Source organism: Agrobacterium sp. A3-95, assembly GCF_053521785.1.
In genome coordinates, this window is sequence record NZ_JBNWDR010000004.1 from 1 (window position 1) to 219,850 (window position 219,850).

A 219,850-nucleotide genomic window follows, 5' to 3' on the forward strand; every position below is an offset into this window, starting at 1 on the left:
CACGAACTACCGTCCGCAGTTCTACTTCCGTACGACTGACGTTACCGGTATCGTTTCGCTTCCAGAAGGCACGGAAATGGTTATGCCTGGCGACAACGTCACTGTTGAAGTCGAGCTGATCGTTCCGATCGCGATGGAAGAAAAGCTGCGCTTCGCTATCCGCGAAGGCGGCCGTACCGTCGGCGCCGGCATCGTCGCTTCTATCGTCGAGTAATTTTCGACAGGCGGCGGTTTCGCCGGATTTAAAAATCTAGTTCTAAAACGGCGGTGTCTTCGGCACCGCCGTTTTTTTATGTAAAAATCGATTTTTGTAAATTTATATAGTTGAAAGATTTGTATACTTTTCTAATGTGAAGATAGATTCTGATATTTTACTTCTTTTACGCTTATATTATGCGCCATATTTAAGATAAATGAAATGTATTATTTATTATTTATTATTATGTAATCCTCTTTGTATTTAGCGACGTAATTCGCCTGTAACTCGTTTGACGTAGATGAAACTATATTAATTAGCGCTTGGCTGGCTTGTTTCATCGGCCAGTTTTCTTCCGAGACGACTTCATGTCCGATTTAACTGTTGTGCTCACCAGCTGCCGCCGTCCTGATCTTCTCATCGGAACTCTCGATAGCTTCTTCTCTACTAATGATTACCCGCTACGGGAATTTATCATTATCGAGGACTCTGACGACGAATCGGTGTGGGCGATTCCGGCGCGGTATCCAGAGCAACCGATCCGCATCATTTTGAACGGCGTCAACATTGGGCAGCACCGCTCTATCGACCGGGCATATTCGGAAGTGCAAACCCCTTACATCCTGCATCTCGAAGACGACTGGGCATTTCCTGTTTCTAAGGTTGTGGGCAGGGGCATCGAAATACTGAAGCGGGACCCGCAGGTGGCGCTCGTTCAACTCAGAACCGATGACGACATGCCCCGTGACATTCGGCGTAAGGCGCAGGCAGTTGAAGATTTAGGGTATTGGCGAATACCGCCGACCGCGCATCGTGTCTGGCATAGCTTCACCTTCAATCCGACCGTCAAGCGGTTGTCCTGCTATAAAAAACTACCGCAAGGTTATGCCGGTTTCCGGACAGAGGCGGAAATTAGTATCTTTTATAAGGATCAGGGCGCGATCATGGCGTGGTTGGCCGAAACCGGCGTCAGCCATTCGGGATTTGGCCGCAGCAATTATGGTCTTAAGAAACGCCGTGGTTGGCGCGGTGTGGCGCAAGAGCTCGACAGATTCTTTTCGCTGGCGACAGTCCGTAAATGGCGGCGTTCGGTGACGCGCAACGTCGCACACTTCAAGCGCAAGTATCGGGAGCGTCAGTTGATCAGGTCCGATCGCAGTGCGCTTGAGCCGTAAAAGATTAAAGGTCGGTTGCGAAAGTATCAAACCAGCGCATTCGGATGCCGCAAAGGGGTTCGTTGAGGTGACGGGCTTGGGGGGTAACCGGTTAAGCGGCCGAGGAAAAAACGTGGCGGGGAGGGCGTCAACAGTTTCTTCCGAAAGCGAATAAAAAGCGCTTGCCATTCTTTTCCGTGCGCCTTAAAGGGAACGCATACCGAAGTGGCCAAGTGATTTTCGTGGTCGGCTAAGGTGTTAAAGGGGTATAGCTCAGTTGGTAGAGCGGCGGTCTCCAAAACCGCAGGTCGTAAGTTCGAGCCTTACTGCCCCTGCCACTTTCCATCCGCAAGCGCGGTCTTCGCTGCATGGCAGATGGGTGCCGGTTTTCCGGCGAATTTCGCCGAATGTCGATTTCCTCTTGTTAAAACTGGAATCGGTGTTTATGTAAGGTCAAAACAGACACGCGGTGCGTGGGGCTGATTAGTTCGGCTTTACGCGCCGTAATTGCGTGGGCAGTCAATGGCATCCAAAATCAATCCGTTTACGTTTCTGCAGCAGGTTCGCGCCGAAGCGTCAAAAATCACTTGGCCGTCGCGCCGCGAGACCATGATTTCGACGGCTATGGTGCTTGTGATGGTCATTTTTGCGGCTCTGTTCTTTTTTGCTGCTGACCAGCTCATCGGCTGGGTGCTTAGCCTCGTGCTGAACGTCGGCCGGTAACGGATTGAACGGAGAATAAAAATGGCAGCGCGCTGGTATATCGTTCACGCATATTCGAATTTCGAAAAGAAGGTCGCTGAGTCGATCGAAGAGAAGGCTCGTCAGAAGGGTCTTGATCATCTTTTCGAGAAAATCCTCGTTCCGACCGAAAAGGTTGTCGAGGTGCGTCGTGGCCGCAAGGTCGACAGCGAGCGCAAGTTCTTTCCAGGTTACGTGCTTGTGCGCGCCAACCTGACGGATGAGGCCTATCATCTCATCAAGAACACGCCGAAGGTGACCGGTTTCCTCGGTTCGGACAATAAGCCTGTTCCGATTCCGGATTATGAAGCCGATCGTATCCTCGGTCAGGTTCAGGAAGGTGTCGAGCGTCCGAAGTCTTCGGTTTCGTTCGAGGTCGGCGAGCAGGTTCGCGTTTCCGATGGTCCGTTCGCGTCGTTCAACGGCGTTGTTCAGGATGTCGACGAAGAGCGTTCGCGCCTGAAGGTGGAAGTTTCGATTTTCGGCCGCGCTACGCCGGTCGAGCTGGAATACAGTCAGGTCGAGAAGGTCTGACTGGAGGGGTGAAACCCCAATCGCGTGGAAGGCAAACGGGCTCCCATAGCCGGGGCAGGGCGCCGCACCACGCAACCGCAGCCGCCGGAGCGATCCGGCTAGAGAGAAGCCGGGAAACCGGTTTGAATTGAAAGGCAGAGAGATATGGCTAAGAAAGTTATGGGCCAGCTCAAGCTGCAGGTGAAGGCAGGGTCGGCCAATCCGTCCCCGCCGATCGGTCCTGCACTTGGTCAGCGCGGCATCAACATCATGGAATTCTGCAAGGCGTTCAATGCCGCCACGCAGGAAATGGAAAAGGGTATGCCGATTCCGGTCGTCATCACCTATTACCAGGACAAGTCCTTCACCTTCGTCATGAAGCAGCCGCCGATGACCTATTGGCTGAAGAAGGAAGCGAAGATCACCTCCGGCTCCAAGACGCCTGGTAAGGGCGCCAAGGTTGGCTCCATCACCAAGGCTCAGGTCAAGACGATCGCTGAAGCCAAGATGAAGGATCTGAATGCTGCCGATATCGAAGGCGCAATGGCAATGGTTGAGGGCTCTGCCCGCGCCATGGGCCTGGAAGTAGTAGGTTGATCATGGCCAAGGTAGCAAAGCGTATTCAGAAGATCCGCGAAGGTGTGGATCCTAACAAGCTCTACGTTCTCACCGACGCCATTTCGATGGTCAAGGAACGTGCAGTCGCCAAGTTCGACGAAACCGTTGAAGTTTCGATGAACCTCGGCGTTGACCCGCGCCATGCGGACCAGATGGTTCGCGGCGTTGTCAACCTGCCGAACGGCACGGGCCGTGACGTTCGCGTCGCCGTTTTTGCACGTGGCGCCAAGGCTGATGAAGCCACGGCTGCTGGTGCTGACGTTGTTGGCGCAGAAGAGCTGGTTGAAATCGTTCAGGGCGGCAAGATCGACTTCGATCGTTGCATCGCGACCCCGGACATGATGCCGCTCGTCGGCCGTCTCGGCAAGGTACTCGGCCCGCGTGGCATGATGCCGAACCCGAAGGTCGGTACGGTGACGATGGATGTTGCCGGCGCCGTCAAGGCGTCCAAGGGCGGTGCTGTTGAGTTCCGCGTCGAAAAGGCCGGTATCGTACACGCTGGTATTGGCAAGGCTTCGTTCGACGCCAAGGCTCTTGAAGAAAACATCAAGGCTTTCGCCGATGCGGTCATCAAGGCAAAGCCGACGGGTGCCAAGGGCAACTACGTCAAGCGCGTTGCCATCTCCTCGACCATGGGTCCGGGCGTCAAGATCGAACCTTCGTCGGTTACGGCTTAATCAATTCTCGTGCTTCCCTGTCGGGGAGCGTGATTAGAAGAATTTCCGGCTCTCAGGGAGCCGGAGATTTCCGGGGAAACCCGGAACTCCTGTCCGAGATTGCGGGTGGCCATGTCCTTCGGGGTTTGGCCTTAATCATTCAACCTGCATGAGACGGGTGAGGCTGGATTTGAGGCATCGCAGATGCCTGACTGTCCGGTTCGAACCTGGTGTGCCTGTGCCTGAAGCCGTTTGCGGCGACAGAGCGGGGGACAGGATCCTCGAGCGTCGCTCGGGATCTTTGTAAAAAGGTCCCTTGGGGCAAAGGCAAACCCGACGGGTTCACACTTATGTGGCCCCGTCTACTGGAGACAGACAGTGGAAAGAGCGGAAAAACGCGAATTCGTCACGGAGCTGAACGAAGTCTTCAAGGCTTCCGGTTCGGTTGTCGTGGCCCACTATGCTGGTGTCACCGTTGCGCAAATGAACGACTTCCGTTCGAAAATGCGCGCTGCCGGAGGCACCGTCAAGGTCGCGAAGAACCGCCTGGCCAAGATCGCTCTTCAGGGCACGGAGTCGGAAGGGATGACAGATCTCTTCAAGGGCCAGACGCTGATTGCATACAGCGTCGACCCTATGATTGCTCCGAAAGTCGTCATGGATTTCGCAAAGACCAACGATAAAGTCGTTGTTCTCGGCGGTTCCATGGGCGCAACCACGCTCAACGCCGAAGCAGTCAAGTCGCTTGCGACCCTGCCTTCGCTGGACGAGCTGCGCGCAAAGCTGCTGGGCCTACTCAACGCCCCGGCAACTCGCGTCGCCACGGTTGTCGCAGCACCTGCAAGCCAGCTTGCACGGGTGTTCTCGGCTTACGCCAAGAAGGACGAAGCCGCTTAAGGCGGTTTTTCGCTGTAATTATTCAAACTGGTTCGAACTGAACAAAAGGAACTATCAAAATGGCTGATCTCGCAAAGATCGTTGAAGACCTCTCCACCCTGACCGTTCTGGAAGCTGCAGAACTGTCGAAGCTTCTCGAAGAAAAGTGGGGCGTTTCCGCCGCTGCTCCGGTAGCTGTTGCTGCTGCTGGCGGTGCTGGCGCTGCTGCTGTCGTTGAAGAAGAAAAGACCGAATTCGACGTGATCCTGGTTGACGCTGGCGCCAACAAGATCAACGTCATCAAGGAAGTCCGCGCTATCACGGGTCTCGGCCTGAAGGAAGCTAAGGACCTCGTTGAAGGCGCTCCGAAGGCTGTCAAGGAAGCTGTTTCCAAGGCTGAAGCTGCTGACCTCAAGAAGAAGCTTGAAGACGCTGGCGCCAAGGTCGACGTTAAGTAATCTTGCGATTGCTGGCGGGAAGGGGCTTCATGCCCCTTTCCGTCGTCATCGTTTTAAAACTTATTACCCAAAAGCCGCGTGAAAATGGCTTTTGGGTAATGGGTTCTTCAAGAGAATGGTTCCGAACCGGCTCATCTAGGCAATCCGGCCTGATCGATCCGGGATGTGGAACGAGATTGATGACACCCATTGCTTGACGGGATCGACTGGCCATCGGTTCCCGTCCGTTGCAGGCCCGGATGCAATTTTAAAGGAGCGACGATGGCTCAGACCCTTTCGTTTAACGGTCGCAGGCGCGTACGCAAGTTTTTCGGCAAAATTCCAGAAGTAGCGGAAATGCCGAACCTCATCGAGGTTCAGAAGGCTTCGTATGACCAGTTTCTCATGGTTGACGAGCCCAAGGGTGGCCGTCCCGACGAGGGATTGAATGCCGTATTCAAATCCGTATTCCCGATCACCGATTTTTCCGGCGCATCCATGCTCGAATTCGTGTCTTACGAATTCGAAGCGCCGAAGTTTGACGTCGAGGAATGCCGTCAGCGCGATCTGACCTATGCAGCGCCGCTGAAAGTGACGCTGCGCCTCATCGTGTTCGATATCGACGAGGATACAGGCGCGAAGTCCATCAAGGACATCAAGGAACAGTCCGTATACATGGGCGACATGCCGCTCATGACCAATAACGGCACGTTCATCGTCAACGGTACAGAGCGCGTCATCGTTTCGCAGATGCACCGTTCGCCGGGCGTATTCTTCGACCACGACAAGGGCAAGAGCCATTCTTCCGGCAAGCTTTTGTTCGCTGCCCGCGTCATCCCATATCGCGGTTCCTGGCTCGACATCGAGTTCGACGCCAAGGACATCGTCTATGCGCGTATCGACCGTCGCCGCAAGCTGCCCGTGACCTCGCTCCTGATGGCGCTTGGCATGGATGGTGAAGAAATCCTGTCGACCTTCTACAGCAAGGCTTCCTACGAGCGCTCCGGCGATGGCTGGCGCATTCCGTTCCAGCCTGAAACGCTGAAGAATGCCAAGGTCATCACCGACATGATCGACGCCGACACCGGCGAAGTCGTTGTCGAAGGTGGCAAGAAGCTCACTCCGCGTCTTATCCGCCAGCTCGTCGACAAGGGCCTGAAGGCACTTAAGGCGACTGACGAAGACCTCTACGGCAACTTCCTTGCCGAAGACATCGTCAACTACTCGACGGGTGAGATCTATCTCGAAGCCGGCGACGAAATCGACGAAAAGACGCTTGGCCTCATTCTTCAGTCCGGCTTTGACGAGATTCCGGTCCTCAACATCGACCACGTCAATGTTGGCGCCTATATCCGCAACACGCTGCATGCGGACAAGAACCAGAACCGCCAGGAAGCGCTGTTCGATATCTACCGCGTCATGCGTCCGGGTGAGCCGCCGACCATGGATTCGGCAGAAGCGATGTTCAACTCGCTGTTCTTCGATGCAGAACGTTATGATCTCTCGGCTGTTGGCCGCGTGAAGATGAACATGCGTCTCGACCTCGACGCGGAAGACACCGTGCGCACGCTGCGCAAGGAAGACATCCTCGCTGTCGTCAAGATGCTGGTCGAACTGCGCGACGGCAAGGGCGAAATCGACGACATCGACAACCTCGGCAATCGCCGTGTGCGTTCGGTCGGCGAGCTGATGGAAAACCAGTACCGCCTCGGCCTTCTGCGCATGGAACGTGCGATCAAGGAACGTATGTCCTCGATCGAAATCGACACCGTGATGCCGCAGGACCTGATCAATGCGAAGCCGGCAGCTGCCGCCGTTCGCGAATTCTTCGGTTCCTCGCAGCTTTCGCAGTTCATGGACCAGGTGAACCCGCTTTCGGAAATCACCCACAAGCGCCGTCTTTCGGCTCTTGGACCGGGTGGTCTGACCCGTGAGCGCGCCGGCTTCGAAGTCCGCGACGTTCATCCGACCCACTACGGCCGTATTTGCCCGATCGAAACGCCGGAAGGCCCGAACATCGGTCTGATCAACTCGCTTGCCACCTTTGCCCGCGTCAACAAGTACGGCTTCATCGAAAGCCCGTACCGCAAGATCATCGACGGCAAGGTGACGACCGACGTTATCTACCTCTCCGCCATGGAAGAGGCCAAGTACTACGTCGCACAGGCCAATGCCGAGCTCGATGGCGAAGGCGCCTTCACTGAAGAGTTCGTTGTTTGCCGTCACTCGGGCGAAGTTATGCTCGCACCGCGCGACAACATTAACCTGATGGACGTTTCGCCGAAGCAGCTCGTTTCGGTCGCAGCGGCTCTCATTCCGTTCCTGGAAAACGACGACGCCAACCGCGCTCTCATGGGCTCGAACATGCAGCGTCAGGCCGTTCCGCTTCTGCGGGCGGAAGCGCCGTTCGTCGGCACAGGCATGGAACCGATCGTCGCCCGTGACTCCGGCGCTGCCATCGCGGCTCGCCGCGGCGGTGTCGTCGACCAGGTGGATGCGACCCGTATCGTTATCCGCGCTACGGAAGAACTCGATGCCGGCAAGTCGGGCGTCGATATCTACCGTCTGCAGAAGTTCCAGCGTTCGAACCAGAACACCTGCGTCAACCAGCGTCCGCTGGTCGCTGTCGGTGACATCATCTCCAAGGGTGACATCATCGCTGATGGTCCGTCGACCGACCTCGGCGATCTGGCGCTCGGCCGTAACGCGCTCGTCGCGTTCATGCCCTGGAACGGCTACAACTACGAAGACTCGATCCTGATGTCGGAACGTATCGTTTCCGACGACGTGTTCACCTCCATCCACATCGAAGAATTCGAAGTGATGGCGCGTGACACGAAGCTTGGTCCGGAAGAAATCACGCGTGACATTCCGAACGTTTCGGAAGAAGCGCTGAAGAACCTCGACGAAGCCGGTATCGTTTACATCGGTGCGGAAGTTCAGCCGGGCGATATCCTCGTCGGCAAGATCACGCCGAAGGGCGAAAGCCCGATGACGCCGGAAGAAAAGCTTCTGCGCGCCATCTTCGGTGAAAAGGCTTCCGACGTTCGCGACACCTCCATGCGCATGCCTCCGGGCACGTTTGGTACCGTTGTGGAAGTCCGCGTCTTCAACCGTCACGGTGTGGAGAAGGATGAGCGCGCGATGGCAATCGAGCGCGAAGAGATCGAACGTCTGGCAAAGGACCGCGACGACGAACAGGCAATTCTCGACCGTAACGTCTACGGCCGCCTGATCGACATGCTGCGTGGTCACGTTTCCATCGCCGGTCCGAAGGGCTTCAAGAAGGGCGTCGAGCTTTCCAACGCCGTCGTCTCCGAATATCCCCGCTCGCAGTGGTGGATGTTTGCAGTCGAAGACGAGAAGGCCCAGTCCGAACTGGAAGCACTTCGCGGCCAGTACGACGAATCCAAGTCGCGCCTTGAACAGCGCTTCATGGACAAGGTCGAGAAGGTCCAGCGCGGCGATGAAATGCCTCCTGGCGTCATGAAGATGGTCAAGGTCTTCGTCGCTGTGAAGCGCAAGATCCAGCCGGGCGACAAGATGGCCGGCCGTCACGGTAACAAGGGCGTCGTCTCGCGTATCGTTCCTGTCGAGGACATGCCGTTCCTCGAAGACGGCACGCATGTCGACATCTGCTTGAACCCGCTCGGCGTGCCTTCGCGCATGAACGTCGGCCAGATCCTCGAAACCCACCTCGCATGGGCATGCGCCGGTATGGGCAAGAAGATCGGCGAGATGCTCGAAGAGTATCGCAAGACGATGGACATCAGCGAGCTTCGCACGGAGCTTACCGAAATCTATGCGAGTGAATCGCATGACGAGGTAAAGCGCTTCGACGACGAGTCGCTGGTCAAGCTTGCCGAAGAAGCCAAGCGCGGTGTTTCCATCGCGACCCCGGTCTTCGACGGTGCGCATGAACCCGACGTTGCCGCGATGCTGAAGAAGGCAGGTCTGCATGAATCCGGTCAGTCCGTTCTTTATGACGGTCGTACCGGCGAGCCTTTCGACCGCAAGGTCACCGTCGGCTACATGTACATGATCAAGCTGAACCACCTTGTTGACGACAAGATCCACGCTCGCTCGATCGGTCCTTACTCGCTCGTTACCCAGCAGCCGCTGGGCGGCAAGGCGCAGTTCGGCGGACAGCGCTTCGGGGAAATGGAAGTCTGGGCTCTGGAAGCATACGGTGCGGCTTACACGCTGCAGGAAATGCTCACCGTCAAGTCGGACGACGTGGCGGGCCGCACCAAGGTCTACGAGGCGATCGTCCGTGGCGACGATACCTTCGAGGCCGGTATCCCCGAGAGCTTCAACGTTCTCGTCAAGGAAATGCGGTCGCTCGGTCTTTCGGTCGAACTGGAGAACTCGAAGGTCGAGACCCAGCCCGAGGATCAGCTGCCCGACGCAGCGGAATAAAGATGAGAGAGGCGGGCGCCGTGTTGGCGCCTGCCGGTTCCCCGGCGACCAATGGTTGCCGCGGGACACTTTCGCCGCATTGTGCGGTTAATCCGTATTTAAAGCTCTGGACGGTGACCCGGGAAGAAGCCGGTCCAGATGCAAACAGGGGCAGCAGCTAGCCTCTCAAGGAGACAAGGCATGAACCAAGAGGTCATGAATCTTTTCAATCCTCAGGTGCCTGCGCAGCATTTCGATTCCATCCGGATTTCGATCGCTTCGCCGGAAAAAATCCTGTCGTGGTCCTACGGCGAGATCAAGAAGCCGGAAACCATCAACTATCGTACGTTCAAGCCGGAACGCGATGGTCTCTTCTGCGCGCGCATTTTCGGACCTATCAAGGACTACGAATGCCTGTGCGGCAAGTACAAGCGCATGAAGTACAAGGGCATCATCTGCGAAAAGTGCGGCGTTGAAGTTACGCTGTCGCGCGTTCGCCGTGAGCGCATGGGCCATATCGAGCTCGCAGCGCCCGTTGCCCATATCTGGTTCCTGAAGTCGCTTCCCTCGCGTATCTCGACCTTGCTCGACATGACGCTGAAGGATGTCGAACGCGTTCTCTATTTCGAGAACTACATCGTCACCGAACCCGGCCTCACCTCGATGAAGCAGAACCAGCTTCTGTCCGAGGAAGAGTACATGATCGCCGTTGACGAGTTTGGCGAAGACCAGTTCACCGCCATGATCGGCGCTGAAGCCATCTACGAAATGCTGGCTTCGATGAACCTCGAAAAGATCGCTGGCGACCTGCGGGCCGAGCTTGCCGAGACCACCTCGGATCTCAAGCAGAAGAAGTTCATGAAGCGTCTCAAGATCGTTGAGAACTTCATGGAATCCGGCAATCGTCCTGAGTGGATGATCATGAAGGTCGTTCCGGTTATTCCGCCGGACCTTCGTCCGCTGGTTCCGCTGGATGGTGGCCGTTTCGCGACGTCCGACCTCAACGATCTCTATCGCCGCGTCATCAACCGTAACAACCGTCTGAAGCGCCTGATCGAGCTTCGCGCGCCTGGTATCATCATCCGCAACGAAAAGCGCATGTTGCAGGAATCCGTCGATGCGCTGTTCGATAACGGCCGTCGCGGTCGCGTCATCACGGGTGCGAACAAGCGTCCGTTGAAGTCGCTTTCCGACATGCTCAAGGGCAAGCAGGGCCGCTTCCGCCAGAACCTTCTCGGCAAGCGCGTCGACTATTCAGGCCGTTCGGTCATCGTGACCGGTCCGGAGCTGAAGCTGCACCAGTGCGGCCTGCCGAAGAAGATGGCGCTCGAGCTGTTCAAGCCGTTCATCTATGCCCGCCTCGACGCCAAGGGTTACTCCTCGACCGTCAAGCAGGCCAAGAAGCTGGTTGAAAAGGAAAAGCCTGAAGTTTGGGATATCCTCGACGAGGTCATCCGCGAGCATCCGGTCCTTCTGAACCGCGCACCGACGCTGCACCGTCTGGGTATCCAGGCCTTCGAACCCATGCTGGTTGAAGGCAAGGCCATTCAGCTGCATCCGCTCGTCTGCACGGCTTTCAACGCCGACTTCGACGGCGACCAGATGGCCGTTCACGTGCCGCTGTCGCTTGAAGCCCAGCTTGAAGCCCGCGTGCTGATGATGTCGACCAACAACATCCTGCATCCGGCAAACGGCCATCCGATCATCGTTCCTTCGCAGGACATGGTTCTCGGCCTGTATTACCTGTCGATCATGAACCAGAACGAGCCCGGCGAAGGCATGGCCTTCTCGGACATCGGCGAATTGCATCACGCGCTTGAAAACAAGGTCGTGACACTGCATGCCAAGATCCGTGGTCGCTTCAAGACCGTGGATGCTGATGGCAAGCCGGTTTCCAAGATCCATGAAACGACGCCTGGCCGTATGCTGATTGGCGAACTTCTGCCGAAGAACGTCAACGTGCCGTTCGACGTCTGCAACCAGGAAATGACCAAGAAGAACATCTCCAAGATGATCGACACGGTCTACCGTCATTGCGGCCAGAAAGACACGGTCATCTTCTGCGACCGGATCATGCAGCTCGGCTTTGCTCACGCTTGCCGCGCCGGTATTTCGTTCGGCAAGGACGACATGGTCATTCCGGACAGCAAGGTTAAGATCGTCGGTGACACCGAAGCCTTGGTGAAGGAATACGAACAGCAGTATAACGACGGTCTCATCACTCAGGGCGAAAAGTACAACAAGGTTGTCGACGCCTGGGGTAAGGCAACCGAAAAGGTCGCCGAAGAAATGATGGCGCGCATCAAGGCTGTGGAATTCGACCCGGAAACGGGCCGCCAGAAGCCGATGAACTCCATCTACATGATGAGCCATTCGGGCGCCCGCGGTTCACCGAACCAGATGCGTCAGCTGGGCGGCATGCGCGGCCTGATGGCCAAGCCCTCGGGTGAAATCATCGAGACGCCGATCATCTCGAACTTCAAGGAAGGCCTGACCGTTAACGAGTACTTCAACTCGACCCACGGTGCCCGTAAGGGTCTTGCAGACACCGCCTTGAAGACGGCGAACTCGGGTTACCTTACCCGCCGTCTCGTCGACGTGGCACAGGATTGCATCGTGAACTCCGTGGATTGCGGCACCGACAAGGGCCTCACCATGACCGCCATCGTTGATGCCGGTCAGGTCGTTGCCTCGCTCGGCGCACGTATCCTCGGCCGTACGGCTCTTGATGACATCGACAATCCGGTAACTGGCGAAAACATCGTCAAGGCCAGAACGTTGATCGACGAAGCCGACGTTGCGATCATCGAGAAGGCTGGCATCCAGTCCGTCCGTATCCGCTCGGCACTGACCTGCGAAGTGCAGGTCGGCGTTTGCGGCGTCTGCTACGGTCGTGACCTTGCTCGCGGTACTCCGGTCAACATGGGCGAAGCCGTTGGCGTCATCGCCGCACAGTCGATCGGTGAACCGGGCACGCAGCTCACCATGCGTACCTTCCACCTTGGCGGTACGGCAAACGTGGTCGACCAGTCGTTCCTGGAAGCTTCGTATGAAGGCACGATCCAGATCAAGAACCGCAACATCCTGCGGAACTCCGATGGCGTTCTCATCGCAATGGGCCGTAACATGTCGGTCACCATTCTCGATGAGCGCGGCGTGGAACGTTCCTCGCAGCGTGTCGCTTATGGTTCGAAGATCTTCGTTGATGACGGCGACAAGGTAAAACGCGGCCAGCGTCTTGCAGAGTGGGACCCCTACACCCGTCCGATGATGACGGAAGTGGAAGGTACCGTTCACTTCGAGGACCTCGTCGACGGTCTTTCCGTTCTGGAAGCCACCGACGAATCCACCGGCATCACCAAGCGTCAGGTCATTGACTGGCGTTCGACGCCGCGCGGTTCGGACCTCAAGCCCGCGATCATCATCAAGGATGCTTCCGGCGCTGTCGCAAAGCTTAGCCGCGGTGGCGAAGCCCGCTTCCACCTCTCCGTGGACGCGATCCTGTCGGTTGAGCCTGGTTCGAAGGTCTTCCAGGGTGACGTGCTTGCACGTTCGCCGCTGGAAAGCGCCAAGACCAAGGACATCACCGGTGGTCTGCCGCGCGTTGCCGAACTGTTCGAAGCACGTCGTCCGAAGGATCATGCTGTCATCGCTGAGATCGATGGTACGATCCGCCTCGGTCGCGACTACAAGAACAAGCGTCGCGTGATGATCGAGCCTGCTGAAGACGGCGTCGAGCCGGTCGAATACCTGATCCCGAAGGGCAAGCCCTTCCATCTTCAGGAAGGCGACTACATCGAGAAGGGCGAATACATTCTCGACGGCAATCCGGCACCGCACGACATTCTGGCAATCAAGGGCGTAGAGGCTTTGGCTTCCTACCTCGTGAACGAAATCCAGGAAGTCTACCGACTGCAGGGCGTTGTGATCAACGACAAGCACATCGAGGTGATCGTTCGCCAGATGCTGCAGAAGGTCGAGATCACCGATGCGGGCGACAGCCACTACATCGTTGGCGACAATGTCGATCGTATCGAGCTTGACGACAACAACGACCGCCTGATCGAAGAAGGCAAGAAGCCCGCCTATGGCGATCCGGTTCTTCTCGGTATCACCAAGGCATCGCTGCAGACGCCGTCCTTCATCTCGGCCGCATCGTTCCAGGAAACCACCAAGGTTCTCACGGAAGCTGCGATCGCCGGCAAGACGGATACGCTGCAGGGCCTCAAGGAAAACGTCATCGTCGGCCGCCTCATCCCGGCCGGTACCGGCGGCACCATGACGCAGATCCGCCGCATCGCCACCTCGCGCGACGACCTCATTCTCGAGGAACGCCGCAAGGGTACGGGTGCAGGCTCTGCAACACAGATGCTGCAGGACATGACGGATCCGGCTCCGGCCGAATAAGGTCAGGTCCAGGGCAGGGGCTTTACGAAGCCCCGCCAAAGTTCAGTAAAAAAACGCCCGGAGTAATCCGGGCGTTTTTTGTTTTGGTCGGGTTAGAAGGTCAGATCTGGTCCTTCATATGGCCAGTCCCGTCTCGGGGTCTTTCCTGCTCACCGATGGTGTAGCGCGTCAAAACGGAAAGCCGGCGAACGAGATCGGTCTGGCCCGTACTGCCGGTCTTTGCATATATAGACTTGGCGTTGCTGCGAACCGTTTCGTGCGAGATTTGAAGTTGCTTTGCCACGGAGGGAAGTGAAAGGCCCTTCAGGATTTCCAGCGCGACACGGGCCTCGCCTTTGGTGAGATCGTATAACCCCTTCAGAAGCGGCGTGACGTCGGCAACGGTGTCCGATGGTTGCGATATCAGCACGATGGCGCTGCCGTTAGGGGATAAATCCAGCGCGTCCTTGCGCAGCGGTATGACGTGAAGGATGCACACCCTGTCTTCGCTTGTCGGCAGGGGTAGGGAACTGACACTGCCGCCGGCTAGCGCCTTGTAGAGCAGCCGGTTTATTCTCTCGTCCAAGATCAAGATCCTGTCGCGGGCGCGGGTGGAAATACACTTTTTGGTCGCCTCGAACAGGTTGTTTGTGGAAAGAACGCGTCCGCTTGCCTGGAGCACCGCCGCCGGCGCACCGATGGAGTTGAGGCCGAGCGTGATGGCATCTGCTTTTTGGCGTTGCAGACCTGTTGCGAGGGTGAGGCTGCGGGCGATATGCGGCCTCAGCCGGCCAAGCGCCGCCATGGTTTCCGGACCAATGACTCCTCTGTCGAGCTTGCGTTCGAACAGGAGAGTCATTTCGGGATGATCCGGCGGCGCAACCTGCGTTGCCACCCCATATCCCAGTCCACGCGGCATCAGGAAATCGCGCACGATTGGTAGCCCCGCCCATTCGTCAGGGGTAAAGATATCGAAATCATGCACGAAGGAAAATTGGCCCTCGCGGACAGCGCGTGTGAGGCGATCGTTGCGGTGGTTCCAGCCGCCCTTCATGAAGGCTTGCATGAGCTCCTGGAAATTGGGCGGATAGAGCCATGCTTCATCCTCGCCTTTGCCCCAGGTGAGCGCGCCGCCCCAGAAATCGAGCCGTTGGCCGATTGCGGCTATCACGTTCGCCCAGCGATCGGGAAAAAGTGCTGCCTCGTAAATGTCATCTATAATGTCTGCCGAAGATATATTATCCAACCCGCCACCAAAATCATGCGTCGGGATCACTTTAATCTTAGATCTTCGTATATTTCAACGGAAATACAAATAATACTATTATATTTAAAGTATATAATCCATCAGTGACTTAATATATTGAAAATTAACAAGGTATTTCTCAGCAAAAGGTGGCTGGCACGCAAGATTTCGGCCTTGGCATCAAGTCCTGGAAGGCAGCCGCCCTGGTGTGGGCGGGTGCCGTTTTATCGGTGGCGGCGCATTTGTCGCGGTGAGGGCGGTCCCTCAGGCGAAACGGATGATGGCGACTTCGCCCTCCAGGGCGCCCTGATAGGCGGAAGCGTGCGGCTCTTCGTCCGGAACTTCAGTCAGCATGCCGATCTGGTCGAGGTCGGCTTCGATGAAACCTTCCTCCGAAAGCGCGTTCAGCGTTTCGCGTACGGCGGTGTCGTCGTCCGGCGCCCGCAGAATGACGTGGATGTCGATGCCTTCGGAATTGTCGTGTTCGTAAGCCTTGCCGATGACGATGAAGACCATCGGCTCGTCGCGTCCGTTGTCGTTGTCGGGGAGGTTGGTCATGACGCGGTTCCTTGATATGTCGTTGTGGAGTATGCGGGCCGGACGGAATCGGTCTTGCGCGCGGCGGTGCCAGCTCCGGCCCGCTTGAGGGAATCAATAGACGGATTTTGTGAAAAGCCAAAGGCCGGAGGTCAAAATCGCTGTTGCCGGCTGTGACTTATGTTAGAAGGAGAGGGCAAAGGGCCTGTGCGCAGGCTTTGTGGCCTCGGGTGCCAGCGCAAAATGCGGATTCGCCCTTGACGAAAGCTGGCTAAAACAGTAGTACGCCCGCCATCGGAGCCTCTATCTGTGCTGGCCGTTCGGAAACGTTTTTCCCGGACATCATCTCAAATGAAGCTTCATTGCACGTAGAAGACACGAATGTTGCACGCAAGACGCCTCATCCGGCGTCCTCTGCTCTTGGTGGTCCATCCGTGAAAACGGATCGGGCCACGTTTTGCGCATGAGGATATATGCGTGCTTCGTCGCCGGAAACGGCATAGCCGCCACCCGTGAGGGTGGCTAAAGTAGTTTTTGCAAGGGATGGTTATATGCCTACCGTAAACCAGCTGATCCGTAAGCCCCGCCAGGCACAGGTAAAGCGCAACAAGGTTCCTGCACTTCAGGAAAACCCGCAGAAGCGTGGTGTTTGCACCCGCGTTTACACGACGACCCCGAAGAAGCCGAACTCGGCTCTGCGTAAGGTTGCCAAGATCCGCCTCACCAACGGCTTCGAAGTCATCGGCTACATTCCCGGCGAAGGTCACAACCTTCAGGAACACTCCGTGGTCATGATCCGCGGCGGCCGCGTAAAGGACTTGCCGGGTGTGCGTTACCACATCATCCGCGGTGTTCTCGATACCCAGGGCGTCAAGAACCGCAAGCAGCGCCGTTCGAAGTACGGTGCGAAGCGTCCGAAGTAATTTTCGGCAACAACAATCAGGCGCTGCGCGAGGTTCTCCGCGTGGTTTAGCGTCAATAACATTGAGAGACAAAGAATATGTCCCGTCGCCATAGTGCAGAAAAGCGTGAGATCAACCCGGACCCGAAGTTCGGCGATCTGGTCGTCACCAAGTTCATGAATGCCATCATGCTTCACGGCAAGAAGTCCGTCGCGGAAAGCATCGTTTACGGCGCGTTCGACGTCGTTCAGGGCAAGACGAAGCAGGAGCCGCTCGGCGTGTTCCACTCCGCCCTCGACAACGTTGCTCCGCACGTTGAAGTGCGTTCGCGTCGCGTTGGCGGTGCTACGTATCAGGTCCCGGTCGACGTTCGTCCGGAGCGCCGTCAGGCTCTCGCCATCCGCTGGCTGATCACTGCTGCTCGCAAGCGTAACGAAACGACCATGGTCGATCGCCTCTCCGGCGAACTCATGGACGCTGCGAACAACCGCGGTTCCGCCGTCAAGAAGCGTGAAGACACGCACAAGATGGCCGACGCAAACCGCGCATTCTCGCATTACCGCTGGTAATCTTAAACGGTCGCATATCGAAAGGCAGTCCATTATGGCTCGCGAATATAAAATCGAAGACTACCGCAATTTCGGTATCATGGCGCATATCGACGCCGGTAAGACGACGACCACCGAGCGTATTCTTTATTACACCGGTAAGTCGCACAAGATCGGCGAAGTTCATGATGGCGCTGCCACGATGGACTGGATGGAACAGGAGCAGGAACGTGGTATCACCATCACGTCCGCTGCGACCACGACCTTCTGGAAGGGTCGCGACGGCAAGATGCGCCGTTTCAACATCATCGACACCCCCGGCCACGTTGACTTCACCATTGAAGTCGAGCGTTCGCTGCGCGTTCTCGACGGTGCCATCGCTCTTCTCGACGCCAACGCCGGTGTAGAGCCGCAGACGGAAACCGTCTGGCGTCAGGCTGAGAAGTACAACGTTCCGCGTATGATCTTCTGCAACAAGATGGACAAGACCGGTGCTGACTTCTACCGCTCGGTAGAAATGATCAAGACCCGTCTCGGCGCTACCGCCGTTGTCATGCAGCTGCCGATCGGCGCTGAGACCGAGTTCAAGGGCGTTATCGACCTGATCGAGATGAACGCACTCATCTGGCGCGACGAATCGCTCGGCGCTCAGTGGGACGTCGTCGAAATTCCTGAAGACATGAAGGCCAAGGCTGAAGAATATCGCGAAAAGCTGATCGAGACCGTTGTCGAGATCGACGAAGAAGCGATGGAAGACTACCTGAACGGCATCATGCCCGACAACGAGAAGATCCGTTCGCTCGTTCGCCGCGGCACCATCGACGTGAAGTTCCACCCGATGTTCTGCGGTACCGCGTTCAAGAACAAGGGCGTTCAGCCGCTTCTCGACGCCGTCGTCGACTACCTGCCTTCGCCGCTGGACATTCCCGCGATCAAGGGCATCGACTTCAAGACCGAAGCCGAAATCGAGCGTCATGCCGATGACAGCGAGCCGCTTTCCATGCTCGCGTTCAAGATCATGAACGACCCCTTCGTCGGTTCGCTGACCTTCGCCCGCATCTACTCCGGCAAGCTCGAAAAGGGCACGTCGGTCATCAACACGGTCAAGGACAAGCGCGAGCGCGTCGGCCGTATGCTGCAGATGCATTCCAACAGCCGTGAAGACATCGAAGAAGCCTTTGCCGGCGACATCGTTGCTCTGGCTGGCCTCAAGGAAACCACCACTGGCGATACGCTCTGCGATCCGCTGAAGCCGGTTATCCTCGAGCGCATGGAATTCCCCGAGCCGGTCATCCAGATCGCCATCGAGCCGAAGACCAAGGGCGACCAGGAAAAGATGGGCCTCGCGCTCAACCGCCTGGCTGCTGAAGATCCTTCGTTCCGCGTCAAGACGGATGAAGAATCCGGTCAGACGATCATCGCAGGCATGGGCGAACTTCACCTCGACATCCTCGTTGACCGTATGCGTCGCGAGTTCAAGGTTGAAGCAACCGTCGGTGCTCCGCAGGTTGCCTACCGCGAAACCATCACGCGTCAGCACGAAGAAGACTACACGCACAAGAAGCAGTCCGGTGGTACCGGTCAGTTTGCTCGCGTGAAGATCATCTTCGAACCGAACCCTGAAGGCGAAGAATTCAAGTTCGAATCCAAGATCGTCGGCGGTGCTGTTCCGAAGGAATACATCCCGGGCGTTCAGAAGGGTATCGAAAGCGTTCTGTCTTCCGGTCCGCTCGCTGGCTTCCCGATGCTGGGCGTCAAGGCGACCCTGATCGACGGCGCATACCACGATGTCGACTCCTCGGTTCTGGCGTTCGAAATCGCATCGCGTGCCTGCTTCCGTGAAGCAGCAAAGAAGGCTGGTGCACAGCTTCTCGAGCCGATGATGAAGGTCGAAGTCGTTACCCCTGAAGATTACGTCGGTGACGTGATCGGCGATTTGAACTCGCGTCGCGGTCAGATCCAGGGTCAGGAATCGCGTGGCATCACCATCGTGATCAGCGCACACGTTCCGCTCGCGAACATGTTCAAGTACGTCGACAACCTGCGCTCCATGTCGCAGGGCCGCGCGCAGTACTCGATGACGTTCGATCACTATTCGCCGGTTCCGTCGAACGTGGCGCAGGAAATCCAGGCAAAGTACTCCGGTCAGAAGTGATCGGGGTACGCCCCATCAGAGATTTGAAGATTATTCCCCTCAAGGGACAAGAATGGAGAGCCACTAATGGCAAAGAGCAAGTTTGAGCGCAATAAGCCGCACGTCAACATTGGCACGATCGGTCACGTCGACCACGGCAAGACGTCGTTGACTGCTGCGATCACGAAGTATTTCGGCGAGTTCAAGGCGTACGACCAGATCGACGCTGCTCCTGAAGAAAAGGCTCGCGGCATCACGATCTCGACGGCGCACGTCGAATACGAAACGCCGAACCGTCACTACGCACACGTCGACTGCCCCGGCCACGCCGACTACGTGAAGAACATGATCACCGGTGCTGCCCAGATGGACGGCGCGATCCTGGTTTGCTCTGCAGCTGACGGCCCGATGCCGCAGACGCGCGAGCACATCCTGCTTGCTCGCCAGGTTGGCGTTCCGGCGATCGTCGTGTTCCTCAACAAGGTCGACCAGGTTGACGACGCCGAGCTTCTCGAGCTCGTCGAACTGGAAGTTCGCGAACTTCTGTCGTCCTACGACTTCCCGGGCGACGATATCCCGATCGTCAAGGGTTCGGCACTTGCTGCTCTTGAAGATTCCGACAAGAAGATCGGTGAAGACGCAATCCGCGAGCTGATGGCTGCTGTTGACGCCTACATCCCGACGCCTGAGCGTCCGATCGACCAGCCGTTCCTGATGCCGATCGAAGACGTGTTCTCGATCTCTGGCCGTGGTACGGTTGTGACGGGTCGCGTTGAGCGCGGTATCGTCAAGGTTGGTGAAGAAGTCGAAATCGTCGGCATTCGTCCGACGTCGAAGACGACGGTTACCGGCGTTGAAATGTTCCGCAAGCTGCTCGACCAGGGCCAGGCTGGCGATAACATCGGTGCTCTGGTTCGCGGCGTTACCCGTGACGGCGTTGAGCGTGGTCAGATCCTGTGCAAGCCGGGTTCGGTCAAGCCGCACAAGAAGTTCATGGCAGAAGCCTACATCCTGACGAAGGAAGAAGGCGGCCGTCATACGCCGTTCTTCACGAACTACCGTCCGCAGTTCTACTTCCGTACGACTGACGTTACCGGTATCGTTTCGCTTCCAGAAGGCACGGAAATGGTTATGCCTGGCGACAACGTGACTGTTGAAGTCGAGCTTATCGTTCCGATCGCGATGGAAGAAAAGCTGCGCTTCGCTATCCGCGAAGGCGGCCGTACCGTCGGCGCCGGCATCGTCGCTTCTATCGTCGAGTAATTTCACGACGTTGAAATTCAGACCGGCGGCGGTGTTACCCACACCGCCGCCGGGCTTTTAGTAAAAAAGCCTGGCGGCGTTGCATTTTTAGTGCTTGAAAAATTCGGTGAAAGCGCGTAAACGCGCATTCACACTCACCCGCTGGATTCGCAAGCAATTGCGGAGCGCGGTGTTTTAGCAATACAGACTACTGAAATGATTGGGGTGCGACGCGCATCCCTCTCGATTTTTGAAAATCTGCGGCGCCACGATCAATAGAAGTTCATGTGTTTCCGCGTGCGGAAACGAATAACAAAGAACAAGGACAAGACGAATGAACGGCCAGAATATCCGTATCCGCCTCAAGGCGTTCGATCACCGGATCCTCGATGCCTCTACCCGTGAAATCGTGTCGACCGCAAAGCGCACCGGCGCCAGCGTTCGCGGCCCGGTTCCGCTCCCAACCCGCATCGAAAAGTTTACCGTCAACCGGTCTCCTCACGTTGATAAGAAGAGCCGTGAACAGTTCGAAATGCGGACGCACAAGCGTCTTCTCGATATCGTTGACCCCACCCCGCAGACCGTCGATGCTCTGATGAAGCTTGACCTGGCTGCCGGCGTTGACGTGGAAATCAAGCTCTAAGACTGGCCTGACCTCATCCAAGTGAGGGCCATATAACAAGGAAGGTACGTGGAGAAATCCAACGGCTTCCAATCCGGAGACCGGAAACATCGTGAGATGTCGAAGGGCACTCCTTAACAAAGGCCAAAAAGGGTTTTCCCTTCAAGGCTCGCAAGAGGATGAACCAATGCGTTCAGGTGTGATTGCACAGAAAGTGGGTATGACCCGCGTCTACAACGACGCTGGTGAACATATTCCAGTAACAGTATTGCGGATGGATAACGTACAAGTCGTTTCCCAGCGCACGGAAGACAAGAATGGCTACACCGCAGTTCAGCTCGGTGCCGGCCAGTCCAAGGTCAAAAACACGACGAAGGCGCTTCGCGGTCATTTTGCCGCTGCCAATGTCGAACCGAAAGCAAAGCTCGTCGAGTTCCGGGTTTCCCCCGAGAACCTGATCGATATCGGTGCAACACTGACCGCAACTCATTTTCAGGCCGGCCAGCTGGTCGACGTAACGGGAACCACGATCGGTAAGGGTTTTGCCGGTGCTATGAAGCGTCACAACTTCGGTGGTGGTCGCGCTTCGCACGGTAACTCCGTATCGCACCGTGCGCACGGTTCGACTGGTAACAACCAGGATCCGGGCCGCGTGTGGAAGGGCAAGCGCATGGCTGGTCATATGGGCCAGACGCGCGTTACGACCCAGAACCTCGAAGTCGTTTCGACCGATGAAGACCGTGGCCTGATCCTCGTTAAGGGTGCAGTTCCCGGTTCCAAGGGCGCCTGGATCATCGTCCGCGACGCCGTCAAGTCGGCCGCGAAGTAAGGGAGCCTTATCATGGAATTGAACGTCAAGACCCTCGAGGGAAAAGACGCCGGCAAGGTTTCTCTGTCGGACGAGATTTTCGGCCTCGATCCCCGTCAGGATATCCTGGCCCGTATGGTTCGCTGGCAGCTTGCAAAGAAGCAGCAGGGAACGCACAAGACCAAGACCCGTGCGGAAGTTTCCCGTACTGGTGCGAAGATGTACAAGCAGAAGGGTACGGGCCGCGCTCGTCACCATTCGGCTCGCGCACCGCAGTTCCGCGGCGGCGGCAAGGCCCACGGCCCGGTCGTTCGCAGCCACGCACACGACCTTCCCAAGAAGGTTCGCGCGCTTGCTCTGCGTCACGCCCTGTCTGCAAAGCTGAAGGCTGAAGATCTGATCATCGTCGATCAGCTCGTCGCGTCCGAAGCAAAGACCAAGGCTCTGCTGGGCAGCTTCGCTTCGCTTGGCCTGACCAACGCTCTCGTTATCGGTGGCGCAGAACTTGATGGCAACTTCAAGCTCGCAGCTCAGAACATCCCGAATGTGGACGTTCTGCCGGTTCAGGGCATCAATGTTTACGACATCCTGCGTCGTGGTAAGCTCGTGCTTTCCAAGGCTGCTGTAGAGGCTCTGGAGGAGCGGTTCAAATGACGGATCTTCGCCACTACGATGTGATCGTATCTCCTTCGATCACGGAAAAGTCGACGCTGGTATCCGAACAGAACCAGGTCGTATTCAACGTCGCCAAAAGCGCTTCCAAGCCTGAAATCAAGGCTGCCGTGGAAGCTCTCTTCGGCGTCAAAGTCACGGCTGTGAACACGCTTATCCGCAAGGGTAAGACCCGTCGTTTCCGTGGGTTCGCCGGTAAGCTGAAAGACGTCAAGAAAGCCGTCGTTACGCTCGCCGAAGGTCAATCCATCGACGTGTCCACCGGACTCTAAAGGTTAGGCCCAAGCGGGCAAAGACCCAAAAGGGAACAAGAATATGGCATTGAAAAGTTTCAATCCGACCACGCCAAGCCAGCGTCAGCTGGTTATCGTGGACCGCGCTTCGCTCTACAAGGGCAAGCCGGTAAAGGCTCTCACCCAGGGCCTCAGCTCCAAGGGTGGCCGCAACAACCAGGGCCGGATCACCGTCCGGTTCCAGGGTGGTGGTCACAAGCGGACCTACCGTCTGGTGGACTTCAAGCGTCGCAAGTTTGACGTTGAAGGCACCGTTGAACGTTTGGAATACGACCCCAACCGCACCGCGTTCATCGCGCTGGTTACGTATACCGACGGCGAACAGGCTTACATTCTCGCGCCACAGCGTCTCGCTGCCGGTGACAAGGTGATCGCCTCCGACAAGGCAGTGGACGTGAAGCCCGGCAACACCATGCCGCTTCAGTACATTCCGGTCGGTTCGATCATCCACAACGTCGAGATGAAGCCAGGTAAAGGCGGTCAGATTGCCCGCTCCGCCGGTACGTACGTCCAGCTCGTCGGCCGCGATGCCGGTATGGCTATCCTGCGTCTCAACTCGGGCGAACAGCGTCTGGTGCACGGCTCCTGCCTCGCATCGATCGGCGCAGTTTCGAACTCCGATCACGGCAACACTAACGACGGCAAGGCCGGTCGTTCGCGTTGGCGTGGCAAGCGTCCGCACGTTCGCGGCGTCGTCATGAACCCGGTCGACCACCCGCACGGTGGTGGTGAAGGTCGCACGTCGGGTGGTCGTCACCCGGTTACTCCGTGGGGTAAACCCACGAAGGGCAAGCGCACCCGTTCGAACAAGTCGACCGACAAGTTCATCATGCGTTCGCGCCATCAGCGCAAGAAGTAAGAGGAGAAGTCTCAAGTGGCTCGTTCAGTTTGGAAAGGTCCGTTTGTTGACGGCTATCTTCTCACTAAGGCTGAGAAGGTGCGCGAAAGCGGACGCAATGAAGTAATCAAGATCTGGAGCCGTCGCTCCACGATCCTGCCGCAGTTCGTCGGATTGACGTTTGGCGTCTACAACGGCAGCAAGCATGTGCCCGTCTCTGTCAATGAAGACATGGTCGGACACAAGTTCGGTGAATTCTCTCCGACCCGTACCTATTACGGTCACGGCGCGGACAAGAAGGCAAAGAGGAAGTAATCATGGCGAAGGCTAAGACCGAACGCCGGCTGAAGGACAATGAGGCTCAGGCCATTGCCCGTACGCTCCGCGTCAGCCCCCAGAAACTGAACCTGGTTGCCGCTCTTATCCGTGGCAAGAAGGTTGATCGCGCTCTCGCCGAGCTCGAATTCTCCCGCAAGCGCATCGCAGGGACCGTCAAGAAGACGCTCGAATCTGCGATTGCCAATGCGGAAAACAACCATGACCTCGACGTCGACGCTCTCGTCGTCGCCGAGGCCTATGTTGGCAAGTCCATCACCATGAAGCGTTTCCACGCTCGTGGCCGTGGTCGTGCATCCCGCATTGAAAAGCCGTTCTCTCACCTCACGATCGTTGTTCGTGAAGTTGAGGAAAAAGGGGAGGCCGCATAATGGGTCAGAAAATCAATCCGATCGGCTTCCGCCTCGGCATCAACCGTACCTGGGATAGCCGCTGGTACGCTGACACCGCTGAATACGGCAAGCTGCTGCATGAAGACCTGAAGATCCGGGCTTACCTGATCAAGGAACTCAAGCAGGCCGGTATCGCCAAGGTGGTCATCGAGCGTCCGCACAAGAAGTGCCGCGTTACGATCCATTCGGCTCGTCCGGGTCTCATCATCGGCAAGAAGGGCGCGGACATCGAGAAGCTTCGCAAGAAGCTTTCCGAGATGACCAACTCCGAAACGCACCTCAACATCGTTGAAGTGCGCAAGCCGGAAATCGACGCGACTCTCGTCGCCCAGTCGATCGCCCAGCAGCTCGAGCGCCGCGTGGCTTTCCGCCGTGCGATGAAGCGTTCGGTTCAGTCCGCAATGCGTCTTGGCGCCGAAGGCATCAAGATCACCTGCGGTGGCCGTCTCGGTGGCGCCGAAATCGCTCGTACCGAATGGTACCGCGAAGGACGCGTTCCGCTGCACACGCTGCGTGCGGACATCGACTACGGCACAGCTGAAGCGGAAACCGCGTTCGGCATCTGCGGCATCAAGGTCTGGATCTTCAAGGGCGAAATCCTTGAGCACGATCCGATGGCTTCTGAGCGTCGTGGTCTCGAAGGCGATGCTCAGGGCCCTGCAAGCCGTGAGCGTGGCGATCGTCCCGATCGTCGTCGCGAAAACGCTTGATTGACGCTGGCGAAAGATAAGCTCGGAGAAGTAAGAAAATGTTGCAGCCAAAGCGTACTAAGTACCGCAAGCAGTTCAAGGGACGCATCAAGGGCGTCGCCAAGGGCGGCTTTGACCTGGCATTCGGTGAATTCGGCTTGAAGTCGCAGGAACCGAACCGCGTGAACGCACGCGAGATCGAAGCGGCCCGCCGCGCGATCACGCGTTACATGAAGCGCGCAGGTCGTGTGTGGATCCGCGTATTCCCAGACGTTCCGGTAACGGCAAAGCCGACCGAAGTTCGTATGGGTAAGGGCAAGGGTTCGGTCGAATACTGGGCATGCAAGGTCAAGCCCGGTCGTATGATGTTCGAGATCGACGGTGTGTCCGAGGAGATCGCCCGCGAGGCGCTTCGTCTCGGCGCTGCCAAGCTCTCGGTCAAGACGCGCTTCGTACAGCGCATCGCAGAGTAAGGAGCAAGGCACATGAAAGCCGATGAAGTTCGCGGCCTCAGCGCCGACCAGCTCAAGGACAAGCTCGCCGATCTGAAGAAGGAGCAGTTCAACCTGCGCTTCCAGAAGGCGACTGGCCAGCTGGAGAAGTCCTCGCGCATCAACGAAGTCCGCAAGGACATCGCCCGCGTTAAAACCATTGCCCGCCAGAAGGCGGCAGAAGCCAAGGCCTAAGGAAAAATAATATGCCGAAACGCATTCTGCAGGGCGTCGTAGTGTCCGACAAGAACGAGAAGACTGTTGTAGTCCGGGTTGAGCGCCGATTCGCTCACCCGCTGCTCCAGAAGACCGTTCGCCGTTCGAAGAAGTACAAGGCACACGACGAAAACAATCAGTATAAGGTCGGCGATGTCGTTTCCATCGAGGAATGCGCACCGATCTCCAAGGACAAGCGCTGGACGGTCGTTTCCGCCCAGGCTTAATTTCATCAGAATCGCGCCAGGTCTCTTGTACTTGGCGCGAAATACTGTATGAAGCACCGCAAGGACGCTCGTGAATCGAGCGTCTTTTGCTTTGATGCGCACGGAAGGTCCTTCGGGAAACCACCCTGTCACGACATTTCCGCGCAAAAAAAGAGACATTCATAAGCTGGGGCAGGGGGCTCACTCGGGAGAGTTTGCCCAACCGTTCTGGTAACAACAAGAAGGCGACCTGACATGATTCAGATGCAAACAAACCTCGACGTGGCGGATAATTCCGGCGCACGTCGTGTCATGTGCATCAAGGTGCTGGGCGGCTCGAAGCGCAAATATGCTTCTGTTGGCGACATTATTGTCGTTTCCATCAAGGAAGCTATTCCGCGCGGCCGCGTCAAGAAGGGCGATGTGATGAAGGCGGTTGTCGTTCGCACCGCCAAGGACATCCGTCGCGCTGACGGCAGCGTCATCCGTTTCGATAACAACGCAGCCGTTCTTATCGACAACAAGAAAGAGCCCATCGGCACCCGTATCTTCGGACCGGTTCCGCGCGAACTTCGCGCCAAGAACCACATGAAGATCATCTCGCTGGCTCCGGAAGTACTGTAAGGAGCGTATGCGATGCAGAAAATTCGTAAAGGCGACAACGTTGTCGTATTGACCGGTAAGGACAAGGGCCGTACCGGCGAAGTAATCCAGGTTTTGCCGAAGGAAGATCGGGCCGTTGTGCGTGGCGTTAACATGGTGAAGCGTCACCAGCGCCAGACCCAGGCTCAGGAAGCTGGCATCATCAACAAGGAAGCGTCCTTGCACATCTCCAACATTGCCATCGTCGATAAGGATGGCAAGCCGACACGCGTTGGCTTTACTGTTGTAGACGGCAAGAAGGTCCGCGTGGCCAAGCGTTCGGGAGAAGTGATCGATGGCTGATAAGTACGAGCCGCGTCTCAAGACGGAGTACGTTTCCCGTATCCGTGGCGCCATGCAGGAGAAGTTCTCCTACGCCAACGTGATGATGATCCCGAAGCTTGAAAAGATCGTGATCAACATGGGTGTTGGCGAGGCAACTGCCGACTCCAAGAAGCCAAGCATTGCTGCCGGTGACCTGGCTGCGATTGCGGGCCAGAAGCCGGTAGTTACCCGCGCTCGCAACTCGATCGCTGGTTTCAAGGTTCGCGAAGGCATGCCGATCGGTGCGAAGGTTACCCTTCGTGGCGCCCGCATGTATGAATTCCTTGATCGCCTGGTCAACATCGCGCTGCCGCGCGTTCGCGACTTCCGGGGTCTGAACCCGAAGAGCTTTGACGGCCGTGGCAACTTCGCCATGGGCATCAAGGAACACATTGTGTTCCCTGAGATCAACTACGATAAGGTTGATCAGATGTGGGGCATGGACATCATCGTTTGCACGACGGCGACGTCGGACGACGAAGCACGGGCTCTGCTTACAGAGTTCAACTTCCCGTTCCGTCACTAACCGTAACGACGAGCGTAGAAAAGGAACTCCGATATGGCGAAAACAAGCGCAGTTGAAAAGAACAAGCGCCGCCGCAAGTCGGTCGCCCAGCAGGCCACCAAGCGGGCTGCACTGAAGGCGATCGTGATGAACCAGTCCCTTCCGATCGAAGACCGGTTCAAGGCCACTCTGAAGCTCGCTTCGCTGCCGCGTGACGGCTCGAAGACGCGTATCCGCAACCGCTGCGAAGTAACGGGCCGTCCGCGCGCGTTCTATCGCAAACTCAAGATGTCGCGTATCGCGCTTCGTGAGCTGGGCAATTCCGGCAAGGTGCCGGGCATTGTCAAGTCGAGCTGGTAAGGAGACGGGCACATGACCATGACTGATCCTTTGGGTGATATGCTCACCCGCATCCGCAATGGTGCTGCTCGCCGTAAGTCTTCGGTAAGCACGCCTGCTTCCAGCCTCCGCGCACGCGTTCTCGACGTGCTGCAGGCTGAAGGCTACATTCGCGGTTATTCCAAGGTCGATTTCGAAAACGGCAAGGCCGAATTCACGATCGAACTGAAGTACTACGAAGGCGCGTCCGTGATCCGTGAGATCGGCCGCGTTTCCAAGCCGGGCCGCCGAGTTTATGTCTCGGTTAAGTCCATTCCGCAGGTCGCGAACGGCCTCGGCATCACTATCCTTTCGACCCCGAAGGGCGTGATGGCCGATCACCAAGCTCGCGAACAGAACGTTGGTGGCGAGGTTCTTTGCTCGGTCTTCTAAGACCCGAGCACGGATCTCCATAACGAACAGACAGGATTGAACAATGTCTCGTATCGGTAAAAAGCCCGTTCAGGTTCCAGCAGGTGTTACGGCCAATGTCGACGGCCAGAAGGTCACTGCTAAGGGCCCGAAGGGTGAACTGTTTTTCGTCGCTAATGACGACATCCAGCTGAAACTCGAAGATAATGGCGTTTCCGTAACGCCGGCCAACAACACCAAGGAAGCTCGTTCGAAGTGGGGCATGTCCCGCACGATGATCGAGAACATCTTCAAGGGTGTTAAGGACGGCTACGAACGCAAGCTCGAAATCAACGGCGTCGGTTACCGTGCCGCCCTGCAGGGCAAGAACCTGCAGCTGGCTCTCGGTTTCAGCCATGATGTTGTTTACGAGCCTCCGGTCGGCATCACCATTGCCGTTCCGAAGCCGACGGAAATCATCGTTTCCGGTATCAACAAGCAGCAGGTTGGCCAGGTTGCCGCGGAAATCCGCGAATACCGTGGTCCCGAGCCCTACAAGGGCAAGGGCGTGAAGTACGCTGAAGAGCGTATCGTCCGCAAAGAAGGCAAGAAGAAGTAAGGATCACGCGAAATGGCTAGCAGGAAAGAAGCACTTGCACGTCGCGCGAGCCGTGTGCGCCGCCAGATCAAGGCGGTTGCCAATGGCCGCCCGCGCCTGTCGGTTCATCGCTCGTCGAAGAACATCTACGCTCAGATCATCGATGACGTTGCTGGCAAGACGCTTGCGTCTGCCTCCACGCTCGAAGCCGATCTGCGCGGCTCGCTCAAGACCGGCGCCGACGTTGCAGCAGCAGCTGTCGTAGGCAAGCTGGTTGCAGAGCGTGGCGTCAAGGCTGGCGTCAAGGATGTCGTATTCGACCGTGGCGCATTCATCTATCACGGCCGTATCAAGGCTGTGGCAGAAGCTGCCCGCGAAGGCGGTCTGAACTTCTGAGTGCTTGACCCTTTCGATTGTTCGCAATCGAGAGAAAGGGTCACGCACCACTCAAGATCCTGCAGCGTCCTTTGCGTGTCGGTTTCGACACGCGGCGCTGCAGTTTCCGCCCTGACAACGATCCGGGCGGAATTTCACCGGACCATGCGGGTCTCTTCATCGAGGCCGGTGGTCTTTTCGTTTGCCGTTCCACCCGTAAAAGAAAAAGGACAAGGACAATGGCACAGGAAAAAAGAGGTTCTCGCGACGACCGCCAGAACCGTGAAGAACGCGATAGCGAATTCGTCGACAAGCTGGTCGCGATCAACCGCGTTGCAAAGGTTGTTAAGGGTGGCCGTCGCTTTGGCTTCGCCGCTCTCGTCGTCGTCGGCGACCAGAAGGGCCGCGTTGGCTTCGGTCACGGCAAGGCTCGCGAAGTTCCGGAAGCCATCCGTAAGGCAACCGAGAGCGCAAAGCGCGATCTGATCTTCGTTCCGCTGCGCGATGGCCGCACGCTGCATCACGACGTCAATGGCCGTCACGGCGCAGGCAAGGTTCTGCTGCGTTCGGCCAAGGCCGGTACCGGTATCATCGCCGGTGGTCCGATGCGCGCTGTTTTCGAAACGCTGGGCGTTCATGACGTTGTTGCCAAGTCGACCGGTTCTTCGAACCCGTACAACATGGTTCGCGCAACGTTCGACGCTCTGAAGCATCAGGTTCATCCTAAGGACATCGCTGCACAGCGTGGTCTCAAGTATGCGACCCTTCAGTCTCGTCGTGCCGCTTCCGGCAACGCTTCTGAAGAATAAGGAGCTGGATCATGGCCAAGAAGACTACTGAAGCCAAAAAGACTGTTACGGTCGAACAGATCGGCAGCCCTATCCGCCGCCCGGCAATCCAGCGTCAGACGCTGGTCGGTCTGGGTCTCAACAAGATGCACCGTCAGCGCACCCTGGAAGATACTCCTGCGGTTCGCGGCATGATCCGTGCGGTCCAGCATCTCGTTCGCGTCGTTGACGAGAAGTGAGACGGAGTAACCTATCATGAAACTCAATGAAATTAGAGACAACGAAGGCTCCACCAAGGACCGTATCCGCGTAGGTCGCGGTATCGGTTCCGGCAAGGGCAAGACCGGTGGTCGCGGTGTGAAGGGTCAGAAGGCTCGTTCGGGCGTCGCCATCAACGGTTTTGAAGGCGGTCAGATGCCAATCTACCGTCGTCTTCCGAAGCGCGGTTTCAACAACATTTTCGCTTCCGAATTTGCTGTTGTATCGCTCGGCCGCATTCAGACCGCCATCGACGCCAAGAAGCTCGACGCTTCCGCAACGATCGATGCTGCTGCTCTCAAGGCTGCTGGCGTTATCCGTCGCACCAAGGACGGCGTTCGCATTCTCGCTGACGGCGAACTGACGAGCAAGGTTGCTTTTGAAGTTGCCGGCGCTTCCAAGCCTGCACTCGAAAAGATTGAGAAGGCTGGCAGCTCTATCAAGCTTCTCGCAGTTGCAGCTGAAGCTTCCGAGTAATATATAGACTTCAGACGCCCGGGGCATAGTCGCTCCGGGCGTTTGCGCTCCCTGGCTTATGGTGCTCTCGATTTAAATCGATTTATTGTGGCATCATGGCAAACTCTTCGCGGTGCAGCTGTTATGCGCGCCACATGCGGCATAAAGTGCCGCAGGGAGAGCCTCACAGTTCTTGAACTTCCTTGAGGGAGGGGATAGGACATAAAAAAACAGGGTGAGGCATGATGGCGGCGCAACGCCGTGTTCGTCCGAAGCCCGTTTTTGAACCGGTATTTTTAGACCTTTCCGCATTGGCCGGTTTCGCTGGCCGGCAAGGGTCATTCGGAGAAATTTATGGCTTCAGCAGCGGAACAACTGGCTTCGAACCTGAATTTTTCGACCTTCGCTAAGGCGGAGGATCTGAAAAAGCGTCTCTGGTTTACTCTTGCCGCACTTCTCGTCTACCGTCTTGGTACCCACATTCCGCTTCCGGGTCTGAACCCAGAAGCCTATGCGCAGGCCTTCCGTGGCCAGGCCAACGGTATTCTCGGTCTTTTCAACATGTTTGCGGGTGGCGCAGTCGAGCGTATGGCGATCTTCGCCCTCGGCATCATGCCTTACATCTCCGCTTCGATCATCGTGCAGCTCATGACCTCGGTCGTGCCTTCGCTCGAGGCGTTGAAGAAGGAAGGCGAAGCCGGACGCAAGATTATCAACCAGTACACGCGCTACGGCACGGTACTGCTTGGCACCCTGCAGGCCTACGGCATCGCTGTCGGCCTTGAGAGCGGCAACGGCCTCGTGGTCGATCCTGGCCTGTTCTTCCGTATTTCCACCGTCATCACGCTGCTCGGCGGCACGATGTTCCTGATGTGGCTTGGCGAACAGATTACCTCGCGCGGCATCGGCAACGGTATTTCGCTCATCATCTTTGCCGGTATTGCCGCAGGTCTGCCCAAGGCGCTTGCCGGCACGCTGGAACTCGGCCGCACCGGTGCGCTGTCGACGACGCTCATCCTCATGGTCGTTATCGTGGCAATCGGCGTCATCGCGCTGATTGTTTTCGTGGAGCGCGCCCAGCGCCGTTTGCTGATACAATATCCGAAACGCCAGGTCGGCAACCGGATGTTCCAGGGCGATACCTCTCATCTGCCGCTGAAGCTCAACACGGCTGGCGTTATTCCCGCGATCTTCGCATCCTCGCTGCTGCTTCTGCCTGCGACGGCTGCCGGTTTTGCCGGAAACACCAACCTGCCGGGCTGGGCAACTTCGATCATCGCGTCGCTGCAGCATGGACAGCCGCTGTTCATGGCGCTCTACGGCCTGCTCATCGCGTTCTTTGCATTTTTCTACACGGCTATCGTCTTCAATCCGAAGGACACGGCCGATAACCTCAAGAAGCATGGCGGCTTTATTCCGGGCATTCGTCCGGGCGAGCGCACCGCGGAGTACATAGATTACGTTCTGACCCGTATCACGGTTGTCGGCGCTGTTTATCTTGTCTTCGTGTGTATCCTTCCTGAGACACTTATCGCACGTACGGGCATTCCATTAGCCCTTGGTGGTACTTCGCTTTTGATCGTTGTCAGTGTAACTCTGGACACGGTTGCGCAAATTCAGGGACACCTGATCGCGCAGCAGTATGAAGGACTGATCAAGAAGTCGAAGTTGCGTGGAGGAAAGAGGGGACGATGAGACTGATATTTTTAGGTCCGCCGGGTGCGGGCAAGGGAACCCAGGCCAAACGCCTGACTGACAAGTACGGGATCCCGCAGCTTTCCACCGGTGACATGCTTCGCGCTGCGGTTAGCGCGGGCACGGAAATAGGCAAGCGCGCCAAGGCCGTCATGGACGCCGGCGGGCTGGTTTCCGACGATATCGTCAATCAGATCGTTTCCGAACGCATCGAAGCTCCGGACTGTGCCAAGGGTTTCATTCTCGATGGCTATCCGCGCACCGTTCCGCAGGCCAAGGCGCTTGCCGAGAACATGCACAAGAAGAACGTTGCCCTCGATGCCGTCATAGAACTGAAGGTGGACGAGGAGGCGCTGATTCGCCGAATCGAAAATCGCGTTGCAGAGACCATTGCTGCGGGTGGCACGGTTCGTTCCGACGACAATCCGGAAGCCTTCCGCAAGCGGTTGACGGAGTATCGCGAGAAGACTGCGCCGCTGTCGCAATATTACAGCGAGCAGGGTGAACTTGTGACACTGGATGGCATGGCTGATGTCGATGCCGTCACCGCGGCCATCGAACGGGTTCTGGAAAAGGCCTCGGCCTGATGGTTGGAGCGGGATGGTGAAAACCGCAGGCGGTTTTCCCGGCAAATCCTGTGCTCCTGATACGGCGTATCCTTTGGATCGCAAAAGAATCTTGGCGGAGCCGGTTGCTTTTTAGCGCTGATTCCGTTAAACACCGCGCCAACTCGCGACATCCCAAGCGACTGGCGCGGATTTCCCTTAAGGGAGGGAAATCCGGGTTCGGTCGTTTTGACTTGTCACGGACATCAATTTTGAACTGGCGGTCGTGTCGGCCGCTCGAATGGAATCACCACTTGCCGGATGGCAACTGGAACCAAGGAGAAAAGACGTGGCACGTATCGCTGGCGTCAACATCCCGACTGCAAAGCGCGTTGTTATTGCGCTGACGTATATTCACGGGATTGGTCCGAAATTCGCGCAGGAAATCATGGACAAGGTCGGTCTTCCGGCTGACAAGCGCGTTCATCAGCTTACGGATGCTGAAGTTCTTCAGATCCGCGAAGCCATCGACCGCGACTATCAGGTCGAAGGCGATCTTCGTCGCGAGACCTCGATGAACATCAAGCGTCTGATGGACCTCGGCTGCTACCGCGGCCTGCGTCACCGTCGTGGCCTTCCGGTCCGCGGTCAGCGCACGCACACCAACGCCCGCACCCGTAAGGGTCCGGCGAAGGCTATCGCTGGTAAGAAGAAGTAATTTTCCGGTTCTCCGGAAAGGAGAGGCTGGTGCGGTCTGCGCCAGCCTTTCTGAGTTTGGCGTGAAGCTCGGAAACGGGTCGATCGCCGGTGTAGCCGCTGGTGTTACGGCGGTGAAGAGATCAATGAAAGGTATAAAATGGCCAAGGAAGCCGCACGCGTTCGCCGTCGCGAACGTAAAAATATCACGTCGGGCGTCGCGCATGTCAACTCGACCTTCAACAACACGATGATCACCATCACCGACGCACAGGGCAATGCTATTGCCTGGTCGTCTGCTGGTGCCAAGGGCTTCAAGGGTTCGCGCAAGTCGACCCCGTTTGCTGCCCAGATCGCTGCTGAAGATTGCGCGAAGAAGGCTCAGGAACACGGCATGAAGTCGCTTGAAGTTGAAGTTTGCGGTCCGGGTTCCGGCCGTGAATCGGCACTTCGCGCTCTGCAGGCTGCCGGTTTCATGATCACTTCCATTCGCGACGTGACGCCGATCCCGCACAACGGTTGCCGTCCGCGCAAGAAGCGCCGCGTCTGACGCGACCGTGGTTCGGAAATTCCGCCTTTCCTTCGGTCTGGCGGAATTTTCGTGTATCTGGCGTGTGCGCGTCGATTTCGATCGACGGACTTGCGCTCAAGAACCCACTGATGAACCGCGGAATTAGGTTCCTCTCAGTGTTTTCATGCTCGGTCCGTCACGATTGGATGGTGGCGGCGAACGGAAGGTTTAAAGATGATTCAGAAGAACTGGCAGGAACTTATCAAGCCGAACAAGGTCGAGTTCACCTCGTCCAGCCGCACCAAGGCAACGCTCGTTGCCGAGCCGCTGGAGCGTGGTTTCGGTCTTACCCTCGGCAACGCGCTGCGTCGCGTTCTGTTGTCTTCTCTGCGTGGTGCCGCTGTTACGGCCGTGCAGATCGACGGTGTCCTGCACGAATTCTCCTCCATCCCCGGCGTTCGGGAAGATGTGACGGATATCGTGCTCAACATCAAGGAAATCGCCATCAAGATGGATGGTGACGATTCCAAGCGCATGGTCGTGCGCAAGCAGGGTCCGGGTTCGGTAACCGCTGGTGACATCCAGACGGTTGGCGACATCGAGATCCTGAACCCCGACCACGTGATCTGCACGCTGGACGAAGGCGCTGAAATCCGCATGGAATTCACCGTCAACAACGGCAAGGGTTACGTACCGGCTGAGCGCAACCGCGCGGAAGATGCCCCGATTGGCCTCATTCCGGTGGACAGCCTGTATTCTCCGGTCAAGAAAGTGTCCTACAAGGTGGAAAACACCCGTGAAGGTCAGGTTCTCGACTATGACAAGCTGATCATGACGATCGAGACCAACGGTTCGGTTTCCGGCGAAGACGCCGTTGCCTTCGCCGCTCGCATTCTTCAGGACCAGCTCGGCGTCTTCGTCAACTTCGACGAGCCGCAGAAGGAAGCAGAAGAAGAATCGGTTACCGAACTCGCGTTCAACCCGGCGCTTCTCAAGAAGGTCGACGAGCTGGAACTGTCCGTTCGTTCGGCAAACTGCCTGAAGAACGACAACATCGTCTATATCGGCGACCTGATCCAGAAGACCGAAGCCGAAATGCTTCGCACGCCGAACTTTGGTCGCAAGTCGCTGAACGAAATCAAGGAAGTTCTCGCTTCCATGGGTCTGCACCTCGGTATGGAAGTACCGGCATGGCCGCCTGAGAACATCGAAGATCTCGCCAAGCGTTACGAAGACCAATACTAACAAACAAGAAGGCAGACCTTAAAGACTGCCTTTCCCCGTCAAACAGCAGATAAGTCATCTGCATGTGCCAGGAAACGGCAGGCCTTAGAGAAGGCATCTGCGTAGAAGGAGAATAGCAATGCGCCACGGTAATTCAGGCCGCAAGCTCAATAGAACCGCCAGCCACCGCAAGGCAATGTTTGCCAACATGGCTGCTTCGCTCATCACCCATGAGCAGATCGTCACCACCCTTCCTAAGGCGAAGGAAATCCGTCCGATCGTCGAGCGTCTCGTGACGCTTGGCAAGCGCGGCGACCTGCACGCTCGTCGTCAGGCGATCTCGCAGATCAAGGATCAGGACGCTGTTCGCAAGCTGTTCGACGCAATCGCTTCGCGTTACGCAACCCGCAACGGCGGCTACCTGCGCATCATGAAGGCTGGCTTCCGCCAGGGCGACAACGCGGCTCTGGCCGTTGTTGAATTCGTCGAGCGTGACGTTGACGCCAAGGGCGCAGCCGACAAGGCTCGCGTTGCTGCGGAAGCTGATGCTGCCGAAGCTGCGTAAGGTCTGACGCCGTTCAGGCGTCGTGAATTAAAAAGCCGGGTGAGAAATCACCCGGCTTTTTTATTTTCCAAAAGAATAGTCATGAACGACGCAGATAGTAACCGTCAGTGCCGTCGTCACCTTCGATCAACTCGACTGTCCGATTGAGAAGCCATCTAGTTCCCTTACCTTCGGCACCAAATTCAGCATTGGATGTGTTCCAAAGATCTCCAATCAAGCTATCTGAAACATCAGAGCGCAACAGGGATGCAAGGAATGTATTGAGCTCGTTTCGCTCCTTTTTGGTTAAGTGATACAAACCTAAAAGTAAGACGCCATCCAAGCTTTCGAACATTTCGAAGTCTTGGATCATATAGCCTGTAAATTTCAGGAATACGGGCGCGGGTGTAATGGTCTTTTTCACAATATCGGCGTTCCGATGGTAAGCTGTATCAACATAGAAGCCATTAGGGCGGCTGGCGTCGTGAACGATAAATACGCCAACTTCGGTATTTTCGCTTGTCTTGTATATCGCCCGGTAGATTTTTTGGCAGGATTTACAAGTTATTGCTCTCTATCGGCTCGATGTCCTGCAATCGTATTTTTTAACGATGCTTGGAAAGCGCTCGCTTCACTCTGGAACGTGGATGCGGGCCTTGATGTGCTTGAGTTGCGCGACAATCATAAACGTCATGATGACCAGCAGCGACCACGAACTCCACTTGCCGATATGCACCACGGACCAGGCGCCGATCTGATCGGGATATTTCCAGATACCGAAGAATGTGGAGATGTTTTCCGCCAGCCAGACGAAAAACCCTATCAGGACGAAGGAGAGAAGCAGCGGCATCTTTCGATCCCGATCATAGGGACGGTAGACCACCGTTGCGCGGGAATAGAGGCCGATGGCGCAGGCGGCGATGTACCAGCGGTAGTCACCGATAAAGTGGTGGGTGAAGAAGTTGGCGTAGATGGCGATGCCGATCAGCGTTGCCATCCAATAGGTGGGATAATTGCGAATGCGCACATCCAGCAGGCGCCACGCCTGGATGATGTAGCTGCCGACGGCGGCGTACATGAAGCCGGAAAAGAGCGGCACGCCGAGGACCTTGCTATAGGCGAAGTCGGGGTAGGACCAGGACTGGATAGCGCTTGACGTCTTGAACACCTCAAGCGCGAAGCCGACGATATGGAACAGCAGGATGGCCTTGGCCTCGTCAAGCGTTTCCAGCCTGCTCCAGATCATGAAGAACTGGATGCCGAGCGCGACGATCAGCAGCACGTCATAACGCGGAATGCCAAATACCCCACCATGCGGCACCACGAAGATGGAAATGAAGAACAATCCCGCAAACAGGCAGGCACGGGCTTCCTTGATGCCGAAATAGAGAAATTCGATGACAAAGCGCCTGATGCCCTTGAGTTCGCCCCAAGGATAGGTATCGCACAGAAGATTGTCCAAAACCGAGAGGCGGGTTGCGGCTGGGCCTGTTGCTGTGCTCATGTTCGCGCCTCGATTTGTATCCGTTAAATTTTCATACGAAAACCGGAAGGAACTCGCATGGGTCCGTCACGCCTTTCCCCGCCTTATTTTGCCCGCATCCGGCTTTTGGCGGCGGCCATGATTGTGATCATTGGCGGTCTTTGCTTGCGGGCGTTCGGCTACGAGGTGGGATTGCCGTTCGTGGCGGTAAAATATGGCGGATCCGTGCTCTGGGGGGCGATGGTCTATCTGCTGCTGGCGGCCATCCTTCCGTCCCGCTGGTACGGTTACGAGGTTCACATCGCCGTCATCGCCGTCGTCGTCGTGGAATTGATTCGGCTCGTTCATTTCCCGGCGCTGGACGCGTTTCGCGCAACGGCGGCCGGAGCTTTGCTGCTCGGCCGCGTTTTCTCGGTGTGGAATATCGTCTGTTATGTCGGCGGGATCGCGGTGGCGTCCTTTACGTCCGGACGGGGCTTGCGCGCCTTGCCCTCTTCGCCGCCATGATCGAGGGCCGCACCAGCCGATACCCGAGCAACACCACCATCGTACTGATATAAAACACCGGCTCGAGCGTGATCGATTTTCGCGCCAACACGAAATGCAGTACGCCGACGATGAGAACGAGATAGACGAGCTTGTGCAGCGTGTTCCAGCGGCTGCCGAGCTTGCGGATCGACCAGCGGTTGGAGGTGAGCGCGAGCGGCAGCAGCATGACGAGCCCCGCCATGCCGAACATGATATAGGGCCGCTTGAGAATATCAGCGGCGATGGAGCTGAAGACCAGGCCGCGGTCCAGAACCAGATAGACGCTGAAATGTGCCAGCACGTAATAGAAGGCGATCAGTCCCAACGCCCGGCGATAGGCGATGAGGTTTATGTTGAAGAGATCGCGCAGCGGCGTCACCAGCAGGCCTAGGCACAGAAAGCGCAGGGCCCAGATGCCGAGCAGGTGCTCGAAATCCTTGACTGGGTTGAAGCCGAGGCCGCCGGTTGCGGCGAGGTAAAAATACCAGAGGCCGGGACAGAGGCCGATGACATAAAGCGACCAGATGGCTGCCGGCTGGTAACGCTTCGGCAGTGAGGGAAGCGAAAAGGCGAGGGCCATGATCAGTAATTCGCCTTTAGATCGAGGCCGGTATAGAGGCTTGCCACCTCGTCATAGCCGTTGAACATCAGGGTAGGGCGGTTCTGGGTGCCGAAAAAGCCGCCTTCGCCGATTCGCTGTTCCGTCGCCTGGCTCCAGCGCGGATGGTCCACATGCGGATTGACGTTGGAATAGAAACCGTATTCGCGGGCGTTGGAGTTTTTCCACGTCGTTTCCGGCTGTTTCTCGACAAGCGAAATACGGACGATGGATTTGATGCCCTTGAAGCCGTATTTCCAGGGAACGACGAGGCGAATGGGCGCGCCATTCTGGTTCGGCAGGGTTTCGCCGTATAGTCCGACGGCAAGAATGGTCAGAGGATGGCGGGCCTCATCTAGGCGCAGACCCTCGACATAGGGCCAGGACAGAGGCTGGAACAGGCCGCTCTGGCCCGGCATTTCCTCCGGCCGCACCACGGTTTCGAAGGACACGTATTTCGCGCTGCCGAGTGGCTCCACCTTGTCGAGAAGTGCGGCGAGAGGGAAACCGATCCACGGAATGACCATCGACCAGCCCTCGACGCAGCGCATGCGATAGGTGCGCTCCTCTAGCTGATATTTCATCAGCTCTTCGATGCCGAATTCCTGCGGTTTGGAGACAAGGCCATCCACTTTTACCGTCCAGGGGGTGGGCTTGAACTTGCCGGAATTTTCCTTCGGGTCGGATTTGCCCACTCCGAACTCATAGAAATTATTGTAGCTGGTGACGGCATCGAGCGGGGTGAGCTTCTCATCCAGCTTGTAGGCGCCTGCTTTGGCAGCAAGCGGAGTGGCGACAGCCTCGCGGCCGGAAAGCCCGATTGCCGCAAGCCCCGCCGCGGTGCCCAGGAAGCCGCGTCTCGAGAGGTAGATATTCTTCGGCGTGATTTCTCGTGCCGGGATGAGGGGCGGACGATAGGCGGGCATTTCAACCTCCACAAAAGCCGGGTGCATCGGCGATAAATCGATTATGATAGGCTATACGGCCGCTGCACAGATATGTTTCAGCACTCTGCGCAAAAACAGCGGCCGGGCGGCAAAAATCGCGCATTTGTGATGACAGGCCGCGCGAATTGCAACATTCAAACCGGGCGTACCGTACCGAACCGTACTGTTTTGCCCGAAGGTGACAGTGACAGGGCTTACGGTTTGCGCTAGAAAAACCGCAAAATAGGGCGAGGGCATTTTGACCGCGGTGCGGTAATGCGCTCTTCTGCCCAAGAGATCGAGGAAAATACCATGCCAGTCTATCGCTCCAGAACGACAACCCACGGCCGCAACATGGCGGGCGCGCGCGGCCTATGGCGCGCCACCGGCATGAAGGACAGCGATTTCGGCAAGCCCATCATCGCGGTGGTCAATTCCTTCACGCAGTTTGTGCCGGGCCATGTGCATCTGAAGGATCTCGGCCAGCTCGTTGCGCGTGAAATCGAAGCGGCCGGTGGCGTTGCCAAGGAATTCAACACCATCGCTGTCGATGACGGCATCGCCATGGGACATGACGGCATGCTTTATTCGCTGCCGTCGCGCGAAATCATCGCTGACTCGGTCGAATACATGGTCAATGCCCATTGCGCCGACGCGATGGTTTGCATCTCCAACTGCGACAAGATCACCCCCGGCATGCTGAATGCGGCGATGCGCCTCAACATTCCCGCCGTATTCGTTTCCGGTGGTCCGATGGAAGCGGGCAAGGTCGTTCTGCATGGCAAGACGGTCGCACTCGATCTGGTTGACGCCATGGTCGCAGCTGCCGATGACAAGATTTCCGATGAGGACGTCAAGATCATCGAGCGTTCCGCTTGCCCGACCTGCGGTTCCTGTTCCGGCATGTTCACTGCCAATTCCATGAACTGTCTGACCGAGGCGCTCGGCCTGTCATTGCCCGGCAATGGCTCGACGCTTGCCACCCATTCGGACCGCAAACGCCTGTTCGTCGAGGCCGGTCACCTGATCGTCGATCTGGCGCGCCGTTATTACGAGCAGGACGACGAGACCGTTCTGCCGCGCACCATTGCCAACAAGGCTGCGTTTGAAAACGCCATGTCGCTGGATATCGCCATGGGCGGTTCCACCAACACGGTGCTGCATATTCTGGCGGCAGCGCATGAGGGCGGTGTCGATTTCGGCATGGAAGACATCGACCGTCTTTCCCGCAAGGTTCCCTGCCTTTCCAAGGTCGCGCCTGCCAAGCAGGACGTGCACATGGAGGACGTTCACCGCGCTGGCGGCATCATGCGCATTCTCGGTGAGCTGGATCGTGGCGGTCTCCTCAATCGCGATACCTACACGGTGCACGAGGCGACGTTGGGCGACGCCATCGACCGTTGGGACATCACCCGCACCAACAGCGAAACCGTGCGGCAGTTCTTCAAGGCTGCCCCCGGCGGCGTGCCGACGCAGGTGGCCTTCAGCCAGTCGTCGCGCTGGGACGATCTGGATACGGACGGTGAAAACGGCGTTATCCGCTCGGTTGAAAAGCCTTTCTCCAAGGATGGCGGTCTGGCCGTGCTTTATGGCAACATCGCTCTTGATGGCTGCATCGTGAAGACGGCGGGTGTCGACGAATCCATCCTGAAATTCAGCGGTCCGGCGGTTGTTTACGAAAGCCAAGACGCGGCGGTGAAGGGTATTCTTTCCAACGAGGTCAAGGCAGGTGATGTCGTCGTCATTCGTTACGAAGGACCGAAGGGCGGCCCCGGAATGCAGGAAATGCTCTATCCGACCAGCTACCTCAAGTCCAAGGGCCTCGGCAAAGCCTGCGCGCTGATCACCGACGGACGTTTTTCGGGCGGCACATCCGGCCTGTCCATCGGCCATGCCTCGCCGGAAGCGGCGCAGGGCGGCGCTATCGGCCTCGTGCGTCAGGGCGACTTGATCGAGATCGATATTCCCAACCGCACGATCAACCTCAAAGTTACGGATGCGGAACTGGCAGCCCGCCGCGCCGAGCAGGATCAGCTCGGCTGGAAGCCTGCGGAGTTCCGCAAGCGCAACGTCACGACAGCGCTGAAGGCCTATGCGGCTTTTGCGTCCAGTGCCGACAAGGGTGCTGTTCGGATTTTGCCGGAGTAATCTGGCGGGCAGGGTCCTACATTGCAGGCAGCCTGAGCCGCTCTTCTGAGCGGCTTTTTCTTGTTCTGACCCAGATTACGCGCGTCGTTAAGAAACAGATTCAATTGCCTCAGAGCTTGATTCTCCAAGCTCGCGCAACACGCTGTTTCTGCACCGCAAATTCTAAACCATCCGGCCGTCCACCCTCCATGCCAGCAGTCACATTGGAGTGATGTTCCGTCACTTGCCCTTTTCCAACGCGCCGCGATGCCTAACTTCAGCATCATGAAAAGACGAACCGCACTCGGCCTTATCGCATCCCTGCCTTTCGCCCGCCTTGCCCACGGGCAAACACCCGGCAACGGCGCCCGCTTCAGTCCATTGCTCAACGAGGCGGATGGGCTTTCGAGCCTGAAAGCCGTCATCGTCAGTATTGACGGCGAGGAGGTGGCCAGCCGTGCCTATCACGGCGCCAGCCTTATGGGTTCCACCAACATCAAGTCGGCCTCGAAATCGGTCATTTCCGCGCTGGTCGGCATGGCGATCGACCGCAAGATATTGGCAGGGGCGGATCAGCCGATTGCCACGATCCTGCGCAGCGATTTTCCGCCGAACCCCGATGCGCGTCTGGAAAGGGTAACCATCGGCAACCTGCTTTCCATGCAGTCCGGTCTGGAAAGAATGTCCGGCCCGAACTACGGCCGCTGGGTCGCCAGCCGCAACTGGGTGCGAATGGCGCTGGGGTCGGGTTTTGCCGGAGAGCCGGGCGGTGGCATGCTTTACTCCACCGGTTCCACGCATCTGCTTTCGGCGATTTTGACCAAGGCATCCGGCCGTTCGACGCTGTCGCTGGCGCGCGACTGGTTCCGGCCGCTGGAGGGCTTCTCAATCGGCGGCTGGGAGCGCGACCCGCAGGGCATCTATCTCGGCGGCAACCAGATGGCGATGACGGCGCGGTCGCTGCTGGCTTTCGGCGAGCTTTACCGGCTGGGCGGGGTAACGCCAGGCGGCGAGCGTTTGATTTCGCAGAGCTGGATCGATCAATCCTGGCAACAACGCACCAATTCCGTCTTCAACGGCGACGGTTACGGCTATTGCTGGTTCATCAAGGAGATGGCGGGAGAGACGGTTTATTATGCCTGGGGCTACGGCGGGCAGATGCTCTATATCGTCCCCACCAAACGGCTTTCGGTGGTTATGACGTCCCGTGAGGATGCGCCTTCGGCGAGAACCGGTTATCGCGACCAATTGCATGGGTTGATGGAGAATATCATTCGCGTTGCGTGAAAATCAGAGCGGTCTGTTTATGCTCTGGAAAGCTTCCCCGAGCCGCTTCATGCGCTCCTCATAGGCACTTGTAATGCAGGCGACATCCGCATTGCATTCCTGGCGTTTTTTCAACCATTGGCTCTGTTCTTCGCGCAAGGTGTCGCGTGCGCCCATCGCCATCAGTTGTGTCAGGATGTCGAAGGTGGTGACCATCTTCACGTCCTGATCGTTGAGGGCGCGGTTGTCGCAGATCGCCTTTTCATCCGCAGCCAGATCCGGCTTCGTGCAATCGAAGCTGGCGGCGTTGGCGGGCGAACCCAGTGAAGCGCAGGCGAGGAGGATGCCGGAGGCAAGGATTGTCTGTTTCATGTGCATGGGTCGTCTCATTTTGAGGACAGGCTCGTGTGGGTGAAACCGAAATGGGGTGCTGTTGGTTCCACCCGCACAAGCCGGTCATCGCATGAAAAAGATCGGCCATCATCTTGCCGCGCTTTGCTTTATAGGCTTTCACGTTATAACTCCATCATACTGATGAGGATGAGGAATCACATGCAGAGCGTGCTGAAGTATCTGTCCACCGGCTTTCTTGCGGCGCTGCTTCTCGTTCCGGTCGGAGCGCAGGCGCAGGACAACAAGACCGTGCCCGCAAGCCACACGGAAATGCAGCTTTCCTTCGCGCCGCTGGTCAAGCGTACCGCGGGCGCTGTGGTGAATGTCTATGCCGAACGCATCGTGCAGCGGCGCTCGTCGCCCTTCGCCGGCGACCCGTTCTTCGAACAGTTCTTCGGCCAGCAGATGCCGAACCGCACGGAGAAACAGTCCTCGCTCGGATCGGGTGTGATCGTGACGGCCGGCGGCCTCGTGGTGACCAACAATCACGTCATCGATGGCGCCGACGACATCAAGGTGGCTCTGGCGGATGGGCGTGAATTCTCCTCCAAGGTGCTGCTGAAGGACGACCGGGTCGATCTTGCCATTCTGCAGATCGACGCGAAGGAACAGTTTCCGGTGCTTTCGCTTGGCAATTCGGATGCCATTGAAGTCGGCGATCTCGTGCTTGCCATCGGCAACCCCTTCGGTGTCGGCCAGACGGTAACAAGCGGCATCGTCTCGGGGCTGGCGCGCAACCAGGTGACGCAGGGCGATTTCGGCTTCTTCATCCAGACCGACGCCTCCATCAACCCCGGCAATTCCGGCGGCGCGCTGATGAACATGGCGGGTGAGTTGATCGGCATCAATACTGCCATCTTCTCCAAGGGCGGCGGGTCGAACGGCATCGGTTTTGCCATTCCCGCCAATCTGGTCCGCGTTTTCGTTGCCGCCGCCGAGCGTGGCGACGCGAACTTCCAGCGGCCCTATATCGGCGCGACCTTCGATCCTGTCACCTCCGATGTCGCCGAGGCGCTTGGCCTGCACCGCGCGCGCGGTGCGCTCGTTGTCAGCGTCGTCAAGGGCGGCCCGGCGGAGAAAGCTGGCATCGAGCCGGGGCAGGTCGTAACGGCGGTCAACGGTTTGGAGGTGGAGCATCCCGATGCACTCGGTTATCGCCTCACGACGGCTGGCATCGGCAAGTCCGCCGAATTGACGCTGGTGGAGAAGGGCAAAGAGAAGAAGGTGACCATTGCGCTCGACACGGCGCCGGAAACCGCGCCGCGTGACGAACGGCTGCTGGAGGGACGCAATCCCCTGGCGGGCGCGACTGTCGCCAATCTCTCGCCGAAGCTTGCGGATGAACTGCGCATGCCTTCGCAGGTGACCGGCGTCGTCGTCACCGATGTGAAGCGCGGTTCGCCGGCCTATCGGGTCGGTTTCCAGCCGAAGGACGTCATCCTATCGCTGAATGGCTCGGATATCGGCTCCACGGCTGCGGTCGAAAAGGCGCTGGACGACAATCCCGGCTTCTGGCGGGTGGAAATCCTGCGTGACGGTCAACGTATCCGGCAGTTCCTGCGATGAGCGATGACCTCTTTGCTCCACAGGTGCCTGTCGAGGTCGCCAACCGGCGGCCTCTTGCCGACCGCCTGCGTCCGAAGACGCTGGCGGAGGTGACCGGGCAGCCGCATCTGACGGGTGAAGAGGGCGTGCTGCGCCGTATGATCGATAGCGGCTCACTCGGATCGATGATCTTCTGGGGACCGCCCGGCACCGGCAAGACGACGGTCGCGCGTTTGCTTTCGGGCGAGGCCGGGCTGGCTTTCGAACAGATTTCGGCGATCTTTTCCGGTGTTGCCGATCTCAAGAAGGTCTTCGAGGCAGCACGCACACGCCGGATGAACGGCCGGCAGACGCTGCTTTTTGTTGATGAGATCCATCGTTTCAACCGTGCCCAGCAGGACAGCTTCCTGCCGGTCATGGAAGACGGCACCATCATTCTTGTGGGTGCAACCACCGAAAACCCGTCCTTTGAACTGAATGCCGCTCTTTTGTCGCGGGCGCGTGTCCTCACGTTCGGTTCGCATGACGAAGAGAGCCTGGGCGAGCTTTTGAAGCGCGCCGAAGAGGCGGAGGGCAAGCCTCTGCCGCTGACCGAGGAGGCGCGTGTCAGCCTGATCCGGATGGCCGATGGCGATGGCCGCGCCGTGCTGACGCTTGCCGAAGAGGTCTGGCGTGCGGCGCGCAAGGACGAGACTTTCGATACCGAAGGGCTGACGCGCATCGTGCAGCGGCGCGCGCCGGTTTACGACAAGGGACAGGACGGCCACTACAATCTGATTTCCGCGCTGCATAAATCGGTGCGCGGTTCGGACCCGGATGCGGCGCTTTATTATCTCTGCCGCATGTTCGATGCCGGCGAAGACCCGCTCTTTATCGGGAGGCGGCTGGTGCGCATGGCGGTGGAGGATATCGGCCTTGCCGATCCGCAGGCGCTTGCCGTCTGCAATGCCGCCAAGGACGCCTATGATTATCTGGGTTCACCGGAAGGCGAACTGGCGCTGGCGCAGGCCTGCGTCTATCTCGCCACCGCGCCGAAATCGAATGCCGTTTATACAGCCTTCAAATCGGCGATGCGGGCGGCCAAGGAAAACGGCTCGCTGGTGCCGCCAAAACATATTCTGAACGCGCCGACAAAGCTGATGAAGGGCGAGGGTTATGGTGACGGTTACCGTTACGACCATGACGAGCCGGATGCCTTTTCGGGACAGGACTATTTTCCGGAAAAAATGGGGCGCAAGACGTTTTACGATCCGCCCGACAGGGGTTTCGAGCGGGACATCCGCAAGCGTCTCGACTGGTGGGCGAAGCTGCGCCGCGAGCGCGGTTCGCGTTAAAAAGCTTTCTTCACAAAAAGAATCAGGCGCTTGCCAAAGTGAGTCGTAAAACCGCGCCATCCAACTGTTTCCAAAGGGAAATCAGGATGCCTTCCGGTGTTGCATGACCTGCGACGGCGCAGGCAGCATCTTGACCGAGGATTCCGCCAGACCGCTATGCCCTTCGGCATCGATCACCAGATGCCAGTGCAAGGTCTCGGGAATGCTGATGCGGATCGGCGATTTTTTCGCGACGCCGCCGAGATATTTGAAATCGAGCAATTCTGTGAAACGCTGGAAATTTGCGCCTGTCATCAGCCGTACATTGTTGACGGCCGAAAGGGACACCTCAATGGTCGTCCCAGCCCGCAATTCCTTCAGGTCATAGTGTGTAAAGCGGAAATTCGGCCGTGACATTGCGCGTCTCCCTGTACCTGTATTTTGGCAAAAGAGGATAGGACGTCAGGGTTAACGAGCTCTTTAAAACGGCAGCACCGTGTAGAATTTCGGGTCGCTGCGCCGGCTTTGAAGGGCCGTGGAGAGTATTGGCGGGTTGGGAGGAGGAGGTCTGGAATAATACTAACGTATAATAAGCGTATTCAGTTATAATAAATTTTTTAACTCTAACGTACGCCGGTCGAAGTGCCGTCAGCGGCGTTGGGGGGAATATGAAAAACGTCACGATATCTATGCGCCTTTATGCGCTCGTTGCATTGTTTCTGGCAATATTGACTGCGGCACTTACATTCAGCCTGTTCGAGACTTTTCATGAGATGGAACGCGAGCGTAAAGCGGGACTCGCATCCATGAACGAAACGGCTGTCGCCATTCTTGAGCAATATTACCGGCTGGAGCAGGGTGGCACCCTGACGCGTGAGGCTGCGCAGCAACAAGCCAAGACCACGATTGCGGCGATGCGCTATGGCAACGGCAGCGGCTATTTTTGGATCAACGACATGCATCCCAAGATGGTGATGCATCCGATCAAGCCCGAGATGAACGGCAGCGATCTCACTGCCAACAAGGATCCGAACGGCAAGGCGCTGTTCGTCGAATTCGTCAATACGGTGAAGGCGGGCGGCCAGGGCTTTGTCGATTATTATTGGCCCAAGCCCGGCGCGCCGGACCCAGTCGAGAAATTTTCCCATGTCGCCGGTTTCGCGCCCTGGGGATGGATTGTCGGCACTGGCGTTTATGTCGACGATCTTGAGGCGGTTTTCTGGAGCAACGCCTATTTCAACATTGCAGTGTGTGTTCTGTCCGGCCTTCTGGTGATCGGCGTGGCTGCAGCCGTCGTGCGCAGCGTGACACGGCCTATCGATCGCATCCGGCAGAGTATGAAGCGGATCGCTGATGGTGACGGCGAGGCTGAAATTGAATTCGCCGACCGTCGCAACGAAATCGGCGCCATTGCAAAGACGTTGCTGGTGCTGCGTGACAGCGTCAACGAGCGCAGCGCCTTGCAGGCCCGCGAGGCGGGGCAGCAGCGGGCGCTGGAGGAGGCGCGGCATGGCAACGAGATGGCGTTGCGCTCCGCATCCGAGCGTCAGGCTCATGCCATGAACGAGCTCGGCAGTTCGCTGGAAGCACTCGCCAATGGCGATCTGACCGTCGAGCTTGCCGATATCGGCGGCGAATATGAAAAGCTGCGCATGGATTTCAACCGCGCCGTCGGCGCGCTGCATGGGGCGATCGAGGCGATCGCCAGAACCGGCCATGTCGTCAACGATAGCGCATCTGACATCAGCGGTGCGACCGGCAATCTTTCGCGCCGGACAGAGCAGCAGGCAGCGGCGCTGGAGGAGACGGCGGCGGCTCTTGACGAAATCACCGCGACGGTGCGCACCGCTTCCGAACGGGCGAACGAGGCCCGGCAAATGGTGCAGGATACAAAAACGAGTGCAGGCCGCTCGGGCGAGATCGTGCGCAATGCCGTCGATGCTATGGGCCGTATTGAGGAATCTTCGCGGCGCATCGGGCAAATCATTTCCGTCATCGACGAAATCGCGTTCCAGACCAACCTTCTGGCGCTGAATGCCGGTGTCGAGGCCGCAAGGGCAGGCGAAGCGGGACGCGGTTTTGCCGTGGTGGCGCAGGAGGTTCGCGAACTCGCGCAACGCTCTGCCAATGCTGCCAAGGAGATCAAGACCCTTATCAATCGTTCCGCGGAAGAGGTCGGCGGCGGTGTCGCACTCGTTCGCTCCACGGGCGATGCGCTGGATGAGATCGTGACGCTGGTCAACCGGGTCGACGGCCACGTCAATTCCATCGCCACGGCGGCACGGGAACAGGCCACCGGCCTGCAGGAGATCAACACCTCCGTCAACCACATGGACCAGATGACCCAGCAGAACGCCGCCATGGTGGAAGAGACGACGGCGGCCAGCCAGACGCTGGCCGAAGAAAGCCGGCAGCTCCGCGCGCTGCTGTCCCGTTTCGAACTCGGGCATGGGGCAGGGCGCGAGGTTTCGCGGGCGGCTTGATTTTTATCCGCTTGAGATAGTTTACAGGGCGCGGCTTTGGCTGCGCCCTTTCTGTTTCGAGGAAGTGAGACAACCTCTCCTCCGTCGTGCCGGACCCGTGGTGTGTCTGCATCGTGAGAGGCGTTGGTTTGCGGAGCTTTGCTGACACCTTTGGTATGATTTCGCTCGAGGCTTCCGCATTTCTCGCTTCACGGAACAGCCCGGTTCGTTATTTCTCCCAACCAATAAGGATTCGTTTACCCCGTTTCTTTAAAATTTACCTGTATTGCCGCGGGTAGCGGCCGCTGAAGGTACAGGTTCTCGTATGGCGTATGTTTCCCTTCCGCGTCGTCTTGTGACGTTGTTGATGATTTCCACGGTCATGGTGTCGTGTTCGGCGGAGGGCCTTGTGCCGCCGGCCGAGGTTGACGGCACGACACGTGTCGGCGCCATCCGGTCGTCGCGGCAGCAAGGCTACAGCGCGCCGCCGGGTGCGGTCTATCAGGCCGAGCGGACCGGGCAGGCCACCAATTATCCCGCAGCCGTGTCGCAGCCGATGCCGGAGTCTTATGCCTCGCAGGATCCCCTGCTGCAATCGCCACAGCGCGGCCAGGGCTATTCCACGCTGGATGGCCAGCATCAGGCGCGGATGGCCGCGAACGGCCAAAGTATGGCCTCCCCAGCCATGCCCAACCAGCAGAGCGCCGCAAATCAGATCGCCGAAGGCGAGGGCGGGGTGAACATGGATTTCATGCTGGGCGTGGAGCCGGTTCGCGGACTTGCGGAAGAGCAGGATGCCGATATTGCCGAAGGCGCTTCCGCCCAGCCGGTGGTGGACGGCATCGGCACCGACAATCCGGTTGCCGTTTCTCCGGCTCGCCGGCAACAAAGTGCGGGTCAGTCGCGGTTGATACCGCCACCGCCGCCGGGGTCTTCTTCCCGCCGCCAGCCGGTGGAGGAGGTCGCCATGCTGATGCCCAATGATCCGATGGCCCGCGACGGACTGCAAAGCAACCGCTCGGCCATGCCGCCCGGCGTCATGCCATCCTCGGAAGTGGCCTGTCGCTCCGAGCTGCGCCGTCTCGGCGTCGCCTTCCGCGACGTTGCGCGCATTGCAGATGGACCGACCTGCGGTATCGACTATCCGATCGAACTCAGCGGGCTTGCCAGCGGCGTTGCCATCCGCCCGGCAGTGAAGCTCAATTGCCAGGTCACGCTTGCCTTCGCCAAATGGGTAAAGTTCGAACTCGTGCCGTCCTCCCGCTTCCGTTACCTCTCAGGCGTCGGGCGCATCACGCCCATGGGCGGTTATTCCTGCCGCAAGATGAATTCGCGCTCCAGCAATCCATGGTCCGAACATGCGCGCGGCAACGCCATCGATATCGGCACCATAACGCTGAACAACGGCAAGGAGATCGACGTCCGCAGCAAGAACTTCTTCGCCTTCCGGGAAAAGGCGCTGCTGAAGGCAGTGAGGTCCGATAGCTGCAAATATTTCTCCACGGTTCTCGGGCCGGGCAGCGATCCCAACCACTGGAACCATTTCCACTTCGACCTGCGCACCCGCAAGTCCGGTTACAGGCATTGCGATTAGGGGGCGACGAGACGACACGGTGGTGCATGACGATAGGCGTGAGGCATTAGTTGTGGTGCGTCATATCGACCCGTAACTTCCCGTCCGTCCCGGCGCTACCCGGAATGACGGAGTGGGGATGTGGCCACATTACAATTTGGGCCTGTTGGGTTTGGTGCTAGCCGCCCAAAAAAAGACCGGCCCTAAGGCCGGTTGAAGAAGACTGCCTAAATCGGGGGATATCGGCGTCTTTGCAAGGGCATGTAATGGGAAGAAATCCCATAAAACGGTCCATACGGTGCGGATATCCGGCAAAAAACATCGCGCCGTACTGACCTGCGGCCAACATGGCTTGCCGCCCTTTTCTGATACGCTATGAGCGTCACATGTTTGTGACAACGGCCCGCTGGAGCCTGCTTTCATGCCCCCTGTTTCAGAGATACTGATCTTTGCTTCGGCGCTTGCGGCCGCGGGCGTGGTCGCTGGACTTCTGGCGGGGCTGTTCGGCATTGGCGGCGGTGCTGTGCTGGTGCCGGTGTTCTACCATGTGTTCGGGCTTTTGGATGTTCCGGAGGCGGTGCGCATGCATCTGTCGCTTGGCACTTCGCTTGCCATCATCGTGCCGACCTCCATTCGTTCCTTCCTGACGCATCGCCAGAAAGGTGCCGTTGATATCGATCTCCTGAAGGGCTGGATCGTCGCCGTGCCGCTCGGCACCATCCTCGCATCTGTGGTGGCTGCGCATGCCTCGAGCGTCGCCCTGCGGCTGATCTTCGCTTTCATTGCGCTTGCGCTCGCCTTCCGGATGATCTTCAACCGGGCGAGCTGGCATCTCGGTTCAGACCTGCCGAAAAACCCGGTCCGCTTTCTGGTCGGCACCGGCATCGGCCTTCTGTCTGGCCTGATGGGTGTGGGCGGTGGGGTGATGAACAATACTTTCATGACGCTTTACGGACGCACCATCCATCAGGCGGTTGCCACATCCTCCGGTGTCGGAGTGCTTATTTCGCTGCCGGGTCTCCTCGGCTATATCTGGGCCGGCTGGGGTGATGCAGGTCTGCCGCCTTTTTCCACCGGCTTCATCAACTGGATCGCCGTCGCGCTGCTGATCCCCATCACGCTTGTCGTCGCGCCCTATGGCGCGCGGCTGGCCCATGCACTCAGCAAGAAGCAGCTGGAGCGGGCCTTCGGGGTGTTTCTGGTCTTCGTCGCGGCCCAGTTTTTCTACAGCGTCTACAGCTGATTTTCCCTCCCCGCCGAATGCAGTGTTCAGGCCGTTGGGCTGGCAATTGCGGGTTGTACGGCCTATATGGCGTGCATCTTACTCGTTTTTTCGAAAGATTCGCGATGAATGCCATTGTTTCGATACGGAATCTGACCAAATCCTACTCAAATGGCTTTCAGGCGCTCAAAGGTGTCAGCCTCGATATCAGAGAGGGGGAAATCCTTGCTCTTCTCGGGCCTAACGGAGCCGGCAAGACGACGCTGATCTCGATCATCTGCGGGCTTGTCAATCCGGGTGAAGGCTCGGTTCTCGTTGGCGGATATGATGTGGTGAAGGATTTTCGCCAGACGCGTGCCCTGATCGGCCTTGTTCCACAGGAACTGACGACAGACCAGTTCGAGACCGTGTGGAACACGGTCAGCTTCTCGCGCGGTCTGCATGGGCAGAAGAAGAACCCGGAACTGATCGAGCGGGTCCTGAAATCGCTGTCGCTCTGGGACAAGAAGGACAATATGCTGCGGGAGCTTTCCGGCGGCATGAAGCGACGCGTGCTGATCGCCAAGGCGCTTGCGCACGAACCGAAGGTCCTCTTCCTCGACGAGCCGACGGCGGGTGTGGATGTTACCTTGCGCCGCGACATGTGGAATGTCGTTTCCGAGCTGCGCTCCAAGGGCGTCACAATCATTTTGACCACGCATTACATCGAGGAGGCGGAAGAGATCGCTGATAGGGTGGGTGTCATCAATGGCGGCCAATTGTTGCTGGTGGAAGAAAAGACCGCGCTGATGAAGAAGCTCGGCCGCAAGCAGCTTTTCCTTGAACTTTCGCAGCCGGTGGAGGCGTTGCCGGACAGTCTCTCATCCTTCGGTCTTTCGCTCTCGGATGACCGCAACACCATCACCTACGAGATCGAGGACAACGGCGAGCAGGGGCGCATTGCCGATCTGCTGACTGCGCTTTCCGGTGCCAACATCCATTTCAAGGATATTTCGACACGTCAAAGCTCTCTTGAGGATATTTTCGTCTCGCTGGTAGGAGACCAGAAATGAATTTCGAAGCCGTCAAGTCCATCTACCTGTTCGAAATGGCGCGCACCCGCCGCACCCTGTTGCAGAGCGTCGTGTCGCCCGTCATTTCCACCTCTCTATATTTCATCGTTTTCGGAACGGCGATCGGTTCAAGGATTCAGGAGGTTGGCGGGGTTTCCTATGGCGCGTTCATAACGCCCGGCCTGATCATGCTGACGCTTTTGACGCAATGCATCAGCAACGGCTCTTTCGGCATCTATTTTCCGAAATTCACCGGCACGGTCTACGAGATATTGTCCGCTCCGGTGGCGATGACGGAAATTGTTGCCGGTTATGTCGGGGCGGCGGCGACCAAGGGGCTGATGATCGGCACGATCATCCTGATAACGGCCTCCTTCTTCGTGGATATCACCATCGCCCATCCGTTCATGATGATCCTGTTCTTTGTGCTGACGGCGGTGAGCTTCAGCCTGTTCGGCTTCATCATCGGCATCTGGGCCACGAATTTCGAGCAGCTGAACCTCATCCCGATGCTGGTGGTGCCGCCTCTGACATTCCTTGGCGGCAGCTTCTACTCCATCGACATGCTGCCGCCCTTCTGGCAGACGGTCAGTCATTTCAACCCGGTGCTCTACCTCATCAGCGGTTTCCGCTGGAGCTTCTACGAGATCGCCGACGTCAATCCCGTCATCAGCCTGGCGATGATCACGCTGTTCCTCGCAATCTGCCTCGGCGTCGTCGGCTGGATGTTCAAGACCGGTTACCGGCTGCGCAACTGACCGGAAATAGGTTTGCCGTGAATACGAAAACGCCCGGTTTGCACCGGGCGTTTTCGTATTCGGATAGCGAGACGTTATTTTTTAATCGCGAGCAGAAACTGTCTGCCCGGCAGGTTTTACCTGTCTCGCAATCTCAACTCATCGGTCTGCATCTGCATCGAACCAAGCGTCGACAGGAAGCTCATGCCGAGCAGGCTCTGGCCCAGTTGGCCATCCTGCGCGACGAGGGCGGGGATGTTGCTCCGCGCGATCGGGCCGATGCCGATCTCGGACAGGGTGACGGGCGCTGCGGCCGTGCGGCCGTTCGCGGTCATCACCGGCACGGTGTAGCGCAGTTTCGTGGTGTCGATGCCGATGGCGGCGGCATCGGCATTGGCCAGCACCACGGAGCTCGCGCCGGTATCGACCAGCATGTGGATCGTTTTGCCTTCAATACTGACATTCGCCTCGAAATGGCCGCTCATCGATTTGTGCAGTATGATCTCCTGTTCGCCGCCAGCGGTCGTCACCACCACCGCACGGCCGGGCATCAGGCCACCCAGCAGCCGGTCGGCGAAGGATTGCAGGTCGTAGCGATAGAGATAGACGGATACGAGGCCGAGGATAATCACGAGCCAGATGGCGAGTTGCCGGACAACGCTTGCGAAGCTGCCGCGGCTTCCCGCCAGAATGCCGACGGATAGCAATCCCGCAATCGGCAGGAGATAGACGATCTGCCCGAATTTCTCGTTGTCGATGCCGAAGGTGCGGCCGCTGTCGTGATTGACGAGAAGCAGGCCGAGACCCACGGCCAGCAAGAGGAGAACGAAAGTCAGCCTGTTCATACGGTGTGCGTCTCCCTGGAGGTGTCCTTGCCTGTTTTTGCCAGTCTTTCGGGAAGCGCCTGCATGATCATGCGGCGCTTTTCGTCGCTATAGGTCGCCCAGCCGCCGATCTCGTCCAGCGTGCGTCCGCAACCGATACAGAGGCTGTTCGTGGCGTCGAGGGAGCAGATATGAATGCAGGGTGTTTCCATGGGGATCTATATCAGTCTGTCACGTTGCAAGGGCAAGAGCGACGAGAGTAACGATCTCCGTGATCTGCTGGCTGGCGCCGATTGTGTCGCCGGTGTGGCCGCCGATCTTGCTGACACAGAGCCTGCCGAACAGCACCGTCGCGAGGCAGGCAGCCGCCAGAACGACTACGATCGACACAAAGGGCAGGGCATGCAGCGTGAAAAGCACGAGCAGCAGCAACCCTGTTGCGAGCGCGATGTTGCGCTCGCTTTCCCCGGGTTGGCCGGCGCCGGCGGCGATGCCGGAGGTTTTGGCGGCGGGCAGTGACTGCCAGTGCCATACCATCAGGGCGCGGCTCACCACCAGCGCGGCAATCAGGCAGGCGGCGGCGGTCTTGGCAGGCAGGGTTTCTATAAGCGATGCGAGTGCCGTGGCGCGCAGTGCAAAGGACAGGACCATGGCGATCGTGCCATAGCTGCCGATGCGACTGTCCTTCATGATCTCAAGCGTTTTCGGCTTGTCCTTGCCGCTGCCGAAGCCATCGGCCATATCCGCCAAGCCGTCTTCGTGCAACGCACCTGTTATGAGCGCGGTGACGGCGATGGCAAGCCAGCCGGTGAGCTGCGGTGAGGCGTCGAACTTCGCTAATGCCACCACGAGGACAGCAGCGGGCAGGGCGATCAGGAGGCCTGCTGCGGGAAAAGCGCGTGCTGTCCGGCGCATCGATGGACCGTCACCTTCACCGAAGAAGCGCGATGGGACCGGCAGGCGGCTGAGAAAGGCAACGGAATGCATGACATCTGTTATAAAATCCCCGGCCTTCATGCTCTCTCCGCTGCTGTACTTGCATTTCCGGTTGTTCCGCGGCGCGTCCGCGATTATGAGAGGCGCAACAAAGACCGATTTGCCGGAAAACACAAGTTTCCGCCAACCCGACGACAAGAAAGACAGATACCATGAGCATGAGCGGATTGCCCTTCGACGATTTCCGCGCGCTGCTGCGCGAGCTTCCCGGCCCGGATACGCATGCGCTGGTCGCGGCCAAGGAGCGCAATGCGCAACTGACGAAACCGGCCGGTTCGCTCGGTCGGCTGGAAGAAATCGCCATGTGGCTTGCCGCATGGTCGGGCCGCTCGCCCGCCGTTACCCGTCCGCTGGTGGCGATTTTCGCCGGTAATCATGGCGTCACCCGGCACGGCATCACGCCATATCCGACGTCCGTGACGCAGCAGATGGTGGAGAATTTTGCGGCAGGCGGTGCGGCGATCAACCAGATTTGCGTCACCAACGATCTCGGTCTGAAGATTTTCGATCTGGCACTTGACTACCCGACCGGCGACATCACCTGCGAGCCTGCCCTTTCCGAGCGCGATTGCGCCGCCACCATGGCCTTCGGCATGGAGGCGATTGCTGGCGGTACCGACCTTCTCTGCGTTGGCGAAATGGGCATCGGCAACACCACCATCGCAGCGGCGATCAACCTGGCGCTCTATGGCGGTACGGCGGAAGAGTGGACCGGTCCCGGTACCGGCTCCGAAGGCGAGGTCATGGCGCGCAAGATCGCGGCAGTGAAGGCTGCCGTGGAGTTCCACAAGGACCATCTGTCCGATCCGCTCGAAATCATGCGCCGTCTTGGTGGCCGTGAGATTGCGGCGATTGCCGGCGCGATCCTTGCCGCGCGCGTGCAGCGCATTCCTGTGCTGATCGACGGTTATGTGGCGACTGCCGCTGCCGCGCTGTTGAAGGCTGCCAATCCTTCGGCGCTTGACCATTGCCTGATCGGCCATGTCTCCGGTGAACCGGGCCATCTGGCTGCCGTCGAGAAACTTGGCAAGACGCCGCTTCTGGCGCTGGGCATGCGGCTTGGCGAGGGCACGGGTGCCGCTTTGGCCGCCGGCATCGTCAAGGCTGCCGCCGCCTGCCATTCCGGCATGGCGACTTTCGAAGCTGCCGGTGTCGATACTGGTACCCATTCCCACACTGAGCATTGAGGGCGAAGATGGACGCAACGCCGCAGAAGAAGCAACCGGAACCTGCCTTTCGCAAGGAAAAGGGATGGCGGCATCTTTTTGCTGCTGCCCGCTATTCCTTGCAGGGGCTTGGACGGCTGTGGCAGGAAGCGGCGTTCCGGCACGAGGTTCTCGCCTTCGGCGTCGGCCTTGCCCTGCTTCTGGTCGCTGGCGCGCCGTTTGCGCATCTTCTCGTATTTACGGTGCTGATGCTGTTTTTGTTCGCGGTGGAGGCGCTCAATACCGCGATTGAGGAGTTGGTGGATCGCATCTCGCCGGAAATTTCTTCCGTCGGGCGACACGCCAAGGATCTCGGTTCCTTCGCCGTCTTCTGCCTTTTGACGGCAAACGGATTTTTCGTGCTTTATTCGCTGGTGACGACGCTGTTCTTCTGAACGGCAGATTTGACGCTTAGGCGAAGGACCGGCGGCGTGGCTGGATGGCGTGGGTTTCCTCCACGGCTGGCAGGCTTTGCAGCACGCGTTTTGCCGGCAGGATGGCGATGCCTTCGGTGCCTTCACGCAATTTCGATTTCAGGATGAACTGGCCGTCATGCTTGGCAAGGATGGCCTGAACGATGGGCAGGCCGAGCCCGGTTCCCTGTTCGGCGCTTTTGATCGCGATCGATCCCTGACCGAAGGCCGACAGCACCACGGGGATCTCTTCCTCTGGAATGCCGGGGCCGTTGTCCTTGATCGACACATATTGCCCGCCACCCGCCGTCCAGCCTGCCTTCACGAGGATTTCACCGCCCTGCGGGGTGAATTTGACGGCGTTGGAGAGCAGGTTGAGGATTACCTGGCGGATCGATTTTTCATCCGCCCAGACCTGCGGCAGGCTGCTCTCGAACTGCTGCGAAATCCTGATGGTCTTGGCGCGGGCGCGAAGCTGGATCATGCCGATGCAATCTTCGGCGATCTCAAGCATCGAGACCGCTTCTTCATTGAGGTCGTAGCGGCCGGCCTCGATACGCGACAGGTCGAGGATTTCGTTGATGAGGTCGAGCAGATGCTGGCCGGAACGGTGGATGTCGCCGGAATATTCCTTGTAGAGCGGATTGTTGAGCGGACCGAGTACCTCTGCGGACATGACTTCGGAGAAGCCGAGAATGGCGTTGAGCGGGGTTCGCAGCTCGTGCGACATGGAGGCGAGAAAGCGCGATTTAGCCAGATTGGCCTCTTCCGCACGCCGCCGCGCCTCATCCGACATTGAGTTGGCGACTTCGAGTTCGGCGATCAGATCATCTTTTTCAGTCTGCGACGACAGCAGCTTGATGCTGGTCTGGTAAAGCCTGCTGGTAATGCGATGACAGAAGAGGATCGCCATGCCGAACATCAGGGCGAGGCCAACATCGAAGGGATCGCGGGAGACGACGGAGGTGACGCAAAGCGCCGCCAGCACCGGCAGGAAGGTCATGAAGGTGGCCCGCCGCAGCATGAAATTGGCCATGGCGGTAAGCGAAAGCGCGATCAGCAGCGTCGCGCCCTTGAAGAAAAGAACGAGTGTCGGGTTGTTGCGCACCGGTTCGGCCAAGGCGAACATTGCCCAGGCGCAACCGATGAGGATCTGCATGGCAAGGAAGAGATTGCGCCACTTCGGCAGATTTTTGGCCGTGATCCCCTGTTTGGCGGCTCTTTTGGCCAGCACCAGAGACATGGCATGGAAACTCAGCGCAATGAGCGACCAGATGATCAGCCCTATGTCACCCGTGATATACAAACCGATGATAGAGGCGAGCACGATGAAAAGCGGCATGATCATCGCGCCCTGAAGGGCTTCTGCGATGTGCATCGTCAGCATTTCACGTTCATAGGCTTCGCTGCCGCCAGCGCCTTGCTGCAAGCGTTCACGCGTCGTCTTCACCGTGTCGAAAACAGCCTTGTTACGGTGCTTTCGTGAACGGTCGACGATGATCTTATCGGTGGACGTGCTGACGCTTTTACTCATTGTTACAACGCAGGTGACATGAACCCTTTGCAGGCTACGCACAAAATCTTAAGAAGATGCTGCCGTGAAAGGATTTGTTTGCCATTTCTGACAAGGGTTTGTTGTGACATGAGACGAAATGGAGGCAGGCGCGGCTTTTTCTCGACGTTTCGCGACGGCGGGCTTTTCCTTGCCACCGTTTTTCTCGGCATTCTGATTGCCGCCAAGCTCGATCAGATCAATAGCGAGACCCATACCGGCCGTTTCTTCGTGATCGATGGCGATACGCTTTCAAAGGGCGAGGACCGGTTCCGGCTGCTCGGCATCGATGCGCCGGAGCTTTCGCAGACGTGCCGACGCGGCAGTGAAACCTGGCCATGCGGCGCGGAGGCGCGACGCGTTCTGCAACAGATGATCGAAGGCACGACCTTTTCCTGTTCCGGCAGTTCCAGGGACCGTTACGGACGGCTGCTGGTCTATTGCTCGGCGGGAGACCGGGATGTGTCCTCGGAAATGGTGGCGTCGGGTTTTGCCATCGCTTCAGGTTATTTCCAGTTCTCCGGCGAACAGGCGCTGGCGCGCAAAGAAGCTCGCGGCATATGGGCCGGAGAATTCGAAAAACCGGCGGAGTGGCGGCGCGAACATCGCGCAGCGGATTTGCAAACGCCCGCCGCGGGTTTCCTCACCATCATCCGTCATCTTCTGGGATGGAATCATGGCTGAGGCGGATCGAGCCCTGCCGATGAATGACGACGGGTTGGACGGGCTGCGGGGCGCGATTGCCCTCTGTCGCATCTGTCGCGACACCCCAACCTGCGGACGTCTGCCGCACGAACCCCGACCGGTCGTGGTGATGTCGACCAAGGCGCGTATCATGATTGCAGGGCAGGCGCCCGGGCTTCGCGTGCATGAAACGGGTGTGCCTTTCAACGATGCCTCCGGCGACAGGCTGCGCCAGTGGCTGAATGTGGATCGTGAGACATTCTACGATCCGGACCGCTTCGCCATCGTGCCCATGGGGTTCTGTTTCCCCGGCTATGACGACAAGGGCAGTGACCTGCCGCCTCGACGCGAATGTGCGCCGCAGTGGCGGGAGAAGGTGCTGGCGGCGATGCCGCAGGTGGAGCTGGTCCTTGCCATCGGTCAATATGCCCAGGCCTTTCATCTCGGGGAAAGACGGCGGAAAACCATGACCGAGACCGTGTACGACTGGCGCAGCTATTTTCATTCAAATTCGGGACCGGCCATTTTGCCGCTGCCGCATCCAAGCTGGCGCAACACCGGCTGGCTGAAGAAGAATCCGTGGTTTACCGAGGAGCTGCTTCCTGTTCTGCGAGAACATGTGGAAATGCGACTTTAGTGAAACAATTTTCTGTTTTTCTCTAAAAATTAGTGTATTGAAAGGAAATTAATTCAGGAGGGTAGACGCATTGGATCGCCTAGACCGTAAGATTTTGCGCATTCTGCAAGAGGATTCCACGCTGGCTGTCGCTGATCTGGCGAAAAAGGTCGGCCTTTCCACGACGCCCTGTTGGCGGCGTATCCAGAAGATGGAAGAGGACGGTGTCATCCGCCGGCGCGTGGCGCTGCTGGATCCGGTCAAGGTCAACACCAAGGTCACCGTTTTCGTCTCCATCCGCACTGCCTCCCATTCCATCGAATGGCTGAAGCGGTTTTCCGAGGTGGTGTCCGAGTTCCCCGAAGTCGTCGAGTTTTACCGCATGAGCGGCGATGTCGATTATCTGCTGCGCGTTGTAGTGCCTGACATCGCGGCCTACGATGCCTTTTACAAGCGGATGATCGCCAAGATCGAAATTCGTGACGTGTCGTCTGCCTTTGCGATGGAACAGATCAAATATACGACGGAACTGCCGCTCGATTACATGCTGCTGGATAATCCCAAATCCGGCGAGGAGTGATCCCGGCTGATCAGGCTTTTTGAACAATGCCCTTTCCGGCTGCCGGGGAGGGCATTTTTCGTTGGGCAGTTTGCTTTTCCGCAAGCACTCAAGTCGGCCATCTGGCGGTTGTCCGGGGAATGCACACTCCTGGCGTACCGAGGCGGCCAGGCAATCTTATTCCGCCTGCGACGGCAAATTAGCACATTCAATTCTCTTTGCACTGGTGCCGCGCAAAGTGGGATTTTGATAAAATCACTCGAATATCTACGCTTTGTATATCTGATGATGGCAACAGCGAAGGATATCCACATGCTCACACGACGCGGAACATTGGGACTGATTGCGGGTGCAACGGGGGCGGCGTTCCTGCCGCATATCCGGCGGGCTGGAGCCGCGACCACCACATTACGGATCGGCTGGCAGAAGAATGGCGTGATCGCGTTGGCAAAGAGCCAGGGCGCGCTTGAAGCGCTGTTGAAGGATCGCGGCATTGAGGTCAAATGGTCGGAGTTTTCCTCCGGGCCGCCGCTTCTTGAAGCGCTGGGCGCAGGTGCGCTGGATATCGGACCGACGGGCGATGTGCCTCCGCTTTTCGCGCAGGCTGCCGGTGGCAATCTGCGCTATGTGGGAACTTACAAGGGCGCCGCCGGCGGATCGGCAATCCTTGTGCAGAAGGATTCGCCGCTGAAGACGCTGGCCGACCTCAAGGGCAAGAAGGTGGCTTTCAAGCGCGGCTCCAGCGCCCATAACGTTACTGTCAAAGCATTGCGAAAGGCCGGTCTGACGCTGAACGACATAACATCCATCGACCTTGCCCCGCCGGATGCGGCGGCCGCTTTCCGTAGCGGCAGCATCGATGCCTGGTCGATCTGGGATCCTTATTTTGCCGTGGCGGAAAAGGAGCCGACGACACGAGTTCTCGCGACTGCCGAAGGTATTGTTGATCCCTGGAGCTATTTCCTCGCCAATGGCGACTTCGTGGAAAGCAATCCCGACCTCGTGCCGCTGCTCCTCAGGGAACTCGCAAGCGTCGGCGCAAAGGCTCAGGCCAATATCGATGAGACTGCAAAATTGCTGGCGGCGATAACCGGCGTCCCGCAGGATGTCACCAAGGTGTCGCTGACGCGTCCGGGAGCGGATCTGGGGCGTGTCTCGCTGGTTTCGGATGAGGCCATCAGCTATCAGCAGGCGCTGGCCGACGAGTTCTACGATCTGAAAATCGTGCCGAAGAAACTCAAGGTTACCGATATCGTCTGGCGTCCGAAAGCGAGTTAAGCCGGGCGAAAGCTGAGTCTCTTCAATCGTCTGGCTGTAGTTGCTAAGAGATTGATTCAGGCAAGCGCTCCATGTCAGGAGCGCTTGCCTCTACCTCAGTCCTTGAGCCTGGCAATCACCAGATGGCCGGGTGTGGGGTTGCCGTCCTGCATGCGCACGTTAATGTCGGTGACTTCGACTATGTCGAAACCGGTCGCTGCCAGTCTTTCCCGAACATAGGTTTCGGCGTGGGCGAAACGCTGGTGCGGGCCTACCATATAGGGGCGTCCGGCCATGGTTGCCTCGGGCAGCGTTTCCGACGAGAAGATCAGCAGGCCACCAGGGACGAGGTTTTCAGCGGCGCCGAAAAACAGCGGTTCCAGCGCGCCGAGATAGGGCAGCACATCGGTTGCGGTGATGATGTCGAAGGGCTCGTCGTCATTGTCTTCGAGAAAGTCCTCGGCTTCGGCGACATAAAGCGTCTCGTAGAGGTCCTTTTCATGGGCGATCTCGACCATGTTTTCGGAAATGTCGATGCCGGTGATGTCATCAGCCATGTCGCGCAGCGCTTCGCCGGTGAGGCCGGTGCCGCAGCCGAGATCGAGCAGGCGCTTGAAGGGGCCGAGATCAAGCGTTTGCAGGCGCTGGCGCACCATCATCGGCACTGCATAACCGAGCTGTTCGACAAGAATATCCTCGAAGGCTTCGGCGTGCTGGTCGAACAGGGTTTCGACATAGGCGTCGGGCGCTTTGGAAGGCGGTTCGCCGCGGCCCATGGCGGCGATGCGAACGGCTGCGCCGCCATGATCGTCCGGGTCGATGGCCAGAACCTCTTCATAGGCCTTCACCGCCGCGTCAACATCGCCGGCTTTTTCAAGCGCGAGCGCGCGGTTATAGGCTTCGGCAAGCGCCTCTTCGTCAATTTTCTGGTTCTTCGTCATCGTGCAGTATCCGTCAGCATCTTCAGTTGAAGTCTGCTGTAAGCCGCAAGACGGACGGGCGCAATGCTTATGTGGCGATGGGCCTCAGTGGAGAATGAACTCTCCTTTCAATGCGCGCCATTCCTGCGCCGAGATCACCTGCCGGTGCACATAGCGGACCGAGTGCAACGGACCGTCTAGCTTCTCCTGCCAGAATTTGAGGAAACCGTGCATTTCGGGGAAATCCGGGGCGAGATCATAGTCCTGCCAGACATAGGTCTGGAGAACCAGCGGATGGTCCGGCATGCGATAAAAAATCTGGGCGGTGGTGAGGCCGTAGCCCCTCAGCATCATTTCCATTTCCTTGTTCATGTCGGCTGTTCCCGTTCTCATGATTGCCGATCACAGCGTTGTCGCTGTATCTGATATGGGAACACGACAGGGTTAACCCAACCTTGCCAAAGGTCTGGGTTGTCACAAAATAGTTATATTTTTCAAAATGTTGGCAGTCTTCTCTGTTGAGTGCTGCCAACCGTGTCCCTAGCGCTTGAGATGGCGTGTCAGGCGGGCTTCGAGCCATGCCCAGACATGCCGGAGCGTCTCGACGATCGTCAGGTAGAAGATCGCCGCCCAGAGATAGGCCTGATAATCGAATGTGCGGGAGAAGGCGTAGCGCGTCTGTCCCATCAGGTCGAAGACCGTGACGATGGAGACCACTGCCGAACCCTTGATCATCAGGATGATCTCGTTGCCGTAGGGGCGCAGAGCCACGATGAGGGCCTGCGGCAGAATGACCTTGCGGAAGGTGATGAATTTCGACAGGCCGAGCGAGGCGGCACCTTCAATCTGGCCGCGTGGCACGCTTCGGATCGCGCCCCTCAGAATTTCGGCCTGATAGGCGGCGGTGTTGAGGGTGAGCGACAAGAGGCCGCAATACCAGGCCTCGCGGAAGAACCACCACAGGCCAACGGTTTCCAGCCCCTGACGGAAACTGCCGAGGCCGTAATAGATCAGGAAAAGCTGCGCCAGCAGCGGGGTGCTGCGAAAGACGTAGACATAGGCATAGGCCAGCGCGCTGATGACGCGATTTTCCGACATGCGGGCGAAGGCGATCGGCACCGAGAGAAGTGCGCCGAGGATGATCGAACTGCCAACCAGCGTAATGGTGGTGATGAGGCCATCGATATAACGCGGCCCGTAACGTTCGAATTTCGCCCAGTCCCAGCCTTCGATCATCGCAAAGATCAGCCCGGCGGCCAGCAGCAGCCAGAGCGTTATGACGCCGATGCCGACGACGCGCGATATGTTGAGGGGCTTGTCTGTGGCAACCGGCGCGGGGCGCGGCGGAATGAGTTCCTGAACATGGCTCATCGGCTTGCCTCCGACTTGCGCGACCAGCGATCGATGAAGCCGATGCCGATGGAGGAGAGCAGAGCGAGGATGAGGTAGAGCAGGCAGGCGATGCCGTAGAAGAAGAAGGCTTCCTTGCTGACGCGGGCAGCGATGCCGGTCTGGCGCACGATATCGGCAAGGCCGATGATCGAGACGTAAGAGGTATCCTTGAGCAGGATGACCCAAAGGTTGGTCATGCCGGGCAGGGCGATCCTGACCAGCTGCGGAATGATGACAAGCACCATGGTGTGGCCGCGCGAGAGGCCGAGTGCATGGCCCGCCTCATATTGGCCCTTTGGGATGGCCTTGAAGGCGGATAGCAACACTTCCGAGGAATAGGACGAAAACACCACTGACAGCGCGACCATGCCCGCCACGAAGGCGTTGATCTCTACCGGGCCGGTTATCCCGACATAACCGGCGGCCGATTGCAGCAGCATCTGTATGCCGTAATAGACGATGAACAGCGTCAGGAGTTCCGGCAGGCCGCGGAAGATGGTGGTATAGACACCGGCCGCCAGCCGCAGCGATTTTTCCTCCGATTGCGCGGCGAGCGCAATGAGGAAACCGATCACAAGCCCGACGGGCAGGGTGGCGAGCGCCAGCGAGATCGTGACCTTGACGCCGAAGGCGATTTCGTCGCCCCAGCCGGCATCGCCACAGGTGACGAGGGTGCCGTTTCCGAAAAGCGTGAAGAGACCGACCGGCCCACAGAAAGGGTCGAGAAGTGTCGAGACATAGGTCCAGAACGCACCTATGGCGGAAAATGCTCCGCTCATGCCAGTTTTCCCCCGCGGTCTTAAGCCGCCGTGATTGTTATGGTTACGTTTTCAAACAAAAATGGCGGAAGGGCAAGCCTTCCGCCACCAGATTTCAACAGGCGACGCGCCGCTTACTGGCCGTAAACGTCGAAATCGAAGTATTTCTTGTTGATTTCCTGGTACTTGCCGTTTGCGCGGATACCGGCGATGGCAGCCGTGAACTTGTCGGCGAGCGCCGTATCGCCCTTGCGAACGGCTACGCCTGCACCATTGCCGTTGATCTCGACATCCACCGGAAGCGGCGTCAGGATCTTGCAGCACTTGCCTGCATCCGACTTCAGCCACTCCGACAGGACGACGATATCGTCGATGACGGCGTCGATGCGGCCGTTGGCGATGTCGAGCTTATATTCGTCGGCGGTCGGGTACATTTTCAGGTCGGAACCCGGGAAGTGCTTTTCGGCATAGTTGGAGTGGGTCGTGGAACCCTGAGCGCCGAGCGACTTGCCCTTGAGGTCGTCGACGGACTTGATCGGCGAATCCTTCGGTACGGCGATTGCTGGCGGGGTGTTGTAATATTTCTTGGAGAAATCGACCTTCTGGAGACGCTCCGGCGTGATCGACATGGACGCGATGATGGCGTCGAACTTCTTTGCCTGCAGGGCGGGGATGATGCCGTCCCAGTCATTGGTGACGAAGGTGCATTCAGCCTTCATTTCGACGCACAGCGCCTTGGCGATGTCGATGTCGAAGCCGGTCAACGTACCGTCGGCTTCCAGATTGTTGAAGGGCGGGTAGGCGCCTTCCGTGCCGATGACGATCTTGTCCTGCGCGAGGGCCGCGCCGGAAAACAGGGAGATGGCGGCAATCGATACGGCTGCGATCAGACGGGTGGAAATAGGCATTTCGATCCTCTCTTTTGGTCGTTCATCCGCAGTCTGTTGTTGTTTTCAGTGCGGACGTCGTGAGCGCAGGCGCAACAGAACGGGTTGCCATTCGTGGCCTTCAGCGCGCGGCAATTATTCGTCCGGTTGGTCAAAAAATGCAACTGCAATATTAGCGCCCTCTTTTTCGTCGCGGAGCTTTCACGAAATGGCCTTGATCTGTTCATTTCCGGTACAGAACGCTTTGGTCATCATGGGAACCGAAGCGTATGCAAGGCGTTGACCAGCGCCTGCACGCGCGGCCGGATTCACAATGTCGCGGCATAAGCGGCGTACAACGATTGGCAGATGAGGAAGCACCGATGCTGAAGAAGAACACATTGCTGACGGGGGTGGTTTTCCCCCTCATGTCGCTGGCGATCGCGGTGGAGCCGGCCGCCGCCGGTTATGCCGGCGCCGCACGGACGCAAACGCAAATGCCCCAGGCACAGGCCCCGGTGATATTGGCGCAGGCGCAGCCGCAAGCGGAGGAGCAGAACCCGGAAGAGTTGCTGCGCAAGCAACGCCAGCAAGCAGAAGAGGCGCAGCCGAAGCCAGAGCCAGAGCCGAAAAAGCAGGAGCAGGCTCCGGAACCGCAGCGCGAACAGCCGAAGGCTGAAGCCGCACCGGCCGAACCGCGTCCTGAACCCAAGCGTGAAGCTCAGCCCGAGCCGCAACGCGAGCCTCAGCCAGAACCGAAACGGCAGCAGCAGCAGCGCGAAGCCCAACCGGAACCGGCGCCAGCTGAACAGCCACCCGCCCGCAAGCAGCGCCCGCAGCCTGAGCCCGAAGCCGCACCTGCACCCGCGGAGCAGCAGCCGCAGGAACGGCCGCGCAAACCGGCTAGAGCCGAGCAGCCGGCAGGCGAGGGCGAGCAACGCCCCGCACGTCCGCGCAAGCCGGAGCCGGCGGCCGAACAGCCAGCCGCACGCCCTGAAAATACCGAGCAGCCGGCGAAACAGCGCGAGCCCGCCGCCGAGAAAAAGCCGGTAGAGGAAAAGGCTCCAGCACCGGAACCGAAATCGGAACCCGCCGAAAAGGCCGTTCCGGAGAAAAAGCCAGCGGCTCCTGAGCCAGCTGTAAAGGAGGCTCCTGTTCCAACGGAAGCGCCGACACCGGCACGGCCACCGGCTCCGGAAGCTCAGCCCAATCCTGCGCCCGGCCAGCAGCCTTCTGAAAAGCAGCCGGTAGAAGGCCAGGGCAAGACGGAGCCTGCAGCGCCGCTGCCGGGTGCTCCGACACCTCCGCCGCCAAGCGGTGCCACGACAGGACAGGCGCCTGCCGGCGAAGCCGTTCCCAATCAGGTCGCCATTCCGCAGACGGAAGCGCCTCCGACGACGAAGCAGGAACTGGACAAGGCCAAGGCTATCGCCAAGGACCCGTCCAAGACTGCCGACACCGTCATTCTGCCCGTCGACAAGGGTGCCGCCGTTCTCGACAGCGACAAGGAAGTGGAGCGCTCCGGTAACAACCAGGCACGCGAGCAACGCCGCCGCGAGCGTGAGCAGGCCGGTGACGTGAAGGTGCCGACTTCCGACGCCGAAGCGCAGCGCGCCGGTGCTGCCGGAGGCAAGGCTCCGCCGCCCGTGAAGATGGAGGCGATTACCTCTCAGCAGGGCGAGCGTGTCGACCGCCGTCCGCAATATGACCGGCCGGAAGGCGCGCGGGAATGGCAGCCGCGCGAAGGCGGCCGGCGCGATCAGGATCGCGATGCGCCGATCATCCTGCAGTTTGGCGACCGCGTGGTTGTGCGCGGCGACGACAATCAGCGCTTCATCCGCGATGGCGGCGAGCCCTATTACGAGCGCCTGCCCGGCGGACGTGTCCGCGAGACCGTCGAGCGTCGCGACGGCACGCAGGTGGTGACGATCCGCAACCGCTATGGCGACGTCATCCAGCGTTCGCGCATCGATGACCGTGGCCGGGAATATGTGCTGTTCTATGCGCCGGAACTGATGGACGAACCGGACCGTGAATATGTCTATCGCGATCCCGGCCTCGACCTGCCGCCGATGCGTCTGCGCATTCCGGTTCGTGACTACATCATCGACACGTCGAGCGATCCGGACCGCGATTACTACCGCTTCCTGGAGCAGCCGCCGGTCGAGCCGGTGGAGCGTGTCTACTCGCTGGATGAAGTGCGTTATTCGGCCCGTATCCGCGACAAGGTGCGCCGTATCGACCTCGATACGATCACATTTGCCACTGGAAGCGCTGATATTCCGATGGCGCAGGCCCGTTCGCTGCGGAAGGTAGCGGATGCGATCAACAAGGCGCTGGCAAAGAACCCGGCGGAAACCTTCTTGATCGAAGGCCACACCGATGCCGTTGGTTCGGATGAAAGCAACCTCGTTCTTTCCGACGAGCGTGCCGCTTCCGTCGCCAATGTCCTGACCGATGTTTACGGCATTCCGCCGGAAAACCTGGCGACGCAAGGCTACGGCGAGCGTTACCTGAAGGTTCAGACACTCGGCCCGGAACAGCAGAACCGCCGCGTCACCATCCGCCGCGTGACACCGCTGGTAAGACCGGTCGCCCAGAACTGATAAGGTTCAGGAACTGAAAAATGAAAGCCCGGAAAGCGCAAAGCTTTCCGGGCTTTTTTATTGGTAGCAAAGTTCCCAGTCCGACACATTATCCGTAACGCCGGACCAGATCCGGGGGCCAGCGTGATCAAATCCGGCATGACTGGGATGCTTCTCACCCTGCCATCATCCTCAAATTTGAGGATAATCCAGCTAGTTAAGCGCCACAGCAATCTCTGCTGCGAGCTGGGCATTGTTGCGTACCAGCGCGATATTGGTCGCGAGGCTGCGGCCGTCGGTCAGGCGGAAGATATCGCCGAGCAGGAAGGGCGTGACGGCCTTGCCGGTGATGTCCTCGCGCTCGGCGTGGGAAATGGCGCGATTGATGTAGATTTCCATCTCCTCGCGCGGAATTTCGTCCTCTTCCGGCACGGGATTGGCAATCAGCATGCCGCCATCGATGCCGAGCTGTTCGCGGGTCGTCTGGAAATTGGCGATGGCTGCAGGGCTGTTGAGCGACAGCGGGCTGGGAAGGCCCGACGAACGCGACCAGAAAGCCGGGAACTCTTCCGAACCGAAAGTCACGACAGGCACGCCGTTGGTTTCGAGAACTTCCAGCGTCTTCGGGATGTCAAGAATGGCCTTGGCGCCGGCGCAGACGACGATCACGCCGGTTTTGGCAAGCTCGGTCAGATCGGCGGAAATATCGAAGGTCTCCTCCGCGCCCTTGTGCACACCGCCGATGCCGCCGGTGGCGAAAACGCGGATGCCGGCGCGGGCAGCGGCAATCATGGTGGCTGCCACTGTCGTGGCACCGGTGCGGCGCTCGGCAATCGCAAAGGCAATATCTGCGCGCGAGACCTTCATGGCGTCGGTGGTCTGGGCAAGCGCTTCGAGCTGCTCCTTCTCGAGGCCGATATGCAGCGTGCCGTGAATGACGGCGATGGTTGCCGGAACGGCTCCCTGATCGCGGATGATCTGTTCGACGCCTTCGGCCATCTCGATATTGCCGGGATAGGGCATGCCGTGGGTGATGATGGTCGATTCCAGCGCGACGATCGGCGCGCCGCGCTGTTTGGCAGCGGCAACCTCTTGCGAATAGACGATGGGCAGGAGCGGGGAGATGGGGCGGGTCATTCTGTTTGTTCCAGACTATAAAAAAACGGGTTCATGCCAGCATTTCGGCCTTGGGGACAAGCCCCAACATGGTCTCGACACTGTCTTTTGACAGGTCTTGGGCGGTGGCGAAAGGCGATTGCACGGTGATGGCGGCCGCCGCGGCACCCAGTCGCAGGGCCTCAGTGATGGTTTTGCCCTCCGTAATCGCGGCGAGATAACCGGAGGCCATGGCGTCTCCGGCGCCGGTTACGTCTTTCACCTCGCGGATGATGGGTGGGTGGAGGCTTGCGGTTTGCGTCGCGTTGAAGGCTACCACTTCGCTTGCGCCACGGGTGATGACGCCGCCGGCAAGGCCTGCCCTGCGGAGAATGCCCGGCCAGTCGCGAACATTGTCTGCCGTCTGTCCCGTCAGCGCGCGCGCCTCTGCCTCGTTCATGAAGAGAATGTCGATATCGGCGAGCATGTCCTTCAGCTTCACCGCCTTGGCGGGCGAAATGGCGATGGCCGCGAGCGGCTTTTGGCAGGCGCGGGCAATGAGACCGAGCGCCTTCAACGTATCCTCCGGCAGATTGGCATCGCAAAGCAGAAGGTCGCTCGCGGTAATCGCGTCACGCACCGCGCGAACTTTGAGGCGGCGCGGCGAAAACAGCTTGTAAAGGTCCATATCCGCAAGTGCGATGACAAGATTGCCGTCGCGCTCCAGAATGGCGGTGTAGCTTGGCGTGCGGCGATCGAGGAAAACGAAGGGCGTATCTTCCACGCCCGCCTGCCTTGCTGCCTCCGCCACCGCTTCGCCGGTCACGTCGCCGCCGCGCGGTGCGATGATACGGACGGCAAAACCGAGCCGGGAAAGATTGCGCGCCGCATTGAAACCGCCGCCGCCAGCCTCTTCCATCCATGAGCCAGGATTGCTGGCGCCGGGCGCCGTTTCAGTCTCGATCATGCCGCGCCTGTCTATATGCGCGCCGCCCAGAACGAGTATTTTCTTCACGCTTGTGTTTCCCTCTTTCGCGGATGGAAAAGGTGGACGATTCGCCCCAATCTTTTGTTTGTTCCCCTTCACATCCGGTCCGCAGCGATAGGCCGGACACGGAAAAACGAAAGCAGAACAAACCACTTATCGCTATTTGTTTTCAATATGCTGGCTGCGCCTTGCGATATGAGAACAAATAGAGTACATCCTATTTCCATACTGCTTCATTGCCTGTGCGGCTTCAATAACTTAAAGGTGGATCGGATGGCACAAAATTCTTTGCGTCTCGTAGAGGATAAATCGGTGGATAAAAGCAAGGCACTGGAAGCGGCGCTCTCCCAGATCGAACGGTCGTTCGGCAAGGGATCGATCATGAAGCTCGGTTCCAATGAAAACGTGGTTGAAGTAGAGACCATTTCGACGGGTTCTCTCAGCCTGGATATAGCGCTCGGTATCGGCGGCCTGCCGAAGGGGCGTATCGTTGAGATTTACGGCCCGGAAAGCTCCGGTAAGACGACGCTTGCGTTGCAGACGATCGCGGAAGCCCAGAAAAAGGGCGGCATCTGCGCCTTCGTGGATGCCGAGCACGCGCTCGATCCGGTCTATGCCCGCAAGCTCGGTGTGGATTTGCAGAACCTTCTGATCTCGCAGCCGGATACGGGTGAGCAGGCGCTTGAAATCACCGATACGCTGGTGCGCTCCGGTGCCGTCGACATTCTGGTCGTGGACTCGGTTGCGGCGCTGACGCCGCGTGCCGAAATCGAAGGCGAGATGGGTGACAGCCTGCCGGGCCTTCAGGCACGTCTGATGAGCCAGGCGCTGCGCAAGCTGACCGCCTCGATCTCCAAGTCGAAGTGCATGGTGATCTTCATCAATCAAATCCGCATGAAGATCGGCGTCATGTTCGGTTCGCCGGAAACGACGACGGGCGGTAATGCGCTTAAATTCTACGCCTCGGTGCGTCTCGACATTCGCCGTATCGGCGCCGTCAAGGAGCGTGAAGAGGTTGTCGGCAACCAGACCCGCGTCAAGGTCGTCAAGAACAAGATGGCACCGCCTTTCAAGCAGGTGGAATTCGACATCATGTATGGCGAAGGCGTTTCCAAGACCGGCGAGCTTGTCGATCTCGGCGTGAAAGCCGGTATCGTCGAGAAATCCGGTGCATGGTTCTCCTATAACAGCCAGCGTTTGGGGCAGGGGCGTGAAAATGCCAAGACCTTCCTGCGCGACAATCCGGAAATGGCAAGCGAGATCGAACTGGCGCTGCGCCAGAACGCTGGTCTGATCGCCGATCGGTTCCTGCAGAATGGCGGCCCGGAAGCCGGCGAAAGCGACGACGGTCCCGACGAGGGCTGATGCATTCGAAGGTCCGGGCGTTCGCGTCCGGTGGCTTTGCCGGCATGAGCCGGTATGGATCAAAAGGGTCGCGCGATTTTCCTCGCGTGGCCCTTTTTCTTTGCCTAGACGCCTTGGTGCGCCTCCATGGCTGGACAGGGCAGGATGCGGACGATAAAAGCCTTTGATTTTGCAAGATAGCCATCATTCGGGATGGCGGTGATGGACTCCAGCTGTGAGCGGTGTGTGGGCATGAGCGGTGTGAATGAAATTCGGTCGACCTTTCTCGACTACTTCAAGAAGAACGGACACGAGATTGTGCCCTCCAGCCCGCTGGTGCCGCGCAACGATCCGACGCTGATGTTCACCAATGCCGGTATGGTGCAGTTCAAGAACGTCTTCACCGGTCTCGAAAGCCGTCCTTATTCCACCGCCGCCTCGGCGCAGAAATGCGTGCGCGCCGGTGGCAAGCATAACGACCTGGACAATGTCGGTTATACGGCCCGTCACCATACGTTCTTCGAAATGCTCGGCAATTTCTCCTTTGGCGACTACTTCAAGGAAGAGGCGATTACCCATGCCTGGAACCTGATCACCAAGGAATTCGGCATCGATCGCAACCGTCTGCTGGTCACGGTCTACCACACCGACGACGAGGCTTTTAATCTCTGGAAGAAGATCGCCGGTTTCTCTGACGATCGCATCATCCGTATTCCGACCAGCGATAATTTCTGGGCCATGGGCGATACCGGTCCGTGCGGTCCCTGCTCGGAAATCTTCTATGACCACGGCGATCATATCTGGGGCGGACCGCCCGGTTCGCCGGAAGAGGATGGCGACCGTTTCATCGAGATCTGGAACCTCGTCTTCATGCAATATGAGCAGCTGACGAAGGAAGAGCGCATCGATCTGCCGCGCCCGTCTATCGACACCGGCATGGGTCTCGAGCGCATTTCGGCGTTGTTGCAGGGCAAACACGACAATTACGACACCGATCTGTTCCGGGCGCTGATTTCGGCCTCTGTCGAAGCGACCGGCGTTCCGGCAGAGGGCGAGAAGCGCGCCAGCCACCGCGTCATTGCTGATCATCTGCGCTCCTCCGCTTTCCTGATCGCCGATGGCGTCCTGCCGTCGAATGAGGGCCGTGGTTACGTTCTGCGCCGCATCATGCGCCGCGCCATGCGCCATGCCGAGCTTCTCGGTTCGCGCGAGCCGCTGATCTACAAGCTGCTGCCGGCGCTGATACAGCAGATGGGCCGCGCCTATCCGGAACTGGTTCGCGCCGAGGCGCTGATCTCCGAGACGCTGAAGCTTGAGGAAACCCGTTTCCGCAAGACGCTGGAACGCGGCCTGTCGCTGCTGTCCGACGCGACTTCGACCCTGCACAAGGGCGACATGCTGGACGGCGAAACCGCCTTCAAGCTTTACGATACCTATGGCTTCCCGCTCGATCTGACGCAGGATGCGCTGCGCGCCCGCGAAATCGGCGTCGATATTTCCGGCTTCACCGATGCCATGCAGCGCCAGAAGGCGGAAGCACGCTCGCACTGGGCTGGTTCCGGCGACAAGGCGACCGAAACGGTGTGGTTCGAACTGAAGGAAAAGCTCGGCGCGACCGAATTCCTTGGTTACGACACTGAAACCGCCGAAGGCGTCATTCAGGCGATCGTCAAGGACGGCAAGTCGGTGGATAGTGCTGCCGAGGGCGAGACGGTTCAGATCGTCGTCAACCAGACGCCATTTTATGGCGAGTCCGGCGGTCAGATGGGCGATACCGGCGTAATCTCTGGCGATAACGGCACCTTTACCGTTTCAGAAACCCAGAAGAAGGGCGAGGGCCTTTTCGTGCATTCCGGCACGGTGTCCAAGGGTGGATTGAAGCTCGATGACGCCGTGCAACTGACGGTCGATCACGACCGCCGCTCGCGTCTGCGCGCCAACCACTCCGCCACCCACCTGCTGCATGAGGCGCTGCGCGAGGTTCTTGGCACGCACGTTGCTCAGAAGGGTTCGCTGGTCGCACCCGAGCGTCTGCGCTTTGACGTTTCGCATCCGAAGCCGATGTCGGCCGAGGAGCTGAAGGTCGTCGAGGAAATGGCAAACGAGATCGTCTTGCAGAACTCGCCTGTCGTGACGCGTCTGATGAGCGTTGACGACGCCATCGCCGAGGGTGCTATGGCACTGTTTGGCGAAAAATACGGCGATGAAGTCCGCGTTGTGTCCATGGGCACCGGTGTTCACGGTGCGAAAGCCAACCGTCCGTACTCGGTCGAGCTTTGCGGCGGCACCCATGTTGCCGCAACCGGCCAGATTGGCCTTATCCGCATTCTTGGCGAAAGTGCCGTCGGTGCGGGCGTGCGCCGTCTTGAGGCCGTAACGGGTCAGGGCGCGCTTGCCTATCTCTCCGAGCAGGATGAGCGCGTAAAGGCACTGGCCTCGTCGCTGAAGGTTCAGCCGGGCGATGTGCTGTCGCGTGTCGAGGGACTTCTCGACGAGCGCAAGAAGCTGGAGCGCGAGCTTGCGGATGCCCGCAAGAAACTCGCAATGGGCGGCGGCTCGTCGGATGCCGGCGCAAACGACGTACAGCAGGTTGCTGGCGTCAATTTCCTCGCAAAATCCCTGTCCGGCATCGATGCCAAGGACCTCAAGGGTCTTGCAGATGAAGCCAAGGCCAATATCGGCTCCGGCGTCGTGCTGCTGATCGCCGTGTCCGAAGACGGCAAGGCAAGTGCTGTTGCTGCCGTGACCGAGGATCTGACTGGCCGTTTCAGCGCCGTCGATATCGTCCGCACGGCCTCTGCGGCCCTCGGCGGCAAGGGCGGCGGTGGACGCCCGGATATGGCGCAGGCCGGCGGCCCCGATGGCGCCAAGGCACAGGACGCCATCAACGCGGTGGCAGCGGCCCTGGCGGCCTGATCTGGATGAATTGAAAAAAGGCGGGGTTCTACCCCGCTTTTTTGATTCTGGATGTTGAAATCCGAAAGGAACGTGATGCGCTTTGTAAATCCCATCCCTTTCGTGTGCGATATCAACCGCTCCAGGGAGTTTTATCGTGACAGGCTCGGCCTGAAGGTTTTGGACGATTTCGGAAATTTTGTCCTCTTTGAAAGCGGCTTTGCAATCCATGAGGGGCGTTCGCTCGAACAGACGGTCTGGCGGACATCGCCGGACACGGACAAACCTTACGGCAGAAGGAATCTGCTGCTCTATTTCGAACATGAGGATGTCGATGCGGCATTTCGGAATATTGCGCCGCATGTGGAGTTGATCCATCCCGTTGAGCGGCAGGCATGGGGACAGAGAGTGTTCCGTTTTTATGATCCGGACGGGCATGCAGTCGAGATCGGCGAACCACTCGCCCAGTCCAACGAATAAGCCCGCTTCCAAAATCCGTTTTGTGACCCTTGTAAGCGCTCGTGCTCCGCTTTCAGGCGAAATGCCTGTCAGTTTCCTCAACCCGCCGCCTGCATATCCTTCGCTGCCGCTTCGTCAAGCTGTGTGGCCCGCTTGAAGGCGGGGCGGTCGGTCAGATGCGCCATATAGTCCGTGAAGGCCGGACGTTTTTCGATTGTGCCGAACTGCAGGCCCCAGCCGACGTGGGCACCTACATAGACATCCGCCGCAGTGAAGTGATCGCCGGCAATGAACCGGTTTTCGCTGACGGCACGTTCGAGCGTGTTGATCGCATCCGCATAGCTGCCGCAGCCAGCCATACGCAGCTTTTCCTGCGGCACCTCGAAACCCATCGCCTTCATGCTGGTTGTCATTTCCAACGGACCGGCAGCAAAAAACATCCAGCGGTAATAAAGTCCGCGCGCTTTGGGCGTCGGCGCAAGGTTGGCGCCCGGAAAGGCATCCGCCAGATAGGCGCAGATCGCTGCCGCTTCGGTGACAATGGTGTCGCCGTGTTTGATGGCGGGCACCTTGGCCATCGGGTTGATCAGCCGATAGGCCGGCGATTTCATCGACGTCGAGAAGCCCAGTATCTCTGTCTTGTAGGGAACGCCCACTTCCTCGAGCATCCATCGCGCAATGCGTCCGCGCGACATGGGATTGGTGTAGAAGATCAATTCACTCATTGCTTTGCCTCCCCAAGCAAAATTGCAAAAGCATCATTGAAAACCTGCGCGCAGTTCGCGCTGACACGGTGCGTTTTTATAGTCCACAGCATTATCTGTTTTCCCGAAGGATCGCGCTGGTAACCACATGAATTTTTGACTGTGCCGGACAAGTTATGTGTCGTTTTATGCTGTTTCAGCTATATATTTTTATTTTTCTGACTGCGGCACGCTGTGGAATCGAAGTCTGCGCCTAGTGCAACATCTAAGCAAGATACTGTGAACAAAAAAAGAAACCCGGCGTTGCGGCCGGGTTTCCTTTTGTCGATATTTCAAACGGGCAGCGCCCCGTTCTTTTAAGCCGCCATCGCCGTCTTGAGGTTTTCATCGATCTTGTCGAGGAAGGCGGTGGTGGAGAGCCAGGGCTGGTCCGGACCGATGAGGAGCGCGAGGTCCTTGGTCATGAAGCCGCTTTCGACGGTGTCGACGCAGACGGTTTCGAGCGTTGCTGCGAACTTTGCGAGTTCTGCATTGTCGTCCAGCTTGGCGCGGTGGGCGAGGCCACGGGTCCAGGCGAAGATCGAAGCGATCGAGTTGGTCGAAGTTTCCTGACCCTTCTGGTGCTGGCGGTAGTGGCGCGTGACCGTGCCGTGTGCCGCTTCAGCTTCAACCGTGCGGCCGTCCGGCGACAGGAGAACGGAGGTCATCAGGCCGAGCGAACCGAAGCCCTGGGCAACCGTATCAGACTGAACGTCGCCATCGTAGTTCTTGCAGGCCCAGACGTAACCGCCGGACCACTTCAGAGCGGAGGCGACCATGTCGTCGATCAGGCGGTGTTCATAGATGATGCCGATTTCATCGAACTTCGCCTTGAACTCGGTCTGGTAGACTTCTTCGAAGATGTCCTTGAAGCGGCCGTCATAGGCCTTCAGGATGGTGTTCTTGGTGGACAGGTAAACCGGCCACTTGCGCATCAGGCCGTACATCATGGATGCGCGGGCGAATTCGCGGATGGATTCGTCAAGGTTGTACATTGCGAGTGCAACGCCAGCGCTCGGAGCGTCGAAGACGTCCTTTTCAATGACCTGACCGTCTTCGCCGACGAACTTGATCGTCAGCTTGCCCTTGCCGGGGAACTTGAAATCGGTTGCCTTGTACTGGTCGCCGAAGGCGTGGCGGCCGACGACGATCGGCTTCGTCCAGCCGGGAACGAGGCGGGGAACGTTCTTGCAGATGATCGGCTCGCGGAAGATGACGCCGCCCAGAATGTTGCGGATCGTGCCGTTCGGGCTCTTCCACATCTGCTTCAGGCCGAATTCCTCGACGCGCTGCTCGTCCGGCGTGATCGTCGCGCACTTGATGCCGACGCCGTGCTTCTTGATGGCATGTGCCGCATCGACGGTTACCTGGTCGTTGGTAGCATCGCGGTTTTCGACCGAGAGGTCATAATATTCGATGTCGAGATCGAGGTATGGCAGGATCAGCTTGTCCTTGATGAGCTGCCAGATGATACGGGTCATTTCGTCGCCGTCGAGATCGACGACTGGATTGGCTACCTTGATCTTTGCCATGAATTCCTCACCTTCGAAGCTGTGGCGCCTAGTGACGCCGGTATTCGGAAAAATATCCGGTGCGGCTATAGCATCGCGCGCGCCTGAGGCAAAGCCATGGGGGGCGCTTTTTTGGCGCGGTGCAATAACGCTTTGCGCATTGCCAAACCATATTGCCGGAATACAGTCAGGCGAATCGCTTCGCCCGCGCGTCGGGCCTACCTCCGGGATCACATCATGCGGAATATTCTGCTTCTGACTGCCGCCGTCTTCTTTTCCCACAGCGCCCTTGCGGCCGGCCCTGCCGATCCCGTCCAGAAGGTGATGGACATTACCGTCAAGAACTGGTCCGGCGATGCGGAAAACTGGAAATACATCTTCGACGAGGACATGCTGACCAGCCTGTTCAGCAAGGACTTCGTTGCCCAATACCGCGAAGCTTCCAAGAAGCCGGCTTACGAGGCGGAAAGCGGCGAGACCGGCGATCCCTTCGGCTACGATGTGGTGACCAACTCACAGGATGGCTGTCCGCTGGTGGATGTTTCGGTAACGCCCGGTGAGGTGAAGGACGGCGTGACTGACGTGACGGCGAAGTTCAAGCTCTGGGCCTGCATGGATGAGGCAGAGATGAAGGCAACGGTCGACGAGGTGCATTTCGATGTCATCGAGGAAAACGGCCAGCCTGTCATCAGCGACATTCACCGGGTTGGAGACGAGGGCAGGGATTCGCTGCGCGCAGAGATGGCGGCGATCATCAAGGGCGAATAACAGGGCGTTCTGCCTGCCCCGGCTTTGATTTTGGCGCCGATCTGTGCCAGTGAAGCGCGCTTTAGAGCATTTTCAGGAAAAGCGGCGACCGGTTTTCAGTCTGGAAATGCGCGAAAACCATAAAACGCATCGGCCTGAAAATCGATGCGGCGCTTCAGAAACTGGAAAACGACGATGGCAGGCACAAACAGCGAGCTTGAACTTGTGGCGGAAGGCCCGGCGATCATTCTGGTCGAACCGCAGCTCGGCGAAAATATCGGCATGGTGGCACGGGCAATGGCCAATTTCGGTCTTGCCGAACTTCGCCTCGTCAAGCCGCGTGACGGCTGGCCGAACGAGAAGGCGCGCGCCGCCGCTTCCAAGGCCGATCATGTCATCGACGGGACGAAGGTGTTCGAGACGCTGGAAGAGGCGATCAAGGATCTCAATTTCGTCTATGCCACGACCGCGCGGGAGCGTTACGGTTTCAAACCGGTTCGTGCCCCCGTCACCGCAGCCGGCACGCTGCGCGCGAAGTTCAAGGCGGGTGAAAGAACCGGCATCCTGTTCGGGCGTGAGCGCTGGGGCCTTACCAATGAAGAAGTGGCGCTGGCCGATGAGATCGTGACATTTCCGGTCAACCCCGCCTTCGCCTCGCTCAACATCGCGCAGGCCGTGCTTTTGATGTCCTATGAGTGGATGAAATCCGGCATGGACGATCTGGACGAGACGCTTTTCCAGCCTATCGAGCAGCGGCCCTCGACCAAGGAACAGGTCTTCGGCCTGTTCGAACACATCGAGGAGGCGCTCGATGCGCGCGGATATTTTCATCCGCCCGAAAAAAAGCCGAAAATGGTGGACAATCTGCGTGCGGTGCTGTCGAGACGCGGCTTTTCCGAGCAGGAAATCAGTGTTTTCCGTGGCGTGATCAGGTCACTTGATCGTTTTCCCCGGCAGTGGCCTAAGCAGGCAGGCCGGGCCGGAACGGCGGAGGGACCATTGTCGGAGAGGGCTGGGGAGAATGCTGAAGACGACTGAGGCTCTGGCCGATGTTCTCAAACCGGTGCTGGTATTCGATTCCGGCATTGGTGGGCTCACGGTACTGCGCGAGGCGCGCGTGCTGATGCCCGAGCGCGGTTTCATCTATGTGGCCGACGACGCCGGTTTCCCCTATGGCGGCTGGGAAGAGGAGGCGCTGAAAGCGCGCATTCTTTCGCTCTTCGAAAAGCTGCTTGAAAACTATAGCCCTGAAGTCTGCATCATTGCCTGCAACACCGCCTTCACACTGGCAGGCGCCGATCTTCGGGCGCGCTTCCCTGATATGACTTTCGTCGGCACCGTTCCAGCTATCAAACCTGCGGCCGAACGCACCCGTTCCGGTCTCGTTTCCGTGCTGGCAACACCCGGCACCGTCAAGCGCGCCTATACGCGCGATCTCATCCAGTCATTCGCCACGCAATGCCATGTTCGCCTCGTGGGGTCGGAAAATCTGGCGCGTATGGCCGAAAGCTGGATCAGGGGCGAACCGATCTCCGATGAAGCCGTGCTGGCGGAAATCGAACCCTGCTTCATCGATAGCGACGGCAAGCGCACCGATATCGTTGTTCTCGCCTGCACTCATTATCCCTTCATGGCCAATGTGTTTCGCCGGCTGGCGCCATGGCCGGTGGACTGGCTCGATCCGGCGGAAGCGATTGCCCGTCGCGCGCGCCACCTGGTGCCGCTGCCGCAGGATGCGGAGCATCCAGATGGTTTCGATTTCGCCGTTTTCACTTCCGGCAAGCCGGATTTCGCCACACGGCGGCTGATGCAGGGTTTTGGCCTCAGCGTCTCGCTGAGCTGAACGGCTTGTTGCATTTTTGCATCTATTCTGCCGGACTTTTGCAATTCGAGATTGCGACCTCTTGTCGCGCCCGGCATCTCGTGTAAGATGCATCTTGTCTGTAACCGCTATAAAAAGGAGGCGTGGAATGACTGACTATATGAATATGCGCCTTACCGGCATGTCTGGCTTTTCCGGCATGGTCATCGGCGGTTACATGTCCCGAGGCATCGACCTCCGATAAGGCTTCCTGCCTGATTTCCCTGCCGTTTGGCATCTTCACTTCGTCTGACAGCTGAATTGTGCGTCCGCGCTACCGCGTGTTGCGCCCGCCGTTCCCGCATGTCGTTTTATCATCGATAAAGGACCTGGCTGCTTCGCCGCGCCGGGACGGATTTCCCATGCAGAAAAATCAACCATTGGTAGCATATGCGCTGCCGGATGCGGTCGATCGCCTGTTCGTCACATTCGGCGTCTGGAAAACTCTGAAAGCGGTTCTCGTCGCGGCAATGGTGCCGCGCCCGCCGCCGACCGATCTTTCCGATCTGCCGGAGCGTCTTCTGGACGATATCGGCCTGGAGCCGTCCGACCGAAAAATGCGGCGGGAGTGGGCACCTCCTTACTGGGCACCGCGGTTTTGATGACGACAGCCTCTCCGGCGAGAAAATGCCGGGGAGGCTCTCTCGTCCGTTTCATACTTCTAAGGATGTTCGAAATGCGCGCGTCCGTCATGCCGGACTTGACCCGGCATCCACCCACGGCGCGTCCGCGAGGAGTTCATCGCCGCACTTCAGTTTTCCGTAACGGAAGCTGCGGAAAGGCCTGGCATATAGCGCGTTGCACTATTCTCGGGAACGTCCGGGCGGGCGTTACCCCTGATCTTGCCCTGCGGCTGGAGCGGGCAGGGGTCAGCGCGGCGCGGCATGGCTTGCCATGCAGTCAAATTACGATCTTGCACAGGCAATGAAGCGGCAGCAGCAGCCCCTTCGTCCGCTGGATGACAAAGCGGCATAGTCCCCGACAATCTGGCTTGATACCGTGCGCTTTTGGTGGCTTGCTCCAAAGACCGAACGGGAGAGATTGCATCATGCCACTGGAGAACTGGCTGGCCTTCGTGGCCGCATCCGCCATCATGCTTGCCATTCCGGGGCCGACGATCCTGCTGGTGATTTCTTATGCTCTGGGGCATGGACGCAAGGCGAGCACCGCGACGGTGACGGGTGTGGCGCTTGGTGATTTCACTGCGATGACGGCCTCCATGCTGGGGCTCGGCGCGCTGCTTGCGACATCGGCGGCCCTTTTTACCGGTCTGAAATGGATCGGTGCGGCTTACCTCATCTATCTCGGCGTCAAGCTGTGGCGTTCGCCGGTCGGCGGAGAAGGTGCAGAAGGGACAGGCGTGACCGGCCGTGAAAGGCCGCTCAAAATCTTCCTGCATGCCTATGTCGTCACGGCGCTGAACCCCAAGAGCATTGTCTTCTTCGTCGCCTTCCTGCCGCAGTTTCTGGTGCCGACGCTGCCTTTATGGCCGCAGGTGCTGATTTTCGAAGCGACATTCCTTGTGCTTGCCAGCTGCAATGCGGCGCTTTATGGACTTCTGGCAAGTGCCGCCCGCAATACGATCCGCAAACCCAGGGTTCAGCGCATCGTCAACCGCACGGGCGGCGGTCTCCTGATCGGCGCCGGTCTCATTACATTTGGCTGGAAGAGGGCGGTTTCGGCGTAAAGCGCCCGTCGATCGCCTGAAATTCGGACATAACAAAATGGCGTTGCCGCATATTCTTCTTGCCCTGATCACCGTGTTTTTGTGGGGCTTCAACTTCGTTGCCATCAAGATCGGCGTCGCCGACATGCCGCCTCTGTTTCTGACGGGGGTGCGCTATCTGTTTGCAGCCGTGCCGTTGGTGTTCTTCCTGCCCAAACCCAATGTGCCGTGGCGGCATATGATCGTTTACGGCATGGCGATGGGTTTCGTGCAATTCGGCCTGCTTTACCCGGCCATCAAGCTCGGCCTGCCGGCTGGGCTTGCTTCGCTCGTCATGCAGTCGCAGGCCTTCTTCACGCTGGCGCTGGCCGTGGTGTTTCTCGGCGAGCGGCCGTTGCCGTCACAGATCGTCGGCGCAATCGTTGCCTTTGGCGGGCTGGCGGTCATCGGCGTGGAGCGCATGACGGCTGCAGCGTTGATACCGCTGCTGATGGGCGTCGGCTCGGCCATTGCCTGGGCCTGCGGCAACATCGTCAATCGCCGCATCGGCCAAGTGAATGCGGTCTCCTTTGTCGCATGGACGAGTCTTGTTCCCGTTCTGCCGTTGGTGCTGCTTTCGCTGGTGGTGGAGGGACCTGATGCGATTGCGGAAGGGCTGCGCAATGCGACGCCTACGATGGCTCTCGTGGTGATCTACATGGCCTATGGTGCGACCATCGTCGGCGCGGGTATCTGGAGTTACCTGCTTCTACGTTATCCGGCCGGAACGGTGGCGCCGTTTTCGCTGCTGGTGCCGATTGTCGGTTTCGTCAGCGCCTATCTCGCTTTTGCGGAGCATATTACCGTCTTCGAAGTGGTCGGTGCCGCATTGGTCATCATCGGGCTGATGCTGAATGTGTTCGGCAGGCGGCTATCATTTTCGCGCGTCTCGTCCGGGGCCGCATAGATGTGGCGCAATTGCCTGTGCATTATCGGCACGGGGCAGACGCAATCGGTGATTTTTTGGTAAAGAGCATGTTCGGCCGCCGTTACGGGAATCGGCCGGATGACATGCAGCACGAGGAACGGAACATTGCAGGTCGGCATCGACATGGGAACCCTATCGGGCGGGCAGCAGGCCAAGCTCGATATTGAGGAATTGCTTGCAACGCGTTTGCTGGTGCAGGGCAATTCCGGGTCCGGCAAGTCACACCTTCTGCGCCGGCTCCTGGAGCAATCGGCGCAATGGGTGCAGCAGGTCATTATCGATCCCGAGGGTGATTTCGTCACGCTGTCCGACAAGTTCGGCCATGTGGTGGTGGATGGAGAGCGCACGGAAGCCGAGCTTGCGGGCATTGCCAACCGCATCCGCCAGCACCGCGTTTCCTGCGTGCTGACGCTTGAAGGTCTTGATATCGAACAGCAAATGCGGGCCGCTGCCGCTTTCCTCAACGGCCTGTTCGATGCGGATCGCGAATTCTGGTATCCCGTGCTTGTCGTTGTGGATGAGGCGCAGATGTTTGCGCCCTCCGTCGGCGGCGAGGTGACCGAGGATGCGCGCAAGGCGTCGCTGGGCGCCATGACCAATCTGATGTGCCGTGGGCGTAAACGCGGGCTTGCGGGCGTTATCGCCACGCAGCGCCTTGCCAAGCTTGCCAAGAACGTAGCGGCTGAAGCCTCGAACTTCCTGATGGGCCGCACCTTTCTCGATATCGATATGGCGCGCGCTGCCGATCTGCTCGGCATGGACCGGCGGCAGGCGGAAATGTTCCGCGATCTGCAGCGCGGCAATTTCGTGGCGCTTGGACCGGCGCTGTCGCGCCGCCCGTTGCCCATCGTCATCGGTGCGGTGGAAACCTCGGCGCGGTCTTCCTCGCCGAAACTCATGCCGCTGCCGGATGCACCGCAGGATGTGGAGGATCTGATTTTCACGCCGGACCCGGAAGAGTTCACGCGACCCGCCACGCGCCGCACGCCGCCAGCGCCGCGCCCGACAACCGATATTCTCGCTGAACTCTCCCGCTCCACCCCCGCCGCCGCTGGTCCTTCACCGGAGCAGTCGGCGCGTGCAGGTCAGCCGGAGCTGACGCCGGAGGAGCGCGAAGAGAAGATCGCGGCAGTGCTGGTCGAAATTCTCGACGATCCGCAATCGGCCTATCGCACGGACGCCGTGCTGTACCAAGATTTTCTGGTGCGCGCGCGCATGCGCCGTATTCCCGGCACGCCGATGACGCTGGCGGATTTCCGCCGGCAGGTGGCGATTGCCCGCTCCGGCGTGGATGCGGCAATGGCGGCCAGCGAAGGCTGGGAGAAAGCGCTGGAATTGTCGATGTCGGTCTCCGACGATTTGCAGGGGGTTTTCCTGCTGTTGGTCAAGGCGGCGCTCAATGAGGAGCCTTGCCCATCCGACGCCCGTATTGCCCGCGCTTACGGTACCCATTCCGCCCGCCGTGCGCGCCGTCTTCTCGGTTATTTCGAGGAGAAGGAGCTTGTGGTGGTACACGCCGATTTCTCCGGCAAGCGTATCGTGGCGTTCCCCGATCTCGACGCGAAGACCGCACCCGGCGATGCGGATGCGGCTGAGGATGATGCGAGGTTGGCGGCGGAGTAATCGCTATTCAGTCAAAGTCCGCACCGCGAAACTGATCGTCGTGTAGAGACCACTGAGGCTCAGAGCCAGTACGCAAAAAATAACGGCTATAAACAGTGCCGAGGTCAATCGATGCGGCCGTTGATAGGGGCGGGTGCTGGCATGTGTTTGCAAGGGAGCGAGCCGAGAGAGCTGGGTCGCTGTCCATCCGTCACGTTCGAATTCCGGCGAAGCGATAAATTCAGCAAGATGCCGTTGTCGTCTAATGGAAGAAGGCAATTGCGCCAGAAAGCGTTGCGGTTGACGCCTGTTGCTTCTTGACAGGAATATAGTGATCGCTTCCCTGAAACGCTCGTCGCGTGCGCCTGAGCAGAACAACATCCGTCCCGCTTCAATGAGATCGTTCATCTCAAGCAGCACTTCACCGTATTTTTGAAAGAGTGCCAGATCGACGTCGGGATGGCTGAGCCTGCCCTGAAGGATTTCCTTCGCTCGCCAAAGTTTCTTTTCTGAGATTGCCTGATCAACGGTTTCAAAAGTCATTTTTGCGATGAATTGGACGTTTGTTTTAATACTGAGAAAATAGATTTCGCTCTAGCTAACAATAATACAGATTATATATTTCATCATCAAAAAAGAAAGAGGAGGCGTAATCGCCTCCTCCTTGCTCATCATTACTCGATAGCCTTTGTTTCCTTGCGAGTTGCAATCAGCGAACCGATGATGCCGGTTGCGAGGATGGCGACGGTGACGCCGAGCGAGACGGCGGGCGGGATCTTGGCGATGCCCAGCATATCCGCGACGAAAATCTTCGAGCCGACGAAGACCAGAACCGCAGCCAGCGCGTATTTCAGATAGGCAAAGCGGTGGATCAGGGCGGCAAGTGCGAAATAGAGGGCGCGCAGGCCGAGGATCGCGAAGATGTTAGAGGTATAGACGATAAACGGATCGGTGGTGATCGCGAAGATCGCCGGGATCGAATCGACCGCGAAGATAAGGTCGGCGATTTCGACCATGATGAGCGCCAGAAACAGCGGCGTCACAAAGGTCTTCAGCTTGCCTGTGGCAGCATCGGTCTCCTTGACGAAGAATTTCTCGCCATGCAGCTTCTCCGTTACCGGAAGGCGGCTACGCAGGAATTTCAGGATGCGGTTATTGCCGATGTCGTTCTCGTCATGGTCGGATGAAAACAGCATCTTGAGGCCCGTGAAGACGAGGAAGGCCGCAAAGAGATAAAGCACCCAGTGGAAGTTTTCGACAATGGCGGCGCCGCCGGCAATCATGATGCCGCGCAGAACGATCACGCCGAGGATGCCCCATAGCAGCACGCGGTGCTGATATTGGCGGGGAATAGCGAAATAGGAGAAGATCATCGCGATGATGAAGATATTGTCCATGGCGAGGCTTTTTTCGACCACGAAGCCGGTGACATATTCCATCGCTGACTGTTCACCGGACTGGTACCAGATCCATCCGCCGAAGGCCAAGCCGATGGCGATATAAAAGCCGGACATCAGCAAGCTTTCACGGATGCCGATTTCCTTGGAATTCTTGTGCAGCACGCCGAGATCGAGCGCCAAGAGGCCAAGGACGAGAGAAATGAAGACCGCCCACATCCATGTGGGGGTACCGAGAAAATCGTTGAGGAGGAACTCCATCAGTCAACCTTTAGCCGGACGAGGTTGGCTTTGCGGATGGGGACGCGTATCAGGAATAAACGTGGGCCCCAACCTTCAAGAGACTCGACATCGCGTGTTGTCCGGTAACACGCCAGAGGGGCCCGAGTCCTGATTACGGCTTAGAAGTGGGTGGGCCTTCCAGCTTTTCAAGGGCTAGTTCGAGAAAAAAGCGGCGGGCTTTGTTTGACAAATTTGTAAAACGTGTTTAGAAGCCGCCCCAACGCCGGGCAGTCATGTCCGGTGTGTTTCGTTGACTGCCTTGCAGTTTATAAGCTGACGTTCGGCGGTCAACATCACCGACATGTCCCGTGGTCTCTCCATTCGCATGTGAGAAACCTGTCAGAGGTCCTGAAACGGGCTTCAGAGGAGGGCGTGTTTCCTCAAACCGGTTTGGCAACAAACCGGCATAACCTATTGAGAAGGAAATACGATGAGCAAGCGCGAATCGGCTAAGTATAAAATTGACCGCCGTATGGGCGAAAACATCTGGGGTCGTCCGAAGTCCCCGGTAAACCGCCGCGAATACGGCCCGGGCCAGCACGGTCAGCGCCGCAAGGGCAAGATGAGCGACTTCGGCACGCAGCTGCGCGCCAAGCAGAAGCTCAAGGGCTACTACGGCGAACTGCGCGAAAAGCAGTTCCGCGCCACCTACGACGAAGCAAACCGTCGCAAGGGCGATACCTCCGAGAACCTGATTGGCCTCCTCGAGTCGCGTCTGGACGCCATCGTCTACCGCGCCAAGTTCGTTCCGACCGTTTTCGCATCGCGTCAGTTCATCAACCATGGCCACGTCACGGTTAACGGCGTTCGCGTCAACATCGGTTCTTACCGTTGCAAGCCGGGCGACGTTATCGAAGTTCGCCAGAAGTCCAAGCAGCTGGTGACCGTTCTCGAAGCTGTTCAGCTCGCAGAACGCGACGTTCCTGATTACATCGAAGTCGATCACAACAAGATGGTTGCGACCTATGCTCGCATCCCGGCTCTGTCTGACGTTCCGTACCCGGTCGTCATGGAACCGCATCTGGTCGTCGAATTCTACTCGCGTTAATCGGCGCGTTTCAGTATTGAGAAAGCCGCCCCTCGGGGCGGCTTTTTTGTTTGCTGGGGAAGGCTTTGCATGCAGGACATTCAGGCGATCGTCGATTCCATTTACGACAGCATGGTGCCGCGCCTGGGCGAGGGCAAGGTTGCGGATTACATTCCGGAACTCGCCAAGGTCGATCCGAACCAGTTCGGTATCGCCATCACCACTGTCGACGGAACCACCTATACGGCTGGCAATGCGCTCACGCCGTTTTCGATCCAGAGCATCTCCAAGGTCTTCATGCTGACGCTGGCGCTCGGCAAGGCGGGCGAGACGGTATGGAACCGGGTGGGGCGTGAGCCGTCGGGGTCGTCCTTCAACTCCATCGTCCAGCTGGAGCACGAGCACGGCATTCCGCGCAATCCCTTCGTCAATGCCGGTGCCATCGTGGTGACGGATATCGTTCTTTCCGGCCACCAGCCGCGCGAGGCGATTGGCGAGCTTCTGCGTTTCGTCCGTTATCTCGCTGATGATGACACGATCAGCATTGATGACACCGTGGCGAAATCCGAGCAGGCGACGGGTTTCCGCAATTTCGCGCTTGCCAATTTCATGCGGTCCTTCGGCAATCTGCATCACCCTGTTGAATATACGCTGGGCGTCTATTTTCATCAGTGCGCGCTGTCCATGACCTGTGCGCAGCTTTCACGGGCCGGTCTTTTCCTTGCCAATCGCGGCCGCAATCCGCTGAGTGGTCATACGGTTGTGTCAGACCGACGCGCGCGGCGCATCAATGCGCTGATGCTGACCTGCGGCCATTATGACGGATCGGGCGATTTCGCCTATCATGTCGGCCTGCCGGGCAAGAGCGGCGTGGGCGGCGGCATCATGGCAGTCGCGCCGGGTAAGGCGTCGATTGCGGTCTGGTCGCCGGGTCTGAACAAGGTCGGCAATTCGGCGCTTGGGTCGCATGCGCTGGAAATGCTGGCGACGAAAACCGGCTGGTCGGTATTCGGGGCTTGATATTGCGGGCGGATGCGGGCATTTCCTGCATTGAAAATGGCTGAATGCCAGAGCGGGCTAATCATGAACATTGTCACCAGCATCGCAGATGAGGTCGAGGCCGATCAGGACCTGGCCGGAGAAAATGGCGCTTCGCATCCGCTGTTCGACGTGGCGCCCCGTTCCGTCTCCTTCAACAAGCTGCGCAAGCGGCTGTTGCGCAATGTACGTCAGGCCTTCGGAGATTTTGGCATGCTGAACGGCCAGAAGCGCTGGCTGGTAGGCCTTTCCGGCGGCAAGGACAGCTACGGTCTTCTGGCACTGCTGCTTGATTTGAAGTGGCGCGGCCTTTTGCCCGTGGAACTCATTGCCTGCAATCTGGATCAGGGCCAGCCGAATTTCCCCAAGCACGTCCTGCCGGAATATCTGGCGAAGATCGGCGTCGCACATCGCATCGAATATCGCGACACTTATTCCGTTGTGAAGGAAAAGGTGCCGGCGGGTGGCACCTATTGTTCGCTCTGTTCGCGGCTGCGGCGCGGCAATCTCTACCGTATTGCGCGGGAAGAGGGCTGCGACGCGCTCGTGCTCGGCCATCACCGCGAGGATATTCTCGAGACCTTCTTCATGAACTTCTTCCATGGCGGCCGTCTGGCTGGCATGCCGGCAAAGCTGATGAACGACGAGGGCGACCTGATGGTGCTGCGTCCGCTTGCCTATTGCGCCGAAGAGGATATGGCGAAATTCGCGGCGGCGATGGAATTCCCGATCATTCCCTGTGACCTCTGCGGCTCGCAGGACGGGCTTCAGCGCAATGCCATGAAGGAGATGCTGGCTGACATCGAAAGGCGTATGCCGGGCCGCAAGGACGTGATGCTGCGGGCGCTTGCCCATGTCAATCCATCGCATCTGCTCGACCCGAAGCTTTTTGATTTCTCGGCGCTTTCTGTCACCGGGGCGTCACCTGAAGAGCGTACGGAGGCCAGCCCTCCCTTATGAAGAAGTGCCCTTAGCGATGACCCTTTCCGATAAAGATATCGACTTTCTGATTTCCACCGTTGCCGCTGCCGGCCGCCAGGAAATCATGCCCCGCTTCCGCAATCTCGACGCAGGCGCGATTTCCGAAAAGACCTCTGCCGTCGATCTCGTCACCGAGGCGGATATTCTGACGGAAAAGGCGATAACCGCCGCTCTTCTGCAACGGTTTCCGAAGGCCCATATTGTCGGCGAAGAGGCCTATGACGCGGATCAATCCGTTATTCCTGCCCTTGCCGATGCACCATTTGCCTTCGTGATCGATCCAATCGACGGCACTTTCAACTATGCTTCCGGTTTTCCAGCTTTCGGCACGCTGCTCGCCGTCACCGTCAAGGGTGAGACGGTCGCAGGCATCATCCACGATCCTGTCATGGGTGATACCATCCTTGCTCTCAAAGGCGAGGGCGCTTATCTCCACCGCAAGGACGGCTCACAGGCAAGGCTCAAGGTTGCCGATCCCCTGCCATTGTCCGAAATGGTCGGCATATTTTCCTGGGGTCACAGCCATGAAGATCGCCGCCCGGTGATCGCCGCCAATATGGCCAAGATCAAGATGGCGCTTTCAATCAATTGCTCGGCTCATGAATATTGGCTTGCCTCGACTGGCAAGCTGCACTTCATCGGCCACGAAAAGCTGATGCCCTGGGATCATCTCGCCGGCGTTCTCATTCATCAGGAAGCGGGCGGCTACACGGCCCGTTTCGACAATACGCCCTACCGGCCAGGACAGACGACAGGCGGCATCCTGTCGGCACCCGACAAGGAAAGCTGGAAGATGCTGCGCCGGGAAATCGTGGCCTTATAATATTGATGCTTAAATAGAAGGATACCGCCTATGGCTATCGAACTCGACATCGCCTCTCTCGCCAATGCGCTTCAGGAGGCGGCGGCAGTGGAAATCCTGCCGAGGTTCCGTAATCTGGGTGAGGGCGACGTCAGGATAAAGAGCGAGGCGATAGACCTCGTAACCGAGGCTGACGAGGCTGCTGAGCGGCTGATCCGCGCCCGCGTGCAGGAAATCATGCCGCAGGCGCTGTTCATCGGTGAAGAGGCCGTTGCGGCGGATGCCTCGCTGCTTGGCAAGCTTGCGGATGCGGATCTTGCCGTGGTGGTCGATCCGATCGATGGCACCTACAACTTCGCGTCGGGCCTGCCGCTGTTTGGCGTGATGATGAGCGTCATCTCCAAGGGCGAGACCGTTGCCGGTCTCATTTTCGATCCGATGGGCAATGACTGGGCGATTGCCGAAAAGGGTTCCGGCGCATGGCTTTGTGCCGCCGATGGTTCGCAGACGCAGATGTCCGTCGTGCCCGCACCGGCACTGTCGCAGATGGTCGGCATCGCCAACACCGGTTATTTTGACGTGGAGACCCGTCGCAAGATTCTCATGAACCTCGCGGATGTGCGGCTCTTCACCAGCTACCGTTGTGCTGCGCATGAATACCGCGTGTTCTGCGGCGGCCACATGCATTTCCTGATGTACAACAAGCTTATGCCCTGGGATCATCTCGCTGGCACCCTGCTTTCGCAGGAAGCGGGCGCCTACGCCGCCCGTTTCGACGGCTCGCCTTACCTGCCGCGCCACCTTGAGGGTGGCCTGCTGCTTGCGCCTGATCAGGAGACATGGGAATTGCTGCGCGAGAAGATTTTCACGGTTTGAGTGAAGTTCGGCTTTTATCAATAAAAAGGGCGCGGAACCGAGTTCCGCGCCCTTTTTATTTGTCTGTCCGCCCTTAGTGCGTCGGCTTGTTGTGGGCCTGAAACAGCACGCCCTTTTCTCCGATCAGCACGAAGACGAGGCCGATAATGGAGACGGTGAAGAAGCCGGCTACCATTGGCAGCGCTGTGCCATCGAAAGCCTGACCGATAACGGCACCGATCAGCGAACCGCCGACGGTTCCCATGAAGCCAATGACGGACGAGGCCGTGCCGGCGACATGGCCGAGCGGCTCCATGGCGAGCGAGTTAAAGTTCGAGCCGATCCAGCCGAACTGGAACATGGCAAGCGCGAAGAACACGATGAAGATCGCAAAGGGCATCGGTTCCGGCCCAACCATCTGTACCACCAGCCACACGAAGGTGATGGCGATGAAGCCGAGCAGCGACCCGTGCGACAGCTTGCGCATGCCAAACCTGCCGACAAGCCTTGCATTGATGAAGGACGAGAAGGCCATGAACAGGGCGACGCCCGCAAAAGCGGCCGCAAACCATGCGCCCAGCCCGTAGATGCCCTTATAGACCTGTTCGGCGGAATTGATGAAGCCGAACAGCGCACCGAAAATGAATGTGCTGGAGAGCGTGTAACAGAGCGCGATACGGTTGGTGAGCACGATCTTGAAGCCACCGAGGATCGAACGAACCGTGAAAGGCCTGACGTCATCGGCATGCAGGGTTTCCGGCAGGCGGAAATACATCCAGGCGGTCACGACGGCGGCAATTCCGGCCATGAAGGCGAAGATAAGGTGCCAGTCACCGAAAAACAGCACGATCTGGCCAGTGCCGGGTGCGATGACCGGAACGACCATGAATACCATCATGATCAGCGACATGACTTCCGCCATCTGACGGCCGCCATAGATGTCGCGCACGATCGAAATGGTGATGACGCGCGTCGCTGCAGAGCCGATGCCCTGAATGAAGCGCAGAACCAGCAGGCCAGTGAATGACGGTACGAAGACGACGGCAATGGCCGAGACGATGTAGATTCCCAGCCCGACGAGCATCGGCTTGCGGCGCCCGAAACGGTCCGAGATCGGTCCGTATAGAAGCTGGGCAATGCCGAAGCCTAGAAGATAGCTGGAAATGACGTATTGACGGTGGTTTTCATTCACGACGCCAAGTGACGCGCCGATTTCCTGAAGGCCGGGAAGCATGATGTCGATGGCAAGCGCATTCAGCGCCATCAGCATCGCGGCAAGCGCGATGAATTCCGTGCGCCCCATCGAAACGGCGCGCGAAGTGGTGGATTGTGAAAGTTCTGTCACAGGATTGCCCCAAAAAGAACGGCAAAGGCGTTGCATGAAGCAACGCCTGGCATAAGTTTTCTGACAATCAGGGTGGGCCGGATGAACCGGCCGAAATCAGGCCGCGCCGCGGACGCTGATACCCTGTTCTTGGAAGTGATTTTGAAGTTCACCGGACTGGAACATCTCTCTTACGATGTCACAGCCGCCGACGAATTCGCCCTTGACGTAGAGCTGCGGGATGGTCGGCCAGTTGGAATAATCCTTGATGCCCTGACGGATGTCGGCATCGGCGAGCACATTGACGCCCTTGTAGTCGACGCCGAGATAATCGAGAATCTGTACGACCTGACCGGAAAACCCGCACTGCGGGAATTGCGGGGTGCCCTTCATGAAAAGAACGATGTCGTTGCTCTTCACTTCGCTGTCGATCATATCGTGAATGCCGCTCATAGGCCTATTCCTTTCACATGCGGTTCAAGGCCGCTGCTTTGACTTTGTCCCTAAATAACATGTCGCGGCGCGATTTCCACCCGGGAAGCGTAAAAAATACGCTTCTGTGTAGTCGCAAAGTGACGGCCGAAACCTTGGCTACCAGGTGGGAAGCACGCTGAGGTGATGCATCATCGAAGCCGCTGTCTGCTGCGGGCGGCGGCGGTGCGTCTTTTGCTCACCTGTTTTTTGGCCGGCTTGGGTTTGACGGCTGCTTTGATTGCCGCTTCCAGCACGGAGCCGACGATGCCGCCTGCGAGGGACGTGTTGCTTTTGGTCCGGCGGCGGATGCGGCGGGTTTTGCGAAGGCCTGTCTTGGCGAGGACTTCGGACAGAGCGCCTTTGACGACGCCGTTTAGCAATTGATCGACGATCCCAGACAAAATTCCCTCGCAACAAATAAATCATATTTCCGTCGCGTTTTTTACTATACGTGCATCGCCCACTGTATCAAGCGATCCTTTCGGGTGTCTCCAGCCCGAGGGTTTATGCATGCCGACCGTCAAGTCACGACTTGTTCTTTATTTCCCGGGCTTCGATCCGCTCGATGCGGCTGCGCATCATCTGCGCTATCAGCGGGCGGCAGCGCTTGCTGGCAAGACGTGGGATGTCAATTATGCCGTGGGTGCGCTGGAGAACTCTCCGGCTGGCGAAACATTCTCGGTGGATGCCTCGGCCGGCGACTGGCGGACGCGTTCCACCATCTTCGTCTACGACCACAATGCGGTGATATCGCGCCTGCGGGATGCGCCACTCTGGCGGCAGATCGCACTAGGCTTTGCGGCTGCGGCCGGTATCGTCGCGGAAGGTGGGGCAGGGCGTTACCTCCGTCATGCCTGGCGTTTCGGCCTGTTCTTCATTTTCCCGTTTCTGCTGATGCTGGTGGGTGGTGCGCTTGCGGCGGGGATCGCGCTCTCGCCATGGCTGTTCGGTTTGCCGCTCTGGTTGCTTGCGATCAGTCTTCCCGCTGCGGTCTTGTTCTTCGTGAAGGTGTTTCTGCCTTTCGCCGAGCGGTTTCATACGTTGCATCTTTATGCCGATTGGCGCTTTGCGCTGGCCGTAGGGCGCGATGAGCCGATTGCCCGCAACTGGATCGAAGAGAAGGCAGCCCTCGTTCTCAAGGCGCTGGAGCAGCCGTCTGAGGAGGTTCTGGTCGTGTCGCATAGCATGGGCGCCAGCCTGGCGCTCGCCGTGATAGGCCGTGTGCTGGAACTGCGGCCAGATGCGCTGGATGGCCGGAAGCTGTCCTTTGCGACGCTCGGTGGCGCTGCGCTGCAATGCGCGCTGCTGTCGAGTGCGGACAGGCTTCGCCAGAGCGTCGGCGTGATTGCGCGTCACCCTGAAGTGACATGGTTCGATATCCAGTGCCTGACGGATCCGATTCACCTCTACCGCTGCAACACCGTGGCGCTGACCGGGCACAAGGATGCGCTGCAGCCGAAGATCGTGCCGATCCGTTTCAAGCACTCGCTTTCACCCGATCGCTACAAAAAGAACAAGCGCAACTTCCTGCGCATGCACCGGCAATATGTTCTGGGGCCGGACCGCAAGTCCGGTTACGATTTTACCCTGCTGACGGCTGGGCCGTTGCCGGCTGCCTCCTTTGCCGATCTGGAATCGCAGCAGCCACCTGTTTTGTAAGCGGCACGCGCCATTTGCCGGAAAAAAAAGGCCCGCGTGACAGTCTCACGCGGGCCTTTTTCAATCCATGGCTTCAAGCGTTGCCGCGGCAAGGACAGTGAAACCGTTCTGCCGGAGACGCTTTTCCGGGCGCAGTCATTCGGGAGCCGAGGTCTGCAGGGCAAGGGCGTGCAGAACACCGCCCATATTGCCCTTCAGCGCGTCATAGACCATCTGGTGCTGCTGCACGCGGGTCTTGCCCTTGAAAGCATCCGCGACGACTTCCGCCGCGTAATGATCGCCATCACCGGCCAGATCGCGGATCGTGACCTTTGCCCCGGGAATTCCCGCCTTAATCATGTCTTCAATGTCGCCGGGTTTCATGGGCATGGTGTATCTCCTTAATTCATTCTGCGGCGATTAGAGTTTCGCCATCCATGAATTGAGGGAACCACGATTCATAGGCCAAGTGCAATTCTTTAATCTCGATAGCGCGTGCCGTGCCCAGCTTTACGCTTGAGCCGCCGGTGACGCCGATCGCCGGGCAGGAAACGCCCGCTGCCTTCGCTGCCGCGCGCACTTCATCCAGATCGCTCTTCTTGACGGTCAGCACATAACGTCCCTGATCTTCGCCATAGAAGGTGAGGACGGGGTTATGGCCCTCGACCGCGTCGATCGTCGCGCCGATGCCGGAGGAAATTGCCATTTCGGCAACCGCGAGAGCCAGGCCGCCCGAGGAGCAATCGTGAACCGCTGTGGCAAGACCGTCTGCGATAAGGGCGCGGACGAAATCGCCATTTCTCTTTTCAGCTTCCAGATCGACATGCGGTGCCGGACCATCGATGCGGCCATGCACGTCGCGCATGTAGACGGACTGGGCAATATGGGTGCCAAGACCGGCAGGCGCGCCCGCCAGCAGCACGACTTCGTCCGCGGCGGCAAAGCGGATGCGCGCCATACGGCCCCAGTCCTTCAGCAGGCCAACGCCGCCGATGGTGGGGGTGGGCAGGATCGCCTGACCGTTGGTCTCGTTGTAGAGCGAGACGTTGCCGGAAACGATCGGGAATTCCAGTACGCGGCAGGCTTCGCCGATGCCCTTGATGGCATGGACGAGCTGGCTCATGATCTCGGGCTTTTCCGGATTGCCGAAATTGAGGTTGTCGGTGGCCGCGAGCGGCAAAGCGCCGGTTGCGGTGATGTTGCGCCAGCATTCGGCCACGGCCTGCTTGCCGCCTTCAAAGGCGTCTGCCTCGACATAACGCGGTGTCACGTCGGAGGAGAAGGCGAGCGCCTTCTTGTCATGGCCTTCAACGCGGACAACGCCGGCATCGCCACCCGGCAGCTGCAGGGAATTGCCCTGGATCAGCGTGTCATACTGTTCGTAGACCCAGCGGCGCGAGGAGTTGTTGGCCGAACCGACCAGCGACACCATTGCGTCGGCAATGTCTGCATCAGGAACGTCGTTCTCCGCAAGCGGAGCCTGAACCTTGGCGGGCGTCCACGGGCGGTCGTATTCCGGAGCCTGATCACCGAGATCCTTGATCGGAAGGTTGGCGACTTCCTCGCCATTGTGCAGCACGCGGAAACGCAGGTCGTCGGTGGTCTTGCCGACGATGGCGAAGTCCAGGCCCCATTTGACGAAGATCGCCTTGGCGACTTCTTCCTTGGAGGGCTCGAGAACCATGAGCATGCGCTCCTGGCTTTCCGACAGCATCATTTCGTAGGCCGTCATGCGCTCTTCGCGCACCGGTACGGCGTTGAGATCAAGTTCGATACCGAGATCGCCCTTGGCGCCCATTTCGACGGCCGAGCAGGTAAGGCCGGCGGCACCCATGTCCTGAATGGCGATGACCGCACCTGTTTTCATCAGCTCGAGGCAGGCTTCCAGCAGGCACTTTTCGGTGAAGGGGTCGCCGACCTGAACGGTTGGGCGCTTTTCTTCGATCGACTCATCAAATTCGGCAGAGGCCATGGTCGCGCCGCCGACGCCGTCGCGGCCGGTCTTCGCACCGAGATACACCACCGGCAGGCCGACGCCCTTGGCTTCCGAAAGGAAGATCGCATCGGACTTGGCAAGTCCGGCGGCAAAGGCGTTGACGAGGATGTTGCCGTTATAGCGGGGATCGAATTCCACTTCGCCGCCGACGGTCGGCACGCCGAAGGAGTTGCCGTAACCGCCGACACCGGCGACGACGCCAGCCACGAGGTGGCGGGTCTTCGGATGGTCGGGTGCGCCGAAACGTAGCGCATTCATGGCTGCGATCGGGCGTGCGCCCATGGTGAAGACATCGCGCAGGATGCCGCCCACGCCGGTTGCCGCACCCTGATAGGGCTCGATGTAGGACGGATGGTTGTGGCTTTCCATCTTGAAGACGACGCAGTCGCCATCATCGATATCCACCACGCCGGCATTTTCGCCGGGGCCTTGAATGACACGCGGGCCCGTGGTGGGCAGGGTCTTCAGCCATTTCTTGGAGGACTTGTAGGAGCAGTGCTCGTTCCACATGGCCGAGAAAATGCCAAGCTCGGTAAAGCTCGGCTCCCGTCCGATCAGGTCGAGGATACGCTGGTATTCGTCGGGCTTCAGCCCGTGGGATGCAACGAGTTCCGGGGTGATCTTGATGGAGTTTGGAATCGACATAGGTCTCACGCGGTTCGAGCCGAGGAAAGTTTCCGGTTCTTTAGCGCAAGAGGCCTCTCCGTGCGACAGGAAAATGCGCAGTTTTGCCAGCAAAACGCTGCTTTGTTGGGTTATTCAGAACTTGTAGCCGACCATAAGTCCGACACGCGTCAGCCCGTCATTGGGGCCGTCGCACAGATTGGCATGGGAGGCATGTTCGATCTGGGTCGAAATATTCCAGTTGCTATTGAAGCGATATCCGATGGCGGCATATTCATGAAAAAGCACGCGGCAACCGAATTCCGCGCCAGTTTCGCCCGGACCGTTTCGCAGCCTGCCGTCATGCCACAGGCCGCCAAAGCCTAGGTCGACGAAAATCTTCGGATTGAGGTCGAAGGTCCAGTTGATACCGCCGTAAATGGTATTTGCTTCGCCCTCGGTGCCGATTTCCGCACCCAGATGCAGACGCGGTCGGGCAAGCTTTTCGCCAAAGGTGACGGCCGAGGCGCTCGCGAAAGGATCGAAATAGGCAGTGAAGGCCGGGAATACGCCATCTTCGCCGCCACCATTGCGATCGGCGAGCGAGGTTGTGACCCCGAAACGCAATTCATCGAACACCGTGCCGTCTGCGGCGGCGGCCGGCGTCATGTCACCCAACACACATGCTGCGAAAACCATCGCGAGAGCAACAAATGCCCTGGCGGATATGGAACTGAATGCTGCCATCGAATCATTCCCCGCTCCGAAGTAGGGAAAGGATGGCAGATTCGTCGGCGTGGTAAATAATGAGTTACTGAATTAGGGGGCGTGTTGCAGGAAAGACTCGTTCCCGCTCACGCCTCGCTTTCGTAACCGGCTGAACCATTGTCGAGCAAATGCCGCAGGATACCCAGGGCATGCTTCAGTTCTTCCTGGTTTGAAGGCCCGGAAAGGCTGATGCGTACACGGTGGTAAACCTTCTCCGTGCGCCCGGCCTTAAACTCGTCCTCGTCGTCTATCAGCACACCTTCCTTCATGGCGGCGCTGCGGAAGGTTCCAGACAGCCACGGTTCAGGCAGCCTCAGCCACAGAAAGGCGATGTCCGGCAGGGAGTTGAATTCCAGCCCCGCAAAGATGCGTCTGGCGAGGGCCTCGCGCTGGTTGATCTCGGCGATACAGTCCTTGCGTATGTCGTCTGCGTCGCCGCTGTTGACGAGGCGTGCATTCAGTTCGGCCAGCATAAACGGCAGTCCGCCGGTTATCATCGAATGCGAAATGCGAATTCTCGAGGCGAATTGCGCCGGGCAGGCGACCCAGCCACCCCTGACGCCGGCGGAAACGGATTTCGACAGGCCGCCGACAACGAAGGTAAGATCGGGCGCGAATTCCGCAATGAGTGGGATCGCATCCCGCGTCATGGCGCCATAGAGATTGTCCTCCACGATCCATACGCCGTATCTGCGGGCGATATCGGCGATCGCCCGCCGCCGCTCCTCGGGCAGGGTGGCGCAGGTCGGGTTCTGGCCCGCCGACATCAGGAAGATCATTTTTGGATGCTGTTGGGCGCAAACGCGCTCGAAATCATCGGGGATAATGCCTTTCTCATCCACTTCCACCAGTGTCACCCGCCGTCCGGCAAGGGCGGCGCTGCGGCTGATATGGGAATAGGTGAGGGGTTCGAAAACGATACGGTCGCCCGGCGCGGTCATTGCCGTTACCACACTCATCACCGCAGCATGGGCGCCAAGCGTCGAAACGATGTTTTCCGGTTTCGGCGACCAGCCATTCTGGGAAAGCCAGCGAACGCCCGCCATGCACCAGTCGTCGGGAAAGGAGCGGGTGTAGTTGGAAATTTCGAACGGATGCTCTCTCGTCACGGCCTCGACGTGTTTGCTGACCAGCGCGCTCTGCCCGACATCGGGAGCAGCCGTGGTGTTCAGGCGGAATTCGGCGCTGGTGTCCACCGCGTAGCGCGTGCCGCCGAATGCCGATGCCGTCGGTTCCACGCGTGATAACGGGGCGGCAGCCTTACGCTCGTTGACATAGGTGCCACGGCCGACTTCGCCGCTGACGAGGCCGCGTTCGTGGATGAGGGCATATGCCCGGCTGATTGTACCGATTGTAACGCCCAGATCGAAAGCGAGATTGCGTTGCGGCGGCAATTTCGACCCGGCCTGCAAGATGCCATCCGAAATTGCGCCTTCGATCTTGTCCGCGAGGCGAAGGTAGATGGGGCCGTTGCCCTCGGTAATATCGGGAAGCCAATTTGTCATGGTGACAATTTATGCATTGTATCTATCCGCAAGTCAATTGTATTTATCGGATGCAGTCAATGAGATCAAACGCACGGAGACAATAGGTGCAATATGCGCAAGATGGATCAATACCTTTCGACAGCGGATACGCTTTATCCTGACGGCTACGAACGGGAACGCGTGTTCCGCGATACCGGCGACATGGTCGCACCGTCGCCCTTTCCGGCCCGGATCGCTCACACGCTTATTGGCCGCCTGATTGCGGGATTGTCCAACTGGCATGGCAAACGTCAGGGACGGCTTGCCTTGCGGGAATTGTCCGACGATCTTCTGGACGATATCGGCGTTACGCGGGACGAGGCCTTGAAGGAGGCCGCGAGATCGCAGCTGTTTTCATGGCCGTCGCGGCCGCTTTGATTTTCTGCCGGAGAGCGGCGCCATCTTTCCCCGGTGCCTGAACAGCCATTCGGCAGGCCCGCCACGCCAGTCCCAACCGGCGTCGGCGGGTCTTTTTTGTATTTGGCCGGCTTTTAGCGCAGTTTTGCCCGATCAGCAGCCCTTGCCGCCATTCGCCCAGCGTTTGACGTCGGTTGCGATGCGGCCGGAGATGGCTTCGTTCATAACGGGGCCGAAAGCGTCGAGCTTTGCCGGGTTGCCTTCTGCCTGAATAACCAGCATCGGACGCGATTCCGGGCTGTTGCGCGGTACGAGCAGAATGCGCGGACGGCCCGAGAAGGAGTTGAGTTCGGGCGCCAGGCGATAGGCCTTGAACGCCGGATCGCCCGATTTGAACCAGCAAGCATTGGCGCCAAGCGCGATTCGCTCCATCGTCGGTAATGCCGCACGGGATGCGGAGGACGATGCCGGTTGCGGCTTGGGCTGGCACGCAGCAAGCGCTGCTGCGGCGAGAAGCAATCCAGCGGCCTTCGGGGCGTGGGAACGGAGCAGGCGGTTCATCGCGTCATCCAAGGTAAGGGCCAAAAACTGGAGCCATAAAGAGCATCATCGGGAAGAGGGCAGGCGGATGGCCCGCCCGCTTGTCAGGCTGCGATAACGCCAAGCGCTGAGGCGAAGAGGCCACGGCCGTCATTGCCGCCATGGGCAGCTTCGATCAGGTTTTCCGGGTGCGGCATCATGCCGAGAACGTTGCCCTTGGCGTTGATGACGCCGGCAATGTCGTTCAGCGAGCCGTTCGGATTGGTGCCATCTGCATAACGGAAAACGACCTGACCGTTGTCTTCGACGGACTTAAGCTCATCCGTATCGAGGAAATAGTTGCCATCGTGGTGGGCGACTGGGCAGCGCAGAACCTGGCCCTTGTCATAGGCGCGGGTGAATTCGGTGTCGTTGTTGACGACTTCGAGTTTCACTTCGCGGCAGACGAATTTCAGCGAGGCGTTGCGCATCAGCGCGCCCGGCAGCATGCCCGCTTCGACCAAAATCTGGAAGCCGTTGCAGACGCCGAGAACCTTGACGCCCTGCTCAGCCTTTTCGCGAATGGCCTGCATGACCGGCATGCGTGCAGCAATTGCGCCGCAACGCAGATAGTCGCCATAGGAAAAGCCGCCCGGAATGACGATCAGGTCGACATCCGGGATAGTCGTCTCCGTCTGCCAGATGGTGACGGGCGCCTTGCCGGAGATTTTCGTGAGTGCCGCGATCATGTCGCGATCGCGGTTGAGGCCGGGAAGTTGGACGACAGCAGATTTCATGGTCGGCGGCTCCTGCGGCTTAGAGAATGGCGATAGAATAGTTTTCGATAACCGTATTGGCCAGGAGCTTTTCGCACATCGCCTTCAGGTCGGTCTCGGCCTTGGCCTTGTCTGCACCTTCCAGTTCCAGGTCGAAGACCTTGCCCTGACGGACATGGCCGACGCCACCGAAACCGAGGCTGCCGAGCGCGCCTTCGATTGCCTTGCCCTGCGGATCGAGAACGCCGTTCTTCAGCGTAACAGTCACCCGTGCCTTGATCACCTGATCTTCTCCTGATTTTACCTTGCTAGGCCGATATTAGTTCACGAGGCCGAAATTACTTTACCAGGACAGGGCCGGTGCCGCGGATCGGTTCGTTTTCATTGATGATGCCGAGACGGCGTGCCACTTCGGAATAGGCTTCCACGAGGCCGCCCATGTCGCGGCGGAACAGGTCCTTGTCCATTTTTTTCTGGGTCTCGATGTCCCACAGGCGGCAGCTATCGGGCGAAATCTCGTCCGCGAGGATGATGCGCATCATGTCGCCTTCGAACAGGCGGCCGCATTCGATCTTGAAGTCGACCAGCTGGATGCCGACGCCCAAGAACAGGCCGGACAGGAAGTCGTTGACACGGATCGCCAGTGCCATGATGTCGTCAAGCTCGGCAGGGTTGGCCCAGCCGAAGGCCGTGATGTGCTCTTCGGAGACCATCGGGTCTTCCAGCTCGTCGGACTTGTAGTAGAACTCGATGATGGAGCGCGGCAGAACCACGCCTTCATCGATGCCGAGTCGCTTCGACAGCGAGCCGGCGGCGACATTGCGCACGACGATCTCGAGCGGGATCATCTCGACTTCCTTGATCAACTGCTCGCGCATGTTGAGGCGGCGGATGAAGTGTGTGGGAATGCCGATCTTGTTCAGATGCGTGAAGACATATTCACAAATCCGGTTGTTCAACACACCTTTGCCGTCGATGACTTCGTGTTTTTTCTTGTTGAAGGCAGTCGCATCGTCCTTGAAGAACTGGATAAGCGTGCCTGGCTCCGGACCTTCGTAGAGGATCTTGGCCTTGCCTTCGTAAATACGGCGGCGACGGTTCATAATGGCAGGTCTCTTGGTTCACGCCGATTCTGGTGGCGTTGCGTTTCTGTCTTTGAGCGGTCCCATAAAGGAAAAGAGTGCATTCTACAATGCGGCTCGCATATCTTCCCTTCAATTCTTGTGTCGGGCGGAAGAATGTTGCCCGGCCGAAAATCGACCGGCTTCAGCGGCTGGCCGCGATGGTCAGGGCTCGTTCACCTTGAGGCGGCTCAGGAACTGGGCAAATACCATGCCACCCTCGGGCCAGGGGCCATGGCCAGACTCGGCGTTGATATGGCCGGACATGCCTGCATCCACCAACATCGCACCCCAGGCGGCGGCAATATCGTCGGCATGTTCGTAGGATCCGAAGGGATCGTTGCGGCTGGCAATTGTGATTGCCGGAAACGGCAAGGGATCGCGCGGATAGGGACCGAAGGTCATCAGATGTTTCGGCCTGATATCGGGATTGGCGACATCCGGTGGCGCCACCAGAAGCGCGCCTGCAACCTTCTTGCCGATTTCCGGAAGGGCGTGGATGACGGTCGGCACACCCAGCGAATGGGCGACGATGACAACGGGCTTGGTCGAGGCGTTGACCTCTTCCACCAGCCGCGCGATCCAGTCTTCCTTCACCGGTTTTGACCATTCAGCCTGCTCGACGCGGCGCGCTGTCGAAAGCTTGCGCTCCCAGCGGGTCTGCCAGTGGTCAGGACCGGAATTGGTGTAACCCGGTACGATGAGAATATCTGCTTCTGAAACTTTCATGGGCCCATATCTGTGGTTTCATGCCGTCGCGATCAAGGTCGCGACGGCATTAACTTCGGGAGCCTCGCCTCAGGCGTTGCCGAAGACGCGGGCGAAGATCGTGTCGACATGCTTGGTGTGGTAACCGAGGTCGAATTTTTCGCGGATGACGCTTTCGGGAAGGGCGGCGCGCACTTCCTCGTCGCCCAGCAGTTCCTCAAGGAAATCCGCACCCTGTTCCCAGACCCTCATGGCATTGCGCTGCACCAGACGGTAGGCGTCCTCGCGGGAAACGCCGGCCTGCGTCAGCGCCAGAAGAACGCGCTGCGAGTGCACGAGGCCGCGGAACTTGTTCATGTTCTTCAGCATGTTGTCGGGATAGATCACCAGCTTTTCGATGACGCCGGCAAGGCGGTTCAGCGCAAAATCGAGGGTGACTGTGGTGTCGGGGCCGATGGCGCGCTCCACGGAGGAGTGGCTGATGTCACGCTCATGCCAGAGCGCCACGTTTTCAAGCGCGGGAACGACCGACATGCGCACCAGGCGGGCAAGGCCCGTGAGGTTTTCGGTGAGAACCGGGTTACGCTTGTGCGGCATCGCCGACGAACCCTTCTGGCCGGGAGAGAAGAACTCTTCCGCTTCCAGAACCTCGGTGCGCTGCATGTGGCGGATTTCGATGGCGACGTTTTCGATCGACGAGGCGATGACGCCGAGGATGGCGAAGAACATGGCGTGGCGGTCACGCGGGATGACCTGCGTGGAGACCGGCTCGGGCACGAGGCCGAGCTTTGCGCAGACATGTTCCTCGACGCGCGGATCGATATTGGCGAAGGTGCCGACAGCACCGGAGATCGCGCCCGTGGCGATTTCCGCGCGCGCATTGACGAGACGCTCGCGGTTGCGATGCATCTCGGCGTAGAAGCGGGCGAAGGTCAGGCCCATCGTGGTCGGCTCGGCGTGGATGCCGTGGCTGCGGCCGATGCGTACCGTGTTCTTGTGTTCGAAAGCGCGGGTCTTGAGCGCCGCCAGCACGCGGTCCATATCGGCCAGCAGCAGATCGGCGGCGCGGACGAGCTGGATGTTGAGGGTTGTGTCAAGCACGTCGGACGAGGTCATGCCCTGGTGGATGAAGCGGCTGTCGGGACCGACGAATTCCGCAAGGTGGGTGAGGAAGGCGATGACGTCGTGTTTGGTGACGGCCTCGATCTCGTCGATGCGGGCGACGTCGAAAGTCGCGCTGCCGCCTTTTTCCCAGATGGTCTGTGCGGCCGATTTCGGAATGACGCCGAGCTCGGCCAGCGCGTCACAGGCATGCGCCTCGATCTCGAACCAGATGCGGAATTTTGTTTCCGGCGACCAGATGGCGACCATTTCCGGCCGGGAGTAACGAGGGATCATGGCAATGACTTTCTTTGTGGAGGAATTTTGCTGCCCGTTTAGCAAAGTGTTCCGCGAATCTCAATCTATCAAGCCTGCGCATCGGCTCGATGCGTACATTCAAAATGCTAGAGCGTCCGGTGTACGTCCGAACGGACGCGTGGCGCTCTGTGCGCACGGCGGCAAAGGATGGCGCCTGCCAGCGCAAGCGGAATGGCGGCAAACGGAAAATAGAGGCCGAGGCCGAGAATGCAGAACTGGTAGATCGCGCCAAGCGAGGTGAAAAATTGCTGGAAAAACCAGATGCGGGAAAATGCCGGCGCATGCCATTGCGCATAAAAGATGCGGTACTGCAGCGCGAAAAATGCCGCCGCGACCGCGATCGTGAAAAAAGCGATGGCAAGGCAGCTTGCCGCAAAACGCAGCGGCAGGCTGGTGGATGCGGGCAGGAAGCGCAAGGCAACCATGGCCAGCGGCCAGCCCAGGAGACCGCCGAAGAAGAACAGCACGGCGATATCGGCGGCATGGTCGGTTTCCAGCCGGTTGCGGAGATAGAGGCCGAGGGTAGCGGTGGCTGCCGAGATGGCGGCCCAGACAAGCGGAGCGAGGAGCGAAAACAGCGCTGCCGGGATGACGTCGTGGAAATTCCGCCTGTCGCTGTTCATCAAAGCCCCCACCCAAACGCCCTGCCGTCCCGTCTCCGGTGTATCCGGCTGCTGTGGCGGGTCAGGACCGGGCTGCTTCCGACACCGAGCGCAACAACGAAACCGTCTTGCGATAGTCTGCGACACCATCGCCCTTGAAGACGGCCGAACCGGCCACCAGTGCGTTGGCACCGACTGCGACGATGGCGCCGGCTGTCTCCGCCGTCACGCCGCCGTCCACTTCAAGTTCGATCGGCCGGTCGCCGATCATGGCCTTTGCCGCACGGATCTTGTCGAGCATGGCCGGAATGAATTTCTGTCCGCCGAAACCGGGATTGACGCTCATGATCAGCACGAGATCGACATCGTCAAGCACGTTTTCGATGACCGAAAGCGGCGTGGCGGGGTTGAGCGTCACGCCGGCCTTCCTGCCGAGCGTGCGGATGGTCTGGAGTGAGCGATGGAGATGCGGGCCTGCCTCCGCATGGACGGTAATGCCGTCGCAGCCGGCCTTGGCGAAGGCTTCGAGGTAGGGATCGACGGGGGCAATCATCAGGTGGCAGTCGAAAAAGGCATTGCTGTGCGGGCGGAGCGCCTTGATGACGTCAGGACCGAAGGAGATGTTTGGCACGAAATGGCCGTCCATGACATCGAGGTGGATCCAGTCTGCGCCCGCTTCCGTCACATCGGCGACTTCCTGTCCCAGCTTGGCGAAATTGGACGCCAGAATGGACGGTGCAATCCGGATGGGCAGGGACATGGGGCAAACTCCTCTCGACGCGTTGCGTAAGCTGCCTTTAGCATCAAGTATCAGGGTTTGAAACGGCTTGTCGCGCGGTTGCCGCCGGTTTTCAGCCGCAGCTTACTGAATTTCCAGCGATACCGGCTTCACCTATTGTCTTTCGGCCTTGTCCGCCTGTTCGAAACGCTGGCCGTTCCAGCGCTGCAGGCGATAGGGATTGTCTGCAAGTTCATGCGAAGGGTTGAAAGCGATATCGCCTAGCACGGTTTTGAAGACGGTACCGTTCGCCAGTATCTCCGGTGCGGGTTTCCCTTGGGATTGGGCTGCTTCGGCAAGCGCCGCAGTCAGTTCCGCAGCCGCATAGGAGGGCAGGACGTAACCTTCCGGCTCGATATTGGCGGCACGCAATTCGCCGGCGACGGCCTGTGCCGAAGGCAATGTGTCATAGGCCGGGCGCGTGACCGCTAGCACATTTGCCGCAAGTGGCACGGGGTTGTTTGCCGCATTCATGGCGTCGCCGCTCATGATGGTGAGCGGAATGTTTTCGGAGCCGGCGTCTCTGGCGACAATCGCCACGTCGTTGCGTTCCGCGCCGATGAAGACATGGGTGATGCCGGTGCGCCCCAGCCGGCGCACAAGCGCCACCTGTTGCTCCTGTGCCGGGCGCAGCGTGTCGGTGAGTGTCGGTTTCAGCCCGTTCTCCTCCAGCGCCGAACGGATGCGATCTACCAGATCGCGACTGAAGATCGTGCCATCATCCACGAGCCCAATGGAATGTCCCTTCCAGTCGCGCAGGATGATTTCTGCAGCCCGGTCCGATTCGGCCTTGTCCGATGGCGCTAGGCGGAAAAGCGGCCAGCTATATTTCAGAGCGTCTTCCATCAGGATCGGGGCACGGCTGGAAAGCGTGATTGCTGGAATGGCGGCTGACTTCAGAGGCGGCAGAACGCCCTGAAGTGTTTCCGTGCACAAAAAACCGATTGCCGCGCTGACCTTCGCGGCCACGAGACCATCGGCAATCGCGCCGCCGCTGCCGTCTTCGCAGCTTTCATGGATTTCGACGACATCTAGCCCGAGCTTGGCGGCTGCGGCCTTCGCGCCCTGCCTGACCTGTTGCCCCAGCAGTTCGTATGGGCCGTTCTGTGGGGCAACGATGCCGATCGACGCCGCGCATGCTGAGCCCGCAAAGGCAAAACCGGCGATGATCGTTAGCAGGCGAAGTGAAAGCATGACGTGCGCGAAATCCTGTTGTCCCGGTTTGATGTTTATCGGCAACAACTGGTTTTCCAAAGGAAAAATCGCTGATACCCATCATAATCGCACATCATCGTTCACTGCACGGCCGTTTTGATCGCAACTCATCCAATTTGAAACAACAGCCTGCAATTGCGCGTTATGGTTGTATATATTCAATGTGATCGCGCGCGATTGTTTTTTGCCGAGATTCATCTTTTTTAAGGTCGGCAATTCACTCTGTAATTTCATAAGAGCGGAAGTACTGCTCGTCATGGTTTAGAGCATTTTTACTTTATAAAACTGTAACATGCAGTGCGTATAAGCACAGTTTTATAAGGGCGGGTTTGCGATTTTGCCTTTTATAGTGCACCCCAATAAAATGCACATTTTATTTCCACCAATCTAATTTATTGATATAAAAAGAGAATATACATATTTCCCTGCGCTTTATTTGTGCTTTGCCATGTTTTTTTCGCATTTGCGAGAAGATCTGCTTGACGAAAAGTAAATGGTTAGATTAGATATAGGTGTTTCAGGGGACGACTGAAATTGGCTGTAACAAGCCTCGGAAGTGTTCCGAACTTAAGCACTGCCAAACTATATTACATTCTATATTCTATTATTTTCATTACGTATAAACCGCTTCGGGCAACCGGGGCGGTTTTTTATGTGATGCTAATTTAAGCAATTTTAAATTGCATTCAAAACGCTTCCCGAAAAGATATTCTTCCAGCATTGGGTTTTCCGAAAGCAAATCGCGCAGGAGCGTCGCGTCTGTCGAAGGCGAGGCCTGTTTGTAGTAAAGCTCAAGACGCCGTTGAGTGCCGCGAAAAGCCCACGCCGGTCAGCGCTGATGCCGCTTCCGTCCGCTAGCGGCTTTGTTTTGTCAGAGCAGCCAGCGCGTCTTTTGCAAAGGCAGAGATGGGTTCGGGAAGGTTATCGGGGTCGAACCAGCCGATATCGGAAAGCTTGTCCGGTTCTGTCAGTACCGGCTCACCCTGCGTGTCGCGGGTGACGAAGATCAGCGAGACCCAATGGTGCCGGTCTGCGACATTGATATATTCGCTATGACAGAGAAATTCGACCTTGCCGATTGTCAGCCCGGTCTCTTCTTCAGCTTCTCGCCGTGCTGCGGCGAGGGATGATTCAAGGTGATCGACTTTGCCGCCCGGAATATTCCAGTATCCGGCTTCCGGCGCTTTCAAGCGCCGGCATAAAAGCAGGCGGCCATGACGCAATATGGCAAGCCCAACGCCGACGCCTGGAAAATCTTGTCCTGGCTTGATCGTCGGCGTCATGCGTATTGTTTCCTGCGTCAGGCCGTCGGGGCTCAGCCCTTGGCGTTGGCCACGATCAGCATGAAAGCGGGAATGTCATCGCCGAAACCAACAGGCGTCGGACCATCGTCATGGTCACGGTAATGGCGGCGACGGTCGCGGTTGTCGTCATTGGCGTGCAGCGGGTTCAGGTTGCGGCTGTTGCGCTCGGAATTGCGCGGGGTCTTTTCCGGTCTGCGTTCTGCCTTCACCTTGTCTTCTCCGTGAGCCGCGATGTCCGTATCCACAGTGGTGGATTGTGCACCCTGATTGATGTTTTCTACCGGCGATGCAGGTGCATCGCGACGGTTTCTGTCGCGGCCTCTGCCGCCACGTTCCTTGGTGCCCCGGCGGCCGGTATTGCTTTCAAAGCTTTCCATGGGCGCGGGGAGGGAGGACAGGTCACCGTTCAGCCATTCGACCTTCTCGGTGATCAGCTTTTCGATCGCGTCGAGATATTTCGCATCGCTCTTGGTGACGAGTGTGAAGGCCTTGCCCGAACGGCCAGCACGACCGGTACGGCCAATGCGGTGGACATAGTCTTCGGCATGAATGGGAACGTCGAAGTTGAAGACGTGGCTGACATCGGGAATATCAAGACCGCGGGCTGCAACGTCGGAAGCGACCAGCAGCGTCAGCTGACCGTCCCGGAAGTTCTGCAGCATGGTCGTGCGCGAACGCTGGTCCATGTCGCCATGCAGCGCGCCGACGGAAAAGCCGTGACGATCCAGCGAACGGAAGAGGTCGGCAACGTCCTTTTTGCGATTGCAGAAAATGATCGCGTTCTTGAGTTCGGCTTCTTCGGCACGGACGAGATCGCGCAGGACAGCGCGCTTCTCATAGTCCTTGTTGTGCGAAGCGACGATGCGCTGGGTAACGGTCTTTGCCGTGGAGGAGGGCTTGGCAACCTCGATACGGGTCGGGTTCTGCAGGAACCTGTCGGCAAGCTTCTGAATTTCCGGCGGCATGGTGGCCGAGAAGAACAGGGTTTGCCGGGTAAAGGGAATCATCTTGGCGATGCGTTCGATATCGGGAATGAAGCCCATATCCAGCATGCGATCGGCTTCATCGATCACGAGGATTTCAACGCCGGTCATCAGGAGCTTGCCGCGCTCGCAATGGTCGAGAAGGCGGCCGGGCGTGCAGATGAGAACATCGGCGCCGCGCTCAAGCTTGCGGTCCTGATCTTCAAAAGAAACGCCACCAATCAGAAGGGCGACGTTCAGCTTGTGATTCTTGCCGTATTTCTCGAAGTTTTCGGCTACCTGAGCCGCCAGTTCGCGGGTCGGCTCGAGGATCAGCGTGCGCGGCATTCTGGCGCGTGCGCGGCCTTTTTCCAGCAGTGTGAGCATCGGCAGAACGAAGGATGCGGTTTTCCCCGTGCCGGTCTGTGCGATACCGCAGATATCACGCTTTTCGAGAGCGGGCGGAATTGCGCCAGCCTGAATTGGTGTCGGCGTCGTGTAGCCGGCATCTGCAATAGCGGAAAGAACTTTTTGGCTCAGGCCAAGATCAGAGAATGTTGTCAAAGGAAGAACTTTTTCCGTTCTGGTTCGGTAAGAATACCTGCGTGCCGCTGCGACACTTGCAAAGACTTGGCGCGGGGATATGCCCAAATTGCCAGAAAGTCAAGGAAACAACCGGAAATGCGCGCGAAACGGCGAGACGTTGGCGAGGCTTTTGAGCCTTGGACGCGGTTTCGGGCGATTTATCGCAAAAAGGGCGAAAAAAGCGTTAAAATCGGACTGCTATTTGAGATAGGTTTTAAGCTCGGCCCCGGCGACCAGAAACCGCATCGGATCAACAGGCGTGTCGTTGCGGCGGACCTCGTAATGTACGTGCGGACCGGTGGAGCGGCCGGTGCTGCCAGCACGGCCAACGATGTCGCCGGCCTCCACCTTGTCGCCGGCTTTGACCAGAATGGTGGAGAGATGGCCGTATCGCGTCGATACGCCTTGGCCGTGATCGATCTCGACCATATTGCCGTAGCCGCCGGAATTTTCAGCAACCGTCACCTTTCCAGCGCCCGTCGCCTTGACGTCGGCGCCTGTTTCGGCGCGAAAATCGATGCCGGTATGTAAGGCAGGCCGTCCAAGGAAAGGGTCGAGCCGGTTTCCGAATCGGCTGGTGATCGCCCTGCCGGGGGCCGGATTGCCAAAGGGCAGGGCGGTTGCGGTTTCCTTCACGATATCCAGCCGGTTGAGCGCATTGTCTAGATTGGTCAGAGACATATTGAAGGGATCGGTTTCATTCCCCTGCGGGTCCGCATAGGGGCCGCCGACACCGTCCGTGCCACTTTCGTCGATTTTCAGACCCGCCTGCCGGATGATATCCTGCATCGCGCTCGCCTTGTCTTCGGCGTCGCTGGTCAGTCTGGCTATCCGTGATATCTGCTGGCGTTCGATATCCTTCAGCGACAGCGTGACCTTGGAAAACACGCGGTCGGCGCGGTCGGAAGGCGTTTCGCCGTTTTCGGGCACATAGGACGCCCGCTTGTCGGTTCCGGCTGCCTTTTCCGGCTGCGATGGGCGGGGCGCCATCAGATTTTCTATGGCTGAGAGGCCACCTGTCAGATCGGCGCGTTTTTCGGGTGCCATCGCGTTCGAGAGCGAGGAGGGCGCGGTTGGAATGGGGGCCGTGGCCGTGGAGGCGGCGATGCCGGAATTTTCCGCGCGCTCCAGCAATTCGCTCATGCGCCCGTGTCTGGACGTGAGTGCCGCCTGCTGTTGCAGCAGTTTTTCCACTTTCTTTTCAACCACCTGCTGGTCGAGCAATTGTCTTGAGGTAACGCGGTCCACCTGCGCCCTCAGCGCGGCGATACGGTCTTCGTAATCGTGCTGCATGCGGGTCTGGCGCGCCATGGTCGCGCCGATCAGGTCGTCACGCAGGATGAGATAGCCGGTGGCGCCCAGATAACCGAGCGAGAAAAGGCCGATCGTGCAGCCGGCAAGCGCCGTCATCCAAGGCCGGATCGTCATGTGCCGGACCTTGTCACCACTTGCCAGCACCAGAACGTGCTGCTGCCGCTTTTTGCCGAATACCCGGTTTTCCGCTGTATCAGTCAAAATCTCTCTCCGGACTGGCCGATTTCTCACAGGAAATCATACTTCGTTAAGGTTAACGAAGTTTTGCACCATGCGCCGGGCTGCGGGCGTCAGCTGCTGTTGCTCACAGCGGTGAGGGAGCGGTAAAAGGATGGCGTCAACCCGGCTTCGGCGCGGGCGAGGTCGTTGAAGGGCGGTTTCAGCGGTCCCCGGAAATTGGCACGTACCAGTTGCCTGAAGGTTGCTGCCGGGTCCTTCTTTTCGCGGGCGCACAGGAAGCGAAACCATTTGGCGCCGATGGCGACATGGCCCTTTTCGTCATTGTAGATGACATCGAGAACGGCGGCGCTTTCAAGGTCTCCGGTTTCGCGCATCTTCGCCTGCAGGGAGGGCGTCACGTCCAGTCCGCGCGCCTCGAGGATGAGCGGCACGACTGCGAGCCGCGCGGTGAGGTCGTTGCGGGTTGAATTCGCCGCCTGCCAGAGCCCGTCATGGGCTGGCAGATCGCCGTAATCCGCGCCGAGGTTTCGCAGCCTTTCCCGCACCAGCCGGAAATGTTTCGCCTCCTCGAAGGCAACCTGCATCCAGCCGTTGAAAAAGGAATGCGGCACCGGCTCGCTGGCATAACGGGCGACGATGTCGAGCGCGAGGTCAACGGCGTTCAGCTCGATATGGGCGATGGCGTGCAGCAGCGCTATGCGACCCTTGACGCTGTGGAGGGAGCGGCGCTCCACGGCGGTCGGCGGAACGAGTTCCGGTTTATCCGGCCTGCCCGGACGTTCGGGCAGGGGTGGATCTAGGGGGGAGCGCAGCGACAGGCGGCGCTCGAACCATCGTGTCGCCGTTTCCTGCGCCAGTGCGGTTTTTCTGTCGAGATCGGCGCAGGCAATCGCCTCGGTGGCGCCGCCGCGCAGCGAGATGATCCTGAAGGTGGGCGTCACGACAGGGGCGTCTCTCAGAGCTTCCGTGCGGCGTCGAGAACGGCCTGTGCGTGGCCCGGAACCTTCACCTTGTTCCAGATTTCCGCGATCGTACCGTCAGGTGCTACGAGGACGGTGGTGCGTTCGACACCCATGTATTTTTTGCCATACATGCTTTTTTCCTTCCAGACGCCGTAGGCCTCGAGCGCCTTCCGTTCCTCGTCGGCGGCCAGCATCACCGAAAGCTTGTGCTTTGCAGCAAACTTGTCGTGGCTTTTGACGCTATCAGGGGAAATGCCGATGACGACAGTATTGGCGGCCTCGAATTCCGCGCCAAGGGCACTGAAATCTATCGCTTCGGCGGTGCAGCCGGATGTGTCGTCCTTCGGGTAGAAATAGAGAACGACCGCCTTGCCTCGCAGGCCGGACAATGTCACCGTTCCTTCACCGTTGCGGGGCAAAGTAAAATCCGGGGCAGGGCTGCCAATCGTCAGTTCTGTCATAATCATCTTTCTTTCGCCGGGATGTTGAGTGAAAGTCGCCACATTCGATATATAGCGAAACCGGGCGTCGTCCAGTGTTGAGGCGAAACAAAAGCTATTCAGGGGCAAACACGGGCGTATGGCTGAAGTAAGGGGTGAAAAGGTCAAGTTCAGCAAGCGCGATATCGTTGCGCTGCATGATCTTCCTTCGGCGCAGGCCGAAGATCCTCTCATCGTGCATTGCCCGGCGCCGCGCTCCATGGCGCGTGCTCTCATCAAGATTTTCGCTGCTCTTTTCGTACTGGCCTTCCTGTCCATCGGCGGCATCATTGTCTCCGTCGAAACCGGATCGATCGACAATGCCCTTTCCAGCCAGGCGCAGCAGGCGCTCGAACGGGCGCTCGGACCCCACTACAGCGCGCGAATCGGTTCTTCGGCCATCAGGTTCTCGACCGGGCTGCGGCTTGCGCTGGTGGCCGAGGATGTGGATATCGTCGAGAAGGAATCCGGCCAGCATTTGAGCCGGGCAAGGGCTATCGGCATGGCGCTCGATCCGCTAGCGCTTTTGACCGGACGCGTCTCCGTGCAAAGCCTCGAGGCCGACGGGATGGAACTCGATACGGCCCTTTTGCCCAAGGGTAACGGTTTCGATCTCGCCAGCATCCGGCTGGACGCGGTGCCGCAGCAGTTGCAGGCGGCGTTTTCCCAGCTGGACAAATTGGCGCAGGCGTTTTTAAGCAGCGGAACCGAGGAAATCGATATTTCCAGCGTTTCGATCCACTTGCCACCGAGCGAAGCCGGCAAGCCACGCGTCGTTGAAGTGCGTGAACTTTCGTTGACCCCTGACCAGCAGGGCGGATATTCGCTTGAGGGTGAAACGCTGTTTAACGGCGAAATCGCCAGCCTGTCGCTAAAGACATCGGGATCAGGCGGTGTGATCGACGGTTTCGACGCGCGCATCGACGGTTTCGACATCGGTCCTTTTCTGGAAAAATTCGATCCTGAAGGCAATCTTCATGAGGGGCTGAACGTCAAGACCGGTGTCAGCATCCTCGCCCGGCGTTCCATGCCCGGACATGAGCCGCGGCTGGAAATCTCGCTCGGCATGGGCAATGGAATGCTTCTTATCGGCGGCGAGGCTCAGCCCTTCACGGCCGGCACCGTCAATGCGCGCTACGATTTTCAGAAAAGCAGTCTTGTTATTGGGAATTCGCGGATCGACCTTGGGCGAACGGCTATTCCGGTCACTGGGGAAATCACGGATACCCAAGAGGGCTTCGGTCTTTCGCTGCGGATCGACAATGCGGTTGCCTCGGCCGAAGCCTCTGGCGAAGACCCCGTTCCTTTCAGCTTGAAGGCGGACGGGCAATTCAATGTCGCGACCAGGCAGCTCGAGGTACCCTCGCTATACGTTACCGGCCCGCTTGGAGACATGGCAGGCTCGCTGAAAATCCGCTTCGGCCAGGGCTCGCCTGAAATCAGTTTCGCCGGACAGATTCCCAAGATGGAGGCCACGGCGGTCAAGCAGCTCTGGCCGTTCTGGATGGCGCACAAGCCGCGCGAGTGGGTGGTGTCCAATCTTTATGGCGGCACGGTCACGAACGGCTCGATTGCGATCTTCATTCCGCAGGGACGGATGTGCGGTCCCGGTTGCCCGCTGGTGCTGGGCGAGAGCGAAATGCAGATCCGCTTCGATATCGACGGTACGCGTCTCAATACCACCGGCGACATTCCTCCGCTGCGCGACGTTGATGCGCATTTCAATCTCGTCGGCGGCCGGATGAATGTCGATCTCAAGAACGCGACATCCTATTTCGCCTCCAATCGGTCGCTTGCGCTGGAGGACAGCCGGTTCTCCATGTCCGACGTCTATGCAAAGCCCCTGCTTGGGAATCTCGAGTTGAACGTTTCGGGCTCGGCCGATGCCGTGGCGGAGCTTGCGACGCTGAAGCCTATCAATGCGCTCAAGGATACGCAGTTCAAGCCGGATGACTTCACGGGCGACGTGACGGCGAATGCAAAGCTGACCGTCGGCATGCTTTCCAGCCAAAATCCGCCGCCGCCGGTGTGGACGGCCGATCTCGATCTGAAGAACCTGTCGCTGACAAAGCCGTTTGCCGGCCGCAAGGTGACCGCGCTTGACGGTTTCATGTCCATCAACGACCGGCAGCTCAAGCTTGAAGGCAAGGGCCGGGTGGACGATGTGCCGATGTCTATCGAGATGACGGAGCCGGTGCGCAAGAATAGCGACGTTGCTCCAACGCTGTCGCTGAAAGCAACCCTGAACGAGACGCAGGTCGCCAAGCTTGCACCGGAGCTTTCCACGGTCCTTGGCGGCACGACCGTTGTGGAAATCGATGGCGCGGATACGAAAAGTCAGGAGATACAGCTCGATCTGGCGAAGGCGTCTATCATTCTGCCGGGGCTTGGATGGAGCAAGGGCGTCGGTATTCCGGCAAAAGCGACCTTTACCCTGGAAACCAGCGATGGCCGCACGACGATCAGTGATTTCTCCCTAACCGGGGACGGCTTCGGCGCGGCCGGAGATGTCACCTTCACCAAGAACGGGCTGATTTCCGCCGATCTCAGCCGCGTGCAATTGTCACCTTCCGACAATTACGCCGTCGCCGTCACTGCCTCCAAAAACGGATACAGCATCAACGCTTCGGGAAAATCTGCCGATCTCCGGCCTTTCCTCTCAAAGCTTCGCAGTTCCTCGGGGGCAGGTGACGGCACATCGCGTTCGCAGCCGTCCCTTGCCATCAAGGCGCAACTCGACAAGGTCTACGGCTTCAATGACGAGATCCTTTCCAATGTCAGTGCCGATGTCAGTGTGCGTGACGGCAAGGTCCGTTCGGTTGATTTTCGCGGCGTCACCGGCAGGGGGCAGGCGGTTGTGGCGCAGACGACCAATCGCGGCGCGACGGGAACCGTGACGCTTACCAGCAGCGATGCCGGTTCTCTTGCCCGTTTCACCAATATCTACACCCGCATTCGCGGTGGTCTTCTCAATCTCGCACTCTCGACCGTCAACGGCAGCGACTGGAGCGGTTCGCTCGATCTGCGCAATTTCGCCGTTGTCAACGAAGCGAAGCTTCAGGATATCGTCGCCACGCCGACGGGCGATGACGGCCGGAGCCTCAACACGGCGGTCCGCCGCAATATCGATGTCAGCTCGGAGAAATTCCAGCGCGGTTTTGCCCGGCTCGTCTACGTCAACGGCTCGGTTGCGGTGGAAAACGGCGTGGTGCGCGGCGAACAGATCGGTGCGACCTTCCAGGGCCTGCTGAAAGACCAGAACGGCCGTATGGACATGACAGGCACCTTCATGCCCGCCTATGGCCTGAACCGGCTGTTCGGCGAGTTGCCTTTCATCGGCATCTTCCTCGGCAACGGCCGAGACCGCGGTCTGCTCGGCATTACCTTCAAGCTTTCCGGCCAGACGGACCAGCCGAAGCTGACTATAAACCCGCTGTCGCTGATAGCGCCTGGCGTCTTCAGGCAGATTTTCGAGTTTCAATAAAAAGGGCCGCTTCCGCGGCCCTTCATCTGATGATTTGCGCGGGTGTTACGCCGGGCGAACGAGAACGTGCTTCTTCTTGCCAACCGAAAGCTTGATGATGCCATCGCCGGTGATCTCGGCGGAACCGATCATCTGGCGATCGTCGGATACGCCCTTGTCGTTGATCTTTACCGCGCCGCCCTGAACGTGACGGCGGGCTTCGCCATTCGAGCCGGCAAGGCCGGCGCGGACGATGAGCGACAGGACGCCGACGCCAGCATCGAGTTCGGATGCCGGAACCTCGATGGAGGGCAGGTTTTCAGCAAGCGCGCCTTCCTCGAAAGTCTTGCGCGCCGTCTCGGCAGCTTCTTCGGCAGCGGCACGGCCATGCAGAATGGCCGTCACTTCCGTTGCAAGGATTTTCTTCGCCTCGTTGATCTCAGATCCGCCAAGGGCGGCGATGCGTGCGATCTCATCCATCGGCAGCGTGGTGAAGAGCTTTGCGAAGCGAACCACGTCCGCGTCTTCCGTATTGCGCCAGTATTGCCAGAAATCATAGACCGGCAGCAGGTCCTTGTTGAGCCAGACGGCACCGGACGCGGACTTGCCCATCTTCGCACCCGAAGAGGTGGTCAAAAGCGGGGAGGTCAGCGCATAGAGCTGCGGTGTCCCCATGCGGTGACCGAGATCGATGCCGTTGATGATGTTGCCCCACTGGTCAGAGCCGCCCATCTGCAGGCGGCAGCCGGTACGCTGGTTCAGCTCCACGAAATCGTAGGCCTGGAGGATCATGTAATTGAATTCGAGGAAGGACAGCGACTGCTCGCGGTCGAGGCGCGTCTTCACGCTGTCGAAGGAAAGCATGCGGTTGACCGAGAAGTGGCGGCCGACGTCGCGCAGGAATTCGAGGTAGTTGAGCCCACGCAGCCAGTCGGCATTGTTGATCATCAGTGCCGGATTTTCCGCGCGATCGTAATCGAGGTAGTTGGCGAAGACGTGCTTGAGCGAGGTGATGTTGTCCTCGATCATGTCGATCGTCATCAGCTTGCGGGCCTCCTCCTTGAAGGAGGGATCGCCGACCATGCCGGTGCCGCCGCCCATCAGCGAAATCGGCTGGTGACCGGTCTTCTGCATCCAGTGCAGCATCATGATCTGGGTGAGGTGGCCGACATGCAGGCTGGAGGCCGTCGGGTCATAGCCGATATAGGCGGTCACGGTTTCCTTGGCGAACAGTTCGTCGAGACCCGACTCGTCGGAGATCTGGTGAATGAAGCCGCGCTCATCGAGCGTGCGGAGGAAATCGGACTTGAACCTGGACATAACCTTTTTCTTTCTGGTTGGACCTTTGCCGTCATTGTCTGTCAATGAACGCGGGGGGCTTTACCATTGTTTTTTGAAAAGTGCACCCGTTTCGGCCATGAATAACGGCGATTCATCTCCGCATGATTCGATATTGAAAGGGAGCAGCGCGTGGGCGAGGTCAAAACGGCAATCGGGCTGATGAGCGGGACATCGATGGACGGCATCGATATCGCCCTGTTGCGCACGGATGGCGAAAACGTGGTCCGGCATGGGCCGAGCGGTTATTTCCCCTATGATCCGGGCCTGCGCGCCACGTGGCAGAAGGCGCTGGTTACGGCCAAAGCCATTCGCGAACGGCGCGAGCGTCCGGGTGACCTCGCGGATGCGGAACGCAAGCTGACGCTTGCCCATGCGGCGGCAGTCAAATCCTTCCTCCACCGCCACCGGCTTGAAGCCAGCGATATAGACGTGATCGGTTTTCATGGCCAGACGGTACTGCATCGGCCGGATGAGGCGTTGACCGTGCAGATCGGCGACGGCGCGCTTCTGGCCGAGGAAACCGGTGTCGATGTGGTTTACGACATGCGTGCCAACGACATGGTGCATGGCGGGCAGGGCGCACCGCTCATTCCTGCGTACCACATGGCGCTCTCCGCCAATCTGCCTGAAGGCTTCGAAACGCCCGCCGTCTTCGTCAATATCGGCGGCATATCCAATCTCACCTATATCGGCGAGGCAGGGCGGCTTGCGGCTTTCGACAGCGGTCCCGGCAATATGCTGATCGACCAGTGGATCGAGGCCCATACGGGCAAAGCCTTCGACAAGGGCGGCAGGACGGCGGCGGGCGGCAGCGTCGTTACCTCGCTCGTGACGCGCTACATGGAAAGCCCGTTCTTCTCGGCCAATATCCGCCGCTCGCTTGACCGCAGCGATTTCGTGCCGCCGCAAAAGGGCGAGGTTTCGCTGGCGGACGGCGCACGCACGCTGTCGCATCTGACGGGTGCCGCGATCCTCAAATCGGCGAGCTATCTGCCGGAAGCGGCTAAGACCTATGTGATCTGCGGCGGCGGGCGGCTCAATCCTGTTATCATGGAAGAGTTTGCGAGCCTTGCTGCCAAGCAGGGTGCGCGGGTAATCGCGGCGGAAGAGGCGGGGTTCGACGGCGGGGCGATGGAGGCGGAGGCCTGGGCCTATCTGGCGGTGCGATCGCTGAAGGGGCTGCCGCTAACCTATCCGGGGACGACCGGTGTGAATGAGCCGGTTACGGGTGGGGTTTTGGTCAGGGCGTAATAGACGACGGCGGGCCTGGCTCACCCCCCTCTGCCCTGCCGGGCATCTCCCCCACAAGGAGGGAGATTGGCCAGGCGCCTGCTCTCCGCCTGAGTCGCTACGTTAAAGATCGTCGGGAGGTGACCACGATTTGATCTCCCCACCTGTGGGGAGATGCCCGGCAGGGCAGAGGGGTGCAGCCAAGCCCGCCGTCGATCATCGTAGGTAGATCACACTGACCTAAGCTGCGCTCCTAAATCACCGAATGCGCTTCGCTGCCGGTTCCGGAACCAGTTCGCCATTCAGGCGGCGGTCGAGGTAGTCCTCACATTCGCTCATCAGCTCATCAACCTTGCCGTTGAAGAAGTGGTTGGCGCCGGGAAGGGTGCGGTGGGTGATGAGGATGCCCTTCTGGGTCTTCAGCTTTTCGACCAGACCGTTCACGTCCTTTTCAGGCGCGACCTTGTCGGCGTCGCCATTGATGATGAGGCCGGAAGACGGGCAGGGGGCGAGGAAAGAGAAGTCGTAGGTGTTGGGCTGCGGCGCAATCGACATGAAACCTTCGATTTCCGGACGGCGCATCAGAAGCTGCATGCCGATCCAGGCGCCGAAGGAATAACCGGCGACCCAGCAGCTTTTCGAATCGGGATGCAGGCTCTGCACCCAGTCGAGAGCGGATGCGGCATCGGAAAGCTCGCCGGCGCCATGGTCAAACTCGCCCTGGCTGCGGCCGATGGAGCGGAAGTTGAACCGGAGCGTCGTGAAACCGCGCTTCTGGAAAAGATAGAAGAGCTGATAAACGATCTGGTTGTTCATCGTGCCGCCGAACTGCGGGTGCGGATGAAGGATGATCGCTATCGGCGCGCTCTTTTCCTTGGAGGGTTGATAACGGCCTTCGAGGCGACCCGCAGGGCCGTTAAAAATGACTTCGGGCATTGGTACTCCGGTCGTGTTTTTTCATTCTCCAACCGCATTCTTCCGACGAGAAGACTTGACGAACTGTGTCATCTTTTCTAGAACGCAGTTTAGAATAATTCGAAACTTTGCGTGTGCTTAAGCACTCGGACCGTGTCATAAGGCAAGCGCAACTGTAATTTCAAGAAAAATGCGTTTTGGCGCATGGAAGATTGAGCGAAGCTTTTCCGCGATGACGGTTTTGACGCGCACATATATGGACTGGAACGCCACGGCGCCGCTTTTGCCTGCCGTGCGGGATGCTCTTGTCCGCGCTCTCGATATCACGGGTAATCCGTCCTCCGTACACCGGGAAGGGCGCGCAGCCCGTGCGGCCGTCGAGGCCGCGCGTCGTGACGTTGCTGTGGTCTGCGGCGCCCAGGCGTCGCATGTGACCTTTACGAGCGGTGCGACCGAAGCGGCCAATCTGGTGCTTTCGCCTGAATTCAAGATGGGGCGCGCTCCCGTACGCTATGGTCGTCTTTACGTTTCGGCGATCGAACACCCCGCTTTTCGTGAAGGAGGCCGGTTCGACAAGGCTGACGTTGCGGAAATTCCCGTTACGTCAGCGGGTGTCATCGATCTTGCGGCCCTTGAGGCGCTGCTGTCAGCGCACGACAAGTCCACTGGTCTGCCGATGGTCGCCTGCATGCTGGTCAATAATGAGACCGGCATTCTTCAGCCGGTGGCTGAAGCGGCGCGGCTTGCACATGCAGCTGGGGGATTGATGGTCGTCGATGCCGTACAGGCTGCCGGCCGCGTTCCGCTCGATATCAATGCATTGGATGCCGATTTCCTTGTGATCTCGTCCCATAAGCTTGGTGGTCCGAAGGGTGCGGGGGCGCTGGTGTCCCGCGGCGAGGTGATGATGCCAAAGCCGCTGATCCATGGTGGCGGTCAGGAAAAGGGACATCGTTCCGGTACTGAAAATACCCTGTCGGTCATCGGTTTCGGTGCCGCCGCCGCTATTGCTGCGCAAAACCTCGAGACCGAAGCGACGCGTCTTGCAGCACTGCGCGCAAGGCTGGAAGACGGCATGCGGGCAGTCGCGCCTGACGTGATCATCTACGGTGAGGATGTCGGCCGTGTCGGCAATACCACGTTTTTCACCTTGCCCGGTTTGAAGGCGGAAACGGGCCAGATTGCATTCGATATCGAAGGCATTGCGCTTTCGGCCGGTTCGGCCTGCTCGTCCGGCAAGGTGGGTGAAAGCCATGTGCTGACGGCGATGGGACGCGATCCCAAGCTTGGCGCACTCAGGATTTCCCTTGGTCATGCGACTGATGAGGCGGATATCGAGCACGCGCTCGCAGCCTTTACGAAAATTGCCGGGCGGCGCAGGCTGACCGGTCAGGCCGCTTAAAATGCGGCAAAGAATTGCGGAATAGCAATTTTCCGCTTGCCGGGATGTGTGAAAAGCGCCATCCCGCACTTACATGGGTATAAGCTCCGCCCCGTTTATACGGGCCCGGATTATTTGCCCGAAGATGGATGAAGGCGGCTATCCGCCTTGATACGTTGACAAGCCACCGGACCTTGGCTCCGGCGAGATTGGAGAACGACATGGCAGCGGTTCAGGAAACGATCGATCAGGTTCGCCAGATCGATGTGGACCAGTATAAATACGGCTTCGAAACCGAAATTGAAGTCGACAAGGCCCCGAAGGGCCTTTCGGAAGAGGTGATCCGCTTCATCTCGGCCAAGAAGCAGGAGCCGGAATGGATGCTGGAATGGCGTCTTGAGGCTTACAAGCGCTGGCTGACGATGGAAGAGCCGACATGGGCGCGCGTCAGCTACCCCAAGATCGACTTCAACGATCTCTATTATTATGCCGCACCGAAAAGCACGCCCGGCCCGAAGTCGCTGGACGAAGTCGATCCGGAGCTGCTGAAGGTTTACGAGAAGCTGGGCATTCCGCTGAAGGAACAGGAAATCCTGGCCGGCGTGGAAAATCGTCGTGTGGCCGTGGATGCCGTGTTCGACAGCGTCTCGGTTGTCACCACCTTCAAGGCGGAACTGGCAAAGGCCGGCGTGATCTTCATGTCGATCTCCGAAGCCGTGCGCGAGTATCCTGATCTGGTGAAGAAATATCTCGGCTCGGTCGTGCCGCAGACCGACAATTTTTACGCAACGCTGAACTCGGCCGTCTTTACCGATGGTTCCTTCGTGTTCGTGCCGAAGGGCGTGCGGTGCCCGATGGAGCTTTCCACCTATTTCCGCATCAACGAAAAGAACACCGGCCAGTTCGAGCGCACGCTGATCATCGCCGAAGAGGGCGCCTACGTCTCCTATCTGGAGGGCTGCACCGCGCCGCAGCGCGACGAGAACCAGCTTCACGCCGCCGTGGTGGAACTGGTGGCACTCGACGATGCCGAAATCAAATATTCCACCGTCCAGAACTGGTATCCGGGCGACAAGGACGGCAAGGGCGGCATCTACAACTTCGTGACCAAGCGCGGCGATTGCCGTGGCAACCGTTCGAAGATTTCGTGGACGCAGGTTGAAACCGGCTCGGCCATCACCTGGAAATACCCGTCCTGCATTTTGCGCGGCGACGACAGCCGTGGCGAATTCTATTCGATCGCGGTTTCCAACGGCCATCAGCAGATCGACAGTGGCACCAAGATGATCCATCTCGGCAAGAACACGTCGAGCCGCATCATCGCCAAGGGCATTGCCGCCGGTTTCTCGGAAAACGTCTATCGCGGGCAGGTCTCGGCTCACCGCAAGGCGACCAACACGCGCAACTTCACGCAGTGCGACTCGCTTCTGATCGGCGACAAGTGCGGCGCGCATACCGTGCCCTATATCGAGGCGAAGAACTCGTCTGCTCATTTCGAGCATGAGGCGACCACGTCGAAGATTTCCGAAGACCAGCTGTTCTATTGCCTGCAGCGCGGCATTCCCGAGGAGTCGGCCATCGCACTGATCGTCAACGGCTTCGTGAAGGATGTCATCCAGCAGCTGCCGATGGAGTTTGCGGTTGAAGCGCAGAAGCTGATCGGCATTTCGCTGGAAGGTTCGGTCGGCTGATCGTCATACGAATACGCACTTTGAGTGCGCGGTTTCGCGCACCTTCGCTCACACTATTCTTAGGATAAAACCATGCTTGAAATCATCGACCTGCACGCAAAGATCGCCGATACCGAAACCGAGATCATCAAGGGCCTCAACCTGAAGGTTGCTGCCGGTGAAGTTGCGGCCATCATGGGCCCGAACGGTTCCGGCAAGTCGACGCTGTCCTACATCCTGTCGGGCCGCGAAGACTATGAAGTCACCTCCGGGGACATCCTCTACAACGGCGAAAGCATTCTGGAACTGGATGCCGCCGAGCGCGCTGCCAAGGGTATTTTCCTGGCCTTCCAGTATCCGGTCGAAATTCCCGGTGTTGCCACCATGCAGTTCCTCAAGGTTGCTATGAACGAGCAGCGCAAGGCGCGCGGCGAGGCCGAGCTGACGACGCCGGACTTTATCCGTCGCGTCAAGGAAGCTGCCGGCGATCTTAAGATCGACATGGACATGCTGAAGCGTCCGCTGAACGTTGGTTTCTCCGGCGGTGAGAAGAAGCGCGCCGAAATCCTGCAGATGGCGCTGCTGGAGCCGAAGCTGTGCGTTCTCGACGAAACCGATAGCGGCCTCGACATCGACGCGCTGAAGATCGTGGCTGATGGCGTCAATGCGCTGAAGTCGCCGGATCGCGCCACTGTCGTCATCACCCACTACCAGCGCCTGCTCGATTACATCGTGCCTGATAGCGTTCACGTTCTTTACAAGGGCAAGATCATCCGTTCGGGCGACAAGGCCCTGGCGCTGGAGCTGGAAAACAATGGTTACGCCGACATCATCGGTGAAGCGGCCTAAGCCAGAGGCCAGGAGGTGATGTCCATGAACATTCAAACGACCAATCGGCTGACGCCAGCGGAAACCGCGCTGATCGACGCCTATACCGCCAAGTTCAGCGAATTGCCGGGCAATGGTGCGGTTGTCGCCGCCCGTGACGTGCTGTTCGACGATCTGAAGACCGGCGGTCTTCCGACCCGCCGCATCGAGGCGTGGCACTATACCGATCTCAAGAGCCTGTTGCTTGCCATTCCCGAGGACCAGCCCGCACCTGTTATCGAAAAGCAGGCGTCTGTTGTCGCCGGCTCGTCCGTCGCCTACGTGCTGCATGGCACGGCCAATGTCGGCAAGATCGAAGATATCAGCGTTTCCAGCTTTGCCGAGAGCCTGCTTGACGGCTCGGCCGCCACAGGCCTTGCGGAAGCCAGCAAGGACGACGTGATCGGTCGTATCAACGGCAGCTTCGTGCGCGACGGCCTGACGCTCGACATTCCCGCCGATGCCGAGATCGAAAAGCCGATCGAATTGCAGGCGATCCATGGCGCAGGTCAGGTTCACAGCCGCTTCCCGGTGCGCTTCGGCAAGGGTTCGAAGGCGACCGTCATCGAGCGTCACCTTTCGGTGACTTCGGATGCCGCCCTGGTTTCCTCCGTCACCGACATCGTTGTCGAAGACGGTGCGGAAGTGACCTGGATCATCCTGCAGCAACAGGGCGCGGCCGATATTCATCTTGGCCAGCTGCGCATGAAAATCGGTGCGGACGCCAAGATTCGTCTGTTCGTCATCAATGCCGGCGGCAAGCTGGTGCGGCAGGAACTGCGCATCGACGTGGACGGCGAGGGTACTGACCTCATCGTTCGCGGCGTCAACCTGTTGGGCGGCGAAACCCATACCGACGTGACGATGGTTCTTGGCCACAACGTGCCGAACACGACCTCGACGGAAGTGTTCCGCAACGTGGTCTTCGACCGTGCAAAGGGCATTTTCCAGGGCATGATCCGGGTTGCCCCCGATGCCCAGAAGACCGATGCGAAGATGGCGTGCAATACGCTGCTGATGTCTGACGATGGCGAGTTCTCGGCAAAGCCGGAGCTTGAAATCTTCGCCGACGACGTTCAGTGCGGTCACGGTGCGACGGTTGCCGATATTGACGACAACCATCTCTATTATCTGATGGCGCGCGGCGTGCCGCGGGCAAAGGCGCGGGCGATGCTCGTCAATGCCTTCGTCGCTGAGATCGCCGAGGAACTGGAAGAAGAAAATCTGGTAGAGGCGCTGGAGACTATCATCTCCGGCTGGCTGGAACATCATGCCTGAGAGCGAACGCGCCGCATTGGCGGCCCCTTATGACGTTGAAGCCGTGCGGAAGGATTTCCCGATCCTGTCGCGCGAGGTCTATGGCAAGCCGCTGGTCTATCTCGACAACGGCGCGTCCGCTCAAAAACCGCAGGTGGTGATCGACGCCGTTTCGCATGCTTATTCCAATGAATATGCGAATGTGCACCGTGGCCTGCATTTCCTCTCCAATGCCGCAACCGACGCCTATGAGGCGGCGCGCGAAAAGGTGCGCCGTTTCCTGAATGCCGGTTCGGTGGACGAGATCGTCTTCACCAAATCCTCCACCGAGGCGATCAATACGGTTGCTTACGGTTACGGCATGCCAAAGATCGGCGAGGGCGACGAGATCGTCATCTCGATCATGGAACATCACTCCAACATCGTGCCGTGGCATTTCATTCGCGAGCGGCAGGGCGCCAAGCTTGTCTGGGTGCCTGTCGATGATGACGGCGCGTTCCATATCGAGGCTTTCGAAAAAAGCCTGACGGAGCGCACCAAGCTCGTTGCCATCACCCATATGTCGAATGCGCTGGGCACCATCGTGCCGGTCAAGGAAATCTGCCGCATCGCCCATGAGCGCGGCATTCCGGTGCTTGTCGATGGCTCTCAGGGTGCGGTTCACATGCCGGTCGACGTGCGCGATATCGATTGCGACTGGTACGTCATGACCGGCCACAAGCTTTACGGTCCCTCGGGCATCGGCGTGCTCTACGGCAAGGCTGACCGCCTGAGCGAGATGCGGCCGTTCCAGGGCGGCGGCGAGATGATCCTCGACGTGTCCGAAGACAATGTGACCTATAACGAGCCGCCGCATCGTTTCGAAGCGGGAACGCCACCCATCGTGCAGGCCATCGGTCTTGGCTATGCGCTTGATTATATGGACAATCTCGGCCGTGCCGCGATTGCAGCCCACGAGGCTGATCTTGCGGCCTATGCTGCCGAGCGGCTGCGCGAGGTCAACTCACTGCGAATCATCGGCAATGCGCCTGATAAGGGCGGTATCTTCTCCTTCGAACTCGAGGGCATCCATGCCCATGACGTGTCGATGGTGATAGACCGGCGCGGCGTTGCCGTGCGTGCCGGCACCCATTGTGCCATGCCGCTCTTGAAACGGTTCGGCGTCACCTCCACATGCCGAGCATCGTTCGGCCTTTACAATACCCGCGCCGAAGTAGATCGTCTTGTCGAGGCGCTTGATTATGCGCGCAAATTTTTCGCCTGATATCAGGATTGAGGTTCAGGACCATGACTGCCGAAGCCACTGCAAAGACCCATGATGTGACCGAAGACGCTGCAAAGCCGTCTTCCATTGCGCCCGACGAACTGGCGCGTCTTAGCGACGACGTGATCGCGGCGCTGAAAACCGTGTACGATCCGGAAATTCCGGCCGATATTTTCGAACTCGGTCTCGTTTACAAGATCGATATCGAGGACGACCGGATGGTCAAGATCGTCATGACGCTGACAGCACCGGGCTGCCCGGTTGCCGGCGAAATGCCGGGCTGGGTGGAAAATGCCGTCGGCGCGGTCGAAGGTGTTTCCGGTGTCGAAGTGTCGATGACCTTCGATCCGCCGTGGACGCCGGACCGCATGTCGGAAGAGGCTCAGGTCGCCGTCGGCTGGTATTGAGACTGACGTGATTTTGACAGGCGTCATCCCTTGATGGCGCCTTCAAGCGCTATTAAATTGAAATCCATAAACATCGAGCCTTGAACTCGATTGTCGAAGGAGAATTAAGCCCATGGGCTTTGCGATCATGACCATGACCGGCGCTGCTGCCTCGCGCGTTAAAGCAATCGTCGAGAATTCCGGCCCGGACGCCAAGGGTGTGCGCATCGGCATCAAGAAGGGCGGCTGCGCGGGCATGGAATATACCATCGACCTCGTGACGGAAGCGGATGCGAAGGACGATCTGGTCGAATTCGATGGAGCCAAGGTGTGGGTTCAGCCCTCCGCCGTGCTCTATCTGCTCGGCACCCAGATGGATTTTGAAGTGACCAAGATGCGCTCCGGCTTCACCTTCAACAACCCGAACCAGACATCCGCTTGCGGCTGCGGTGAGTCGGTGGAACTGAAGCCTGCCGATCTGGCGGCGTTGGCGAAGCAGCGCGAGGCTGAAGCCAGCGTTTGATTGGCTGCGCCATTTTTCCGATCAGCGGGATGATTGCTGTTTCAGCGTATCGATAAAATCCGCCAGCGGATGAATCGATGGCGTCGTTGTCAAAAGCGGCTCGAGAGCTGCTGCAATCTTCCCGCAATCCTCCTCGCCAAGTGGTCGAAGGCTGGAGCTGACTTTGTTGTAGTCGGGCGTTCCGCGTGACGCGAGGGAGCGATTGATCACAAACAGTTCCGTTTGCCCGTCAATTCGTTCCACGAAGAGCGCAAGCGAACCGCCGTCTGCAGCAGCGGCGCTATCCGATACCGATTTGAACATCGAAACTCTCCGTAAATCATGAACCTTTTCCGTTGAGGCCGTTGCAGCCTCGACGGCTCGTCTCACTCGTGCCGCAGCGCCTCGATCGGGCTCAAACTCGCTGCCCGCCGCGCCGGGAAATAGCCGAAAATCACGCCGATGGCAGCCGAGAAGGCGAAGGCGAGGAAGATGATCGACGGGCTGGTGACGAAGGGCACGTTGAGGAAGCTGACGACGCCATAGGCAAGGCCAAGGCCCGTTAATATGCCGACCGTGCCGCCCAGGGCAGAGAGCATGACGGCTTCCACCAGAAACTGCGTCAGTACCTGTTTTTCCAGTGCGCCGATGGCGAGGCGAATGCCGATCTCGCGGGTGCGCTCGGTTACAGAAACCAGCATGATGTTCATGATGCCGATGCCGCCGACCAGCAGGCTGACGGCTGCAACCGCACCCAGAAGCCCTGTGAGCAGCGTCGTCGTGCCGGTCATGGCCGAGGCGATCTGCGTCATGTCGTTGACGGTGAAATCATCCTCGCGGCCAATGTTGATGCGCCGCCGCTCGCGCAGCAGGTTCTGCAGGTCGCTTTGCACCTTGGCGGTGGAAACGCCGTCCTGCGCGGAGACCATGATGGAGGAAATGGTGGTGGTGCCGCCGATGCGCCGCTGGTGGATTTTGAGCGGCATGATGATCGTGTCATCCTGATCGTCGCCGAGGCCGGATTGGCCTTTTCGGGCGAGAACACCGATGACGGGGCAGGAGATGTTGCTGACGCGGATCGTCTGGCCGACAGGGTTTTCCGCACCGAACAGTTCCTGCCGCACCGTTTCGCCGATGATGCAGCCTATCTGCCCTCCGCGATCTTCGGCCGGCTGGAAGTCACGGCCCAGCGCAAGCGTCCAGTCCTGTGCCACAAGATAATCATTGGTGGTGCCGATGACGCTTGTCTGGTGGTTCTTGCCGCCGAAAATGACCGTTGCGGCGGAGCTGCGGTTTTGCGGAGCAACGGCGCGCAGGCCGCTGATCTGGTTGCGGATCGCCTCGACATCGCGATCATCGAAACGTTTGGCTTCCGTGCTGGCGCGGCCGGGCCCGAACTGGCCGGGGCGCACGAACAGCATGTTGGTGCCGAGCCGCGACAATTCCGATTTCACCTGTTCGGTCGTGCCGTTGCCGATGGTTACCATGGCGATGACGGCGGCAACACCGATGACGACGCCGAGCACGGTGAGGAAGGAGCGGAGCAGGTTGCGGCTGATGGCGCGCAGCGCAAGACGCGACGTTTCAAAGAACATCGGAAGTCTCCTTGTTTTCCGCTGTGCTGTCGGAGGCGAGATGGCCGTCCACGAAACGCAGGAGGCGTCCCGCATGGGCAGCGATATCCTCTTCATGCGTGACCATGACGACCGTAATGCCCTTGTCGCGGTTGAGCGTGGTGATCAGCTCCATGATCTCGGCGCTGGTTTTGGTGTCGAGGTTGCCTGTGGGTTCGTCGGCGAGAAGCAGAGCGGGGCGGGTGACAATGGCCCGTGCAATGGCCACACGCTGCTGCTGACCGCCGGAAAGCTCCTGCGTCGTGTGGTGCTCGCGGCCATTCAAACCCACCTGTGCAAGCGCCTCCATGGCGCGCGCGCGCCGTTCCGAGGCTTTCATGCCCCGGTACACGAGCGGCAGCTCGACATTTTCCACCGCCGAGGTCCGCGACAGGAGGTTGAAGCCCTGAAACACGAAACCCAGCATGTGGCGGCGCAGCAGCGTCAGATGTTCATTGTCGAAACCGCTGGTCGGCACGCCCTGAAACAGATATTCGCCCGATGTCGGCACATCCAGGCAGCCGATGATGTTCATCGAGGTGGATTTGCCGGAGCCGGATGGCCCCATGATGGCGACGAATTCCTTCTCGTGGATCGACAGGCTGACGCCGTCAAGCGCGCGGATCGTCGCTTCGCCCCGGCCATATTGCTTGACGACATCGCGGAATTCTATGAGCGGCGGCTGTTGCATGCGGTTTTCCTCCGTCAGCCGGCGTTGCGGGCTGAGGCGTCGGTAATCACCAGGTCGTCGGCCTTCAACTCGCCCGATTTTACCACGGTATGCTGGCCATCGGTGGAGCCGGTTTCGATCGAAACCGAGACGGGCGTGTTGTTACGCAGCACCCACACCGTTCTTTTGCCTGTCGCGGCCGGACCGGCATCGCGGTTCTGCGACCGGCCCATGCGGGGAGGGCGGAACAGGCTCATCAAGCCACCGCCACGGGAGGCGGATTCGCGCGGCGGCGTATATCGGAGCGCGGAATTCGGCACCAGCAGCGTATTCTTGATCTCCTCGACGACGATATTGGCGGTTGCCGTCATGCCGGGGCGCAGCAGCAATTCCTCATTGTCCACCGTCAATATGCCCTTGTAGGTCACTACGTTAGACACGGTCTCGGAGGCGAAACGCACGGTCTCTATTTCAGCCGGGAAGCTACGGTCGGGATAAGCATCGACGTTGAAGGTGGCCTTCTGCCCGGTTTCAACCTTGCCGACATCCGCCTCATCCACCGACACCTGCAATTCCATATGGCGCAGATCGCCAGCAATGGTGAACAGCACGGGAGCGTTGAGCGAGGAGGCAACGGTGGCGCCGGGATCGACACTGCGGGTGAGGATGACACCATCGATGGGCGAGACGATCTTCGCCTTGCCGAGATTGACCTCGGCCAGCCGCAAATCCGCTTCCGCCGAAAGCACGGTCGCCTCGTTGACCTGTAGCGTGGCGCCGGCGGCATCGTGGTTGAACTGCGCGGCATCCAGATCCTGCTGGCTGGAGACCCGGCTCTGGACGAGGGACCGCAGACGCTCCATCGATGTTTTTGCCGAGCCGAGATCGGCGCGCGCCTTCAGCACATTGGCCTTGGCGGAGGCAAGCTTGGCGCGGGCGCTCTGCACGTCGGCCTCCAGCTTGTTGGTGTCCAGTTCCGCCAGAATATCGCCTGATTTGACCGGGCTGTTATAGGTAACGTTGACCTTGCGAATGGTGCCGGACAATTCGCTCGATATGTCGACCTGATCGGTCGGCTGGACTGAGCCGGTGGAGGTTACGACGACGGAAAGGTCGCCCTGTCTCGCCGCTTCCGTGGTGTAGGTATAGGCGACGCCCGCGGCACGCGACTGGTAATAATAGCCAAGGCCCCCGCCGATCAGCACCACGGCTGCTGCGGCATAGAGATAGCGGCGCGACTTCTTCTTTCTACCTGACCTGCTGGTACCCAGAATGTCCCGCAGATCGGGCTGGCTGTTTTCCGTGTCGCGGCCATTGGTGTTGGCGTCATTCATTTTCGTCACCCGCAAAATTCAAAATACCACAGAGGATTGTTTCCAACCCCTGTTTCCGGTCCGTCTGTCGCTGTTTGTATTCCTCTGATTGTGGGAAGTGACATAGCTTGCCCAAAGGGGGAAGTGAAAACTTGGTAATATTTATGATAGCTCTGGTCTGCTAGAGATAAATCCGAAAAGGCCGATGCCATTGATGTGGCGCCGGTTTCAGCAGCGACATGCAGGACGATGATATAATGAACGACAATGTGGTGAAGTTCCGCAAACCGGCGCCCCCGAAAAAGCCGCGCCAGCCGCTTGGGCCAAAATCGAAAAAAGCCCTGACGATCGCCGCCATCATCGCTTTTTTTGCCGCCGCCTGGGGGTATTTTACGCTGTTCGGGCAGGGGTGACGCTCTGAAAGCCGTATTGGGTATAGACGCCGCATGGACTGTTACCCAGCCAAGCGGGGTCGCCTTGGTCATCAACGATGGAACAGGCTGGACGCTGCGTGCCGCCGCATCTTCCTACGTTGGCTTCCTCGCCTGTGGAAGCGATATCCGGGTTCTCGCTGATCGCCCCAGGGGATCAGTTGCCGAAGCATCGGCGCTTCTGGCGGCCGCAGAAGCCCTTGCAGGATGCAAGATCGATCTCGTTACGATTGATATGCCGCTCTCGCATCAACCGATTACTGCCCGCCGTGCTTCTGACAATCTGGTGTCTTCCGCCTATGGTTCCCGGCAATGCGGCACCCATACCCCAAATGCAATCAGGCCCGGCAAGGTCAGTGATGATCTTAAAATGGGGTTTGAACTTGCGGGATATCCGTTATTAACCAGGGAAATCAGCAGTCCTGGTCTGCTCGAAGTCTACCCGCACCCTGCGCTTGTTGAACTGACCAACGCCGCGAAACGGCTTCCGTATAAGCAGGGAAAAGTCGGCAGCTACTGGCGGTCGGATACGTCCGCAGACCGTCGCGCCAAACTCCTCGAGGTCTGGTCGTTCATCATCGCACATCTGGATCGACGGATAGGTGGGGTTGCCGATGCACTCATCATCCCTGCGACGAACGCAAAGGGATGGGAGATGAAGGCTTTTGAGGACAAGATGGATGCCGTCGTGTGCGCCTGGGTCGGGATTTGTGCTTTGGAGAGTGAGGCAGTGCCTTATGGCGACGACATTTCCGCGATCTGGATCCCGAAAGCGGCAGTTTAGATGGAGATGGCGACCCCTGCAGGATTCGAACCTGCGACATTCGACTTAGAAGGTCGACGCTCTATCCAGCTGAGCTAAGGGGCCGTCGTGCCGGACTATTATTGCTCCGGCTGAAAATCGTTCAGTGCGTCTTCTTCAATGCGTCCAGGGCTGGGTGCGGTTGAAGCGGAAATTATCCGTGTAGGATACAACCTTGCGGGTTGCTTCCTTTGGCTGGATGACGCGGTATTCGATGCCCTTGCGCTGCGCATAGGCTTCGGCCTGTTCCTGCGTCTCGAATGTCAGCTTTACCTGCTGCTTCATGTCGGATGTCGAGGTGTATCCCATGATCGGATCGATCTTGCGCGGGACCTCAGCGTCGAATTCCAGAACCCAGACATTGGTTTTCGCCTTGCCGGATTGCATGGCGGTCTTTGCAGGGCGGTAAATCTTCGCAGACATGTCGAAACTGCTCCGGTTGGGCGGTGGGGCATGCGCCCCGGATTACTATTCACGTACCTGAATAGAATAACCAAATCGTGTCAGGAACGCTGAATTTGAAATGGACCGACTCCATGTGAGAGTCAAGACGATTATCCCTTGCGATCTCTTCACGGTCCCATCGCGTTGCATGAGTTTTCAATAATCGAGGCAATGGGCTCAACAAAGATGAATTTCCCTGTTGCGGACTGCGGGTGAACCGTGTATTCCCCAGCCATCGCCTCGGCGGAGTGTAGCGCAGTCTGGTAGCGCATCTGGTTTGGGACCAGAGGGTCGGGAGTTCGAATCTCTCCACTCCGACCATTTAAAGCGAAACATTCGCTTGTCGGTGTAACCCTTTCAAATAATAGATTCCGTTCAGTCCGCTGAAGGTCCGGCCAATGTGCTTTCGGCCGTGCCGATCGTCATGACATTGCCGCGCCATGCAACCGCGCTGCCGATCCAGCTGCGTACCCAGACGAATGGCATGATGACATCCCGCGCGACCATTGCCGGAAGGGTATAGAGGGATACCGGCCACCGGTTGAGAGCTGCGAGCGCCAGTTCCGGGCCGTACATGATGGAGAGTACGGCAATCGCGGTGACGGCAAGGTTCGCATCCGCGGCAACGGCGGCAGCGAGCGCGAAGAGGAGCGGGGGAAGCGCGCCGGTGAGGATTTCCGGGGCGAAATATTGCGGGAAGGTGACGCGCCGCAGCCGCGCCCAGCGGGTCTGCCGCGACCAGATCTCACCGGCATGGCGCTGTCCGAGCGGCTGCTCGAACGGAGCCGACACCAAGTGTACCTTGCGACCGGCATTTCTGACCAGCTTCGTGGAAGCGGCATCTTCGGCGATTTCGGCGGCGAGCGCGCGGATGCCGCCGCGCTCTTCCAGGAATGGCTTGTTCCACAACATCGATTTGCCCTGCGCGAAGCCCATGCCGATGGCTTCCGCCGCATATTGCCAGCGGCCTTGCGAGCCGTTGAGGAAGGCGCATTCCACATGCGCCCAGAAGCCATCCGGCCGGGAGCCGAGTGGCGGCGAGCAGACCAGTCCGCTATCCGGCCGCCAGGCCGACATCATGGTTTCGATATAGGATTGCGGCATCAAAACATTGGAATCGGCCAGAATGACCCATTCGTGCCGGGCAGCACGCCAGCCCTTGACGCAATTGTTCAGTTTGGGATTGGCGCTGATGCGATCATCGCCGATGAGCAATTGCGCTGAAACTGCGGGGAAGGCCGCGATTGCCTTGCGCACTTCCTCGATCACGGGATCGAACTCGTCGGTGACGCAGAACAGAAGCTCATAGTCCCGCCAGTTGAGCTGGAAGGCGCGCGACAGCGTCAGCGGCGTGAAAGTTTCGATGCCGCGCAGCGGCACCACCAGCGATACCGGCGGTTTCTGCCGGACAAGTGCGTTGTCCGTATCGCGTCTTTTCAGCCGCCAGCCTGCCAGAACGACGCCGAGAAGATTGAAGGCGAGGAGCAGAATTGCGCAAAGGGCAAAAACAGTTTCCATGCTGGCCAGTTCCACTCCCAAGCTTTCAGCGGTTTAACCGCCAACCGATTCCATGGAATTCGTCATTGCGGATTATAACGTTTGCATGACAGTTACATGTCATGTTCTGCAGGCAGGATCCGACTTCGGTCGTTCATGCGCCCCTGGCGCACGGGTCGATGCCGCGTTTGTTACCGAGAAAGCGTGAACGGTTTTTCCAGGCTACCTGTTCGCTAGGGGAGACGGTTGTTTGCCTGGTTGAATGCCATAACGACGAAGCGGGCCTGCCGCGCTATCAGGAATAGTCACGTCTAAACACCGATTGTAAGACCGAAATCTATCCGAGTATTGACTGCCGGTGCATGGGGAAAACTAAGACGGTGTATCTCACAGCAACCTCCCGATCCCTGTGCACCCGGCCATTTGAATAGGACGAAGCTCAGGCTTCAATCAAACGGGCGATCCACGCAGGTGGATTGCCCGTTGTTTTGACCTATGGAGGCATGTTGATGAACGCAAGATCGACTTGTCGCCCATCCGGTTGTAATCACCGTAAGTGACTGATATTTAGTCGATAATATTCACAAAGCCTTCTGCGTGACGACCTAGTGGATGTTCAGAATATGCGCGTGGCTGCTTGCGACCAGAAACGATTCCCGCGCTTTTTCGATGTCGCATTTTCCGGCGATAGCATCGAGACAGTTCCTGCGTGCGTCCTCATATTCCGGTCCGTGTTCGTCCGGCCAGCGGTACATCAGCATGTCCAGCGCCACCAGAGGGCTGTAGATTTCCACCGCTGCGGATAGCGGCAGGTGGATAGCCACCGGCTTCATCCACGAGGCGTGGTGACACGGCTCCGTTTTGTTAATCAGCATGTCATTCTCCTCCCTGTTTCATGCGCCTTGACGGCAGATTTCACTCCCATGCGCGAAATGCTCACCTCACGAAATGGTTCCCGATCACCTAAAATGTGATCGGGCAGGGGGTTCCAATTTGCCAAGATGAATGGAAGATGAACGAATTGATGAACCGGAGATGAACAAAACCGTGATTCGGGCGTTGTAATAGCCAAGAAGGAGAACGCACATGTTCAATTTGTCAGGCATTCAGGAAAGCTTCTTTGGAGACCGCATGGCGGGTGTGTGCGAGGCCATCACCTCTGCACTGGCTTTCGAAAACGGTCTCGAGAAGTCGCGGATTTCCGCAACCGTTGAAAATGACGTGATCTATCTTGAAGGGACGGCGGATTCGGTCGAGGCAATCGACATTGCCATCAATCTTGCCGCATCCATTTCCAATTGCCGGATTTTGAGCCATATCGAGCCGGTCTACTGAGATCTTGCCGGCCGGGCGAAACGTCGTCCGGCCTTTTCAGACGCAGTAACGCGGCAATGTCATTTCCGGTTGCCGATTTGTGCACTGCGCACCAGATCGCCCGTTTTGATGCCGTAGCGTTTGGCAGTGCCGCCATTCAGTTCAAGCACGAATTTGACCGACCCACGGGAGCTGATGATCGCTTCTGAATGTGGCACGGCGTTTTCGTGGATATGGGTTATGCGCCCGTCCCGGGCGATGAACAGCATGTCGAGCGGAATGAGAGTATTCCTCATCCACATGGCTACATCCCGCTCCTTGCCGAAATCGAACAGCATACCGCTTCCAAGCGGCATTGACTTGCGAAACATAAGGCCCTGTTCGCGCTGGGCGTTGTCCAGCGCCAGTTCCGCAACAAATTCGTGGGTTTCTCCGGAGGCGGTCTCTATCGTCAGCGGTTCGGATTGAAACGTCTGCTGTTGTTGAGCCTGTGCTGCGCTTGAGAGCGTGAAAAAAAGAAGCGCCAGAACGGCGCTCTTCATCAAGTGGCGAAACACAGCGGCCATCAGTGCGACATCCCGATCGGGGCCGGGTTGTCGGGGTGGATCTCCGCCGCCATCAAACCCTTGTCGCCATCGCCGAAGCGCACCAGCACCACCTGGCCCGGACGCAGTTCCGTGAGGCCGAAACGGCGCAGCGTTTCCATATGCACGAAAATATCTTCAGTGCCTTCGCCGCGCGTCAAGAAGCCGAAACCCTTGGTGCGGTTGAACCACTTGACGATTGCACGCTCAAGCCCGCTTGACGGCGTGACCTGCACATGGGTGCGAACCGGCGGCAGCTGCGACGGGTGAACGGCGGTGGACTGATCCATCGACAGGATGCGGAAGGCCTGAAAGCCGCGGTCACGCCGCTGGATGAGGGCAACGATGCGCGTACCCTCGAGAATGGTCTGATACCCATCGCGGCGCAGGCAGGAGACATGCAGCAGCACGTCCTGCATTCCGTTGTCAGGCACGATAAAGCCGAAACCCTTGGCAACGTCGAACCATTTCACCGCGCCGGTGATTTCGGTCAGGTCCACGGCATCGGCCGAAAGGTCCTCGACATCGACTATCGTTTTCGATGACATCCTATCAGCCATATCCTGCCAACCCCTCGATTACGCGCCACACACCGGTCAACTGATTCCTGTGTACCAGATTAACATCTTGGTAACGGTTCCACGCAAGCCCTAGTTTTTGATTTGCGTAGCTGCTTTTATGTCGCCGTCCTTGTCCGGGGCTTGCGATCATGCGTTTGTGGCCCGGAAAAGCGTATTGGAGAGGAAGAAAATGCGGTATCTGCACACGATGGTTCGCGTCAAAGACCTTGGCGAATCAATGAAATTCTATTGCGACCTGATGGGTCTCGAGGAAATACGCCGGATCGAAAACGAAAAAGGCCGTTTCACTCTGGTTTTTCTTGCAGCGCGCGACGATGTCTCTGCGGCGCGGGAAAAAAAGGCGCCTTCCCTTGAACTCACCTACAATTGGGACACCGAAGATTACACCGGCGGCCGCAATTTCGGGCACCTGGCCTATGAGGTCGACAATATTTACGACTTCTGTGCCCACCTTCAGCAAAATGGCGTCGTGATCAACCGGCCGCCGCGTGACGGTCACATGGCCTTCGTTCGTTCGCCCGACGGTATTTCTTTCGAAATCTTGCAGAAGGGCGAAAGCCTCGCGCCAGCCGAACCGTGGATATCTATGCAGAATACGGGTTCCTGGTAGGGGTTTTCCCGACCAGAAGCGACGATTTCGGTCACTCTTGCCTTGTCCGGATGGGTTGAGGCATAGTCCGCGAATCGAAACGGCATGTCCTGTTTTGAAAAAGCAGACGATTCCGTTCCCGTGCTGCTGTTGTAAATGCAAGATACGGAGGCCACCCATGAAAGCTGTCGATAGCGCGAAAGGACGCGTTGCCTGTCAGCGTCTTGTTGTCGCGGTTTCGTTGCTCGGGCTTGCCGGATGCGTTTCAGCGGTGACGGATGACGACATGGCTGCCAACAGCAAAAAGCCGGCGATTTCCGCCGAGCAGAAGGCGCAGGCGGCATCGGCGGTTCATAATCCGGCCGCCAAACAGCAGCAGGGGCATTACGTGGATCCCGCCGTGGCCTCCGCAACCGGCGGGGCCGTTGCGGCCCAGCCGCAGGCGCCCGGTGGCCCCGCACAAGGCTACGGTGCCGCCGCCGATATTGGCGGCCTGACGACGCAGCCGACGGCGATTTCCGCGGGTACATCAAGCATATATTCAAGCAGACCTGCCGTTGCGGCGGGGGCTACAGCCGCAGCGGGTGCACCTTACCAGGGTATCGCGCCCGCCGTCAGCAGCGTCTACTCGGCACCAGTGCTGGCGACACAGCCGCAACCGGTATCTGCAACGGGACAAGTGCCGACTGCGGTGCCGGTACCGGCAGAACAGCACAGCGAAAACCGTCAGGCGGTTCCCGCACCAGCGCCGCAAAATGCGTCGGAACAGCTCGCAGCTGCTTCAGCACAGTCTTCTGGAGCCGGAAAACGAGCAGGCGAGGGGCAGGAAAGTGAGGGCACAGTCGTGCCGCTGGCAGCTTTCTTCGCCGGTGCGGCCAAGAAGCGCCTTCCGAAAATGATCGAAAACGGTACGGCGGAGAATACGCAGGTTGCGGCGCTCTCCGGCGGATCGGACAGGACAATGGGTATAGCGCTTTCCGGCCGTTCGATGATGTCTGACGAATTCGACGATGCGCATCTCGAAGACGAGGATGACCAGCCGGCCGGCCTGATGAAGCTTGCCTCGCTCTCCGGCCTCACTCGAGTTTCTCCGAACGGGCTTTTCCTGCAGACCGATCATGTTGAAGTCGGTTGTTTCAAGCCGGAACTGGTGCGCATGATCAAGGATGTCGAGCGCCACTACAACAGCCCGGCCATCGTCACCTCGGGTTATCGCCCGCCAAAGGGCATAAGGCAGGGTTCCAAGCACTACACCTGCGATGCAGCCGACATCCAGATCAAGGGCGTTTCCAAATGGGAGCTTGCGTCCTATCTGCGCTCGATGCCGCAGCGTGGTGGTGTAGGCACCTATTGCCACACCGAATCGGTTCACATGGATACGGGCGAAGCCAGAGACTGGAACTGGCGCTGCCGCCGCACCGCCCCGCGTAAATAATCTCGCGCCGCATTCTCGAACCATCAAAGCTTGCGCGTTGCTCGCCCGAAATTCTGCCGGCGTGGAAATCACGGCATGCAGACAGGGTGCGCCACATGCTGTAGGAGACGGTTTCCCGACCCTATGCGCATGGTGCTTTCCGAATGCTGCCGATATCCGCTTTTCCCGTTTACATCATCTCCATCGCCAGAGCGCGCGCCCGTCTTGAAAAGATGCTGAACGGAGCATCAGGTCTTGGGCTGGATTTGCGCCCGGTGGAAGGTGTTGACGGTAAGACCATTCCCGCTGCCGAATGGACGGATTTTAACAGGCGCGGCTTTGAGCTTCGCAACGGCCGTCATGCCTTGCCTGGGGAGTATGGCTGTTATGCCAGCCATATCAAGGCAATGGAGATATTCCTCGCCACGGATGCGCCGGTTGCCGTGATCGTTGAGGATGATGTTGCCTTCACGCCTGACTTCTCCGATCGGGTCAAGGCAATGGTCGCGATCATGCCTGAGAATTCCATCGTAAAGCTGACCAATCACCGCCACAGAGGTTTCAGAGCCAGGAAGACCAGCGCTCTCGGAGACAAGCTGGGGCGCTGCATATACGGGCCACAGGGATCGTCGGCCTGCTATATCATCTCACGCGGTGGAGCGGAGGAGTTTCTGAAAGCGGCAAGGGTGATGACGCTGCCTTTCGACCGGGCGCTGGAATGCGGCTGGGGTTACGGCACGCATGTCTACGTCACCGAAAAGGATTTTCTGCCTTTCGGCGATCCGGACACGCTGGTCGGAACGCGCGCGGAATATCGCGGCAGTAAATTTGCCCGATTGAACCGGGTGCCAGCCTATCTCTCCAGTTTTTATGACAATATCGCGCGGTATGTGTACGCCTATCTGTAGAGGGAGGCCGCTTAACGCACGAAATCTTCCCTCTGGACCGCTTTGCGGCCCGTGAGGCTTTCTTTTTGGATACTGAAGAAAATCGGCTTGGTGGAGTCTGTTCCAGTTTCGTGGGGATGGATCGTTGAGCCTCCCGGCTCCCACCAGTTCGGGTGTTTCTGGATCAGAGACCAGGCGTAGATCCGCTCGCTTTGCCACTGCTCGTTATCTTCAAGCTCCTGATAGAGGCCATGGAGAATTACGCTTGTCCATGTGCTGGTGTTTTTGACCTCATCAACCTGAAGGCAAACATGAGGGTTCAGGCGCATATTCTCTATCTTGGCTCCCATCATCGAGAAGCTGTAGACTCCACCCTCGTGAAACACGAAATGGATCGGCACCACATAGGGCCTGTCATGATCGATACAGGCAAGATGCCCGAAGCTCATCCGGGAAAGGAATGCGATGCATTCCGCCGATGTCATTTCTTCCAGATGGACACTTGACGCCATGATGATCACTCCGTTCTGGGCAGGCGACAACGATCATCTGATCGCGCCGCCTTCATTTTCCCATCTCTCGACAGCCGGGCTTCCGGATTTTTGGGTAGACTGAAATATTTCCCGCTTCTTATGGTGAGGAGCCGACGCAGCCGGGATTGGTTTACGCCTGCCGGAACCACGCCGAATGGCGGCGATCAGAACTCGCCTGCACGCGTCCAGTTTCGACGAACCGCATAACGTTGCAGCATCTTTTTCAAGCCTGTCGATCGCCTTGACGAGCAGGGGCGCACGATCTGGATCGACATTTCGTTTTCGATTGATGGAAGACATTTCGTCCTCCTTTGGTTGGGGCCAAGGCAGATGCACCTTCACACAACAGCGCCCGCTTCAAATGCTCCGATTGATTTATTCTGCGCTCTATATGAGGGATGCGCAAGCACATAGCTTGTCTGGAAACCATCCATGAAGTGCTGCAGCTGCTACTGTACGACCGGCACACAAAGCGCGTTCCGTTGCACATGGAATCGGCGCGCGGGCGCGATTTTCCGTATTTTGACGTAAATTTTCTAGCCTGTTTGTTTCAGCACGAGTTTTGTCAAAAGGTCGATCTGCTGCTGCTGTTTATCGACGAGGGCTTTCAGCTCGATAGAGCGCATCCGATCGAACTTATCGTGCAGCGCCATGATTTCTATCTCTGCCTTCAGATTGACCTCGTAGTCATGTGCGGCATCGATTCGATCCTTGGCCGCATGGCGGTTCTGGCTCATCATGATCACCGGCGCCTGAACCGCTGCGAGCATGGATAAGATGAGGTTGAGGAAAATGAACGGGTAGGGATCGAAGGCGTTCGAAGCCGCGATGATGTTTGCGCTCAGCCATATCGCAAGCACAGCCGCAAATATAAGGATAAAGGTCCAGGAACCACCGAATTTGGCAACCGTATCCGCAAGCCGCTGGCCGGACGTCAGTCTCTCGTCGAAAACCGCATTCGCGTCCGCCGAGATGGTGCGCCTTGCTGCAAGACGACGAAATATTGCTTTTTCCCTGTCCGGCAGCAGCTCAAGCGGTTGCCCCAGATAACGGCTCGCTCCCTCCGCCAGGTCCTGAGGTATGAGCATGTCACTGTCGTCTTCGATATGGGTTGCCATTGTTCTTTCTCCCTTGGCTCGCGCCAATCCGACAACCGACTCCGGACCGAAGGCCGCCCCTACACGGATCAGGTATTAGCACACGCCACCGTACCATGCTTTGCATTGAGCGGCCTTATCGGCCGGTTCGCGAGTCAGGGGAGGGCGTGTCAGGGAGGGCGGCGATTTGCGTTCTTCTGGGAGGCAGTTTCAGAGACGAGATCTGTCGGGACGCAACGCTGATACGCAGGTTCCTGCTGGTAATTGGGTTAATGCAGCTTTGAAGTGTATTTTAAGTATACATATAGTTTTAGTGATAAAAAATATATTTTTTCGAAAAAGTAATTAGGTAACCATTGTGCGCTGACGGGGCTTTTGCAATGTTGATATTTATCATTTTGATGTATAGGTCGAGAGTAACCGTTTAATCATATATATGTGAATCATTTTCAATGGAAATTCCGTCCTTTTTTGTTTCTTTGCCGCGGTTGATCCAGGCGGTGATTCCGCTTTGGCGGACCTCTTCAAGTGGGGTGTCCTAATTGGCACTGTGGCTGCGAACCCGAGAACTTCATTCCGGTCACGCCAGTTCGGAGGCTGATCGTCGAAACTCTGAATCGGCTTTGCAGATCGCTCGCGCTGATCTCTAAGCGCCTCGACGCTGCCGACGCGGACGAAGACTTCGAAGGTGCCGCCGTGCTCAGAGTGCAGGCGTGCGGCTTCGACCAGCGCAGAATCGTAGGAGGGATGCTCGAAGGGCCACATGCAGGGACGGATGCGTCCAGTGCTATCGCCACGGCGGAATACGAAGTGGCCGCCGACGACTTCCTCGCCGTTACGCGGCTTCTTGGGGAAGCGGCGCATGTACTCATATTTCGTCTTGGGCTTGCCGTGCTTCTTGGCCTTGTGGTCCGGGCGCTTCATAGGCTCATCGGACTGGGCGGCAACGGCGACGTCGTCAAACTCTTCGGGACGTGGTCTGTACATTGGTAATCTCCTCTTGTGGTGGCCAGCTTGGTTTGCTGGTTGCAAGAGGAGATATAGACCTACAAACTTTTAGCGTCAATCACAAAGTTTGTAATTTTGTGATTTTAGTATTTGCCTGCGAGTACGATCGGGTGAGTCGTTAGGACCTCATTGACGTCAAACTGGATTTCGATCGGCGGATTGTACTGCCGGAGAACTAGGTTGTTGCCCTGACGGCCAACGAACTCTTTGACGTAGCCCCAAGGCGGAGAGCCGTCGTCTTCTATAGGTTTGAGCTGGACAATCACGTCGTCACCTCGACGAGCTGGCTTGCCTGGGTGTACCCACACGGTCTCGCCCGCCTTAAAGCGAGGATACATCGACTCACCATCTATGTAGACTGCATAGGCTCCCGCTACGTTCTCTAGAGACGGAGGGCAGACCACGTAGTCGATCACGCTGCCATTGAATATGTAACGCCCGTCCTCGCCTCCGACAGCCATGCCTAGGACTGGGAGCATTTTATTTGTTGTGATTACTGCTGTTTTAGGTCCAATAGTAGCATTCGGAGGTACGATTGCACCTGGTGTAATTGGTGGCGGTGTGAGTTGCTTTGGTGCGTAGAATGAGCGATCCTCATCATCCAACTGCATAGCGCGTAACTTCGCAGGCGCCTCCGCATGCCATACATCGTCGGAGACGTTGCCGCCTGCGTCGAGCCTAACTTTTTGCATCAGCGGATACAGTTCCGCCTCAAGAATGCCTAGCGCGCGCGCGGCCTTCTTCCAGTAAGCCGGTTTGATGACATCCCCGATCAACCAATTGCTGATGTTTTGCTGGCTCGTTCCGACGACGCGAGCCAGTTCACTCGCATTGCCGTCGAACTTCTCCTGAAGCTTTTCATTGAGGAGGCGGGTGAGGGCTGTTTCCATCGCAATTATTCCTATCGTTCCACAACGATTTATCAAAAATAACGCATTTGCACAAACAAACTTATAGACCTAAAGTTTGTTTGTGTTAGATTGTGAATCAACAGCGGCCAGATAGAAGCCGGCAGGGCAGAAGACCCGAAAGACGAAGCTGCAAATGAAAGGGAAATGCGCGTGATGAAAGATTCCGAAAGAAGACGGTCAGCGACCCAAGCGATGACCGCGAGAAGAAGATGGGTGCATGAGGCGCCTGAGCGCAGAAGAAGATGGCGGCCAGTGACCGGGCCGCCGTAACCGCAAGAAATCAACTGGCGATAACAAAATCAATAATGCCAGAAGGGGAGACGACTATGAGAAAGACCGCAAATAATGACTTCGAAAACTTAGCGCCGGTGGAGCATGAAGCTCTGCCGGCGTTGTCGTGCATGCAGCATAAAACGAAAAGGGGCGTAATGAGCCGGCACCACCCGTAACTCCGCCCCTTCTCCGTACTAACACGCCGAGGAGACCTTCGCCGTAAGGCGGGATCAAAGCGCGTGTTCCATATCCGACACCACATCGGACAGCCAATTCCTACACAAATTTGTAGGAATTGTCAAGTGGCAATGCGGGTTACCAACCTGCTATGCCGTCACCACCCGCTCCGAAAGGACGATGACATGAACAGCTTCCACGTTCTTCACTTCAAGCTGCGAGCCATCGTAGCGGCTAAGCTGAACAGCGCCATTGCTCATTCCTTCAAATCGTCCGATCCAAGCGAATCCGCCCGAATGCGCGAGCACGTCGTCACCAACGGCTGGCCAGCGGGAAGGGTCAAGCCAAGCTTTCACGCCGACGTGGAAGACGGGCTCCATCACTTTCGTGTCGATGACGATCGCGTACCGGCCTTCGGGAATACGTTTGCGACCGTCGTTGATGGGCTCGAATTTGAATTTGCCGGCCTTGCGGTCGGAGATCTTGCCGTAGGTGCGGGCAACCGTAATAGGCGTGATCGAAGGAGCGGTTTCTGCCGCCTCGCGAGCCATCTCTGCCACGTCATCTTCGGAGACACCCAGGAAGGCGGCAATCGCCGGGAATTGCCTAGGTCTTGGAATGACGCCAGCCTTCCAGGTACTGTAGGTCTGCTGAGGCACGCCTAGCTCTTCGTACACAGCGCGATCCTTTACGGCTCTCCGCTTCTGTTCTTTCAGTATCGACTGCAGGAGGCGCGACTTAACTTCAGGCATGCATCCACCTTGGTGAAATCTTGACAAATTTGTAAAAATAGTTTAGTTTCATAACCCTGCTGCTTTGTCAACCACAAGGCGGCCACCACGCAGAGGAGACGACATGACGCTTATCACCAGCACTATGCTGGCGGATATGCACGCGCGCCGTGAAAACGGTGAGAGCGTCGCAGATATTGCCGCCAGACACAACGTCAAGCCAATGGCTGCATACCAGCGGCTGCGGCGCACATACGGCCTGCACAAGCAGCGCGCCTTCATCCCGGCCAACGACAACAACCTCGACCGCGAGACGCACTTGGCTCCGCACAACGGCGGTTGCTCTACGCTCTCCGGCCTCTTGCCGGTTTCGCTGCCGCGCGTTCTTACCGCCGCAAACGACAATGCTGACGATCTGGCGGCCGGGCAGGCGGTCAACGACTACGCGCTGCGTGGGGTGGCGAGTGGGCAGGTGGCGGCATGACCTGCGACTGCGAATTCTTCAATTTCGGCGATCCGGTCCGCAACCGACAAAACCCTCATCTCACAGGCGTCGTCATCGGCGATCGCAACTGGGGCAGCGAGTACCAGGTGCGCCTTGCCGACGGCGCCTCGACGATCTGGTGGCACGGCATCGAGATCGAACACGATCAGGAGGGCCAGCCACCAGCCAAAGAGGACGACGACACCAACGTCGTCAACGTCGACTTCACACAACGGCGCACGATGACCGCCGAGACAACCACGGAAGGAGCAGCGTGATGGGTGAGTTTAAGAAGGGTGATTTCGTACGCAGAACGGCCGGCGAGTCATTGACAACGAACGCTGGACGACACGGGGCTGGTTTTGTTGGCCAAATCGCCGACATTGTGAAGGGCTTCACAACTGAAGTCGTATTCACCAATGATCACGCTGGTCTTATCGAGATGTACGAACCCTGGCAGCCGCGCGTTGGCGAGCCGGTTAAGGTGACGGGAAATGATCAGTGGGCAGGTGACGGTGAGGTTACAGAACTGCGCAATTATGGCGTCTTCGTCGTCTTGATGAAGACTGGTCGATTCGCTGGCAAGCCGGGCGGCTTTTACATCCGCGACATCGAGCCCAACCTCTCCACAGAGACTCCCGCAAAGTCCGTCACACTCAAGCTCGAGGCCGGCAAGTTCTACAAGACGCGCGACGGCCGGAAGGTCGGGCCGATGGTCGAAGACAAATGGCACGATCGCCGCTACGGCTGGACAGTCGCGCACGAATTCAACGCCGAATACGGTAAGGCGTGGCGCGGAGATGGAACGTTCCATCCTGACGTTGGCACGCAACATGGTGCTGACCTCATCGCCGAATGGATCGACGAGCCAGCCGCTAAGGCCAGCAACGATAACACCACGCCGAAATTCAAGGTTGGCGATCGGGTGCGCGTCGTGAAGCATTGCAATTACAAGGGCGAAAGCATTCCTCTCGATCTCCCTGTCGGCTCTGAGCACACCATTGTTAAGGTGGGTGATTGCCTTTCGTACCTTGGTTGCGACACATACGAACTGTCTGGGGGCGGCTTAAACTTCTACGTTGCGCAGAACCTAGAACTGATCGTCCACGTCACCACCACCATCGTCGCCCTCATCGAAAACGGCCAGCCCAAGCCATCCTCGACGCCTCATGTCCACACTTCCACCGGCGCGGCCGAGAAGGAAGCCAAGCGCCTTGCGGCCAAATACAAGGGCCAGCAGTTCGGCGTGTTCACGCTGACTACCACCCACGAAGAAGCCGCGCCGGTCTATGACCACAAGTGGCAGAACATGGCGTACCTAGGCCTCAAGATTGATGCCATCAAGGAACTGCGAGCTGTTGCCGGCCTTACTTTGAAGGGTGCCAAAGACGCCGTCGAGGCATGGATCGAATACGAGAACGCAGCCTAACCAGCGCTAGCGGCTGGCTACCAACCAGCCGCACTTCACCGCCACGCCCTACCGGCTGGATACAGGCCGTCTTGATGAAGGCGACGATCGGCTGTTCGACCAGATCGTTTACACCTACGGCATCGCCGACGGTGTTGCCGACGGCTACCTGGCGCCGCTTTCGTCGAAGGCCACTGCAACGACGTTCGACATGAAGGGTGTCGGCAGGCAGGGAGGCGACTATAAGCAGTCCGCGTTGCAGGCTGCCGTCGACAAGATGGACGTCACGCGGTCCGCGGTCGACGAGATCGTGGCGAAAGGAGCCGACCGCAAGTCATGGCTTTGCTTCTGCTCGGGCGTTGAGCACGCCGAGCACGTGCGTGATGAGATCCGTTCGCGCGGCATCTCCTGCGAGACGATCAGCGGCGAAACGCCGAAGGATGAGCGCCGGCGCATCATCGAGGACTTCAAGTCCTACAAGATCCGGGCGCTTACAAACAACTCGGTGCTGACGACCGGCTTCAATCACAAGGGTGTCGACCTGATTGCTGCCCTTCGTCCAACGTTGTCAGTTTCACTGTACGTGCAGATGATGGGCCGCGGCACTCGCGTCATGTACGTGTCTGCAGTCGTTGCTGGTTCGCCCGAGAATCGCAAACAGCATGAGCTGGACGCTGCTGCATCCGTGACGTTCAATCTCGGCGTCGGCGCGATGAATTGGACGTGGGCTGAATACTGGCGCAAAGGCCAGATCAAGAAGGCCGCCGCTCATCTCGCAAGCAACTACAACACTGCGAAAGGTAAGAAACTGCCTGGCCTCGTGCGCCGTCGCAAGGAAGAGGCGCTTCTATTCGAGAAGGGCATCTATACCGGCGTTGGCGTGACGAAAGAAGTGACGGCGGAACCGCCGGTGCTGCCAGATCCGGTTGTGAAGGAAGCGCAGGAACTGCTCACGACTGCTGGCCTCAATCCCGGCGCGATCGACGGCTGGATGGGCGAGAAGACCAAGGCTGCCGTAATCGCCTATCAAAAGGCACACCCGCACCTTATCGCTGACGGCATCATCGGCCCTGCCACCATCGCACAGCTTCGTCGCGACGCATGCGCGGCCAAGGACGTGGTTACAAAGGGCGCAAGCTCTGCGGCTGGTTCTGGATTGCTTGCCTTCACCGCAGGCCTCCCATGGGGCTGGATAGCCGCAGGTGTGCTTGTGGCGGTTGTCGGCTACGTGGCCTACCGCAACCGCGATGTGATCACACGCCGGTGGAATAGTTGGCGCGGCAAGGAGGTGGTGGTTTGATGATCATCGCCAAGCTTAAAGGCTGCCTAGCCGCAATCGCCACGGCGCTCGCGATCCTTGCGGGCGCCTTTTTGTATGGCCAGCGGGCAGGGCGCACCGCGGCGAAGGACGAGCAGGCTGCGGCGAATGCCAAGGCTATCAAGAAGGCCGGGGACGTCGAGCATGAAATCAAAAATCTTGGCGACGATGATGTTGATCGTCGTCTTACTCAGTGGATGCGCGACAAGCGGTAATTACTGCGACATCGCGCGCCCGGTGCGTCCTTCCTTTGAGGATAGCCTGACGAGTGAAACGAAGCGGCAAATCCTCACCGAGAGTGAGAAGCTGCAAAAGCTTTGCGGGGTGAAGCCATGACCGGCCCTGAAATTATGGCTGTCGGCGGGTTCTTCGTGCTGCTGTTCGGTTTCCTCTTCGGCCTCTGGAAGTACGTCGATGCAAAGATCAGCGCCGCAAAGATGGAGGCGTCTGGAGCCGCCTCTGCGGCTTCAGCAATGGCGTCCCTTGCAAGGGAAGAGCTTGCGGCTCACCGCCTGCATGTGGCGGAAACCTACGTCTCAAAGTCCGGCCTTCGCGAACAGACTGAGCAGATCATGGGTGCTATCGGCGCCGTGAAGGATGCCGTCGACAAGATGACGTTGCGCGTGGATCGCATCGTCGAAAATCAATCAAAGCCGCGCGCGACGCGGGCTTCCTGATTTAGCCCGCTTGCCGAGAGGTAAGCGGGTTTTTTGTTGCGATAATAAGAGGAACTACGGCCCGACGCGTCATCTTTTGATCGAGCTCGTCGTTACATAATCCGCGTCAACAGTCTTGTTGGCGTTGTGTGAAACGGCAACAGCAGCAAAAATAACCAGGCCGCATAGTGGTATCGCAAAAAGCACGGCGGCATTGATCAGAAACCGGTATCCGTCTGGCGGGTGTGAACCGCGGCGTTTGCCCGCAATTTGGTGAAGAAGATCCACCGTTTGCGGCGCGCCGGTTTAAGCCGGTGGTGAAGCCGAAGGTGGAAAGCAAGAAGAAGGTTGTGGAGACGATATGATGGATCCATTGGACCAGTTTGCGGCGGCGATAGCATCGGCAGACAACCATAAAGACTGGAGCGCGCTCAGTGCGAAGATGAGGGAATCATATAGGAGGCTCGCTGTTGGAGCGGCGGCAGCTCTACGTGAGAACGTAGACACTGACCAAGACCAGACGGTTAGGGATTTCACTGCGCTCGTCTTGACCTACGGAATGGTTCTTCCCCGGGAGGTTGATGAATGACAATCTCATCCAAAGACACCGGCTGCCTCACAGCTGTGCCGGCGAATGATAACGACGCAGTGCCGGCTGAACTCGAGCCGTTAGCTGAGGCTATAGGCAAACTGCCATCGTCAAATCCAAAGCGTGCGTTCGGCGTGAAGAAGCCGTCGGCGCAGTTTATACCGCCTGTCGCCATCATTGAGGAGAGTATCGTCATGGCGCTCGGTGCTGCAAAGTACGGCGCCTTCAATTGGCAGGATGATCCAGTCGACGCCACCACCTATTACAGCGCGGCGATTCGCCATTTGCTACAATGGTTCTCTGGTGAGGACATCGATCCGGAGAGCGGTGCGTCACACCTGGCACACGTGCGGGCATGTATGGGCATCCTGCTGGACGCAAAAGCGGCGGGAACGCTGATCGATGACCGGCCCAAGTGCGCGTCGCTAGCAAGGCTGTTGAGCGGTTGAAGGTGGCTGCGTAAAAAGAAAACCCCTCCTGCGCGAGCACGAGGGGTTTTCTTCATTACATGCCGAAGAGGCCGAGAAACAACCCAAAGCTGACCTTAAGGTCAAACCCGAGCCGGAACGTGCCTTCCGACTTGTTGGTCTCGATAAGAAATTTAGCGTGCATGACGCCTCCCTATCGTTGTGTGCTGTGGACCTTGTTGAGCCGGCTAGCGCACAAATAGACCAGTGTGATGGCTGTTTCCCATTCTGCAACAGCGAGGGCGGTGGCCATCGTCACCCGGCTGTTCCGAGTTACTTGCAATATGATGTGCGACGCCGAAGGGATCAAGCCCCGCCACTAACCACGGCGGGGATTTTCTTTATGTCGCATAGGTTGCACCACCAGAACGTCCACAGAACGACTTTTGCAAACTGTCAGCAAACTACGCAAACCGCGACGTACGCAAGCGTTCGCTAACGTGCCGGTATTGTCAATGATTTCAGTTGTTTAGGTGGTGAGAGCGCAGGGATTCGAACCCTGGACCTACTGATTAAAAGTCAGTTGCTCTACCGGCTGAGCTACGCTCTCCCGTGTCGGGGCTGGGATGCCCTTCGGAAGTGCGCGGAACATAGGTAGAGCGATCCGTTCGGTCAACCCAAAAAAAGCGCTTTCTACAATCAATCCGGTTTTTTTTGTCGCACCCCCGAAAAGGTGATTGGAGAGAGGGGGCGGCTGGGGATAAAAGCGGCTTCAGACATGTCTGGCAAACGGGTGAAATCGTTTTGCGGCAATGGCATGCGCCAAAATGAGAGCGTGAAACGCGGCGAATCTCGGGAATCGCGACGTGCCTTGCTGATCTTTTTGCGCGTGACGTTATCCCAAAACCGATTCCCGCTTTTGGGAGACATGCGTCAATGCGGAGTTCTTTCTTGTCGATTGCCGATATTTCCCTGTTCAGCGCGCTTCTGGCCGGTGCCCTGTCATTTCTGTCGCCCTGCGTCCTGCCGTTGGTGCCGCCTTACCTCTGCTATATGGCCGGTGTTTCGGTGGAGCAGTTCAGGACGGAGAATACCGCGCCGCGGCCCGAAATCCGCAGGGCCGTGCTGTTTTCGGCTTTCTTCTTCACGCTCGGTTTTGCCACGGTCTTCGTGGCGCTGGGTGCCGGTGCTTCGACGATCGGCACGCTGTTGCGCCAGAACCTCGATATTCTCGCCAAGATTGGCGGTTTCATCATCATTCTAATGGGTCTGAATTTTCTCGGCGTTTTCCGCATTGGCCTGTTCTCGCGCGAGGCGCGGTTTCAGGGGGCGGGCAAACCGGCCACGCTTTCCGGCGCCTATGTCATGGGCCTTGCCTTTGCCTTCGGCTGGACGCCCTGCATCGGTCCTGTCCTCGGCGCGATCCTCGGCGTTGCCGCCTCGCGTGACACGGTTGGCGATGGCGCGATGCTGCTTGCGGTCTATTCGCTTGGCCTTGCGGTGCCGTTCTGGATTGCTGCAGCCTTTTCCGGTTCCTTCATGCGTTTCCTCGTCCGTTTCCGCCGCCATCTCGGTCTTGTGGAAAAGCTGATGGGTGTGTTGCTGGTGCTCACCGGCCTCGCTTTCATGACCGGTTTCATCACCAATGTGGCGATCTGGTTCCAGGAGACCTTTCCGATCCTGATGAAAATCGGCTAAGCCTCCCCGCGTATTTCATACGCGGGGGAAAGACTGTGGCCGATATCGTCGGATTGCTTTTGCCGTTTTTCGGCCTGATCTTCATCGGCTACGGCGCGGCGTGCATAACGAAACAGCCGGTCGAGGCGATGGGCTGGCTGAACACCTTCATCATCTATGCGGCGCTTCCGGCGCTGTTTTTCAAGCTGGTGTCGAAAACGCCGGTGGAAGAACTGACGCGCATGGATTTCGTTGCCGCCAGTCTTGCCTGCACCTACGGCATTTTCTTGGCTGTGTTCCTGATCGGCCGGTTCGTGAGAAAGAACAATCTCGCCGAAACGACGATCCAGAGTTTCGCGGCAAGCTACGGCAATATTGGCTATATGGGTCCGGGGCTTGCGCTTCTGGCGCTCGGTGAAAAAGCGGCAGTGCCCGTCGCGCTGATCGTCTGTCTCGAAAACGCCGCCCATTTCATCGTCGCACCGGCGATGATGGCGGTTGCGGGCGGTGATAAGCGCTCTGCAGCAAGGCTTGCGCTGGATGTGGCGCGCAAGGTCATTACTCACCCGTTCATCGTGTCGGTAATCGCCGGTTTTCTAGCCGCTTCGCTTTCATGGCAGCCGCCGGAGGCGGTGCAGCGGCTGGTGGATTATCTGGCGCAATCGGCAGCACCATGCGCTCTGTTCGCCATGGGTGTCACGCTGGCGCTGCGGCCAATGAAGCGGGTGCCGGTCGAAATCAGCTATATCGTACCGGCAAAGCTTATCCTGCATCCGCTCGCCGCTTATCTTGTGCTCTCGTCGCTCGGGCGGTTCGAACCGGTATGGATCTATTCCGCCGTGCTGCTTGCGGGCTTGCCGACCGCGACAAATGTCTTCGTCATCGGTCAGCAATATCACGTCTGGCAGGAGAGGGCGTCGGCGACGATCCTGATCTCGACGGTGCTTTCGGTCTTCACGCTGACGGGCGTGGTTTATTTCATCCAGCCTTTTTGAAGCTGCCGAACAGCAGCGAGGGCAGGGCCTTCAGCCCGCGCCCCGGCTCGATGCCTTCGCGCATGACCATGCTTCTGAGCGTGCCGATGCCGGATAGCACATGCAGACCAGCCGCGCGCGCCATCTGCACCGGCAGTAGATCGGAAAGCAGCGACCGGTTGAGGAGATCGACGCTGAGGGTGCGGGTGTAGACATCCGCCCGCCGCTTGCGGTCGAAGCTGCTGCCGGCATCCGCCGCAATCGGGCGGTCGGAGACGGCGCCGAGCAGTTCGGTGAGGGTGATGATGTCGCGCAGGCTGAGGTTCAGACCCTGTGCGCCGATGGGCGGGAAACCATGTGCAGCCTCGCCGATCAGGGCGACGCGGCCCTTGCCGAAGCGATGCGCGGTCATGGAAGACAGTGGCCATGCCTGCACGCTGTCTTCCACCGTAACGGCGCCGAGCATGGATTGCATGCGCTCCTCCACCCTGAGGCTGAGCGCTTCAAGCGGCAGTGCCGTCAGCTCTTCCGCTTGCGCTGGAGTGACAACCCAGACGAGGCTGGAGCGGTCGCCGGGCAGGGGAACCTGCGTGAAAGGTCCCGTGGGCGTATGGAATTCTGTCGAGACATTGCCGTGCGGCCGGCTATGGCTGAAGTTCAAAACGATGGCCGTCTGCGGATAGGACCAGGATTTGACGCCGATCGCGGCTGCATCCCGCACCATCGACTTCCTGCCATCCGCGCCGATCAGAAAATCTGCGGAGAGCGCTTCACCATCGCCAAGTGTTACCGATACACGGTCGTTGCCGATATCAATCGTCTCGGCGGTGGTTTCGAAGCGGGTAATATTGTGTTCCTGTTCGACCGCTTCTCTAAGCACGCCATGCAGCGCCTCATTGGGAATATTCCAGCCGAATGCATCCAGCCCGATTTCAGAGGAGCGGAACTGCACGGTGGGCGCGCGCAGCAGGCGGTCGGTGCCGTCAATGATCTGCATGGTGGAAAGACGGGCTGCGGCAGGGGCTATGCGCGACCAGAGGCCAAGACGGTCCATGAAGCGGATCGACTGGTCCATCAGCGCCGTCGTGCGCCGGTCCTTCTTTTCGCTGGGGGGCGCAACAAGCGCCACGTGGCGGCCCGCCCGCGCAAGAGCTATGGCCGCAATCTGGCCCGCAAGTCCCGCACCGGTGATGGCGATATCGAAGTGTCTCATGGTCCTGATCCGTTGTTATTTCCAAGGCATCATAAAGGCTTTGCGCGGGTAAATCCACTTTGACCCCGGAACATCCCGGCGTAAACATTCGTTGGTTGTACCGCTATATTAGTCCTAGGATAAGCCAGATCAGCCGGTTGCAAAGCGTGGTGAATGGCCGCATACCGGAATGAACAGGGCGGATGAAAAGCGGGGCGCAGACGCTGACCATGAAAATTTTCAACTACAAGCGTGTTCCCTACGCGGAAATCCGCGCCTTTTCCGTTCATATTTTGACGGCATCCGGGTCGTTTCTAGCTTTTCTTGGCGTCGTCGCCGCTTCCGAACACCGCTTTGTCGACATGTTCTGGTGGCTGGGGCTTGCGCTGCTGGTGGATGGCATTGACGGGCCCATCGCCCGCAAGGTTCGGGTGAAGGAAGTTCTGCCCAACTGGTCCGGCGATACGCTCGACAATATCATCGACTATGTCACCTATGTGCTCTTGCCCGCCTTTGCGCTTTACCAGAGCGGCATGATCGGCGAACCGCTATCCTTCGTTGCGGCTGGCATGATCGTGGTGTCGAGCGCCATCTATTACGCCGACATGGGCATGAAGACGGACGAATATTTCTTCTCCGGCTTTCCGGTGGTGTGGAACATGGTGGTGTTCACGCTGTTCGTCATGGATGCCAGCGCCACAACAGCCATGACTGTTGTTACCGTTTCGGTGTTCCTGACATTCCTGCCGATCAATTTCCTGCATCCGGTGCGCGTGAAGCGATTGCGGCCGCTTAATCTGGCAATCGTGTTCGTCTGGTGCGCGCTTGGCGGTTATGCGTTGCTGATGCATTTCGAAACGCCGTCCTGGGCGGTGATCGGCTTTGTGGCGAGCGGGCTTTATCTCTATTGCATCGGCGGAATATTGCAGTTTTTCCCCGCGCTCGGCGCGAAATAAGAAAAGCGTAAAGCCGTTTATTGCTTGTGCAAATTGCATTTAAGCAACGTCTTTTTCAGTTGTGCGCAGCAGCAAAACAGTTATCAATAAATCATGATCGCGCAGCATTGCATACGTGTTGTAGCCTGATTGGGAACAATGACCACGGTTGCTGAAATGCTTCGAAGAAAGCATGGGTAGCCGGTGTAGAGAGGGAATTCGTGACTGGAACTATGGCGCCGGAGGCCGTGCCTCTCCTGTCCGTTCGCAAGCTGACCAAGCTGTTCGGCAATTTCGCCGCATGCAACGGCATCGACCTCGATATAGCGCCGGGCGAAATCCACGCGCTTCTGGGTGAAAACGGCGCGGGCAAGTCCACGCTCGTCAAGATGCTGTTCGGCGTGCTCTCGCCGAGCGAGGGTGATATCGTCTGGCAGGGTCAGCCGGTTTCCATAGGTTCGCCAAGCGAGGCCCGCAGGCTCGGCATCGGCATGGTCTTCCAGCATTTCTCCCTGTTTGAGGCGTTGACGGTTGCTGAAAACATCGCCCTGTCGCTGGACCCGAAAATTTCATTGAAGGAAATCGCCAAGGAAGCGGAACAGCTTTCGCGCGCCTATGGCCTGCCTCTCGATCCCAATGCGCATGTCGCCGATCTTTCGGTTGGCGAGCGGCAGCGTATCGAGATCGTGCGCGCCCTGTTGCAGAACCCGCGCCTTATCATTCTCGACGAGCCGACCTCGGTTTTGACGCCGCAGGAGGCGGACAAGCTGTTCGAGACGCTGGCGAAGCTGAAGGCCGAAGGCCGTTCGGTGCTTTATATCAGCCACCGGCTGGAAGAGGTGCAGCGTATCTGCGACCGCGCCACCGTTCTGCGCCATGGCAAGGTTACGGGCGCCTGCGATCCGCGCAAGGAAACACCGGCATCTCTGGCGCGCATGATGGTGGGCAGCGATGTCGCAAGCGTTTCGCGACCGACGGGCGACGCCCTCGGTCAACCGCAGATCGAAGTCATGGGGCTTTCCGTTGCGCCACGAACGCCCTTTGCCGTGGCGTTGAAAGCGGTTTCCATGACTGTGCGCGCCGGCGAAGTGTTGGCGATTGCCGGGGTTGCCGGAAACGGGCAGGGCGAGTTGTTCGATGCGCTTTCGGGCGAATATCCCGTCTATAATAATGATGCGATCCATCTCCGCGGCAAGCCGGTCGGTCGCATCGGCATCAATGGCCGGCGGCTGATGGGCGCCGGTTTCGTACCCGAGGAGCGCCACGGCCATGCCGCCGTTCCCGGCATGAGCCTTTCCGACAATCTTCTGCTGGCGCGGGCGCGCTCCGACCGCAAGGCGTTTCTGACGGGCGGTTTCCTGCGCATCGTCAGGGGCTCAGCTATCAAGGCGGCGGCGCGGCGCATATCGGAAACCATGGATGTGCGCAAAAGCGGGGCCGATCCGCTGGCGGGATCGCTGTCGGGCGGCAATCTGCAAAAATTCATCGTCGGGCGCGAACTCGATCGTCAACCGGCCGTGCTTGTTGTCAACCAGCCGACATGGGGTGTGGATGCGGGGGCGGCGAGCCGTATCCGGCAGGCGCTGGTCGATCTCGCCAAAGCCGGCTCGGCCGTCATCGTCATCAGCCAGGACCTCGATGAAATCTTCGAGGTCGCCACCAATATCGCGGTCATTTCCGATGGGCAGCTTTCGCAGGCCTATCCGGTGGAAGACATGACGCTTGAAAAGATCGGCCTGCTGATGGGCGGCGTCCACACACAGTCAGGAGCCGCCCAGCATGCGCATTGAGCTTGAAAAACGGGCAGGGATCTCGAAGCTATTTACCCTTCTCTCGCCGCTTCTGGCACTGGTGCTGACGCTGCTCGTCGGCGCCATCATGTTCGCCATACTCGGTAAAAATCCGCTTGATGCGCTTTACGCCTTTTTCATCGAGCCACTGCTGGAGGTCTGGTCGCTGCATGAGCTGGCGATCAAGGCCGCACCGCTGATCCTGATCGCGGTTGGCCTGTCTATCTGTTATCGCTCCAACAACTGGAACATCGGCGCGGAAGGACAATTCACCATCGGCGCGATCACCGGTTCTATCCTGCCGGTGCTTTATCCGGATTGGCATTCGCCACTCATCCTGCCGTTGATGCTGGTTATGGGCGCCATCGGTGGCGCACTCTATGCCGGTATTCCGGCGCTGTTGAAGACGAAGTTCAACACCAACGAAATCCTCGTCAGCCTCATGCTGGTCTATGTCGCGCAGCTTTTTCTCGACTGGCTGACGCGCGGCATCTGGCGCGATCCGGGCGGCTATAACTTCCCGCAGACGAAACCCTTCAACGAGAGCGCAGTGCTGCCGGAAATGCTGGCATCGGGCCGGGCGCATTGGGGTTTCGTGTTTGCCATCGTGGCGGCCATCGCGCTGTGGTTCATGATGCGTTACATGCTGAAAGGCTTCGAGGTCACGGTTCTTGGCCAATCGGCGCGGGCAGGGCGTTTTGCCGGTTTCTCATCGAGCCGCATGGTCTGGTTTTCGATGCTGCTTTCCGGCGCGCTTGCCGGGCTTGCGGGCATTTCGGAAGCCTCCGGCTCCATCGGCCATCTTCAACCCAGCATTTCTCCGGGTTACGGCTTCACCGCCATCATCGTCGCCTTTCTCGGCCGCCTCAATCCGCTCGGTATCATCCTCTCCGGGCTGGTGCTTGCACTGACCTATCTTGGTGGTGAGGCGGCGCAGCTTTCCATCGGTGTGTCTGACAAGGTGACGCGTGTGTTTCAGGGGCTGATGCTGTTCTTCGTACTCTCCTGCGATACGTTGATCTTTTACCGCATCAGGGTCGTCTTCACCGGCAAGGCGCATAACAGCCAAGGAGCGGCATGATGGATATGCTTCAGGCCATCCTTCTCACGGTCATCACTGCCGCCACACCGCTCGTCCTTGCCGCCTCGGGCGAGCTGGTGGCGGAACGCTCCGGCGTCCTCAATCTCGGCGTCGAGGGCATGATGATCATGGGTGCGGTCTGCGCTTTCGCTGCCGCGCATATGACCGGTTCGCCCTATCTCGGCATTCTGGCCGGTATCGCGTCGGGCGCGGTTTTCTCGCTGCTCTTCGGTTTCCTGACGCTGACGCTCGTTACCAACCAGGTGGCGACGGGACTTGCGCTGACCATTCTCGGTCTTGGCGTTTCCGGCATGCTGGGCGAAAGCTTCGTTGGCCTGCCGGGCGTCAAGCTGCAGCCCATCGTCTTTCCGGTGCTGTCGGAGATACCCTTCATCGGCCCCTTGCTGTTCCGGCAAGACCTGATCTTCTACATGTCCATCGCGCTCGTTGCCGGCATAAGCTGGTTTTTGTTCAAGAGCCGCACGGGTCTCAAGATCCGCGCCATCGGCGACAATCACGGTTCTGCCCATGCGCTTGGCATCAACGTCATCCGCACACGCTATCTGGCTGTCATGTTCGGCGGTGCGTGCGCGGGGCTTGCCGGTGCGCAGCTTTCGTTGGTCTATACGCCGCAATGGGTGGAAAACATGTCGGCCGGGCGTGGCTGGATCGCACTGGCGCTCGTCGTCTTCGCGTCCTGGCGTCCATGGCGGGTGCTGGCAGGCGGTTATCTGTTCGGCGCTGTCACCATCGGGCAGTTGCACGCCCAGGCATTCGGCATTGGCGTGCCGTCGCAACTGCTTTCGGCGCTGCCCTATATCGCAACTATTGTCGTGCTGGTCATCATCTCGCATAATCGCCGCACGACCTTGATCAACACGCCGGCATCACTGGGCAAATCCTTCGTGCCGGACCGGTGAGAAAAACTTCCAGTCTCCAAACCAAACAGGGGTAAAAATGAAAAAACTGGTCATCGCACTTGCTGCTTCCATAGCGGCTCTTGGAGGCGTCGTTTCTTCGGCTGAGGCCGCCGACGCAAAGAAGGTCTGCTTCATCTATGTCGGCAGCCGCACCGATGGCGGCTGGACGCAGGCGCATGAAATCGGTCGCGAAGAGCTGCAGAAGCATTTCGGCGACAAGATCGAAACGCCGTTCCTCGAAAGCGTTCCGGAAGGCCCGGATGCCGAACGCGCCATCGAGCGCATGGCACGTTCCGGCTGTGAGCTGGTCTTCACCACCTCCTTCGGCTTCATGGATGCGACCGTTAAAGTTGCCCAGAAGTTCCCCAAGGTGAAGTTCGAGCACGCTACCGGCTTCAAGACCGCCGAAAACGTCGCGACCTACAATTCGCGTTTCTATGAAGGCCGCTACATTCAGGGCCAGATCGCCGCAAAGATGTCGAAGAAGGGTGTTGCCGGCTACATCGCTTCCTTCCCGATCCCGGAAGTGGTGATGGGCATCGACGCTTTCGTTCTTGGCGCGCAGTCCGTCAATCCTGAATTCAAGGTCAAGGTTGTCTGGGCCAACACCTGGTTCGACCCCGGCAAGGAAGCCGATGCCGCCAAGGCGCTTATCGACCAGGGCGTCGATATCCTGACGCAGCACACCGATACGACTGCTCCGATGCAGGTTGCAGCCGAGCGCGGCATCAAGGCCTTCGGTCAGGCTTCCGATATGATCAAGGCCGGTCCGGAGACGCAGCTGACCGCGATCAAGGACACCTGGGGCGCCTATTACGTCAAGCGCACGCAGGCCCTGCTTGACGGCACGTGGAAGTCCGAATCCATCTGGGACGGCCTGAAGGACGGCATCCTGACCATGGCGCCTTACACCAACATGCCTGATGACGTGAAGAAGATGGCTGAGGAAACCGAAGCCAAGATCAAGTCGGGCGAGTTGCACCCCTTTACCGGTCCGGTGAAGAAGCAGGACGGTTCGGAATGGCTGAAGGCGGGTGAGAAGGCTGAAGACGGCGTTCTGCTCGGCCTCAACTTCTACGTTGCCGGCGTGGACGACAAGTTGCCGCAATAATATGACACGCAGGTACTAGCTGCTAACGGGACCGCGCATGCAATTCATGCGCGGTCTTTGTTATTTTGATGTGTTTTATTGTTCGAACGAAGTTTGGCTTTGCTTTTCACGCGCGTTGATGTTTTTCACTGTATTCTGCGTTGAAAATCGGGCTGCTTTCCTGGATTACACAAGTCAGGCGCGATTTTTACATCTTCAACCGAACGGAAGGACATGGAATTTGCAGCGCGGAATGCTCGATGCGGCGATCGGTTTTCGAAAGTTGCGGACAAATCATGCTCAGGTCGTTCACAAGCTCGGTCTCGATATCGTGTCCGGAGTTTTCAAGACGGGTGACATCCTGCCGGGCGATGCCGAGCTGATGGAGCGGCTGAAAGTCTCTCGAACGGTGCTTCGCGAGGCGATGAAGACGCTGACCGCCAAGGGCATGATCTCCCCCAAGGCGCGCATCGGTACCCGTGTGACGGAGCGCGAAAGCTGGAACATGTTCGACAGCGAGGTGCTGCTCTGGCACTTCGAGGCTGGTGTCAGCGAGGAATTCCTGCTGCATCTCTACGATATCCGCCAGGCGTTCGAACCCTATGGCGCGGGTCTTGCTGCGGCCAGGGCAAAAGACGCCGATATCGCAAGGCTTGTCGCTTACGCCAATGAGATGGGCAACACGGCTTATTCCAAGGAAAAGCGCGCGCTTGCGGATATGAATTTCCACGTTCTCATCACCGAAATGTCCGGCAACCCGTTCATGCGCACCGTCGGTTCGCTGATAAAGGCGGCGCTGGCGGGCATTTTCCGGATGAGCAACCCGGAAGCCGATCCCAACGAGATTTCCGACGTGTCTGCCTCTCACCTGCGACTCGTCGAAGCGTTTCGCCTGCGCGATGAGGGGGCAGCCCGGCGCGAGATGGAAAGGCTGATTGAAAACGGCCGTCAGCAGATACTCGAATTCACGGCCCGTAACTCCCGCCCATAGATCATGCCAGCCTGCCGCTGATCACGTTTGATGAAAATCGGCGTGGAAATTTGGTGGAGATTTGCATGGTTTCTTAAGTGGGGCGCCGTTATAGCAGTGCCGGAAAGAAATCACCCATACGCCCGTCCGCAGTGCTGGCCGGCGTAAAGTCAAACATTGCCCCTGTCCGGGCCGCCTGTGGCCGGTGACGGGGTGTTGGAGGTCTTATGGAGCGCAGCTCTCTAGCCGTTATTCTCGCAGCGGGCGACAGCACGCGCATGAAGTCTTCGAAGTCCAAGGTGCTTCATCCGGTCGCTGGACGCCCGATGATCGGGCATGTGGTGGAGGCTGTTGCTGGAGCGGGCGTCGGCGCGGTGGCGCTGGTGGTCGGGCGCGATGCCGACAATGTCGCTGCTGCGGCAAGTCTCAAGGGCCTGCAGGTCGAGGCTTTCCTGCAAAAGGAACGCAAGGGCACCGGGCATGCGGTTCTTGCCGCACGCGAGGCGATCGAACGCGGTTTTGACGATGTCATCGTCGCTTATGGCGATGTGCCGCTCATCACCTCAGCCACGCTCGACAGGGCGCGCGAGGCGATTGCCGACGGTGCCGATGTCGCCGTTATCGGGTTCCATACCGACCGTCCCACGGGTTATGGGCGGCTTCTGGTCGAGAATGGCGAGCTGGTCGCGATCCGCGAGGAAAAGGACGCCACCGACGAGGAGCGCAAGGTCACCTGGTGCAACAGCGGATTGATGGCCATCAACGGCCGCAATGCGCTGGATCTGCTGGATCGGATTGGCAACAGCAATGTTAAGGGCGAATATTATCTGACTGACATCGTCGAGATCGCCCGTTCTCTCGGCCGCCGCGCCATTGCCATCGATGCGCCGGAAAAGGAATTGACCGGCTGCAACAACCGCGCTGAACTCGCCTTCATCGAGAGGCTCTGGCAGGAGCGCCGCCGTCACGAATTGATGGTCGACGGTGTTTCGATGATCGCGCCTGAGACAGTATTCCTTTCCTTCGATACGAAGATCGGTCAGGATGTCCTGATCGAGCCCAACGTCGTTTTCGGTCCCGGCGTGACGATCGAGCCGGGTGCGATCATTCATGCATTTTCGCATCTGGAAGGGGCCTATCTGGCCGAGGGTGCGGTTGTCGGTCCCTTTGCGCGGTTGCGTCCGGGTGCAAACCTGCACGCCAACGCCAAGGTCGGCAATTTCTGTGAGGTCAAGAAGGCCGAGATCGGCGAGGGCGCAAAGGTCAACCATTTGACCTATATCGGCGATGCTTTCGTGGGTGCAGGCAGCAATATCGGCGCGGGTGCCATCACCTGCAATTATGACGGTTACAACAAGTCCGAAACGCGGATCGGAGCCAACAGCTTCATCGGCTCGAATTCGTCGCTGGTTGCTCCCGTCTCCATTGGAGAGCGGGCCTATATCGCCTCCGGCAGCGTGATTACCGATGACGTGCCTGCCGATGCGCTGGCTTTCGGGCGCGCGCGCCAGGAGGTGAAACCGGGCAGGGCGGTCGCCTTGCGCGAGCGGGCGAAAGCGCTGAAGGAAGCGAAGAAAAAATCCTCTTAGATGACGTTACCGAGCGATACTGAAAGTGACCGGCGGGATAATTGCCGATTTCAGAGAAACGGTTAAAGCATTTCCAGTAAAGGTGCGCAGCGGTTTTACGTCCGGAAATGCATCAGAACAAAAAGGTGGTGTATTTTCGCATTTCAGGGAAAGGCGGAAATACTCTGGAAGTTTCGGTGAAGAGATCGCCGTCTGGAGAAATATATGTGCGGAATTGTCGGAATTGTCGGAACGCAGCCCGTTGCTGAACGGCTTGTCGATGCGCTGAAGCGCCTCGAATATCGCGGTTACGATTCGGCGGGTGTCGCCACCATCGACAATGGCGCGATGGACCGTCGCCGGGCAGAAGGCAAGCTGTTCAATCTGGAAAAGCTGGTCTCTGAAAAGCCGCTGCCAGGTGTCGTCGGCATCGCGCATACGCGCTGGGCGACGCACGGCGTGCCGAACGAAACCAACGCCCACCCGCATTTCGTCGAAGGCGTTGCCGTCGTTCATAACGGCATCATCGAAAACTTCTCCGAATTGCGCGAGGAACTGAGCGCCGAGGGTGCAACCTTCACCACCCAGACCGACACCGAAGTGGTGGCGCAGCTTCTGGCAAAATACACCCGCGAAGGGCTTGGCCATCGCGAGGCGATGCTGAAGATGCTGAACCACGTGACCGGTGCCTATGCGCTGGTGGTGATGTTTCAGGACGATCCCCATACGCTGCTTTCGGCGCGCTCCGGCCCGCCGCTTGCCGTCGGTTACGGCAGGGGCGAGATGTTCCTGGGGTCCGACGCGATCGCGCTTTCGCCTTTCACCAATGAGATCACCTATCTGGTGGATGGCGACTGCGCCATCGTGACCCGTGACGGTGCGGAAATCATCGATTTCTCCGGCAAGCCGGTGAAACGCGAGCGCCAGATTTCGCAGGCGACGGCTTTCGTGGTCGACAAGGGCAACCACCGCCATTTCATGGAAAAGGAAATCTATGAGCAGCCGGAAGTCATTTCCCATGCGCTCAGCCACTATGTGGATTTCGCCTCCAAAACCGTGAAGGATGCCGACACGGCAATCGATTTCGCCAGGCTTTCCGGCCTTGCCATTTCTGCCTGCGGCACGGCCTATCTTTCCGGCCTGATCGGCAAATACTGGTTCGAACGTTACGCGCGCCTGCCGGTGGAAATCGATGTCGCATCGGAATTCCGTTACCGCGAGATTCCGCTCGTTCCCACGCAGGCCGCGCTGTTCATTTCGCAATCGGGCGAAACCGCCGATACGCTGGCGGCCTTGCGTTACTGCCAGCAAGAGGGACTGAAGATCGGCGCAGTGGTCAATACACGTGAATCGACCATGGCGCGCGAATCGGATGCGATCTTTCCGATCCTCGCCGGCCCGGAAATCGGCGTGGCCTCCACCAAGGCCTTCACCTGCCAGCTTGCCGTGCTCGCTTCGCTCGCGGTTGCCGCGGGCAAGGCGCGCGGCACGTTGAAGCCAGGCGAGGAAAAGGAGCTGGTGCAACAGCTTATCGAGATGCCGCGCATCATGAGCAAGGTGCTGAACCTCATCCAGCCGCAGATCGAGGCGCTGTCGCGCGATCTGTCGCGCTTCAAGGATGTACTTTATCTCGGCCGCGGCACCAGCTTCCCGCTGGCGCTGGAAGGCGCACTGAAGCTCAAGGAAATTTCCTATATCCACGCCGAAGGATATGCAGCCGGCGAGCTGAAGCATGGGCCAATCGCACTGATCGACGAGAACATGCCTGTCATCGTCATCGCGCCGCATGACCGCTTCTTTGAAAAGACCGTTTCGAACATGCAGGAAGTGGCCGCGCGCGGCGGCCGCATCATCTTCATCACCGACGAGAAGGGCGCCGCTGCGTCCAAGCTCGACACCATGGCGACGATCACGCTGCCCAATGTCGACGAGCTGATCGCGCCGATGGTCTTCTCGCTGCCGATCCAGCTGCTGGCCTATCACACCGCCGTCTTCATGGGCACGGATGTGGACCAGCCACGCAATCTGGCGAAATCGGTGACGGTGGAATGATCATCCGGCCGGAGCGGCAAGGTGATGAAGAGGCGATTGCTCGCGTTACGGAAGATGCCTTCCGTAACGTCGACTACAGCGACAAGACGGAACATGTGATCGTCGAACGGCTTCGCAAGGCCGGTGCGCTGACTGTTTCTCTGGTTGCCGAGGACAGCGAAGGCATCATCGGCCATATCGGTTTTTCACCGGTAACACTGTCGGGCGGCGAGACCGGCTGGTTCTGTCTTGCGCCCTTATCGGTGGTGCCGGACCGGCAAAGGCAGGGTGTCGGCTCGGGGCTGGTTCGGGAAGGGCTTGCCGCGCTGGACCGTCTGAGTGCTTCTGGCGCAGTTGTCGCTGGCGATCCGGACTATTACGGCCGCTTCGGTTTTCGCCATGTTGAGGGCCTGAGCGGCAAGGGGATTCCTGACGAATATTTCACAGTTCTTCGCTTGCATGGCGGAACTCCATCCGGCATTGTCGGTTTTCATCCGGGTTTCGATAGCGACAACGCTTAATTCCGAACGGTAAATGACCGATATTCCAGTCAAAATTTCATTCGCAGCCCGTCTGCGCAACAGCTTCCTCACGGGCGTCCTCATCCTTGCGCCTGTCACCATCACCATGTGGCTCGTATGGAGCTTCCTGCAATGGGCGGATAGCTGGGTTAAGCCCTATATTCCCGCCCGTTACGATCCCGAGCAATATTTCGATGTGGCGATCCCCGGCTTCGGCCTGCTGATCGCCGTCATCGGCATCACGCTCATCGGCTTTCTCGGCAACAACCTCATTGGCAAATGGATCGTCGGCGTCGGCGAATCCGTTCTCAACCGCATGCCGCTGGTGCGACCGATCTACAAGAGCATCAAGCAGCTGTTCGAATCCGTCCTGAAAGAGCATTCGAACTCTTTCAAGAAGGTCGGCCTGATCGAGTTTCCGTCACCCGGCACCTGGGCGATGGTATTCGTATCCTCGGAGGTCAAGGGAGAGCTTGCCCATCGCTTCAACGAGATGGGCCAGGAGATGGTTGCCGTCTTCCTGCCACCGACTCCGGTGCCGACGGCGGGTTTCCTGCTGTTCGTGCCGAAGGACAAGATCGTGATGCTGGACATGACACCGGAAGACGCGGCGAAACTGCTGATTTCAGGTGGACTGGTGGCTCCGGATTTCACGCCGCCGAAAATGATTGCGCCGGTTTGAGCGTTACAGGAGGCCGCTGATATCTGTTTGCGAAAAGTCGTTGCCGACATAAAGCAAAGGGCAGCCTTCAGCTTTTGCCAGCTCATAGGCAAAACAATCTCCGAAATTCAGCCCGGCGGGGTGGATACCCTTTCCCCAGATGCGATAGGCTTCCGAAATGCCACGGATTGATTTAGCAGTAACGGGTTTGATTTCGACGCTCAGCCCTTCGATCAGCATCTCGAGTTCCCGGCTGCGGCCACGTCTTTGCGCTACGATCACAGCTTCGGCAAGCGTACCGGCGGATATCAGCAATGATTCATCCGTATCGAGAGCCATGGCACATGCATCTGCTGTGGGTTCATCAAGCAGGATTGCAAGCAGAGCAGATGTATCGATGACCATCATTTTGGAAGGCCGTGCTCGTCATAAAGGAAATCCTGACTATGCGCGGCATCCGGGCCATCGTCGCTCTTGGTCGCGACGGCCGCGCGCACTTTATCAAGCACGGCCCTGCGGGATTTTTTATCCGCCACAACAACCACTGGAACCAGCCGCACTGCTGCATGACCATGCCGGGTGAGAATGATTTCGTCCCCGGCCTCGGCGCGTCGTACCAATTCTGTCAGTTGGCCTTTTGCATCAGTTACGGATATCTGCATGGCTAACCTTAAGCGTTAAATCTCGCTTTAGATTAGTCTATTGAATGGACCAAATCAATCCTCGTCATCGAGATCATCCACCTCGGTTCCCGTCGTGGTCGCATGGAACACGGGGACGAAAAGCCGCATGTAGACCAGCCGCACGCTCCAGCCCTGTTCCAGTGCCTCGGTCCATGCCTTCTTGCGGCCGGGCTTTTTGAAGGCCTTGCCGATCGCTTTCTTCTGGCTTTTGGCGAAGGTGTCGGGTTGCAGGATGTTTTGTGGTGAGCAGAGCGCGTAGCCCTTTCTGAAGGCGGGCGGTGGGCGGCGTGGGTCGATCATGTTCATGGCGGTTCACTTTCAGCCGGCGTGCAGGAAGCGGATAGCTTCGTCGCGGCGGTGCAGATAGAGCAGGGTGCGCAGGCTTTCGCCGCGCGGGCCGGTCAGTTCGGGGTCGCGCTCGATGACATAGGCGGCGTCCTTGCGGGCGATTTCCAGGAGGTCGGCATGGGCTTCGAGGCTGGCGATGCGGAAGCCCGGGGTGCCGGACTGGCGGGTGCCGAGGAGTTCGCCTTCGCCGCGCAGCTTCAAATCCTCTTCCGCAATCAGGAAGCCGTCCTCGCTGTCGCGAAGGATGGAAAGTCGGGCGCGGCCGTTTTCGCTAAGCGGCCCCTTGTAGAGCAGGATGCAGGTGGAGGCCTCGTCACCGCGTCCAACCCGGCCACGCAGCTGGTGAAGCTGGGCCAGGCCGAAACGTTCGGCATGTTCGATGACCATGATCGTGGCGTCCGGAACGTCGACACCCACTTCCACCACTGTCGTTGCCACCAGCAGCCGGGTTTCGCCGCTCTTGAAGGCCAACATGGCGGCGTCTTTTTCCGGGCCGCTCATGCGCCCATGGATGAGACCGATATTGGCACCGAGCATCTGCGAGAGAACCGCATGTCGTTCTTCCGCCGACATCAGGTCGGACTCTTCCGTCTCCTCCACCAGCGGGCAGATCCAGTAGGCCTTCTTGCCTTCCTTCAGCGCGGCGCGCAGCCGCTCGACGATATCGCCGATGCGTTCGGTGGGGATCGTCACGGTCTGGATGGGTTTTCGTCCGGCCGGTTTTTCGGTGAGTTTCGACACATCCATGTCGCCGAAGGCGGCCAGCACCAGCGTGCGCGGAATGGGCGTGGCGGTCATAACAAGCATATGCGGCGTGATGCCCTTGGCGGTGAGACGCAGGCGCTGGTGTACGCCGAAACGGTGCTGCTCATCCACCACGGCCAGCACGAGGTTCTTGTAACTCACGCTGTCCTGGAACAGCGCGTGGGTGCCGATGACGATCTGTGCCTCACCGGAGGCCACGCGTTCTTCGATCTCGCGACGCTCCTTGCCCTTGGTGCGGCCGGTCAGCACCTCAACCGTAATGCCCGCGGCATTGGCGAGTTTGGAGATGGTGGCGAAATGCTGCCGGGCAAGAATTTCGGTCGGGGCCATCAACACCGCCTGTCCGCCGGCCTCGACGGCGGTTGCCATAGCAATCAGCGCCACCAGCGTCTTGCCCGCGCCGACATCGCCCTGCAACAGCCGCAACATACGGTCCTCGCTGGCCATATCGGTCAGGATATCTTTCACCGAGGCATTCTGGCTCGGCGTCAGGGAGAAGGGCAGTTGCGACAGGATTTTTGCAGCAATGTCCCCCTTGGCGCGGATCGGCTGGCCCGCGACCTTGCGCAGTCTTTGCCGCACCAGCGCCAGTGACAGCTGCCCGGCCAAGAATTCGTCGTAGGCGAGCCGTCTGCGTGCCGGGGCCTGAGGATCGATATCGGCGCTGTCGCGTGGGTCGTGCAATTCACGGAAGCTCGATGCCACGTCGCCGAACCCCTGACGGGTCTTCAGGGTCTCGTCGATCCATTCGGGAAAGACCGGCAGTTTCGAAAGTCCGCCTTCAATTGCCCGCCGCAGCACCTTCGGAGACAGCCCGGCTGTCATCGGATAAACGGCTTCGACCAGCGGCAGGTTCTCTGCCTCGGAGAGCTTCACCATGAAATCCGGATGCACCATGGAGGCGCGGCCGTTGAACCAGTCCACCTTGCCGCTGACGAGAACCTCTTCATCGACGGGCAAGGCCTTGGAAAGCCAGTCTCCCTTGGCGCGGAAGAAGGTCAGCGCCAGTTCCCCGGTCTCGTCATGCAGGAAAACACGGTAGGGCGCGGAACGATTGCCCGGTGGAGCTGGCTGATGCCGGTCGACACGTCCCTGGATGGTGACAATGGCGCCGGGAGCGGCAAGCGCGATGCCCGGGCGGTTGCGCCGGTCGATGACGTTTGATGGTGCGTGGAACAGAAGATCGATCACGCGGGTGTCGTCGGCATTTTCCCGGCTCAGCAGTTTGGCCAGAAGGTCGGCAAGCTTCGGCCCCACACCGGCAAGGGTGGAGACGGAAGCAAATAGCGGATCGAGAATGGCGGGACGCATGCTCAGCAAAATCGGGGAAGGGGACGCGTTATGCAAGACGTGGCGCCCGACAAAGGCTGTTTATCACCGGCAGATTTTAGCCGCCGTGGCATTATTTCGATAAAAACCGGTTCCAAGCGTTCGCCTCCTGTTCTATAGGAGGGCGCAATCAACATCCTGTTGAATAGCCAACCGAAAGGTGAATGCGATGACTGGACTGGTGCGCACGAGCGCCGACCTCGATCCGAGGCGCAGGCGGATACTTTACCGCTGCTGGCACCGGGGCATTCGCGAGATGGATCTGGTGCTCGGGCAATTTGCGGAAGACAATATTGCCGGGCTTTCCGACGATCAGCTCGACGAGCTGGAAATCATCATGGCGGAAGAGGATAACGACCTCGTCAAGATGGTGACAGGTGCCCTGCCGGTGCCGGAAAAATTCCAGACCCCGTTGTTCGAGAAGATCGCCTCTTACCGTCCCGATTTCGATCTCGTCACAGCCGAAACCCTGAAGGCCTGAAACATGATAGCCGGATTCGATGCAAAGCTGGTGGCGTCGGCCGATACGCCGCTGACCATCGGAAACGTGCCCTCCGGCATGGAAGCCCTGCTGCTCGCCGATATGGCGCGGGCGGGAACATCGGTGGCTTACGTGATGTCGGACGGCCAGCGGGTCGCCGATCTCGAACAGATTCTTGGTTTTGTCGCGCCAGATATTCCGGTGTTGACGCTGCCGGCCTGGGATTGTCTGCCTTATGACCGCGTGTCACCGAGTGCGGACACCTCGGCGCGCCGGCTCGCGGCACTTGCCGGCCTCATCAACCACGCCAAGAAACCGCATCCGGCCATCGTTCTCGTCACCGTCAACGCCATGCTGCAGAAGATGGCGCCGCGCGACGTTATCGAGAGCCTGGGCTTTTCGGCCAAGCCCGGCAACCAGATCCGCATGGAGGACATCGCCGCGCGGCTGGAGCGCAACGGTTTCGACCGGGTGGCGACGGTGCGTGAAGTGGGTGAATTCGCCGTGCGCGGCGGCATTCTCGATGTCTTCGTGCCGGGCACCGAAGAGCCGGTGCGGCTCGATTTCTTCGGCGATACGCTGGAAAGCATCCGCACCTTCGATCCGGCCAGCCAGCGCACCATCGCACAGGCGCGCTCGCTTGATCTTAATCCGATGAGCGAAGTGACGCTGACGCCGGATACGATCGGCCGGTTCCGTAAAAATTACCTGTCGCTATTCGGTGCGGCGACGCGCGACGACGCGCTTTATCAGGCCGTCTCCGAAGGCCGCCGTTATGCCGGTATGGAGCACTGGCTGCCGCTGTTTTACGAGGAGCTGGAAACCGCCTTCGATTATCTCAGCGGTTTCCGTATCGTCACCGACCATACGGCGCGAGAGGCGGCGAAGGAACGCTCCAAGCTGGTCCTCGATTATTACGAGGCGCGGCGGGCTTCCGGAGAGACCAAGGGCTCGACGCAGGGCGCGCCTTACAAGCCGGTATCGCCTGGGCAAATCTATCTCGACGGCAAGAGCTTCGAGGCGGCGCTTGCGAGCGTCAATGCGGTGCGGCTGACGCCTTTCAACGAACAAGATAGCGAAGGCCGCCCGGTCGCGACGCTTGATGCCCATGTTGGTCCGCGCTGGGCACGTCCACCGACGGAAGGCGACAGCGAAGAGCGGGTCAATGTTTTCGATCTGGCGGTAAAGCACATTGCCGAGCGCCGGGCCAAGGGCTGGAAGGTTTTGATCACCGGATGGTCGGAAGGTTCGCTCGACCGGCTGTTGCAGGTCTTGAACGAACACGGGCTTGAAAAGATCAAGCCGGTGACATCGCTGAAAGAGGTGGAGAAACTCGGCAAGGGTGAGGCGGCTTCTGCGGTGCTGAGCCTCGAAGCCGGGTTTGAGACCGGAACGCTCGCAATCATCGGCGAGCAGGATATTCTTGGCGACCGCATGGTGCGCCGTTCCAAGCGCCGCAAGCGCGGCGCGGATTTCATCGCGGAAGTGGCGGGGCTGGACGAAGGCTCGCTCGTGGTTCACGCCGAACACGGCATCGGTCGCTTCGTCGGTTTGCAGACCATCGAGGCAGCGGGCGCGCCGCGCGCCTGTCTGGAACTGCATTATGCCGACGACGCCAAGCTGTTCCTACCGGTCGAAAACATCGATCTTCTCTCGCGTTATGGTTCTGATGCCGCGGAAGCCACGCTCGACAAGCTCGGTGGCGGCGCATGGCAGATGCGCAAGGCCAAGCTCAAGAAGCGCCTGCTCGATATGGCCGACGAGCTTATCCGCATTGCAGCCGCGCGTCTGGTGCGCCACGCGCCGGCGCTTATCGCACCGGACGGGCTTTACGACGAGTTCGCCGCCCGTTTCCCCTATGACGAGACCGAGGACCAGCTGAACGCCATCGACGCTGTTCGCGACGATCTCGGTGCCGGGCGGCCGATGGATCGCCTGATCTGCGGCGATGTCGGTTTCGGCAAGACCGAAGTGGCCTTGCGCGCCGCTTTCCTTGCCGCCATGAATGGCGTTCAGGTGGCGGTGGTGGTGCCGACCACGCTTCTGGCGCGACAGCATTTCCGTACCTTTTCCGAACGGTTTCGCGGTCTGCCGATCCGGGTGCAGCAGGCCTCGCGCCTTGTGGGTTCGAAGGAGCTTGCGCTCACCAAGAAGGAAGTGGCTGATGGAAAGACCGACATTGTCGTCGGCACCCATGCGCTGCTCGGTGCGGGCATCAGCTTCGCCAATCTCGGCCTGCTGATCATCGATGAGGAGCAGCATTTCGGTGTGAAGCACAAGGAGCGGCTGAAGGAGCTGAAAAGTGACGTGCATGTGCTGACGCTGTCGGCGACGCCCATTCCGCGCACCTTGCAGCTGGCCATGACCGGCGTGCGCGAGCTGTCGCTCATCACCACGCCGCCAGTGGACCGCATGGCGGTTCGCACCTTCATTTCGCCCTTCGATCCGCTGGTAATCCGTGAAACGTTGATGCGCGAGCATTATCGCGGTGGCCAGAGCTTTTATGTCTGCCCGCGCCTTGCCGATCTCGCTGATATCCATGCATTCCTGCAGTCGGATGTGCCGGAACTGAAAGTGGCGGTGGCGCATGGCCAGATGGCGGCGGGTGAACTCGAAGACATCATGAACGCCTTCTATGACGGCAAATACGATGTGCTGCTTTCGACCACCATCGTCGAATCCGGCCTCGACGTGCCGACCGCCAATACGCTGATCGTGCATCGTGCCGACATGTTCGGTCTCGCCCAGCTTTACCAGCTGCGTGGCCGTGTCGGTCGTTCCAAGGTCCGCGCCTTCGCGCTGTTCACCCTGCCGGTCAACAAGGTGTTGACGACGATGGCGGAGCGGCGGCTGAAAGTGCTGCAATCGCTCGACACACTCGGCGCCGGTTTCCAGCTTGCCAGCCACGATCTCGATATTCGCGGCGCGGGCAATCTGCTTGGCGAAGAACAGTCCGGCCACATCAAGGAAGTCGGTTTCGAGCTTTACCAGCAGATGCTGGAAGAGGCCGTGGCCGAAGTGAAGGGTGACGAAGAGGTGCGCGACAGCGGCTGGTCGCCGCAAATCTCGGTCGGCACCTCGGTGATGATCCCGGAAGACTACGTGCCGGATCTGCATCTGCGCATGGGTCTCTACCGCCGTCTCGGCGAGCTTGCGGATATAGGCGAGATCGACGGTTTCGGCGCAGAAATGATCGACCGTTTCGGCCCGCTGCCGAAGGAAGTTCAGCATCTCCTCAAGATCGTCTACATCAAGTCGCTCTGCCGCACGGCCAATGTCGAGAAGGTGGATGCCGGGCCGAAAGGCGTGGTTGTGCAGTTCCGCAACAAGGAATTCCCCAATCCGGCAGCGCTTGTCGGTTACATTGGCAAGCAGGGCTCGATGGCGAAAATCCGCACGGACCACAGCCTGTTCCTGAACCGCGATCTGCCGACGCCGGAAAAACGGCTGGCGGGTGCGGCGATGGTCATGACGCAATTGGCGGAGCTGGCTCGGTCGTAGATTTAAGCCTTTGGGGGGCGGTGGGTGTGGCTTACCCCCTCTGCCCTGCCGGGCATCTCCCCCACAAGGAGGGAGATCGGCAAGACGCGCTGTCACCACTTCATTCTCTAACGTTGATATAGGCAAAACCTTGCCGCATATCGATCTTCCCACCTCTGGGGGAGATGCCCGGCAGGGCGGAGAGGGGTAAACCACACCCATCTTCGGCTCATTTCCGTTAGCCAATCCCTCGAAAACTACACTCACTGCCTTCAGCGAAAATTACCGCGATGTAACGAAACGGACATGTATCGGTAGTCTTCGCGGGCGTAATCTTTCCTTCATACCCGGTGCGGCGGATCGTAAAGCCGCCGGGTCTTGAAGGAGCAGGACGATGTGGACCAACATCAACAGGTTTGCCACCGCTGGTCTGGTTGCTTTGACAATTGCGGGCACCACAATTGCCACCACCAGTCAGGCGGAAGCGCGCAATAATTTCGGCCGCGGCCTTGCCGCCGGGATCGCAGGAACGATCATTGGCGGAGCGCTCATCGCCGGGGCAAGGCATCCCGGTTACGCTTATGGCCCCGCTTATTATGCACCGGCCTACGGTCCACCCGTCTACGCCGTGCCAGCTTATGGACCGCCTGTTGTTTACCAGCCGGTTTATCCTCGCTGCCACGTGGCCTGGCGACAGAACGCCTGGGGCGACATGTATCGGGTCAGGGTTTGTGATTGATCGAATGCCATGCCAGCGACGCAAACATGCGTCGCTGGTTCTCATGCATTTTTGACTTTAGCGCTCGTCTTCCGGCGTGATCCCGACGGCGACATTCTGGTCGGTCGCGGCGATGGAGGCGGGAAGCGGCACTTTTCGCTGCTTCTCGCGGATCAGCGTCAGCAGGCCGGAGCCGACGATCAGGGCGATGCCCATCAACATCCAGCCATCAATACGGTCGCCGAAAATCAGGTAACCGAACAGAATCGCCCAGAGCATCTGGCTATATTGCGTTGGGCCGATCATGGCGGCGGGCGCATATTGGGCAGCATACATGACAAGCACGTTGCCAAGCGCGCCGAGCAGGCCGTATCCCGCCAGCAGCAACCATTGTTCGCCGCCCGGCATGATGAAGGTCGGCACCATGGCGATGCCGCTGATGGTAAGACAGCCCAGTACGCCGGCCCCATACAGCGAGACGTTCTTTTCCGACGGACCCATGGCGCGGAAGATGACTATGCTGAGTGCGCCGCTGAAGCCACCGATGATTGCGCCGATATGGCCGATGCCGAGTTCACGGAAACCCGGCCGCAGGATGACCAGCACCCCGAGGAAACCGATGATGACCGCAGACCAACGGCGGATGCCCACCTGTTCCTTCAAAAACACCACCGACATGATGGTGACGAAAGAAGGAAGCAGGAAGATCAGCGCGAAGGCTTCGGCCATGGAAAGATGGGTGAAAGCGGTGACGCTGCCGACGGCACCCGTACCTGCGGCAAAAAATCGGATGATCCATAAAGGCCGGTTGGTCGTCTTCACCACATCCACCCAGCTATCATTGCGCTTGCGGATGAAGGGCAGGGCGATGAGGCCGAACAGGGCGCCGAAGAAGGCCGATTCGATCGGCGAAATCTGGCCTTCTATGAGTTTAACGCTCGCGTCGCTCCAAGCGTAGGCAGCGAAGGCGGCAAAGGCAAGCAGAATGCCTTTCAGGGTCTGGTCGGACACGGGAAAACACCAACAGTTTATCGATTACGGCAAGCTGCCGGTGTTCGACCGTCAGTTCATCGACTTATGCTCGTCCGCCTTGATTTTTGCAATATCCCGCAGTGCAGCAATCAATACATCAGGCGTTTGTGCACCGCTGATGGCGTATTTCTGGTCAACGATAAAGAACGGTACGCCGGAAACACCCATTTGCTGCGCCGCGTCAATTTCGGCAATCACCGTGTCCTTGTCTGCGTCCGATGCCAGAAGCCGTGTTACCACCTTTGCGTCCATGCCCGCCTTTTCGGCGATATCGGTCAGCACGGCGTGATCGCCGATATTGCGGCCTTCCTCGAAATTCGCCTTGAACAACGCGGTGACGATCCTTTCCTGAACGTCACGGCCTTCAGCATGGGCCCAGAGCGACAGGCGATGTGCGTCGAGCGTGTTCGGGCCAATCTTGATTGCATCGAAATCGTAGTGGATGCCGACCTGTTTTCCGAGTTCCACCAGCGAGGCATGGGCCTGCTCGAGACGCTCCTTGCCGAGCTTTTCCTCAAGCGCGGCCTTCTGGTCAACGCCTTCAGGCGGGTAATCCGGGTTGAGCCGGTAAGGTCGCCAGTTCACGTCGACGCTGATTTCGTCCTGCACCTCGGCAATGGCAAGATCGAGCCTTGCCTTGCCCAGATAGCACCAGGGGCAGACCATATCCGATACGACGTCGATAACGATGCGTTCCATGGCTTCATCTTCCGTTGTCTTGGACCGGGCAGGGGCGGGTTATTGCGCCCGCGCATCCCACCAGGTCTGTTTCTGATTGCCTGATATCGGGGTCATATCCGGGCGGTCGATATATTTCCAGCGGGCTATCCATTGCGCGCCGATGTAGTAGAGCGGAATGACATAGTGGCCGGCGACGAGAAGACGATCATAACCACGCACTGCCGCCTGAAAATCCTCCGTGGATCGGGCCTGCAACAGGGCCTCGATCATGCGGTCGATGTCGGGGCTGGCCGCACCCGCATAGTTGAAGCTGCCCTGCGCATCCCGCGACAATGAACTCCAGCGGTTGAGCTGCTCGGCGCCGGGCGAGAGCGATGAGGGCAGGGACCGGATGATCATGTCGTAATCGAAGCTGTTGGAGCGTGCCTGATATTGGCCATCGTCAACCGAACGGATGCCCATGGCGACGCCGATCAGGTTCAGCGAACGCTGATAGGCAAGCGCTATGCGTTCCTGCGCCGGGTTCTGCGTCATGATTTCGAATGCGAGCTGGCGGCCATTGGCGTCGGACATCCTGCCGTTCTTGATGCTGTATCCGGCCTCTTTCAGCTTATCGACGGCGAGCTTCAGGACCTTGCGGTCCGCGCCGGTCCCGTCGGTGGTGGGCATGGCGTAGGTTCCCGCCAGAAGTTCCGGCGGCATGCTCTTGGCCGCATCGCCAAGCAGCGCAAGTTCGCGCTCATCTGCGGCATTGCCATAGGCACCGAGCGCGGAGTTCTGCCAGTAGCTTTGCGTACGCTTGAAGGCGCCGCCGAGAATGTTCTTGTTCATCCACTCGAAATCGAGTGCATAGGACAGGCCCTCGCGCACCTTTTCGTCAGCAAAGACCGCGCGGCGGGTATTGAAGACAAGGCCGAACATGCCCGATGGCAGACGTGGCTGGAACACATCCTTGACGATATCGCCGCGATGAACGGCGGGGAAGTTGTAGGCCTGGCCCCAATGGGACGTATCGGAGGTGCCGTTGATGGCGTCGCCTTCGGGATAGATGTCGATATCGCCTTTCTTGAAGGCCTCGAACATGGTGGTGACCTGAAGGAAATAGGTGATGCTGATCTCGTCGTAATTCTCGAAGCCGACCTTGCTCGGGATATCCTTGCCCCAATAGTCCGGGTTTCGCTCCCAGATGATTCGTTCACCCGGCCGCAATGTCTTGATTCGGTATGGACCCGACCCGACAACAGCGCCGAGGCCCGCCTGCTCGAATTTTTCCGGATCGATCGCGTGTTTCGGCAAAATAGGGGTGGAAGAGGCGAGAATGAGCGGCGTTTCGCGGTTCGCCTTGTCGTTGAAGGTGAAGCGGACGCCGTGTTCGCCGATCTTTTCCAGCTTCGCCACGCCGTCTAGGCGGCTGTTGAACGGCGGACGGCCTTTTTCCTTCAGGAGATTGAATGTGAAGATAACATCGTCAGGCGTCACCGGCTCGCCATCCGACCACTTGGCCTTGGGATTGATGTTGAACTGGGTGAAGGTGCGTTCCTCGTCCCACTCCACGGTTTCCGCAAGCAGGCCGTAAAGGCTGAAAGGCTCGTCGCTCGAGCGCTGCATCAGCGGCTCGTAGAGGAGATTGCCGAATTCAGGGTCCCAGACGCCGCGCGCCGTTGTGCGCATTCCCTTGAGAACAAAGGGGTTGAGACTGTCAAAGGTGCCGACGACACCGTAGGATATGCGACCACCTTTTTTCACGTCCGGATTGACATAAGGGAAGTGCCGGAAGTCGGCGGGAAGTTCCGGCGTGCCGTGCATGGAAATGCCGTGAAGCGGCTGCGCTACGGCAATTTCCGGAGAAAGCAGGGCCGTTCCCCAAAGAAACAATGCGGGGATGAGGGCCGCAAGCTTGCGCATGTCACTATCCTGTCTCAACTGTCGGTCCGTTTTGTCGTCGTGGTCGGTTATCGTCATGATTGGTTTTTTGTTATGATTCTGGCGAATATGTAGCACAAGCCCATGGCTGGACCCATGCGAGGGCGGGAAATCTTGGGTTGCCTCAAGAAAAAGTTAAAGAAGTGCTGGATATCGCCGCGAACGGCATGTAACAGGGTGGCCGGAAGAGACGGGTCACGCATTTGCCTCATTTAAACGACAGTTGAACGGGCAGAAGGATACCGCCATCGGCGAGCAGGACCCGCGGTTCTGTTCTGGCAGACATTCAGGAGACGGAACTCTTATGATGCAAAAGGCAAACACATTCACCCGGACAGCTCTGTCCGCTCTCGTTCTTTCCCTGGGCGCGGTTTCCGCTCCGGCCATCTCGCAGGCACAGGATGCTCCCGCCAATCAGGGCGCTGGCGCTCCGCCGCTCGGCTGGTTCAAGACCTGCTCCAAGCAGGAAGACAACGATGTCTGCGTCGTGCAGAACGTGGTTCTTGCCCAGAACGGCCAGATGATCACTGCCGTCGGCCTCATCACTGTCGAGGGCAAGGTCAACCGCAAGCTGCTCCAGGTTTCCGTTCCGACCGCGCGTCTCATTCCCCCGGGTGTGATGATGCAGATCGACGGTGGCAAGGGTCAGAAGCTCGATTACGCTGTTTGCCTTCCCGACAAGTGCACGGCCGAAGTTCCGCTGACGGATGCCATGATTGCGTCGCTGAAGAAGGGCAACGAGATCGTCTTCACCTCGATCAACTTCCGCCGCGCGCCGAACCCTATCAAGATCGCGCTTACCGGCTTTACCGGCGCTTATGACGGCGCGGCTATCACCCAGTCGCAGCTCGCAGAAAGCCAGCGCAGCCTTCAGGAAGGCATGCAGAAAAAGGCCGAAGAGGCTCGCAAGAAGCTGGAAGCTGCTCAGGACGCCGCAAAGGGCGCGCCGAAGCCCTGATCTCTTTACGAGAACACGAAAAAACCGGCCTGTTTTCAGGCCGGTTTTTTTTATGCGCGGTTTTGATCCGACGTATTTTCAGTCAAAGCGCACAGCGCCCTTATGACTGTTGTCAAATCGGGCGTGCGCTAATGCGCCAGCGACATCTTCGGCCGCCACTCGCCGTTGGGCGCCTTGTCGAACATCCGCTCGATATTGCGGTTGCGGAGCGGCGCCTCGTTTTCATCGTGGACGAGGTTCTGTTCGGAAACGTAAGCGACATATTCCGTCTCATCGTTTTCCGCCAGAAGATGGTAGAAGGGCTGGTCGCGCTCCGGGCGAATATCGGCGGGGATGGCGTTCCACCACTCTTCCGTATTGGCATATTCCGGATCCACGTCAATCACCACACCGCGGAACGGAAACACCTTGTGGCGGACGATCTCGCCAAGCGTAAATTTTGCGTCTCTTTGTTTCATGGTATGAACTTCCTTTCCCACTAATAGTTGGGTGCGGAATGGGAAATATCAAGGGCTAGCGGTATCCGGCCCTTTTTCCCCTGATGCTCTTAAGCGACCCTGCGGCCGATCGGTGCGGTGGCGATGACGACGCCGCCGGTAACCAGCACGATGCCGATGGCGTGATATGTTTCAAACGTTTCACCAAGGAAAAGCGTGGCCATGACAATCGAGACGGGTGGCATCATGTAAAGCGTGATGCCTGCCGTGGCGGGGCCGAAAACGCGGACCGTATGGGTGAAGCAATAAAAGGCAAGCAGTGAGGCGAACAGGATGATGCCGCCGATCTTGGCCCAGGCGATGGCCGTGGCCGGCAGCAAGCCACCATGCGCCAGTTCGACCGCTGCCGGCGGGAGCAGGACCAGCGCGCCGGAGAAGGCGATGAGGCCGAAAAGGCTGAACGAGGCCATCTGCCGCGCCGCGGGATCGCGCAACAGCAGCGAATAGACCGCAAACGCAATCGCTGCCGTCAGAATGGCAAAATCGCCAATGTTGAATTTCATCTGCCAGAGAGCGGACATATCGCCCTTGAGCACGATTGCCGCCACGCCCGCAAAAGCGATGATCATGCCCGCCACTTCGAGCCTGCGGATCGGGCGGCCCTGAAAGATGCGCTGGAACAGGATGATGAATAGCGACGAAGTCGTGTAGATCAACGTACCGTTGGCAGCCGTCGTCATTGTGAGGCCCCAATAGACCACGCCGCCGCAGACGCCCATGCCGAGAATGCCAAGAACGAGCCAGAGCAGCGTTTTCTGGCGCACGAAGGCGAGGCAGTTCCGCCAGTCGGCGATCATGAACGGAGCGATGATGAGGCTCGATCCGATCCAGCGAATGAAGGCGGCAATGAAGGGCGAGACCTCTCCGATGACGCCGCGGCCGAAAATGATGTTGCTGGAGAAAAAGAACGGTACCGCCAGAAAGATGAGCCAGTCCGTGAGGCGCGTTTGCTGAGAGGCTGGCTTGATCGACATTGTTCGCGACATGGCTGGGCATCAAAAGAAAACGGCGGCTTTCCAGGGGAAAACCGCCGAGCGGGAAGGGACGCCTCTAAAGGCGTCCCAAATGCCGGTCAGGCCGAGTAGTACATGTCGAATTCGACCGGATGCGGGGTCATTTCGAAGCGCATGACTTCCTGCATCTTCAGCTCGATGAACGAGTCGATCTGGTCGTCGTCGAACACGCCGCCGGCGGTCAGGAACTTGCGATCCTTGTCGAGGCTTTCCAGTGCTTCGCGCAGCGAGCCGCAGACGGTCGGGATCTTTTTCAGTTCCTTGGCAGGAAGGTCGTAAAGGTCCTTGTCCATCGGCTTGCCGGGATGGATCTTGTTCTTGATGCCGTCGAGGCCGGCCATCAGCATGGCTGCAAAACCGAGATAGGGGTTCTGGGTCGGGTCCGGGAAGCGGACTTCGACGCGCTTTGCCTTCGGGTTGGAGCCGAAGGGAATGCGGCACGATGCGGAGCGGTTGCGGGCGGAATAGGCCAGCAGAACCGGAGCTTCATAACCCGGCACTAGACGCTTGTAGGAGTTGGTGGTGGGGTTGGTAAAGGCGTTGATTGCCTTGGCATGCTTGATGATGCCGCCGATGTAGTACAGGCAGTTTTCAGACAGGCCGGCATATTCGTCGCCAGCAAAGGTCGGCTTGCCGCCCTTCCAGATCGACTGGTGCACGTGCATGCCCGAGCCGTTGTCGCCGAAGATCGGCTTCGGCATGAAGGTTGCCGTTTTGCCATAGGCATTGGCGACCTGGTGCACGACGTACTTGTAGATCTGCATCTTGTCGGCGCTGGATACCATGGTGTCGAACTTCACGCCCAGCTCGTGCTGCGCGGAGGCGACTTCGTGGTGGTGCTTTTCGACGACGACGCCCATTTCAGCGAGAACCGTCAGCATTTCGGAACGCATGTCCTGCAGGCTGTCGATCGGCGGAACCGGGAAGTAACCGCCCTTGACGCGCGGACGGTGGCCAAGGTTGCCGGTTTCGTAATCCGTGTCGTCGTTGGACGGCAGTTCCGACGAGTCCAGCTTGAAGCCGGTGTTGTAAGGGTCTGCCTTGTATTTCACGTCGTCAAAGACGAAGAATTCCGGCTCGGGGCCAACGAAGATGGTATCGCCGATACCGGAGGCCTTGAGGTAGGCTTCGGCCTTCTTGGCGGTGCCGCGCGGGTCGCGGTTATAGGCTTCGCCGGAAACCGGGTCGAGAATGTCGCAAAGGATGACGAGGGTCGACTGGGCGAAGAACGGATCGGTATGGGCAGTTGCCGGATCGGGCATCAGCACCATGTCGGATTCGTTGATGGCCTTCCAGCCGGCGATCGAGGAGCCGTCGAACATGACGCCATCGGCGAACATGTCTTCGTCTACGCAGACAACATCCATGGTGACATGCTGCAGCTTGCCCTTGGGGTCGGTAAAGCGCAGGTCCACGAACTTGATGTCGTTATCCTTGATCTGCTTCAAGATATCGTTTGCGGTCGTCATTTAAACGTTTTCCTTGAGTGTGGTGGTGACGAGGTGAAAAACCTGAGCCTCCCCGGCTCAGGACCTGGTTCCGATTATATGGCGTCCACGCCTGTTTCACCGGTACGGATTCGGATGACTTCCTCGACGTTGGAAACGAAAATCTTTCCGTCGCCGATACGTCCGGTCTGTGCCGCATTGCGGATAGCCTCAATGACGGCTTCCGCATTTTCGTCCGCCAGTACGACTTCGACTTTCACTTTCGGCAAAAAGTCCACAACGTACTCTGCTCCGCGGTAGAGTTCCGTGTGGCCCTTCTGACGACCAAAGCCTTTTGCTTCCGTGACCGTGATTCCCTGAAGTCCGACTTCCTGAAGGGCTTCCTTCACTTCATCGAGCTTGAAAGGCTTAATGATCGCTTCGATCTTTTTCATGAGAAAATATCTCTCCGCTTCTCCCGTTAAAGCAGGTTATTCCCGCTCTGCCACAAGAATGCACGTATTGTGCCAGATCGGAAGCGGGCTTGAAGAAAAAACTTCGCTTGCCCGGCTTTCTGGCACAAAATGCATTCGCTTTTTGTGGTTTTCCAGCCAATTTCTCGCCAAAACCCGAAAAATCCGTCATCAATTCTGTCGGTTTTCCTTATTTTAGTTATGTTGAATATTTTGGAGTGCGCTGACAGCGTGTTGTTGATTTGTTTATATTTTATGCATTTGATTATTATTTCGCCTCAGCCATTTGCTTATTTTTGTATCGATTGCCTTTCCGGCGTTTTGAAGGGATGATCGCTCCATGAAATCCCTATTGAATCTCTCTCTTATCGACCCTGCCGTGATGGCCCGCATCGATGCGGCCTCAGGCCAATCCGGCATTCCCCTATACGATCTTATGGAGCGGGCAGGGCAGGCGGTCGCTGCTTCAGCCCTTCGCTACTATCCGGACGCGCTGCGTTTCGTCGTGCTCTGCGGAGGCGGCAATAATGGCGGTGATGGTTACGTTGCGGCACGCTCGCTTGTGCAAAGCGGGGCGACAGTTGCGGTTCATCATCTTGGCCAAGTCACGGCCATGAAAGGCGATGCCCGCACGGCTTTCGAGGTCAGCGGCGCCACAGCCCTGCCGCTTGGCGACTATGTGCCCATGGCTGGTGACGTGGTGATTGACGCGGTGTTCGGTGCCGGATTGTCCCGCGAGATTCCGTCGGAGCTTCGGCGCGTGATCGATGCGGTGACGCAGGCAGCCGTGCCGGTTCTCGCCGTCGATCTGCCGTCTGGTCTTTGCGGCAGGAGGGGCGTGCCTCTGGGCGCATCGTTCAAGGCGGAGCGGACCGTAACCTTCATGGCGCGAAAACCCGGCCATCTGTTGATGCCGGGGCGGGAACTGTGCGGGACGCTTGAGGTGTTCGATATCGGTATCCCCTCCCGTATTCTCGCCGCTCATGCGGGATCGGTTGCGGAAAACGATCCACTTGTCTGGCGCGACGCCTTGCCCCCCTCCGAAATGGAAACGCATAAATTCCGCCGTGGGCATCTGACCGTCTTTTCCGGACCGCCACATGCGACGGGAGCAAGCCGCATGACGGCAATCGCGGCGCTGAAGGCGGGGGCGGGCATCGTCACCATCGCCGCGCCGAAGCAGGCGCTCGACGTGCTTTCGGTGACATTGACGGCGGTGATGAGCTCCGGTCTGGATGATGCGGACGATCTGCGCCACTGGCTGGACGACAAACGCCACGGCGCTTTCGTCCTCGGTCCCGGTTTCGGCGATCTCGAAAAGGCGCGGCAATTCGTGTCCCTGCTCGGGGACAAGGTGGTGGTGCTGGATGCCGACGCGATCACCGCTTTCAAGGACTGCCCGGAAACCCTCTTCGACCGGGTGATTTCAGGCGCGGGGAAATTCGTATTGACGCCGCATGAGGGCGAGTTTGCCCGGCTGTTTCCCGATCTCGCCGCTGACACGTCACTGAGCAAGATCGAGAAGGCGCAGACCGCATCGGCGCGCAGCGGCGCAGTGCTGGTCTACAAGGGTGCGGATACGGTCATCGCCGCGCCGGACGGCCGCGCGCTGGTCAATACCAATGCGCCGTCGAGCCTTGCGACGGCGGGGTCAGGCGATGTGCTGGCTGGCATCATCGGCGCATTGCTTGCGCAGGGAACGCCTGCCTTTGAGGCCGCCGCTGCCGGTGTCTGGCTGCATGGCGAGGCGGGCAGCAGGGCGGGTGCAAGTATGACGGCAGAAGATCTCGCCCACGCGGTGCGGCCGTTTGCGTGACCTTGAGTTGGTGTCCACTCCGTCACCCCGGACTTGATCGCAGGAGATACCTTTCGCTGCGCAGACGCGTCGTGGCTGGATGCCGGATCTAGTCCGGCATGACGGGGGAGAGGTTTTCATTCCTGAGGTGAGCGCTTTTTCGCCCTCGAAGTTTAAAGCCGCGTCAGTGCGCGGCTTTGCCCTGGCTCGCCGTTGCCATCCGTGAAGCGCTGATCAGCAGCTTGCGTTCCGCCCGTTCCTGTTGCGGCGTGCGATTGTAGATTTCGCGATAACACTTGGAGAAATGCGAAGCGGAGACGAAACCGCAGGCAACGGCAACCTCGACCACCGGCATGGCCGATTGCACCAGCAGGTGGCGGGCGCGGTCCAGGCGGATTTCAAGATAGTAGCGGGCGGGTGAGCGGCCCATTTCCTGCCGGAAGAGACGCTCCACCTGTCGGCGCGACAGATCGGCCGCATCGGCGATGTCGAGCAGCGACAGCGGCTCGGACAGATTGCCTTCCATCAATTCGATGATCGACAGGACCTTGCTATTCTGAACGCCGAGGCGCGCACGCAGCGGCAGGCGCTGGCGGTCGTTGGGGCTGCGCACCCGGTCCGTCAATTGCTGCTCGCAGACGCGGTTGACGAGATTTTCGCCGAAATCCTGACCGATCAGGCTCAGCATCATATCGAGCGATGCGGTGCCGCCGGCGCAGGTATAGATGTTGCTGTCGACCTCGAAGAGATCGGCATAGACTTCCACCTGCGGGAAGGCTTCGGAAAAACCAGGCAGGTTCTCCCAGTGGATCGCACAGCGTTTGCCGTTCAAGAGACCAGCCTGCGCGAGGATATGCGCGGCGGTACAGAGGCTGCCGATGGCGATGCCGCGATTATAGGCTTCACGCAGCCAGGCATTGACGGATTTGTTGATGTGCTGGTCGACATCGATGCCCGAACAGATGATCGCCATTTCAACGCGGTTTTCGCCGCTGACATATCGGCGCTCATCGGCAAGACAGGTGTCGACCTCAAGACAGATGCCGCTTGATGACATGACCTTCTGGCCGTCGAGCGAGGCGAGGCGCCATTCGTAAGCCTGATACCCCAGCATGCGATTGGCGATGCGAAGCGTTTCAACCGCTGCGGCGAACGGCAGCATGGTAAATTGCGGAATGAGAAAAAAGACGATTGAGCGTTTCTTCTGGGAGTTCCTGCTCATTTGCCCGTGCTCCGTTGCGAATACGCAATTCCTCCCTTGGAATCGGTCTTCTGGATGTCCTGTTTCCGACATCTTTAACGAAAAATACGCCGTGAAATCCGGGCTGTCAAAAAATAGCTTTTGAAATATGCAAAATTTGCGACAAGCCTTTTTAAAGGGCGTCGTGTCGCATGTAAAACAGGCAGGTCATTTTACGCCTTTGCCGGGGCGTCTCGGGATTGACGGGGATGGCTCGCAAGTCCTGGGACGGTTGCGAGCCATGGGGTTGCGCATCATTTGCGGACGACCCTGATGCGGTTGCTGTCGGTTGTCGGCCATCCAATGTCCTTCAATGTTTCAGGCGGCAAACCTTCCAGCGCGCGGAGCATTCTTGCGCGCTTCCATGACGTATGAAGAGCGGAAATCTGGCCGGACAGGCGCTGGAGCCAGCTACCGGTCGAGGGGCGTTGCGACGAACGGCTCGCTGCGGGGTGATAATGTATCATGGCCATGTCTTGATCCTTTCGTGAACCACGATCCTGTTTACGACTTCGGTATGCGCTTACATATCTCATCAAACAAGAGAATGAATTTGATGTCATTCATCAGTTCTAGGAATGACTGGCGCTCGCCGCCTGCCGGACTTTCTGTCTATCCGTGATGGGCCAGCGCTTCATTCCGACAAGGCGTTAGTTGCCCTGTCATTCGATGTCTCGGATGGTGCGCCTGTGTTGACATTCAATCAAACGAAATGATATCCATCTATAAATCAAAATATTTGAAGGTTCGTGCCATGACCGTAACTTTCCGCCAACCGCTGCCGCTGCTGGATAACGACATTCTGAGAACCTTCGTCGCGATTGCCGAGACCGGGAACTTCTCCACCGCCGCAGAGGTGGTGTTCAGAACGCCGTCCGCCGTTTCCATGCAGATAAAGAAGCTGGAGGAACAGCTGAAGACGACGTTGTTCCTGCGCGATGCCCGCTCGGTGACTTTGACGGCGCATGGCGAAACGCTTCTTACCTATGCGCGCCGCATGATCGCGCTGTCTAACGAGGCCGTGTCGCGTTTCGTCATGCCTGAACTGTCTGGCGTCGTCAGGCTCGGTGCGCCGGAAGATATTGGCGAGCGCGGTTTGCTCCCGGGTATCCTCAAGCGTTTTGCCGAGGTTTTCCCCGGCATCATGATCGATGTCACGATCGATTCCAGTTCCAATCTCTACAAGCGCATGGATGAACGGCGGCTGGATCTGGCACTGGTCAACTGTGCGTCGCATCCGCTGCGGGATACGGGCGAGGTGCTGATGCGCGAACGTCTCGTCTGGGCCGGGGCAAAATGCGGTACGGCCTATCTGCGCGATCCGCTGCCCATATCAATATGGGAAGAGGGCTGCATCTGGCGTTCGGAAGCGATCAACTCGCTTGAAAAGCGGGGTCGCAATTTCCGCGTGGCCTATCTCAGCGGCCACACCATGGCGCAGCGCGCAGCAATTGCCGCCGATCTCGCCATCGCGCCCCTGCCGCGCTCCTATGTGCAGAACGACATGGTCATTCTGAGCGACAAGGAAGGCCTGCCGGAACTTGGTTATTTCGATATTCGCCTGATCACGGGCGAAAGACCCTCGCGCCCCATCCTTGCGGTCGCGGAAAGCATCCGCAACGCCTTTGTCGAGGTCGCCAAGGCGGCCTGAGGCAGATCTTTATAACGGGAATGCGCGACGGCGAGCGTCCGTCGCGCCATAGGCAAAGGTGGGCTTAGATCGCTACCGTGCCCCGCTTTGCAGAAAAGTCCGCATCGCCGATTTGCCAGCTTCCACGACCGGCCAGCCAGTCTGCCGAATTCTGTAACCCACCAAATGGGAAAACGTGGATTTGCCGGATCGGCCCTGCCGGATTTGCCTGCCAGTGCCGTTCGATAGGGCCGACCACGCTTTCCGGTGAATGGCCCTTGGCCAGCGTCGTCAGGGAGAGCGCGTTCTTTTTCAGATAGGCGATGGAATTGCCGACGCCGCAGAGAGCTGCATATTTCAGCAGCGTCGTGATCCTGGCCGGACCGGAGACGCCGATATGCACCGGCAAGTCGATGCCGGAGGCGGCAAGTCCTTCCGCCCAGGCGATGAAGCGCGCGGGGTCGAAGCCGAACTGGGTGACGATGCGCATTGCCGCATCGCTTCTTTCGGCAAAATCATACTTCAACTTCAAGGCGGCCGTCGCCGTCTCTTCGCTGAAATCGGGGCTGCCTTCGGGATGGCCGGCGATTGCAATCTGATTGATCCCGCAGCGATCGAAGATGCCGGTCGACAGCATATCCATGCTGGATGTGAACGCACCAGCCGGCGTGGCGACGCCACCGCCGACTACCAGCACATCCGACACACCCGCTTCGCCTGCCAGCCGCTTCACCTGCTCCTCGAATTCCACGCCAGACGATATGCGCCGTGCCGCGAGATGCGGCACTGGTGTGTAGCCGAGATCGCGAAGGTGTTTTGCAGCGTCGACCAGCCTGTCCTGCGAGGCCTGTCCGGTGTCTGTCAGATAAACACGCACGCCCTGTGGAAAGAGACCGGCAAGACTTGCCGGGCCGAGCACCTGTGCGGGTGAGGCTTCAATGGAGGCGGCAATGGCGGGAGAGGTCGAGATATCGTGCAATTTGAATTTGGTCCTTTTCCTTATCATGCACCGCTTTTTTGCCCACGTCTTTGCCTGTTGCGGCAAGACAGCCCTGCATCTGCGACGAAGCTTGATTTCATGCGTTTGGCTGGCGGCAATGGCTGGTTGTTCTCACCAGACACGTTTGGTGAGGCCGTTCCACAGCCATGTCCAGATCGTCGGCGGAAACCGCAGCACCGATTTGCCAGGCAAGGGCGGTTGCGGCGCAAGGCTGCCGGAAAGGGCGTCCTCGATAGCGCTGACCGCAATATCGACCGAGGCGGCGGTCAGAAGCAGGGGGTAGGTGGCAATGGTATCGGAAGGCGAGGGCTTCAGCCGCTTTTCGTAAAGGGTTGCGCCGGTATCCACGCCCTTGTCGACCAGATGCACGGTTGCGCCGAAATTACCCCGGTCCTTTTCCACCAGCGCCCAATAACCGCCCATCTGGCCGCGATAGGCGGGATTGATGCCGGCGTGGAAATTGATGACCGGGCAGCGCAGGGCTTGAAGGGTTGCCGGTGTCAGAAGGCGGCAGGAAATGGTGAAGATCGCCGCCGGTTGCAAGGTGTTGATGGCCTTGTGGCACTCTTCGTCGTTCAGGGAGGCAACGTGTGTAACAGGAACTGCCTGGCCGAGATCGGCAGAGAGGCCATGTTCTGCAATGATCTCATTGGTGCGCCGAACAGTGAAGCGTTTGCCGAGCCGGGAGGCGATCATCGTCGCCATCTGGCCTGCGGCTGTCATCCAGCCGAGCCGCCGCGCCCGTCTTTTCAGAATGGCCGATTTGCTTTCCGCCTGCTCCACGATGACATGGATATCCGGAAACCGGGCGGCCAGCGCATTGATCATGACATTGGGGTTCAGTCCCCCCGCCGTCATCACCAGTAGCCGATTGTTTATCTCAGTCATGTCACCCACACGATTTTCCCGATCATGATCCCTGCGCCCGAGTTTCCCTCGCGAAGTTCAAAACCATGTTAATTTTCACCGACGGGATTTTTTCAAACGCCGGTGGAACCGATTTCCAATGCTCACGTTATTGTGACGCATATCACATCGGCGCTTGCCTTTGGACGGCAAGTCATAGGGGAGTTATTTCAAATGATCACACGTATTCTTTCGACAGTTTTCGTGGCTTTGTTGACCGTCGTGACCTTGAGTTCCTGCGGTAATACCATTCGCGGCGTTGGCCGGGATACGGCAAATGCAGTGGACGCCACGCAGGACGCAGGTCGTAGCGTAGACCGCGCCGCGCGTCGCTAAGTCTCTCCCCTCCAAGGTCTGGCGTCTCCCTGAATGAAGGGGACGCCTTTTCTTTGACCTGATTTCACCGTCACAGTTCATGAAGTAAGAATCGCGCCGTATTAAGATGGGGCGAGAGGGCATGAGCGGGCGTTGATGAAAAGACTGGTGACGAAAAGACTGATTGGCTTGCTGCTGCCATTGCTTTTGCCGTTTTCGGCTGAGGCGGGCGGACAGGCGGATTTCTGCAAAACCATGGAGCACGCGGGCGGACGTTACATCGTCTGCAGTTTCGATCCGGCGAAAAGCATGATCCGGATTTACGACCGCGATCATGTTTCGGGTGAGGGATATCGCTCCTTCTCCGATCTCTCCTCCGCCCTTTGGCGGCAGCACATGTTCAGCGTTTTCGCCATGAATGGCGGCATGTATCATTCCGACTATTCTCCCGTTGGCCTTTTTGTCGAAAACGGCGTCGAACGTTCGCCGATTATTACCGGCGGCGGGTGGGGCAATTTCCATCTTCTGCCGAACGGCGTGTTTTATCTGAAGGGTGCAATGGCGGGCGTTCTGGAAACGCAGGCCTATGTCTCTGCCGGCTTGAAGCCGGATTTTGCCACCCAGTCCGGCCCGATGCTGGTGATCGATGGAAAGCTGCATCCGCGATTTCTGCCCGATAGCGACAGCCTGAAACGCCGTAACGGCGTCGGTGTGTCGCGCGACGGTATGGTGCATTTCGTGATTTCGGAAAACACCGTGCGTTTTTACGACTTCGCGACGTTGTTCAGGGATGCGCTGGATGCGCCAAACGCGCTGTATCTCGACGGGACGATTTCCAGTGTCGACATTCCCGCGATGAAAAGGCGCGATTCCCTGTTTGCCATGGGGCCGATTATCGCTGTCGTCGACAGGGTGCCTGACTAAGTCAGATCGGCGCCTTGGGGTAGGCTTTTTCGAGGCCTGCCGATGCCGTCAGTCCCTTGCGGAAGGCCAGATAGGCAGGATGCTGGCTGGCCTTGGCCGCTTCCGTGATGCGTATCTGCAGGCGGGCAGGGGCGTTACAGCCCAGCCATTCGCCTGATGTCTCCAGTTTCAGACTGTTGAGGAAGCGGGCGTTGGCCTGTTGATCGAGATAGAGATTGAGGCCGGCCAGCAGGTTTTCGTCCTGCAACACGTTTTCCATCAAAAGCAGCACCCACGCCTTGTCCTCGCTTGCAAGCGAGGCAAGTTTCGATGCGACCGTCTCGCGGTCCGGAAAAGATGACGCCTGCTGCATGTAATGACGAATCCCGTTGCCGTTTTCTGTCGATAAGGCACAGCCGAAAGGCTTTCAAGGCACAACAGTCCGGACACTGAAATTCAACTCTGGAATGCCGATTGCCGCTGGCTTCAACAGGTGTTTGTGCGAAACCTTCATAAACCAGTTACACTTTGGTTCAAATTGAGGCGAATAGCAAAAAGGGGTAACCCGAAAGCGCCGATCTAAAGCCTTGTTTTTTCACACACCTATGCAACTGACGAATGGCAGCCCGTCAAAAACGCCTTCATTTAGCCGCTTTTTGCATTTGCGTTCTGCGCCGGATTTTAATAAATGCTTCCCCCAACGGGCCCGGTCTTGAAGATCGCCCGGAGAGTGAATAGCTGGAGTAATCATGGAAGAAACCGCTCAGAAATCCTGTTGGGCCGTCACCTTGCGCGCGCTTGCAGGCTTTGCCGCATTTCTCGCATTGACGTACATTTTTGGCAGCCCATAAACACTTCTCATGAATGACGGGTTTTGAAACGGCGCGGTTTCCTCTGGAAACCGTGCTGTTTTCGTTTCTGCGGCCCGCATGTCGCAGCTGCAAAAGCCGGTGCCGCTCTTTTGTGGCGATCCGTCGCGGCTTTGGATATGATGGCGGTGGAATCCATTCTTATTCAAGGTAAGCCTCATGTTTCTTTCGGTCTTCGACGTCTTCAAGATCGGTATCGGTCCTTCCAGCTCGCATACGATGGGGCCGATGACGGCGGCTAACCGCTTTCTTGCGCTTATCCTCGGTGATGAATGGCCGCGTCCGGCGGGTGCTTCCGTGTCGCGCCTGAAGGTCAGCCTGCACGGTTCGCTTGCCTTTACCGGCATTGGCCACGGCACCGGCCGTGCGGTCATTCTCGGCCTGACGGGCGAGCGGCCGGATCTCGTCGACCCCGACGCCATGGACCCGATCATCGAAAAGGTTGAAAAGGCCGGTACCGTGTCGCCACCCGGCCACCCCTCCTATGAGTTCAACCCAGCCGAGGATCTGGTCTTCGACAAGAAGAACCCGCTGCCCGGCCATGCCAACGGCATGACCTTTTCCGCCTTCGACAATCAGGGCAGGCTGCTTCTCAAGCGCATCTATTATTCCGTCGGCGGCGGTTTCGTCGTGACCGATACGGAACTGGAGGCGATCAAGCAGCGCGGCAAGACCATCGATAATGGTCCGCGTGTGCCTTATCCGTTCGCCACGGCGCGGGAAATGCTTGAGATGGCGGGCCGCTCCGGCCGCACCATCGCCCAGATGAAGCGCGCAAACGAAGAAACGGTAATCTCCCGCGACGAGCTGAACGAGCGCCTCGACCAGATCTGGGAGGCGATGAACGGCTGCATCGAGCGCGGGCTGAAGGTGGACGGCATCATGCCGGGTGGCCTGAAGGTGCGCCGCCGTGCCCGCTCCATCTACGAGAAGCTGAATGAGGAATGGCGCAGCAACCGGCTCAATCCTGTCATGGCGAATGACTGGCTGAGCGTCTATGCCATGGCCGTGAACGAGGAAAATGCTGCTGGCGGGCGCGTGGTGACAGCGCCGACCAACGGTGCTGCGGGCGTCGTTCCGGCCACGGTCCGGTATTTCCGGCATTTCCACGAGGATGCGACCGTTGACGACGTTCGCGATTTCCTGCTGACGGCGGCCGCAATCGGCGGCATCATCAAGCATAATGCATCTATTTCAGGTGCCGAGGTCGGCTGTCAGGGCGAGGTTGGGTCCGCTGCCGCCATGGCGGCCGCAGGCCTTGCCGCCGTCATGGGCGGTTCGCCCGAACAGGTGGAGAATGCCGCCGAAATCGCGCTCGAGCATCACCTCGGCATGACCTGCGACCCGATCGCCGGTCTGGTGCAGGTGCCCTGCATCGAGCGCAATGCGCTGGGTGCGGTGAAGGCGGTAACGGCGGCTTCCCTGGCGCTGAAGGGTGACGGCCAGCATTTCGTACCGCTCGATGCCTGTATCGAAACCATGCGCCAGACCGGCAACGACATGAGCGACAAGTACAAGGAAACGTCCACCGGTGGTCTTGCCGTCAACGTTGTGGAATGCTGAGCGGGCAGGGCGTCAGGCATGGTCCACATGCTTGACGCCCGACGCAAAAAGGCATTGATAAGCATATGCCTCTACATCTTATAAAACTTTGCGTCGGCGCGGATTCACTCCAGGACTTGAGAGACTGGGTCGCGCATCGCTCGCTGACCGCGATCGCCGCTGGCCTTGAGCCGCACAGCGTCCACACCACGCGGATGATCCCGAAACGGCTTGAAGAATTGCTGGAAGGCGGTTCGCTCTATTGGGTCATCAAGGGCCAGGTGCAGGCACGGCAGAAACTTCTCGACATACGTTCCTTCAAGGGCGACGACGGCATTACCCGCTGCGATCTCATTCTCGGCCCCGAGGTGATCGAGACGTCGCCTGCGCCGAAGCGGCCGTTTCAGGGCTGGCGCTACCTCAAGGACAACGAGGCCCCACGCGATCTCGGCGGCGGTGATTTCGGCGGCGAGGAGATGCCCTCCGACCTCAAGCGGGAACTGGCCGAACTAGGCCTGCTCTGATCGTCAATGGATGTGATTGAAATGAAAAAGCCGGCTTCCTTCGCGGAGCCGGCTTTTTCATTTGGGGAGACGGTATTTGCGTGGGTTTGGGTGGCTTCAGTTGATGCCGCCAACCGCAGTGGTGGCGCGGCCATCCTGTATTTTCACCCAGCGTCCGGGATTGGCGGTGTCCTGACGCTTCAGGTAGGTATATTCGGTCTCCGACCAGTTCATGACCTTGTTGCGCATGTTGTCGAGGACGAAATCACCGCGATCGGTGCGAACGGTCAGAACTGCATGGCCTTCGCCATTCGGCTGCAGAACAACCGTGATCAGCAGGTTGTTGGCGGAGAAGCCCTTGTTCATCAGCATCTTGCGCTTCAGAAGCACGAAATCTTCGCAATCGCCGACCGTGGTGGGGTAGGCCCAGCGCTCTTCGACGCCGTAGATTTCCATGTCGGTCATCGGCGTGATCGTGGTGTTGGCGGTATAGTTGACGTCCAGCATCGTCTTCCAGCGCTCTTCGGTCAGTTTCATCGGGCCGTTGTCCAGCGATGTCGGCTGGCATTCGCTCTGATAGGTCTGGCAGAACTCGTAGTGGCCGATCGGCGGGTTGGCCTTGCCGATCACGCGCATGGCGGCGGATGGCGAAGCGCTGGCCTGATGGGCGATGGCGCTGACGATGAATGCGATCAGAAAGAAACCGAAACGGTTGTTTTTGTTCATTGCTTGTCTCCCCGTGTTGAGGAGACACTCGCATGTATATTTTGACCCCGCGGAAAGATGCGCGTGTCAATTTGAGCTTATATTTCAGCAAATTAGCGCTTGTTTTGAAATGTATTCGAGTTAGTTTTTACGCGTGTTTGAAGCAAATTTTATTACAATTTTACGCATCTCGACCTTAGGTTTTTGGTAGCCATTTAGGCTGCTGTATTGAAAGCGATTTTCGGCACAGAGATATTTTTGCGATGATGGGTAGTCAGGCCGCGGAGCGTATCGAAGACGCGGATTTCCCGTTTTGGGATTGGTGTTTCAAGTCGGGACAGGGCAAAAAGCCAGCAAAAAAAACTTCAAGAAAACTGTTTTTTTCTTGGAAAAAATGCCTGGAGCGGGACTTTCCAGTGCGGTTTTGCGCGAGAACTAACGCAAAATGGAGCGCGCCGGGCACTCTGACCGGATAGCACGGAAGTCAGCTTCAACGGAATCCAAAGTGCGGGAAAGCAGTATTTTAGACTGTCAGCGCAAATGCACGAGCGGCATTTTTGTAGACGAAAGCAGTCTGCTCCCATTATTCCGGCCTTGAGCCGGAATCGGATCGATGTGCGCCTGCGTGGCGGGAAAAGCTCTTTAGGCGCAGAGACCTGTGCTGGCTGTATTCCGGCTCACGGCCGGAGCGCCTGAAAGCGATAGCCGTGACAAGATCTGGCGAATGCCGCACTTGCCGCACGGACATATCGCTCCACGGTATTACGGGAAATGACCTAGAGAAATTCGATCAGGGCGTCGGGCGACTGGACCCGGTCGAATTCGACCGCAACGCCTTCCATGAAGTGGCGTACGATCTTGCCGCTCATGTTCTTGCCAAGCTGGACCCTGGTGCCGAGTGGAGGCCGGTTTTCGATCTCGATGGCTGCGCCCGACAAGGAAAGGTCGATCAGCCGGCAGGCGAGAAGCACGCCGTCTTCCAGCATCAGATGTGCCCGGGTATTGCGTGGTGTCAGGCGGTCGTGGCGGCGGTCTTCCGGCAGGCCGAGCAGCTGGCGCTTGGCGATCCATGCGAGCTGGGCGGCCAGCTTTTCCCGCTTGCGTTCGGGCGCATTGATGGCAATGACGAAGCCCGACGCGGTAAGCGCCGTAACCGTTCCTTCGATGCGGCCGATATGCTGGAGATAGGAGATGACGCGATCACCGTTGCGCGCAATGCCCGAGCAGGCGAACAGCGCTCTTTCGGCGGTCATCTCGGTTGCGGTGCAATCATATTCCTGGTGATCGGGCAACATGAGGCGACCAGTGAAGGACACACGGACGGGATCGTCGAAGTGAACCTCTTCAACCGGACGCAGGGTTTGGGCAGTGTTGACCGAACGTGATGAGAACATGGCAGCGCAATTGTAACCAGTGATGATGACAAATCTCTACGCCGCCCGGGTTAACAGACTCTATTGTTTAACCCTTACAATTTTTGCAATCGTCAAAATCGTTACAGCTTTGACGTATTTCGTACGAAATTCCGGCGCGATCATACGCGATCCACCCTCACCATGCGGGGTGGGATGCGGCAGTCAGCGGGTTACCGCATGCGGCATGACAGCGGTTCGCGCATTCGTAGAATACGTTGTCGGCGCGATATCCATGCGTAGCAGGCGGCTGCTTTTCATGACGAGGCAACTGATCGGTGCTGCGAATTCGTGACGGGGCCGTTCCGGCAGCAGCGCTCCGAGCAATCTCGGGGCTGTGTCATTATCCGAACTTAGTGGCAAGAGCAGCATTTCGAAAGCAAGCGGCGCCGCGCCATGGTCGTCCTCCGCTTCGATATCGAACACCACGGGCAATTGATGTTGCAGGATGCCGCGTGCGACACGGCAGGGGAAGGTGGCACTTGCCGCTGGCCACAGATCCGAGAACGGGCTGTCGCGCAATTCCCGGCCGAACAGGTCGCACAGGTGCGTGCCTGCAAGGCGGAAGAATGGCGTTCTTTCTCCCTTGTCCGTCAGGATAAAGAGGTCGCCGAGATGATGTTTCAGCTTTGCGGGATCGAAGTCTTCTCGGCGGGGCGCAGGTTTATTGCCGCGCAGCGTGTCCCAATAGGCATATATCTCCAGTCCGGCCATGCTCTTCATAGCATCGTTCTCCATGTTCGTTTTTGGGACATCATGTCCATCCGAACGTCTGATACTTGTGGTGTAGCGAATTTCATGCCAACCGATTTTGTTAAGGTTAACAAATGGTTGAGATTGCGCGGCGACCAAGGTCGTGGCATCGCTGCGGCCATGTCGGGGACATGCTCCCAGTCAGCACAATTGATGCTTTCGCCCGTAACTTTACGGCGGGCGCGCAGGCCGGACTGCCCCTGGGTACAGGCGCTTGAACCGATTGCGGTTTTTGCGTCGTGGCTCGAAAGGCAGGACGGCTTTTTTTTCGCCTGGGCTTCCTATATTGCTCGGGGGACGCAAATTTCCACAAAAACAGGGATGGAATCATGTCCAACGGCGACGGCGAACAGCCGCCGGTTTCGGAAAGTCAGGAACTGAAAGAGGACGCACATAATCCCGTCTTCAACCTGCCGCCGCTTCTGGTCGGCATATTGGCGGCGCTGCTCTTGGCCTTCGTGGTTCCGGCCTATCTTCTTTCGGAGGATGGCAACGGCTGGTTCATCTTCACCTTCGGCTTCATTCCGCTGCGTTACGCGGTGCCATTATCCCAGCAGGGGCTGGAATGGCTCTGGACGCCAGTGACATATTCTTTTTTGCACGGCGGCATCGAGCATATTCTTTTTAACGGATTGTGGTTGATGGCCTTTGGCGCGCCGGTTCTGCGCCGGATCGGAACGCTTCGCTTCGTGCTGTTATGGTGCATATCCGCCGCCGTTTCAGCTTTTGGCCACGCGGCGCTGAACTGGGGCGATGTGACGGTTCTGATCGGAGCATCTGGTGTCGTTTCGGCCCTGATGGGAGCCGCATGCCGTTTCGCTTTCCCGTCGCGCGGCGGCTACAGCGCCTCTTTCGGCCATCTGATGCCGAGGCAGAGCATTGTCGCGGCGCTTTCGAACAGGACCGTGCTGATCTTCACGCTGATGTGGCTTTTCGGCAATGTCCTGATCGCGGTCGGCGTGCCGCTGTTTGGCGATGTCGGCGGCGAAGTCGCCTGGGATGCCCATGTCTTCGGCTTTCTGCTCGGCTTCCTGTTCTTCGGCCTGTTTGATCGCCCGATCCGCGGGAACCTTTCCAGTGGAAGTGTGGAACACCCGCTCTAGGGCGATCACGCTCCTTGTCGGCCGTGGCGCAAATTTGCTTGTGCAGGTCCCATCCGGGATTGCATTCGCATAGGCCTCAGCGCACCATGTTCCATGATTTGCAACCGCGGAGAGACTTCGCCGCGTTGCAGATTGCTGACAGGAGGAGGAAGGCATGGCAACATTCGTAAAAGATCTTCTCGACCGCAAGGGCCGGAATGTCGTGACTGTGGGACCGAGCGTAAGCATCGGCGAGGCGGCAGCAACGCTGAATGCGCACAAGATCGGCGCACTCGTCGTGACCGATGCCGACGGCGTTGTTCTCGGTATTTTCACGGAACGCGATCTGGTGAAGGTCGTGGCAGGCGAGGGCGCTGCCTCCCTTCTGCAATCCGTTTCGGTGGCCATGACGAAGAACGTCATCCGCTGTCATCACAATTCCACCACCGACGAATTGATGGAAATCATGACCGGAGGGCGGTTCCGCCATATTCCGGTTGAGGACGACGGTCGTCTGGCCGGCATCATCTCCATCGGTGACGTGGTAAAGGCGCGGATCGGCGAGATCGAGGCGGAAGCCGAACATATCAAGGCCTATATCGCCGGATGAGGTTTCGTTTCCGGCGCGTCCGCAATAGTCATTTCGAAACGACTACGTCATTCCTGTGACACGCGCAGGAATGACGGCCTAGGAGGCTGCGGCTACCGCAAGCTGGAATGCTCAGCACGTATATTTGTAGTGTAAGTTAGCGTCGGAACGCCTGCTGCATGCGCTCCAGCTCGGGAACGCGGGCGCGTGTTTCCTCGTATCCCCTGTCGATGGCTTCGCTGGCGCGATGGAATTCCGACAGGCCGATATCGTTGATACGGGGATGCAGCATAAGGTCGGGCGGGTCGCCCGCCAGACGCGAGCGCGAAATCCGGTCCTGAATGATATTGAAGGCCTGCACCATGACGCCCGGCAGGCCGGGGCGCGGCGGACCTTCCAGGGAAGGTGCTGCGCCATTCGGGGGCGAAGAGGAATGTTTGACCACGGCAGAGCGGCCGAACAGATCGTAATTGAGATTGACGGCGACGACGAGCGCCTGCTCATAGGCCCTGCAGACCGAAACCGGAACGGGGTTGACGAGAGCGCCGTCGATCAGGGTGCGGCCGTTGCATTGCACGGGCTCGAAAATGCCCGGCAACGCGTAGGATGAGCGCAGTGCGGTGACGAGGTCGCCCTGGTGAATCCAGACCTCGTGGCCGGTGCGCAATTCCGTGGCGACGGCGATGAAAGGGTGCTCGAGGTTTTCGACGCGCAAGCCTTCGAGATGCTCCTGCATGCGCTTGGTCAGCCGCATGCCGCCGAAGAGACCGCCGCCGCCAATCGTCAGATCGAGCAGGCCGGCAATGCGCCGCATTGTCAGCGAACGGGCAAATTCCTCCAGCTCATCGAGCTTTCCGGCGAGATAGCAACCGCCGACCAGCGCGCCGATCGAGGTTCCGGCAATCATGCCGATTTTTACACCGGCCTCGTCTAGTGCCCTCAGGACGCCGATATGGGCCCAGCCGCGCGCAGCACCACCGCCGAGCGCAAGCGCAATCCGGCGCGTATCAACGACCTCGTTGACGATTGTTTCGGTGTTGCCAGCCGCAAGAGCATTGTGACGATTGCTTCCCCAGCCCAACATGACCGTACACTCCCTGCCTGCTCCCAGGACCCGGTCTGTTCCTCCCCGAATCCTGAATTATTGGTAGCAAATTGGTGCAGCGGATGGAAGGTGGCCGTTCACGTGCCAGAATAGGTAGTCGCCGGGTCGAAATGGCGGATATCGTCGGTGATTCTGGTGACGGCATTGCCATCGGCCAACTCGACCGTGCGGTAGAAGCAGGAGCGGCGGCCGGTATGGCAGGTTGCGTCATGACCGGCGACGGAGACCTTCAGCCATACGGCGTCCTGATCGCAATCGGTACGGAATTCCTTCACCGTCTGCAGGTTGCCGGAGGTTTCGCCCTTTTTCCAGATCTTGTCGCGCGAGCGGCTGTAATAGTGGGCGATGCCCGTTTCCAGCGTCAGCGACAGGGCTTGCGCATTCATATGGGCGACCATCAGCAATTCACCATCACGCGCATCGGTGACCACGGCGGTGACAAGGCCGTGGGCATCGAATTTCGGTGAGAAGAGACCTGAATTTTCAAGCACTTCCTTGTCCGCAGGCGCGGACGGAAACGAAATGGACATTGCTACCCCGGGGAAAAAGCGGAACCGTTAGCGGTTCCGCACCATGGTCATGAAGCGCACCTGCTCGGCCGGGTCGTTCTTGAAGGTGCCGGTGAAGCTGGTGGTGAGGGTCGTGGACCCCTGCTTGTTTACGCCGCGCATGGACATGCACATATGTTCGGCGTCGATCATGACGGCCACGCCGCGCGGCTTCAGAGTCTCCTCGATGGATCTTGCGATCTGCGCGGTCATGTTTTCCTGCGTCTGCAGGCGGCGGCCAAAGATTTCGACGACGCGGGCGATCTTCGACAGGCCGAGCACGCGCCCAGCCGGAAGATAGGCGACATGCGCCTTGCCGACGATCGGAACCATGTGATGTTCGCAATGGGAGAAGAAGGGGATGTCGCGCACCAGCACCACATCGTCATAACCGCCAACTTCCTCGAAGGTCGTGCCGAGAACGTCCTGGACGTTCAGCTCATAACCGGCGAAGAGTTCGCGATAGGCCTTGGCAACGCGCTTCGGCGTGTCCAGGAGTCCTTCGCGGGCGGGATTTTCTCCTGCCCAGCGCAGAAGAACGCGCACTGCTTCTTCCGCTTCCGTCTGGCTTGGGCGAGCCTCTGCCACATCGGGTTTTGCGCCAGCGCCGGGGAAATTCTTCACGATCGCATCCATTCCGTCTCTCCCGATGCGGGTCAAGGCCGCACCTGAACTTTGTTTTTCGTAGCGGGGACTTCGTCCACCGTTGCTGCTATCTGGTTGTTTTACAGCATTTTGGCAAGGCCGATGCTGATATTTCGGTATCGGAGCCGTTAATTTCATATCGGCTTGATGTCCAGAAAGCTCGTTAGCATATAATGGGAATGAAGGGCAGGAAAGCTCCACTGCGACAAACGCTGTGTTTGAAAAATATATCCTGTCCCGTTTTTGGGCATTCTTGAACGCCGGATACCTGATGATGGACGATATCTACAACAACCGAATTCTGGAATTTGCCGGAAATATTCCGCTGACCGGCGTGCTTGATGATGCCGATGCCAGCGCTGAAAAACACTCGCGGCTGTGCGGCTCCAAACTCAAGGTCTATCTGAAGGTGGAAGGCGGCATCGTCACGGCTTTTTCACATGAGGTTCGCGCGTGCGCGCTCGGCCAGGCATCCGCCTCGATCATGGCGCATCATGTCGTCGGCGCTTCCAGCGGTGAGATCCGGCAGGCGCGGGAAGACATGCTGGCCATGCTGAAACAGGGCGGCGAGGGGCCGACAGGCCGTTTCGAGGATATGCGGGTGCTTTCACCCGTCCGGGATTTCAAGGCACGCCACGCATCCACCATGCTGACCTTCGAAGCGGTGGTCGATGCTCTCGACCAGATCGAAGCCCGGCCGGTTCTGAACGCTGCGGGTTAGGCGATGTGCGGTGAACCGGACTGCGGACATCAGAAGACAGGGGAGAAGGTCGGGCGATCCCGCAACTGGGGGGGAGTCTTTGCAAAGACCCCAGGCCGTCTTTTCGGCGTTGGCTTCATCCGGCTCTATCAGCTGACTTTGTCGGGTTTCGTCGGCAATTCCTGCCGCCACATTCCCACCTGTTCCGAATATGGCTATGAGGCGATCGCCCGCCACGGCCTTTGGCCGGGCGGGTGGATGACGCTGTTTCGCGTCGCGCGTTGCGGTCCGGGCGGCACCAGCGGGCTGGACCCCGTGCCGGAAACGCTGGCCGCTGACAAGCACTGGTGGACGCCCTGGCGATACTGGATGCTGCATCGATGACCTATGTCGCTCTTCTGCACAGCATCGTGCTCGGGGCGGGCACGCGGCTCATCATGGCCGATCTGCGTGAAATGGCGCAGGAGCTGGGCTTTGAGGAATGCAGGACGCTGGTTGCGACCGGAAATCTGGTCTTCCGTGCACCGGAGGCGCCTGTCTGCGAAATCGAGGAGGCGCTGGAGCGCGCCTTTGAAAAACGGTTCGGCAAACACGTCGATATTCTCGTTCGCTCAGCGCCTGATTGGCTTGCCCTGACTGCCACAAACCCGTTTCCGGATGGCAATCCACCGGATGTCTGCGTAAGGGTGATGCGCAAGCCGCTTGCCGGGGATTATCTTGGACTCTTGGAGAAGTACCGCCAGAAGGAAAAGATCGCCATTGTCGGCGGTGACCTGTGGATCGACTTTTGCGGCAAGCCAAGCGAAAGCCGGCTTCTCTCTGCGCTGACCACGAAGAAGCTCGGCATCGGCACGACCCGCAACGCCAACACCGTCAATGGAATTGCCGAAATGCTTCGCTGAGCCGCCGTTCACCTTTGACTGGAACCGGAAAATTCTTTATCAGCCTGCCTGCCCATCTGCGAAAGAGGGCGTTCTTTTTTATTCCAACACCACCCGCATTCGTTGGCGGGACTGGATCAGGAGCATTCGACGATGTCACAAACCGTTTCCCTTACATTTCCCGATGGTTCCGTACGCAGCTATCCCGCCGGCACGACCGGCCGCGAGGTCGCCGAATCCATCTCCAAATCGCTTGCGAAGAAGGCTGTCGCCATTGCGCTTGATGGCACCGTGCGCGATTTGTCCGAGGCAATCACCGATGGCAAGATAGAAATCGTCACGCGTGAGGACAGCCGCGCGCTGGAACTCATCCGCCACGATGCCGCCCACGTCATGGCCGAGGCCGTGCAGGAGTTGTGGCCCGGCACGCAGGTGACGATCGGCCCTGTCATCGAGAACGGTTTCTATTACGACTTTGCCAAGAACGAACCTTTTACGCCGGAAGATCTGCCGAAGATCGAAAAGCGGATGAAGGAGATCATTCAGCGCAACAAGCCGTTTACCCGCGAAGTCTGGTCGCGCGAGAAGGCCAAGGAAGTGTTTGCCGCAAAGGGCGAAAACTACAAGGTCGAGCTGGTCGATGCCATTCCCGAAGGTCAGGACCTGAAGATATATTATCAGGGCGACTGGTTCGATCTTTGCCGCGGCCCGCATATGGCGTCCACGGGTCAGGTCGGTACGGCCTTTAAGCTGATGAAGGTAGCCGGCGCCTATTGGCGTGGTGACAGCAACAATGCGATGCTGTCGCGCATCTACGGCACCGCCTGGGCGACCCAGGAAGAGCTGGACAATTACCTGCACATTCTGGCCGAAGCCGAAAAGCGTGACCACCGCCGTCTTGGCCGGGAAATGGACCTGTTCCATTTCCAGGAAGAAGGTCCGGGCGTGGTCTTCTGGCACGGCAAGGGCTGGCGCATGTTCCAGACGCTGACGGCCTATATGCGCCGTCGGCTTGCCAATACCTATCAGGAAGTCAACGCGCCGCAGGTGCTGGACAAGTCTTTGTGGGAAACCTCCGGTCACTGGGGCTGGTATCAGGAAAACATGTTCGCGGTGAAATCCGCCCATGCCTTTACCCATCCCGATGACGAGGATGCGGACCAGCGCGTCTTTGCCTTGAAGCCGATGAACTGCCCCGGCCACGTGCAGATCTTCAAGCATGGCTTGAAGTCTTACCGCGAAATGCCCGTTCGCCTTGCTGAATTTGGCAATGTCCATCGCTACGAAGCTTCAGGTGCACTGCATGGCCTGATGCGCGTTCGCGGCTTCACGCAGGACGATGCGCATGTCTTCTGCACGGAAGAGCAGATGGCGGCGGAATGCCTGCGCATCAACGACCTGATCCTCTCGGTCTATGAGGATTTCGGTTTCAGCGAGATCGTCGTCAAGCTTTCGACCCGTCCGGAAAAGCGCGTCGGTTCCGACGATCTCTGGGATCGTGCCGAAAGCGTCATGATGGAGGTTCTGAAGACCATCGAGGAACAGTCCGGCGGCCGCATCAAGACCGGCATTCTGCCGGGCGAGGGCGCTTTCTACGGGCCAAAGTTCGAATATACGCTGAAGGATGCCATCGGTCGTGAATGGCAGTGCGGCACGACGCAGGTGGACTTCAACCTGCCGGAACGTTTCGGCGCCTTCTATATCGACCAGAATTCCGAAAAGACGCAGCCGGTGATGATCCATCGCGCCATCTGCGGCTCGATGGAGCGCTTCCTTGGTATCCTGATCGAGAACTTTGCCGGTCACATGCCATTGTGGTTCGCGCCGCTTCAGGTCGTGGTCGCGACGATCACCTCGGATGCGGACGATTATGGCCGCGAGGTTGCCGAAGCACTGCGCGAGGCGGGCATGGCTGTCGAAACCGACTTCCGCAACGAGAAGATCAACTACAAGGTCCGCGAGCACTCGGTGACCAAGGTGCCGGTCATCATCGTCTGCGGACGCAAGGAAGCGGAAGAGCGCACTGTCAACATCCGCCGTCTCGGTTCCCAGAACCAGACGCCGATGTCGCTCGAAGATGCGATTACAAGCCTCGTGGAAGAGGCGACGCCGCCGGATGTGAAGCGCAAGCTTGCGGCGAAGAAGCAGGTTGCCTGACAAAAGACAACGGCCCCTTCGGGGGCCGTTTTCGTTACTGGCTGAGGGTATTGACGCCTATTCGAAATCGCCGGTCATGTCTTCCGGCGCCTGATCCTTCATCAGCACTTCCACATCGGCGTCCCGGCCGGACGTGACCTTGAAGTTGCGCTGGTAGACCTTGTCCTTGTTTCGGGCCATGGCGGTATATTCGCCTTCCGCCAGAACCATGGTCGAAAACGCGCTGACGCTTTCGTTCACAACGTCGCCGCCGCCGTTCAGCACCGACCAAGCCGTATCGGCAATGGCTTCGCCGCCCTGTTCGGAGACGAGCTTGAGCGTGATCTGTGCCGCCTGATGCTGCAGGGTCGCTTCGGTCAGCTTGCCTGCCTCCACCTGAATATCGGCGCGCACCACCGCATTGACGTTGCCGTATTCGGAAACGACATGATAGGTGCCGGCATTGAGGCGAACGACGGTGTTGGGCTTGATGTCGGCCATGACAAGGCCGCGCTCGCCATCCGGTCGGGCGTCGGAGGAATAGACGGAAAATTTGAGCTGGTTAGCGGAGATCTGTTTGTCGGAACCCGCGATCGCATTCAGAACGAAACCGCCAGCATCGAGAATCAGCACCTGTTTCTGGACATTACCGGAGCTCGGAACATTGAGTTTCTTGGTAACACCTGCGCGCCCGAAGGCAACGTTGACGAAATATTCGCCGGGTACCAGATGGAACTGCGCCGAACCACCCTCGGAGCTTGCCAGCATCGGCAACTTGCCGTCAGCGCCCGGAATGGGGCTGAAGACGCGCCAGGAAAGGCCTTCCTTCACCGCTTCGCCTTCACTCGTCAGTTTCGCTTCCATGTCGATATCACGGGCGGTGCTTGCGGGGGCATTCGGGGCGGTAGGAGCGGTGAAAGCATTGAGTTTCGGCATTTTAGGCGTGCCGCCAAGCTGCTTGAAGTCCTTGAAAGCGTCTTGCGAAAAGGCTGCCTGTGATAAAACGCCGATCGCGGCGAACGCAATGGCCAGACGTGCCGCGATTTTGATTGCCGACATTTTCGATACCGATTGACTTCTTGATTTTCCCGCATCACTTCAAAACCAATGCCGTGGCTATTTCAAGGCCCATAATTTCGCGATGACAGCACAATGGAAGAATTTTGATCATGACAAGTGACATCAAGCTCCTCGACTATCTCAAGGTTCGCCGCTCCACCCCCGCCCTGCAACTTGCCGAGCCGGGTCCATCGAAAGCGGAAATCGAGGAAATCCTGCGCCTTGCCGTGCGCGTGCCTGACCATGGCAAACTGGCGCCATGGCGCTTCATCGTTTATCGCGGCGAAGACCGCGTGCGTCTGGGAGAAGAAGCGCTCCGGATCGCGCTTGAGAAGAACCCGGAACTGGACCTGCAGCAGCAGGACGCGGAGCGCACCCGCTTCACGCGCGCTCCCGTCGTCATCGCTGTCATCAGCACCGCCAAGCCGCATTTCAAGATTCCGGAATGGGAACAGGTCATGTCCGCCGGTGCGGTGTGCCTCAATCTCATCTTCGCCGCCAACGCCAATGGTTATGCGGCGAACTGGCTGACGGAATGGCTTGCCTTCGACCCGGCCTTCCTGTCGGAACTGGGGATTGCCGCAGACGAGAAGGTCGCCGGATATATTCACATCGGCTCAACGACATTCCCGCTTGTGGAGCGGCCGCGGCCGGAGCTTGCGGATGTGGTAACCTGGGTTGGGGACGTCTGATGTTCTATACCACCGACACCAACCAGCATGGCCTGCCGCATGATCCGTTCAAGGCTATCGTCGCGCCCCGGCCGATCGGCTGGATTGGCTCTAAAGGCCGGGACGGCTCTTTCAACCTGTCGCCCTATTCGTTTTTCAACGCGATTTCGGACCGGCCGAAGCTGGTGATGTTTTCCTCCAGCGGGCGCAAGGACAGCCTTCGCAATGTCGAGGAGACCGGTGTCTTCACCGCCAACCTCGTCAGCCGCCACCTCGTCGACCGGATGAACGCGTCTTCTGCGCCGGTGAACTATGATGTCGACGAGTTCCGGCTTGCCGGTCTGACTGCCGTTGACGGGCGGGTGGTGGATGCGCCTTTCGTGGGGGAGGCGCTGGCCGTTCTGGAATGTCGCGTGACCGAGATCATCCAGCTGAAGGACATCGACGGCACGCCGGCGGATTCCTGGATGGTGATCGGGCAGGTCATGGCTATTCACATCGACGATGCGATCATTCGTGATGGTCGCATCGATATGGGACTGGCACGTCCGGTGGCCCGTATGGGTTACATGGACTACTGCGACGGCGGCAGCGACGTGTTTCAGTTGAAGCGTCCGTCTACTGCGCCGTAGAACTTCTTCGCCGGCAACTGTTAAATTTTATGGTGAACCAAACGTAAACTATTTGCGCCTAGAGTTTTATACATGGCGGCGGCAATGATGCCGTCGTCCATTGTTGCGAATGTGTTTCGAGGCTCAGGTGATCGTACAGGCATTTCTTCGCTGGTCTGAAAAGGCTGGATCGACCGAGCGGGCGAAGGCCGCCAATGCGCTTGGCCGTGCCTATCTGCATTCAGACATGGCGCGGGAGAACCGTGACGCCGCCTATATGGCGATGACCTATCTTCTTGACGACCCATCTCCGCGCGTGCGGCTGGCACTTGCCGAGGCGCTGGCGGATGATCCCGATGCGCCGCGCGCCATTCTCGTTTCGCTTGCCGAAGACCAGCCGGAGATTGCCTGCACCGTGATTGCCCGCTCGCCGGTTCTTGGCGAGGCCGATCTGGTCGATCTCGCCGGGCGCGGTGAAAGCCTAACACGCGCCTTCATTGCGGCAAGGCGGGGCCTGCCGCGCGGTGTCTGCGCAGCACTTGCCGAAGTCGGTGATCTGCCGGAAACGATGATCCTTCTAGAGAACGACGACGCCTTCATCACACCGTTTTCGCTGCGCCGCATTGCCGAGCGGCATGGCTGCAACGCCGACATTCGCGACCTGCTGCTGTGCCGAGAGGTGCTGCCCGCCGATACCCGCCATCTTCTGATGGCGCGCGTCAGCGAGGCCCTGGCAGGTTCGGCGCTGGTTCATGCCCTGATCGCGCGCAACCGCGCCGACAGTATTTTCCGCGAAGCGGAAGATTCCGCCACCATCCTCATCGCCGCCAATGTTTCGTCGCCGGAGTTGCCGGCGCTGGTGGAGCATCTGCGGCAAAGGCTGGAACTGACACCGGCGCTTCTCATCCATGCCGTCTGTTCGGGCAGGCTGGAGTTTTTCACGGCGGCGATGGTCAATCTCTCAGGTCTCGACGACCGCAAGGTGCGCGCCATTCTGGCGACCGGACGGCCGCACGCGCTGAAGGCGCTGTTCCAGTCCGTCGGTCTTTTGGGCGATGTGGTTGATGTCTTCATTGAGGCGACGCTGATGTGGCGCCGCGCCGCCCGATCGCATCTGTCGCAGGCCGCAGCCTCTGTATCGGCCGAACTTCTTGCGCATTTCAGCAGCGTCGATGGTTCCGAAACGCTTTTCGAACTCTTGCACGCCGTGCGTAAACTGACCATTGCCGAGGAGCGGCAGAAAGCGCGGCACTATGCGGAAGCGCTGACGGTCGAGGCTGCCTGAGGCCTACTTCTCGAACCGCTTGGCAATCCACGAATAGCTATTTTCCACCATTCTGACCGGCGTTCCGAGCAGGTGCTTCACGCCTTCAGTGGAAGGCAGGATGCGGCTGACGCGGCTGATCGCCTGTTTTGTCAGGCTCTCTTCTTCCTTTTGCGTGACCTGTGCCGATGGCTCCTCTGTTCCGGCCGGGGCCGTGGCGGCGGGAGGCTGCGTTGCGGGCGCGTTGCCCGCAGTCTGGGGCGTCTGCTCGCCCGGTGTCTGGCACACGGCCACCACGACCGGGTAGGACGCATTTGCGAAACGTTCCAGCTCTTCCTCCGACACGGCGTCGCATAGTTCGATGCTCGTCCAGCGCTGCTGCGAGGTGGCGAGGTAATGGCAATCGGTGGCGGTGTCGTCACAGCCTAGGAAGGTCATGAGAACGAGGGCTGTTTTCATGGTGTGTGTTGCCTCTGTCGGGAATTATGCTCTAAAAACTCATCTATCTCGATTGCAGTGACATTACGACGAAATACGCATTTTTTTGAGAGAAAGCAGGCATCGCATTGGCCCCCGAAATCAAGCTTGAAACACCCCGGCAGGAAGCGGTTCTGCGCCTTATCGATCTGTCTAACGTCTATATGGCATCGCTTTATCCCGCCGAAAGCAATCATCTGGTCGATATCGGCCAGCTGGAAAAGGACAATGTCTCCTTTTTCGTGGCGCGGCATGATGGCCGTGTCGTTGGCTGCGGCGCGCTGGTGGAGGCGGGTGACGGTACGGCGGAGGTCAAGCGCATGTTCGTCGATCCGGAGGCGAGGGGATTGCGGATCGGCAAGCTGATCATGGATACGCTCATTGCGCGCGGCGCCGAGCTAGGGCTTACCGCCATCCGGCTTGAAACCGGCATCAGCCAGCCGGAGGCGATCGGTCTTTACCGCAAGGCGGGGTTTGTCGAGATTGAGGCGTTTGCGCCCTATAAGCCGGACCCGCTCAGCCTGTTCATGGAGAAGACGCTTTAAAGGCGAGGCGGGCGCTATCGGCGCGCTTTGCAGAACACTCGATGCCGCCCTTGGCGATGTCATACTCGGCGTCGTGCCGGGGATCTGCCGACGTCTGGTAACATCGTTGGGTTGCAGATGCCAGGGACAGGCCCGAGCATGACGAAGACGAGGTTTAAGACGCTGCTTTTCGGAACGCCGTCGTTTCGTTGCTATCCTCTTCACGCGCAACGATGTCGTCGAGCGGGTCATTTTCAGCTGTAGGGGTCGGCGGAACGTCGACGGTGGCGCCAGTGGAGATTTCCACCTCTCGCACCCATTCCCGCCAGATTGCCACCAGCAGCGCCATCAGCACCGGGCCGATGAAGAGGCCGAGGAAGCCCATGGTCTTGACGCCGCCGACGAGGCCGAAAAAGGTCGGCAGGAAAGGCAGCTTGATCGGGCCGCCGACGAGTTTCGGACGGATGGTCTTGTCGACGATGAAAAGCTCTACCGAACCCCAGATGAATAGCCCCAGGCCATAAGCGGGAGAGCCGCTGGCGACCAGATAGATCGATACGAGAGTGAAAGAGAGCGGCGCGCCGCCCGGGATGAGCGCCATGACACCGGTGAGCACGCCGAGTGTGACGGGCGAGGGGACGCCGGCAATCCAGTAGGCGATGCCGAGGATTATGCCTTCGCCGATGGCGATCAATGTCATGCCGGTGACGGTGGAGCTGATGGTGGCGGGCACCACGCGGGAAATGCGCTCCCACCGCGTCGGCAGGATGCGTTCTCCCACAAGATCGACCTGATGGGAGAAGCCGGCACCGTTGCGATAGACAAAGAACAGCGCGATCAACATGAACAGCAGGGTCAGCACGAGGTGGAACGCGCCGTTGCCCGCGGCGAGGATTGCCCGGTAGATATTGCCGATATTGGCACCGCTGACGAGCTGGATCACTTCGCCGATCGCACCCGGTGTGCCGATATATTTCACCCATTGCTCGCCGAGCCAGGAGCCTACGCCGGGCAGCGCCGCGATCCAGTCTGGCACGGGTGCGCCCACCTTGTTGACATGCACCGCCCAGCCGAACCATTCGCGGATTTCACTCGCTGTATAGGAAGCGGCGATGAAAATCGGCACCACGAGGAAGGTGAGGATGAGGATGATGGCTATGGAGGCGCCGAGCGTGGTGTTGCCGCCCACCTGCCGCAAAAGCCGTGTATAGACCGGCCAGCTGGCGAAGCCGATGACAAGGGCGGCCAGAACCGGAACGAGAAAGCCGTGGAAGAAGTAGATGCCCGCAAGGGCGACGAGAACTAGCAGCCAGCGCGCAGCCGATATTGGCGGGATCAGAGCGATCCGCGTCGGGCTTGCAGGACCAAGCCATCTCGGTTCGCCACTGGGCTTACGGCTCTCAATATTACTCACGGCAGGCTCTTTCTCGCATTCTCCCCGAAGGGTGCATTCACTCTGTCACACCAATACATATAAGTGCAATATAGCCGGATCACATTACCGTTGTGTGTTTATCGCTCAGCCTATTGAACGATTTTGGTAAAAATAGAACATCGGTCTTGGCGTGCACATTGAAATATGACAATTGAACTCCGTTTTTATTGCGGCTTCCGCTTGCCGCGCCCGCTCTTCAGGTCATGCCATGCTGCGCCGATTCTTCGCCTATTACCGTCCCTATCGCGGTCTGTTCATTCTCGATTTTTCCTGCGCGGTGCTGTCGGGCGTGCTTGAGCTCGGTTTTCCGATGGCGGTGAAAGCCTTCGTGGACGTGCTGCTGCCGGGTGGCGAATGGGGCATCATCCTCGCCGCCTCCGTCGGGCTGCTCGTCATCTATGTCCTGAATACGGGTCTGATGGCGACAGTCACCTACTGGGGACATATGCTCGGCATCAATATCGAGACCGACATGCGGCGGCTGGCTTTCGACCACCTGCAGAAGCTGTCCTTCCGTTATTTCGACAACCAGAAGACCGGACATCTGGTCGGGCGGCTGACGAAGGATCTGGAAGAGATCGGTGAGGTGGCCCATCACGGCCCCGAGGATCTGTTCATCGCCATCATGACCTTCATCGGCGCTTTCCTGCTGATGCTGTCGGTCAATGTACCGCTGGCGCTCGTCACCGCCGCCGTCGTGCCTGTCACCGCCTGGGTGACGAGCCGTTACGGTGGCCGAATGACGCAGAACTTTCGCGCGCTCTACGGTCGGGTCGGCGATTTCAACGCCCGTATCGAGGAAAATGTCGGTGGCATGCGGGTGGTGCAGGCCTTTGCCAATGAGGACCACGAACGCGCGCTGTTTGAGAAGGACAACCAGAAATACCGCCGCACAAAGCTGGATGCCTACAAGATCATGGCGGCCAGCACTTCGCTCAGCTACATGAGCATGCGGCTGACGCAGATGATCGTGATGATCTGCGGCGCCTGGTTCGTGCTGCATGGCGGCCTGACGGAAGGCGGCTTCGTTGGCTTCCTGCTTTTGGTCGGCGTGTTTTTCCGCCCGGTGGAAAAGATCAACTCGGTCATCGAGACCTATCCGAAGGGCATTGCCGGTTTTCGCCGCTTTACCGAGCTTCTGGACACGGCGCCGGATATCGTCGACGCACCGGATGCGATCGAGGCACCGGCGCTTTCCGGCGCCATTGAATATCGCCATGTCGGTTTCGGTTATGCCGAGGGCAAGCAGGTTCTCGACAATATCGACCTGAAGATCAATGCGGGCGAGACGGTGGCCTTCGTCGGGCCTTCGGGGGCGGGCAAAACGACGCTTTGCTCTCTGCTGCCGCGCTTTTATGATGTCACCAGCGGTTCGATAACCATTGACGGCATCGATATCCGCAAGATGAAGCTTGCCTCGCTGCGCAACCAGATCGGAATCGTGCAGCAGGATGTGTTCCTGTTTGGCGGCACGATCCGCGAGAATATCGAATATGGCCGGCTCGGCGCTTCCGATGTCGAAATCATGGATGCGGCGCGGCGTGCCCGGCTCGATGGCGTCATCGAAGCGATGCCGATGGGGCTCGACACCGTCATCGGTGAGCGTGGCGTGAAACTTTCCGGTGGTCAGAAACAGCGTCTTGCCATTGCCCGCATGTTCCTCAAGAACCCGCCTATCCTCATTCTCGACGAGGTGACCTCGGCGCTGGATACCGAAACCGAGCGGGCCATCCAGCAATCGCTGACGGAGCTTGCCAAGGGCCGCACAACGCTCGTCATCGCTCACCGGCTGGCAACGATCCGCGATGCGTCACGCATCGTGGTAGTAGACCAGACGGGTATTGCCGAAACCGGCGCCCATGCCGAGCTTCTGGCCGCCAAGGGCCATTACAGCCGCCTGCATGAGGCGCAGTTCAGCGGGCATCTTCAGGGTCTGAGTTAAGCGGCGCATCTTGCGCCGCATATCAGGCGTTCTCCGCTGCGTTTTCCTCGATGATGCCGGTATTCGGCTCTGGCTTGCCGGGATGACTGGTGACGAGATAACCCATGGCGACAGCGGCGGCGACGATGACCAGCAGCGCCACGCCGCTGATGGTCATCAGCCAGTCGCGCGGTCTTCGCTGCGCCATGATATATTTCGGCCACCGGTAAGGCTGGTTCGCCACGCTGAATTTATTGCCGTCTCGCATGAACTTCCCCGGACTATTGTTGCTTCGTGACAGATAAACGCGAGCATGCACGCGGCTGTTCCGCAATGGCGGGGCAGAGGCGATGACAACGTCGTGAGGTTTCGCGGTAGGATTGGCAGTGGGTACCCGTTGTTCACTGGCTACTACGCGGCGGAGAAGAGTCTTTTCAGCCCAGAGACTTTGGCTGGCTGGCTTCCGGCTTAAGGCTGGAATGACGGAGGAGGGGTCTCATTTCATTAAATCCATGACGCGTTGCGCCGATGGTTGCGTTCAGGCCGAATGTTACTGCGGCCTCTCGCGCCGGCACACAGCTTCGAAACTCCGCTTGCCAGTCCACACCCTTTTATGCGAATGATTTGCAATTGCATTAATTCAATTTCCATTTGAAAGTTCGCAAGATGGACAAGCCTGTCTTTGGATGGCGGCGGAATGGCGACGATCTCTCGCTGTCCGACGTTCACAGCTCGATCAAGATAAGCCCGAATGCCGGTACGTTTCGCCGGGCGATGGCGTTCTTCGGACCCGGATATCTCGTCGCGGTCGGTTACATGGACCCCGGCAACTGGGCAACGTCGCTCGCCGGCGGTTCCAAGTTTGGCTACACGCTGCTGACGGTGGCGTTGATATCGAACATCATGGCCGTCGTTCTACAGGCGCTCTGTGCCCGTCTGGCGATTGCTTCCGGGCGCGATCTGGCGCAGGCCTGTCGCGATGCCTATCCGAAACCGGTGGCGATTGTGCTCTGGCTGCTGGCCGAAATCGCAATCATCGCGACCGATATTGCCGAGGTCATCGGTACGGCGATCGGTCTCAACCTGATTTTCGGCATTCCGCTCGAACTTGGCGTCCTCATCACGGCGCTTGACGTGTTCCTGATCCTTTATCTGCAAAGGCTTGGCTTCCGCTGGGTGGAAGCGCTTGTCATCACGCTTCTCGGCGTCATCGCGGTGTGTTTCGCCATTCAGCTGGCGCTGGCCGATCCCGACTGGAGCCAGGTGATTCGTGGTTTTGCGCCGACGACGGAGATCGTCACCAACCCCGAGATGCTCTATCTGGCGCTTGGCATTCTGGGCGCGACGGTGATGCCGCATAATCTCTATCTGCATTCAGGCATCGTGCAGACGCGCGCCATCGGCGAGACGCTGGCCGAAAAACGCGAGGCGCTCAAATTCGCGACACTCGATTCAACCATCGCCCTGACGTTTGCTCTCGTCATCAATGCCGCGATCCTCATCCTCGCAGCGGCGACCTTCAACAAAACGGGTCAGACGAATGTTGCTGAACTGGGGGAAGCGCATAGTCTGCTCGCGCCGCTGCTTGGCCTTGCGATTGCGCCGACGCTGTTCGGGGTGGCGCTTTTGTGCTGTGGCATCAACTCCACCGTCACGGCAACGCTTGCGGGCCAGATCGTGATGGAAGGCTTCCTCAAGATGCGGCTTGCCCCGTGGCTGCGCCGCCTTATCACCCGAGGCATCGCCATCATCCCCGCCGCCGGCGTCACCATCGCCTTCGGCGAAAGCGGCACGTCTCAACTGCTGATACTGACGCAGGTGGTCTTAAGCCTGCAACTTTCTTTCGCCGTCTTCCCGCTGGTCATGTTCACCGCTGACCGCGCCAAAATGGGCGAACTGTGCGCCCCGCGATGGCTCTCGGCGTTTGCATGGCTCATCGCAGTGGTAATTGCGGCGCTGAATGTGAAGCTGCTGTTTGATTTTGTGGGGTAAGGCGCGTCAGGCCGCGCCTCTACGGAGCGCAGCCGGCGTACCTTCGGGATCGACGGCCATGACATTCAGATAGGCGCGGGCCGGTTGATTCGGCTCGCTGCGGCTCTGTTCCCAATCGCGCAAAGTTTCGAGCGGAATGTGATAGCGGGCAAAAAAACTCTTCCTGCGTCAACTTCAGTGCCCGGCGAATGATCTTGATGCGCGGCATTTTCTTGGCAGCAGCGAACTGTTCGGCGGAAAGCGGCCGATTGTCGGGATCGGCGAGCGCATTGGCTTCCGCTTATTCGTCGGTCATGGCGTGAAAACGGGCCTATCTGGCTCGGTCGATTTTACCCGATTATTGGCTCTGAACTCAACTTTCATTGCTTTCATCCTTAACTCTAAAGCCTGTGAGATGAAACGTGACGTCGGGAAACGTAGGATTGTCGCCAAGCAAGGTCTTTTTCCCGAGGCTTTCTCCGGCCATCTGCGCCAGCAACGCACTAGATACGTAAAGTCCAAACCAGAAAGGGAATGATAAATAAATGAAGAACGGGGCTAATATGTAAAACAAACCGCTAATATGATCTGTTAAATACGCAATTACGGTGGCCGGCACAGCAGTATATAAAAATAGCTTTATTGCATGAAAAATGAGTCTCGCGAGATTTTTCTGCTGATACAAATTATATGCTTCACGGGCCTGTGCAGTTTTCGTCATTTTAAGTCCAATTTTACGAGCACTTATCAGTGATCGAAAGACGTTAAACTGCTGGCTGACCGATTTTAGGTTTCGGACTGGCCAATATTTCGTTGGCCAGTCCTTAGTTGGTTCTTCGTATCAAACTGTGCGATGACACAAACTATGCCACCGATTAACCAAGAATATTGCGTAAATTCAACAGCTACCATGACAATAAGATTGCCATCGAATTTATTGCTTAGTGTCATTTGATCTCGGAGACCCTACCGGCCGATTACTGGGTTGGCCGCAAAGCTGCGTGGAATGGGCGGCGTCGGGCGCCTATGGGACAGTGGAGGCGATTTGGCGCCTCACGTCACTTGGGCTCAGAGAATCTCATCGCCTAGAGGGTGTCGCTATGACGGCGACCCTTGTCACTCAGAAGGAGAAACTTTGCCTTCGGGCTGACGCAGCGCATTTTCAAGATCGCGCCGATCATAGAACAACGCTCTCACGTCCTGGTAAGGATAGAGTGGAGCGAGCTTGGCCGAACGGATTGCTTCGCGCACCTTCCTTTTTGTTGCGCCAAATTCATGCATAGCGTTGGTGAATGTGATGCACCTTGCCTGAAATGCTTGCGCATCGCTGCGCAGAATAAAACGCTGTGTGCCCCTGAACCGGACGCCGACATCTGACGTGGTGGCGAGGGCTCCGCAGTTCACAAGACCCAATGGTACTTCGCGAGACATCTGCCACGATCTGGCAAGCTGGTTTGCAGAGATTCCCACGTCATTGTCCACGAGAACGCTGTCTGCGACTTCAGCCGGATCGACCAAGAAAGCCGCTAGGCCAACCTTGGATTTGTCCCATGCAACAGTTTTCAACTGGTCGGTATGAAGGAGATCTAAGATATCCGTGAGCTTGCATCCAATGGATTTGGAGGTCGCGATAATTGACTTGAGTTCGCTTGCATGGACAGCCGTGTTCGCCTTGCCGCGGATCGTATCGAGATAGCTTTCGATCTCACGGCGCGAGTGGCGTTCGTTAATTGCAACGCCATTCCCAGACGTCAATGCCGGGAGGAACATACCGGCGTCCCGGTAGCGCTTGAAGTTTGGATAGGTCACTCCGAGCAGACTGGCAGCCTCGGTAGGCAGGAGCCAATCGTCCAACGAAGCGAGAACCTTTAGAGCAACATCTCTGTGAATCGCTCCGCCTGTGAGCAACGACGAGTCGAGCAGTCCACTGGCGACAGCCATTTTCCGAATATGGCCAGGCCGCACCGCGGTCATTCTCCGAAGATCGTTGTCTGACAGATAATTTGACTCCGTCCGCCGGCCGAAAATTTCGGCAACCTTCGCCAGTGGGAGCGTATCGAATGCATGGGTTCGTATCAAATGTTTGACCCTTTTCCAGGCCGGGTCGTTAAGGCGGACAAGGATCGAGTATAAGCGGCCATACAGTTTCCGCCCTCCGTCGTCTGGGCTAAACACTGCATGCCGGGAATGCATGATGTCCTGGAACTGTCTCAATCCGCTCTCACCGTGCCTGAGAAACGCGTATCCGTCATTGGCAGCTTCCCAAAGCTGTCCTTCGCTCAAGTCGGTCTCAACGACATCGGTCCCGAACAGCCTCACTGATCCCATGAGTTCGCAGAGGTAAGCGCCGTGGTTCAAAGGCATAGCGTTTAGGAGCTCACCGTCGGTTCGGTGACCATCCAACCTTCTAAAGATAAAGTGCTCGAAGTCGGATGCTGCCCTGGTTGAGTTATCGGCTAGTGCATGACGCAGCTCATCGAACAACTCCTCGAGACTCTCGACAAAATCGTGATTGCGAGGCGAATGTAGTGGGCTGGGTCCGAGATCAATGATCGGACGCTGATGCAGGGGGCATGTCCGCAGAAATCGCAGTGCCCAGATGCGACGCATGTAGCGCCTAACTTCTGGCAATCGGTCGGTGGCGCCGTCATCCGCCCGAAAGCAGTCCGGACATATACGCATTCGTGTGCGAGGGTAATTCTTCCTCGGGAAAACTTCGCCCTGCACCTCAAGCCCATTCGCTGTCTCCCGGGCGGACGCCGCGCGCAAACGGACTGCTGGAATCGCACCGTACTCTGCGAGTTCCCGGATCGCATCTTCGGACCCATCAATGACGTCTTGGAACCGAAACCCCATATCCTTGCAGAAATCTGTGGCCGTCGTCGCATTCGCAGCCGCGAGGCGCGCACAATAACTCGTCAGGCTTTCGTCATCGAAAAGGGGTACGCGAAACATCGTCTTTTCCCCTTACTTCGCGGGCTTCGGAGATACCGGGCCAAACTTACCCTTCCGGTTGATCGGACGGTAAATCTTTCGCCAATCGGCACCGGCGGCCATCACATTCTCGTCGGCGTCGTAGCCGCCGTTCACGAGACGTCGATAACCTTCCTCCCAGTGGTGGGCACTCAGAACCGCATCGTCGTGTTCCAACGCATCCTCGATTGCGTGGTAGATCAGTTCCATCACCATTCCGAAGCGAAAGTGGCAGCCCCAGAGCAAGCGCTCGATGAAATCCACGACGACCTTGCCCGACATCTGAAGGCCAGCGCGATTGACCACGAGCTCGATGATCAGTTCCGCGATCATCTTGTCGTCGTCCTCGAGTGTCAGGTCCACCAAGGGAAAGTCATCGACGCGTCGCAGCATCTGATCCTTTGGATCGCGCAGCTGGATGTCCTTGATTTCCGGTAGACCGACCAGGACGACGAATATCGGCCAGCTGCGATCGCCCTGTAGAAGGTTTTTGATTGCGTCCGCAACATGCGTCGGCCCCTTTATCTTGGGCGCGTCCAACACATGCTGAAATTCATCGATGATCACGACGCGAGTTCCTCGCCGCTTGAGGACCCTCCTGACGATCTTCATGAGCGAGTTCTCGGACTTCGCAGGCGGAACCGGGTATTCCATGCCCTGCAGCATCGCCTCCGCCAAATCGATGATGGAGGCCTTCTGGGGGGCTTCTACGTAGAGAACCGGATGAAGGAAATTTCCATAGCCGTCAGGAACAGGCTCAAAGGCAATATCGTCCTTCAACCGCTGAACTATGTGGGTTGATTTGCCGACCCCCGACTCCGCGAAGATAGCCACCGCGAAAGTTGCCTGATCCATCCCGGCAACAGCACGCTTCATTCGAGTGAACGGTATGTCCGAGAGCTGGTCGTTTCGGGTTGGAAGGTAGGCGGACTTCACACGCTTCATGGTCTCCATAATGCGGCGATTCTTGTCATCCAGACCACGCGCGACGCTCGCTGCAACGAGCTGTACATTGGGGTCTTTTTGGCCTTGGAATTCGGGTTTTTCCCGTAGGATCGACGCTATGCTCATTCTTCTTCGTCACTTCCGTATGCTTTGAATTTCGGTACGCGGCCTGCCTGCCGCTTGCCCGTAGTCTGGCTTTTCGGCTCTGTCGGCGCTCCACGCATCAGATCGCCGACCTTCGGAATAAGGTATGGCTCCTCCTTCTTCGCGCGCGGTTTCGTTTCCTTTTTTGGGGCCGGGGTCTGCAGAGGATCGTCGATGCCATCCTGCGCGCGACGACGGGCGAATCTTTCTGGATCGTATTCTCCGCTACCTGGCGTGAGCGGGTCAGCCGTTTCGCCAGCACCGGCGTCCGCGTTGGAGCCGCCCTCCGGTTCCTCACCGTGGAGATGGTCTCCATCGTCCTGATTTTCGGCGAAGACGTCCTCCGAATGATCCAGACCGTCGATCAGGAAGGTCTCCATGTCGGCTTCGGTGGTGGAAAAGTCTGGTCTCGTCCGGCCGCTCACAACGTATCCCCGGATGGTGTTTTTCTCGAGGTTTTCGTAGTCCTCGCTGGTGACGATATGAGAAGCTACGCTGTGCTTGTCCTCGGCGATTTTCGCTATGGACATCACGTCCTTCTTGGCCTGTGCGACAATCTCCGCGTCCTCTGTGTCACGCTGCGAGTACGCCTCGTCGAGCCGCTTCTTTATAGCTGCCCACTCCGTCGCGGTTACTTTCTCGAAGCCGGGCACCGCGGCGTTGACCCAGAAGACGCGAGTGTCGCCCTGAAGCCGAACGCCAATTGCGCCGAGATCGTAAGGGTTGGCCCTGACGTGCACACGGGCATGGCCACTGTCCTCAATGATCTTCTGGAGAGTGCTGTGATAGTACGGAATACCGAGGCAGACGACGCCGTGTCTGGTTATCGCACGGGTGCCAACGCGGAACCCGAATATCATGCCTTCTTTTGCTGGATTCAGCAGCGCTTCGACAGGTTTGTCTCTTGTCATCTGGCTCCAGGCGTCGATTGGCTTTTGCCCATTTCCCAGACCCCGGTGCCCCGTGAGATGATAGGCATCCACAATCAGCCGAACCAGGCACTTGGCCAGCTCCTCGAAATCCATGGAGGCATTCGCCACTGAATCGTAACCGCCACGGACGATCGGGTTTGAAAACGTCTGGCCGGAGAAGAGTTTCAGCCACTTTTTGCCAGTCTTGAAAAAGCGTTCGATGCGACCCCGAAGACGGGGCGTTTCAGCTGGCGGCATGATATGGCTACCGCATAGTGCCACAACGCATTCATGAAAATCATTGTCGAGGTAGGCTGCACCGTGATCGGTCGCCACCTCACGCGGAATGCCGAACTGGATCCATGGCGCCTTGGTACCGGCAGCTTTGGCGTATTCGTCCTTGGGCATCACCGCCATATGCAGCGTCTCGATCGCGGAACGACCCTTGGGGTCTGAGTCCAGAAAGCGGAGAGCCAGGATAGATCTTGTGCCACAGTCGATGGCAATCGATGCCCAGAACCGCCTCTTGACGATCTCCTCCTGGATCTCCTCAGCGATGACGTTCCAGAGACGGGTACCCTTCAACATCGCAATGATGTCGAACTTGTCCTCGTCCATTTCAATCCGGTCGAGCGGGGCGTATTTGCGGTTCGCGGTCTTCGAGAGCTCATACTTGTCGCGTGTCGCGGCTTCCCCTAGGTGACCGAGGTCGATGAGCATCCTCTTCTGTTCGGCAACGCGCCTGTAGAATGTCCGGCTCTTCTTTGGCAGAAACAAGGGGTTCGGACTGTCGGCATTGTCTTTCACCATGGCATCCCAATGTGCCGCGATGTCCGGTCTCTTGTAATTGGCGAGCTTTCGCGCCTCCGCATCGAGAAACCTGTTTGTCTCTTCTGGTAGCCGTCTCTTGCGGGGTGTCTTGTGTGCTGGCGAGCCGCCATACATCAGGCAAAACGGGCTGCGGCCACCCTTCTCGAAGCGGCGGACGAGGCGGATAAAGTTATCCGGCGTTCCTAGGTGATGGGTCTCAATGATCACCTTTGGCTGGCCAGCGCGAGGTTCGGGTAGCAGCGCTTCGTAGGTAGCCTGATATTCAGCGATGAACTCACGGACGCTGGTCACGGTCTTCTGTCGGCGCCCGGCTTCCCATTCCTCGAGGAATTTCGTCAGCATTCTCGCGCGGTACATAATGTGCTTCGGAATGATGTCGGGATCGAGCGATCTCTCGCGGCGTTTCTTGATCTCCTGATGCGCGTAGTATCCACGATGAACGATCATGGCCCGGCGCTGCACGAACTTGAAGACTTCCAAGTCCGTCATCTCATCCGTGGTCTGGGCGCCGCCGATCTCTTCGAAGACGTATCCGTCGCCGTCTGATGCGGGGTACGCACGAAATACCCCGCCATTCATCTCGATGCGATCCAGCGGTGTCAGATTCACCGTCGTGAACTGCTCAGCCATTAATGAAGACTCCGCGCGCGAACGAACGAGACCGGCGTAAACGTCAGCGACGCGTCTCCAACGACATGGTCTACCAAGTGATCCCCCATAAGGTTCCAGAGTGCGATCATCCCGTCGCCCTGGCTGCCAAACTCCTCCAGAAGCTTGAACGCCTGGACGGGTTTGTCCTTCGATCGCAGCAGTTCCAGGAGGCGCTGGCAGTCAGGAGAGTTCTTGAGGAGCCGCGCGGCCAAAATTTCACGCGCCTCGTAAATTTTTGATTTCGTGATTTTCTTCTCCGTGAGGATTTCGATGCGATCTGCGTGATAGTCCAACTGATGGTTACGAATGTCTTCAACGATGAGCTTCAGTTCACCGTGGTGGACTTTCGATTCCGGACGGACGCAATAGAGGATGACAAAACCATTCATGAACTCGACGCGAAGATCGACGTAGTGCAAATGGATTTTTCCCTTTGAGTCAGTGTACGGGATCGGCCCATACTGCGCCTGGACCGAGCGGACGTTCGGCATCGACCAGAAAACGCGGGCGCAATCCGCCTCGAACTGGCTCTCGAAGACCAACCATTCATTGGTTCCGGGCGCGCACATGACAATGCGGCAGGTCGCCGTGGTCTTCATGTTGATGCGACGCGCTGCAGGCGAAGCCTTCATTTCATGGAAGACAGGAAGATCCTCCAGTGAGTCGGCGAACGCCTCATACTTGTGAGCTCCGGAGATCGGCAGGCATCAGTCCACCGCGGTAGACGTTATCCGGGTTCGCGAGATAGGTCTTGCGTTCATAGGGAAGGGCCCACGGGGTATATCCGTGGCGGGCGAAGTGAAGAGCTTCGATCTGGTTCAGAACCTGGATCACGGTGGCGTCCTTTCTTTGGCGGATTTGGTGTCTGCTAGTGGCGGTTCAGCGCGCCGGCGGCGCATTGGCGGATTTCAGTCGTCGGCCCCATCGCGGTAGACGGCGGGATCGATGATGATCGAGAAGACCTCGTAGCTCAGGCAGAACAGCTCCGGCGGATCCAGCTCGAGACGGGCGTTGATCTCATCGATACGCTCCGCCATGTCTTCCCAAGCCTGGCGCTTGCGCGACGGATCTGCCTTGGCGATCTCGATCGCTGCTTCCAGTTCCTTGGTCTCAAGCTGCGTGTAGCCGAGTTCGTAGCGGCGGCGGCGCGCAGCAGCCTTTTCGGGCGACAGCGCCTCGGCGAAGTTCGGGACAGTCTTCTTTTCGGTAGCCATTACGCCTCTCCTTGGACTGTAGGTTAGGCTGCGAGGCTCTCGATGATGGTCTCGGCGTGCTTGATCAGCTCGTACGCCGAAACCTCCTGTTCGTAGCGCATGTGGTCGATGTATTCCGGCGGCAGACTGAGGACGAGCGAGCGGAACTCGTCCAGAGACGGGCGCTTCGGCGCGATCCCGGTGCGCATCGCGTCCTCCTCGATCAGCTCGCTCAGGACACGATGGAGCTGGCGGATGGAGGGGCGGCGGGGATCCGCGTAGACGAGCGCGAGAGCGCGCTGCAGGTTCATCTCGTCTTCTGAGAACCCGTCCGCGGTAGGCTGACGGGACCATTCAAGCAGGGCGGCGCGGTGGTTTGCCGGGACTTCGACGGGGTGACCAAGGCGCGCGTATGCGTTCTGCGACATTGTGCAGTTCCTTTCCTGTTCGGAGCGATTGATTTTGGTGGAGGGGAGGGATGCTCCGCTCCGGATCAGCGACGGGCGCCGACTGATCCTGAACGCCGTCATGATGCCGCCGGGCACGATGCCGGAACACCATGCGAGGCCGTGGACGCAGTTATTGCGCCGTGGCCTCGGTGGCTTGTCGCGTCGAGCGCGGGAACTGGGGGAAGCGAACTTCGAACATGCTAGTCAACCTCGTCATTCAAAACATTAGTTCTGCGAGAGAGGAGAGCCGGGCCTCCTAGAGGCCCCGGAATGATCACCGAGTGCCTAGGCGGCTTGTTGGCGGCCCTTTCGCGCCAAGTATGTCGGTGTAATTCGTTGCATGGTCTCTGTGTCCTTTGGTGCTGACATCCGGCCAGCGCGGCGGCATTGATTGCATATGTTTTAATGCCGGACAACCGTTATTTTGCTGCGTATTTTTCCCATCATCTTGAAAGGAAACGGTTATTTGCAAAATGGTAACCATAATATGGTCAATTTTTGCCACCGGCCCTGGGTGCGCTGCGTAGATCTACGTAGCAAATCGGCCTGTATCCGCATTTTAGGATGGAGTGACCGTTCCATTTCGATACGTACGAGGTGTCGACCCGCACTGGCCTTGGCCACGGCGACAGATTTGGCTGGGGTGTGCGAAACGAGCCACATAAAGGGTTAATGTGAAGACGCCGACGTTGTTGGAACGCGGCAGGCAGACCAACCTTCAACTTGTCGAATTAGCGGATAAGTGAAATCATTTGAATACTAAGCAGTTCCCGATTTCCTCGCCTGATGTAAACTGCCATTCGTTCTCAGCTGGTACGTGCCAGCGGCGGAGGAATGGATCGTAGACTCCGGGTAACGGGAAGCTTTCGTGAATGACCATGAAATCTCCGACGTCCCGGGTTACTATCGGCATCCGGTGATGAATGGCGATGGCAGCTATCGCGGGGTCGCAGCCGAACCTGAGAGGATCGTTCGGTTTGGTCGTTCTCCAGAACCTTTGCAGGCGTGGAACCGTCGTCATCCGTGCGATCAGCCTGATCACCTCATCAGTGATGGGAGGAACATACGGTTGGGTGGCAAGCAGCCTATCCAGCCATGCGATGAAGCGTTCAGCACGCTCAGGCTCGCTTTTGGCGAGCATCCTAGCCCCGCGCTCAAGTTCGAAGATCGCGGGAAGGGGAATTGCAACGACCTCGTTGGGCAGCGAGCGCAGGAACTGCTTCACTTCCTCGCTCTTGTTTTTTCCGCGCGCCTCGCTCAGCACGCTCGTATCAAGCAGGAGATGCATTTCGATGGCCCCGGGTCTCGGCGGGGATGGTCCCGGAACACGGTTTACGAAGGATTAACGCACTAGCCGGAATGGTTGCGTTGCCCTAGTTTCACTGCAGATAAAGGATTCGAACGATGTCTGGCCAAGGTCGCGCCAACCGATGGACACTTGAGGAAGCTCGGGCTGGGTTCGATGACCTGCTCGAGGCTGCCCGGACGTCGGGGCCACAGCTCGTCGAGGACCCAAAGAAACAGGGCATTTTCACCGTATCCTTCTCCTCAACAGAGCCTAAGCCGAGCACCGTGAA

At 58.5% G+C, this 219,850-nt stretch carries 233 protein-coding genes, 4 tRNA genes and 1 pseudogene (1 of these 238 cut by a window edge); 137 read left to right on the forward strand and 101 right to left on the reverse strand.

Annotated features, from left to right (window positions below):
- From ACQZ5Y_RS12235 to rpoC, 12 genes are all read left to right on the forward strand, one after another.
- On the forward strand, window positions 1-214 hold a 214-nt coding region (locus ACQZ5Y_RS12235), incomplete at its 5' end, for an EF-Tu C-terminal domain-related protein (protein WP_448781673.1).
- Window positions 215-564: 350 nt separating this feature from the next.
- Complete coding sequence (locus ACQZ5Y_RS12240; RefSeq protein ID WP_174049710.1) at window positions 565-1,371, forward strand: glycosyltransferase family 2 protein; 807 nt, start codon at window positions 565-567, stop codon at window positions 1,369-1,371.
- Window positions 1,372-1,612: 241 nt separating this feature from the next.
- Window positions 1,613-1,688: transfer RNA gene (locus tag ACQZ5Y_RS12245), tRNA-Trp, on the forward strand.
- Between the two features lie 184 nt (window positions 1,689-1,872).
- Entirely contained in the window at window positions 1,873-2,073 is a 201-nt protein-coding gene (secE, locus tag ACQZ5Y_RS12250) for a preprotein translocase subunit SecE (RefSeq protein WP_174049708.1), read from the forward strand.
- A 21-nt stretch (window positions 2,074-2,094) separates the two neighbouring features.
- Complete coding sequence (gene nusG, locus ACQZ5Y_RS12255) at window positions 2,095-2,625, forward strand: transcription termination/antitermination protein NusG (protein ID WP_003519353.1); 531 nt, start codon at window positions 2,095-2,097, stop codon at window positions 2,623-2,625.
- Window positions 2,626-2,769: 144 nt separating this feature from the next.
- Window positions 2,770-3,201, forward strand: coding sequence for a 50S ribosomal protein L11 (gene rplK, locus ACQZ5Y_RS12260; RefSeq protein WP_003519352.1), 432 nt, complete (start codon window positions 2,770-2,772; stop codon window positions 3,199-3,201).
- A 2-nt stretch (window positions 3,202-3,203) separates the two neighbouring features.
- Entirely contained in the window at window positions 3,204-3,899 is a 696-nt protein-coding gene (rplA, locus tag ACQZ5Y_RS12265; RefSeq protein ID WP_003519350.1) for a 50S ribosomal protein L1, read from the forward strand.
- Window positions 3,900-4,256: 357 nt separating this feature from the next.
- Entirely contained in the window at window positions 4,257-4,775 is a 519-nt protein-coding gene (gene rplJ, locus ACQZ5Y_RS12270; protein ID WP_003519348.1) for a 50S ribosomal protein L10, read from the forward strand.
- 59 nt (window positions 4,776-4,834) lie between these two features.
- Entirely contained in the window at window positions 4,835-5,212 is a 378-nt protein-coding gene (rplL, locus tag ACQZ5Y_RS12275) for a 50S ribosomal protein L7/L12 (RefSeq protein ID WP_003519347.1), read from the forward strand.
- A 29-nt stretch (window positions 5,213-5,241) separates the two neighbouring features.
- Window positions 5,242-5,409, forward strand: a complete 168-nt coding sequence (locus ACQZ5Y_RS12280; protein ID WP_153793990.1) for a hypothetical protein — start codon at window positions 5,242-5,244, stop codon at window positions 5,407-5,409.
- Window positions 5,410-5,473: 64 nt separating this feature from the next.
- Complete coding sequence (gene rpoB / locus ACQZ5Y_RS12285) at window positions 5,474-9,610, forward strand: DNA-directed RNA polymerase subunit beta (protein WP_013636439.1); 4,137 nt, start codon at window positions 5,474-5,476, stop codon at window positions 9,608-9,610.
- Between the two features lie 180 nt (window positions 9,611-9,790).
- On the forward strand, window positions 9,791-13,996 hold the full coding sequence (gene rpoC, locus ACQZ5Y_RS12290; protein WP_003519344.1) for a DNA-directed RNA polymerase subunit beta': 4,206 nt from the start codon (window positions 9,791-9,793) through the stop codon (window positions 13,994-13,996).
- 100 nt (window positions 13,997-14,096) lie between these two features.
- On the opposite strand, the gene ACQZ5Y_RS12295 is transcribed toward rpoC, so the two are convergent.
- Both ACQZ5Y_RS12295 and ACQZ5Y_RS12300 read right to left on the reverse strand, forming a co-directional pair.
- On the reverse strand, window positions 14,097-15,221 hold the full coding sequence (locus tag ACQZ5Y_RS12295; RefSeq protein WP_174049706.1) for a helix-turn-helix transcriptional regulator: 1,125 nt from the start codon (window positions 15,219-15,221) through the stop codon (window positions 14,097-14,099).
- A gap of 264 nt (window positions 15,222-15,485) precedes the next feature.
- Window positions 15,486-15,779 carry a hypothetical protein gene (locus tag ACQZ5Y_RS12300; protein WP_003519341.1) on the reverse strand — a complete coding sequence of 98 codons (294 nt, stop codon included), beginning with the start codon at window positions 15,777-15,779 and terminating at the stop codon, window positions 15,486-15,488.
- Window positions 15,780-16,309: 530 nt separating this feature from the next.
- Between ACQZ5Y_RS12300 and rpsL the strand changes: the two genes are divergently transcribed.
- The 31 genes from rpsL to rplQ all read left to right on the forward strand — a co-directional run bounded on the left by rpsL (window position 16,310) and on the right by rplQ (window position 36,058).
- Window positions 16,310-16,681, forward strand: coding sequence for a 30S ribosomal protein S12 (rpsL, locus tag ACQZ5Y_RS12305; RefSeq protein WP_003507760.1), 372 nt, complete (start codon window positions 16,310-16,312; stop codon window positions 16,679-16,681).
- Window positions 16,682-16,758: 77 nt separating this feature from the next.
- The gene (rpsG, locus tag ACQZ5Y_RS12310) at window positions 16,759-17,229 is read left to right on the forward strand and encodes a 30S ribosomal protein S7 (RefSeq protein ID WP_003507761.1); all 471 of its coding nucleotides are present in this window, start codon (window positions 16,759-16,761) and stop codon (window positions 17,227-17,229) included.
- 34 nt (window positions 17,230-17,263) lie between these two features.
- Window positions 17,264-19,363, forward strand: a complete 2,100-nt coding sequence (gene fusA / locus ACQZ5Y_RS12315) for an elongation factor G (protein WP_003519335.1) — start codon at window positions 17,264-17,266, stop codon at window positions 19,361-19,363.
- Window positions 19,364-19,429: 66 nt separating this feature from the next.
- Window positions 19,430-20,605 (forward strand): elongation factor Tu, encoded by a 1,176-nt coding sequence (gene tuf, locus ACQZ5Y_RS12320; protein WP_013636434.1) that lies wholly within the window; start codon window positions 19,430-19,432, stop codon window positions 20,603-20,605.
- Window positions 20,606-20,918: 313 nt separating this feature from the next.
- Window positions 20,919-21,227, forward strand: a complete 309-nt coding sequence (rpsJ, locus tag ACQZ5Y_RS12325; protein ID WP_003507767.1) for a 30S ribosomal protein S10 — start codon at window positions 20,919-20,921, stop codon at window positions 21,225-21,227.
- Between the two features lie 166 nt (window positions 21,228-21,393).
- A complete protein-coding gene (gene rplC, locus ACQZ5Y_RS12330; RefSeq protein WP_003516149.1) occupies window positions 21,394-22,035 on the forward strand; it encodes a 50S ribosomal protein L3 in 642 nt (213 codons plus the stop codon).
- 12 nt (window positions 22,036-22,047) lie between these two features.
- A complete protein-coding gene (gene rplD, locus ACQZ5Y_RS12335) occupies window positions 22,048-22,668 on the forward strand; it encodes a 50S ribosomal protein L4 (protein ID WP_003516147.1) in 621 nt (206 codons plus the stop codon).
- A complete protein-coding gene (locus tag ACQZ5Y_RS12340) occupies window positions 22,665-22,958 on the forward strand; it encodes a 50S ribosomal protein L23 (protein WP_003495178.1) in 294 nt (97 codons plus the stop codon). The genes rplD and ACQZ5Y_RS12340 overlap by 4 nt, the downstream gene beginning before the upstream one ends.
- A 43-nt stretch (window positions 22,959-23,001) precedes the next feature.
- A complete protein-coding gene (rplB, locus tag ACQZ5Y_RS12345; protein WP_003516146.1) occupies window positions 23,002-23,838 on the forward strand; it encodes a 50S ribosomal protein L2 in 837 nt (278 codons plus the stop codon).
- A 15-nt stretch (window positions 23,839-23,853) separates the two neighbouring features.
- A complete protein-coding gene (rpsS, locus tag ACQZ5Y_RS12350; RefSeq protein ID WP_003507772.1) occupies window positions 23,854-24,132 on the forward strand; it encodes a 30S ribosomal protein S19 in 279 nt (92 codons plus the stop codon).
- Window positions 24,133-24,134: 2 nt separating this feature from the next.
- Complete coding sequence (gene rplV / locus ACQZ5Y_RS12355; RefSeq protein WP_003495184.1) at window positions 24,135-24,524, forward strand: 50S ribosomal protein L22; 390 nt, start codon at window positions 24,135-24,137, stop codon at window positions 24,522-24,524.
- Window positions 24,524-25,255, forward strand: a complete 732-nt coding sequence (gene rpsC / locus ACQZ5Y_RS12360) for a 30S ribosomal protein S3 (RefSeq protein ID WP_003516138.1) — start codon at window positions 24,524-24,526, stop codon at window positions 25,253-25,255. Before rplV ends, rpsC begins: the two co-directional genes overlap by 1 nt.
- A gap of 38 nt (window positions 25,256-25,293) precedes the next feature.
- Entirely contained in the window at window positions 25,294-25,707 is a 414-nt protein-coding gene (gene rplP / locus ACQZ5Y_RS12365; protein WP_003516136.1) for a 50S ribosomal protein L16, read from the forward strand.
- A gap of 12 nt (window positions 25,708-25,719) precedes the next feature.
- Window positions 25,720-25,920 carry a 50S ribosomal protein L29 gene (gene rpmC, locus ACQZ5Y_RS12370; RefSeq protein ID WP_003495193.1) on the forward strand — a complete coding sequence of 67 codons (201 nt, stop codon included), beginning with the start codon at window positions 25,720-25,722 and terminating at the stop codon, window positions 25,918-25,920.
- Window positions 25,921-25,931: 11 nt separating this feature from the next.
- Window positions 25,932-26,168 (forward strand): 30S ribosomal protein S17, encoded by a 237-nt coding sequence (rpsQ, locus tag ACQZ5Y_RS12375; protein WP_003495195.1) that lies wholly within the window; start codon window positions 25,932-25,934, stop codon window positions 26,166-26,168.
- Between the two features lie 234 nt (window positions 26,169-26,402).
- The gene (rplN, locus tag ACQZ5Y_RS12380; protein ID WP_003495199.1) at window positions 26,403-26,771 is read left to right on the forward strand and encodes a 50S ribosomal protein L14; all 369 of its coding nucleotides are present in this window, start codon (window positions 26,403-26,405) and stop codon (window positions 26,769-26,771) included.
- A 12-nt stretch (window positions 26,772-26,783) separates the two neighbouring features.
- Entirely contained in the window at window positions 26,784-27,092 is a 309-nt protein-coding gene (rplX, locus tag ACQZ5Y_RS12385; RefSeq protein WP_003516133.1) for a 50S ribosomal protein L24, read from the forward strand.
- Entirely contained in the window at window positions 27,085-27,639 is a 555-nt protein-coding gene (rplE, locus tag ACQZ5Y_RS12390; RefSeq protein ID WP_174049704.1) for a 50S ribosomal protein L5, read from the forward strand. The genes rplX and rplE overlap by 8 nt, the downstream gene beginning before the upstream one ends.
- 33 nt (window positions 27,640-27,672) lie before the next feature.
- Window positions 27,673-27,978 (forward strand): 30S ribosomal protein S14, encoded by a 306-nt coding sequence (rpsN, locus tag ACQZ5Y_RS12395; RefSeq protein ID WP_003495202.1) that lies wholly within the window; start codon window positions 27,673-27,675, stop codon window positions 27,976-27,978.
- Window positions 27,979-27,990: 12 nt separating this feature from the next.
- Window positions 27,991-28,389 (forward strand): 30S ribosomal protein S8, encoded by a 399-nt coding sequence (rpsH, locus tag ACQZ5Y_RS12400; RefSeq protein ID WP_003516131.1) that lies wholly within the window; start codon window positions 27,991-27,993, stop codon window positions 28,387-28,389.
- Window positions 28,390-28,432: 43 nt separating this feature from the next.
- Entirely contained in the window at window positions 28,433-28,966 is a 534-nt protein-coding gene (rplF, locus tag ACQZ5Y_RS12405) for a 50S ribosomal protein L6 (protein ID WP_003516129.1), read from the forward strand.
- Between the two features lie 12 nt (window positions 28,967-28,978).
- Window positions 28,979-29,341: a 50S ribosomal protein L18 gene (gene rplR, locus ACQZ5Y_RS12410; RefSeq protein ID WP_003516127.1), complete on the forward strand. Its 363-nt coding sequence runs from the start codon at window positions 28,979-28,981 to the stop codon at window positions 29,339-29,341.
- Window positions 29,342-29,559: 218 nt separating this feature from the next.
- Complete coding sequence (gene rpsE, locus ACQZ5Y_RS12415; protein WP_003516126.1) at window positions 29,560-30,129, forward strand: 30S ribosomal protein S5; 570 nt, start codon at window positions 29,560-29,562, stop codon at window positions 30,127-30,129.
- Window positions 30,130-30,140: 11 nt separating this feature from the next.
- Window positions 30,141-30,347 (forward strand): 50S ribosomal protein L30, encoded by a 207-nt coding sequence (gene rpmD, locus ACQZ5Y_RS12420; RefSeq protein WP_003495212.1) that lies wholly within the window; start codon window positions 30,141-30,143, stop codon window positions 30,345-30,347.
- 16 nt (window positions 30,348-30,363) lie between these two features.
- Window positions 30,364-30,843 carry a 50S ribosomal protein L15 gene (rplO, locus tag ACQZ5Y_RS12425; protein WP_003516125.1) on the forward strand — a complete coding sequence of 160 codons (480 nt, stop codon included), beginning with the start codon at window positions 30,364-30,366 and terminating at the stop codon, window positions 30,841-30,843.
- Between the two features lie 333 nt (window positions 30,844-31,176).
- Window positions 31,177-32,517: a preprotein translocase subunit SecY gene (secY, locus tag ACQZ5Y_RS12430; protein WP_003516124.1), complete on the forward strand. Its 1,341-nt coding sequence runs from the start codon at window positions 31,177-31,179 to the stop codon at window positions 32,515-32,517.
- A complete protein-coding gene (locus ACQZ5Y_RS12435) occupies window positions 32,514-33,104 on the forward strand; it encodes an adenylate kinase (RefSeq protein ID WP_003516123.1) in 591 nt (196 codons plus the stop codon). The genes secY and ACQZ5Y_RS12435 overlap by 4 nt, the downstream gene beginning before the upstream one ends.
- A gap of 307 nt (window positions 33,105-33,411) precedes the next feature.
- Window positions 33,412-33,780, forward strand: coding sequence for a 30S ribosomal protein S13 (gene rpsM / locus ACQZ5Y_RS12440; protein ID WP_003516122.1), 369 nt, complete (start codon window positions 33,412-33,414; stop codon window positions 33,778-33,780).
- 138 nt (window positions 33,781-33,918) lie between these two features.
- A complete protein-coding gene (gene rpsK, locus ACQZ5Y_RS12445) occupies window positions 33,919-34,308 on the forward strand; it encodes a 30S ribosomal protein S11 (RefSeq protein ID WP_003495225.1) in 390 nt (129 codons plus the stop codon).
- Between the two features lie 195 nt (window positions 34,309-34,503).
- Window positions 34,504-35,514: a DNA-directed RNA polymerase subunit alpha gene (locus ACQZ5Y_RS12450; RefSeq protein ID WP_003516121.1), complete on the forward strand. Its 1,011-nt coding sequence runs from the start codon at window positions 34,504-34,506 to the stop codon at window positions 35,512-35,514.
- A 118-nt stretch (window positions 35,515-35,632) separates the two neighbouring features.
- Window positions 35,633-36,058 carry a 50S ribosomal protein L17 gene (rplQ, locus tag ACQZ5Y_RS12455; RefSeq protein WP_174059882.1) on the forward strand — a complete coding sequence of 142 codons (426 nt, stop codon included), beginning with the start codon at window positions 35,633-35,635 and terminating at the stop codon, window positions 36,056-36,058.
- A gap of 79 nt (window positions 36,059-36,137) precedes the next feature.
- On the opposite strand, the gene ACQZ5Y_RS12460 is transcribed toward rplQ, so the two are convergent.
- Together ACQZ5Y_RS12460 and ACQZ5Y_RS12465 are read right to left on the reverse strand one after the other, a co-directional pair.
- Window positions 36,138-36,461 carry a hypothetical protein gene (locus tag ACQZ5Y_RS12460; protein WP_336509973.1) on the reverse strand — a complete coding sequence of 108 codons (324 nt, stop codon included), beginning with the start codon at window positions 36,459-36,461 and terminating at the stop codon, window positions 36,138-36,140.
- Between the two features lie 207 nt (window positions 36,462-36,668).
- Window positions 36,669-37,541 carry a DUF817 domain-containing protein gene (locus ACQZ5Y_RS12465; RefSeq protein WP_174049702.1) on the reverse strand — a complete coding sequence of 291 codons (873 nt, stop codon included), beginning with the start codon at window positions 37,539-37,541 and terminating at the stop codon, window positions 36,669-36,671.
- Between the two features lie 57 nt (window positions 37,542-37,598).
- On the opposite strand from ACQZ5Y_RS12465, the gene ACQZ5Y_RS12470 reads away from it, so the two are divergent.
- Window positions 37,599-38,027: a ribosomal maturation YjgA family protein gene (locus tag ACQZ5Y_RS12470; protein WP_174049700.1), complete on the forward strand. Its 429-nt coding sequence runs from the start codon at window positions 37,599-37,601 to the stop codon at window positions 38,025-38,027.
- On the opposite strand, the gene msrQ is transcribed toward ACQZ5Y_RS12470, so the two are convergent.
- Complete coding sequence (gene msrQ / locus ACQZ5Y_RS12475; RefSeq protein WP_003516113.1) at window positions 37,981-38,628, reverse strand: protein-methionine-sulfoxide reductase heme-binding subunit MsrQ; 648 nt, start codon at window positions 38,626-38,628, stop codon at window positions 37,981-37,983. The genes ACQZ5Y_RS12470 and msrQ overlap by 47 nt on opposite strands.
- A 2-nt stretch (window positions 38,629-38,630) precedes the next feature.
- Window positions 38,631-39,572, reverse strand: coding sequence for a protein-methionine-sulfoxide reductase catalytic subunit MsrP (gene msrP, locus ACQZ5Y_RS12480; RefSeq protein ID WP_025593942.1), 942 nt, complete (start codon window positions 39,570-39,572; stop codon window positions 38,631-38,633).
- A gap of 312 nt (window positions 39,573-39,884) precedes the next feature.
- On the opposite strand from msrP, the gene ilvD reads away from it, so the two are divergent.
- Together ilvD and ACQZ5Y_RS12490 are read left to right on the forward strand one after the other, a co-directional pair.
- Complete coding sequence (gene ilvD / locus ACQZ5Y_RS12485) at window positions 39,885-41,720, forward strand: dihydroxy-acid dehydratase (RefSeq protein WP_013636431.1); 1,836 nt, start codon at window positions 39,885-39,887, stop codon at window positions 41,718-41,720.
- Window positions 41,721-41,984: 264 nt separating this feature from the next.
- Complete coding sequence (locus ACQZ5Y_RS12490) at window positions 41,985-42,986, forward strand: serine hydrolase domain-containing protein (RefSeq protein ID WP_112752539.1); 1,002 nt, start codon at window positions 41,985-41,987, stop codon at window positions 42,984-42,986.
- Between the two features lie 3 nt (window positions 42,987-42,989).
- Here ACQZ5Y_RS12490 and ACQZ5Y_RS12495 read toward each other — a convergent pair whose 3' ends face one another.
- Window positions 42,990-43,343 carry a lysozyme inhibitor LprI family protein gene (locus ACQZ5Y_RS12495; protein WP_019567060.1) on the reverse strand — a complete coding sequence of 118 codons (354 nt, stop codon included), beginning with the start codon at window positions 43,341-43,343 and terminating at the stop codon, window positions 42,990-42,992.
- Window positions 43,344-43,517: 174 nt separating this feature from the next.
- Here ACQZ5Y_RS12495 and ACQZ5Y_RS12500 point away from each other — a divergent pair, with 174 nt between their 5' ends.
- Together ACQZ5Y_RS12500 and ACQZ5Y_RS12505 are read left to right on the forward strand one after the other, a co-directional pair.
- A complete protein-coding gene (locus ACQZ5Y_RS12500; protein WP_003516104.1) occupies window positions 43,518-44,924 on the forward strand; it encodes a DegQ family serine endoprotease in 1,407 nt (468 codons plus the stop codon).
- Window positions 44,921-46,237 (forward strand): replication-associated recombination protein A, encoded by a 1,317-nt coding sequence (locus ACQZ5Y_RS12505; RefSeq protein ID WP_019567062.1) that lies wholly within the window; start codon window positions 44,921-44,923, stop codon window positions 46,235-46,237. The genes ACQZ5Y_RS12500 and ACQZ5Y_RS12505 overlap by 4 nt, the downstream gene beginning before the upstream one ends.
- 81 nt (window positions 46,238-46,318) lie before the next feature.
- Here the strand turns inward: ACQZ5Y_RS12505 and ACQZ5Y_RS12510 are convergent, their stop codons facing one another.
- Window positions 46,319-46,633 (reverse strand): DUF1883 domain-containing protein, encoded by a 315-nt coding sequence (locus ACQZ5Y_RS12510; RefSeq protein ID WP_003516101.1) that lies wholly within the window; start codon window positions 46,631-46,633, stop codon window positions 46,319-46,321.
- A gap of 251 nt (window positions 46,634-46,884) precedes the next feature.
- On the opposite strand from ACQZ5Y_RS12510, the gene ACQZ5Y_RS12515 reads away from it, so the two are divergent.
- From ACQZ5Y_RS12515 to ACQZ5Y_RS12535, 5 genes are all read left to right on the forward strand, one after another.
- On the forward strand, window positions 46,885-48,699 hold the full coding sequence (locus tag ACQZ5Y_RS12515; protein ID WP_013636425.1) for a methyl-accepting chemotaxis protein: 1,815 nt from the start codon (window positions 46,885-46,887) through the stop codon (window positions 48,697-48,699).
- Window positions 48,700-49,003: 304 nt separating this feature from the next.
- On the forward strand, window positions 49,004-50,272 hold the full coding sequence (locus tag ACQZ5Y_RS12520) for an extensin-like domain-containing protein (RefSeq protein ID WP_174049698.1): 1,269 nt from the start codon (window positions 49,004-49,006) through the stop codon (window positions 50,270-50,272).
- Window positions 50,273-50,672: 400 nt separating this feature from the next.
- On the forward strand, window positions 50,673-51,494 hold the full coding sequence (locus ACQZ5Y_RS12525; RefSeq protein WP_013636424.1) for a sulfite exporter TauE/SafE family protein: 822 nt from the start codon (window positions 50,673-50,675) through the stop codon (window positions 51,492-51,494).
- Window positions 51,495-51,598: 104 nt separating this feature from the next.
- Window positions 51,599-52,525 carry an ABC transporter ATP-binding protein gene (locus ACQZ5Y_RS12530; RefSeq protein ID WP_019567066.1) on the forward strand — a complete coding sequence of 309 codons (927 nt, stop codon included), beginning with the start codon at window positions 51,599-51,601 and terminating at the stop codon, window positions 52,523-52,525.
- Window positions 52,522-53,283: an ABC transporter permease gene (locus tag ACQZ5Y_RS12535; protein ID WP_174049696.1), complete on the forward strand. Its 762-nt coding sequence runs from the start codon at window positions 52,522-52,524 to the stop codon at window positions 53,281-53,283. The genes ACQZ5Y_RS12530 and ACQZ5Y_RS12535 overlap by 4 nt, the downstream gene beginning before the upstream one ends.
- Window positions 53,284-53,399: 116 nt before the next feature.
- Here ACQZ5Y_RS12535 and ACQZ5Y_RS12540 read toward each other — a convergent pair whose 3' ends face one another.
- The 3 genes from ACQZ5Y_RS12540 to ACQZ5Y_RS12550 are packed head-to-tail and all read right to left on the reverse strand — an operon-like array spanning window position 53,400 to window position 55,103.
- On the reverse strand, window positions 53,400-54,107 hold the full coding sequence (locus ACQZ5Y_RS12540; protein WP_003516092.1) for a TIGR02281 family clan AA aspartic protease: 708 nt from the start codon (window positions 54,105-54,107) through the stop codon (window positions 53,400-53,402).
- Entirely contained in the window at window positions 54,104-54,298 is a 195-nt protein-coding gene (locus tag ACQZ5Y_RS12545; RefSeq protein WP_065660787.1) for a DUF1289 domain-containing protein, read from the reverse strand. The genes ACQZ5Y_RS12540 and ACQZ5Y_RS12545 overlap by 4 nt, the downstream gene beginning before the upstream one ends.
- A gap of 19 nt (window positions 54,299-54,317) precedes the next feature.
- Window positions 54,318-55,103: an adenosylcobinamide-GDP ribazoletransferase gene (locus tag ACQZ5Y_RS12550; protein ID WP_013636421.1), complete on the reverse strand. Its 786-nt coding sequence runs from the start codon at window positions 55,101-55,103 to the stop codon at window positions 54,318-54,320.
- A gap of 131 nt (window positions 55,104-55,234) precedes the next feature.
- On the opposite strand from ACQZ5Y_RS12550, the gene cobT reads away from it, so the two are divergent.
- Window positions 55,235-56,269 (forward strand): nicotinate-nucleotide--dimethylbenzimidazole phosphoribosyltransferase, encoded by a 1,035-nt coding sequence (cobT, locus tag ACQZ5Y_RS12555; protein WP_003516086.1) that lies wholly within the window; start codon window positions 55,235-55,237, stop codon window positions 56,267-56,269.
- Window positions 56,270-56,277: 8 nt separating this feature from the next.
- Window positions 56,278-56,682 carry a diacylglycerol kinase gene (locus ACQZ5Y_RS12560; RefSeq protein WP_174049694.1) on the forward strand — a complete coding sequence of 135 codons (405 nt, stop codon included), beginning with the start codon at window positions 56,278-56,280 and terminating at the stop codon, window positions 56,680-56,682.
- Window positions 56,683-56,698: 16 nt separating this feature from the next.
- Here the strand turns inward: ACQZ5Y_RS12560 and pdhS2 are convergent, their stop codons facing one another.
- Window positions 56,699-58,234 (reverse strand): two-component system sensor histidine kinase PdhS2, encoded by a 1,536-nt coding sequence (gene pdhS2, locus ACQZ5Y_RS12565; protein ID WP_174049692.1) that lies wholly within the window; start codon window positions 58,232-58,234, stop codon window positions 56,699-56,701.
- Window positions 58,235-58,342: 108 nt separating this feature from the next.
- Between pdhS2 and ACQZ5Y_RS12570 the strand changes: the two genes are divergently transcribed.
- The 4 genes from ACQZ5Y_RS12570 (at window position 58,343) to ACQZ5Y_RS12585 (ending at window position 61,389) form a co-directional block, all read left to right on the forward strand.
- Window positions 58,343-58,936, forward strand: coding sequence for a thermonuclease family protein (locus tag ACQZ5Y_RS12570; RefSeq protein WP_003516079.1), 594 nt, complete (start codon window positions 58,343-58,345; stop codon window positions 58,934-58,936).
- Window positions 58,929-59,573, forward strand: coding sequence for a uracil-DNA glycosylase family protein (locus ACQZ5Y_RS12575; protein ID WP_174049689.1), 645 nt, complete (start codon window positions 58,929-58,931; stop codon window positions 59,571-59,573). The genes ACQZ5Y_RS12570 and ACQZ5Y_RS12575 overlap by 8 nt, the downstream gene beginning before the upstream one ends.
- Window positions 59,574-59,643: 70 nt before the next feature.
- Window positions 59,644-60,132 (forward strand): Lrp/AsnC family transcriptional regulator, encoded by a 489-nt coding sequence (locus tag ACQZ5Y_RS12580; protein ID WP_003507846.1) that lies wholly within the window; start codon window positions 59,644-59,646, stop codon window positions 60,130-60,132.
- A gap of 291 nt (window positions 60,133-60,423) precedes the next feature.
- On the forward strand, window positions 60,424-61,389 hold the full coding sequence (locus tag ACQZ5Y_RS12585; RefSeq protein WP_026331054.1) for an aliphatic sulfonate ABC transporter substrate-binding protein: 966 nt from the start codon (window positions 60,424-60,426) through the stop codon (window positions 61,387-61,389).
- A gap of 95 nt (window positions 61,390-61,484) precedes the next feature.
- Here ACQZ5Y_RS12585 and ACQZ5Y_RS12590 read toward each other — a convergent pair whose 3' ends face one another.
- From ACQZ5Y_RS12590 to ACQZ5Y_RS12610, 5 genes are all read right to left on the reverse strand, one after another.
- A complete protein-coding gene (locus ACQZ5Y_RS12590) occupies window positions 61,485-62,309 on the reverse strand; it encodes a methyltransferase domain-containing protein (RefSeq protein ID WP_174049688.1) in 825 nt (274 codons plus the stop codon).
- Window positions 62,310-62,393: 84 nt separating this feature from the next.
- Window positions 62,394-62,660: an usg protein gene (locus ACQZ5Y_RS12595; protein WP_003516070.1), complete on the reverse strand. Its 267-nt coding sequence runs from the start codon at window positions 62,658-62,660 to the stop codon at window positions 62,394-62,396.
- Between the two features lie 168 nt (window positions 62,661-62,828).
- Complete coding sequence (locus tag ACQZ5Y_RS12600; protein ID WP_113157723.1) at window positions 62,829-63,659, reverse strand: ABC transporter permease; 831 nt, start codon at window positions 63,657-63,659, stop codon at window positions 62,829-62,831.
- Window positions 63,656-64,459, reverse strand: coding sequence for an ABC transporter permease (locus tag ACQZ5Y_RS12605; RefSeq protein WP_003516067.1), 804 nt, complete (start codon window positions 64,457-64,459; stop codon window positions 63,656-63,658). Before ACQZ5Y_RS12605 ends, ACQZ5Y_RS12600 begins: the two co-directional genes overlap by 4 nt.
- A gap of 113 nt (window positions 64,460-64,572) precedes the next feature.
- Window positions 64,573-65,346 carry an ABC transporter substrate-binding protein gene (locus ACQZ5Y_RS12610; protein ID WP_174049687.1) on the reverse strand — a complete coding sequence of 258 codons (774 nt, stop codon included), beginning with the start codon at window positions 65,344-65,346 and terminating at the stop codon, window positions 64,573-64,575.
- A 341-nt stretch (window positions 65,347-65,687) separates the two neighbouring features.
- Between ACQZ5Y_RS12610 and ACQZ5Y_RS12615 the strand changes: the two genes are divergently transcribed.
- A complete protein-coding gene (locus ACQZ5Y_RS12615) occupies window positions 65,688-67,910 on the forward strand; it encodes an OmpA family protein (protein WP_113555734.1) in 2,223 nt (740 codons plus the stop codon).
- Between the two features lie 192 nt (window positions 67,911-68,102).
- On the opposite strand, the gene ACQZ5Y_RS12620 is transcribed toward ACQZ5Y_RS12615, so the two are convergent.
- Both ACQZ5Y_RS12620 and ACQZ5Y_RS12625 read right to left on the reverse strand, forming a co-directional pair.
- Complete coding sequence (locus ACQZ5Y_RS12620; protein WP_003516064.1) at window positions 68,103-69,026, reverse strand: pseudouridine-5'-phosphate glycosidase; 924 nt, start codon at window positions 69,024-69,026, stop codon at window positions 68,103-68,105.
- 31 nt (window positions 69,027-69,057) lie between these two features.
- Window positions 69,058-69,999, reverse strand: coding sequence for a PfkB family carbohydrate kinase (locus tag ACQZ5Y_RS12625; RefSeq protein ID WP_112497475.1), 942 nt, complete (start codon window positions 69,997-69,999; stop codon window positions 69,058-69,060).
- Window positions 70,000-70,245: 246 nt separating this feature from the next.
- Between ACQZ5Y_RS12625 and recA the strand changes: the two genes are divergently transcribed.
- From recA to ACQZ5Y_RS12640, 3 genes are all read left to right on the forward strand, one after another.
- Entirely contained in the window at window positions 70,246-71,337 is a 1,092-nt protein-coding gene (recA, locus tag ACQZ5Y_RS12630) for a recombinase RecA (RefSeq protein WP_003516062.1), read from the forward strand.
- 231 nt (window positions 71,338-71,568) lie between these two features.
- Window positions 71,569-74,232 carry an alanine--tRNA ligase gene (gene alaS, locus ACQZ5Y_RS12635; RefSeq protein WP_003516058.1) on the forward strand — a complete coding sequence of 888 codons (2,664 nt, stop codon included), beginning with the start codon at window positions 71,569-71,571 and terminating at the stop codon, window positions 74,230-74,232.
- A gap of 75 nt (window positions 74,233-74,307) precedes the next feature.
- Entirely contained in the window at window positions 74,308-74,691 is a 384-nt protein-coding gene (locus tag ACQZ5Y_RS12640; protein ID WP_026331055.1) for a VOC family protein, read from the forward strand.
- A gap of 77 nt (window positions 74,692-74,768) precedes the next feature.
- Here the strand turns inward: ACQZ5Y_RS12640 and ACQZ5Y_RS12645 are convergent, their stop codons facing one another.
- On the reverse strand, window positions 74,769-75,395 hold the full coding sequence (locus ACQZ5Y_RS12645; protein ID WP_003516054.1) for a glutathione S-transferase family protein: 627 nt from the start codon (window positions 75,393-75,395) through the stop codon (window positions 74,769-74,771).
- Between the two features lie 335 nt (window positions 75,396-75,730).
- Window positions 75,731-76,945 carry an NADP-dependent isocitrate dehydrogenase gene (locus ACQZ5Y_RS12650; protein ID WP_003516051.1) on the reverse strand — a complete coding sequence of 405 codons (1,215 nt, stop codon included), beginning with the start codon at window positions 76,943-76,945 and terminating at the stop codon, window positions 75,731-75,733.
- A gap of 216 nt (window positions 76,946-77,161) precedes the next feature.
- Here ACQZ5Y_RS12650 and ACQZ5Y_RS12655 point away from each other — a divergent pair, with 216 nt between their 5' ends.
- The 7 genes from ACQZ5Y_RS12655 (at window position 77,162) to ACQZ5Y_RS12685 (ending at window position 83,788) form a co-directional block, all read left to right on the forward strand.
- A complete protein-coding gene (locus tag ACQZ5Y_RS12655) occupies window positions 77,162-77,692 on the forward strand; it encodes a hypothetical protein (RefSeq protein WP_162719819.1) in 531 nt (176 codons plus the stop codon).
- A 174-nt stretch (window positions 77,693-77,866) separates the two neighbouring features.
- Window positions 77,867-78,709 carry an RNA methyltransferase gene (locus ACQZ5Y_RS12660; protein ID WP_003516049.1) on the forward strand — a complete coding sequence of 281 codons (843 nt, stop codon included), beginning with the start codon at window positions 77,867-77,869 and terminating at the stop codon, window positions 78,707-78,709.
- Window positions 78,693-79,514 carry a glutamate racemase gene (gene murI, locus ACQZ5Y_RS12665; RefSeq protein ID WP_080798285.1) on the forward strand — a complete coding sequence of 274 codons (822 nt, stop codon included), beginning with the start codon at window positions 78,693-78,695 and terminating at the stop codon, window positions 79,512-79,514. The genes ACQZ5Y_RS12660 and murI overlap by 17 nt, the downstream gene beginning before the upstream one ends.
- 380 nt (window positions 79,515-79,894) lie before the next feature.
- Window positions 79,895-80,134 (forward strand): DUF1127 domain-containing protein, encoded by a 240-nt coding sequence (locus ACQZ5Y_RS12670; protein WP_013636401.1) that lies wholly within the window; start codon window positions 79,895-79,897, stop codon window positions 80,132-80,134.
- 446 nt (window positions 80,135-80,580) lie between these two features.
- Entirely contained in the window at window positions 80,581-81,219 is a 639-nt protein-coding gene (locus ACQZ5Y_RS12675; protein ID WP_149910003.1) for a LysE family translocator, read from the forward strand.
- A 37-nt stretch (window positions 81,220-81,256) separates the two neighbouring features.
- Window positions 81,257-82,144, forward strand: coding sequence for an EamA family transporter (locus tag ACQZ5Y_RS12680; RefSeq protein WP_025593913.1), 888 nt, complete (start codon window positions 81,257-81,259; stop codon window positions 82,142-82,144).
- A gap of 126 nt (window positions 82,145-82,270) precedes the next feature.
- Window positions 82,271-83,788: a helicase HerA domain-containing protein gene (locus tag ACQZ5Y_RS12685; protein ID WP_025593912.1), complete on the forward strand. Its 1,518-nt coding sequence runs from the start codon at window positions 82,271-82,273 to the stop codon at window positions 83,786-83,788.
- A 3-nt stretch (window positions 83,789-83,791) separates the two neighbouring features.
- On the opposite strand, the gene ACQZ5Y_RS12690 is transcribed toward ACQZ5Y_RS12685, so the two are convergent.
- Complete coding sequence (locus ACQZ5Y_RS12690; protein WP_080798291.1) at window positions 83,792-84,310, reverse strand: hypothetical protein; 519 nt, start codon at window positions 84,308-84,310, stop codon at window positions 83,792-83,794.
- Between the two features lie 131 nt (window positions 84,311-84,441).
- Window positions 84,442-85,425 (reverse strand): TerC family protein, encoded by a 984-nt coding sequence (locus ACQZ5Y_RS12695; RefSeq protein WP_003516041.1) that lies wholly within the window; start codon window positions 85,423-85,425, stop codon window positions 84,442-84,444.
- 451 nt (window positions 85,426-85,876) lie between these two features.
- Between ACQZ5Y_RS12695 and rpsD the strand changes: the two genes are divergently transcribed.
- From rpsD to ACQZ5Y_RS12720, 5 genes are all read left to right on the forward strand, one after another.
- Window positions 85,877-86,494: a 30S ribosomal protein S4 gene (gene rpsD / locus ACQZ5Y_RS12700; protein ID WP_003516040.1), complete on the forward strand. Its 618-nt coding sequence runs from the start codon at window positions 85,877-85,879 to the stop codon at window positions 86,492-86,494.
- 69 nt (window positions 86,495-86,563) lie between these two features.
- Window positions 86,564-87,493, forward strand: a complete 930-nt coding sequence (locus tag ACQZ5Y_RS12705) for a glutaminase (RefSeq protein ID WP_003495341.1) — start codon at window positions 86,564-86,566, stop codon at window positions 87,491-87,493.
- Between the two features lie 63 nt (window positions 87,494-87,556).
- Window positions 87,557-88,471 carry a tRNA 2-thiocytidine(32) synthetase TtcA gene (gene ttcA / locus ACQZ5Y_RS12710; RefSeq protein ID WP_174049686.1) on the forward strand — a complete coding sequence of 305 codons (915 nt, stop codon included), beginning with the start codon at window positions 87,557-87,559 and terminating at the stop codon, window positions 88,469-88,471.
- A gap of 16 nt (window positions 88,472-88,487) precedes the next feature.
- A complete protein-coding gene (locus tag ACQZ5Y_RS12715; protein ID WP_003516037.1) occupies window positions 88,488-89,315 on the forward strand; it encodes an inositol monophosphatase family protein in 828 nt (275 codons plus the stop codon).
- Between the two features lie 30 nt (window positions 89,316-89,345).
- Entirely contained in the window at window positions 89,346-90,170 is an 825-nt protein-coding gene (locus ACQZ5Y_RS12720; RefSeq protein ID WP_003516036.1) for an inositol monophosphatase family protein, read from the forward strand.
- Window positions 90,171-90,243: 73 nt separating this feature from the next.
- On the opposite strand, the gene ACQZ5Y_RS12725 is transcribed toward ACQZ5Y_RS12720, so the two are convergent.
- The 3 genes from ACQZ5Y_RS12725 to ACQZ5Y_RS12735 all read right to left on the reverse strand — a co-directional run bounded on the left by ACQZ5Y_RS12725 (window position 90,244) and on the right by ACQZ5Y_RS12735 (window position 92,348).
- Entirely contained in the window at window positions 90,244-91,452 is a 1,209-nt protein-coding gene (locus ACQZ5Y_RS12725) for a multidrug effflux MFS transporter (protein WP_174050019.1), read from the reverse strand.
- Window positions 91,453-91,590: 138 nt separating this feature from the next.
- Window positions 91,591-91,926 (reverse strand): Grx4 family monothiol glutaredoxin, encoded by a 336-nt coding sequence (gene grxD, locus ACQZ5Y_RS12730; protein WP_003516034.1) that lies wholly within the window; start codon window positions 91,924-91,926, stop codon window positions 91,591-91,593.
- Between the two features lie 170 nt (window positions 91,927-92,096).
- A complete protein-coding gene (locus ACQZ5Y_RS12735; protein WP_013636391.1) occupies window positions 92,097-92,348 on the reverse strand; it encodes a hypothetical protein in 252 nt (83 codons plus the stop codon).
- Between the two features lie 109 nt (window positions 92,349-92,457).
- Here ACQZ5Y_RS12735 and ACQZ5Y_RS12740 point away from each other — a divergent pair, with 109 nt between their 5' ends.
- On the forward strand, window positions 92,458-93,606 hold the full coding sequence (locus ACQZ5Y_RS12740) for a hypothetical protein (RefSeq protein ID WP_174049684.1): 1,149 nt from the start codon (window positions 92,458-92,460) through the stop codon (window positions 93,604-93,606).
- A gap of 135 nt (window positions 93,607-93,741) precedes the next feature.
- Here ACQZ5Y_RS12740 and ACQZ5Y_RS12745 read toward each other — a convergent pair whose 3' ends face one another.
- The 4 genes from ACQZ5Y_RS12745 to ACQZ5Y_RS12760 all read right to left on the reverse strand — a co-directional run bounded on the left by ACQZ5Y_RS12745 (window position 93,742) and on the right by ACQZ5Y_RS12760 (window position 98,457).
- Window positions 93,742-93,975, reverse strand: coding sequence for a BolA family protein (locus ACQZ5Y_RS12745; RefSeq protein ID WP_003516012.1), 234 nt, complete (start codon window positions 93,973-93,975; stop codon window positions 93,742-93,744).
- Between the two features lie 16 nt (window positions 93,976-93,991).
- Window positions 93,992-96,226: a phosphoribosylformylglycinamidine synthase subunit PurL gene (gene purL, locus ACQZ5Y_RS12750; protein ID WP_174049683.1), complete on the reverse strand. Its 2,235-nt coding sequence runs from the start codon at window positions 96,224-96,226 to the stop codon at window positions 93,992-93,994.
- Window positions 96,227-96,340: 114 nt separating this feature from the next.
- The gene (locus ACQZ5Y_RS12755; protein ID WP_174049682.1) at window positions 96,341-96,931 is read right to left on the reverse strand and encodes an acyloxyacyl hydrolase; all 591 of its coding nucleotides are present in this window, start codon (window positions 96,929-96,931) and stop codon (window positions 96,341-96,343) included.
- A 107-nt stretch (window positions 96,932-97,038) separates the two neighbouring features.
- Window positions 97,039-98,457 (reverse strand): aminotransferase-like domain-containing protein, encoded by a 1,419-nt coding sequence (locus tag ACQZ5Y_RS12760; RefSeq protein ID WP_174049681.1) that lies wholly within the window; start codon window positions 98,455-98,457, stop codon window positions 97,039-97,041.
- 93 nt (window positions 98,458-98,550) lie between these two features.
- Here ACQZ5Y_RS12760 and ACQZ5Y_RS12765 point away from each other — a divergent pair, with 93 nt between their 5' ends.
- Complete coding sequence (locus ACQZ5Y_RS12765; RefSeq protein ID WP_003516008.1) at window positions 98,551-98,856, forward strand: DUF1127 domain-containing protein; 306 nt, start codon at window positions 98,551-98,553, stop codon at window positions 98,854-98,856.
- Window positions 98,857-98,988: 132 nt separating this feature from the next.
- On the opposite strand, the gene ACQZ5Y_RS12770 is transcribed toward ACQZ5Y_RS12765, so the two are convergent.
- The 14 genes from ACQZ5Y_RS12770 to ACQZ5Y_RS12835 all read right to left on the reverse strand — a co-directional run bounded on the left by ACQZ5Y_RS12770 (window position 98,989) and on the right by ACQZ5Y_RS12835 (window position 111,741).
- Entirely contained in the window at window positions 98,989-99,396 is a 408-nt protein-coding gene (locus ACQZ5Y_RS12770; RefSeq protein ID WP_003516006.1) for a hypothetical protein, read from the reverse strand.
- Between the two features lie 83 nt (window positions 99,397-99,479).
- Complete coding sequence (purQ, locus tag ACQZ5Y_RS12775; protein ID WP_003516005.1) at window positions 99,480-100,151, reverse strand: phosphoribosylformylglycinamidine synthase subunit PurQ; 672 nt, start codon at window positions 100,149-100,151, stop codon at window positions 99,480-99,482.
- Window positions 100,152-100,170: 19 nt separating this feature from the next.
- Window positions 100,171-100,413 carry a phosphoribosylformylglycinamidine synthase subunit PurS gene (gene purS / locus ACQZ5Y_RS12780; RefSeq protein ID WP_003495372.1) on the reverse strand — a complete coding sequence of 81 codons (243 nt, stop codon included), beginning with the start codon at window positions 100,411-100,413 and terminating at the stop codon, window positions 100,171-100,173.
- Between the two features lie 55 nt (window positions 100,414-100,468).
- Window positions 100,469-101,233 (reverse strand): phosphoribosylaminoimidazolesuccinocarboxamide synthase, encoded by a 765-nt coding sequence (gene purC / locus ACQZ5Y_RS12785; protein ID WP_003516002.1) that lies wholly within the window; start codon window positions 101,231-101,233, stop codon window positions 100,469-100,471.
- 183 nt (window positions 101,234-101,416) lie between these two features.
- Window positions 101,417-101,980, reverse strand: a complete 564-nt coding sequence (locus ACQZ5Y_RS12790) for an alpha/beta hydrolase (RefSeq protein ID WP_003516000.1) — start codon at window positions 101,978-101,980, stop codon at window positions 101,417-101,419.
- A 69-nt stretch (window positions 101,981-102,049) separates the two neighbouring features.
- Window positions 102,050-103,357 (reverse strand): adenylosuccinate lyase, encoded by a 1,308-nt coding sequence (gene purB, locus ACQZ5Y_RS12795; protein WP_025593893.1) that lies wholly within the window; start codon window positions 103,355-103,357, stop codon window positions 102,050-102,052.
- Window positions 103,358-103,464: 107 nt separating this feature from the next.
- Window positions 103,465-104,001, reverse strand: coding sequence for a hypothetical protein (locus ACQZ5Y_RS12800; protein WP_013636387.1), 537 nt, complete (start codon window positions 103,999-104,001; stop codon window positions 103,465-103,467).
- A 61-nt stretch (window positions 104,002-104,062) separates the two neighbouring features.
- Window positions 104,063-104,740 carry a ribulose-phosphate 3-epimerase gene (gene rpe / locus ACQZ5Y_RS12805; RefSeq protein ID WP_174049679.1) on the reverse strand — a complete coding sequence of 226 codons (678 nt, stop codon included), beginning with the start codon at window positions 104,738-104,740 and terminating at the stop codon, window positions 104,063-104,065.
- 132 nt (window positions 104,741-104,872) lie between these two features.
- Window positions 104,873-105,952: a branched-chain amino acid ABC transporter substrate-binding protein gene (locus ACQZ5Y_RS12810; RefSeq protein ID WP_050923875.1), complete on the reverse strand. Its 1,080-nt coding sequence runs from the start codon at window positions 105,950-105,952 to the stop codon at window positions 104,873-104,875.
- 875 nt (window positions 105,953-106,827) lie between these two features.
- Window positions 106,828-107,256, reverse strand: coding sequence for an NUDIX domain-containing protein (locus tag ACQZ5Y_RS12815; RefSeq protein WP_174049678.1), 429 nt, complete (start codon window positions 107,254-107,256; stop codon window positions 106,828-106,830).
- A 32-nt stretch (window positions 107,257-107,288) separates the two neighbouring features.
- Complete coding sequence (locus ACQZ5Y_RS12820) at window positions 107,289-108,803, reverse strand: DEAD/DEAH box helicase (protein WP_019567097.1); 1,515 nt, start codon at window positions 108,801-108,803, stop codon at window positions 107,289-107,291.
- A 219-nt stretch (window positions 108,804-109,022) separates the two neighbouring features.
- Window positions 109,023-110,339 (reverse strand): peptidoglycan DD-metalloendopeptidase family protein, encoded by a 1,317-nt coding sequence (locus ACQZ5Y_RS12825; protein ID WP_174049677.1) that lies wholly within the window; start codon window positions 110,337-110,339, stop codon window positions 109,023-109,025.
- Between the two features lie 89 nt (window positions 110,340-110,428).
- On the reverse strand, window positions 110,429-111,259 hold the full coding sequence (locus ACQZ5Y_RS12830) for a ferritin-like domain-containing protein (RefSeq protein WP_111782431.1): 831 nt from the start codon (window positions 111,257-111,259) through the stop codon (window positions 110,429-110,431).
- A gap of 14 nt (window positions 111,260-111,273) precedes the next feature.
- The gene (locus ACQZ5Y_RS12835; RefSeq protein ID WP_013636380.1) at window positions 111,274-111,741 is read right to left on the reverse strand and encodes a peroxiredoxin; all 468 of its coding nucleotides are present in this window, start codon (window positions 111,739-111,741) and stop codon (window positions 111,274-111,276) included.
- Between the two features lie 118 nt (window positions 111,742-111,859).
- Here ACQZ5Y_RS12835 and ACQZ5Y_RS12840 point away from each other — a divergent pair, with 118 nt between their 5' ends.
- Window positions 111,860-115,243: a YhdP family protein gene (locus ACQZ5Y_RS12840; RefSeq protein WP_065660808.1), complete on the forward strand. Its 3,384-nt coding sequence runs from the start codon at window positions 111,860-111,862 to the stop codon at window positions 115,241-115,243.
- 45 nt (window positions 115,244-115,288) lie between these two features.
- On the opposite strand, the gene tyrS is transcribed toward ACQZ5Y_RS12840, so the two are convergent.
- Window positions 115,289-116,542 (reverse strand): tyrosine--tRNA ligase, encoded by a 1,254-nt coding sequence (gene tyrS / locus ACQZ5Y_RS12845; RefSeq protein WP_003515978.1) that lies wholly within the window; start codon window positions 116,540-116,542, stop codon window positions 115,289-115,291.
- A 150-nt stretch (window positions 116,543-116,692) separates the two neighbouring features.
- On the opposite strand from tyrS, the gene ACQZ5Y_RS12850 reads away from it, so the two are divergent.
- Complete coding sequence (locus ACQZ5Y_RS12850; protein WP_174049676.1) at window positions 116,693-117,814, forward strand: anhydro-N-acetylmuramic acid kinase; 1,122 nt, start codon at window positions 116,693-116,695, stop codon at window positions 117,812-117,814.
- 237 nt (window positions 117,815-118,051) lie between these two features.
- Here ACQZ5Y_RS12850 and ACQZ5Y_RS12855 read toward each other — a convergent pair whose 3' ends face one another.
- Window positions 118,052-118,729 (reverse strand): alpha/beta hydrolase, encoded by a 678-nt coding sequence (locus ACQZ5Y_RS12855; RefSeq protein WP_003507952.1) that lies wholly within the window; start codon window positions 118,727-118,729, stop codon window positions 118,052-118,054.
- Between the two features lie 211 nt (window positions 118,730-118,940).
- Here ACQZ5Y_RS12855 and ACQZ5Y_RS12860 point away from each other — a divergent pair, with 211 nt between their 5' ends.
- The 7 genes from ACQZ5Y_RS12860 (at window position 118,941) to sufA (ending at window position 126,056) form a co-directional block, all read left to right on the forward strand.
- A complete protein-coding gene (locus ACQZ5Y_RS12860; RefSeq protein ID WP_174049674.1) occupies window positions 118,941-120,110 on the forward strand; it encodes a cysteine desulfurase family protein in 1,170 nt (389 codons plus the stop codon).
- 200 nt (window positions 120,111-120,310) lie between these two features.
- Window positions 120,311-121,780 (forward strand): Fe-S cluster assembly protein SufB, encoded by a 1,470-nt coding sequence (gene sufB, locus ACQZ5Y_RS12865; protein WP_003507956.1) that lies wholly within the window; start codon window positions 120,311-120,313, stop codon window positions 121,778-121,780.
- Between the two features lie 72 nt (window positions 121,781-121,852).
- On the forward strand, window positions 121,853-122,608 hold the full coding sequence (gene sufC / locus ACQZ5Y_RS12870) for a Fe-S cluster assembly ATPase SufC (RefSeq protein WP_003507958.1): 756 nt from the start codon (window positions 121,853-121,855) through the stop codon (window positions 122,606-122,608).
- Between the two features lie 24 nt (window positions 122,609-122,632).
- A complete protein-coding gene (gene sufD, locus ACQZ5Y_RS12875) occupies window positions 122,633-123,904 on the forward strand; it encodes a Fe-S cluster assembly protein SufD (protein WP_174059881.1) in 1,272 nt (423 codons plus the stop codon).
- Window positions 123,897-125,147, forward strand: a complete 1,251-nt coding sequence (locus ACQZ5Y_RS12880) for a cysteine desulfurase (protein ID WP_003515973.1) — start codon at window positions 123,897-123,899, stop codon at window positions 125,145-125,147. Before sufD ends, ACQZ5Y_RS12880 begins: the two co-directional genes overlap by 8 nt.
- A gap of 23 nt (window positions 125,148-125,170) precedes the next feature.
- Window positions 125,171-125,554: an SUF system Fe-S cluster assembly protein gene (locus tag ACQZ5Y_RS12885; protein ID WP_003515972.1), complete on the forward strand. Its 384-nt coding sequence runs from the start codon at window positions 125,171-125,173 to the stop codon at window positions 125,552-125,554.
- 112 nt (window positions 125,555-125,666) lie between these two features.
- Complete coding sequence (gene sufA / locus ACQZ5Y_RS12890; protein ID WP_111782433.1) at window positions 125,667-126,056, forward strand: Fe-S cluster assembly scaffold SufA; 390 nt, start codon at window positions 125,667-125,669, stop codon at window positions 126,054-126,056.
- Window positions 126,057-126,077: 21 nt separating this feature from the next.
- Here sufA and ACQZ5Y_RS12895 read toward each other — a convergent pair whose 3' ends face one another.
- The 4 genes from ACQZ5Y_RS12895 to ACQZ5Y_RS12910 all read right to left on the reverse strand — a co-directional run bounded on the left by ACQZ5Y_RS12895 (window position 126,078) and on the right by ACQZ5Y_RS12910 (window position 129,652).
- Complete coding sequence (locus ACQZ5Y_RS12895) at window positions 126,078-126,359, reverse strand: hypothetical protein (protein WP_174049672.1); 282 nt, start codon at window positions 126,357-126,359, stop codon at window positions 126,078-126,080.
- Between the two features lie 62 nt (window positions 126,360-126,421).
- Window positions 126,422-127,630 carry an ABC transporter permease gene (locus ACQZ5Y_RS12900; RefSeq protein ID WP_003515968.1) on the reverse strand — a complete coding sequence of 403 codons (1,209 nt, stop codon included), beginning with the start codon at window positions 127,628-127,630 and terminating at the stop codon, window positions 126,422-126,424.
- On the reverse strand, window positions 127,620-128,339 hold the full coding sequence (locus tag ACQZ5Y_RS12905; RefSeq protein ID WP_112292239.1) for an ABC transporter ATP-binding protein: 720 nt from the start codon (window positions 128,337-128,339) through the stop codon (window positions 127,620-127,622). The genes ACQZ5Y_RS12900 and ACQZ5Y_RS12905 overlap by 11 nt, the downstream gene beginning before the upstream one ends.
- A gap of 14 nt (window positions 128,340-128,353) precedes the next feature.
- Window positions 128,354-129,652 (reverse strand): efflux RND transporter periplasmic adaptor subunit, encoded by a 1,299-nt coding sequence (locus ACQZ5Y_RS12910; protein WP_174049671.1) that lies wholly within the window; start codon window positions 129,650-129,652, stop codon window positions 128,354-128,356.
- 236 nt (window positions 129,653-129,888) lie between these two features.
- Between ACQZ5Y_RS12910 and ACQZ5Y_RS12915 the strand changes: the two genes are divergently transcribed.
- Window positions 129,889-130,044 (forward strand): hypothetical protein, encoded by a 156-nt coding sequence (locus ACQZ5Y_RS12915; protein ID WP_003515963.1) that lies wholly within the window; start codon window positions 129,889-129,891, stop codon window positions 130,042-130,044.
- A gap of 64 nt (window positions 130,045-130,108) precedes the next feature.
- Complete coding sequence (locus tag ACQZ5Y_RS12920) at window positions 130,109-130,846, forward strand: DUF429 domain-containing protein (protein ID WP_174049670.1); 738 nt, start codon at window positions 130,109-130,111, stop codon at window positions 130,844-130,846.
- Between the two features lie 7 nt (window positions 130,847-130,853).
- On the opposite strand, the gene ACQZ5Y_RS12925 is transcribed toward ACQZ5Y_RS12920, so the two are convergent.
- Both ACQZ5Y_RS12925 and ACQZ5Y_RS12930 read right to left on the reverse strand, forming a co-directional pair.
- Window positions 130,854-130,930: transfer RNA gene (locus tag ACQZ5Y_RS12925), tRNA-Arg, on the reverse strand.
- Window positions 130,931-130,981: 51 nt separating this feature from the next.
- Window positions 130,982-131,287 (reverse strand): ETC complex I subunit, encoded by a 306-nt coding sequence (locus ACQZ5Y_RS12930; RefSeq protein WP_003495468.1) that lies wholly within the window; start codon window positions 131,285-131,287, stop codon window positions 130,982-130,984.
- A gap of 265 nt (window positions 131,288-131,552) precedes the next feature.
- Between ACQZ5Y_RS12930 and ACQZ5Y_RS12935 the strand changes: the two genes are divergently transcribed.
- Window positions 131,553-131,629 (forward strand) — tRNA-Pro (locus tag ACQZ5Y_RS12935).
- 54 nt (window positions 131,630-131,683) lie between these two features.
- Here the strand turns inward: ACQZ5Y_RS12935 and ACQZ5Y_RS12940 are convergent.
- The gene (locus ACQZ5Y_RS12940) at window positions 131,684-132,826 is read right to left on the reverse strand and encodes a ceramide glucosyltransferase (protein WP_174049653.1); all 1,143 of its coding nucleotides are present in this window, start codon (window positions 132,824-132,826) and stop codon (window positions 131,684-131,686) included.
- Between the two features lie 584 nt (window positions 132,827-133,410).
- Window positions 133,411-133,680, reverse strand: a complete 270-nt coding sequence (locus ACQZ5Y_RS12945; RefSeq protein WP_003515956.1) for a DUF982 domain-containing protein — start codon at window positions 133,678-133,680, stop codon at window positions 133,411-133,413.
- A 211-nt stretch (window positions 133,681-133,891) separates the two neighbouring features.
- Between ACQZ5Y_RS12945 and ACQZ5Y_RS12950 the strand changes: the two genes are divergently transcribed.
- A complete protein-coding gene (locus ACQZ5Y_RS12950; RefSeq protein ID WP_003515953.1) occupies window positions 133,892-134,140 on the forward strand; it encodes a BON domain-containing protein in 249 nt (82 codons plus the stop codon).
- A 59-nt stretch (window positions 134,141-134,199) separates the two neighbouring features.
- Here ACQZ5Y_RS12950 and ACQZ5Y_RS12955 read toward each other — a convergent pair whose 3' ends face one another.
- Together ACQZ5Y_RS12955 and ACQZ5Y_RS12960 are read right to left on the reverse strand one after the other, a co-directional pair.
- Entirely contained in the window at window positions 134,200-134,685 is a 486-nt protein-coding gene (locus ACQZ5Y_RS12955) for a DUF192 domain-containing protein (protein WP_162696600.1), read from the reverse strand.
- Complete coding sequence (locus ACQZ5Y_RS12960) at window positions 134,685-135,263, reverse strand: cold-shock protein (RefSeq protein WP_013636345.1); 579 nt, start codon at window positions 135,261-135,263, stop codon at window positions 134,685-134,687. Before ACQZ5Y_RS12960 ends, ACQZ5Y_RS12955 begins: the two co-directional genes overlap by 1 nt.
- 190 nt (window positions 135,264-135,453) lie before the next feature.
- Here ACQZ5Y_RS12960 and ACQZ5Y_RS12965 point away from each other — a divergent pair, with 190 nt between their 5' ends.
- From ACQZ5Y_RS12965 to ACQZ5Y_RS12975, 3 genes are all read left to right on the forward strand, one after another.
- The gene (locus tag ACQZ5Y_RS12965; protein WP_065659292.1) at window positions 135,454-135,894 is read left to right on the forward strand and encodes a VOC family protein; all 441 of its coding nucleotides are present in this window, start codon (window positions 135,454-135,456) and stop codon (window positions 135,892-135,894) included.
- Window positions 135,895-136,051: 157 nt separating this feature from the next.
- The gene (locus ACQZ5Y_RS12970) at window positions 136,052-137,308 is read left to right on the forward strand and encodes a YcbK family protein (protein WP_174049652.1); all 1,257 of its coding nucleotides are present in this window, start codon (window positions 136,052-136,054) and stop codon (window positions 137,306-137,308) included.
- Between the two features lie 143 nt (window positions 137,309-137,451).
- Complete coding sequence (locus ACQZ5Y_RS12975) at window positions 137,452-138,195, forward strand: glycosyltransferase family 25 protein (protein ID WP_174049651.1); 744 nt, start codon at window positions 137,452-137,454, stop codon at window positions 138,193-138,195.
- Window positions 138,196-138,206: 11 nt separating this feature from the next.
- Here the strand turns inward: ACQZ5Y_RS12975 and ACQZ5Y_RS12980 are convergent, their stop codons facing one another.
- The 6 genes from ACQZ5Y_RS12980 to ACQZ5Y_RS13005 all read right to left on the reverse strand — a co-directional run bounded on the left by ACQZ5Y_RS12980 (window position 138,207) and on the right by ACQZ5Y_RS13005 (window position 142,925).
- On the reverse strand, window positions 138,207-138,686 hold the full coding sequence (locus ACQZ5Y_RS12980) for a pyridoxamine 5'-phosphate oxidase family protein (protein ID WP_236762891.1): 480 nt from the start codon (window positions 138,684-138,686) through the stop codon (window positions 138,207-138,209).
- Window positions 138,687-138,719: 33 nt separating this feature from the next.
- Window positions 138,720-139,007 (reverse strand): hypothetical protein, encoded by a 288-nt coding sequence (locus tag ACQZ5Y_RS12985; protein WP_174049650.1) that lies wholly within the window; start codon window positions 139,005-139,007, stop codon window positions 138,720-138,722.
- Window positions 139,008-139,243: 236 nt separating this feature from the next.
- Window positions 139,244-139,825, reverse strand: a complete 582-nt coding sequence (locus ACQZ5Y_RS12990) for a DUF1003 domain-containing protein (RefSeq protein ID WP_174049649.1) — start codon at window positions 139,823-139,825, stop codon at window positions 139,244-139,246.
- A 372-nt stretch (window positions 139,826-140,197) separates the two neighbouring features.
- Complete coding sequence (locus ACQZ5Y_RS12995) at window positions 140,198-140,791, reverse strand: hypothetical protein (RefSeq protein ID WP_236762890.1); 594 nt, start codon at window positions 140,789-140,791, stop codon at window positions 140,198-140,200.
- A 104-nt stretch (window positions 140,792-140,895) separates the two neighbouring features.
- Entirely contained in the window at window positions 140,896-141,702 is an 807-nt protein-coding gene (locus ACQZ5Y_RS13000; protein ID WP_174049641.1) for a LexA family transcriptional regulator, read from the reverse strand.
- A gap of 620 nt (window positions 141,703-142,322) precedes the next feature.
- Window positions 142,323-142,925, reverse strand: coding sequence for a hypothetical protein (locus tag ACQZ5Y_RS13005; protein WP_236762889.1), 603 nt, complete (start codon window positions 142,923-142,925; stop codon window positions 142,323-142,325).
- A 103-nt stretch (window positions 142,926-143,028) separates the two neighbouring features.
- On the opposite strand from ACQZ5Y_RS13005, the gene ACQZ5Y_RS13010 reads away from it, so the two are divergent.
- The 8 genes from ACQZ5Y_RS13010 to ACQZ5Y_RS13045 all read left to right on the forward strand — a co-directional run bounded on the left by ACQZ5Y_RS13010 (window position 143,029) and on the right by ACQZ5Y_RS13045 (window position 147,808).
- Window positions 143,029-143,388 (forward strand): hypothetical protein, encoded by a 360-nt coding sequence (locus ACQZ5Y_RS13010; protein ID WP_174059880.1) that lies wholly within the window; start codon window positions 143,029-143,031, stop codon window positions 143,386-143,388.
- A complete protein-coding gene (locus tag ACQZ5Y_RS13015; RefSeq protein WP_174059879.1) occupies window positions 143,385-143,666 on the forward strand; it encodes a hypothetical protein in 282 nt (93 codons plus the stop codon). Before ACQZ5Y_RS13010 ends, ACQZ5Y_RS13015 begins: the two co-directional genes overlap by 4 nt.
- The gene (locus ACQZ5Y_RS13020) at window positions 143,666-144,817 is read left to right on the forward strand and encodes a hypothetical protein (protein ID WP_174059878.1); all 1,152 of its coding nucleotides are present in this window, start codon (window positions 143,666-143,668) and stop codon (window positions 144,815-144,817) included. Before ACQZ5Y_RS13015 ends, ACQZ5Y_RS13020 begins: the two co-directional genes overlap by 1 nt.
- A gap of 190 nt (window positions 144,818-145,007) precedes the next feature.
- Window positions 145,008-146,096 carry a helicase-related protein gene (locus ACQZ5Y_RS13025; protein ID WP_236762888.1) on the forward strand — a complete coding sequence of 363 codons (1,089 nt, stop codon included), beginning with the start codon at window positions 145,008-145,010 and terminating at the stop codon, window positions 146,094-146,096.
- Window positions 146,096-146,329 carry a hypothetical protein gene (locus tag ACQZ5Y_RS13030; RefSeq protein WP_174049631.1) on the forward strand — a complete coding sequence of 78 codons (234 nt, stop codon included), beginning with the start codon at window positions 146,096-146,098 and terminating at the stop codon, window positions 146,327-146,329. Before ACQZ5Y_RS13025 ends, ACQZ5Y_RS13030 begins: the two co-directional genes overlap by 1 nt.
- Before the next feature lie 117 nt (window positions 146,330-146,446).
- Entirely contained in the window at window positions 146,447-146,791 is a 345-nt protein-coding gene (locus ACQZ5Y_RS13035) for a hypothetical protein (RefSeq protein ID WP_013636120.1), read from the forward strand.
- Between the two features lie 340 nt (window positions 146,792-147,131).
- Window positions 147,132-147,359, forward strand: coding sequence for a hypothetical protein (locus tag ACQZ5Y_RS13040; RefSeq protein ID WP_174049622.1), 228 nt, complete (start codon window positions 147,132-147,134; stop codon window positions 147,357-147,359).
- Window positions 147,356-147,808, forward strand: a complete 453-nt coding sequence (locus ACQZ5Y_RS13045) for a dATP/dGTP diphosphohydrolase domain-containing protein (RefSeq protein ID WP_174049621.1) — start codon at window positions 147,356-147,358, stop codon at window positions 147,806-147,808. The genes ACQZ5Y_RS13040 and ACQZ5Y_RS13045 overlap by 4 nt, the downstream gene beginning before the upstream one ends.
- Before the next feature lie 492 nt (window positions 147,809-148,300).
- Here the strand turns inward: ACQZ5Y_RS13045 and ACQZ5Y_RS13050 are convergent.
- Window positions 148,301-148,376 (reverse strand) — tRNA-Lys (locus ACQZ5Y_RS13050).
- Between the two features lie 341 nt (window positions 148,377-148,717).
- On the opposite strand from ACQZ5Y_RS13050, the gene ACQZ5Y_RS13055 reads away from it, so the two are divergent.
- Both ACQZ5Y_RS13055 and ACQZ5Y_RS13060 read left to right on the forward strand, forming a co-directional pair.
- Entirely contained in the window at window positions 148,718-149,464 is a 747-nt protein-coding gene (locus tag ACQZ5Y_RS13055) for a cytochrome c biogenesis CcdA family protein (protein ID WP_025593718.1), read from the forward strand.
- Between the two features lie 35 nt (window positions 149,465-149,499).
- Window positions 149,500-150,438: an AEC family transporter gene (locus tag ACQZ5Y_RS13060; protein ID WP_174049579.1), complete on the forward strand. Its 939-nt coding sequence runs from the start codon at window positions 149,500-149,502 to the stop codon at window positions 150,436-150,438.
- On the opposite strand, the gene ACQZ5Y_RS13065 is transcribed toward ACQZ5Y_RS13060, so the two are convergent.
- Window positions 150,422-151,630 carry a UbiH/UbiF family hydroxylase gene (locus tag ACQZ5Y_RS13065; RefSeq protein ID WP_174049578.1) on the reverse strand — a complete coding sequence of 403 codons (1,209 nt, stop codon included), beginning with the start codon at window positions 151,628-151,630 and terminating at the stop codon, window positions 150,422-150,424. The genes ACQZ5Y_RS13060 and ACQZ5Y_RS13065 overlap by 17 nt on opposite strands.
- A gap of 209 nt (window positions 151,631-151,839) precedes the next feature.
- On the opposite strand from ACQZ5Y_RS13065, the gene pcsA reads away from it, so the two are divergent.
- From pcsA to ACQZ5Y_RS13115, 10 genes are all read left to right on the forward strand, one after another.
- A complete protein-coding gene (gene pcsA / locus ACQZ5Y_RS13070; protein WP_111790347.1) occupies window positions 151,840-152,565 on the forward strand; it encodes a phosphatidylcholine synthase in 726 nt (241 codons plus the stop codon).
- A gap of 212 nt (window positions 152,566-152,777) precedes the next feature.
- A complete protein-coding gene (locus tag ACQZ5Y_RS13075) occupies window positions 152,778-154,334 on the forward strand; it encodes an ABC transporter ATP-binding protein (RefSeq protein ID WP_003515765.1) in 1,557 nt (518 codons plus the stop codon).
- Window positions 154,324-155,415 carry an ABC transporter permease gene (locus ACQZ5Y_RS13080; RefSeq protein WP_013636336.1) on the forward strand — a complete coding sequence of 364 codons (1,092 nt, stop codon included), beginning with the start codon at window positions 154,324-154,326 and terminating at the stop codon, window positions 155,413-155,415. Before ACQZ5Y_RS13075 ends, ACQZ5Y_RS13080 begins: the two co-directional genes overlap by 11 nt.
- On the forward strand, window positions 155,415-156,335 hold the full coding sequence (locus ACQZ5Y_RS13085) for an ABC transporter permease (protein ID WP_019566110.1): 921 nt from the start codon (window positions 155,415-155,417) through the stop codon (window positions 156,333-156,335). Before ACQZ5Y_RS13080 ends, ACQZ5Y_RS13085 begins: the two co-directional genes overlap by 1 nt.
- A 37-nt stretch (window positions 156,336-156,372) precedes the next feature.
- The gene (locus tag ACQZ5Y_RS13090; RefSeq protein WP_174059877.1) at window positions 156,373-157,446 is read left to right on the forward strand and encodes a BMP family ABC transporter substrate-binding protein; all 1,074 of its coding nucleotides are present in this window, start codon (window positions 156,373-156,375) and stop codon (window positions 157,444-157,446) included.
- Between the two features lie 232 nt (window positions 157,447-157,678).
- On the forward strand, window positions 157,679-158,416 hold the full coding sequence (locus ACQZ5Y_RS13095) for a FadR/GntR family transcriptional regulator (RefSeq protein ID WP_003515757.1): 738 nt from the start codon (window positions 157,679-157,681) through the stop codon (window positions 158,414-158,416).
- A gap of 206 nt (window positions 158,417-158,622) precedes the next feature.
- Window positions 158,623-159,984, forward strand: coding sequence for a bifunctional UDP-N-acetylglucosamine diphosphorylase/glucosamine-1-phosphate N-acetyltransferase GlmU (gene glmU, locus ACQZ5Y_RS13100; RefSeq protein ID WP_003515755.1), 1,362 nt, complete (start codon window positions 158,623-158,625; stop codon window positions 159,982-159,984).
- 204 nt (window positions 159,985-160,188) lie between these two features.
- On the forward strand, window positions 160,189-162,015 hold the full coding sequence (gene glmS, locus ACQZ5Y_RS13105; RefSeq protein ID WP_025593708.1) for a glutamine--fructose-6-phosphate transaminase (isomerizing): 1,827 nt from the start codon (window positions 160,189-160,191) through the stop codon (window positions 162,013-162,015).
- Window positions 162,012-162,515, forward strand: a complete 504-nt coding sequence (locus ACQZ5Y_RS13110) for a GNAT family N-acetyltransferase (RefSeq protein ID WP_174049577.1) — start codon at window positions 162,012-162,014, stop codon at window positions 162,513-162,515. Before glmS ends, ACQZ5Y_RS13110 begins: the two co-directional genes overlap by 4 nt.
- Before the next feature lie 13 nt (window positions 162,516-162,528).
- On the forward strand, window positions 162,529-163,197 hold the full coding sequence (locus ACQZ5Y_RS13115) for a DUF502 domain-containing protein (RefSeq protein WP_003515749.1): 669 nt from the start codon (window positions 162,529-162,531) through the stop codon (window positions 163,195-163,197).
- A gap of 3 nt (window positions 163,198-163,200) precedes the next feature.
- On the opposite strand, the gene ACQZ5Y_RS13120 is transcribed toward ACQZ5Y_RS13115, so the two are convergent.
- From ACQZ5Y_RS13120 to recG, 4 genes are read right to left on the reverse strand one after another with little or no spacing between them, the layout of a single operon-like run.
- Entirely contained in the window at window positions 163,201-163,584 is a 384-nt protein-coding gene (locus ACQZ5Y_RS13120; protein WP_112292232.1) for a type II toxin-antitoxin system VapC family toxin, read from the reverse strand.
- Window positions 163,581-163,838, reverse strand: coding sequence for a type II toxin-antitoxin system Phd/YefM family antitoxin (locus tag ACQZ5Y_RS13125; protein ID WP_003515745.1), 258 nt, complete (start codon window positions 163,836-163,838; stop codon window positions 163,581-163,583). The genes ACQZ5Y_RS13120 and ACQZ5Y_RS13125 overlap by 4 nt, the downstream gene beginning before the upstream one ends.
- 54 nt (window positions 163,839-163,892) lie before the next feature.
- On the reverse strand, window positions 163,893-164,165 hold the full coding sequence (locus ACQZ5Y_RS13130) for a hypothetical protein (RefSeq protein ID WP_003515743.1): 273 nt from the start codon (window positions 164,163-164,165) through the stop codon (window positions 163,893-163,895).
- 12 nt (window positions 164,166-164,177) lie between these two features.
- On the reverse strand, window positions 164,178-166,283 hold the full coding sequence (gene recG / locus ACQZ5Y_RS13135) for an ATP-dependent DNA helicase RecG (protein WP_174049576.1): 2,106 nt from the start codon (window positions 166,281-166,283) through the stop codon (window positions 164,178-164,180).
- Window positions 166,284-166,470: 187 nt separating this feature from the next.
- On the opposite strand from recG, the gene ACQZ5Y_RS13140 reads away from it, so the two are divergent.
- From ACQZ5Y_RS13140 to ACQZ5Y_RS13150, 3 genes are all read left to right on the forward strand, one after another.
- Window positions 166,471-166,782, forward strand: coding sequence for an FAD assembly factor SdhE (locus ACQZ5Y_RS13140; protein WP_003515739.1), 312 nt, complete (start codon window positions 166,471-166,473; stop codon window positions 166,780-166,782).
- Window positions 166,783-166,785: 3 nt separating this feature from the next.
- Window positions 166,786-170,283, forward strand: coding sequence for a transcription-repair coupling factor (mfd, locus tag ACQZ5Y_RS13145; RefSeq protein ID WP_174049575.1), 3,498 nt, complete (start codon window positions 166,786-166,788; stop codon window positions 170,281-170,283).
- Between the two features lie 373 nt (window positions 170,284-170,656).
- Window positions 170,657-171,001 (forward strand): hypothetical protein, encoded by a 345-nt coding sequence (locus ACQZ5Y_RS13150; protein ID WP_065687278.1) that lies wholly within the window; start codon window positions 170,657-170,659, stop codon window positions 170,999-171,001.
- Window positions 171,002-171,058: 57 nt separating this feature from the next.
- On the opposite strand, the gene ACQZ5Y_RS13155 is transcribed toward ACQZ5Y_RS13150, so the two are convergent.
- From ACQZ5Y_RS13155 to ACQZ5Y_RS13165, 3 genes are read right to left on the reverse strand one after another with little or no spacing between them, the layout of a single operon-like run.
- Window positions 171,059-171,991, reverse strand: coding sequence for an EamA family transporter (locus ACQZ5Y_RS13155; RefSeq protein ID WP_174049574.1), 933 nt, complete (start codon window positions 171,989-171,991; stop codon window positions 171,059-171,061).
- Window positions 171,992-172,042: 51 nt separating this feature from the next.
- A complete protein-coding gene (locus tag ACQZ5Y_RS13160) occupies window positions 172,043-172,711 on the reverse strand; it encodes a DsbA family oxidoreductase (RefSeq protein ID WP_003515731.1) in 669 nt (222 codons plus the stop codon).
- A 39-nt stretch (window positions 172,712-172,750) separates the two neighbouring features.
- On the reverse strand, window positions 172,751-174,598 hold the full coding sequence (locus tag ACQZ5Y_RS13165) for an extracellular solute-binding protein (RefSeq protein WP_025593697.1): 1,848 nt from the start codon (window positions 174,596-174,598) through the stop codon (window positions 172,751-172,753).
- A gap of 322 nt (window positions 174,599-174,920) precedes the next feature.
- Between ACQZ5Y_RS13165 and ACQZ5Y_RS13170 the strand changes: the two genes are divergently transcribed.
- Window positions 174,921-175,574 carry an invasion associated locus B family protein gene (locus ACQZ5Y_RS13170; protein ID WP_013636323.1) on the forward strand — a complete coding sequence of 218 codons (654 nt, stop codon included), beginning with the start codon at window positions 174,921-174,923 and terminating at the stop codon, window positions 175,572-175,574.
- A gap of 128 nt (window positions 175,575-175,702) precedes the next feature.
- Here the strand turns inward: ACQZ5Y_RS13170 and hspQ are convergent, their stop codons facing one another.
- From hspQ to ACQZ5Y_RS13190, 4 genes are all read right to left on the reverse strand, one after another.
- Window positions 175,703-176,032, reverse strand: a complete 330-nt coding sequence (hspQ, locus tag ACQZ5Y_RS13175; RefSeq protein ID WP_003515726.1) for a heat shock protein HspQ — start codon at window positions 176,030-176,032, stop codon at window positions 175,703-175,705.
- 89 nt (window positions 176,033-176,121) lie between these two features.
- Window positions 176,122-177,045 (reverse strand): DMT family transporter, encoded by a 924-nt coding sequence (locus ACQZ5Y_RS13180; RefSeq protein WP_075807527.1) that lies wholly within the window; start codon window positions 177,043-177,045, stop codon window positions 176,122-176,124.
- 98 nt (window positions 177,046-177,143) lie between these two features.
- Window positions 177,144-178,553, reverse strand: coding sequence for a type I glutamate--ammonia ligase (gene glnA / locus ACQZ5Y_RS13185; RefSeq protein WP_003515722.1), 1,410 nt, complete (start codon window positions 178,551-178,553; stop codon window positions 177,144-177,146).
- Window positions 178,554-178,627: 74 nt separating this feature from the next.
- On the reverse strand, window positions 178,628-178,966 hold the full coding sequence (locus ACQZ5Y_RS13190) for a P-II family nitrogen regulator (protein ID WP_003515720.1): 339 nt from the start codon (window positions 178,964-178,966) through the stop codon (window positions 178,628-178,630).
- Window positions 178,967-179,055: 89 nt separating this feature from the next.
- On the opposite strand from ACQZ5Y_RS13190, the gene ACQZ5Y_RS13195 reads away from it, so the two are divergent.
- Entirely contained in the window at window positions 179,056-179,211 is a 156-nt protein-coding gene (locus ACQZ5Y_RS13195) for a hypothetical protein (RefSeq protein WP_164876620.1), read from the forward strand.
- Between the two features lie 113 nt (window positions 179,212-179,324).
- Window positions 179,325-180,800: an NAD(P)H-hydrate dehydratase gene (locus tag ACQZ5Y_RS13200; RefSeq protein ID WP_174049573.1), complete on the forward strand. Its 1,476-nt coding sequence runs from the start codon at window positions 179,325-179,327 to the stop codon at window positions 180,798-180,800.
- Window positions 180,801-180,963: 163 nt separating this feature from the next.
- Here ACQZ5Y_RS13200 and ACQZ5Y_RS13205 read toward each other — a convergent pair whose 3' ends face one another.
- Together ACQZ5Y_RS13205 and ACQZ5Y_RS13210 are read right to left on the reverse strand one after the other, a co-directional pair.
- Window positions 180,964-182,001, reverse strand: a complete 1,038-nt coding sequence (locus ACQZ5Y_RS13205) for a GlxA family transcriptional regulator (protein ID WP_003515714.1) — start codon at window positions 181,999-182,001, stop codon at window positions 180,964-180,966.
- A gap of 272 nt (window positions 182,002-182,273) precedes the next feature.
- A complete protein-coding gene (locus tag ACQZ5Y_RS13210; RefSeq protein ID WP_025593690.1) occupies window positions 182,274-182,492 on the reverse strand; it encodes a DUF1127 domain-containing protein in 219 nt (72 codons plus the stop codon).
- Window positions 182,493-182,731: 239 nt separating this feature from the next.
- Between ACQZ5Y_RS13210 and ACQZ5Y_RS13215 the strand changes: the two genes are divergently transcribed.
- A complete protein-coding gene (locus ACQZ5Y_RS13215; protein WP_003515711.1) occupies window positions 182,732-183,670 on the forward strand; it encodes a LysR family transcriptional regulator in 939 nt (312 codons plus the stop codon).
- A gap of 64 nt (window positions 183,671-183,734) precedes the next feature.
- On the opposite strand, the gene ACQZ5Y_RS13220 is transcribed toward ACQZ5Y_RS13215, so the two are convergent.
- Both ACQZ5Y_RS13220 and ACQZ5Y_RS13225 read right to left on the reverse strand, forming a co-directional pair.
- Window positions 183,735-184,655, reverse strand: a complete 921-nt coding sequence (locus ACQZ5Y_RS13220) for a methylenetetrahydrofolate reductase (RefSeq protein ID WP_174049572.1) — start codon at window positions 184,653-184,655, stop codon at window positions 183,735-183,737.
- A gap of 105 nt (window positions 184,656-184,760) precedes the next feature.
- Window positions 184,761-185,537 (reverse strand): formyl transferase, encoded by a 777-nt coding sequence (locus ACQZ5Y_RS13225; protein WP_065687284.1) that lies wholly within the window; start codon window positions 185,535-185,537, stop codon window positions 184,761-184,763.
- Window positions 185,538-185,729: 192 nt separating this feature from the next.
- On the opposite strand from ACQZ5Y_RS13225, the gene ACQZ5Y_RS13230 reads away from it, so the two are divergent.
- Both ACQZ5Y_RS13230 and ACQZ5Y_RS13235 read left to right on the forward strand, forming a co-directional pair.
- A complete protein-coding gene (locus ACQZ5Y_RS13230) occupies window positions 185,730-185,891 on the forward strand; it encodes an entericidin domain-containing protein (RefSeq protein WP_003515706.1) in 162 nt (53 codons plus the stop codon).
- A 135-nt stretch (window positions 185,892-186,026) separates the two neighbouring features.
- Window positions 186,027-186,794, forward strand: coding sequence for a phosphodiester glycosidase family protein (locus ACQZ5Y_RS13235; protein WP_174049571.1), 768 nt, complete (start codon window positions 186,027-186,029; stop codon window positions 186,792-186,794).
- Window position 186,795: 1 nt separating this feature from the next.
- Here ACQZ5Y_RS13235 and ACQZ5Y_RS13240 read toward each other — a convergent pair whose 3' ends face one another.
- Together ACQZ5Y_RS13240 and ACQZ5Y_RS13245 are read right to left on the reverse strand one after the other, a co-directional pair.
- Complete coding sequence (locus ACQZ5Y_RS13240; RefSeq protein ID WP_003515702.1) at window positions 186,796-187,146, reverse strand: hypothetical protein; 351 nt, start codon at window positions 187,144-187,146, stop codon at window positions 186,796-186,798.
- A 390-nt stretch (window positions 187,147-187,536) separates the two neighbouring features.
- Window positions 187,537-187,803, reverse strand: a complete 267-nt coding sequence (locus ACQZ5Y_RS13245; RefSeq protein ID WP_162696596.1) for a hypothetical protein — start codon at window positions 187,801-187,803, stop codon at window positions 187,537-187,539.
- Between ACQZ5Y_RS13245 and ACQZ5Y_RS13250 the strand changes: the two genes are divergently transcribed.
- The gene (locus tag ACQZ5Y_RS13250) at window positions 187,802-189,205 is read left to right on the forward strand and encodes an L-serine ammonia-lyase (protein WP_013636313.1); all 1,404 of its coding nucleotides are present in this window, start codon (window positions 187,802-187,804) and stop codon (window positions 189,203-189,205) included. The two genes, ACQZ5Y_RS13245 and ACQZ5Y_RS13250, sit on opposite strands and share 2 nt — an antisense overlap.
- A 65-nt stretch (window positions 189,206-189,270) precedes the next feature.
- Window positions 189,271-189,708 (forward strand): DUF1489 family protein, encoded by a 438-nt coding sequence (locus ACQZ5Y_RS13255; protein WP_003515697.1) that lies wholly within the window; start codon window positions 189,271-189,273, stop codon window positions 189,706-189,708.
- Between the two features lie 96 nt (window positions 189,709-189,804).
- Here ACQZ5Y_RS13255 and ACQZ5Y_RS13260 read toward each other — a convergent pair whose 3' ends face one another.
- The 3 genes from ACQZ5Y_RS13260 to ACQZ5Y_RS13270 form a co-directional block, all read right to left on the reverse strand.
- Complete coding sequence (locus ACQZ5Y_RS13260; RefSeq protein ID WP_019566128.1) at window positions 189,805-190,413, reverse strand: transglutaminase-like cysteine peptidase; 609 nt, start codon at window positions 190,411-190,413, stop codon at window positions 189,805-189,807.
- Window positions 190,414-191,168: 755 nt separating this feature from the next.
- Window positions 191,169-191,786 carry a PilZ domain-containing protein gene (locus ACQZ5Y_RS13265; RefSeq protein ID WP_003515693.1) on the reverse strand — a complete coding sequence of 206 codons (618 nt, stop codon included), beginning with the start codon at window positions 191,784-191,786 and terminating at the stop codon, window positions 191,169-191,171.
- A 183-nt stretch (window positions 191,787-191,969) separates the two neighbouring features.
- Window positions 191,970-192,527: a PAS domain-containing protein gene (locus tag ACQZ5Y_RS13270; RefSeq protein ID WP_013636309.1), complete on the reverse strand. Its 558-nt coding sequence runs from the start codon at window positions 192,525-192,527 to the stop codon at window positions 191,970-191,972.
- A 359-nt stretch (window positions 192,528-192,886) separates the two neighbouring features.
- Here ACQZ5Y_RS13270 and ACQZ5Y_RS13275 point away from each other — a divergent pair, with 359 nt between their 5' ends.
- Entirely contained in the window at window positions 192,887-193,660 is a 774-nt protein-coding gene (locus tag ACQZ5Y_RS13275) for a rhomboid family intramembrane serine protease (protein ID WP_013636308.1), read from the forward strand.
- Window positions 193,661-193,814: 154 nt separating this feature from the next.
- Window positions 193,815-194,249 (forward strand): CBS domain-containing protein, encoded by a 435-nt coding sequence (locus ACQZ5Y_RS13280; RefSeq protein ID WP_003515681.1) that lies wholly within the window; start codon window positions 193,815-193,817, stop codon window positions 194,247-194,249.
- Window positions 194,250-194,385: 136 nt separating this feature from the next.
- Here ACQZ5Y_RS13280 and ACQZ5Y_RS13285 read toward each other — a convergent pair whose 3' ends face one another.
- The 3 genes from ACQZ5Y_RS13285 to folE form a co-directional block, all read right to left on the reverse strand.
- Entirely contained in the window at window positions 194,386-195,312 is a 927-nt protein-coding gene (locus ACQZ5Y_RS13285; RefSeq protein WP_003515679.1) for a patatin-like phospholipase family protein, read from the reverse strand.
- Between the two features lie 98 nt (window positions 195,313-195,410).
- The gene (gene hisI / locus ACQZ5Y_RS13290; RefSeq protein ID WP_003515676.1) at window positions 195,411-195,863 is read right to left on the reverse strand and encodes a phosphoribosyl-AMP cyclohydrolase; all 453 of its coding nucleotides are present in this window, start codon (window positions 195,861-195,863) and stop codon (window positions 195,411-195,413) included.
- A gap of 27 nt (window positions 195,864-195,890) precedes the next feature.
- On the reverse strand, window positions 195,891-196,517 hold the full coding sequence (gene folE, locus ACQZ5Y_RS13295) for a GTP cyclohydrolase I FolE (RefSeq protein ID WP_003515674.1): 627 nt from the start codon (window positions 196,515-196,517) through the stop codon (window positions 195,891-195,893).
- Window positions 196,518-196,800: 283 nt separating this feature from the next.
- Between folE and ACQZ5Y_RS13300 the strand changes: the two genes are divergently transcribed.
- The 4 genes from ACQZ5Y_RS13300 to thrS all read left to right on the forward strand — a co-directional run bounded on the left by ACQZ5Y_RS13300 (window position 196,801) and on the right by thrS (window position 200,264).
- Window positions 196,801-197,247, forward strand: a complete 447-nt coding sequence (locus ACQZ5Y_RS13300) for an iron-sulfur cluster assembly scaffold protein (RefSeq protein WP_025593674.1) — start codon at window positions 196,801-196,803, stop codon at window positions 197,245-197,247.
- 3 nt (window positions 197,248-197,250) lie between these two features.
- A complete protein-coding gene (gene yidD, locus ACQZ5Y_RS13305) occupies window positions 197,251-197,610 on the forward strand; it encodes a membrane protein insertion efficiency factor YidD (protein WP_013636304.1) in 360 nt (119 codons plus the stop codon).
- Window positions 197,607-198,128, forward strand: a complete 522-nt coding sequence (locus tag ACQZ5Y_RS13310) for a DUF1697 domain-containing protein (RefSeq protein WP_174049570.1) — start codon at window positions 197,607-197,609, stop codon at window positions 198,126-198,128. The genes yidD and ACQZ5Y_RS13310 overlap by 4 nt, the downstream gene beginning before the upstream one ends.
- 132 nt (window positions 198,129-198,260) lie before the next feature.
- Entirely contained in the window at window positions 198,261-200,264 is a 2,004-nt protein-coding gene (gene thrS, locus ACQZ5Y_RS13315) for a threonine--tRNA ligase (protein WP_065659311.1), read from the forward strand.
- 57 nt (window positions 200,265-200,321) lie between these two features.
- Here thrS and ACQZ5Y_RS13320 read toward each other — a convergent pair whose 3' ends face one another.
- Window positions 200,322-201,302 (reverse strand): hypothetical protein, encoded by a 981-nt coding sequence (locus ACQZ5Y_RS13320; RefSeq protein WP_003515664.1) that lies wholly within the window; start codon window positions 201,300-201,302, stop codon window positions 200,322-200,324.
- Window positions 201,303-201,412: 110 nt separating this feature from the next.
- Between ACQZ5Y_RS13320 and ACQZ5Y_RS13325 the strand changes: the two genes are divergently transcribed.
- The 3 genes from ACQZ5Y_RS13325 (at window position 201,413) to ACQZ5Y_RS13335 (ending at window position 203,869) form a co-directional block, all read left to right on the forward strand.
- Window positions 201,413-201,994 carry a nitroreductase family protein gene (locus tag ACQZ5Y_RS13325; protein WP_065659312.1) on the forward strand — a complete coding sequence of 194 codons (582 nt, stop codon included), beginning with the start codon at window positions 201,413-201,415 and terminating at the stop codon, window positions 201,992-201,994.
- Entirely contained in the window at window positions 201,994-202,605 is a 612-nt protein-coding gene (locus ACQZ5Y_RS13330; protein WP_025593667.1) for a flavin reductase family protein, read from the forward strand. The genes ACQZ5Y_RS13325 and ACQZ5Y_RS13330 overlap by 1 nt, the downstream gene beginning before the upstream one ends.
- 109 nt (window positions 202,606-202,714) lie before the next feature.
- Entirely contained in the window at window positions 202,715-203,869 is a 1,155-nt protein-coding gene (locus ACQZ5Y_RS13335) for a DUF2336 domain-containing protein (RefSeq protein WP_035198346.1), read from the forward strand.
- Between the two features lie 3 nt (window positions 203,870-203,872).
- Here ACQZ5Y_RS13335 and ACQZ5Y_RS13340 read toward each other — a convergent pair whose 3' ends face one another.
- Window positions 203,873-204,307, reverse strand: a complete 435-nt coding sequence (locus ACQZ5Y_RS13340; RefSeq protein WP_025593664.1) for a hypothetical protein — start codon at window positions 204,305-204,307, stop codon at window positions 203,873-203,875.
- Window positions 204,308-204,414: 107 nt separating this feature from the next.
- Between ACQZ5Y_RS13340 and ACQZ5Y_RS13345 the strand changes: the two genes are divergently transcribed.
- Entirely contained in the window at window positions 204,415-204,870 is a 456-nt protein-coding gene (locus ACQZ5Y_RS13345) for a GNAT family N-acetyltransferase (protein WP_025593662.1), read from the forward strand.
- 154 nt (window positions 204,871-205,024) lie between these two features.
- Here the strand turns inward: ACQZ5Y_RS13345 and ACQZ5Y_RS13350 are convergent, their stop codons facing one another.
- The gene (locus ACQZ5Y_RS13350) at window positions 205,025-206,263 is read right to left on the reverse strand and encodes an AI-2E family transporter (protein WP_174049568.1); all 1,239 of its coding nucleotides are present in this window, start codon (window positions 206,261-206,263) and stop codon (window positions 205,025-205,027) included.
- 229 nt (window positions 206,264-206,492) lie between these two features.
- Between ACQZ5Y_RS13350 and ACQZ5Y_RS13355 the strand changes: the two genes are divergently transcribed.
- Window positions 206,493-208,226: an ABC transporter ATP-binding protein gene (locus tag ACQZ5Y_RS13355; RefSeq protein WP_174059876.1), complete on the forward strand. Its 1,734-nt coding sequence runs from the start codon at window positions 206,493-206,495 to the stop codon at window positions 208,224-208,226.
- A 22-nt stretch (window positions 208,227-208,248) separates the two neighbouring features.
- Here the strand turns inward: ACQZ5Y_RS13355 and ACQZ5Y_RS13360 are convergent, their stop codons facing one another.
- Window positions 208,249-208,473, reverse strand: a complete 225-nt coding sequence (locus ACQZ5Y_RS13360) for a hypothetical protein (RefSeq protein WP_174049567.1) — start codon at window positions 208,471-208,473, stop codon at window positions 208,249-208,251.
- Window positions 208,474-208,871: 398 nt separating this feature from the next.
- On the opposite strand from ACQZ5Y_RS13360, the gene ACQZ5Y_RS13365 reads away from it, so the two are divergent.
- Complete coding sequence (locus ACQZ5Y_RS13365; protein WP_019566143.1) at window positions 208,872-210,197, forward strand: Nramp family divalent metal transporter; 1,326 nt, start codon at window positions 208,872-208,874, stop codon at window positions 210,195-210,197.
- Between the two features lie 6 nt (window positions 210,198-210,203).
- Here the strand turns inward: ACQZ5Y_RS13365 and ACQZ5Y_RS13370 are convergent.
- The 10 genes and pseudogenes from ACQZ5Y_RS13370 to ACQZ5Y_RS13415 form a co-directional block, all read right to left on the reverse strand.
- A pseudogene (locus ACQZ5Y_RS13370) lies at window positions 210,204-210,492 on the reverse strand (helix-turn-helix domain-containing protein).
- Between the two features lie 57 nt (window positions 210,493-210,549).
- Entirely contained in the window at window positions 210,550-210,897 is a 348-nt protein-coding gene (locus ACQZ5Y_RS13375) for a hypothetical protein (RefSeq protein ID WP_065659318.1), read from the reverse strand.
- Window positions 210,898-211,292: 395 nt separating this feature from the next.
- A complete protein-coding gene (locus tag ACQZ5Y_RS13380) occupies window positions 211,293-213,131 on the reverse strand; it encodes a TniQ family protein (RefSeq protein WP_174049566.1) in 1,839 nt (612 codons plus the stop codon).
- Window positions 213,132-213,143: 12 nt separating this feature from the next.
- Window positions 213,144-214,220: a TniB family NTP-binding protein gene (locus ACQZ5Y_RS13385; RefSeq protein WP_174049565.1), complete on the reverse strand. Its 1,077-nt coding sequence runs from the start codon at window positions 214,218-214,220 to the stop codon at window positions 213,144-213,146.
- Window positions 214,217-216,610 (reverse strand): Mu transposase C-terminal domain-containing protein, encoded by a 2,394-nt coding sequence (locus tag ACQZ5Y_RS13390; RefSeq protein WP_174049564.1) that lies wholly within the window; start codon window positions 216,608-216,610, stop codon window positions 214,217-214,219. Before ACQZ5Y_RS13390 ends, ACQZ5Y_RS13385 begins: the two co-directional genes overlap by 4 nt.
- Window positions 216,610-217,230, reverse strand: coding sequence for a hypothetical protein (locus tag ACQZ5Y_RS13395; protein ID WP_174049563.1), 621 nt, complete (start codon window positions 217,228-217,230; stop codon window positions 216,610-216,612). The genes ACQZ5Y_RS13390 and ACQZ5Y_RS13395 overlap by 1 nt, the downstream gene beginning before the upstream one ends.
- Before the next feature lie 76 nt (window positions 217,231-217,306).
- Complete coding sequence (locus ACQZ5Y_RS13400) at window positions 217,307-217,465, reverse strand: hypothetical protein (protein WP_174049562.1); 159 nt, start codon at window positions 217,463-217,465, stop codon at window positions 217,307-217,309.
- 74 nt (window positions 217,466-217,539) lie between these two features.
- A complete protein-coding gene (locus ACQZ5Y_RS13405; protein ID WP_174049561.1) occupies window positions 217,540-217,845 on the reverse strand; it encodes a hypothetical protein in 306 nt (101 codons plus the stop codon).
- A gap of 23 nt (window positions 217,846-217,868) precedes the next feature.
- Entirely contained in the window at window positions 217,869-218,252 is a 384-nt protein-coding gene (locus ACQZ5Y_RS13410; protein ID WP_174049560.1) for a hypothetical protein, read from the reverse strand.
- Window positions 218,253-219,021: 769 nt separating this feature from the next.
- Window positions 219,022-219,561 (reverse strand): PIN domain-containing protein, encoded by a 540-nt coding sequence (locus ACQZ5Y_RS13415; RefSeq protein ID WP_174049559.1) that lies wholly within the window; start codon window positions 219,559-219,561, stop codon window positions 219,022-219,024.
- A 116-nt stretch (window positions 219,562-219,677) separates the two neighbouring features.
- On the opposite strand from ACQZ5Y_RS13415, the gene ACQZ5Y_RS13420 reads away from it, so the two are divergent.
- Window positions 219,678-219,850, forward strand: the 5' portion of a protein-coding gene (locus tag ACQZ5Y_RS13420; protein ID WP_174049558.1) for a hypothetical protein. Its footprint extends 28 nt past the window's final position; only the first 173 of its 201 coding nucleotides appear in the window; it begins with the start codon at window positions 219,678-219,680; its stop codon lies beyond the right edge, outside the window.

Excerpts from the sequence above, each read along its gene's own strand:
- ACQZ5Y_RS12240 (WP_174049710.1), top strand. The coding sequence starts at position 565 with ATGTCCGATTTAACTGTTGTGCTCACCAGCTGCCGCCGTCCTGATCTT.
- secE (WP_174049708.1), top strand. The coding sequence starts at position 1,873 with ATGGCATCCAAAATCAATCCGTTTACGTTTCTGCAGCAGGTTCGCGCC.
- nusG (WP_003519353.1), top strand. The coding sequence starts at position 2,095 with ATGGCAGCGCGCTGGTATATCGTTCACGCATATTCGAATTTCGAAAAG.
- rplK (WP_003519352.1), top strand. The coding sequence starts at position 2,770 with ATGGCTAAGAAAGTTATGGGCCAGCTCAAGCTGCAGGTGAAGGCAGGG.
- rplA (WP_003519350.1), top strand. The coding sequence starts at position 3,204 with ATGGCCAAGGTAGCAAAGCGTATTCAGAAGATCCGCGAAGGTGTGGAT.
- rplL (WP_003519347.1), top strand. The coding sequence starts at position 4,835 with ATGGCTGATCTCGCAAAGATCGTTGAAGACCTCTCCACCCTGACCGTT.
- ACQZ5Y_RS12280 (WP_153793990.1), top strand. The coding sequence starts at position 5,242 with ATGCCCCTTTCCGTCGTCATCGTTTTAAAACTTATTACCCAAAAGCCG.
- rpoB (WP_013636439.1), top strand. The coding sequence starts at position 5,474 with ATGGCTCAGACCCTTTCGTTTAACGGTCGCAGGCGCGTACGCAAGTTT.
- rpoC (WP_003519344.1), top strand. The coding sequence starts at position 9,791 with ATGAACCAAGAGGTCATGAATCTTTTCAATCCTCAGGTGCCTGCGCAG.
- ACQZ5Y_RS12300 (WP_003519341.1), bottom strand. The coding sequence starts at position 15,779 with ATGACCAACCTCCCCGACAACGACAACGGACGCGACGAGCCGATGGTC.
- rpsL (WP_003507760.1), top strand. The coding sequence starts at position 16,310 with ATGCCTACCGTAAACCAGCTGATCCGTAAGCCCCGCCAGGCACAGGTA.
- rpsG (WP_003507761.1), top strand. The coding sequence starts at position 16,759 with ATGTCCCGTCGCCATAGTGCAGAAAAGCGTGAGATCAACCCGGACCCG.
- fusA (WP_003519335.1), top strand. The coding sequence starts at position 17,264 with ATGGCTCGCGAATATAAAATCGAAGACTACCGCAATTTCGGTATCATG.
- tuf (WP_013636434.1), top strand. The coding sequence starts at position 19,430 with ATGGCAAAGAGCAAGTTTGAGCGCAATAAGCCGCACGTCAACATTGGC.
- rpsJ (WP_003507767.1), top strand. The coding sequence starts at position 20,919 with ATGAACGGCCAGAATATCCGTATCCGCCTCAAGGCGTTCGATCACCGG.
- rplC (WP_003516149.1), top strand. The coding sequence starts at position 21,394 with ATGCGTTCAGGTGTGATTGCACAGAAAGTGGGTATGACCCGCGTCTAC.
- rplD (WP_003516147.1), top strand. The coding sequence starts at position 22,048 with ATGGAATTGAACGTCAAGACCCTCGAGGGAAAAGACGCCGGCAAGGTT.
- ACQZ5Y_RS12340 (WP_003495178.1), top strand. The coding sequence starts at position 22,665 with ATGACGGATCTTCGCCACTACGATGTGATCGTATCTCCTTCGATCACG.
- rplB (WP_003516146.1), top strand. The coding sequence starts at position 23,002 with ATGGCATTGAAAAGTTTCAATCCGACCACGCCAAGCCAGCGTCAGCTG.
- rplV (WP_003495184.1), top strand. The coding sequence starts at position 24,135 with ATGGCGAAGGCTAAGACCGAACGCCGGCTGAAGGACAATGAGGCTCAG.
- rpsC (WP_003516138.1), top strand. The coding sequence starts at position 24,524 with ATGGGTCAGAAAATCAATCCGATCGGCTTCCGCCTCGGCATCAACCGT.
- rplP (WP_003516136.1), top strand. The coding sequence starts at position 25,294 with ATGTTGCAGCCAAAGCGTACTAAGTACCGCAAGCAGTTCAAGGGACGC.
- rpmC (WP_003495193.1), top strand. The coding sequence starts at position 25,720 with ATGAAAGCCGATGAAGTTCGCGGCCTCAGCGCCGACCAGCTCAAGGAC.
- rpsQ (WP_003495195.1), top strand. The coding sequence starts at position 25,932 with ATGCCGAAACGCATTCTGCAGGGCGTCGTAGTGTCCGACAAGAACGAG.
- rplN (WP_003495199.1), top strand. The coding sequence starts at position 26,403 with ATGATTCAGATGCAAACAAACCTCGACGTGGCGGATAATTCCGGCGCA.
- rplX (WP_003516133.1), top strand. The coding sequence starts at position 26,784 with ATGCAGAAAATTCGTAAAGGCGACAACGTTGTCGTATTGACCGGTAAG.
- rplE (WP_174049704.1), top strand. The coding sequence starts at position 27,085 with ATGGCTGATAAGTACGAGCCGCGTCTCAAGACGGAGTACGTTTCCCGT.
- rpsN (WP_003495202.1), top strand. The coding sequence starts at position 27,673 with ATGGCGAAAACAAGCGCAGTTGAAAAGAACAAGCGCCGCCGCAAGTCG.
- rpsH (WP_003516131.1), top strand. The coding sequence starts at position 27,991 with ATGACCATGACTGATCCTTTGGGTGATATGCTCACCCGCATCCGCAAT.
- rplF (WP_003516129.1), top strand. The coding sequence starts at position 28,433 with ATGTCTCGTATCGGTAAAAAGCCCGTTCAGGTTCCAGCAGGTGTTACG.
- rplR (WP_003516127.1), top strand. The coding sequence starts at position 28,979 with ATGGCTAGCAGGAAAGAAGCACTTGCACGTCGCGCGAGCCGTGTGCGC.
- rpsE (WP_003516126.1), top strand. The coding sequence starts at position 29,560 with ATGGCACAGGAAAAAAGAGGTTCTCGCGACGACCGCCAGAACCGTGAA.
- rpmD (WP_003495212.1), top strand. The coding sequence starts at position 30,141 with ATGGCCAAGAAGACTACTGAAGCCAAAAAGACTGTTACGGTCGAACAG.
- rplO (WP_003516125.1), top strand. The coding sequence starts at position 30,364 with ATGAAACTCAATGAAATTAGAGACAACGAAGGCTCCACCAAGGACCGT.
- secY (WP_003516124.1), top strand. The coding sequence starts at position 31,177 with ATGGCTTCAGCAGCGGAACAACTGGCTTCGAACCTGAATTTTTCGACC.
- ACQZ5Y_RS12435 (WP_003516123.1), top strand. The coding sequence starts at position 32,514 with ATGAGACTGATATTTTTAGGTCCGCCGGGTGCGGGCAAGGGAACCCAG.
- rpsK (WP_003495225.1), top strand. The coding sequence starts at position 33,919 with ATGGCCAAGGAAGCCGCACGCGTTCGCCGTCGCGAACGTAAAAATATC.
- ACQZ5Y_RS12450 (WP_003516121.1), top strand. The coding sequence starts at position 34,504 with ATGATTCAGAAGAACTGGCAGGAACTTATCAAGCCGAACAAGGTCGAG.
- rplQ (WP_174059882.1), top strand. The coding sequence starts at position 35,633 with ATGCGCCACGGTAATTCAGGCCGCAAGCTCAATAGAACCGCCAGCCAC.
- ACQZ5Y_RS12465 (WP_174049702.1), bottom strand. The coding sequence starts at position 37,541 with ATGAGCACAGCAACAGGCCCAGCCGCAACCCGCCTCTCGGTTTTGGAC.
- ACQZ5Y_RS12470 (WP_174049700.1), top strand. The coding sequence starts at position 37,599 with ATGGGTCCGTCACGCCTTTCCCCGCCTTATTTTGCCCGCATCCGGCTT.
- msrQ (WP_003516113.1), bottom strand. The coding sequence starts at position 38,628 with ATGGCCCTCGCCTTTTCGCTTCCCTCACTGCCGAAGCGTTACCAGCCG.
- msrP (WP_025593942.1), bottom strand. The coding sequence starts at position 39,572 with ATGCCCGCCTATCGTCCGCCCCTCATCCCGGCACGAGAAATCACGCCG.
- ilvD (WP_013636431.1), top strand. The coding sequence starts at position 39,885 with ATGCCAGTCTATCGCTCCAGAACGACAACCCACGGCCGCAACATGGCG.
- ACQZ5Y_RS12490 (WP_112752539.1), top strand. The coding sequence starts at position 41,985 with ATGAAAAGACGAACCGCACTCGGCCTTATCGCATCCCTGCCTTTCGCC.
- ACQZ5Y_RS12495 (WP_019567060.1), bottom strand. The coding sequence starts at position 43,343 with ATGCACATGAAACAGACAATCCTTGCCTCCGGCATCCTCCTCGCCTGC.
- ACQZ5Y_RS12500 (WP_003516104.1), top strand. The coding sequence starts at position 43,518 with ATGCAGAGCGTGCTGAAGTATCTGTCCACCGGCTTTCTTGCGGCGCTG.
- ACQZ5Y_RS12505 (WP_019567062.1), top strand. The coding sequence starts at position 44,921 with ATGAGCGATGACCTCTTTGCTCCACAGGTGCCTGTCGAGGTCGCCAAC.
- ACQZ5Y_RS12510 (WP_003516101.1), bottom strand. The coding sequence starts at position 46,633 with ATGTCACGGCCGAATTTCCGCTTTACACACTATGACCTGAAGGAATTG.
- ACQZ5Y_RS12515 (WP_013636425.1), top strand. The coding sequence starts at position 46,885 with ATGAAAAACGTCACGATATCTATGCGCCTTTATGCGCTCGTTGCATTG.
- ACQZ5Y_RS12520 (WP_174049698.1), top strand. The coding sequence starts at position 49,004 with ATGGCGTATGTTTCCCTTCCGCGTCGTCTTGTGACGTTGTTGATGATT.
- ACQZ5Y_RS12525 (WP_013636424.1), top strand. The coding sequence starts at position 50,673 with ATGCCCCCTGTTTCAGAGATACTGATCTTTGCTTCGGCGCTTGCGGCC.
- ACQZ5Y_RS12530 (WP_019567066.1), top strand. The coding sequence starts at position 51,599 with ATGAATGCCATTGTTTCGATACGGAATCTGACCAAATCCTACTCAAAT.
- ACQZ5Y_RS12535 (WP_174049696.1), top strand. The coding sequence starts at position 52,522 with ATGAATTTCGAAGCCGTCAAGTCCATCTACCTGTTCGAAATGGCGCGC.
- ACQZ5Y_RS12540 (WP_003516092.1), bottom strand. The coding sequence starts at position 54,107 with ATGAACAGGCTGACTTTCGTTCTCCTCTTGCTGGCCGTGGGTCTCGGC.
- ACQZ5Y_RS12545 (WP_065660787.1), bottom strand. The coding sequence starts at position 54,298 with ATGGAAACACCCTGCATTCATATCTGCTCCCTCGACGCCACGAACAGC.
- ACQZ5Y_RS12550 (WP_013636421.1), bottom strand. The coding sequence starts at position 55,103 with ATGAAGGCCGGGGATTTTATAACAGATGTCATGCATTCCGTTGCCTTT.
- cobT (WP_003516086.1), top strand. The coding sequence starts at position 55,235 with ATGAGCATGAGCGGATTGCCCTTCGACGATTTCCGCGCGCTGCTGCGC.
- ACQZ5Y_RS12560 (WP_174049694.1), top strand. The coding sequence starts at position 56,278 with ATGGACGCAACGCCGCAGAAGAAGCAACCGGAACCTGCCTTTCGCAAG.
- pdhS2 (WP_174049692.1), bottom strand. The coding sequence starts at position 58,234 with ATGAGTAAAAGCGTCAGCACGTCCACCGATAAGATCATCGTCGACCGT.
- ACQZ5Y_RS12570 (WP_003516079.1), top strand. The coding sequence starts at position 58,343 with ATGAGACGAAATGGAGGCAGGCGCGGCTTTTTCTCGACGTTTCGCGAC.
- ACQZ5Y_RS12575 (WP_174049689.1), top strand. The coding sequence starts at position 58,929 with ATGGCTGAGGCGGATCGAGCCCTGCCGATGAATGACGACGGGTTGGAC.
- ACQZ5Y_RS12585 (WP_026331054.1), top strand. The coding sequence starts at position 60,424 with ATGCTCACACGACGCGGAACATTGGGACTGATTGCGGGTGCAACGGGG.
- ACQZ5Y_RS12590 (WP_174049688.1), bottom strand. The coding sequence starts at position 62,309 with ATGACGAAGAACCAGAAAATTGACGAAGAGGCGCTTGCCGAAGCCTAT.
- ACQZ5Y_RS12595 (WP_003516070.1), bottom strand. The coding sequence starts at position 62,660 with ATGAACAAGGAAATGGAAATGATGCTGAGGGGCTACGGCCTCACCACC.
- ACQZ5Y_RS12600 (WP_113157723.1), bottom strand. The coding sequence starts at position 63,659 with ATGAGCCATGTTCAGGAACTCATTCCGCCGCGCCCCGCGCCGGTTGCC.
- ACQZ5Y_RS12605 (WP_003516067.1), bottom strand. The coding sequence starts at position 64,459 with ATGAGCGGAGCATTTTCCGCCATAGGTGCGTTCTGGACCTATGTCTCG.
- ACQZ5Y_RS12610 (WP_174049687.1), bottom strand. The coding sequence starts at position 65,346 with ATGCCTATTTCCACCCGTCTGATCGCAGCCGTATCGATTGCCGCCATC.
- ACQZ5Y_RS12615 (WP_113555734.1), top strand. The coding sequence starts at position 65,688 with ATGCTGAAGAAGAACACATTGCTGACGGGGGTGGTTTTCCCCCTCATG.
- ACQZ5Y_RS12620 (WP_003516064.1), bottom strand. The coding sequence starts at position 69,026 with ATGACCCGCCCCATCTCCCCGCTCCTGCCCATCGTCTATTCGCAAGAG.
- recA (WP_003516062.1), top strand. The coding sequence starts at position 70,246 with ATGGCACAAAATTCTTTGCGTCTCGTAGAGGATAAATCGGTGGATAAA.
- alaS (WP_003516058.1), top strand. The coding sequence starts at position 71,569 with ATGAGCGGTGTGAATGAAATTCGGTCGACCTTTCTCGACTACTTCAAG.
- ACQZ5Y_RS12640 (WP_026331055.1), top strand. The coding sequence starts at position 74,308 with ATGCGCTTTGTAAATCCCATCCCTTTCGTGTGCGATATCAACCGCTCC.
- ACQZ5Y_RS12645 (WP_003516054.1), bottom strand. The coding sequence starts at position 75,395 with ATGAGTGAATTGATCTTCTACACCAATCCCATGTCGCGCGGACGCATT.
- ACQZ5Y_RS12650 (WP_003516051.1), bottom strand. The coding sequence starts at position 76,945 with ATGGCAAAGATCAAGGTAGCCAATCCAGTCGTCGATCTCGACGGCGAC.
- ACQZ5Y_RS12655 (WP_162719819.1), top strand. The coding sequence starts at position 77,162 with ATGCGGAATATTCTGCTTCTGACTGCCGCCGTCTTCTTTTCCCACAGC.
- ACQZ5Y_RS12660 (WP_003516049.1), top strand. The coding sequence starts at position 77,867 with ATGGCAGGCACAAACAGCGAGCTTGAACTTGTGGCGGAAGGCCCGGCG.
- murI (WP_080798285.1), top strand. The coding sequence starts at position 78,693 with ATGCTGAAGACGACTGAGGCTCTGGCCGATGTTCTCAAACCGGTGCTG.
- ACQZ5Y_RS12670 (WP_013636401.1), top strand. The coding sequence starts at position 79,895 with ATGCAGAAAAATCAACCATTGGTAGCATATGCGCTGCCGGATGCGGTC.
- ACQZ5Y_RS12675 (WP_149910003.1), top strand. The coding sequence starts at position 80,581 with ATGCCACTGGAGAACTGGCTGGCCTTCGTGGCCGCATCCGCCATCATG.
- ACQZ5Y_RS12680 (WP_025593913.1), top strand. The coding sequence starts at position 81,257 with ATGGCGTTGCCGCATATTCTTCTTGCCCTGATCACCGTGTTTTTGTGG.
- ACQZ5Y_RS12690 (WP_080798291.1), bottom strand. The coding sequence starts at position 84,310 with ATGACTTTTGAAACCGTTGATCAGGCAATCTCAGAAAAGAAACTTTGG.
- ACQZ5Y_RS12695 (WP_003516041.1), bottom strand. The coding sequence starts at position 85,425 with ATGGAGTTCCTCCTCAACGATTTTCTCGGTACCCCCACATGGATGTGG.
- rpsD (WP_003516040.1), top strand. The coding sequence starts at position 85,877 with ATGAGCAAGCGCGAATCGGCTAAGTATAAAATTGACCGCCGTATGGGC.
- ACQZ5Y_RS12705 (WP_003495341.1), top strand. The coding sequence starts at position 86,564 with ATGCAGGACATTCAGGCGATCGTCGATTCCATTTACGACAGCATGGTG.
- ttcA (WP_174049686.1), top strand. The coding sequence starts at position 87,557 with ATGAACATTGTCACCAGCATCGCAGATGAGGTCGAGGCCGATCAGGAC.
- ACQZ5Y_RS12715 (WP_003516037.1), top strand. The coding sequence starts at position 88,488 with ATGACCCTTTCCGATAAAGATATCGACTTTCTGATTTCCACCGTTGCC.
- ACQZ5Y_RS12720 (WP_003516036.1), top strand. The coding sequence starts at position 89,346 with ATGGCTATCGAACTCGACATCGCCTCTCTCGCCAATGCGCTTCAGGAG.
- ACQZ5Y_RS12725 (WP_174050019.1), bottom strand. The coding sequence starts at position 91,452 with ATGGGGCGCACGGAATTCATCGCGCTTGCCGCGATGCTGATGGCGCTG.
- grxD (WP_003516034.1), bottom strand. The coding sequence starts at position 91,926 with ATGAGCGGCATTCACGATATGATCGACAGCGAAGTGAAGAGCAACGAC.
- ACQZ5Y_RS12740 (WP_174049684.1), top strand. The coding sequence starts at position 92,458 with ATGCCGACCGTCAAGTCACGACTTGTTCTTTATTTCCCGGGCTTCGAT.
- ACQZ5Y_RS12745 (WP_003516012.1), bottom strand. The coding sequence starts at position 93,975 with ATGCCCATGAAACCCGGCGACATTGAAGACATGATTAAGGCGGGAATT.
- purL (WP_174049683.1), bottom strand. The coding sequence starts at position 96,226 with ATGTCGATTCCAAACTCCATCAAGATCACCCCGGAACTCGTTGCATCC.
- ACQZ5Y_RS12755 (WP_174049682.1), bottom strand. The coding sequence starts at position 96,931 with ATGGCAGCATTCAGTTCCATATCCGCCAGGGCATTTGTTGCTCTCGCG.
- ACQZ5Y_RS12760 (WP_174049681.1), bottom strand. The coding sequence starts at position 98,457 with ATGACAAATTGGCTTCCCGATATTACCGAGGGCAACGGCCCCATCTAC.
- ACQZ5Y_RS12765 (WP_003516008.1), top strand. The coding sequence starts at position 98,551 with ATGCGCAAGATGGATCAATACCTTTCGACAGCGGATACGCTTTATCCT.
- ACQZ5Y_RS12770 (WP_003516006.1), bottom strand. The coding sequence starts at position 99,396 with ATGAACCGCCTGCTCCGTTCCCACGCCCCGAAGGCCGCTGGATTGCTT.
- purQ (WP_003516005.1), bottom strand. The coding sequence starts at position 100,151 with ATGAAATCTGCTGTCGTCCAACTTCCCGGCCTCAACCGCGATCGCGAC.
- purC (WP_003516002.1), bottom strand. The coding sequence starts at position 101,233 with ATGAACCGTCGCCGCCGTATTTACGAAGGCAAGGCCAAGATCCTCTAC.
- ACQZ5Y_RS12790 (WP_003516000.1), bottom strand. The coding sequence starts at position 101,980 with ATGAAAGTTTCAGAAGCAGATATTCTCATCGTACCGGGTTACACCAAT.
- purB (WP_025593893.1), bottom strand. The coding sequence starts at position 103,357 with ATGATCCCTCGTTACTCCCGGCCGGAAATGGTCGCCATCTGGTCGCCG.
- ACQZ5Y_RS12800 (WP_013636387.1), bottom strand. The coding sequence starts at position 104,001 with ATGAACAGCGACAGGCGGAATTTCCACGACGTCATCCCGGCAGCGCTG.
- rpe (WP_174049679.1), bottom strand. The coding sequence starts at position 104,740 with ATGTCCCTGCCCATCCGGATTGCACCGTCCATTCTGGCGTCCAATTTC.
- ACQZ5Y_RS12810 (WP_050923875.1), bottom strand. The coding sequence starts at position 105,952 with ATGCTTTCACTTCGCCTGCTAACGATCATCGCCGGTTTTGCCTTTGCG.
- ACQZ5Y_RS12815 (WP_174049678.1), bottom strand. The coding sequence starts at position 107,256 with ATGACGCCGACGATCAAGCCAGGACAAGATTTTCCAGGCGTCGGCGTT.
- ACQZ5Y_RS12835 (WP_013636380.1), bottom strand. The coding sequence starts at position 111,741 with ATGACAGAACTGACGATTGGCAGCCCTGCCCCGGATTTTACTTTGCCC.
- ACQZ5Y_RS12840 (WP_065660808.1), top strand. The coding sequence starts at position 111,860 with ATGGCTGAAGTAAGGGGTGAAAAGGTCAAGTTCAGCAAGCGCGATATC.
- tyrS (WP_003515978.1), bottom strand. The coding sequence starts at position 116,542 with ATGTCCAGGTTCAAGTCCGATTTCCTCCGCACGCTCGATGAGCGCGGC.
- ACQZ5Y_RS12855 (WP_003507952.1), bottom strand. The coding sequence starts at position 118,729 with ATGCCCGAAGTCATTTTTAACGGCCCTGCGGGTCGCCTCGAAGGCCGT.
- ACQZ5Y_RS12860 (WP_174049674.1), top strand. The coding sequence starts at position 118,941 with ATGACGGTTTTGACGCGCACATATATGGACTGGAACGCCACGGCGCCG.
- sufB (WP_003507956.1), top strand. The coding sequence starts at position 120,311 with ATGGCAGCGGTTCAGGAAACGATCGATCAGGTTCGCCAGATCGATGTG.
- sufC (WP_003507958.1), top strand. The coding sequence starts at position 121,853 with ATGCTTGAAATCATCGACCTGCACGCAAAGATCGCCGATACCGAAACC.
- sufD (WP_174059881.1), top strand. The coding sequence starts at position 122,633 with ATGAACATTCAAACGACCAATCGGCTGACGCCAGCGGAAACCGCGCTG.
- ACQZ5Y_RS12880 (WP_003515973.1), top strand. The coding sequence starts at position 123,897 with ATGCCTGAGAGCGAACGCGCCGCATTGGCGGCCCCTTATGACGTTGAA.
- ACQZ5Y_RS12885 (WP_003515972.1), top strand. The coding sequence starts at position 125,171 with ATGACTGCCGAAGCCACTGCAAAGACCCATGATGTGACCGAAGACGCT.
- sufA (WP_111782433.1), top strand. The coding sequence starts at position 125,667 with ATGGGCTTTGCGATCATGACCATGACCGGCGCTGCTGCCTCGCGCGTT.
- ACQZ5Y_RS12895 (WP_174049672.1), bottom strand. The coding sequence starts at position 126,359 with ATGTTCAAATCGGTATCGGATAGCGCCGCTGCTGCAGACGGCGGTTCG.
- ACQZ5Y_RS12900 (WP_003515968.1), bottom strand. The coding sequence starts at position 127,630 with ATGTTCTTTGAAACGTCGCGTCTTGCGCTGCGCGCCATCAGCCGCAAC.
- ACQZ5Y_RS12905 (WP_112292239.1), bottom strand. The coding sequence starts at position 128,339 with ATGCAACAGCCGCCGCTCATAGAATTCCGCGATGTCGTCAAGCAATAT.
- ACQZ5Y_RS12910 (WP_174049671.1), bottom strand. The coding sequence starts at position 129,652 with ATGAATGACGCCAACACCAATGGCCGCGACACGGAAAACAGCCAGCCC.
- ACQZ5Y_RS12915 (WP_003515963.1), top strand. The coding sequence starts at position 129,889 with ATGAACGACAATGTGGTGAAGTTCCGCAAACCGGCGCCCCCGAAAAAG.
- ACQZ5Y_RS12930 (WP_003495468.1), bottom strand. The coding sequence starts at position 131,287 with ATGTCTGCGAAGATTTACCGCCCTGCAAAGACCGCCATGCAATCCGGC.
- ACQZ5Y_RS12940 (WP_174049653.1), bottom strand. The coding sequence starts at position 132,826 with ATGGAAACTGTTTTTGCCCTTTGCGCAATTCTGCTCCTCGCCTTCAAT.
- ACQZ5Y_RS12945 (WP_003515956.1), bottom strand. The coding sequence starts at position 133,680 with ATGCTGATTAACAAAACGGAGCCGTGTCACCACGCCTCGTGGATGAAG.
- ACQZ5Y_RS12950 (WP_003515953.1), top strand. The coding sequence starts at position 133,892 with ATGTTCAATTTGTCAGGCATTCAGGAAAGCTTCTTTGGAGACCGCATG.
- ACQZ5Y_RS12955 (WP_162696600.1), bottom strand. The coding sequence starts at position 134,685 with ATGGCCGCTGTGTTTCGCCACTTGATGAAGAGCGCCGTTCTGGCGCTT.
- ACQZ5Y_RS12960 (WP_013636345.1), bottom strand. The coding sequence starts at position 135,263 with ATGGCTGATAGGATGTCATCGAAAACGATAGTCGATGTCGAGGACCTT.
- ACQZ5Y_RS12965 (WP_065659292.1), top strand. The coding sequence starts at position 135,454 with ATGCGGTATCTGCACACGATGGTTCGCGTCAAAGACCTTGGCGAATCA.
- ACQZ5Y_RS12970 (WP_174049652.1), top strand. The coding sequence starts at position 136,052 with ATGAAAGCTGTCGATAGCGCGAAAGGACGCGTTGCCTGTCAGCGTCTT.
- ACQZ5Y_RS12975 (WP_174049651.1), top strand. The coding sequence starts at position 137,452 with ATGCTGCCGATATCCGCTTTTCCCGTTTACATCATCTCCATCGCCAGA.
- ACQZ5Y_RS12980 (WP_236762891.1), bottom strand. The coding sequence starts at position 138,686 with ATGGCGTCAAGTGTCCATCTGGAAGAAATGACATCGGCGGAATGCATC.
- ACQZ5Y_RS12985 (WP_174049650.1), bottom strand. The coding sequence starts at position 139,007 with ATGTCTTCCATCAATCGAAAACGAAATGTCGATCCAGATCGTGCGCCC.
- ACQZ5Y_RS12990 (WP_174049649.1), bottom strand. The coding sequence starts at position 139,825 with ATGGCAACCCATATCGAAGACGACAGTGACATGCTCATACCTCAGGAC.
- ACQZ5Y_RS12995 (WP_236762890.1), bottom strand. The coding sequence starts at position 140,791 with ATGTACAGACCACGTCCCGAAGAGTTTGACGACGTCGCCGTTGCCGCC.
- ACQZ5Y_RS13000 (WP_174049641.1), bottom strand. The coding sequence starts at position 141,702 with ATGGAAACAGCCCTCACCCGCCTCCTCAATGAAAAGCTTCAGGAGAAG.
- ACQZ5Y_RS13005 (WP_236762889.1), bottom strand. The coding sequence starts at position 142,925 with ATGCCTGAAGTTAAGTCGCGCCTCCTGCAGTCGATACTGAAAGAACAG.
- ACQZ5Y_RS13010 (WP_174059880.1), top strand. The coding sequence starts at position 143,029 with ATGACGCTTATCACCAGCACTATGCTGGCGGATATGCACGCGCGCCGT.
- ACQZ5Y_RS13015 (WP_174059879.1), top strand. The coding sequence starts at position 143,385 with ATGACCTGCGACTGCGAATTCTTCAATTTCGGCGATCCGGTCCGCAAC.
- ACQZ5Y_RS13020 (WP_174059878.1), top strand. The coding sequence starts at position 143,666 with ATGGGTGAGTTTAAGAAGGGTGATTTCGTACGCAGAACGGCCGGCGAG.
- ACQZ5Y_RS13025 (WP_236762888.1), top strand. The coding sequence starts at position 145,008 with ATGAAGGGTGTCGGCAGGCAGGGAGGCGACTATAAGCAGTCCGCGTTG.
- ACQZ5Y_RS13030 (WP_174049631.1), top strand. The coding sequence starts at position 146,096 with ATGATCATCGCCAAGCTTAAAGGCTGCCTAGCCGCAATCGCCACGGCG.
- ACQZ5Y_RS13035 (WP_013636120.1), top strand. The coding sequence starts at position 146,447 with ATGACCGGCCCTGAAATTATGGCTGTCGGCGGGTTCTTCGTGCTGCTG.
- ACQZ5Y_RS13040 (WP_174049622.1), top strand. The coding sequence starts at position 147,132 with ATGATGGATCCATTGGACCAGTTTGCGGCGGCGATAGCATCGGCAGAC.
- ACQZ5Y_RS13045 (WP_174049621.1), top strand. The coding sequence starts at position 147,356 with ATGACAATCTCATCCAAAGACACCGGCTGCCTCACAGCTGTGCCGGCG.
- ACQZ5Y_RS13065 (WP_174049578.1), bottom strand. The coding sequence starts at position 151,630 with ATGAGACACTTCGATATCGCCATCACCGGTGCGGGACTTGCGGGCCAG.
- pcsA (WP_111790347.1), top strand. The coding sequence starts at position 151,840 with ATGAAAATTTTCAACTACAAGCGTGTTCCCTACGCGGAAATCCGCGCC.
- ACQZ5Y_RS13075 (WP_003515765.1), top strand. The coding sequence starts at position 152,778 with ATGGCGCCGGAGGCCGTGCCTCTCCTGTCCGTTCGCAAGCTGACCAAG.
- ACQZ5Y_RS13080 (WP_013636336.1), top strand. The coding sequence starts at position 154,324 with ATGCGCATTGAGCTTGAAAAACGGGCAGGGATCTCGAAGCTATTTACC.
- ACQZ5Y_RS13085 (WP_019566110.1), top strand. The coding sequence starts at position 155,415 with ATGGATATGCTTCAGGCCATCCTTCTCACGGTCATCACTGCCGCCACA.
- ACQZ5Y_RS13090 (WP_174059877.1), top strand. The coding sequence starts at position 156,373 with ATGAAAAAACTGGTCATCGCACTTGCTGCTTCCATAGCGGCTCTTGGA.
- ACQZ5Y_RS13095 (WP_003515757.1), top strand. The coding sequence starts at position 157,679 with ATGCTCGATGCGGCGATCGGTTTTCGAAAGTTGCGGACAAATCATGCT.
- glmU (WP_003515755.1), top strand. The coding sequence starts at position 158,623 with ATGGAGCGCAGCTCTCTAGCCGTTATTCTCGCAGCGGGCGACAGCACG.
- glmS (WP_025593708.1), top strand. The coding sequence starts at position 160,189 with ATGTGCGGAATTGTCGGAATTGTCGGAACGCAGCCCGTTGCTGAACGG.
- ACQZ5Y_RS13110 (WP_174049577.1), top strand. The coding sequence starts at position 162,012 with ATGATCATCCGGCCGGAGCGGCAAGGTGATGAAGAGGCGATTGCTCGC.
- ACQZ5Y_RS13115 (WP_003515749.1), top strand. The coding sequence starts at position 162,529 with ATGACCGATATTCCAGTCAAAATTTCATTCGCAGCCCGTCTGCGCAAC.
- ACQZ5Y_RS13120 (WP_112292232.1), bottom strand. The coding sequence starts at position 163,584 with ATGATGGTCATCGATACATCTGCTCTGCTTGCAATCCTGCTTGATGAA.
- ACQZ5Y_RS13125 (WP_003515745.1), bottom strand. The coding sequence starts at position 163,838 with ATGCAGATATCCGTAACTGATGCAAAAGGCCAACTGACAGAATTGGTA.
- ACQZ5Y_RS13130 (WP_003515743.1), bottom strand. The coding sequence starts at position 164,165 with ATGAACATGATCGACCCACGCCGCCCACCGCCCGCCTTCAGAAAGGGC.
- recG (WP_174049576.1), bottom strand. The coding sequence starts at position 166,283 with ATGCGTCCCGCCATTCTCGATCCGCTATTTGCTTCCGTCTCCACCCTT.
- ACQZ5Y_RS13140 (WP_003515739.1), top strand. The coding sequence starts at position 166,471 with ATGACTGGACTGGTGCGCACGAGCGCCGACCTCGATCCGAGGCGCAGG.
- mfd (WP_174049575.1), top strand. The coding sequence starts at position 166,786 with ATGATAGCCGGATTCGATGCAAAGCTGGTGGCGTCGGCCGATACGCCG.
- ACQZ5Y_RS13150 (WP_065687278.1), top strand. The coding sequence starts at position 170,657 with ATGTGGACCAACATCAACAGGTTTGCCACCGCTGGTCTGGTTGCTTTG.
- ACQZ5Y_RS13160 (WP_003515731.1), bottom strand. The coding sequence starts at position 172,711 with ATGGAACGCATCGTTATCGACGTCGTATCGGATATGGTCTGCCCCTGG.
- ACQZ5Y_RS13165 (WP_025593697.1), bottom strand. The coding sequence starts at position 174,598 with ATGCGCAAGCTTGCGGCCCTCATCCCCGCATTGTTTCTTTGGGGAACG.
- ACQZ5Y_RS13170 (WP_013636323.1), top strand. The coding sequence starts at position 174,921 with ATGATGCAAAAGGCAAACACATTCACCCGGACAGCTCTGTCCGCTCTC.
- hspQ (WP_003515726.1), bottom strand. The coding sequence starts at position 176,032 with ATGAAACAAAGAGACGCAAAATTTACGCTTGGCGAGATCGTCCGCCAC.
- ACQZ5Y_RS13180 (WP_075807527.1), bottom strand. The coding sequence starts at position 177,045 with ATGTCGATCAAGCCAGCCTCTCAGCAAACGCGCCTCACGGACTGGCTC.
- glnA (WP_003515722.1), bottom strand. The coding sequence starts at position 178,553 with ATGACGACCGCAAACGATATCTTGAAGCAGATCAAGGATAACGACATC.
- ACQZ5Y_RS13190 (WP_003515720.1), bottom strand. The coding sequence starts at position 178,966 with ATGAAAAAGATCGAAGCGATCATTAAGCCTTTCAAGCTCGATGAAGTG.
- ACQZ5Y_RS13200 (WP_174049573.1), top strand. The coding sequence starts at position 179,325 with ATGAAATCCCTATTGAATCTCTCTCTTATCGACCCTGCCGTGATGGCC.
- ACQZ5Y_RS13205 (WP_003515714.1), bottom strand. The coding sequence starts at position 182,001 with ATGAGCAGGAACTCCCAGAAGAAACGCTCAATCGTCTTTTTTCTCATT.
- ACQZ5Y_RS13210 (WP_025593690.1), bottom strand. The coding sequence starts at position 182,492 with ATGGCCATGATACATTATCACCCCGCAGCGAGCCGTTCGTCGCAACGC.
- ACQZ5Y_RS13215 (WP_003515711.1), top strand. The coding sequence starts at position 182,732 with ATGATATCCATCTATAAATCAAAATATTTGAAGGTTCGTGCCATGACC.
- ACQZ5Y_RS13220 (WP_174049572.1), bottom strand. The coding sequence starts at position 184,655 with ATGATAAGGAAAAGGACCAAATTCAAATTGCACGATATCTCGACCTCT.
- ACQZ5Y_RS13225 (WP_065687284.1), bottom strand. The coding sequence starts at position 185,537 with ATGACTGAGATAAACAATCGGCTACTGGTGATGACGGCGGGGGGACTG.
- ACQZ5Y_RS13230 (WP_003515706.1), top strand. The coding sequence starts at position 185,730 with ATGATCACACGTATTCTTTCGACAGTTTTCGTGGCTTTGTTGACCGTC.
- ACQZ5Y_RS13235 (WP_174049571.1), top strand. The coding sequence starts at position 186,027 with ATGAAAAGACTGGTGACGAAAAGACTGATTGGCTTGCTGCTGCCATTG.
- ACQZ5Y_RS13240 (WP_003515702.1), bottom strand. The coding sequence starts at position 187,146 with ATGCAGCAGGCGTCATCTTTTCCGGACCGCGAGACGGTCGCATCGAAA.
- ACQZ5Y_RS13250 (WP_013636313.1), top strand. The coding sequence starts at position 187,802 with ATGTTTCTTTCGGTCTTCGACGTCTTCAAGATCGGTATCGGTCCTTCC.
- ACQZ5Y_RS13245 (WP_162696596.1), bottom strand. The coding sequence starts at position 187,803 with ATGAGGCTTACCTTGAATAAGAATGGATTCCACCGCCATCATATCCAA.
- ACQZ5Y_RS13255 (WP_003515697.1), top strand. The coding sequence starts at position 189,271 with ATGCCTCTACATCTTATAAAACTTTGCGTCGGCGCGGATTCACTCCAG.
- ACQZ5Y_RS13260 (WP_019566128.1), bottom strand. The coding sequence starts at position 190,413 with ATGAACAAAAACAACCGTTTCGGTTTCTTTCTGATCGCATTCATCGTC.
- ACQZ5Y_RS13265 (WP_003515693.1), bottom strand. The coding sequence starts at position 191,786 with ATGTTCTCATCACGTTCGGTCAACACTGCCCAAACCCTGCGTCCGGTT.
- ACQZ5Y_RS13270 (WP_013636309.1), bottom strand. The coding sequence starts at position 192,527 with ATGAAGAGCATGGCCGGACTGGAGATATATGCCTATTGGGACACGCTG.
- ACQZ5Y_RS13275 (WP_013636308.1), top strand. The coding sequence starts at position 192,887 with ATGTCCAACGGCGACGGCGAACAGCCGCCGGTTTCGGAAAGTCAGGAA.
- ACQZ5Y_RS13280 (WP_003515681.1), top strand. The coding sequence starts at position 193,815 with ATGGCAACATTCGTAAAAGATCTTCTCGACCGCAAGGGCCGGAATGTC.
- ACQZ5Y_RS13285 (WP_003515679.1), bottom strand. The coding sequence starts at position 195,312 with ATGTTGGGCTGGGGAAGCAATCGTCACAATGCTCTTGCGGCTGGCAAC.
- hisI (WP_003515676.1), bottom strand. The coding sequence starts at position 195,863 with ATGTCCATTTCGTTTCCGTCCGCGCCTGCGGACAAGGAAGTGCTTGAA.
- folE (WP_003515674.1), bottom strand. The coding sequence starts at position 196,517 with ATGGATGCGATCGTGAAGAATTTCCCCGGCGCTGGCGCAAAACCCGAT.
- ACQZ5Y_RS13300 (WP_025593674.1), top strand. The coding sequence starts at position 196,801 with ATGGACGATATCTACAACAACCGAATTCTGGAATTTGCCGGAAATATT.
- yidD (WP_013636304.1), top strand. The coding sequence starts at position 197,251 with ATGTGCGGTGAACCGGACTGCGGACATCAGAAGACAGGGGAGAAGGTC.
- ACQZ5Y_RS13310 (WP_174049570.1), top strand. The coding sequence starts at position 197,607 with ATGACCTATGTCGCTCTTCTGCACAGCATCGTGCTCGGGGCGGGCACG.
- thrS (WP_065659311.1), top strand. The coding sequence starts at position 198,261 with ATGTCACAAACCGTTTCCCTTACATTTCCCGATGGTTCCGTACGCAGC.
- ACQZ5Y_RS13320 (WP_003515664.1), bottom strand. The coding sequence starts at position 201,302 with ATGTCGGCAATCAAAATCGCGGCACGTCTGGCCATTGCGTTCGCCGCG.
- ACQZ5Y_RS13325 (WP_065659312.1), top strand. The coding sequence starts at position 201,413 with ATGACAAGTGACATCAAGCTCCTCGACTATCTCAAGGTTCGCCGCTCC.
- ACQZ5Y_RS13330 (WP_025593667.1), top strand. The coding sequence starts at position 201,994 with ATGTTCTATACCACCGACACCAACCAGCATGGCCTGCCGCATGATCCG.
- ACQZ5Y_RS13335 (WP_035198346.1), top strand. The coding sequence starts at position 202,715 with ATGTGTTTCGAGGCTCAGGTGATCGTACAGGCATTTCTTCGCTGGTCT.
- ACQZ5Y_RS13340 (WP_025593664.1), bottom strand. The coding sequence starts at position 204,307 with ATGAAAACAGCCCTCGTTCTCATGACCTTCCTAGGCTGTGACGACACC.
- ACQZ5Y_RS13355 (WP_174059876.1), top strand. The coding sequence starts at position 206,493 with ATGCTGCGCCGATTCTTCGCCTATTACCGTCCCTATCGCGGTCTGTTC.
- ACQZ5Y_RS13360 (WP_174049567.1), bottom strand. The coding sequence starts at position 208,473 with ATGCGAGACGGCAATAAATTCAGCGTGGCGAACCAGCCTTACCGGTGG.
- ACQZ5Y_RS13365 (WP_019566143.1), top strand. The coding sequence starts at position 208,872 with ATGGACAAGCCTGTCTTTGGATGGCGGCGGAATGGCGACGATCTCTCG.
- ACQZ5Y_RS13375 (WP_065659318.1), bottom strand. The coding sequence starts at position 210,897 with ATGACGAAAACTGCACAGGCCCGTGAAGCATATAATTTGTATCAGCAG.
- ACQZ5Y_RS13380 (WP_174049566.1), bottom strand. The coding sequence starts at position 213,131 with ATGTTTCGCGTACCCCTTTTCGATGACGAAAGCCTGACGAGTTATTGT.
- ACQZ5Y_RS13385 (WP_174049565.1), bottom strand. The coding sequence starts at position 214,220 with ATGAGCATAGCGTCGATCCTACGGGAAAAACCCGAATTCCAAGGCCAA.
- ACQZ5Y_RS13390 (WP_174049564.1), bottom strand. The coding sequence starts at position 216,610 with ATGGCTGAGCAGTTCACGACGGTGAATCTGACACCGCTGGATCGCATC.
- ACQZ5Y_RS13395 (WP_174049563.1), bottom strand. The coding sequence starts at position 217,230 with ATGAAGACCACGGCGACCTGCCGCATTGTCATGTGCGCGCCCGGAACC.
- ACQZ5Y_RS13405 (WP_174049561.1), bottom strand. The coding sequence starts at position 217,845 with ATGGCTACCGAAAAGAAGACTGTCCCGAACTTCGCCGAGGCGCTGTCG.
- ACQZ5Y_RS13410 (WP_174049560.1), bottom strand. The coding sequence starts at position 218,252 with ATGTCGCAGAACGCATACGCGCGCCTTGGTCACCCCGTCGAAGTCCCG.
- ACQZ5Y_RS13415 (WP_174049559.1), bottom strand. The coding sequence starts at position 219,561 with ATGCATCTCCTGCTTGATACGAGCGTGCTGAGCGAGGCGCGCGGAAAA.